Origin of the sequence: Halostella sp. PRR32 (assembly GCF_034808085.1) — an archaeon.
Taxonomy (GTDB): domain Archaea; phylum Halobacteriota; class Halobacteria; order Halobacteriales; family Natronoarchaeaceae; genus Halostella; species Halostella pelagica.
In genome coordinates, this window is record NZ_JAXHGL010000003.1 from 501,085 (window position 1) to 727,707 (window position 226,623).

Here is a 226,623-nt window from a genome sequence, read left to right on the forward strand (position 1 = left end):
GTGGTGGTTTCGGTGGTCGTCTGCGGCGTGGTCGTCGGCGTCGTGGTTTGCGGCGTGGTCGTCGTGTCCTGTTTCGTAGTAGTGTCGCGTTCAGTCGCGGTTTCCGTGGTCGTCTCTGTCGTCGTGTCAGCCGGTTCTTCCGTCGTCTTTTTCGGTTCCTCCCCGGCCGGACACTGACCGTTCACGATGTATGCGGCACCGCTGTTTTCGACGTCGCTGTCGTTGCGCGTCGCGCCGACTGCGATGTCCTCGTTGCCGTCGCCGCTGGTGTCGTTGACGTCCGAGACGGCGATGCCAGCGCGGTCGCCGGCACCTTCGCCGTGGAGCGTCGCCTCGGCGGTTTCGAGACTGCGGTTCTCCGCGAGGTTCTCGCCGCCGTAGACGAGGTAAGCGCTCCCGTGTTCGTTGCCGTTGGAGTCGCTGAACGGCGCGCCGACGAGCACGTCGTCGTACTCGTCGCAGGTCACGTCGCCGGACCCGGCCGAAGAGACCGACCATCCGGCGCGGTCGCCGTCGTCCTCGCCGGCGAGTCGCACGTCGGCGTCGCCGAGGTTCAGTTCGCTCGGCAGGTCGCCGCCGTGGACGACGTAGGCGGCACCGGCGGACGCGCCAGTGCTGTCGTTGAACGGCGCGCCGACGACCACGTCGCCGACTCCGTCGCCGTTCACGTCGCCGGCGTCGGAGAGCGACCATCCGGCCAGGTCGCCGGACGACTCGCCGCTCATCTTGACGGCTGCGTCCGCGAGCGAGGACTCGCCGTCGGCCTGGACCACGGCGTAGGCGGCACCGGCGTTGGAGGCGGTGCTGTTGTTGAACGGCGCGCCGACGAGGATGTCAGCGGCTCCGTCGCCGTTCACGTCGCCACCGTTCGCGACGGCCTGACCAGCGCGGTCGCCGGCCGACTCGCCGCGCATCGTCGCGTCGGCGTCAGTCGCCGAGAGCATCACGTCGCCGTCGATCTCGAAGGTGTATGCGGCACCGGCGTTCTGTCCGGCCCCGTCGTTACGCGGCGCGCCGACCGCGACGGCGTCAGTGCCGTCGTCGTTCGGGTCGACCGCGGCGACCGAGAGGCCGAACTGGTCGCCGGCCTCGGCACCGGTGAGTTTCACGTCGGCGTCGGAGAGGTTCATCGTCCCCGTCATGTCCGCCGCGCCGTAGACGACGTACACCGCTCCGGCGTCGTTGGCGGGGTCGTCGTGCAGCGGCGCGCCGACGATCAGGTCGCTATCGCCGTCGCCGTTGACGTCGCCCGACGCGACGCTGTATCCGGCCCAGTCACTGGCGCTCTCGCCCCGGAGCGTCAGGTCGGCGTCAGCGGCGTCGTACTCGCCGTCCTCGACGGGACCGGTGAAGAGGTACGCCGCCCCGCTTCTGGTGTCTGTGCTGTTGTTAAACGGCGCGCCGACGAGCACGTCGTCGTTACCGTCCCCATCTACGTCGCCGGCGGGAGCGATCGACGCTCCGAGTCTGTCGTCAGCGCCGTCGCCTCGTATCGTCACATCGGCATTAGAGAGGTTTGTTTCTCCGGAGAGTGTTCCACCCTCCTGTTGCTGTACGTTGTTCTGTCCGGAGACGCCGGCGTCCGCACTGTAGTCGCCGTCGCTGGCTACCGCGCCGATCGGACCGACTCCGATCGCGATCGCGCTCAGCGCGACCAGCGCTGCGAGAACGACTGCGCGTCTCCGTTCGTTTGCATCTGTCATTGGTACTCTTCCATCTCTTGGCGTCAATTCAGGGCCCCTTTGTTATGATCTGAGTCCCTTCGGTTCCGGTTAGATTATTTTCACGATCGGTCGGCGTCGATCTGAGTAACGGCGGGATATGGGATGAGGTAACACACATTGACTGACGGCCGTATCTGTACGCCTTCCTTTGGTAACGACGGATGTACATGACGACGTGACCTGAAACGGTGAGGAACAGTCGCAAAACTATTCATTACCTCGTCGGTGGGTGAAAGACCGCTACCGAATATCGCCGTCGGCGGTTAACGGTCGACCCGTCGTGACCCGAACTGCTTTCTTCCGGCCGAACGGAGTGTTCCCGTGAGCTACGACATCGAACGCTATCTCAACGTCAGGAAGGCGTACGGTGCTTCGTTCGACTCCGAGGGCGAGCGGCTCGCGTTCCTGCTCGATATCGTGAGAGTGCCGCAGGTTTGGACGCTCGACGAAGCGGGCGCGTGGCCGGAACAGCGCACGTTCTACGACGAGCGAGTCACCTTCGTCTCGTGGTCGCCGGAACGCGACGAACTCGTCTTCGGTATGGACGAGGGAGGCGACGAGCGCACGCAGTTTTTCCGCCTCGACGCCGCCGACGGAACGGTGTCGGCGCTGACCGAAACCCCCGAGTCGAAACACCGATGGGGCGGGTGGAGTCACGACGGCGAGCGGTTCGCGTTCGCCTCGAACCGACGGAACGAGGCCGTCTTCGACGTCTACGTGCAGGCGCGCGACGAAGCGGGAGACGACGCAACGCTCGTACACGAAGGCGACGGCTGGCTCTCGCTCGGCGGGTGGAGCCCGGACGACGACCGTCTGATCGTCTACGAGGCACACTCGAGTTTCGACCACGACCTCCACGTGCTCGACCTCGAATCCTGCGACTTGACGCATCTCACCCCGGAGACGGACGACGTTAGATACCGGAGTACAGAGTGGGCCCCCGACGGCGACGCGCTCTACCTCGTTACGGACGAGGGGAGCGACACGCTGTACCTCGCCCGTCTCGACCACGACACGCGCGAGATCGATGTCGTCGAAGACGGTGGGCAGTGGAACGTCGACGGCGTCGCGCTGGACGACGAGACCGGGCGACTCGCCTACTCGCGCAACGTCGATGGGTACACCGAACTCACCGTCGGCGAACTGGTGAACGAGACCGATATCGACGAGTTCCCCGACCCCGACCTGCCGGGCGGCGTCTGCGGCGGCGTCGACTTCGGTCCGGACGCCGAGCGCTTCGCGATCACCGCCAACGGCGACGCGACCAATCCGAACGTGTACGTCGTGGACGTAGAGACGGGCGAGGCCGAGCGCTGGACCGACGCGCCGACCGCCGGCATCCCCCGTGAGTCGTTCCGCGAGTCGGAGCTAGTTCGCGTGGAGAGTTCCGGTGTCGACGGGAGTCGACAGTCTGACCGCGGACCGGTGACTGATGAGACACTGGAGGTACCGGGCTTTTTCACCCTGCCCGAGGTCGCTGATGCGGGCGAGACTCCGGTCGTTGTCGACATTCACGGCGGCCCTGCGAGTCAGCGCCGGCCCTCCTTCAACGGCGTGAAGCAGTACTTCCTGAACCGCGGCTACGCCGTCTTCGAACCGAACGTCCGCGGCTCCTCGGGGTACGGTCGGGAGTACACTCACCTCGACGACGTACACAAACGCATGGACTCGGTCGCCGACGTGAAAGCGTGCGTCGAGTGGCTCTGCGACCACCCCGCGGTCGACCCTGACCGGATCGTCGCGAAGGGCGGCTCTTACGGGGGGTTCATGGTACTCGCCTGTCTCACGGAGTATCCCGACCTCTGGGCCGCCGGCGTCGATATCGTCGGGATCGCTAACTTCGTCACGTTCCTGGAAAACACCGGCGACTGGCGGCGAGAACTCCGAGAAGCGGAGTACGGCAGTCTCGACGATGACCGAGAGTTCCTGGCCGAGATCAGCCCTATCAACAACATCGAGAACATCGAGGCCCCGCTGTTCGTCCTCCACGGCGAGAACGACCCGCGCGTGCCCGTCGGCGAGGCCGAGCAGATCGCGGACCGGGCAGTCGATCAGGGTGTCCCGGTACGAACGCTGATCTTCGAGGACGAAGGCCACGGGTTCACGAAACTGGAAAACCGAATCGAGGCCTACTCCGCGATCGCCGACTTCCTCGACGAACACGTGTAGCGATGGAGTGGGACTCTATCACGACGGCCCACGACAGTGAAGCGTCTGGCTCGCGTCGGCTCACGCTCGTTTTGACGGTATAAATTAAGCTAAGTGGATTCCGTAAATACTATTGGTTGGACGAGTGACAGCCACCACAAGAGAACCCTGGCTCTCGGTTACCCGTACCAACTAAACTATGACTGCTATCGAAACCGACTCACTGACGAAGCGGTTCGGAGAGGACGTGTTAGCCGTCGATGACCTCACCCTAACGATCGAGGAGGGCGAGATATTCGGCTTCCTCGGCCCGAACGGTGCCGGGAAGTCGACGACGATCAATATGCTGCTCGATTTCATCCGGCCGACTGACGGCTCGGCGACGGTGCTCGGCCACGATGCTCAAAAGGAATCCGGTGCGATCCGGCGCAAAGTTGGCGTCCTCCCGGAAGGCGCGAACGTGTACGACAGACTGACCGGCCGCGAACACGTCGAGTGGGCGATCCGGACCAAAGGTGTCGACGACGACCCCGACGAGATCCTCGATAAGGTCGGTCTCGACCATGATGACGCAACCCGTCAAGCCGGCGGCTACTCGAAGGGGATGGCCCAGCGCCTCTCGTTCGGTATGGCGCTTGTCGGCGATCCCGAACTGCTGATCCTCGACGAGCCCTCCTCCGGGCTGGACCCGAACGGTATTCAGGAGATGCGCGACCTCATACGCGAGGAGGCCGCGAGCGGGACGACGGTGTTTTTCTCCAGTCACATCCTCCCCGAGGTCGAGGCGGTGTGTGACCGCGTCGGCATCATGAACGAGGGGCAACTGGCGACCGTCGACACCATCGAGAACCTGCGTGACAGTTCGGACGGCCAGGCAACCATCGACGTCGAACTCGGCGGGATTCCGGACCGGATCGACCTCTCCAGCGTTGACGGTGTCGTGCAGGCTGATGTCGATGACGGAACGGTGACTGTCGTCTGCGAGGACCCCTCCGTGAAAGTCGATGTCGTGACGACACTCGCCCAGCAGGCCGAAGTCGTCGACATCCTCTCCGAGGACACGTCGCTCGAAGAACTGTTCAACACGTACACGACTGGCGACGCCGGCAGTTCCGAAGAGCGCGTCTCCGATCCCGCCGAGGTGACAGCATGAGCATCGCGAACGTCGTCCGAAAGGACTTCAAAGACGTCCGGCGCGCGAAACTCGTCTGGGCACCCGCCGCGCTGTACACCATGTTCATGCTCCTGTTTTTCTGGGGGCAGAGCAACGGACCTGCCAACCCTAACTTCTACAGCCTGATCCAGGGGCTGGCCGGGATCGGCGGCGTCATGCTCATCCCGCTCATCGCACTGGTGGCGGCGTACCTTTCCATCGCCGGAGAGCGCGAGTCGGGGAGCATCAAGTTCCTGCTCGGACTCCCGAACTCCCGGTCCGACGTGGTTCTCGGTAAACTCCTCGCACGGTCTGCCGTGGTCGCGGCGGGGCTGTTGGTTTCGTTCGCCGTCGCCGTCCTCGCTGCGATGGTGTTCGTCCCGGACATGACGTTCGAATACGCCGACTACGCCGTGTTCGTCGCCCTGACGCTGCTGTACGCGTTGACGTACGTCGGAGTAGCAGTGAGTATCTCCGCCGTATCGTCGAGTCGCTCGCGTGCGATGGGCGGCGCTATCGGGTTCTTCTTCGTGTTCAACCTCGTCTGGAACTTCCTCCCGGTGAGCCCGAGAAACATGGTTCAGTTTCTGGCAGACAAACTCGGAACGGACGTGTCCCAGAACACGCTCGATCTAATCTGGGCGTCGAGTCCGACAGGCGCGTATTTCGGGTCGCTACAATTCCTCGACACGCCCCAGTTCGCCGGCGGGATGTCCGGCAGTTCGCCTTTCTACCTCGAAGCGTGGTTCATGGTCGTCATCCTCGTCGCGTGGCTGGTCGTCCCGCTCGCGCTGGGTATCTGGCGGTTCCAGCGCGCCGAACTCGGCTAACTCACCGCCTCCACATCCGTTTTACGAACCAATGACAGCAATCAAATCAGTTCCGGTGACGCACCGTCTCGACGAACACGCCGAACGCGAGCGTGACGCGATACCTGCCGAAACAACCTCCGGTACGGCGGTGGTCGCATGAGCATTGCGAACGTCGTCCGGAAGGACTTCAAGGACGTCCGGCGCGCGAAACTCGTCTGGGCTCCCGCCGCGCTGTACACGCTGTTCATGCTCCTGTTCTTCTGGGGACAGACCCAGGGTCCGGAGCCCGACTTCTATCAGGTGCTCTGGGGGCTCGTCGGCATCGGCGGAGCGCTGCTCGTCCCCCTCACCGCTCTGGTGGCGGCGTATCTCTCTATCGCCGGAGAGCGCGAGTCGGGGAGCATCAAGTGGCTGCTCGGACTGCCGAACTCGCGGACTGACGTCGTCCTCGGCAAACTCCTCTCCCGTTCGGCCGTCGTGGCCGCCGGTCTCCTGTTGTCGTTCGCCGTCGGCGTAGCCGCGGCAGCGGTACTCGTTCCCGACATGACGTTCGAGTACGACGAATACGCGCTGTTCGCCGCCGTGACGGTGCTTTACGCGCTGGCATACGTTTCGGTCGCCGTCGCCATCTCCGCCGCGTCGTCGAGTCGGTCCCGAGCGATGGGCAGCGCCATCGGCTTCTTCTTCGTGTTCAACCTCGTCTGGAACTTCCTCCCGGTCGGACCCGTTCAGATGATCGGGTTCCTGTCCGACGAGTTCGGCCTGGAGGTCTCGGACAGCGTCACCGAGTTGATCTTCAGTATCAGTCCGACGGGCGCGTACCTCAACGGCATCCTGAAACTGATCATGCCGGACCGGTTCAACGCTCAGGCCGGGGCCGTCGTCACGGACCCGCCGTTTTACATCGAGGGATGGTTCATGGTCATCATCCTCGCGGCGTGGGTCGTCGTTCCGCTTGCCCTCGGTGCCTGGCAGTTCAACCGTGCCGAACTGAGCTGAATCGGTTTAACACCCGACCCAGTACAGAAACTTCCACGCTATATGCAACAAATATTGTGAAGTGTATTTGAATACCAGCCCCGTCCGATCCCGTCTCAGATGACGCCCGTTTTCCTCGCCGCTTCGCGGGCGGCCCGCTCGTTCACGCCGTCGCCGAGGATCGTGTATCGGTCGCGTATCTCGTGGGCGGTTGTCAGCGCCTCTATCACCGTCGCGTCGTCGATGCCGAGTTCGCCGGCTGTCGTCGGGGCGTCGATGCTCGCCAGCGCGTCGCGGATGTCCCGCCAGATGCCGCGCTCACCCCCATGGAGATACGCGGTCACGATCGACCCGACGCCGACCTGATGCCCGTGTAGCGCCTCGTTGGGTGCGATGCGGTCTAACTGGTGCGAGAAGAGGTGTTCCGCGCCGCTGGCGGGCCGCGACGACCCGGCGATGGACATGGCGACGCCGCTGGAGACCAGCGCCTTCACGACGGCCCAGGCGGACTCCTCCAGACCGGGACGGACGGTGTCGGCGTTGTCGACCAGCATCTCGGCGGTCATCTCCGCCAGCGCGGCGGAGTACTCGGAGAACCGGACGTTTTTCAGGCGGTTGGCTAACCGCCAGTCCATCACTGCGGTGTAGTTGCTGATGATGTCGGCACAGCCAGCGGTGGTGAGTTCCCACGGTGCGTCGGCGAGTATCCCCGTGTCCGCGATGACCGCGAGCGGCGGTTCCGCGGCGACGCTGTGACGGGTGTCGCCTTCGGGGACGGAACCGCGGCCGCTCACGATGCCGTCGTGGCTCGCCGCGGTCGGGACGGAGACGAACCCGCGTCCGATATCTTCGCTCGCCATCTTCGCGATGTCGATCGGTTTGCCGCCGCCGACCCCGATGAGAAAGCCGGGATCGACATCGCGGGCCTTGTCGATGACTCTCTGTATCGCCTCGAAACTCGCCTCTTCGACGATCACCGTCTCGGGGTCGTTGCCCCGCGCCGCGAACGACTCGGCGATCTCCTCGCCGGCGATCGTCCAGGGAGTTGGGCTGCTGACGATGAGCGGCGTCCCCGTCAGGTGGAGCTCGTCGACCGCGTCGACCGTCTGGTCGAGAGCGCCGTGGCCCACAACGACGTTGCGGGGCAGGCGGATCCACGTCGACTTGTCGAACATACCTGTGTCCCTCTCGGCGGGGGATAAAGGGGTTTTCGTCGTCGCTACTCCGACGAACGACGCCTCATGGGGACTGTTGTAATTCAGTTCTGTATTTCGCCGACGCAGGGACGGCGAACACCGGGAAGCAGTTACAGAAACTCCCGGATTACAGCGTGTCCAGAACGCCGAGAATGCGCTCTTCGGCCTCGCGACTGGGGCCGTGTTCGCGCCCGTCGCGGTCGCTCTCCAGGTGGTCCTCGACGCTGCGGGCCATCGCCTCGTCGAGCGGCGTCGACTCCCACCCGAGGTCGGCCAGTTTGTTCGTATCGAGGATGTGCGGGTACTCCCGGTACAGGATGAAGTCGTCGAGCGCCAGATCCGCCGTCGCGAGTTCCCGCGCGCCGGCGTGGACAACTTCGACATCGGTCCCGAGGGCCGCGGCGATCAGGTCCACCATCTCCTCCAGCGTGACCATACGGCGGTCGCCGACGTTGTACGCCTCGCCCGCATCGCCCGACTCAGCGACGACGCGGATCGCGCTCGCCACGTCCTCGACGTAGGCGCGGTGCCAGACGTTCGTTCCGTCGCCCGGCACGACGACGCGGTCGTACTCGTTCGCGCGGTCTATCCAGTAGTCCAGGCGCTCGGTGTAGTCGTGCGGGCCGTAGACGATGCAGGGGCGGACGCTCATGGCGTTCACGCCGTTGTCGGCCGCCGCGAACACGGCCCGGTCCCCCTCGGCCTTCCGCGGGCCGTACGAGGAGTCCGAATCGTCTCTCGCCTGTTCGTCGGTGCATTCACAAAGCGGCGTTTCCCCCTCGCGCTTCGGCAGGTCCTCGCGACCGTAGGCGGACCCGCTGGAGACGAACACGTAGGCGTCGACGTCGTCGAATATCCGCGTCGCCGTCCGCACCTCTCTCGGCTTGTACGCGACGCAGTCGACGACGACATCCGGGTCGACTTCGCGGGCGGCCGCCGCCAGGTCGCCGTCGTCCGTCCGGTCGCCCTCGACATGAGACACGCCGTCCGAATCCGCAAACGGGTTCTCGTGGTTGCCCCGGTTGAAGACGGTGACCTCGTAGTCGTGTTCGCGGAACTCGTCGACGACGTGGCGGCCGATGAAACGCGTGCCGCCGATGACGAACAGGTGGTCCATACGTCCGGATGGGACGACGGCGGGCAAAACGGTGACGAATCGGTCGATTGATACTGTCGGCGGCCCCCAGCCTCGCCCGTGCCCGGAACGTACGTCCTCGTCGTGGCCCTCGACGAACCGGCGACCATCGAGGTCGGCGCGCTCGGCGACCGCGAGTTCGACGCTGGAACCTACGCCTACGTGGGGAGCACGTTCGGTCCCGGCGGCTTCTCGCGGGTCGACAGACACCGGGAGCTCGCGGCCGGCGAACGCGACGCCAGACACTGGCACATCGACTACCTGCTCGGTCACCCCGCAGCGTCGCTCGCTGAGGCAGTTACCTTTCCCGACGCCGACCTGGAGTGTCACCTCGCCGGCGCGCTCCCCGGCGAGCAGGTGTCTGGCGTGGGGGCCTCGGACTGCGACTGCGACGCGCACCTGCTCGCTGCGCCCGACCGCGGGGCGCTACTGTCGGCGGCGCGCGCGGAGCGTGACAGTCGGAACTGACCGGTGACGAATCGGCCCGTCGCCGACGACAAAAGACGACTGCGACCGCCTACTCTCAGTCGTCGGTCGACGCCGCGAAGCCGGACGACCCCGCCGTCGTACCGACCGTCGCGGGTTCGGGCGGTGACTCGCGGATGTCGTCTGCGCCCTCTTCAGTGATGACGCGGTGGTACGCGTCCGGCATCACCTTCACGAACCGGGAGAGCGACTCCTCCCAGTTCTGGAGCACCTCCTTGCCCTTCTCGCTGTCGGTGTAGGCGACGTGGTTCTCGACGAGGCGCTTCAGCATGCGCCGGTCCTTCTCCGAGAGCGAGTCGGCGAGGCTCACCATGCCGGTGTTGGCCTTCGACTCGAAGTCGCCGGACTCGTCCAGGACGTACGCGACGCCGCCGGACATGCCGGCCGCGAAGTTCTTTCCGGTGTCGCCTAACACGGCGACGGCACCGCCGGTCATGTACTCGCAGCCGTGGTCGCCGACGCCCTCGACGACGGCCGTGACGCCGGAGTTGCGGACGGCGAAGCGCTCGCCGGCGACGCCGTTGACGTATGCCTCGCCCTCCGTTGCACCGTAGAGCGCGACGTTGCCGATGCAGACGTTCTCGTCGGCCTCGTAGTTCGCGTTATCGGGCGTCGTCACCGAGAGCGTCCCGCCGGAGAGACCTTTGCCGACGTAATCGTTGGCCGCGCCGGTCAGGTGCATCGACACGCCGGACTGGAGGAACGCGCCGAAGCTCTGTCCGGCGGTCCCGCGGAGGTCGACGTCGACGGTGTCTTCCGGCAGACCGGCGACGCCGTACCGAGTCGATATCTCGTTCGAGAGCATCGCGCCGACCGCGCGGTCCGCGTTCGACACGTCGGTGACGATCTCGACCGGTTCCTGGTTCTCCAGTGCGGTCTCGGCCGCCTCGATCAGGTCGTGGTCGAGTTGCTCGTCTATCTCGTGGGTCTGTTCGCGGACCTTCCGGCGCTGGTCGCCGTCAGGCTCGGCGAGTACTCCGGAGAGGTCTACGTTGCGGGCCTTGGGGTGGTCGATGTCGTCGCGCTGGGAGAGGGCGTCGACGCGGCCGACCATCTCATCAACCGTCTCGAAGCCGAGTTCGGCCATGATCTCGCGGAGTTCCTGCGCGATGAACGTCATGTAGTTGATGACGTGTTCGGGCTCGCCCGGGAACCGCTCGCGGAGTTCCTCGCGCTGGGTGGCGACGCCGACCGGGCAGGTGTTCTTGTGACACTGTCGGGCCATCACGCAACCGCTGGTGACCAGTGACGCGGTGCCGAAGACGTACTCCTCGGCCCCGAGCAGCGCGCCGACCGCCACGTCGCGGCCAGTTTTCATCCCGCCGTCGACGGAGACGCGGATACGGTCGCGCAGGTCCGTCTCGACGAGCATCTGGTTCGCCTCCGCGAGGCCGAGTTCCCACGGCAGGCCGGCGTTCTTGATGGAGGTGCGCGGGCTCGCGCCCGTCCCGCCGGAGTGACCCGAGATGTGGACCACGTCGGCGTTTGCCTTTGCGACGCCGGCCGCGATGGTGCCGATGCCCGCCTCCGAGACGAGTTTGACGTTGATATCCGCCGCGGAGTTGGCGGCTTTCAGGTCGTGGATCAGCTGTTTCAGGTCCTCGATGGAGTAGATGTCGTGCAGCGGCGGCGGCGAGATGAGACCGACCCCCGGCGTCGCGTGCCGGACGTGGGCGATCATCTCGTTGACCTTCATCCCGGGCAGGTGGCCGCCTTCGCCGGGCTTTGACCCCTGCGCCATCTTGATCTGCAGTTCGTCGGCGTTCGTGAGGTACGACGACGTGACGCCGAAGCGGCCCGACGCCACCTGCTTGACGTTGCACTCCTTTTCGGTACCGAACCGCTCGGGGGGTTCGCCGCCCTCGCCGGTGTTCGACTTGCCGCCGAGGCGGTTCATCGCGATCGAGTTGTTCTCGTGAGCCTCCGGCGAGAGACTACCGAGACTCATCGCGGCGGTCGAGAAGCGCTCGACGATGTCGGCGACGGGTTCGACCGCCTCGATGGGGATCGGTTCGCGCCCGTCGGTGTCGAACTCCAGCAGTCCGCGCAGCGTCTGCAGGGTCTCGCCCTGGTCGTTGATCTGCTCGGCGAACTCCCGGTAGGTGTCGTAGTCGCCCTGTCGGACGGCCCGCTGTAACGTGCCGACGGTTTCGGGGTTCCACTGGTGGTGGATGCCGTCGGACCGGTGTTCGTACTCGCCGTAGCGGTCGATGTCCGCGCCGTCGAACGCTGATTCGTGGCGTGCTTCGAGGTCCTCCTCGATCTCCTCGATGCCGATGCCGCCGGTGCGGGACTCCGTGCCCGCGAAGTACTCGGCGACGAAGTCGTCGTCGAGGCCGACCGCCTCGAAGATCTGTGCGCCCTGGTAGCTCTCGACCGTGGAGATGCCCATCTTCGCCATCGTCTTCAGGAGGCCGTCCTCCAGCGCGCCGACGTACGCCCGGACGGCGTCCTCGACATCGGCCCCGTCCTCGCCTGCGACGAGGTCCGAAATGGTCTCGTACGCGAGGTACGGGTTGACGGCGTCAGCTCCGTAGCCGACGAGCGCCGCGAGGTGATGAACCGCACGCGGGTCGGCGGACTCGACGACGATCCCGGCGTGGTTGCGCAGGCCGTTCCGGACGAGGTGGTGGTGGACCGCGCCCATCGCCAGCAGGCTCGGGATCGGGACGCGGTCTGGCCCGGTCGCGCGGTCCGAGAGCACGACAACATCGTGGCCGTCTTCGATTGCCTTGCGGGCGTCGTCGCGCACGTCCTCGACGGCGGTTCGCAGGTCGGTGTCCGGGTCGTAGGTGATGTCGACAGTCGCCGAGGTGATCCCGTTCGCGGAGACGTTTCGGACGGCGGCCATCTCCGCGTCCGTGAGGACCGGCGAATCGGCGACCAGTTGCCGGGCGTGCTCCTGCGTCTCGTCGAGCAGATTGCGCTGGAAGCCCAGCCGCGACTCCATGCTCGTGACGAGTTCCTCCCGGATGTAGTCGAGCGGCGGGTTCGTCACCTGCGCGAACAGCTGTTTGAAGTAGGTGAACAGCGGGCGGTTGTAGTCCGACAGCACCGACAACGGCGTGTCGTCGCCCATCGACCCGACGGGGTCTTTCCCCTGTTTCATCATCGGCTCGATGAGGTTCTCCAGTTCGTCGTGGCTGTAGCCGTAGGTCGCCTGGTGAGCGCGGAGGTCCTCGGCGCTGGTCCGGGGCTCGTAGTCCTCGGTGTCGGCGACGGTGTCGAGTTGGACCTGCTCGGCATCGACCCACTCGCCGTACGTCTCGTCGGTGAGGTCGTCGAACACTTCCTCGTCGGGAACGACTCGGCCCTCCTCGGGGTCGGCCAGGAACAGTTGGCCGGGTTGGAGGCGGCCGCGCTCCGCTATCTCCGCGGGGTCGTGTTCGAGCGCGCCGGCCTCGCTGGCCATGACCAGCGTGTTGTCGGTCGTCACGTCGTACCGGCAGGGTCGCAGGCCGTTCCTGTCGAGCACCGCGCCGATGCGGTCGCCGTCGGTCGCCGCGACGAGAGCGGGGCCGTCCCACGGTTCGACGAGCGACGCGTGGTAGTCGTACCAGTCGCGGCGGCTCTCGTCCATGGCGTCGTCTCCCCGCCACGCCTCGGGGATGAGCATCCGCAGGGCGTGTGGGAGGTCGCGGCCGTCCTCCATCAGGAGTTCGAGCGCGTTGTCGACGGAGGCGGTGTCTGACTGCTCGGGGTCGTTGATGACGGGTTTGACCGTCTCTATCTCCTCGCCCAGCGTCTCGCTCGCGAGGTCCGTCTCGCGAGCGCGCATCCAGTTGATGTTGCCCTGAATGGTGTTGAACTCGCCGTTGTGGATGACGTTGCGGTACGGGTGTGCGAGATGCCACGCGCCGAGCGTGTTCGTCGAGAACCGGGCGTGGACCATCGCGAACGTCGACTTCACGCGCACGTCGGTGAGGTCGGGGTAGTAATCGGCGACCTGGTCGCCCTTCAGCAACCCCTTGTAGACGAGCGTCTTCCGGTCGAGCGAGCAGACGTAGAAGCGGTCGGATCCCGGTGGCCGCTCGTCCTCGATCCGGTTCTCAAGGGCGCGTCGCGCGACGTACAGCGCGCGGTCGAACTCGTCAGTCGTGAGAGTCGGCGCACGGACGAAACACTGGCGGACGTCCGGTTCGGAGTCGACTGCCGTCGCGCCGAGGCCGGCGTTGTTCGTCGGGACCTCCCGCCAGTCGAAGACGTCGAGTCCGTACGTCGCGAGCGTCTCCTCGACGACGCCGGTCAGCGCCGCCGCGTTCCCGTCCGCGGGAAAGAACATCGAACCGACGGCGTAGGTGTCCGGCACTGACCCGTCGAGAACGTCGTCGAAGAACTCGTGTGGGGTCTGTAAGAGGACGCCGGCACCGTCGCCTGTGCGTTCTTCCGCGCCGGTGGTGCCGCGGTGTTCGAGGTTTTCGAGTAGTTCGAGGCCGTCAGCGACGACGGCGTGACTGGTTCCGTCGTCCAGGTCCATGACGACGCCGACGCCGCAGTTGGACCGCTCGTCGGTCGGGTCGGCGAGTCCCTCGGGGCTGTCGGGGGATGGCTGTACACGTTGCTCGTTCATGGACAGTTCTGTGCTGTTCTCGAATAAGAGGCTACTCCTAAATGGCTAAGTGGAATATAATCCCACACTAGGTAATATATATCATACAAGTCCGGACACGGATATCAGGCGCGACGTACGTTCGCACGGGTACTGACGACGGCGTCGCGGACCGAACCCGGATCGAGCGGGCAGTTCCGAGTAAGAAGCCGTCAGAGGCCGCCCGTTCGTTTCTCGCGGACCGCCCGCTCGGCGCGACGCATCAGTTGCGCGTGACTGTCCCGAATCGGCTCCCCAGGGACGGACTCTCGGCGGACGTACGTGCCGTCCGACCGCATCTCCCAGGCGTTCCGGGTGTCCGACAGCGCCGTATCGAGGATGCGGTCGAGTTCCTCACGGAGCCGCGGGTCGTCGATCGGAACGACCGTCTCGACCCTGTTGTTTAGGTTACGGGTCATCCAGTCGGCCGAGCCGATGTAGTGTTCCGGCTCGCCGCCAGCATGGAACCGAAACACCCGGGAGTGTTCGAGGAACCGACCGACGATGCTGTACACGTCGATAGTCTCGCTGACTCCCGTCAGCCCGGGCCGGAGTCGGCAGATGTCCCGGACGACGAGGTCGATGTCGACGCCCGCCATCGAGGCTTCGTACAGTTCCCGGACGAGATCCGGGTCTTCGAGGCGGTTCATCTTGGCGGTGATGCTGGCGGGTTCGCCCGCTCTGGCGCGCTCGGCTTCGGCGCGGATCAGATCGACGAACCGCTCGCGCATGTTCCCCGGCGCGATCAGGAGCTTCCGGTACTCCTCGTGGAGCGAGTAGCCGGTGAAGTAGTTAAACAGTTTCACGAGGTCCTGTCCGACGCCGCGGTCGGCCGTAAGCAGTCCGAGGTCCTCGTACGTCTTGGCCGTCTCGGAGTGGTAGTTCCCCGTCCCGACGTGCGAGTACAACTGGACGCCGTCGCCCTCGTCCCGGACGACCAGTGACGTCTTCGTGTGAGTCTTGTAGCCGATAGTTCCGTAGGCGACGTGGATCCCCTCCTCCTCTAGACGCTTGGCCCACTCGAGGTTGTTCTCCTCGTCGAACCGGGCCTTCAGTTCGACCATTACCGCCACTTGCTTGCCGTTACGGGCGGCCTCGATGAGGCTTTCTATCACCTGCGAGTCGCTTGCAGTTCGGTAGATAGCCGCCTTGATGGCCAGCACGTCAGGGTCTCGGGCGGCCGTCTCCAGGAACCGCTGGACGGTCGCCTCGAAGGAGTGATAGGGGTGGTGGATCAGCACGTCGTCACGCCGGATTTCGGTGAAGATGTCGCTCCCTGCCGCGTCGCTGTCGGTCAACCGGGGGTGCGGCTGGGGCGTCCACTCGTCGAGTTTGAGATCCGGGCGGTCGAGTTCGGTCAGCGCCTCGAAGTCACGGAACTCCAGCGGCCCGCCCAGCCTGAACACCTCGCGGTCGTCGAGGTCGAGCTGTCGCTGCAGTATCGACAGCGCCGCCGCGGGCATGTCCGCTTCGACTTCGAGGCGAACGGCAGTCGCGAACCGCCGTTCGGCGATCACCTCCGCTATCATCTCGGTCAGGTCCTCGGCGACCTCCTCGTCCCGTCCGACCTCCGCGTTACGGGTCACTCGAAACATGCCGGTGTCGACGACCGTCACGTCCGGGAAGAGGAGGTTGAGGTTCGACCGTACGATCTGTTCCAGCGGGACGTACCGCTCGTCGCCGACCTCGACGAACCGGACGTGGTTTCGGGGGATCTTCACCCGGGAGAACGTAAGATCGTCTCCGGGCTCCTCGCGGGTGAGCACTGCGAGCGAGAGGCTCTGGTTCGAGATGAACGGGAACGGATGGGCCGGGTCGAACGTAAGCGGCGTCAGCGTCGGTAGCACGGAGTACTCGAAGTAGCTCCGGAGTTCCGACCGCTCCGTCGGCGACAGGTCGTCGTAGTCGGTGATGTGAATTCCGGCGTCGGCCAGGGCGGGCCGGATCGATTCCCGGTAACACTCCACCTGGCGTTCGAACATGGGTCTGGCCGTCTCTAGCACCTCGATCCACTGCTCCTCCGGTGTCCGCCCGTCGGGCGTGCGCTCCGTGATGCCGGCGGCCATCTGCTGTTTCAGGCCGCCGACGCGCTTTCGGAAGAACTCGTCCATGTTCCGCGTGAAGATGTCGAGGAACTTCACCCGCTCTAGCAGCGGGTTCTCCCGGTCGAGCGCCTCCGCCAGCACACGCCGCTGAAAGGCGAGTTCGCTCAGTTCCCGGTTGAGGTAGTACGCTGGGTCAGAGAGGTCGATCCCGGCCGGATCGGACGCGTCCGTTTCAGCGACGGGAACAGACTGCCCGCCGTCCGACGTGACTACGTCCGGAACGAGAGCCGTCGAATCGGTCGCCCGGTCCGCATCGGCCCCGGCGATATCCATCGACCGGCAGAGCGGACACTTCGAGTCGGCAGCGGGCACTTCCGTGCCACAGACAAGACACCGACGAATCTCCGGACACTGGCGGGTTTCCTGACACCGGCGAGTTTCCGGCTCTGTGTCGGCTGTGCCGGTCGTCTCCGACGACGCCGGTTCGTACTCCGTCAGGTCACCCCCCGATTCGACGGGATCCGCGTCGTCGTCCACCGCGTCTGGGGTACGTTCCTCGCTCATCGATGTTCGGCCTCGATGGAGGACGGCGAGAGTATCTTCTCGTCGCTCCGGGTTTCGTACGCTCGCTCGGCGGGAACGCTCACGAACTCGTCGGCGTAGTAGTCGTACGCCGTCAGGTCCCCCCCGTAGACACACCCCGTGTCGAGACCGAGTGCGGCCTCGCCGACGAACGGAGCGTCGAGGACGGTGTGGCCGAAGAACACGCGGGGCGATCCGGCGTACTGTTCGAACCAGAACGGGCCATCGTACCCCCGGCCCACCGGGATCGAACGCCGGGTCAGCAGGCCGTCCACGCTCTGGTCGACGAGCGGCCGCCGCGGGTCGACGCCGCCGTGGACCACTAGCGCATCGTCCCACGATATTGCGACGGGTAACGTCGAGAGGAAAGCGGCGTCGTCGTCGGTGAGTTCCGGAAGCCGCTTGTCACCGCGTAGCACCTTGTCCTCGTTGTTCCCGCGGACGCTGATCGCGTTGGGGGCGCTCCTGACGTGCCGGAGGACGCCCGGACTGTCCGGCCCTTTTCTGATCAGGTCGCCGACGAAGACGAGCAGGTCGTCGGTCGTCGGTTCGAGGGCGTCGAGTAGCGCCTCCAGTTCCCGCCGGCACCCGTGGACGTCGCCGACGACGTAGATGTCATCCCACCGGTCCGGATCGATGCGTCTGTGTCGAGTAGCGACTTCGCCGTCGAACTGGATTTCAGTCATTGCTTTTGTCATCACCGAGGCGAACTCCCGCGACCGCCGCCCCGACGGTGTCACTACTGTCCTCTCTCAGTAAATATTAGGAATTTTATATTATTGGTTTATATCGTACCGGACCGGTCCTTTCGTCTCAATACCGCTATTGAGTGGTACGTTCTGCACCGGGGACTGGTGGTCTAGCCGCTGGTCGACGTAGCGGTGGCCTCAACTATCGGACAGTAGCCTGTGCGAAGTCGATGGCGAACCCGGCCGCCTCCGGCGGCGACGGCCGCGTCCGAGCGATCGAGTATCACATAGTTCTGTCCGACAGTGTCGTCTCTCGTTTGAAATAGAGGGATGGAGAGACTCGGTCCTCGTACGGTACCGAACACACTGACAGCATTTACGTGACGAGCGGCCCGCACCTCACACGATGTCGTTCGCTTCGGTCCTCCGCGCCGCCTGGTACGTTCCGCTCACTCTCGTCCTCGCACCGGGCATCCTGACACACGAATACGCCCACGTGGCGGCCTGCCGCCTGACCGGCGTGAGAGTCCACTCGACGCCCTCGCTGAACCCCTTCGGAAAAGCGGCGTTCGTCGACCACGCGCCGACCGACCGGTTCGGAGCCGATTTCGCCATCGCCGTCGCGCCGTTCGTCGTCAACAGCGGCCTCGCCGTCGCCGCGTTCGGCGTCACACGGGCGCTCGGGTCGCCGCTGTCGCTCCCGTTTCTCTGGCTCGGCGGGTGTTTCGCGTGGACCGCGATACCGAGCCCATCCGACACCGACGGCCTGCTCGACGCGGCCGGCGGCCTCCCGCGACTGGCGCGGCCGGTCGGCTACCTGCTCGCAGCCCCGGTCCGCGTCGCGACGCTGCTCGCGGTCGAGGGGATCGGAAGCCTGGTCTGGACCGTCGCGCTGTACGTGGTTCTGGTGGGGTGAGCGTCAGTACGACTTCGCGAAGTAGGCCGTCTCCGTCGCCTCGTCGCCGCAGACGCCGCACTCGTCGCCGATCTGCTCTTCGCCGTCGTCGCCTTCAGCCGACTCCGCGGACGACGCGCCGTCCTCGTCGAGCGGAAGCATGACGATCTCGGCGGCGATCTCCTCTTTGATGGCCGTCTCGCACGCCTCGTCGCCGCACCACGGCGTCTTCACGTATCCGCCGTAGCGGCCGATCGTGCCCAGGATGTCCTCGGGGCTGTGGGCCTCGCGGACGTTCTCTTCTAGGTTCTCCTCGGCGGCGGCGTACAGCTTGTCGTACACGGTGTCGAAGTGTTCCTCGACCGTGTCCGCGATCCCCGAGCGGTCCTCCTCGACCGACTCGCCGTCGGGCCGGTGGACGACTGTCACGCGCTCGTCTTCGACCTCGTTGGGGCCGATCTCTAAGCGGACGGGAACGCCGTTCAACTCGTGTTCGTTGAACTTGAACCCGGGGTTGCGACCGTCGCGGTCGTCGAGTTCGACGCTGACGCCGGCGTCTTCGAGTTCGGCGGCGATCTCCGCGGAGTACTGGAGTACGTCGTCTTTGGTGTCTTCCTGCCAGATGGGGACGATGGCGACCTGGGTGGGCGCGACCGTCGGGGGCAAGACGAGCCCCTGGTCGTCGCTGTGCGTCATAATAAGCGCGCCGAGCGCGCGCCACGAGAGCCCCCACGAGGTGGTGTGGGCGACTCGCTCCTCCTCGTCCTCGTCGATGAAGGTGATGTCGAACGCCTCGGCGAAGGACTGGCCGAGGTAGTGGCTGGTTCCGCCCTGAACGGACTTGCCGTCCGGCATCAGCGCCTCGACGGTCGTCGTCGTGTCCGCGCCGGGGAACTTGTCGTGTTCCGGCTTGCGCCCGCGAAGGACCGGTATGGCCAGTTCGTCCTCGTAGATCCGCTCGTACTGGTCGAGACGCGTCATCGTCTCCGTCCAGGCCTCGTCCTCGGTCTCGTGGGCGGTGTGGCCCTCCTGCCAGAGGAACTCCTTCGTGCGGAAGAACGGCTTCGTCTCGGTTGCCTCCCACCGGACGACGCTGCACCACTGGTTCAGTCGCAGGGGCAGGTCGCGGTGGCTCCGCGTCCACTTGGCCATGAACGGCGCGATGATGCTCTCGCTCGTGGGACGGACGGCGAGGGGCTCTTCCAGTTCATCGTGTCCGCCCTTGGTGACCCACGCCACCTCGGGGTCGAACCCCTCGACGATGTCTTTCTCGCGTTCGAGGTAGCTCTCCGGGATGAACATCGGGAAGTAGGCGTTCGTTACGCCCGTCTCCTTGAACCAGCCGTCGAGACGGTCCTGTATCGCTTCCCAGAGGGCGTACCCGCGGGGGCGAGTAACGATGAATCCGCCCATCGGCGCGTAGTCGGCGAGGCCGGCCTTCTGGACGACCTCGGCGTACCAGTCGCCGGGGCTGTGCTCTTTGCTCTCGGTGATTCCGAGTTCCTGCTCGCCACTCATGGTTCTTCGTCGGGGGACCGGAGTAATAAACGCGCCGTGTTCGGGAGCGACTGAGAGGCGACCTCCGAACACGGTCCGGTCGGACTTCGGGGACAAAGAACTATAGTTTCTGGATGAAAACACCTGAAAGTATATGGCCCCTACCGATCGCACCCTCGACGCAGAGTCACAGAACGTCACGTCGACCTCCCTCGACGAGATATTCGGAACGCTTGCCAACGAAAAGCGTCGCTTTACTCTCTACTACCTCCGCGAACGTCCGACCACGACCGTCGACGAACTCGCGGACGTTCTTGCGACGAAGGCGCTGGTCGACACCCCGACGCTCTCGCTGTCCGGATACCGCGACGAGATGCTGATACGCCTCGACCACGTACACCTACAGAAACTCGAAGCTATGTCGCTCGTCACCTACGACCGCGAAACGGGGCGAGTCACGCTAGCAGCCCTCCCACCGGTCGTCGAATCGGTTCTGGATCACGCGATGCCGATGGAACGGGTCGACCTGGCCGACGCGTTCGATGTCGAAATCGGGTGAGGATCCGACCGCGGACGAGCAGTCAGAGCGACAGGACGTGGAGTCTCTGTCGGTGAGATATGCAAGCGTATTTCCCGCTAGGTGTGGTATGTTATAACCTTGCAATCCAACGGGGCGATACCTGCCCACTGAACGAGGATTCCCACTACGATGACCGTCACTGTCGGCGACCCGAACGACGTGTTCTGCGCGTTGAGCGATGCCCGTCGCCGTCACGTGCTGTATTACCTACTGGAACACGACGACGCATCGCTTGACGAGTTGGCCGATGTCATTTCGGGCTGGTTGACGGTAGGCCGCGGAATGACCACTACGCCGCACCGGCGAAACCGGATCCGTACCGACCTCCACCACGTTCACCTGCCGATGCTGGCCGACTTCGGGTTTCTGGAGTACGACTGGGAGTCTCACCATGTCGAACTCCGCGACCTCTCGGACGAGATCCATAAGTTGCTCGACGAGTCCCTTTCGGTCGAACGAGCACGAACGACCGAGACGCCGTCGCCACTCCGGTCACAGGGTGGATGAGTCGTGTTACTGCGGGACTTCGTCGACCGGATCGAACGACAGCGTCGCACGGTAGTCGAATACTCGCCGTCGGCCTCGTCCGACCTGGAGGCCCGACTCTCACTTCGAAACGTCGACGTGACTCACCGCCGTCTCCCCGATACCGGAACCGGAGGATTCGTCGTTGTCCGACGAGACGACGAGTTCCGGGGCACGGTGCCTCTCGAGACTATCGAACGCGCCCGTTCGCTGCCCGAGGGCCCGACTAACGCGGTCGACGACGCCGCCTTTCAGGAGTATCTCGACCTGTTCGACAAGACGGTGTTCGCGTCGTACGACCGCAGGCAGATGCTCGCCACCGCTCGCGAGATAGAGGACCGCGCCTGGCGCGTCGGTCGCGGAACGCTGTACGTCGGATTCCAGTCTCTCCCGGCCCTGAGAGACCAGGTATCGCTGTACGAATCGCTCGGCGAACGGGACGACCTCGCCGTCCGCGTTTACATTTCCGACGAGTGGGACGCGCCGGACATCGACGGTGTCACGGTCCAGACGGAATCAGCCGACGAGATCGGCGATTTCTGGTTTCTCGCCTTCGAGGGCGGCGGCGACGACGCGAACAAGTCCGCGCTGATCGCCGAGGAACGCACGCCCGACGAGTATTACGGCTTCTGGACGTACGACCCCGAACTGGTCGACGAGATAACGGCCTATCTCCGCGAGACGTACTAATCCACGCGGAACGGACTCGGCCCCTCGGTCCAGTTCCACCCCGGAAGCCGGGTCTGGAACCCCGCCGCGAGCGCGGCCTCCAGGTCGTCGCTCCCCGCCGTCGCGTCCTCGGGATGGTGGATGACGTCCGCGTAGTGGAAGGCGGCCTCACCGAGCAGTCCGAGCGGCTGGCCGCCGGCGATCATGCCTGCGAGCTGTCTGCCGAGCAGTTCGTCAGCGACGAACCCCGGGTAATCACCCTCGACGTCCAGTTCCCGGAGCGTGACGACGAACGCCGCAACGTTGACCGCGAGGTCGCCGTCAGCGAACACGGCGTCGACCTCCGTCCGGTACATCTCGGCGGTCACCGGATCGACGTCGGTGTCGAATATTTCGGTGAACTCCGCGCGGAGGTCGTTCAGTAACGGGACGACGACGTCCGCGCGCGAGCGCACCCAGTCGCGCTCGTCGGCGACAGTGTCGGGTGAGACGTGCATCGCCGCCCCGTACGGACGCGAGCGGCTTATACTGTCGGCCGACTTCGAAAACCGGAGATTCCAGCCGGCGGGGGACCGTCTCCGTCGACGCGCACCCGGTATTGCGAAGGCTTTTATAACAAGGAAGTAATATGCCCGAGTAAGCGGGTTCTCTCAGACCTTCCCGCAGCAAGTGGGACCCATCCCCGAGCGTATCGCAGAACGCGCCGCCCACAACATCACCGGGACGATATCCCTATGTATACAGTGTTACGACACAGTGGCGAACCGTCAAACAGCACGTCGACCAACGGCGTCGCTTCGACGGATCACCGTGCACTCGGTTCGGCGATGGCCCCGCGGACGAACGGGAGAACCTCGATAACGGATACGCTATCCAGCTCTCACTATGAGTTCAGTTGACCAACAACTCGACGATTTACGCACAGAGATAACGAGCGAACTGCCGAGCGACATCTCGGTGTCCGACGTGAAATACGAGGGCCCCGAACTCGTCGTCTACACCCGTGACCCGAAGAAGTTCGCGCAGAAAGGTGACCTTATCCGCCAACTCGCGAGTAAACTCCGTAAGCGGATCACCGTCCGGCCAGACCCCGACGTCCTCTCGAAGCCCCGCGACGCCCGCGAGGAGATCATGGCGGTCATCCCGGACGACGCCGGCGTCACGGATCTCGATTTCCACGCCGACACCGGCGAAGTCGTTATCGAGGCGGAAAAGCCCGGAATGGTGATCGGCCGTCACGGGAGCACGCTCCGAGATATCACCCAGAAGGTCGGCTGGACGCCCGAAGTCGTCCGAACGCCGCCCATCGAGTCCTCCACAGTGTCTAACGTCCGGAACTTCCTCAAGCAGGAACGCGACGAACGCCGCGACATCTTAGAGAAGGTCGGCCGCCAGATCCACAGAGAGGAGATGTCCGACGACGAGTACGTCCGCATCACCACGCTCGGCTGTTGCCGCGAGGTCGGCCGCGCCTCCTTCATCCTCTCGACGCCCGAAACGCGCATTCTCATCGACTGCGGCGACAAGCCTGGAGCAGAAGGCGAGGTCCCGTATCTGCAGGTGCCCGAAGCGCTCGGCGCGGGCGCACAGAACATCGACGCCGTCATCCTGACGCACGCCCACCTCGACCACTCGGCGCTCATCCCGCTTCTGTTCAAGTACGGCTACGACGGTCCCATCTACACGACCGAACCGACCCGCGACCTGATGGGCCTGCTCCAACTCGACTATCTGGACGTCGCCGCAAAGGAGGGCCGCGCGCCCCCGTACGACTCCGAGATGGTGCGCGAGGCGATCAAACACACCATCCCGCTCGAATACGGCGACGTCACCGACATCGCGCCGGACGTGAAGCTCACGCTGCACAACGCCGGCCACATTCTCGGCTCCGCAGTCACTCACTTCCACATCGGCGACGGCCTCTACAACGTCGCGTTCTCCGGCGACATCCACTACGACGACACGCGCCTGTTCAACGGCGCGGTCAACGACTTCCCGCGCGTCGAGACGCTCGTGCTGGAGTCGACCTACGGCGGCCGGAACGACTACCAGACCGACCAGGAGGACTCCGAGCGGAAACTGAAAGAGGTCATCAATCAGACGTACGACCGCGACGGGAAGATCCTCATCCCGGCGTTCGCGGTGGGACGTTCTCAGGAGATGATGCTCGTCCTCGAAGAGGCGATGCGGACCGGCGACATACCCGAGATGCCCGTCCATCTCGACGGGATGATCTGGGAGGCCACGGCTATCCACTCGACGTACCCCGAGTACCTCCGCGACGACCTCCGCGACCGCATCTTCCACGACGACGAGAACCCGTTCCTCGCCGAGCAGTTCAACCACATCGACGGCGGCGAGGAGGAACGCCGCGAGGTCGCCGACGGCGGCCCCTGCATCGTCCTCTCGACGTCGGGGATGGTCGAGGGCGGTCCGATCATGTCCTGGCTCCGCCACCTCGGCGGCGAGGCGGACAGCACGCTCACGTTCGTCGGCTACCAGGCACAGGGGACCCTCGGCCGACGCATCCAGAACGGCTGGGACGAGATCCCGGTCGACGACCGCGGCAACGGCCGCGGCAACACTCTCACGCTGGACATGGAGGTCGAGACCGTCGACGGCTTCTCCGGCCACGCCGACCGCCAGGGGCTGGAGAACTTCGTGAAGACGATGAATCCCCGCCCCGAGAAGGTGCTCTGCGTTCACGGCGACGAGTCCTCGACGCAGGACCTCTCGTCGGCGCTGTATCACGACTACAACATGCGGACGTTCGCGCCGAAGAACCTAGAGACCTTCCGCTTCGTCTGAAAGCCCTTGCGGCGGACTGGCGTCCGCCGCTGCGCCCTTTCAATGTCCACCGGGAGAGCGAAGCTCTCCCGAGCCTTCGCTCACTTCGTTCGCGAAGACGCCAACGAGCGCCGGAGGCGCTCGTTCCAGGCCCGCCAGTTTGCGCGAGCCTCCGCGGTCGCGGAGGCACGCTCCGGGTGCCTGCCCTCCCCCGTGCGCTCGGCATGAACGCCGAGCGCGGCCACCGCTCCGCGCCGCCCTTGACAGCTACCGCTCCGCGCCGCCTCCGTCCGCTCCGCATCGCTTCCGAAGTCGTTACTTCGCTGCCCCTCGTGCCCTCGCACATGACGAACGCGACGATACTGTTCGCACTGGCGGCGATGGTCTCGTGGGGCGTGTGGGCAGTGCTGGCGGACGTGGCGACGCGATACATCGACCCCGTCTCCGCGATGATCTTCTCCTACGCGACGAGCGTCGCCATCGCGCTGGCGTACGTCTTCGCGCGGGACCAGCCAGTAGCGACGGCGAAGACCGGCGTGGCGGTCGCCCTGGGTGCTGGCGTGTTCGCGGGCATCGCGGCCGTCGCCTTCTATGCGGGACTGGAGCGAGGGCAGACGAGCATAGTCACTACCGTCAGCGCGCTGTATTTCGTCGTCGCGGCAGTGCTGGGAATCGCCGTGCTGGGCGAATCCGTCGAGGCGACGGACGTCGCCGGCGTCGGGTTCGCCGTCCTCTCCGTCGTCCTGATAGCGCGTTAGTCCGCGTCGGTCCGCGCCTCCGCGGGGTCCTCTACCTCGCCCGTCGCCGGATAGACACCTGTCTGGTCACAGAGGTCCTCCATCGGACACGCCTCCGGCCCCTCCAGACAGGCCGGCTTGCGCGCCGTACAGTACTCGCGGCCGAACTGGATCATCGCCGTGTGACCGAAGCCGCACTTTTCGGCGGGTACGTCCCGCTCCAGTTCCGCGCGAACTCCTTCGTGGTCGGCGTCGGCCGGCGCGACGCCGAGTCGACGCGCGATGCGGTGGACGTGGGTGTCGACGGGGAACACGCCGCCGCGACCGCCCGAGAACAGCAGGACGCAGTCAGCCGTCTTCGGGCCGACGCCGGTGACCGAAAGGAGCGTGTCGCGGACCGCGGACGGGTCCCCCGACTGCACGAACTCGTCGAACGCAGTCTCGGAACCGTACTCTTCTAGGACCCACTCGGCGGTCTGAATGATGACCTCCGACTTCTGGTTGTACAGGCCCGCGCCGGAGATGGTTTCGGCGAGTTCGGACTGATCGGCGGCGGCGAGTCGCTCGGCGAGGTCGAGGTCTGCCCCGCCGTACCGTTCCATCAGCGCGTCGTGGGCCGGTTGGCTCGCCTTGTCGCTGGTGTTCTGGCTCAGGATAGTTCGGACTAAACACTCGAAGGCGTCGCGACCGCCGTACGCTTTCTGCCAGTACATCTCGCCGAGGCGGTCGACGACCGCCTCCGCGCGGGTACTCGCATCGCCGGCTGCCGTCTCGGCGAACTCGGTCCACCCCTCGTCGCCGCCGCTGATGTTCTCCGTCGGCTCAGCGTCCTCGGACATGCGTCGTAGTACGGGACCGAGCGCACAACTATCCACCGTGTTCAGTCACTCGCTCCGCGGTGAGGACGACGATGCCGCGGTCGGGTTCGTCGGGTGTTCGGTCGATAACTTCGTACCCCCGTTCCGCCAACGCCTCGCGAGTGTCTGACTCTGGCGTGCCGAAACAACCGTGGGTCTCGACGACGACGGACCGCGGGCGGGCGGTCATCGATTCGATGATCGCGGCTTCCGCGCCCTCACAGTCCAGTTCGAGGACATCACAGTCCGGGAGTGCCGACGGCGAGACTCGGTCTGTTCGGTCCCCTTCGCCGTCGATTTTCACGCCAGGTCCGACGAGTTTACGACGGACGGAGACTCTGTCTTCGACCTCGTTGAGCGACGCGGTGTGTCTGGCTATCTCGAACCGGTTGCGTGCCGGTTCGTACGTCGTGACGTGTCCGTCCGGCCCCGCGGCGCGAGCAGCGGCGACGCTCGTGACGCCGTAGCCGCCGCCGACCACGACGACCTCGTCGCCCGGTCCGACGCGCTCGCGCGTCGCGTCGACGACGGCCGCCTCGTAGTCGGGAAACGTGTCGGTCAAGTCGAGCAGACGGATGCGTCGCGACGCGACGCCGTTGAACACGCCGACTTTGTACGGCAGGTGCGGGCGGACGGCCCGGTTGTACGCGGTCTGGGCCTCTTCGCGGAGTTTCCCCGCCAGTGGCACGGTCATTCGGACGCTATTCGACGAGCGGCCACAAATAGGACGGGTACGGCCTTAAGTGGGAGATCGTGGTACGAGTGGGTATGTCTCTGGGGGACTGGTTGGGGGAAACGTACCGTCGGTTCGGAGCGGAGGACCCCGTCACTGCGCTTCGGGAGTCGACCGACGAACTGTACCGCGGCGGATTACGACGCCTCGACGCAGTCTGGCGGTTCGCGCCCACGGTTTACGACCGCGAGTGGGACCTCCTGGTCGTCCTCGACGGCTGTCGGGCCGACCTGATGGCTTCTGTGGCGTCCGACTACCGTTTTCTCGACCGACCGCGGCGAGTCGCCTCGCCGGCGAGCCACTCACACGATTGGCTGGAGCGGACGTTCGGCACGGCCGACGAGGCGGCGGTCGCGGAGACGGCGTACGTCACCGCGAACCCGTTCTCCGACGAACTGCTCGACCCGAACCGGTTCGCCGCACTGGACGAGGTGTGGCGGTACGCCTGGGACGCCGAGCGGGAGACCGTCCCTCCGAGACCCGTCACCGACCGCACGATCACGCTGATGCGCGATTGCGACCCGGAACGGGTCGTCGCCCACTACATGCAACCGCACTTTCCCTCCATCCCCGATCCGGGCGTCGGCGCTGGGTTCCAGCGCGAGGACGCGGGCTGGTTGCCCGGTAACGCGTGGGAGAAACTCCGAGATGGGGAGGTGTCGGAGGAACGGCTCTGGACCGCGTACCGGAACAACCTCGAACACGTCCTCGACGACGTCGCCGTTCTCCTGGAGAACGCCGACGCGGAGCGAGCAGTCGTCACCGCCGACCACGGCAACGCCCTCGGCGAGTGGGGCGTGTACGGTCACCCGCGACGGATGCCGCTCCCGTCGCTGCATCTGGTCCCGTGGTACGAGACGACGGCGACCGACGCGGGCGGTTACGACCCCGCGACCTACGACCAGTCGGCGGGGGAGTCAGTCGGCGAGAAGCTTCGGGACCTCGGTTATCTGGCGGACTGACGGCGTCACGCTACTTCGACGGTGACAGTCAGTTCCGCGCCGTCGGCCAGCGCGTCGACGAGGCCGCGGTCGAACCCGCTGGCGGCGAACCCCGCACCGAGCAGGAACGTCCGGTCGTCCACGTAGTTGCTCGTGCGGCCGACCATGCTCCGGTCGCTCGTCAGTTCGAGGTCGGGGTCGCCGCGGCCGCGGACCGTCTCCGAGTAGCCCGCCGCCTCGAAGGTAGCGGTGATCGTGGCCTCGGGGTCGCGGCACGCCTCGACGAACGCGGGATCGAAGTCGGCCGGGGAACGGTCGGCTTCGACGGCGAGGATACAGTCGCCGGCGGGGGTGAGATAGTCGTCCGTCGTCACCTCGAACGTGCTCGTATGCGCTGCGGTCACGTTCTCGTGACCGCGAGCGTGTACGGTTTCTTTCATGGACGGCGCTTGCCGACCGGCGCACTTATACTGTCTGCTGTAATCCGCGGAAGGATTTCGGCCAGATAAGATGTCCGAAGTTATAGCCGACGGTAGTGTCGCAGTCACTGAAACGATTCACACGCTGATCGCATCGCTGACGTACGAGCAGGTGTGCCTTGACTTTCATACGGACTGTTGTAAGTCATTTCCGGATAGCGCCGACACGGGGTCGGCGTATATCGGTAAACAGCTACAACAGTCCGTATCAGTTGCTACTGTAGCGGGAGCGTTTGACGACCGTCACCGTGACGGCCCCGCAGTCGCACTCGTAGGCGCGGCGAACGCCCCCGTCTCGCTCCATCTCCAGCATCAGAGCGTCGTCGCTGAGCGCGCGGTCGCATTCGCCGTCCTCGCACGTCGGGGAAAGCCGTTCCAGCATATCCGGACGTTCACCACCCCCGTACGTTAAAGCGACCCGTCCCCGGAGTGAAAGTGAAAGTGAAAGCGGAGACACGACGTAAAGACTATTTCACCCGGGTCCGGTGTCGTGGGTAGTGATGACGGGCGCGTGGACGGCAGCGGCGGTCGATCCGCACGACGACGGGGAGCCACCGGACGCTGACGAGTGGGTTGACGTGACCGTCCCGGGGAGACCGGAACGGTTCGCCGGCGAGGACGCGGTCGCCTACCGGCTCCGATTCGACGACCCCCGCGCGAGCGACACGCAGCGGACGCTACTCGAACTTCGAGGGCTGTTCGCTCGGGCGAGCATCTGGATGAACGGCGAGTTACTGGGCGAACACGACGCGTACTTCGTACCGGCTCGGTTCGAGTTCGACCCGGCTGAGCGAAACGAACTCGTCGTGGAGTGTCACGCCCCGCAAGACGCTTTCGGCGGCGTCCAGACGACCGACCTGCTTCCCGAAGACGCCGCAGTTCCGGGTATCTGGTGGGACGCACGCGTCCGCGTCCGCCCGGAGACGTTTCTCGACGGGATGACCGTCAGGCCGCGTATCGAGGACGACGGGGCTGTCATCGAAGCGGCGGTGACGGTCGATGCCGCCGCAAAACTCGACGACCGAGTCACCTTTTCGACGCGGCCGGAGGGGTTCCGCGGTGGGGGGACGATGGAGCAGGCGAGCGTCACCGCTGCGGCGGGCGAGCGGACGACGCTGACCCGGGAGATACGGGTGCGGGACCCGTCGCGGTGGTGGCCGCACGACTACGGCTCGCAACACCGCTACACCGTCCGCGCCAAACTCGGCGAGACGAGCGTCAGCGAAACGACCGGTCTCCGGACGGTCGAGTACGGCGACGACGGTCTGTTCGTGAACGGTCAGCGCGTGAGCGCACGCGGGGTTAACGTGTTACCGTCGGACGACCCCGCGACGGATGTCGAGCGCGCGGCCGCGGCGAACGCTAACCTCGTTCGAGCGCACGCACACGTGCCGCCGCACGACCTTCACGAGGCGTGTGACGACGCGGGAGTGCTCGTCTGGCAGGACCTCCCTCTCACGGGCGACCGCGAGTACGATGTCGACCGGGGTGAAGCTCTCGCGACGGCGCTGGCCGACGAGTACGGGCATCATCCGAGCGTCTCTCTCTACGGCGTCCACGATGACCCGCGGTCGCCGTTCGCGGCTCCCGTCAGCGGCGGACGAGTCGGCAGATACCGCTTCCGCTGGCGGGCCTGGCGGACGGACTACGACCACGGCTCCGACGAAGCGGTTGCGGACGCGTTTCCGGCGGACGCGCCGGTCATCCCCGTCGCCGGACCGCCGGGGACAGCGCCGGACGCCGCACACCTCTACCCGGGGTGGAAGTACGGCACGGCGACGGACGCCGAATGGCTTCTCGACCGATATCCGGATCTGGGCGACATCGTGGGCGAGTACGGTGCGGGGTCACTCGCGTTCGGCGGCGACGCTACGGGAGGAGACGACGTGCCGGGGTTCGACGCCGACGCTCACGAGATGAAGGTCGGCGACGACGACCCCGAAATGTCGCAGTCCTACCAGGCCGCGACGCTGAAGACGGTGACCGAGACGCTCCGCCGACGCGGCACGGACGTACTCGCGGCGTTCGCGCTCAGGGATACAGCTCCGGACGCGGGGATGGGTGTCCTCGCTCACGACGGCTCGGAGAAATCCGGGTACGAGGCACTCGCCCAGTCGTTCGAGCCTGTCCAGGCCGTTCTGGATTCGCCGCCGGAGGCCGGCTCTGTCGGGGTTACCGTCGTCAACGACGGGCCGGACGCGGTCGAACCGACGCTCGCCTGGACCGCAGGCAACGCCGAGGGAACCGAGGACGTGACCGTCGACGCTCACGATACGGTCGCCGCCGGGACGGCGGACGTACCGCGGGACGCGGAGGCGGTCGAACTGCTGTTGACCCTGTCCGATCGAACCGTGTTCAACGCCTACCGTTTATAACTCGCTCCCATCGTGTGACAACCGTTTACACGTCTCTCTGGCCGCGTGGCAACTGTTTTCAGGGGATAACCGACCGGTACTTTTATACCTATCACGGGACTATTAACGGTTACCAGAACGTCACCGGCGTTCCGGTAGAATCGCTCGCTCGACCAACATGACAGGGAATCCTTATCCACGGTCAGTTACACACGGTCAGCGACGACTATCTCCGCCGGTGCGGGTATGGCACAGAGGTTTGACTAACACATGGTAGACGAAACACAGAACGTAGAACTCACAGAGGACGATCTCGAAAACAAAGCCAAAGGGCAGCTCATCAAACTCGCCGGTCAGCTCCGAGACCGACGGAACGACCTGAACCAGATGGCCTCGGAACGAGCGTCCAACCGCGACGACCTCAACGCGAAAACTCGCGAGAAGGTCGACGAGGCGCAGGAACACCGCGAGAAACGCGACGAGCTCAACGAACTCGTTCAAGAGCACAAAGAGCAGCGCAACGAACTCAACGCGAAGGCGAACGAGCTCTTCGACAAGGTCGAGGAGATGAAATCCGACCTCGAACTCGACGAGGGCAAGGACCTCGAAGAACTCGAAAGCGAGATCGAGGACCTCGAATTCAAGCAACAGACCGAGGTGCTCTCGACGGAAGACGAGCGCGAACTCATCGAGAAGATCGAGGACAAGCGCGAGGAGTACCAGCAGCGCAAGGAAAAGCTCGACCAGAACGACGACCTCGAGGAGTACGTCGAGAAGGCGGAATCCGTCCGCTCGGAAGCCTCCAAACACCACCAGAAGGTCACTGAACTCGCGGACAAGGCCCAGGAACATCACAACGAGATGATCGAGGCCTACCGCGAAGCCGACGACATCCGTGACGAGGCCGACGAGATGCACGAGAAGTTCGTCCAGGCCCAGGAGGCCGCCGACCAGCACCACGAGGACTTCGTTCGCGTCCAGAAGCGACTGCGCGAACTCGACAAGCAGGAAGAGGAAGAGCGTCAGTCCGAGCGCGAGAAGAAAGAGCAGGAAGCCAAAGAGGAAGCCGAGGAGATCTACCAGAAGTTCAAGGACGGCGAGACCCTCGACACCGAGGACCTGATGAAGCTCCAGAAGACGGGGCTGCTGTAAACGGCTACGATTTTGCTGTTCTCTCTGCTGTGTACGGTTCGGTAGCGCCAGCGCCGGCGAAGTCTCAGGGGAGTTGTCGTAACTGCGTTACCGGTAGTTGCTGAGCCTACATCGGCGGACTCCCGAACTGAATGACAGCCATCCCTCTCAGTGAATTCACCGATCAAGCGGGGCGATACCGCGATCGGTTTTTCGTGAATGTGGTGAGACGGGAGACGGTCTGTATCGGGATTTCACGTGTTAGCCTCCGCCCCGAGTTAATATTTCATATAAAATCGTCGCTCGGACCTCGGAACTGTCTAGCATTTACAGGTTCTTCCCCGGATCTAATTACGGACAGGGTTATAGACACATGGTAACAATTAACATGATTCTGGCTGCGGATCACACTGGCCGAACTACACGAACCGACACATCAGTTGTGTATCCTTACCTCCTGTAGCTGTCCTTTCTCGCCTGGGTACGGCGCTTTTGTTAAGTGTTGAAACGGTTACGGCGGTTTATCTCCGGATGAGGTGTAGCGATCGTTGCGGCGCGCCAGCAACAGGTGAAACAATGACGGGATCTACGGAGGGGGAGACAGGGGAATCGTCAGACGAACTGTTCAGTGAATGGTCCGGCTTCGAGCGGCGGTCTCTCCTGAAAGCGCTCGGCGTGGGAGCGACGCTCTCGCTCGGCGGCGGAACGGCAGCGGCCACGGGTGTCGGGGTCACAGGCCGAGAGGACGGGGGAGCCGACTCGGACCAGATCGACCCGGTGTTCGGGTATTCGACGACGGATATCGAGGAAATTCCCGAGGGACTCGAACCGGACCACGAGGTCCAGCTACTCGTTGCTCCGCCGTCGGGGCCGACCAGCCCGCCGTTTCTCTACTTCGAGCCGACTGGGCTTCAGATCCAGTCCGGCGATATCGTCCAGTTCTCCGTGATGAGCCCCGACCACTCAGTCACGGCATTCCATCCCGATATCGGCCATAGTCGGCGGGTACCGGAGGGCTCCGAACCGTTTTCATCGCCGGTCCTCGGCCCCGGTTCGGCCTGGCTGTACCGGTTCGAGGAAGAGGGCGTGTACGATATGTACTGCGGCCCGCATTTCCTTCTCGGCATGGTGATGCGGCTCGTCGTCGGCGACCTCGCCGAGGAGGACATCCCGGAGTACGCGACGAGAGACGAGGGCGTCGCGGGAAGAGAGCAGTTCGAGGCTGGGCTCAATCGAGCGAGCGAGCAGAACGAGAACTGCGAGTGGCCGTTCGTTCTGCCGGCCGAAGTCCTCGGAGCGGACGCGCTGGACACGATGAACATTCAGGAGGCAGGCAAAGTGCAGTTCAGCACTATCGCCGAGGAACTCGGCTACGAGTTCGTGCCGCCGGAAGAACGGGAAGCGCCCGCCGACAACGAGACGGTAGAGGGCAACGCCACTGCTGATGGCAACGTGACCGGCGGTAACGCCTCGAACGGGACCGACGGAGGCTACGGCGGCTAATACTGCCGGACGGGACTTCGTGACGAGATTCGACACACCGGATATCGACAGTCTTCGTGGGTCCGTCCGACAGTGTAAGGGGTCGTGTCACGTCCTGTGTGTCGGGTCTCTCCGTTTTTTAGGTCCGCTGGTGACCGGCCAGTCCGCTGGGACCGCTCACAACGCGTACTCTCGGAGGGTCTACCCTTTTCCGTTGCCGCCCGCAACACGACGGCAGGTGATCCCATGGAAGGCACGCTACGGTCGCTCGCGCAGATCGGAATCGTCGTCGTCGGAGCACTCGTCGCCGCCGCGGTCGGCGTTGCACTGTTCGTCGTACTGCCGGACCGAGTGCCGTCGGTCGGTCTCGTCGCCGTCGTCCTCGTCATCGTGACGGCGCTCGTAGGCTTGCGGATAGCGAGTAGCCTCGCGGAGACGGTGTTTCCCTCGTACAACGTCGGCGAAGTCGAGGTAACGGGTCCGATCACCGCCGACGGCGGCGGGATGCCGCTACGGCCCGGCGGGGCGTCCGCGGACGACCTCGTCGAACAGATAGAGCGGGCGGACGCCGACGGCAACGCCGAGGCGCTCGTCGTGACGCTGAACACGCCGGGCGGCCAACCGGTCGCGAGCGACGATATCCGCCGCGCAGTCGCGGAGTTCGACGGTCCGACGGTCGCCCACGCCAAGGACATCTGCGCCAGCGGCGGCTACATGATCGCGTGCGGTAGCGACGAGTTCGTCTCCCACGAGGACAGCCTCGTCGGTAGCATCGGCGTCATCGCCAACCAGCGGAAGTTCGCCGACTTCGCCGACCGCTACGGCGTCGACTTAGAGCGGTTCGTCGGCGGAGAGTACAAAGACACCTTGGACCCGATGAAGCCACTCTCCGACGACGAGCGGGCGTACTTCCAAAACGTCATCGACAGCAGCTACGAGAGCTTCGTCGACCTCGTCGCGGAGAGCCGCGACGTGGACCGCGAGTTCGTCGCGGACACGGAGGCCCGGATCTACCACGGCCGCCAGGCCGAGGCGAACGGACTGGTCGACGCGCTCGGCGACCGCAACGCCGTCGAGGACCGCCTCGCCGAGCGCGCCGGCCTCGACGAAGTCTCGGTCAAACAGTTCGAACCCGAACGCGGGATCGGCGAGAAGCTCAGTATCGGCACACAGACAGTCGCCCGGGCGTTCGGCCGCGGCGTGGCAGGCGTTATCGCCGACCGCGACGGCTCAGCCGTGGAGTTTCGATTCAAGTAAGTCGGGGATTTTTATTCTACCGCTGCGTGGTCGGATACACCGTGACCACGCTCGTGGTGTGTGTCGACCGTACGGACGACATCGTCCGGAAGACGGGCCTGTCGACGCCCGTCTCCGGGTGGGAGGCGGTTCATTCGCTCGTCACCGACGTCGGTCTCGCTGACCCGGAAGATTCCAGCGTCAACTGTCTACTCGAATCGCTTCGCGTCGCCCGCGACCTCCGGGACGACGACGACGAGTCGGTCGTCGCCGTCGTCTCCGGCGGGAGTGACAACGTCGTCGGTGCGGACCGGTCGGTCGCGAGCCAACTCGACGAGTTGGTGGCGGAGTACGACCCGGATTCGGCCGTCGTGGTAATCGACAGCGCCGAGGACGAGCGACTGGTTCCTATCGTCGAAAGCCGCCTCCGTGTGGACTCCGTCGACCGCGTCGTCGTCCGACAGGCCCGCGACATCGAGTCGACGTACTACCTGCTCAAGCAGTTTCTCGCCGACGAAGAACTGCGTCAGACCGTCCTCGTCCCGATCGGTCTCGCCCTTCTGGTGGCTCCGATACTGTCGATGCTTGCGGGGCCGGCGATCGCCGTTTCTGCTATCACCGCCGTTATCGGCGTGTTTCTGCTGTACAAGGGCCTCGGCGTCGACGAGTACCTCACCGACCTCGCCGTCCGGGTTCAGGAGTCGCTTTACTCCGGGCGAGTCTCTATCGTCACGTACGTCGTCGCCGCGGGCCTCTCGCTGGTCGGCGTGTTCGTCGGCGCGCTCGGCGTGTCGAATCTCGCTATGGAGGGTGGCGTTCTCATCCCGGCGATGCAGTTCGCTCACGACAGCGTTCCGTGGCTGGCGATGGCCGCTCTCGCCGCAAGCACAGGCCGTCTGCTGGACGTCGCCATCCAGAAAGACAGCGTTCGGAGCTCCTACCTGAACATCCCGTTCGGCGTCGTCGCGGTCGGCCTCGTCGTCCGCGGGTTCTCGGCGTACTTCCTCGAACGCGCCGACATCCTCGACCCGTTTCAGGTCCCCGCGCTCCAGCTAGGCGTCGTCTCCGTCTCGTCGTTTTCCCTCTCGGCGGGCGAACATCTCGCGGTGTTCGTCGTCGTCGGCGTGCTCGTCAGTCTGGTCGGCGTCAGGGTCGCCTCGTATCTCGGCGGCACCAGCATCGACGAGGACGAGTTCTCGCGTAGCGACAGTTCGTAGCTGGTTTACCCGCCCCGCCGGTAGGTCGACTATGAGCGACGAGAACGCGGGCGCATGGATCAGCCTCTTCTCCGGCGGCAAGGACTCCTCGTGGGCGCTGTATCAGGCGTTGGAACGAGGCTACCCCGTCGGCCGCCTCGTCACGGTCCACCCCGACGACGATTCGTACATGTATCACGTGCCGGCGACGGACCTCGCGACGCTCGCGGCGGAGAGCGTCGGTATCCCGCTGGTCGACGTCCGTCCCGACGACCTCGGTGCGGCGACCGCGGACGATTCCGGGCCGCAGGGTGACGCCGAACTCGAACCGCTGGAGGCCGCGCTCGTCGAACTGGACGAGGAGCTAGACGGCGGTATCGCAGGCGTCACCGCGGGTGCTGTCGAGAGTGAGTACCAGACCAGCCGGATCGAGGCGATGTGCGACCGCCTCGACGTCGACCTGTTCGCCCCCCTCTGGCAGCGCGACCCCGAGACGCTCGCCGAGGAGATGTTAGACGCGGGGTTCGAGATCACGGTCGTTCAGGTCGCGGCGTACGGCCTCGACGAGTCGTGGCTCGGCCGGACGCTCGACCGCGAGGCGCTCGATGACCTCCGGGACCTCAACGAGGAGTACGGGGTCCACGTCCTCGGCGAGGGCGGCGAGTTCGAGACGCTGGTGACCGACGGCCCCCACATGGACCGTCCTATCGAACTGGAGTACGAGCGCGAGTGGGACGGGTCGCGAGGCACGCTGAAGATATCCGACGCGCGGTTAGGGTGAGATCAATCCCCGTTCCGGATCTCGGTGTGCGCGCCGATGAGCGCGCCGGCCAGATCGAGGTTGTGGAGGTCGGTTTCGCGGTCGATGATCGAATCCCGAATGTCCGCGCCGTGTAGCGACGCGTCCGGGAAGATGATCGAGGAGTCGACGTTCGAGTCGACGAGTTCCGCGCCGCTCATGACGTGGACGTTCTCGCCGACCGACGTGTTTTCGATGGTCGCGTCCTCGGCGATACGGTTGTCGCCGTTCAGGTGCCACGCCACCGCGTCGAGGTAGCTCTCCGGCGTGCCGATGTCGAACCACGCGTCGTCGAACGTGTAGGCGTACACCGGTTGGCGGTGCTGGAGCCACTGGACGAACCAGCCAGGTTCGTCCGGATTGTTGTCGTTGACGAGATACTCGTCCAGGGCGTCGAGCGTGTCGGCGGTGAACGCGTAACAGGCGATAGAGACGAGCGTGCTGTTGGGGTCGTCGGGTTTCTCCTGAAAGTCGACGATCTGATCGCCTTCGAGGTCGACCAGTCCGTACGACTTCGCGAGTTCTTTCGACCCCACATCGTAGGCGGCGAGCGTCGGTTCACCCTTCCGCGCGAAGAAATCGATGAAGTCCGAGATATCGAAACTGATCAGGTTATCGCCTGCGATGACGAGCAGGTCGTCGTCGACGCCCTCGCGGTCGACTAGCTGTGCGAGCGCGCCGACGACGCCGAACTTCTCGTCTTCCTCCGCGGTGTCTTCGATGGAGAGTACGGGTTTGTCGAACTCGCTCTCCGCGAGGTGGCGTTGAAAGTCCTCGGCGAAGCGTTCGTTCGTACTGACGTAGACGTCCTCGATACGGTCGTCGTCCTCTAACTCCTCGAAGATCTGGTCGATGACCGTCGAGTCGCCGATCGGCAGAAACATTTTCGGCCGATTCTTCGTGATCGGCCAGAGGCGAGTGGCATATCCCCCGGCAAGTACGACAGCATCCATACCTTGACCGTCAACGGCGCGTGGTAAGTCCTTTATCCTTCGTTATATACTGGCGGTTCCGACAACCGGCGGCCGTGCCGCCGATAGCACCACCTTCTATTACCCTCGGACCCGTTGCGGGAATCGATAAATGAAATCGGAAGACGAGATCCGGACGCGGATCGAGGCGCTGGAGGACAAGTACGACGCGAACGACCCGCCGACCACGCCCGTCGAGGACGAGATGGAAGTCGAACTCCTCCGCGCTATCGCGGAACTGGAGTGGGCGCTCGACGAACGCGACGAGCCGCCGTATTTCACGCGGTAGCCCACCACGTTTTTTCGACTCGCGTTCGTTCGCTACTCTCTCGAACCACTCGGCCAAAAAAGCTCCTTCGTCGCCTCGCATGCATCGCGCCGCGCTCTCGGCCTCGCCTCTCCGGGTCACTGTTTTATCCCCGGCGGTCCGAGTCAGCGATATGCGCGAGGCAGATGCTACGACGCGCGAGCGGATGGCCGACCGATTGCGCGACGAGACCCTGTCGCTCTCCGCGCTCGCGACGGAGTTCGACACTACCGCCGATGTCGCCCTGAACCACGTCCAACACGTCGCGCGCTCGCTCGACGGAACGGACGAACAACTGCTCGCCGCGCCGCCGGAGTGTCGGGACTGCGGCTTCACCGACTTCGACGACGTGGCTAACCGCCCGTCGCGCTGTCCCGAATGTAAGAGCGAGGCCGTAGAGGAGCCGTCGTTCAAGGTCGAGTGAGCCGGAACCGTCCGGACCGTTTCAACTGTAACTGAGTCCGGTACGCCCCTTCCTCAGCGAGCGTCGAAGACGCGAGCAGGGAGGATACACCGCCCGCCCGTCTTGTTTCAGTTCCCTGAGAAGTCGATCCGAGCGCCCGACGAGAGGTCAACGTCGTCCGACGGCCCGAGCGAGTCGAACTCGAAGCGGTCGTCGGTGAGGTAGACGCCGCCGTCGACGACGGTCACGTCGACCGAATCCAGCGTCGCGCCCTGGCAGGGGCCGTGCGTACACTCGCCGTCGGACGCGCGGAAGGTCGCGCCGTGTTTCTCGCAGAGTATCTCGCCGTCCCGCATCGTCGCGCCCGACCCCTTGTCGAGACGGACGTCGGTCCAGTGCTGGCAGTAGTTCCGCCAGGCCGCGACTGCGTCCTCGTCGGCGCCCTCGCGGCCGAGTCGCGTCAGTACGACCTCCGACTCGTCGAACCCTTCCCGGACGGTACAGAGGAGCGTTCCGTCGCCGGGCACGTCGTCTACGGCGGCGATCCGGTCGTCGTCGTTCATGTGTTCCAGTGAGCGGCCGCACCGTTTGAATCGTCCGAAACGGGACGCGTCGCTAGTAATGGCGGCGCTCGACGAGTTTGTCGAACAGCGTCGAGAGCAGTCGCGTGACGGGACCGCCGCCGACCTCGATGCCGTCGACGGTGGCGACGGGTCGGACCTCCCACGTCGTGTTGGTGAGAAACGCCTCCTCGGCACCGCGGACGTCCTCCGGACTGTACCGACCCGTCTGGAGGGGAACGTCGGTCTCGTCCTCGACGAGGTCCGCGACGACCGCCCGAGTGACTCCGGGCAGGAGCGGCAGGTCTTCGCTCGGCATGTGCAATCCCTCGTCGTCGACGAAGAAGAGGTTGCTCGTCGCTCCCTCCGCGACGTTGCCGTCGACGTCGCGCAGGAGCGCCTCGTCGGCTTCGACGAGTTCCTGCCGGGCGAGTATCCCGTTCAGGTAGTTGTGCGTCTTCGCGTCGGCGGGCATCGCGGACTCGGGCGGTTTCCGGGTCTTAACAGTCTGAACGTCGGCCGGGGCGTCCCACACTGCCGGCCCCTCGGTGCCGCCGCGCGGGAGTTCCTTTGTGATGATCACCACCGTCGGGTCCACGTCATCGCTCGGCGTCAGTTTCCCCGGTTGGACGCCGCGCGTGACGGAGAGGCGGACGTACGCGTCGGTCAGCCCGTTCGCGTCGAGCACCTCCTGCACGCGGACGCGGAGGTCGCCGTCCGAGAGGCCGTGGTCGATACCGAGCGTCTCGCAGGTCCGTTCCAGCCGGTCGACGTGGGCCCGCCACTCGAACACGTCGCCGCCGTAGGCCCGCAGCGTCTCGAATGCGGCGTCGCCGTACTGGAACCCGCGGTCGCGGACGCTCACCGTCGCTTCCCCTGCCGGAACGAGGTCGCCGTTCACGTGGTACTGCATACGAAGTTCCGTATCAACTGTTTGCCGACGCCGAGCGACCGCGCGGTCGCGCCGCCGTCGACGGGGTGGTTCTCGCTCGTTGCGGCGCTGTCGCCGGCCGACGCCGTCCGCCCGGCGGTACCGGTGAGGATGCTCTCGGGGTGGAACTGTACGCCGACCTGCGGTTTCGACTCGTGGCGGACGCCCATCAACACGCCTCGGTCGTCGTCGGTACGCGCCGTCTCGACGAGCGGGTCCGGCAGGTCGCCGCGCTCGACGGCGAGCGAGTGATACCGCCCGACATCGAAGGGGTCTGACAGCCCCTCGAAGATACCGTCGCCGTCGTGAGTGACCCGCGACGGTTTCCCGTGGACGACCTCCGGGGCGTGGCGGACCGGCGCGCCGTGGGCCGCACAGAGCGCCTGGTGGCCCAGGCAGACGCCGAGTGCCGGGTACTCCGTCTCGGCGAAGAGCGGCAGTGAAACGCCCGCTTCCGCCGGCGTGCCCGGCCCGGGCGAAACGACGACGCCGTCGGGGTCCAGTTCGCGGATCCCGTCGACATCTATCTCGTCGTTTCGCCGGACGACCACGCCGTCACCGTCGCCGCCGCGGTCTCTCACCGCTTCGCCGACGAACTGCACGAGATTGTAGGCGAAGGAGTCGTAGTTATCGACGACGAGGATCACGACTTATCGCCCTCCGTCTCGACGCCGCGTCGCTCGTCCGCGGGACCGTCCGCCGACTCGACACTCAGTTCCGCGCGCTCGCCGAGCGCCTCGTCGACTGCGGTGACCAGCGCGCGGGCCTTGTCCAGCGTCTCGTCGTATTCGCTGTGGGGGTCGGAGTCGTGGACGACGCCCGCGCCGACGCGGAGGTGGTACTCGTCGCCGCGGCGAACCAGCGTCCGGATAACGATGTTGAGCGTCGCGCGCCCGTCGAATCCGAAGATACCGATACTTCCGGTGTACGGGCCGCGTCGGGTCGTCTCAACCTCGTCGATGATCTCCATCGTCCGGGGTTTCGGCGCGCCGGTGATAGTTCCGCCGGGGAACGTCGCCGCGATAGCGTCTGCGAGCGTCGCGCCGTCGCGCAGCCGGCCCGTGACGAGCGAGACCAGATGCATCACCTCCGAGTACCGGTCGACGCGGCGGTACTCCTCGACCTCGACGGAGCCGTACTCGCTCACCTTGCCGAGGTCGTTCCGTTCGAGGTCGACGAGCATCGCGTGCTCCGCGCGTTCTTTCTCGTCCGACAGCAGGTCGGCCGCCAGCCGTTCGTCCGCCTCCGCAGTCTCGCCGCGGGGCCGCGTCCCTGCGATCGGTTCCGTTCGGATCTCGTCGCCGTTTCGCTCCAGCAGGAGTTCCGGGCTGGCGCTGATGAGGTCGGCACTCGGGAACTCCAGCAGGGCCGAGTACGGCGCGGGATTGACCGTCCGGAGCGCGTCGAACGCGGCGACCGGATGCACCGCAGCGGGTGCGGTCAGACGCTGGGAGACGTTCGCCTGGAACGTGTCGCCTTCGCGGACGTACTCCTTGACGGTCCGAACGCGGTCGGCGTACGCCTCGCGGCCGCAGTCGCTCTCGAACGTCGCCAGGTCGTCGGTCACTGACGGTCGGCCGACGGAGGGGTCGCCGTCGCGGACGGCCGTCGCGAGTTCGAGCGCGCGGTCCCGGCCGCGTTCGTACGCCGCGTCCGCGGCCGCATCGCCGACTCGCGGACAGGCGGTCACCCGAAGCGTCACCCGGTCGCCTTGCCGCGGCTCTTCCCACGCCGCGATCTGGTCGTACGCGGCGACCTGCAGGCGCGGAAGACCGCGGTCGTCAGCGGCGAGTCCCGGCAGGTCCTCCAGTTCCCTCGCGATGTCGTAGGAGAGCCATCCCACGACGCCGCAGGGGTACGGAACGTCGCAGTCGCCCCGGACGAGCGTTTCGCCGTCGAGGAGTCCGTCGAGCGCGTCGAGAGACGGCGACGCCGCGGCCGGTCCGTCGTCTCCCGACGCCGCCCGCGGTGGCGCTGGCGCGGTCTCCGCGTCGGGGGAGACGGTCAGGCGCTCTACCGGGTCGACCCCGAAATACCCCCATCCAGACTGCCCGCCGGTGGTCGCGAGATAGGCGTCGCCACCGTCGTCCTGTCGCGCGCGACGGTACGCTGTGAACGGGTCTTCGACGGCGACGCGGACCTCGACGGGAACGCGTGCCCCCGCCGGCGCGTCCGCCGCCGCCCGGCGGAACGCCCCGCGGTCGGTCGCCACGGTGGGGTCGGTCATAGCAGAGAAGAGATCGCCGGTCACGGATCGTCTCGCGGGTTACCGGACCTCGGCCCGCTGGACCCACTCGCTCAGACGCTTCTCGGAGAGATCGGTCTCCTCCGCGAGGGACTCCGCGTCGGCCTCAGCCAGTTGGTCCACGGTGTCGATACCGACGTTGGAGAGGCGTTCGGCGTACGCCGGGCCGATGCCCTTGATCACGTCCGTCGGTTCGCCGTCAGCCGATTCGTCGCCCGTCTCCGTTTCCGTCGCCGCTTCGTCGCCGGATTCGTCGACGGCGTCCTCACCGTCTTCGACGTCCGACTCCGATTCGGCTGTTGGTTCTGACGCCGCTTCGTCCGCTGTCGCGGGCCCGTCGTCCGCGTCCTCCTCGGCCTCTTCGATAGCGTCGGTCGGTTCAGTCGCCGGTTCGTCGTCAGTCGGTTCGGTGGGCGTCGCCGGTTCGCTCTCGGCGGACGCGCCGGCGGTTCCGGCCTCGTCGCCGGTCCCTTTCACCGCGTCCTCCGACTCGGTGTCCGGCGTCGCCGGTTCGCGCTCGACGGTCACGCCGATGTCGCGCTCTCGGTCGGCGTCGGACTCCGAATCGTCGAACCCGAGCAACGACTTCAGCTTTTTCAGCACCATTGGCTGACAATAGATTACCGCCCCACTTAAACTCGTCCGCCTCTGGCCGGAGAGCGCGGCGACCACTGATACAGAGTACGGCTACCCGTTCGTACTGAGTATGACCCGCCTATTCGGGCCGGGCGCGGTCGCCCGGCCGAGCGTCGGAGCGTCCATTCGGCCGACACGGGTCCTCTCGCTCAGAGTCGGGAGCGCAGCGCCGCGTTCATCGCGTCGACGGGTGCCTCGTGGCCGGTCCATCGCTCGAACGCCGCTGCACCCTGATACAGGAGCATCCACGCACCGTCGACAGTCGTCGCTCCGGCGTCTTCGGCGTCCCGAAGGAGGCGGGTTTCCAGCGGCGAGTACACTGCGTCTAACACGGTTAAGTCGCCGTGAATCGCGCTCGCCGCGACGGGCGAGGCGTCCTCCTCCATCCCAACGCTCGTCGCGTTGACGAGGACGTCCGCATCCGCGAGCAGGTCCGGGACGGCGTCGAGTTCGTGACCCGACGCGTTCGGCACCGACTCGGCCAGGTCGCGGGCCGACGATGCGGTGCGGTTGGCGATCCGCACCGACGACCCGGCGTCAGAGAGCGCGAACGCGGTGGCGCGCCCCGCGCCGCCGGCACCGACGACGACCGCCGTCGCGCCGTCGAGATCCGCACCGTGTTCGACGAGCGACCGGCGAACGCCCGCGGCGTCCGTGTTGTGTCCGGTCGGACGGTCGCCGGTGAAGTCTATCGTGTTGACCGCACCGATGCGCGCCGCGAGGTCGTCCGCGTCGACGACATCTACGACGTCCTGTTTGAACGGGATGGTGACGTTCAGTCCGGTCACGCCGAGTGCGTCCGCGCCGCGTACCGCGTCGGCGATACCGTCTTTCGCCGGTTCGAACGTAACGTACCGCGCGTCAATATCGAGCGCGTCGTAGGCCGCCTCGTGCATCGGCGGCGAGAGCGAGTGAGAAACGGGGTTTCCGACGAGTCCGAATACGTCCATACGCTCCGGAGTGGGTCTGTGCGCATAACTCATACGTTCTCCGGACAACGCAAGAACTACGGTTCCTCTGCATGACGACCGATCTGATGAACGATCGGTTACGACATCCGCTTGTCGCCGTAGTGGTCACAGTTATCGCGACGCTCCCCTGGGTTTTCGTCTACCTGATGAACAGTACGGAGGCCCTCGGTCACGTACAGACCGTCGCGATAAGCGGTCTCTCCGTTCTCGGCGCGTCGTTCCTCCTCGCGTGGGGAGCAGAGACCGCCGAAAAGGACGTGCCGCGCGCGTTCGCTATCGCCGTCCTCGCGATCCTCGCGGTCGCGCCGGAGTACGCGGTGGACGCGCTCTACGCGTGGAAGGCCGGACAGGGGCAGGTGGGTGCCGGCGACCTTGCCGTGGCGAACATGACCGGTGCGAATCGGATCCTCATCGGTCTGGGCTGGTCCGGTATCGCGCTGTTTTCCATCTATCGGGCGAAGGCGAGCGGCGACGTCGCCGTCGAGCACAACGACGGCTTTCTCACGGACACCGTCCTCCTCGACCGGAGCATCGCTACGGAGGTCTGTTTCCTCGCGCTGGCGACGGTATGGGCCTTCTTCGTCCCGCTCAACGGCGGGATCGACATCCTCGACATGCTGATCCTCGTCGGCATTTACGTCGCCTACATCGGGATCGTCATCCGCGGCGACCCCGAGGAGGAAGAGGTACACGTCGGCGTCCCGGCGTACCTCCAGAAAACGCCTGCATCGGTCCGGATACCGTCCGTACTCCTCCTCTTCGGCTACTCCGGCTTTCTCATCTTCACCGCCGTCGAACCGTTCGCGCACGGCCTCGAAGAGATCGGCGTACAGTACGGCATTCCCGAGTTCTTCATGATCCAGTGGATCGCGCCGCTTGCGAGCGAGAGCCCGGAACTCATCGTCACCGCGTATCTGGTGAACAAGGCGCGGACCACCGCGGCGTTCAACGCGCTCATCTCGTCGAAACTCAACCAGTGGACGCTGCTCATCGGGACGCTCGGCATCGTGTTCAGCATCTCGCAGGGCGCGTACGGCGTGCTAGAGTTCAACTCGAAGCAGGCCGCTGAGATATGGATCACCGCGGCTCAGAGCTTCTTCGCCCTCGCCGTGCTGATCAACTTCCGCATCTCGATGCGCGAGGCGGTCGCCCTCTTGGTCCTGTTCATCTCGCAGGTCGGCATCGAGTATCTGCATATCCGGGGGACCATAGAGTTCATCACCACCTACGACCTGCTCATCGTCTACACCGTCATCTACATGCTCATCGGCGGCGCGATGTTCGTCACCAGAATGGACGACGTTCGGACGGTCGGCAGACTGGCCCGGGCGAACGCCCTGAACGAGCAACCAGTCGCCGAGTCTGACTGACCGTACTATCAGCTAAACCGCACGTACAGACCGTTTCGACACGCTTTTTCCCCGGGCACGGGATACCTTCGGCAGTGATAGCGATCGTCGTTAGCCGCGCCGATGAAGCCTCCGAACACATCGGCGAACGCCTGCTGGAACTAGGTGAGTGGAAACGCCGCGTCGACGATAGCCGCCCGGACGCGGACGGCGGCGGCGCATGCTACCGGACCGACGGGTTCGAACTCCGGACGTTCGACGACCTCCACCTGAACGTCGAGGACGCCGCGGCGGCGTTCGACGACCCCGACGCACTCGTGTTCGCCTCCCGGCACTCAGGCGAGACCGGACCGCTCCTGACGGCACATTTCACCGGTAACTTCGGGCCGGCGGAGTTCGGCGGCGAGGCCGGTGCGCTCGCGGAAGCGTGTCCGAACGCCCACGCCCGGTGCGTCGAGTCGTTCGCCGAACACGCGCCCGAGGGGTACGGCGTCGGGATCGAGTGTACGCACCACGGCCCGAGTCGCGTCGGCGTCCCCTCGATGTTCGTCGAACTCGGCAGCGACGAGGCCGAGTGGCGCGACCCCGCGGGTGCCCGCGCCGTCGCTCGGGCCATCCTCGACCTGCGCGGGACGACCCCGCACCGCGACCGAACAGTCGTCGGGTTCGGCGGCGGTCACTACGCCCCGCGGTTCACCCGGATCGTCCGCGAGACGGACTGGGCGGTCGGTCACATCGCCGCGGACTGGTGCGTAGACGCGATGGGATCACCGGAAGCCAACCGCGACGTGGTTCGGCGGACGTTCGAACGGAGCGGCACAGAGTACGCGGTGGTCGACGGCGACTACCCGGAACTGGAGCGGACTATCGAGGATCTGGGCTACCGCGTCGTCAGCGAAACCTGGGTGCGAGAGGTCGACGACCGACCGCTCCCGCTCGTCGAACGGGTCGAGTCGGCCCTCGACAGCATCGACGACGGACTACGGTTCGGCGACCGCGACGAACCGGCCCCGGGCGAATTCGATGTCGTCTCGCTCCCCGATGAACTGCTCGCCGAGGCCCAGGCGATAGACCCCGACGCCACGCGCGCGGCCGTCGCGTCCGCTACGGTTGCGTTCGAGACGGTCGAGAACGGCACCAGGGCCCAGGGGCGCGCGGCCGTCCCTACCGGGACAGACACCGCTGATCTCGCGGACGCGCTGACGGCGATACTGTCCGAAAAGTACGACCGAGTCGCCCGAAACGGCGACGCTCTCGTGGCCACTGAGACGGTGTTCGACCCGGAACTTGCCGCGAAACTGGGCGTCCCCGAAGGGCCGGCGTTCGGTGCCCTGGCGGACGGCGAGTCCGTCACCGTCGACGGCGAACCGATCCCCCCCGAGGTCGTTCACACCGAACGGACGCACCGATTCGATCTTTAACCGAACCCTAACTTGTCAGACGCCTGTCCGACCCGCGGGGGGAAAGGTAATTAACCTGCATCAAATAGTGGGTCCCAAGAATGGACTCGATCGTAGACGAAGCAATCGACGAAGCCGAAGAAGACGGGGCCGGCCCACAGGAGGACCCGGGGGCTCGCAACGTGAACCCGTCGGGGAAGATGACCGACGACGAGCTAGAGGACGTTCTCCAGGAACTCCAGACGAACATCACCGTCGTCGGCTGCGGCGGTGCGGGCGGCAACACCGTCGACCGGATGGCCGAGGAAGGCATTCACGGCGCGAAACTCGTCGCCGCGAACACGGACGTTCAGCATCTCGTCGGCATCGAGGCGGACACGAAGATCCTGATGGGCGAACAGAAGACCGAGGGGCGCGGTGCCGGGTCGCTCCCGCAGGTCGGCGAGGAAGCCGCGATCGAATCGCAAGAGGAGATCATCGACTCCATCGACGGGTCCGACATGGTGTTCGTCACCGCCGGTCTCGGCGGCGGAACTGGAACCGGTAGCGCTCCCGTCGTGGCGAAGGCGGCCCGCGAGTCCGGCGCGCTGACTATCTCCATCGTGACGACGCCGTTTACCGCCGAAGGCGAGGTGCGCCGTACCAACGCCGAGGCGGGCCTCGAACGCCTTCGCGACGTGAGCGACACGGTCATCGTCGTGCCGAACGACCGACTGCTCGACTCCGTCGGCAAACTCCCCGTTCGGCAGGCGTTCAAAGTGGCCGACGAAGTGCTGATGCGCTCGGTGAAAGGGATCACCGAACTCATCACCAAGCCCGGGCTGGTCAACCTGGACTTCGCGGACGTCCGCACCGTGATGGAACGCGGCGGCGTCGCGATGATCGGCTTAGGCGAATCCGACTCCGACGCGAAAGCGCAGGACTCCGTCAAGACCGCGTTGCGGTCGCCGCTGCTCGACGTCGACATCTCCGGCGCGAACTCAGCGCTGGTCAACGTCACCGGCGGACAGGACATGTCCATCGAGGAGGCGGAAGGCGTCGTCGAGGAGATCTACGACCGTATCGACCCCGACGCTCGCATCATCTGGGGCACCTCCATCGACGAGACGCTGGAAGGCTCCATGCGGACCATGATCGTCGTCACCGGCGTCGAATCGCCCCAGATCTACGGCCGTAACGAGGCGGCCCAAGAAGAGGCCGCACAGCAGGCCGAAGATATCGACTACGTGGAATAACGTGACGATCACGGATCCGCTCCGCCCCGTAGCAATAGATAGAAAAAGGCGCGTCCGTAAGCTCTCTCCATGAAAGTACCATACGACATCACATCGTACGTGCGGGTGCTCAAGCTGGCGAGTACCCCCTCCTGGGACGAGTTCTCCCAGATCGCAAAGATCGCCGGTGCCGGCATCCTGCTCGTCGGCCTGCTCGGCTTCGTCATCTTCCTGCTGATGACGTTCGTCCAGGGGGTCTGACCATGCCGGTCTACGCCGTCAAGACCACCGCGAGCCAGGAACGAACCGTCGCGGACATGATCATGAACCGTGAGGAAAACGACATCCACGCGGCGCTCGCGCCCGACTCGCTGACGAGTTACGTGATGGTCGAGGCGGAGGACGACGCCATCATCTCCCGCGTTCTGGAAGAGATCCCTCACGCGCGAAGCATGGTCCCCGGCGAGAGCGACATCTCCGAGGTGGAGCATTTCCTCTCGCCCAAACCGGACGTGGAGGGGATCGCCGAAGGCGACATCGTCGAACTCATCGCCGGACCGTTCAAAGGCGAGAAGGCGCAGGTCCAGCGTATCGACGAGGGGAAAGACCAGGTCACCGTCGAGTTGTACGAGGCGACCGTCCCGATTCCGGTCACCGTCCGCGGCGACCAGATCCGCGTACTGGACTCCGAGGAACGCTAACGCGCTCCGCTGATCCCTGATTCGCTCCGCTCGTCAGGGCTCAGAAAGCGGTAGTCGACAGAACGCGGTCCCGGTTCGATTTTCAGTGAGCGATCGTTTTCTACAGTCCGTCCGAGTAGACAAACAGCCGATGTAGCCGTCACCCTACTCCTCGTTCAACTGGTCGACGACGCGCTGTAAGTCGGCCTCGTGTTCGATGGCTTCTTTCACCTGTTCGCGCTGGCGCACTTCTTCGGAGTCGGCACCGTAGGCGCGGACGTACTCGGCGCGGGTGTGTTCCTCGAAAGCGTGGCGAATAGCGAGATAGCCGTCGGGGACGACGACGCCGCAAACCTTACACTCGCGGCGCTCGTGCTCGTTCGTCTGGTGGACGATCGCGCTCTCGGCGTCGTCGAACACGTCTCCGCATCCGTCGATACCACATTCCCAGACCATTGCCCGAACGTCGGGTCCCTGCCGTAAAGGCTTTTCCGACTGACGAGGCGTCGAACCAGAACCCATAATGTGACCCCCCTAAAAGTGGTGTGCGTGACAGCGAGCGACGAGTGGCTGGTCGATATGCACGTGAAAGTGCTCGACGACGAGGTAGTTCGGCGCGCGAAAGCGAGCGGGTTAGACGCCCTGGTGTACGCGCCGCACTTCACGCGCCTCCCCGAAATCGAGGCGACGGCGTCGGCGTACTCCGACGACGAACTGCGCGTCTTCCCCGCACGCGAGGTGTTCACTGGCACGTGGCGGAACCGACAGCACGTCCTCGCACTGGGACTCTCCGACCCAGTCCCGGATTTCATCACGCTCGACGGGGCGATGACCGAGTTCGAGCGCCAGGACGCGACGGTGCTCGTCCCGCATCCGGAGTTTCTGAACGTCAGCCTCGACGAAGCGGCGATCCAGCGCTACCGGGACGAGATCGCCGCCATCGAGACGTACAACCCGAAGGTGACGGACCGGAGTAACCGCCGAAGTCGGACCATCGCCGCGCGGCAGGACCTGCCGCCGTTCGGATCGTCGTACGCTCACCTACCGGGAACCGTCGGAGCGGCCTGGACGGCGTTCGACGGCGAGGCTCTCGGCGACGAGGTGACGGAGTCGTCGCTGACAGCGGCGCTCGAAGCGGGCGATGTCAGCCGAACCGGACACCGAAACGGACTGTCGCACTACGGCCGACGTCTCGCCGAGCGGGCCCACCTGGGCTGGGAGAACACCTGGGCGAAGGTCGACCGACTGTTCCTCTCCGGCACCGAACCGACGCATCCCGACCACATCGCGTACGACGGGGCGTTCGACGACGTTGCGGTGTACTGACCGTCGGCGGCACTGTCGACCCCGAACAGTAGATTCTTTGACGACCGCGCCGTACGGGGATGCGTGCCGATCGACTGGCTCTGGTCGGTTCCCCGGTGGTTGCTGGTCGGCCTCGCGCTCGGCGCGGCGTTCAGTCTGGTCGTCGCCGGCGTGTTCGTCGCCGGGCGGCGACTGTTCCCCGAGTCGACGACAGGACCGACGGGACCGACGGACGGGTTCACCGGAGAGAGCAAGCGCCGGGCAGAGATACGCGACTACCTCCGCGAGATCGGCGAACCCTACGCGGAGGACCACGCCGTGCGGGGACAGCGTGTCGCCTTCTATCTCCCCCACCGCGACGTCGCGGTCACGTTCGACGCCCACGCGTACTTCAGGATCGACACCACGGACACCGACGCCGTCCTAATCGAACACGAACTGCCCGGTGCCCATCTCGGCGGTCGTCTCCCGTTCGACACGCCGGAGCGAAAGCGAGAACCGGACATTGCGGACGGGATCAGTGCCGCGTTCGAAGCGCTGGGGCTCCCTCCTGGTGCGAGTGCCGACGAGGTGAAGGCGGCCTATCGGGAGCAGGTCAAAGAGACGCATCCCGACCACGGCGGCGACGAGAAATCGTTCCGGCGGGTCAGAGAGGCGTACGCGAGAGCCAGAGAGCACTCGAAACGGACCTGATCACGTCGCGTCCGACACTTCGTACGCGACGTCGGCGTCTCGGAGGGCGTCGGTCACGCGCCCGACGTTGTCGGCGGTCGCCACGACGACCGCGTCCAGACCGCGACTCGCGGCGTCCGCCGCGACCTCGCCGGCCGCGAACGTGGTGTCCGGGCTGACATCCGCACGCCGGAGCGCGGCGACCGCTTCCACGCCGGCGGCGGCGACCGTGTCCGCGGCCGCACAGCCTTCGACAAGCGCCGTCCCGTCGACCGCGCGACTCCCGCCCGACCGAACCGGCGGCACCTGCAGGACGGTGACGGTACCGGGGTCGAGGTCGATTATCCCTTCGAACCCGGTGACGCCGACGTCCTCGTCTTCCGCGGCGCTCGTCGTCGCGATACCCGTCGCTGGTCCCTCTCCGCCGGGCGTCGCGTGAAAGAGGCCGTCGCGCATCGAGAGCGTGACCGTCTCGCCTTCATCGATGTCCGCGGTAGCGATAGCGGCGTCTTCCTGTACGCTTCCGAGAATGTCCTCGGTGACGTGTTCGGCGAACCGCTGGACGTCCGTCGCCGCCTGTAGTAACCAGTCCACGCCTTCTTTTGTCACGCGGTAGCGCGACCGGCCCTCCTTCTCGACCAGCGAGTCGTCGACGAGTTCGCGGATGTACTCGCTGACTGCCTGGCTGGTGACGCCGACCGACTCGGCGATCTCGCCCTGGCTTACGGCGGGTTGCCGGTCCGCGATCTCGACGAGGATACGAAACCGCGTCGCGGCCCGCTTGTTCTCTAGGACGTCGGCCATGTCCCCACAGTCGTCGCCCCCGGATAAAAACCCTGACGACCGACACGCCCGACATCGCCGGATCGGACCGGGGTGGGACGCGGTTGTGCGTCCGCGACGGGATGCCGTCAACATTTTATTTCGACGTTCCTATGGATACAGACGTGATCGCCCTCTCTATTCCCGGGGTATTTGCCCCCCTCGCGTCGGTCTCCGACGCGTTAGCCTGGACAGTGGTGGCCGCCTTCGTCGTCGCGTCTGCGCTCACTTGGGCCGGCCGCCGGACTGCGGCCCGCTCTCTCGCGAGCGCCACGTGGGTGTTGTTCGGCGTCTTCTGGCTGTCAGTGTTCCCGACGTTCTGGTTCGAGATGAAAAGCGCCATCGAGGGGTCGCTCTCCCTCGTCGCCGTCCCGGCCTGCGTGTACACGGGGTATCTGCTGTACGACGGCCGCGAATCGCTCCTGACGCTGTCGCACGCGGTCGGCGTGATGGGTCTCATCTACCTGCCCGCCGAAACGGTTCCGCTGTTCCGGCGGTTCCTCGTCGAGACGGTCGCGGCCCAGACGTACGCCGTCATCACGGCGCTTGGCTACTCGCCGGAGTTCATCCCCGTGGACAAGGACGTCGCCGTCCAGGGGTATCTGAGCATGTTCGTCTTCGAGGACGCGACGGGCCACACGTACACGACCCACATCGTCACCGCCTGTACGGGCATCGGGAGCATGTCTATCTTCGGCGGCCTCATCGCCGCGGTTCGAGCGCCGCTCCGCCGGAAGGCGAAGGCGCTCGGCATCGCGGTGGCGATAATCTGGGTGTTGAACATCGCCCGCAACGTGTTCATCGCCGTCGCCTTCGGCCGGCAGTGGTTCCAGCAGGAGATATTCATCACTATCGCGACCGAGTACGCGGGCTATCAGGACCCGAAACTGGCCTCGTACTTCATCGCCGACCGCGTCGTTAGCCAGAGCCTCTCGGTCGTCGCGCTCGTCGCCATCACCTGGCTGGTCGTCCGCGAACTGCCGGAACTGTTAGACGTTATCGAGGAGGCGCTGTTCGTGGTGACCGGGACGGAGTACGACCTCGCCGACGCCCTGGGTCAGCCAGTCCGCGCGGACGGCGGCCCGGACGAATGAAGTTCCGGGACCGAGCGTGTTACTTCCCGGGGGCTGACGCTCTCGTTCTCTCCGACGTTCACGTCGGCAAGGCCGCCGCCTCTAACGTCGAGTTCCCGCTGGGCGAGCGGTCGGCCCTCGCGGACCGCGTCGACGCCTTGCTCGACGAGTTCGCCCCCGACGAGGTGGTGATCGCCGGGGATCTGCTTCAGGCGTTCGACCGCGTTCCGCACGGGGTGACCGAAACCGTCGACCGGGTCCGCGCGACGGTTCGAGACCGGGGGGCCGACCTCGTCGTCACGCCCGGCAACCACGACAGGCAGATAGACGCGGTGTACGACGGACCCGCGCCCGACGAGTACCGACTCGCGGACGGCGAGACGGTCGTCTGTCACGGCCACGAGGAACCGTCCGCGGACGCACGGCGGTACGTCGTCGGCCACGACCATCCGGCGGTCGAGATAGAGGGCAAGAAACGCTACTGCTATCTCGTCGGCGAGCGCCTCTACCGCGACGCCGACGTCGTGATGCTCCCGGCGTTTACACGTCTCGCGGCGGGCGTGACGATCAACGGGATGGGGACGCGGGATTTCGCGTCGCCGCTCGTAACTGACGCCGACGCCGTCCGACCGGTGGTCCGGGACCCGGACACGGGGGAGACGCTGGAGTTCCCTCCGCTCGGCCAGTTACGGCCGCACCTGTAAGTCGTCTATCGCCGCTTCCGCCGCGCGACGGCCGCTCTCCATCGCCGCGTTGATCGACGACCACCCGGTGTAGTCTCCGGCCAGGTAAACCGGCCCCTCGGGCGTCCGGACGCCGGGGAGCGACTCGCGGAACCCCGGCGGCTGGCGGAACTGGGCGAACGGGACCCGCTCCGTCCGCACTAGCTCCAGGTCGGCGAAGCTGTGTTCGGGGTACCACGACGCCAGCGCCTCGTGAGTCAGGTCCGCGAGTTCGCCGTCGCTCTCGGCTCGCTCGCCGAGGAAGGTGACCGAAAGCAGCGTTGTATCGTCCGGCGAGTACTCGGGCGCGACGGCCGAGAGGTCGACGACGTGGTTCGGGTCCTCGCCGGCGGCGTTGAGGATCAGGCGCTTCCCGGCGTCGATCCGCTTTGCGGCGGGATAGGCGTAGTACTGAGTAACGCAGCCGCGGGCGTCGGTCGGAACGGACTCGATGCCGGTCAGATCGCGGGCAGACCTGGGGTCGGTCGCCACGACGACGGCGTCGGCGTCGACCGATTCCCCGTCGAGCGCCGCCGTCACGCCGTCGCCGGTCCGGTCGACGGACTCGACCTCGGAGTCGGTTTCGACCGTCGCGCCGGCCGCCTCAGCCCGGTCAGCGAGTTGGCGGGGGATCGCTCCCATCCCGGTAGCGGGGACGGCTATCGCCCCGTTCGAGAGCGCTCGAAAGGTGTACTCGAAGACGCGTTTCGAGGTCGAGAGCGAGCGGTCAAGCGTGATCCCGCCGTAGAACGGCGCGGCGAAGTGCTCGATGAACCCCTCGGAGAAGCCGTATTCGCGTAGATACCGGCCGATAGACGCGTCGGGGCCCGCGAATATCTCCTCGCGGGACCTCTTCGCCAGTTCCCGGCGGAGTTTCAGCGTCAGGAGCTTATCGCGGACGGTCACTTCGCGGTTGAACAGGGACTCCGTCAGCGCGCCGAAGTCGCGCAGCGGGTCCGAGAGAATAGAGCGTTCGCCGGGCCGGGCGATGCACGCGCCCGGTGTGAACCGGCGGAGGTCGAGCGTGCCGAAATCCAGTTCGCGCCGTGCGGCGGGGTAGGACGTAAACAGCACCTGAAACCCGCGGTCGAAGACGAACCCGCCCTCCCGATGGGTCCGGACCCGACCGCCGACGGTCCCCTCGCGCTCGTACAGTGTAACGTCGACCCCGGCCTCGGCGAGATGGCGCGAGGCGACCAACCCTGCGAGGCCGCCGCCGGCCACGACGACAGTCGCGTCTTCGGTCATGCCAGAGACGTAGGGCGGCCGCTACAAAACGGCTGTGAGACGTTCGTCCGTTCGGACTACGGGACGGATGCGCTGACAAACGAAGCGATGTCGCGGAGCAGTCGGCCACCTGTTCCCGGACATACGACGGAGAGATGTGCGGTGAATGTCACCTGCTATGCAATTGACGGAACTCATTTAACCAGCCACTTCCGCCTAGAGGGTGTGTCACCGCCAGAATCGCATGGCGATGTCCACGCCGAAACACTGGCGCTCTTCGACTCGCGTGACGACCCGTCCGAACCGCTCACGACTCGGGAAGTCGCCGACGCTCTCGACTGTGCGAGCGGGACTGCGACCGACCGTCTGGAGAAACTCGCCGTCAACGGCGACCTGAGGGCGAAACGGGTGGGCGATGGGGACGCCATCTGGTGGCGACCTCCGTGGGCTAGTCTCTTCCCTGAAATGCCCAGTCCGGACGAGAGCGGACTGCCGTCGTTAGTGAGTGACGCCTTGGACAGCGCTAGCATCGGCGTGTTCGTTCTCGACGCGGACTTCACGGTCGCGTGGGTAAACGAAGCGGCCAGCCGCTACTTCGGCATCGACCGATCCGACGCTATCGGGCGAGATAAGCGACAACTCATTCGTGAGTCGATCACTGACGCCGTCTCGAACACGGACGAGTTCATCGACACGGTCCTCGCTACCTACGACAACAACACGTACGACGAAACGTTCGAGTGCCGGATCACTCCCGGCGACGACGGCGAGAGCCACTGGCTCGAACATCACAGCAAGCCCATCGAATCGGGGCGGTACGCCGGCGGCCGCGTCGAGTTTTACTACGACATCACCGACCGGAAACTGGCAAACGATGAACAGCAACTCCAGTTGTCGGTGAGCCGCTCGATCGCGAACGCCGAGTCGCTTGAGGACGGCCTGCGAACGGCGCTCGAAGACGTCTGTGAGTGGACCGACTGGACGGGCGGGCAGGCGTGGGTCCCGAGCGGCGACGGGTCAGTCGAGCGATTGACCGACGCGTCCGTCGAGTCGTCGGCGTTTGCAGCCTTCGGCGAAGCGTCGACTGACTTCACGTTCGGTCCCGGCGAAGGGATACCGGGCCGGGTTCTGGAAACGTCGGAGCCGGTCTGGTTCCCGGACGTATCGGCAGTCCCGGAAACCGTCTATCCCCGTACCGATCTGGCGGACGAAGTCGGGATGAAAGCTGGTCTGGGCGTCCCCGTTATCGTCGACGGCGAGGTCGCGGTCGTCCTCGAATTCTACATGTTCGAACGCCGGACGGCCGACGAGCGCCAGGTCGACACCGTCAGTTCGGTCGCCGCGGAACTCGGCAGCTTCGTCGCCCAGAAACGGGCCGAGGACGCTCTCAACCGCGAGCGAGTCCTCCTCGAACAGATGATGGAGTCCGCACCGGTCGGTATCTCGGTACTCTCGTCAAACGGCGAGATCGATCGGGCTAATTCGCGTTCACTGGCCTTACGCGGCCTTTCTGACGAGGATATCGAGCGGTTCCACGTCGGCGACCAGACGTTTTACGACCAGGCCGGTGAGCCGATACCGTTCGAGGATCAACCGTTTGCGAAGGTGATCGAGACCGGCGAGCCAGTCTACGACTGGACGGCTCAGGTCGAACTTCCGGACCGTTTCAGTCGATCTATCTCGATCAACGCAGCGCCGATCCTGAACAGCGACGGGGACATCGAACAGGTAGTGACCGTCGAAGAGGACATAACGGAAATCCGGGAACAGTACCGGGCGATAACGGAGGCGGCGAGCGACGTAATCATCACCGTCGACGAGACCAGTACGGTCCGGTCGGTGAATCCGGCTGTCGCCGACGTGTTCGGATACAGTCAGGCGGAACTCACCGGTGAACCGCTGGCTAAACTCATGCCCGAGGACCTGACCGAACAACACGACGAAGCATTGCGGCGATATCTCGAAACGGGTGAGCGTACCATCGACTGGGACTACGTCGAACTTCCCGGAGTGCGCGCGGACGGAACGGACGTCCCGCTGGCGATTTCGTTCAGCGAGATCGAGCATGAGGGTGACACGCTTTTCACCGGCATCATCAGGGACATCACCGAGCGAAAGGAACGCGAATCGGAACTCGAACTGTTCCGGAATCTCATCGACCACTCCAACGACGGGGTGTTCGTCATCGACCCCGAAACGGCGCAGTTTCTGGACATCAACGATACGGCCTGCCATCGACTCGGCCGCGACCGGGCGGAACTGCTCGACATGACGGTACTGGACATCGAGACGAATCTCCCCGACTTCGATGCTTTCCGGGACCACGTCAAAGAACTCCGGGCGAAGGACTCACTGACGTTCGAGGGGGCTCACCGGCGGGCGGACGGAACAACCGTCCCCGTAGAGGTCAACGTCACTCACGTGGAACTCGACCAGGAGTACATGCTCGCCGTCGCCCGAGACATCACCGAGCGCATGAAGTACCAGCGAAAACTCGAGGAGTCCAACGAGCGCCTCGAACAGTTCGCGTACGCGGCTTCGCACGACCTCAAAGAACCGCTTCGGATGGTTTCGAGCTACCTCCAGTTGATCGAGAAACGGTACGCCGACGAACTCGACGAGGACGGACAGGAGTTTCTCGACTTTGCGGTCGACGGGGCCGACCGGATGGGCGAGATGATCGACGGATTACTTGAGTACTCCCGAGTCGACACGCAGGGCGAACCGCTCGAACCGGTCGAACTGGACGCGGTCGTAGAGGATGTCCTCGAAGACCTACAGTTCCGTATCGAGGAAAGCGACGCCGAGATAACGACGGAGTCACTGCCGCGCGTAGAGGGCGACGCCAGCCAACTGCGGCAGGTGTTCCAGAACCTCGTCAGTAACGCGATCGAATACAGCGACGACGGACCGCTGCGGATCCACATCTCCGGCGAAACCGAGGGGAACAAGCAAACGATCTCCGTCTCCGACAACGGGATCGGTATCGACCCCGACGACACCGAACGGATATTCCGGGTGTTCCAGCGACTACACAGTCCGGAGGAACACGCCGGAACCGGCATCGGTCTGGCGCTCTCTCGGCGTATCGTCGAACGCCACGGCGGCGACATTTGGGTCGACTCCGAACCCGGAGAGGGATCGACGTTCTCGTTCACGCTGCCGCCGGCTGAGGACTGATCCGCGCGCCTTGCCGTGCCGTTGAGGTGATCCTGACGAGACTGTTTTCAGACCCGACCGCACCGCCGACGAGGCCGACGCGACGGCGACGGAGAGACAGGACTTAGGTGCCGGCACGGCAACTCCCCGCTATGGACACGACGGAGGCGTTCGTCGGACTGGAGTGCCTGGACTGCGGCGAGACGTTCGACGCCGAGACGGCGACTCACCGCTGCCCCGACTGCGGCGGTATACTCGACCCGACCTACGACTACGACGCAGTCGAGTTAGACCGCGACACGCTCGCCGAGCGACCGTTCGAAACGATGTGGCGCTACGAGGAACTGCTCCCGTTCACGCGGGACGCTGCCGTGACGATGGACGAGGGGGCGACCCAACTCGTCGAGTGTCCCGACCTGGCCGACGAACTCGGCGTCGGGCGCGTCCTGCTCAAAGACGAGGGGCGTAATCCGACCGGGACGTTCAAGGACCGCGGGCAGACGGTCGCCGTCACCGCCGCCGCACAGCACGAGGCGGAGGACGTGGCGCTCGCCTCCGCGGGCAACGCCGGGCAGGCCGCGTCGGCGTACGCCGCCCGCGCTGGCCTCGACTCGCACGTCTTTCTCCCCTCGCGCGCCGGGTTCACGAACAAGGCGATGGTGAACGTCCACGGCGGCGACATGACCGTCGTTGGCGGTCGCATCGGCGACGCCGGCGCGGCCTACGATGACGCGATGGCCGACAACGACGACTGGTACTCGCTCCAGACGTTCCAGACGCCTTACCGCCACGAGGGGAAAAAGACGATGCTGTACGAGATAGTCGAACAGGAGGACTGGACGGTTCCGGACGCCGTTGTCTACCCGACCGGCGGCGGCGTTGGCCTCGTCGGCATGCACAAGGGCGCGAAGGAACTTCGTGATCTGGGGCTGACCGACGAACTGCCGGCGATGTACGCCGCGCAGTCGGCGGGGTGTGCGCCTATCGTCGACGCGTTCGAGCGCGGCCTCGACCGCCACGAACCGACGGAGACGCCCGACACCATCTGCGGCGGCATCGAGATCCCGGACCCGGGCGCGAGTCCGCTGATCCTCGATGCGCTCCGCGAGAGCGGCGGCGGTGCGGTCGCGACCGACGACTCCGAGATCCTTGAAAGCGCCATCGCCGTCGCCCAGAACGAAGGGCTGGAGATGGGAGCGACCTGCGCGGCGGCGGCAAGCGGCGCGTGGGAACTCTCGGAACGGGGCGAGTTCGACGAGGACGACACCGTTGTTCTGCTGAACACCGGCGCGGGCAACAAGGACGACGACATCCTGCGGAGCCACCTGATGGGACAGGGCGTATAACACGACGCTTTGCGCTGTCGTTCGGAAACCGCTCCGCTGTTCCAGCGACGACGAGACGGCTCGGCCGTCTCGAACCACCGCGTGCCGAGCGGTCCGCCGGCGGCGGGCCGCTCGCAGTCCTCGCAGAACGCTCGACCGAACTCACTCCTTTCGCTACGTTCGCGCCGTTCAGTGGTCGTACTCAAGAACCCGAGATCCGTGGCATCGCTGGGATCTGCGATTTCCGCTGAGACCGCTCCTGCGCTCGTTCGCGGGTACATCGCTTGCAGAAGCCCTGCCCTCCCCCGTCGACGCGCGCCTCGGCGGTCGGCGACGCGCGTCCGGCCGACCTCTCAGCGACACAATGTTTTGACTGCAAAACACTTATGTTTAGACGTGTCTAATCCTTGGTTGAGAATGTTGAGCGACGTGATGGAAGATTATCTGAAAGCGATCTACTATTTGGAGCGAGACGAGGGCGCGCCCATCGGAACGTCGCGGCTCGCGGAGTATCTGGACGTTACCGCGCCCACTGTCACCAGCATGGTCGACAGTCTGGAGGAGCGCGGACTGGTGGACCGCGAGAAGTACAAGGGCGTCGAACTGACGACGGACGGCGAGACTGTCGCGGTGGAGGTTGTTCGCCATCACCGACTACTGGAGGCGTATCTCACCGAACACCTCGACTACGACTGGACAGAGGTCCACGACGAGGCCGACGCGCTGGAACACCACATCAGCGAGGAGTTCGAGCGCCGGGTCGCGAACGCGCTCGGGGACCCGGAGGTCGACCCGCACGGCGATCCGATCCCGAGTCCGGATCTGACACCGCCCGACGAGGGAACCGGAACGCGCCTCGACGAACACGGCGAGAACGAACGGCTCAAAGTCGAACGCGTGAGCGACCGGGACGCCGACGAACTGGCCTACCTGCAGGACGCCGGCGTCGTCCCCGGAACGGTGCTCGAAATCACCGATGTCGCGCCGTTCGGGATGGTGACCGTCGATGTCGACGGGGACGAACAGAGCCTCCCGGAGTCCGTCGCCCGTTCGATCCGCGTGTCGGTTGCGACCGATAGCGACGAGTCGGTAGTCGAGGAAGCATGACAAGTTGGATCGACGTGCTCGTCATCGCGTTCACGGCCCAACTGCTCGCGCTTCCGGGCGAGAAGGGACAGTTCGTCATCGCCGGGCTTGCGACGAAGTACCGCCCCGTCATCGTCGTCGCGGGTGCCGCGTGTGCGTTTGCCGGATGGACCGTTCTTGAGATAGCCCTGGGCCGGGCGCTTCAGGGGGCCCTCCCCGAAACGTACCTCGACATCGCCACCGCCGTCCTGTTCGTCCTGTTCGCGGGGATGCTTCTCTACTCGATCCCCGAGACGGACGCTCCGATGATCACCGACGGCGGCCTGCTAACTGATATCGACGTCGCTGGCGACGGTCGGGCCGCCGGGTTCGTTCCGTCCTTTTCTGTGATGGCGCTCGGCGAGTTCGGCGACAAGACCCAACTGATAACTATCGGCCTCGCCGCGCAGTACGCCGCCGGGTCGGCTATCTGGGCGGGCGAAATGCTGGCTATCGTCCCCGTGAGCATGGTCAACGCCTACTGCTTCCACCGCTTCGCTCACGCGTTGGAGGAGTACAACGTCAAGCGGTATCTCTACCTGCTCTCCGCGGTCGTCTTCCTGGCTTTCGCCGCCGACATCACTGCCGACCTGACGTTCGGCGTCTCCGTGCTTCCGCTGTAGGCTCCCGTGCGGACGAAGCGGCGACTCCGACCGCTGTCGGACGGTTTTTCACGGCTCACCGGGGTATGTATGGGTATGTCGATGCTGACGTCCGCCGTCGCTGGAGTCGTCTTCGGAGTCGCCCTCGCCGCTCCGCCGGGCCCGATGAACGCGATTATCGCCGAAGAGAGCGTTCTGCGGGGATGGCGGTCGGGGTTCTGGGCCGGACTCGGCGCGATGACGGCGGACGCAGTCTTCTTCGTGCTGGCGCTGTTCGGGGTCGTCGCCGTCGTCGAGCGCCTTCCGACGCTACGAGCGGCGATGGTCGGCGTCGGCGGACTGTTGATGCTTTACTTCGCCTACGGCGCGTTCACGGATGCGTCGGGCGGGTTCACCGGCGATCCGGCAGAGACGGACAAGGGGTTCCGCAAGGCGTTCGTACTGGCGCTGACGAACCCGTACCAGATCGTCTTCTGGTTGACACTCGGCGTTGGCCTGTTAGAGCCCGGAACACTCGACGTGTTCGCTCCGGTGCCGTACGTCGGCGAGGCGCTCGCAGGGACGTTCGTCGTCGAAACGGGATCGCCGGCGCTTCTGGTCGGATTCTTCGGCGGGATCGTGCTCTGGATCGTGGGATTCCCTGCGGCGCTCGTGAGCGCCGGACGACGGACCGACGCGTTCGCGCCCGCCGTGGCGTACGTGAGCGCCGCCGTGCTGGCCGGGTTCGGTGTCGTCTTCCTGTCGGATGCCGCCGGAACGCTGCTTTAAAACGCCGGTTCGTCTATCGCGGACACTTCGTCCGAGAGCCACTCCCGGAACCATTTGACGCGCTTGAGTCGGCGGTAGGCGATGCTCTCGGCCGTGTCGGTCTGGACGCGGTCGGCGGCGTCCCGACCGCGTTCGAGGACGCGTTCGACCATCTCGGCGGCGTCCATGTGGGTCCGTGCCTCGTACCCCATCCGCAGCAACATCAGCGCGGTCCCGTTCGCGCCGACCTTGTCGAGCAGGTCGGCCTCGACGAGACACTGCGTCTCTAACGGCAGGTCCGAGAGGTCGCCCTGATAGGAGTGTTCGGCGACGGAGTTACACACGGCGTCGACGAACGACTGCGGGTAGTCTCCGCGGGACTGCAGATACTCGCGGGCGACGCGGGCACCTTCCTCGGCGTGGATGTCCTGTTCGGCGTCCAGTTTGGCGACGTCGTGAAACAGCGCGGCGACGCGAGTGACGTCGACGTCTGCCCCTTCGGCCCGTGCGATTTCCTCCGCGAGTTCGACGACGTTCAGGATGTGGTTGTGGCGGTAGTCTGCGGAGTGCCAGGGATACCATCGCATCCGTCCCCCCTCGTCCTCGTTTTCGACACTGGCCGAGAGATACTCGAAGACAAAGGCGGCCATCCGGTCGAGTTCCTCGTCGGTAACGCGGGACTCCTTTATCTCAACCCCCACGATACCACCCCCATAGCGTAGATCCGTTACTCATTGGTGTGTATACAAACGTTTGTTCGACTCTTTAGCGTTACGACACCTCGAATGATACTGTCTGCCGTCCCTGTTTCAACTAGGACGGCCCCGCAATTTTCGGGGCCGTCCCCACGAAACGCTTCGCTGACAACCGCACGTCAGTGTATAAGTACCGTCGAATCCTGACACCGGACGTGACCGAACCGCTCTATCTCGATCTATCGGAAAAGTGCGAGTTCGAGGCGACCGTCGAGCGCGTCGCCGACGACAGCATCGTCCTCGACAGGACGCTGTTCTATCCGGAAGGCGGCGGACAACCTCCTGACGAGGGGACGCTCTCCGCCGACGGCCGGACGTGGCGCGTGACGGATGTACAGAAGCGAGACACTATTTATCACGCCGTCGACGGGGAGCCGCCGGCGGCGGGGATGGCCGTCTCCGGCGAACTCGATTGGGACCGTCGCCGGGCGCACATGCGCTATCACACCGCCCAGCACCTCCTCTCGGCGCTGTTGCTGGCTGAGTACGACGCGGAGACGACAGGTAATCAGCTGTACGCCGACCGGGCCCGGATCGACTGCGCGTACGACCGCTTCACGGAGACGGATCTCGCGGACATCACGGCGCGGATGAACGAACTGATCGAGCGGTCCATTCCGGTCGAGTGGTACGAACTGGACAGGGATGTAGCAGAGGAACGCCTCGACCCTGACCGCACCCGGATCCACCTGCTGCCCGACAGCATCACCGAGGTCCGGATCGTGGAGATAGGGGAGTACGACCGCACCGCCTGCGCCGGCACTCACGTCTCGAACACCGCCGAGATCGGTCGGTTCGAGGCGACGGGTCGGGAGACGAAGGGACCAGAGGAGGAACGGCTCTCGTTTTCCCTGTCGTCGTAGTTCCTCCCGCCCGCCGACCGCGAACCGCCACAGCGTTTTCCCCGCGGCCGGCCGAACCGTCACGCATGAACGTGCGACAGGTCATCCCGCGCGACGCCATCCCGAGCGTGGACGACCCCGAGTTCGTCGACGAGTACGACGGTGACCCGGACGACCGGGTCGTCGCGCTTACGGACGCGACACCGCCGAAGGCCTATCCGGTACGGTACCTGCACTATCACGAGATAGTCAACGACGTGATCGCGACGCCCGAGGGCGACCGTCCCGTCGCCGTCACCTGGTGTCCGCTCTGCGGTAGCGCCGTCGTCTACGACCGCGAGGTCGGCAGGGGGACCTCTGTCGACTCCCCGATGGGATCGGACGGCGGATCGAAAGTCTCGACTTTCGGAGTCTCGGGAAAACTGGCCGACGACGACCTGGTGATGTACGACCGCGAAACCGAAAGCGAGTGGAAGCAATCGAGCGGCGAGGCCATCGCGGGCGTTCTGGCGGGGGAGAGCCTGCAGGTTCTCCCGGCCGCGATGACGACCTGGGAGCGGTTTCGCGATTCGAACCCGGACGGCGTCGTTCTGGCGCCCCCCGGCGGCGAGAGCGAGGCCAGCGGCGAGGGTTCCGACCCCGAACCGATCGAGTACGACCAGGCTCCGTACGAGTCGTACTTCGAGACTGAGGGGTTCGGTCTGGCGGCACACCGTGGCGGCGACGGAGAGCGTGAGTGGGATCATCCGAACCTCGACCCGAAGGACGTCGTCCTCGGAATCGAACGCGGCGGCGACGCCCTCGGCGTTCCCCGTCGCCGCATCGAGGAGGCCGGCGGCGTCGTCCACGTCGCGGTCGGTGGGGCGGAGATAGCGGTCTTCTCGACGGCCGATGGCATCCACGCGTTCGAGACGGGTCTGCAGTTCGACCCCGTCGACACCGACTCCGCGGACGGAGAACGGTTTTACGCGGACGGCACGCGCTGGTCCGGAGCGACCGGGGAGAGCCGGGACGGTCGGTCGCTGGACAGGGCCCCGACGCGCCGCCTGTTCGCGTTCGCATGGCGCGACGACCACGGGGACGCGTTTTTCGGGTCCGACGACCGCGACGCGGCGTAGGCGCTGGCTTCCGGTGCCGTACACGGTGCATTACTAATGCGATACCGCTTCTTGAACTGAGTGTGCCGTGGCTGGGTACGTGCGAGAGCCCACCGGCTTTGCCGGCCCCGGGAACGGGTTGTAGGTTCGACTCCTACCCGCGGCGTCGCTGTGACGGTCCGTTCGACTGAGCCGTAGCAGTCCTACCGGAACCGCTCACCGATCTCTGTTGTCACTCTAATCGCCACGACTGTTGTCACTCTAGTAACAACAGATCTGTTCGGATCGTGCGAATGACAATCAGCTTAAAAGAGGCCTGCCAGTACCCGATAGGTAGTGATGGACCGCTTGCAGCGATTTAGCGGGACTGGAACCGTCCGAACTGATGGGGGTGATCGTTCGGTCGACGAGTTGAGCGAGGCGCTCGCTGACCCACGACGACGGATCGTCGTTAGCGCGCTTCTCGACGCCGACAGTTCTGTCCCTGTCGCAGATATCGTCGACCGGATCGCCGACGAGAAACAGAGAGATGCTGACCGCGACGGTTCACCGCCGGACCGCCAGCGGATCCGGACCTCGCTCGTACAGGTCCACATCCCGAAGCTCTTCAGGGCGAACGTCGCGAGTCACGACGACGACGCCGGGACAGTCGTCCCGAAACCGGCGTTGGACGACACGCGGGCGTTGTTGAAACCAGCTGATAGCTCAGGCGGGTCGGTATAACTGATTGTATGAGGGACTACTAGTATGACATCCGACGATGACGCTGTCACGGCGCTCGAATCGGTTGGTTTGACCGAGTACGAGGCTCGCTGTTTCGTCGGGCTCTCTCGGATACGCAAAGGCACCGCCAAGGAGATAAGCCAACTCTCGGACGTGCCACGGTCGCGCGTGTACGACGCCCTCGAACGCCTGCACGAACGCGGCCTGGTCGACGTCCAACAGTCCGAACCGCGGGAGTACCAGGCGGTCGAAACTGAGACAGCCCTCTCCGTGTTCGACCGCGACTTTCGGACGACTCTGGACGAGGTCGACGAGGCGCTGGGCAACGTCGACACCGACCGTCGGCTGGAGAAACAGGGTGTCTGGGCAATCGCGAATCGGGACCACGTGATCGACCGCACCGAGACCCTCCTCGACGACGCCGAGACGGAAGTGTATCTCCTCGTCGGTCACGAGGCGGGCGTCGACGAGGAAGTGTTCGACAAGATCGACGAACTCGCACGGAACGACGTCGACGTCCTCGTCGAGGTCCCGTCCGAGTCGGCCAAAAAACAGGTTCTGGACGTGATCCCGGCCGCGACGGTGTCCGTGTACGAGTCGCTCGACGTGATGCCACCCGAACAGGGGCACAAACCGAGCCACATCGTCATGGTCGACCGCAACGCGATCCTTCTGAGCGCCGCACGGGAGGGCGACCTTCCCGGCGTCACCGAACAGACGGGCATCTGGTGTCGCGGCGTCGACCACGGGCTGCTGGTGTGGATCCGCGGTCTGTTGACCGCGAGGATCGACGACAGTGACGCGTTCGATTACCGCGGAGAGATCGGACTGACCTCCGACGAAGACGCGGCGAGAACCGAAGACGGATCCGACGGGGGCTGACCGGCGACGCGGGTCACCGTACCGACGTGTCGTCCCGCCCCAGAGACCTACAGCGAAACCGACGACAGGTCGGCGTCGACGTCGTCGACGTGTTCGTTGAACGCCTCGACGAACCCGACGACGCCGTCGAGGTTCGCCCGGAGGTCCGCTGGCGACGGCGGGCCGTACTGCGAGAGTATGTAGATGCCGCCGTCGCCGCCCACGCGGAGGTACGAGGTTTCGGACCCGTCTCGCTTCAGTTTCCAGCGTTTCCCGTCGACACGGGCGGTGAACTCGCCGTAGTCGCTCCCCTCGTACCGGTGGAGTTCGCCGGCCATCGCGTTCGCTACCTCGCGGACCTGTGCGACGATCCTGTCGCGCTCGGCGGCGACTTCCTGAGTTGATTCCACCGCCGGGAACGAGGCGGATACGTCGTCCAGAGTGCCCTCTAACGACCGTACGTACTCGTTCCACGCCGCGACGAACGCGTCGTAGTCCTCCATCGCCTCTGCGAGTTCGTCTGGATCCGGTGGCTGTTGTGTCGATACGACGTACGTCTCGCCGCCGGAACGGCCGGAAAACCGGAGGTACTGGAGGACGCCGGCCTCGTACTTGATCGCCCACTCCCCGGCGTCGGTACTGAACGTTTCCGTTCCGTAGTCGTCGCCCCGAAGCAGCGCAAGTTCGCGCGCTATCTGGCCCGCGTGGTCGGTTACACGCGCGACGACCTCGTCGCGTCGCTCTGCGGCCGTCTGGGCGTCAGCCACGTCCGCGTCGGTTCCCTCAGTCATCCGTTTCGAGGACGGGTGCTGCGGGGATAACTTCGTCGGACGGTTCGCTTTCGGGTCGTCGCGGGAACTCAGCAGTCGCTACCGACTTCCGTACGGAAGTCAGTCGGACGTCTGTCGCTTCTGCGACTGACTCCCGCTAGCGGTGTCGTACGGCACGTCCACGCAGACATCCCCCGCGCTGTCGACGGTGATACTGTACTGTTCGTACCTGAACTCGACGGTAGTCTCGTCCGGGTGAGAACTCCGGAGGAACGCGTCGAGCGCGTCGAGGTCGATGGCGTCGTAAAGCGGCGGTTCGAGATCTGTCGGGTCTACGTCTTCGATGCTTGCGATCCGTTTCGCGATTTCGACTCCGACTGGCCCCTCGCTGTGCATAACACCTCTTCTGCCCGCCGATACATAAATCATGTTGGCCGATTGATATTCACCACCACAGAAGGTGAAAACCTGCACGCAAGCGCCTAGTTGTCCCGGGGCAGACTAGACTTCCCGTCGGCACGAACCGGACGGCTAGAGCGGTGCCATCAGACCTGTTCTCTAGCGGTAGCAAGGACGGCCCGGACGGCCGCGGCGTCGTTTAGCTCACACCGCTTCTCGTCGTGGTCGTAGCTCACGACCCCCGCCTCAGCCAGTCGCGGCAGGTGATTATGGCAGAGCGCTATCCGGGCGCTGGACAGCGAAGCCGAGTCCCGACGCTCAGCGATCCGCTCCGCGAGTTCGCGGACGGTGACCGTCACGTCCGATTCGAGTTCGTCGATAACGGTCCGTCTGTGCGGATGTGCGAGCAGATCGAACACTTCGTCGAACTCTTCTATCGTCCGTTCGCGGGAGACCGCGGTGAGGTTTTCAGCGTTCATATATCTTCACCTTCCGGAGTGGTGAATTCCTATCTCATAGTTCACGGCACAACCTATAAAAACTTCACCCCAACTGTTTAGCGTTCCAGAGAGTGAACGCTGTCTCCGTCGCTATCGACCCGACGCGATGAGGCGCTCTCGGAGGCGGGGCAGCGACTACCGCTCCGAGAGACTGCACCGTCTGAGTTCGAACGCTCCGTCGGTCCGGGCCACTTCCGCGAACAGTTCGCGCTCGTCTCCGTCGTCCAGAATATCGACGTACCGGCACGTCCCGAAGCTGTCGAGCCCGGTTTCGCCGCCGCTGACGGGTGCAGAGAGTGCGGGTTCGTCGGGGGTGGTGTCGACCGGCCGCCGGAGGTCCCGGGCTATCGCGACGCCGGTCCGGAGGTTCCACGTCGCGCCGTAATCGCCGGTGGCGCTCCCGTCGTAGAAGACGAGCCACACGGGGGCGTCCGGCGCGGGGCAGACCGCAGTGACGCGGGTGTGGTGGTCGTGCCATCCACTCCGGCCGAGGACCGGGTTGGTCTCCGCGCGCGTCCAGGTTTCGCCGTCCGCGCTCGTCGCCAGGTGGGCCTGCTCGGAGACGCCGTCGTGGCCCGCGTAGAACATGTAGTAACGGCCGCCGAGCGTGACGATACAGGGGTCCTTGACGGTCTCCTCGTCGGTCGTTCCCGGTTCCGGGACGAGTACGTCCCGTGCGGTGCCCGGGTCGAATCCGGACGGATCCGCTGCGGCGTCGAGTTTCTGGACGGTCCAGTCGTTCTCGCCGTGTTCCACGGGAAGATAGCAGTGCAGGTCGTCGGTCCGCGGGTCAGTGACCAGCGCGGGGCGCTCGACGCTGACCGCGCCGAGGGCGTCCGCCGTGAGACGGACTCGCTCGTCGAACTCGTCCGGTGCAGTCCGCTCGTACACAGCAACAGCGTAGCCCCGCCTTTCGGGGTCGCGCCACCGGACGGCGAGATAGGTCGTTCCGTCGTGCCGGTGGACGCAGGGCGCTCCGACCCAGTGGCCCTCGCCCCCGTCCGACGGTTCGAACACCGTTTCCGCGCCGTCGAGGTCGACCGCCGGAAGGCGTGCGTACCCGGTCATCACCGGTCACCTTCGGGTGCGGCAGCCTCCGATTCGGCCTGCTCACCCGTCGCGATCCGCTGCCCCGTGTCGGCGTCGAAGGGGTGGAGTCGCTCGGGTGGGAACCGGACCGCCAGCGTTTCGCCGACGCTGACGGAACTGCGTCCGGGGACTCGGGCGGTGATTTCCGGACAGCCCGCCGCTTCGAGGTAGACGTACCTGTCCGCGCCGCGGAACTCGTCGAAGGCGACGGTCGCGTCGAACCAGCCGTCGTCCCGACGCCGCTCGGGTTCTACCTCGACGTGTTCGGGGCGGATACCGAGCACCACCGCGCTGTCGTCCTCGATGCCGCCGACACCGACGGGCACGGTCTGTGAGTCGTTGGTCTCCTCGCCTGCGGGTTCGACTCCCGCGGTCGCGGCCTGTGGGTCGGCAGCGTCTTCGTCACTCCCTATCTCCACTGTATCCACGTCGGAATCGTACCGTCCGCGGAGGAGGTTCATCGCGGGACTACCGACGAACCCCGCAACGAACACCGACGCGGGCGACCGGTAGACTTCCTCGGGAGTCCCGACCTGCGCTATCCGGCCGTCCCGTACGACGGCCACGCGGTCACCCATGGTCAGCGCCTCGGCTTGGTCGTGCGTGACGTGAACCGTCGTGACGCCGAGGTCGTCCTGTAGGCGGGCAATTTCCGTCCGCATCCGCTCGCGGAGGCTCGCGTCGAGGTTCGCTAGCGGTTCGTCGAGCAGGAACGCCGCGGGTTCGGTGACGATCGCGCGACCCAGCGCGACGCGCTGTTTCTGCCCGCCCGAGAGTTCGTCGATGGACCGGTCTACCAGCCCGCCGATCTCCAGTATCTCGGACACGTCCTGAACGCGGTCGTCGGCGTCGTCGTACCCCTGCATCCGGAGGTCGAACGAGAGGTTCTCGCGGACGGTCAGGTGCGGAAACAGCGCGAAGTCCTGAAAGACGAGGCTGACGTCGCGCTTGCGGGCGGGCAGGTCGGTCACGCGTCGTCCGTCGATCACTACCTCGCCAGCATCGGGGTGCTCCAGGCCGGCTATCGTCCGGAGCAACGTCGTCTTCCCGCATCCGGACGGGCCGACAAGGACGAGCAACTCCCCGTCGCGGACGCGGAGGTCGACGCCCGTCACCGCCGTCACTCCGTCGTACGATACGTCGATACCGTCGAGTTCGATGTCGGTCATGGTCGGTCACTCTCGGTGTCTGTCGCCGTCATCTCCGCCCTCCGCCGAACCGGCCCGAAAGCCCGGCGACGAACTGGCGCTGGAAGGCGGCGACCAACACCAGTACTGGGACCATTGCCCAGAGGCTCGCCGCGCCGAGAAGCGGCCAGTTCACGACCCCTCTGCGGGAGATGAACTCGTAGAGCCCCACCGGGAACGTCCACACCGCCTGGCTGGACGTGAACGTGAGCGGGATGACGAACTGGTTCCACGAGACTACGAACGCGAAGACGGCCGTCGCCCCGACGGCGGGACGCGCCAGCGGGAGGACAACGAGAAACGCCCGCAGTCGCGTCGCGCCGCCGACGCGGGCGGCTTCTTCGAGTCCCTCCGGGAGGGTGTCGAAGTACTCCTTGATCAGCCAGATACCGACGGGGACGACCATCACGGTGTCAGTGACTATCACAACGGCCAGCGTGTCGAGTAGCCCGGCGGCCGCAAACAGTTGATACAGCGGCGTGACGAGGGCGAGCAGGGGTATCATCTGGACGAGTAGTACCGCGAGCATGAACGCTCGCTCGTACCGCAGGTCGTATCGGGAGAGCGCGTACCCCGCCGGCGTCGCGATGACGACGGCCAGAACCACCGTCAGGGCGGAGACGACGACGCTGTTTACGAAGTACGTCGGGAACGCGGTTTCGGCGAGGACGGCAGTCAGGTTATCGAATGTCACCCGGCCGGGAAACAGCGGCGGCGGCACTTCGATCCCCTCCTGTGGACGGAACGCGGCCGAGAACAGCCAGTACAGCGGGAGCGCGATGAACGCCGCGCTCGTCGCGAGGGTGACCACCGTCGCGGCACGGGCGGCCGTCCGCTCCGGGTAACGACGGGCGGCACGCAGTCGGTCGCGAGCGTGATACCGCAACGCTATCAGACGAGACCTCATCGCGCACCCCCGTTTCCACGGTCGAACGCGACCAGATAGAGCGCGACGACGGCGACGTTGAGTCCGAACAGGATCACCGCAACAGCGTTGGCCCGCCCGAACGCCCCCACGTCGAACGCCGTCTCGTACATGTACAGCGACAGCACCTCGGTCGCGTGGAGCGGACCGCCGCCGGTCATGACGAAGACGATGTCGAAGACGTTCACGGTGAACAGTGTGACCAGCACGAGGTTCATAGCGACGAACGGCCACAGCAGCGGGACGGTAACGTGGCGGACGGTCTGGACCGGGGACGCGCCTCCGACGTCGGCGGCCTCGTACAGTCGCGACGGGATGCTCTGGAGGCCACTGGTCTGGAAGATGAGCGAGAACGGGACCCCGCGCCAGACGGTGGCGACGATGACGGCGGCCATCGCCCACCGGGTGCTGTTGAGCCAGGTCGGCGGGGTCGCGACGCCGAGCGCCCGCAACGTCTCGTTGACGATCCCCATCCGCGGGTGGAACATGAACTGCCACGAGAAAGCGACGATGACGCCCGTCGTCGCCCACGGGAGGACGAACGCCAACCGGAACAAGCGCGTCAATCGACCGCCGAGCCACCGCCGTTCGAGCAACAGCGCGAGCCCCAGGCCCACGGCGACCTGTCCCAGCACGCTCGCGCCGACGAACACGACGGTGTTTCGCATCACCGTCGCGAAAACGGGGTCCGAGACGACGGTGGCGTAGTTCGACACCCCGACGAACTGCTGGTCGGACAGGTTGATGAGTACCACCTCGTGGAGGCTGAGTTCGACTGCCCGGACGACCGGATACACGACGAGAGAAGCGACGAGAGCGAGCGCGGGGACGAGAAAGAGATACGGGAGACGACGGTCGACGGCCTCGAAGACGCGTTCCGTTAGAGTGAGGGCCGGTTCTCGGCGGTCGGCTATAGCGCCGTCCGGTTCTCGCCGAGCGACTGTAGCGCCGTCCGGTTCTCGGTGGTCGGGTCGCGTGGTCCCGGCGTCGTCAGTCATCCGAGTTTCGACCGTACCTCCTCTGCGGCCGCGTTCAGCGCCGTCTCGGGCGCTTGCTCGTCGAACGCTACCTGCTGGAGGGCGGGCCCGAGCGAGTCGGCGACGACCGGCCAGTTCCGGACGGGCCGTAGCCTCGTTTCGGACAGGATGTCGCGGACGGTATCGGCGTAGAGGATCTCGGCCCACACCTCGTCCTCGTCCTGAAGCGACTCTCTGGTTGGGATCTCTCCGGCCTCGGCGGCGAGGTGTTGCATGAACTCCCGCTCCGTCGCGATTCGGAGGAAGTCCCGCACGACGCCGGGATGGTCGGTGTCCTCGAACGCGGTCCACACGTGGCCGCCGCTCATCGTCGCCGTCTCTCCCCCCGCCGGCCGAGGTGTGGGCGCGAAGCCGAACCGCTCGACCATCTCGGAGTTTTCGTTGCCGAGGTTGCGCCAGAAGTAGTCCAGCCACGACCCCTCGACGACGGTGATGGCGTACTGCCCCTGAAGGAACTCGCGGGCGGTCTGTGCGCTGTTTCGGTACGCCGGGTCCGGCGGACCCACGCGCCGGCCGTTGTAGAGGTCGTCGAGGAACGCGGCGGCTGACGCGCCCGGCAATTCCTGAAAGCGGGGTTCGGTGCCGTCGTCGCTCATCACGCTCCCGCCCGCCGAGAAGAGGTTCACGGTCCAGCGGCCGCCGTTGACGAACTGGGTCGCGCCGTACCTGCCGGGCGGGTCGTGGAGGGTCTCGGCGGCGTCTAACAGTTCCGGCCACGTCTCCGGCGGCGATTCGGGGTCGAGACCCGCGTCCTCGAACGCCGCTTTGTTCCAGTACATCCCGCGAACGTCTGTCGTCGTCGGAAAGGCGTACTGATGCCCGTCGAATCGAGTGGTTTCGACGAACGGGTCGAGGAAGTCGTCGAGGTCGGTGTCGTCCGCCACCGCGTCCAGTTCGAGGAGAACGCCGGCGTCGACGAACGCGCCGAGCCATATCTGGTCGAGCGCCGCGATGTCGGGCGCGTTCCCGCCGCCGACGCGCCTCTGTAACTGGCTCCGCATGTTCTCGTAGGGGATCTGGGTGAACTGGAGGTCGACCTCGTCGTCGTACGCCGCGTTCAGTTCGTCGACGATAGGCTGGAACATCGCTTTCGTCCGTGCGCCGGCTACCTCGACGTATTCGAGCGTGATACCGGTACCACCGCTAGTCCCCAGAATCCGCGAACACCCCGAGATCCCCGCGAGGCCGCTACTCCCCACTGCAGCGAGTAGCGACCGCCTGCTTGCGGTCGGCCGCTCGGCGGAATGTCCAGCGGCAAACATCTTCGTCAACCACAGGAACTCCCTCCCGCATAAACGTAGGGAATCGGACGACAGTGCAGCTGTTGACCACCACGTGTAGTGGTGAATATAAAAACCCTTTTGGCGCTCCCCTCGGAGTCGGGACTGTGAACACTCTGGTGGACGGCGTGACGTACCTCGTCGCCGACGAGCGATCCGACGCGGGAGGGCTGTACCACGGCGATACGCGCTATCTCCTCCCGTTGGCCGCGGATGTTGCGGGGATCGATCTGACGCTGGTCAGCGACGACCGCCGCCCGCCGACGCGACGGACGAGACGGTACGCGAGCGTCGGAACGACGGTAAACGAGATCTCCGACACCGTCACGACCAAGCACGCGACCGTCGCCCTGACCCGCCGACAGACGGTCAGCGAAGGCGCGGTAGTCGAGCAGTTCGACCTGCACAACCACTTCCCGGAGGAGCGAACGTTCGAGGTCACGGTTCGCTTTGACGCCGATTTTACCGACATCTTCGAGGTCCGCGGGATCCACGAGGCGACCGACCGAGCGGTCAGTACGACCGTCGACGACCGCACCGTCACGTTCGCCTCCGACCAGGCGGACGGGAACGGGGGGACGACACTCTTGGAGACGACAGTTACGTTCGACGCCGAACCGACGCGTCTCGACCACTGCACGGCGACGTTTTCCCCGACGCTCTCGCCGCAGGAGCGCTGGCGTACCACCGTCGAGGTTGTCCCCCGCGGCGAGTCCACCGTTCGGGCGACGCCGTCACCTGCAGGCGACGGAGCGGCGGAAAGCGGTGAGGGGGCAGTCGGCGAGACGAGCAACGGCGACAGTGACGAACCACTCAGCGAGACGAGTAACGGCGACGCTCACCGCGAGCGCGTGGCGGGTGACGAGGGACGCCCGGAAACTCGCAGCGACGGCCCGTTCATCCTGGACGGGCCGATCCGTACCGGGAACGCGGAGTACGACCGGATCTTTCGACAGGCTCGCCGGGACGTATCGGCACTGACGACCGTCACCGATCAGGGGCCGGTGCCCCTCGCCGGCGCTCCCTGGTTCGTCACAGTGTTCGGCCGCGACTCCCTGCTTTCCTCGTACTCGCTGTTGCCGGTCGCGCCGGCGCTCGCCCGGGGAACGGTCCGGTATCTGGCGGCCCGACAGGGCACCTGTACCGACGAACGCCGCGATGAGTCACCGGGGAAGATCCTTCACGAGATCCGGCGTGGAGAACTCGCCCGGACTGGTGCTATCCCGCAGACTCCCTACTACGGCTCCGTCGACGCGACGCCGCTGTGGGCGGTACTGCTCCACGAAACGTGGCGATGGACCGGTGACGACGAACTCGTGACGGACCTGTGGGGCGCTCTCGACGCCGCTCTGGACTGGATCGAACGGCAGGTTGAGGCCGTCGGGGACAACCCGTTTCTCTACTACCGGGAACTCGGCCTCGGCGGCGTCGTCCACAAGGTGTGGCGCGACAGCGCGAACGGGGTCCAGCACACGGACGGCACGCAGGCGTCGCCGCCGCTCGCCAGCGCTGCGGTACAGGGGTACGTGTACGACGCGCTGACGAGAGCGGCGGAGTTGGCGTCCGCCGTTCGCGGTGACGACGAGCTAGCGAGCGATCTCACGGCCCGCGCGGCGGCGCTCGCGGCGCGGTTCGACGAGGCGTTCTGGATGCCCGACCGGGAGTTCTACGCCGCCGCGCTGACCGTCGACGGACGGCAGGTCGACACGGTCATCTCGACGGTCGGTCACTGTCTCTGGTCGGGCATCGTCCCGGACCGCCGGGGCGACGCCGTGGCGGACCGCCTGCTGGACCCTGCCCTGTTCTCGGGGTGGGGCCTCAGAACTCTGAGCGCGGACGACGACGGGTACAGCCCCGTCTCGTACCACGCCGGCGGGGTGTGGCCTCACGACAACGCGCTGGTCGCTCTCGGTCTGGCACGCTACGAGCGCCACGACGACGCCGAAACCGTCGCCGCGGCTCAACTCGACGCGCTGTCTCGGATCGACGGAGAGAGCGCGCCGGAACTGTTCTGCGGGTTCGACGGCGTCGTGGACCCCGTTCCGTACCCGTCCGCCTGCCGACCGCAGGCCTGGGCGGCGGCCGCACCGTTCGCCTTCCTTCGGGCCGTGTTCGACCTCGCCCCGGCACCGCTCGATCCCTGTTCCGTCCGGGAGTCGGACGCGTTCAGTTCGAACGCGGCCGTCCCAGTTGTCGATGCGTGGGAATGACCGATACTTGCGGCTGTACGTCCTTGTAGACGTTCGCCGTACCGATCCGGCGAAGCCCCACAATCGGTTACAGCCGACAGTACGTGATACCATTGACCACTGTCTTCGAAGGTTATTTGACCGAACCGGGTAGTGCACACAGCATGAACCGAGACCGACGGCAGAGTTGTCAGCGCGGGGGAGGGACCGGGGGAGCGTAGATGGACGACTCGATCGTCGACCTCCTGCAAGAGATCGGTCTGACTGAGTATCAGTCGCGCGCCTACGTCGCCGCAGTGAGTCTCGGCACCGCTCGCCTGTCGGCGTTGTCCGACGAATCGGACATCCCGCAACAGCGGATCTACGACGTGGTCGACGACCTCAAGAAACTCGGCCTTCTCGAAATCCACGAGGGGAGCGGTGGGAAAGAGGCCGTGGCCGTGCCGCCGGAAGTGGGGCTGACCGAACTGAAAGAGCAACGCTTGGACCGGTTCGAGTCAAACGTCGACACCGCGATAGCCGACCTCGGACAGCGGTTCGACGAGGTCGACACGTCGATGGGCTTTGTCACCGTCGTGAACCACGAATCGTCGACGCGTCGCCACATCCGTGATGCGGTAGAGAGCGCGGAGTGGTGGCTCTTTCTCTCGTTGCCGATGGACTGGTACGCCGACCTGCGCGGGGACATCCGCTCGGCGCTAGAGCGCGGCGTGACCGTCCGCTTGCTCGTCCAGGCGGACGATAGGGCAACGGTCGAGGACGCGGCGTTTCCCGACGGGTTGGTCGTCCGTCACCGACCGTCGGCTGACCTGGTCGTCGCCGCCGACCGGGAGTACGGCGTCTTCCGCGGCCTCGCGTCGCCTGCTGTGACCCGCCCGTCGCTGATCACGAGAGACGAGAGCATGGTCGAGATGTTCCAGCGGTACAGCGAGCAGTTCTGGATGGGGTCGAAACGGATTCAGACTGAGTTCTCTTATCCCCGGCGCTATCTCACACCCTGGCGAGCTATCATCGACCACATCGACCTTATGGGTAGTCAGCAGGGCGAACCGGAACAGTCGGACGGACAGGAACCGCAAGTCAGCGGTGACATCAGTGTGTACGTCGAGGGTCACAACACCGACACGGGTCGCAGCGGAACCTGGGAGGGTCAAGTAGTGGACTACGTGTTCGAAAGCTCGTTAGACGCCGAGGAGACGTTCGTCCTTCCCGAGGTGGCGCGTCTCGTCGTCGAGACGGACGACGGTCAGGTGACCGTTGGCGGGTGGGACGCGATTCTGGAAGACGTCGCCGCTCACGGGCTCGAAATTCGTCGCCCGTAACGCGAACGTTCGGCAGCGGTGCGGGTCGATGGGTTCGGGTCCCTGATCGGAACTTGCGTTCTCTCCGGAGGTCGACACCACAAGGAATTCGTAGCGGTGCTTCCCAGAGAGCGTATGGAATTGGACCGTGACGCACTCCCTCCGCGTCGTTGGCTCGTCCGGGGCGCCCTCGCAGTGTTCGTCTGCGTCCTCCTCGCACCGGGCGTGTACGCCGCGTTCAACCCGCAGTCGGTCGAACTCGGCCCCGGGACAGTCGAGCGAACGGCCGATAACGAGACGTACGTCAGCATTCAGGGGTTCCACTTCGACGGCACCGGTGACCCCAAAAAGCCCGCCCGTCTCGTCGCCGCCGACGAGAACGCCGAACTCCTCTGGAACTTCGACGGCGAGGAGGTCGGCGCGCGCTGGTTCTACGACGTTGACCCGATGGCGAACGGGAACCTCTTCGTTACTTCCACCAATCCCGGCGGAACCGTCGTCTTCGAGTTCGACCCGGAGACGAACGAACCGGTCTGGACCGAACAGTACGACCTAGAGGACACCCACAACGTGGATTACATCTCCGACGACCGATTGCTCGTCGCCAACATGCGCGAGTACGAGAACGGCGTCAGCAACGACCGCCTGTTCATCGCGGACAACGCGACCGGCGAGACTGAGTGGGAATGGCAGTTCCGCGACCACTACTCCGAGGACACGGACGGCGGGTTCGGCGAGGACTGGACCCACGTCAACGACGCTGAAGTGATCGGCGACGGCGACCGGTACGTCCTGGCGTCGCCGCGGAACTTCGACCAGTCGATAGTCATCGACCGCGAGACCGACGAGATCGTCATGCGACTCGGCGAGGACGACAACCACGATATCCTCTTCGAACAGCACAACCCGGACTACTTCGAACGGGCGGACGGGACGCCGGTCATGGTCGTCGCCGACAGCGAGAACGACCGCGTCGTCGAGTACGAACGGAACTGCGGCGACGCGGACCCCCGACTCGGAGCCGGGACGCCGCCGGATGAATGTTCGTGGGAACGAACCTGGTCGGTCGACGGGTTCAACTGGCCCCGCGACGCCGACCGCCTGGAGAACGGGAACACGCTCGTCACGGACACGCTGAACCACCGCGTCGTCGAAGTGACGCCCCAGGGTGAGGTCGTCTGGGAGTTCCACGCCGGGTGGGCCCCGTACGACGCCGAACGAGGGGAGAAAGGGTCGAACGGACCGGCAATAAGCGAACAGGGTGCGTCGGGGAGCTACACGGTACACGGCGGTGACGACGAGGGGCCGGCGGGCCGCTACACCGTCGCCGACGCGATCATCGACGTGGGCTCGGGAACGGTCATCGAGGACGAGACGAACGAACTGGCGACCCGCTGGGCGCATGTCGAACCGTGGGTCCGACCGGTGTGGATGGACTCGTGGACGGCGCTTTCAGTGGCTCTCGGTGGCGTCCTCGCCGTCTTCTGGGGGCTCAGCGAGGTAGTCTTCAACCGCCGTCGCCTGTTCGCTGCCGTCCGCAACCGCTTCGACCGCTTCAGCAGTCAGGTACGCGACTGAGAACCGGAGCAGTCCGCTTTTTCGCTTCACTCTCCGGTTCGCTCTCGGCTTCAGCACTGGCAACTCTCCGACACATCTCTCGCGTCCACTGGCGACTTCCCACACCCTCGGCTGACGGCTCCGTGTAAACGCTCGAAACGGCAGGTGTACTCCTCTTCTCAACTCCACTGGCGGTACGCCAGTGCCGCCAGTGCGACCACCACGACGCTCCCGGCTGCGAGGGGAACAACCGGAATTTCGGTTCCGTCACCCGTGACGATACTGCCGTTCGACATCGAAACGCCGCTCGTTTCCTCCTTCGAGTCGCCGTTCGTTTGACGGGCGAATTCGTACATCGACGCCGCGCACTTCTCGATGTCCTCGCCGGTGAAGTTAGCGCCCCCGCGGGCCTCGTAGCTCCCGTTTGCACCAAGTTCGCGCATCGTCGGCCCGTCGGACTCGTCGACGTTACCCCGCTCGGCGTCGTACGGTTCCCACGGCGTGTACACCTCCCAGACGACCTCGCCCTGGGGGTTCACCTCGACCAGTCGGTGGCCCATCCGGTCGGCGATGAGCGTGTTCCCGTTCTCCAGGCGGTCGGCGTCTCGCGGTTCGTCCATCCCTGTCACCGCCCAGACGCGGTCCCACGACTCCGTCTCGTCGTCGTACGCGTACTCGACGACGCGGTCGTTCTCGCTGTCGGCGACCAGCACGGTTCGCTCGCCGTCGGGGCCACGCAGGTGGTCCGGGTTGTGCTGTTCGTTCAGTATGTCGTAGTTGTCGTCCTCGCCGAGCATGAGGTCTACCTCGCCCGTCGTTCGGTTGACGAACGCGACCTGGTCGAAGTTCCGAACCGAGATCATGAACTGGTCGTCGCCGACGGCTTCGACGTCGTTGAGATGAGTCCAGTCCTCGGCGGGACCGCCGCCGCTCTCGGGGAACACCTCGGGGTGGTCCTCGAACCGCCACTCCCAGACGACCTCACCGCGGGTCCGGTTGTACACGAGGAGACGCTCGTGCCCCTCGCCCTTGTCCGCGATCACTATCTCGTGTTCGTTGAGTCGGTCGGCGTCGTGGGCGTCGATCACATGCGGGTTCTCGTCGCTTTCCGGTTCTTCGAACCGCTCCAGCCAGACGTACTCGTTCTCGTCCGGGTCCAGACGGCCGACCAGCGAGACGCCGTGTTCGGTCGTCGCGAACAGGAGGTCGCCGTTGTCCATCGGGTCGACGTCGTAGGCCCACGAACGGCCGTGAGCGGACGCGTTCCGCGCCCACTCGAACGAACCGTTCGGCGCGAACGAGACGAGCATGGCCGGTTTCTTCACGTATCCGTCGTCCGTCAGCCGGATCCCCTGGATGCTTATCAGGGTCTCCTCGTCGGGTTGCTCCGTCATCGTTCCCACGCAGGGGTTGGGTGGACCGTCAGGGCTCGATTCCTGTGTGGCGTCCGCCACGACGGTGGCGGGCATAGCCATCGCCGGGACCGACAGCACGACCACTATTCCGAGTAGGAGGGTACGCATATACGGTCAGTGAGAGGCATTCGTAATGAATCTTCTCTGACCGACCGCCGAAAACGACCCGCCCACCGCGAGACGAATCCAACGAGGATACCAGAAGGGATGGCGCGACGGATCGAAACTCCGATGCGAGGCATATCGACAGACAGCAACGCGACCGGATCGCGTCGAAAGGCAACACTGTGGTCGTTCCCGGAACGGACGACGAATCGGCCGCGTACTGGCTCGTCTCCGAAGACGGCGAGGAGTCCCCGGTCGGGAGTCATACGGACCGTAAACGGGAGCCCGAACCGCGGCCGCCGCGCCCGACTCTACTGCGATGTCGGACACGTTTGACCGGATCTCCACCGCCGGGCTGTCGCTCTGTTATTACGACAGCTTGATACGAGGGGCGGAGAAACCACGGTTCAGTGCCGAGTAGCGAGCGTCCACAGGAAACAGTCGAGACCGGCAGGACGACCGCCAGCGACCGATCAGGGACGGGTCTGATCGTGGGAGCGAGCCTCATGTCGATCGCCCTCGGTGCGTACGAACTCGTCCCGGCGAGCGTGACGCCGTTGATCCGGAAATCTCTCGGCGTCGGTCCGTCTTCCGCGGGACTCGTCGTCAGCGTCATGTTCGGAACTGCCGTCGTCGCGAGCGTCCCCGTCGGTATCGTCCTCGACCGAACCAACTCCCGCCGGGCGGTCGCGGTCGCCGTCGGCGTCCTCCTGATCGCCGGTATCTGGGGCTGGTTTGCCGCAACCGCTGGTTCGTTCCGGTCACTGCTCGCCTCGCGGGTGCTTGGCGGCATCGCCTACGTCGTCGTCTGGAACGCCGGCATCGACATCGTCGGCCGGGCGTTCGACGCCAGCCGCCAGGCGTCGGCCGTCGCGACGTTCACCGCCAGCGGGCCTATCGGCTTCGCCATCGGACAGGGAACGGGTCCGATCGTCGCCGCGACGTTCGGCTGGCCGGCGGTGTTTCCCGTATTTACCGGCCTCGCCGTCGTCGGACTGGCTGTGTTCTGGCCGACCAGCCGCGGGCTGGGACGAGCCACGGATACGCCGACGCCGACGCTGCAGGATCTCCGGTCCGTCGTCACGAACCGACAGGTCCTGCTCGTCTGCGGGCTCGGGTTTCTCGGCTACGCGCTCTATCTCTTCGTCAACAGCTGGGCACCGTCGTACTTCGCAGAGGAAGTCCACCTGTCGCTGGCGGTCAGCGGCGCGCTCACCGCGCTGTTTCCCGCAGTCGGCGCGCTCTCGCGAATGACCGGCGGCGTCCTGTCTGACCGTCTGTTCGGCGGTCGTCGCAGACCGGTCATCCTGCTTTCGTTCCTCGTCGCCGCGCCGGTCATCGCCGGGTTCACCGCCATCCGGACCGTCCCCGTGGTCGTCGCCGCGCTCCTCGTTGCGGGGTTCGCGATCCAGCTCTGTCTCGGTCTCGTGTTCGCCTACGTCCGCGAACTCGTCGCGCCGGAAGTGGCCGCCACGGCCGTCGCCCTCCTGACCAGCATCGGCCTCGCCGGCGCGTTCGTCGCTCCCATCGCCGCCGGCGCGCTGATCGGAGCGACGGGCTACGGGACGGCGTTCGTGGTGGCGGGAGCCGTGGGCGTCGTCGGTATAGCGCTCGCGTGGTTCGCACCGGAACCGTAGTTTCGACAGCGGAGCGTTCGGCTGTCTCCGAAGTGATCTAAGAACGGTGTTATTGTCCCGGGCGGGTCAAATCCTCTCGTCCTTTGGGTTTTTGGGTGCGGAATCCGCGAGGAGACTCGCCGCTAGCGTAGTTGCTCACGGCAGAAGTAGTCCCGGGCGGATTCGAACCGCCGTCGTGGGCTCCAAAGGCCCATATGATTGGCCACTACACCACGGGACTGCACTGTCTGCTTTCCGGTCCCGCAACGCTTCCGCGTTCGCGACTTCTAGGGGACTTCGGATAACAGTACTCGCCTGGTCCGTTTATGAGTTACCGTTTCGTCCGACGGAACCGCCGCTCAGTCAGCACTCTCGACGACCGGTTCGAGATACTCGCACTTGTCTTCCCCGGCATCGAAGCAGTCGGGACATTCCGCACGGCGGTCGATGATGGTGTCGAGTCGCTCCGCGACGGTGTCGTCGATGACGCTCTCCAGGGCGCGGGCCTCGCCGCGGAAGTCCTCGACTTCGAGGACGTTGGCGAGGAAGCGCTCGATGATGCAGTAGGTCTGGAGCGCGTCCTCGGCCTGTGCGATGCCCTCGTCGGTGAGCGTGACGCCCTTGTACTTCTCGTGGTCGGCCATGCCCCGCTCTTCGAGCTTTCCAATCATCTCGTTGACGCTGGCGGGGCTGACATCCAGCATGTCTGCGAGCGTTCCCGTCGCTGCCGGACCGTCCTCCAGTCGCTGTGCGAGGTAGATCGCCTTTAGATACTGGTCTCCCGTGTTCATGCGTTACCCCCTCGCCGCCGATGTGTGTCCCAGTTCATTCTCGCCGCTCCATGATCTCTGTGACTTCTTCGACGCCCTCTTCCTCCTCCGCTCGGATCGACTTCAGCGTGTCGAGGAGTCGGTCGCGGTCGACGGCGTAGTCGGCGTCGCTCGCCTCGACCGCCTCGATGAGGTCGTCGTAGAACTTGTAGGCCGTCTCTTCGTTACAGAGCGCATCGTACAGCACTCCGTCGAAATCGTCCGGACTCGTCTGGCCGTACTGGGCCTCGACCAGTCGTTCGATCTCCTCGTAAGCGACGGTGTCCGCGTCGAGTTCTTCGACCAATCCTTCCAGCCGTTCCCGGTGCTCCTCGGACTCCTCGGCGGCGTGTTCGAGCAAGTGGACTATCTCGTCGCCGAGTTCCTCCCGTTCGTCCGCAGCGAGGGATTCGAGGTGGCGATAGGCGCGCGCCTCGACCACTTCCTCCAGCACGACACCTATCTGGAGGAGTCGCGCGAGCTGGTGGTCAGTCGAGACACGTTGACCCAGACTCATATCTACCGTTCAGTGCGGGGGTCACTTAACCCTCCCTACTTTACCGAACTGCGAAACCGGGGAGAAAACAGGTCACGTCTCGGTACTCGCGGACTACGCCGGCCGTGTTCCCGCGGTCACGAAATGGCCGCTTTACTCGCGCAGCCTGGCCGCGACGAGATCCGTCAGATCGTCGCGGAGTTCGTCGACGGCGACCTCTTCGAGCACTGGCACGAAGAAGCCCTCGACGAGCATGTTCTCCGCGCTCTCGGGGTCCGTCCCGCGGGTTTCCATGTAGAACAGGTCTTCGTCGCTGACCTGCCCGACCGTGGCGCTGTGAGACGCCTCGGTGTCGTGGTTGTTGATGATCAGTTTCGGGGACGCGTCGGCCTCGCTCTCGTCCGAGAGCATCAGCGTGTTCTCGCGCTGGTAGGAGTTGGTGTCCCACGCGTCGCTGCCGACGTCCTGAACGCCCTCGTAGACGGAGCGCGCCTCGTCGTCGAGGGCACCGCGCGTCACGAGGTCGGCCGTCGTGTGCTCGGCCTCGTGCCAGACGCGGGCGTTCACGTCGAAGTGCTGGTCCCCGTGACCGAAGAACGCACCGACGATCTGGCTCTCCGAGGAGTCGCCTTTCAGGTACGTCTCGACGGAGCTTTTTGTCAGCCGGGAGCCGATGTTGCCCTCGATCCAGTCGATGGTGGCGTACGTGTCGGCGTGACCGCGCTTGAGCGTGTAGTTGTACGTCTCCTCGTCGACGTTCTGGAGGGAGCCGTACTGGACGTTGCTGTTCTCGCCGGCCGCGACCTCGACGATGCCGGAGTAGTAGCGTTCGCCGTCCACGTCCTCGCCGGTGGACTGCCGTTCGAGGATCGTGACCGAGGCGGACTTCTCGGTGATGACGAGCGTGTAGTTGAACAGTGACTGGCTGTTCATCTCGGTGCGGATCTTCACGTCCTCGGCGTCGACGCCTTCGGGGACGTAGACGACCGTCCCGGTGCTAAACAGCGCCGTCGACAGCGCCGTCAGGTAGTTGTCCTGCGGGTCGACGACGGAGCCGAAGTGCTCCTTGAGGAGCTCCTCGTGTTCGTCGACGGCCTCGGCAAACGGCAGAACCTCTGCCTCGTCCGGACCGACCTGGTCCTTGTTCTCGGCGGCGTTGAGCGGGTCGACGAACCCTTCGAAATCGAGGTCGTGGAGGTTCGTCCACTCGCGGCCGGGCGTCCGGATGACGCTCGGCATCGCCAGGTCGTCCAGCGCGTCGAGCGCCTCCAGCCGCGTTTCGAGGAGCCACTCCGGCTCCCCGAGCGATTCCGAGATCTCTCGTACCGTACCCTCGTCGAGGGCGGCGTGTACCTGCGTACTCATGTTATCCGAGGCTCCCTTCCATTTCGAGCTCGATGAGGCGGTTGAGCTCGACCGCGTACTCGATGGGCAGTTCTTCCGTGATGGGCTCGATGAACCCGGCGACGATCATCTGCTTGGCGTCGTCGTCGTCCAGTCCGCGGGACTGGAGGTAGAAGACGTCCTCGTCGCCGATCTTCCCGACGGTCGCCTCGTGGGCGACATCGACTTTCGACTCCTGGATCTCCATGTACGGCATGGTGTCCGACGTGGACTCGTTGTCGAACATCAGCGCGTCGCACTCGACGGACGTGGAGGAGCCCTCCGCGCCGTCGGCGATGTGGACGAGACCGCGGTAGTTCGTGCGGCCGCCGTCTTTCGCGATAGATTTGGACTCGATGGTGGACTTGGTGTTCGGCGCGTTGTGGTACACCTTCGCGCCGGTGTCGATGTCTTGGCCCTCGCCCGCGAAGGCGATGGTGATGTGATTGTCAGTCGCGCCGCGGCCCTTGAGGATGGTCGACGGGTACAGCATGGTCGCTTTCGAACCCATGCTACCGGAGACCCACTCCATCGTGCCGCCCTTCTCGCAGATGGCGCGCTTGGTGTTTAGGTTGTACGTGTTCTTCGACCAGTTCTGCACGGTCGAGTACTGAACGTGGGCGTCCTCGCCGACGAACACCTCGACGCCGCCGGAGTGGAGGTTGTGGCTGCCGTACTTCGGGGCGGAACAGCCCTCGATGTAGTGGACTTCGGAGCCTTCCTCGGCGATGATGAGTGTGTGTTCGAACTGGCCCATCCCCTCGCTGTTCATTCGGAAGTACGCCTGAACGGGCATCTCGACTGTGACGTCCTCGGGGACGTACACGAACGAGCCGCCGGACCAGACAGCGCCGTGCAGCGCGGCGAATTTGTTGTCGCTCGGGGGGACGCACTTCGTCATGAAGTACTCCTTGACGAGTTCGGGGTGCTCCCGAACGGCCTCGTCCATGTTACAGAAGACGACGCCTTTCTCCTCCCACTGCTCCTGCATGTTCTGGTAGACGACTTCGCTCTCGTACTGAGCGCCGACGCCCGAAAGCGCCTTGCGCTCCGCTTCGGGGATGCCGAGCTGTTCGAAGGTGTCCTGAATGTCTTCGGGGAGGTCGTCCCAGTCGTCAGCGCCGGAGCGCTTGTCGACGTCCGGTCGGATGTACGGTACGATCTCCTCGATATCCAGCTCCGTCAGGTCCGGCTGGCCGGGCCAGTCGGTCGGGAGCGGCATCTCGTGGTACTGCTTCAGCGAGCGGAGGCGGCGCTCCAGCATCCACTCGGGCTCGTCCTTGTCGTCGCTGATCATCCGGACGACTTCTTCGGTCAGTCCCTTGCCCGAGGTCACCGCCGCGCTTTCTTCTTTCTTGAATTCGAAGCGCTTCTCGGTGTCGGTCTCTTTTAGGTGGTCTTGTTCTGAGCTCATTGTTGATATTATCGTTTAAGGTTCTGGGCTTATAGCGTTGGTTCTAGTTGAATCCGGTTACGCCGTCTCGTAGAACTCTTCGCGCACCCAGTCGTACCCGTTGTCTTCGAGTTTCTCTGCGAGTTCCGCACCGCCGCTCTTGGCGACCTTCCCGTCCAGCATGACGTGGACGTGGTCGGGTTCGACGTAATCTAAGATCCGCTGGTAGTGAGTGATCTGGAGAATGCCGGTGCCCTGCTCGTCGCGGAGGGCGTTGATGCCCTTCGAGACGTCCTGCAGGCGGTCGATGTCGAGGCCCGAGTCGATCTCGTCGAGCACGGCGACCTCGGGTTCGAGGATAGCTGCCTGGAGGACCTCGTTTTGCTTCTTCTCACCGCCGGAGAAGCCGGCGTTGAGGTAGCGCTGGGCGAACTTCTCGTCCATGTCGAGCTGTTCCATCTTCTCGGAGAGGATCTGCTGGAACTCGGCGACGCCGACTTCGCCCTCGTCCGCGGGACCTTCCATCGGGGAGGTGTCGTAGCCCGCTTCCTCCTCTTCCTCTTCGTGTTCGTCCTCGTCTTCGAACAGCTCTTCCCGCTCTTCGAGTTTGGCGTTGAGAGCCGTGCGGAGGAAGTTCGTCATCGTGACGCCCTCGATCTCGGCGGGGTACTGGAAGCCGAGGAACACGCCGAGCGCGGCGCGCTCGTTCGGTTCCAGGTCGAGCAGATCCCAGGTACGCTTGTCCTCCGGGATCTCGAACGCCCCGCCGAAGTCGCCATCTTCGAGGTGAAGGAGCACTTCTCCCTCGGTGACTTCGTAGGCCGGGTGACCGGCGATAACCTTGGCCGTCGTCGACTTTCCGCTCCCGTTCGGTCCCATCAGGGCGTGGATCTCGCCCGACTTCACCTCGAGGTCGACCCCGTCGAGAATCTGCTCGTCTACGCCCTCTTCAGCGACTTCCGCGTGGAGATTGTTGAGTTCTAATGTTGCCATGCTGGATGTTCCTCTGGTGTCTGAACGAAGGTCAGTGCGCCCCATAATGCTTTCGCATTTCGCCGTATTCGATTTCGTTGTCGGGAAAATAGATTTTCTATTACGGAAACGATCACCGGCCGTTTGCCTGATCGATCCGGGTCCGTTCGGACACGCGAACGTGTCACATGAAACTGCTCAGCCCCGTCTGCTCCTGTCCTGACTTGACCTCGTCCCAGGAGATATCGAGAGCTTCGAGAATGCGTGCTATCGGTCCCTTGAGCGTCTTGTCGAGCATCTTGTCCCAGTCGATCTCGAACTCCTCGGGGATCTGGTCCGCGTACTCGAAGCAGATGACGTCCGGGTCGCTCTTGAACGCGCCGTACACCGGGTCGCGTTGCGGGTCGAACCCTTCCTCCGCTTCCAGACGGCGGAAGAAGTCGGGGTGTACTTTCTCCAGGTAGAGCCGTTTCGGTTTGCTCCCGCGGGCGAAGTTCGTTCCGAGCAGGGCGTTCGCGTACTTCGCTCCCCGGACCTGCGCGGTGTCCGTGTCGTAGTTGTTCAGACGCTTGCCGATGCCGCCGGGGATCCCCACGTCGTCCAGATTGACGTTGCCGCTCTGGTAATCCTCGATGACCTCGTGGACGTAGTCCTTGACGGCTTCCTTGTCCTTCCCGTGGACGATCATGTCGATAACCTGCTTCTGGACGCGTTTCGTGATCGGCGCGATGTCCGAGCGCTGGTACTCGAACCCCGTGATGTCGACGTCGTCGACTTCCTTGCCCTCCTTCCAGACGATGTGGCCCGCGTAGCGTTTCTTCTTGCCCGCCTGGAAGAAGCGCCGATAGAGTTTCTCGAACTCGATCTGGAAGCGGTGTTCCCGAGCGTTCAGTTCCTCGCTCGCGAACTCGTCGTACGACCCGTTGATGTGTTCCTCGATCTCGAATGACTGCTCGATGGCCTCGTCGACGGAGATGTCGCCGCCGAGTTCGAGCATGACGCTATCGGTGTCGCCGTACGCCACGTCGTAGCCGATCTCGTTGGCCGCTTCCTCGGTGAAGTTGATCACCTCGCGACCCGTCGCCGTCACCGCCGCGCCCATCTCCTTGTCGTAGAGGCGGAACCGGTCCCACCCGAGAACGCCGTACAACGAGTTCATTATCACCTTCACCGCGGCCTGCTGGCGGTCGAACAGGTCGTACCGCTCGCTGTCGGGGTCGTGTTCGCTTCGCATCGCCTTTTTCTGTTCGCGCTCCTCCAGCAACTCGTCGACCATCTCCCGGATGATGCCGTCCGGTTCCTTCCGGAAGTGGGTGCCGTTGGGAGCGACGAACGTGTCGCCGTCGTACGTCTGGGGGTCGACTTTCGTCTCCGGTGACGCGTTCGTCGTCACCATGCACATCGGGTACAGCGACTTCAGGTCGAGGACGGTGACGTTCTCGCGGACGCCCGTGATCGGTTCGAACACCGCGCCGCCCTCGTAATCCTCGCTTTCCTGTTGTCCCTTCGAGGGGAGGGCGAAGTTGCCGTGGACCTTGTGCAGAACGTACAGGTCCACCGCGTCGCCGGGCGTCGTCGCGTCCTCTAGCTTACACCCGACGAACGCGCGCACCTCGTCCCAGAACGCGATGATGTCTTGCTTCCGGTCGAGTTCGACGCACAGTTCCACGTCCTTGACGTTGTATTCGAGCAACTGCTTCGGGTCGTTCTCCCAGAGGTCGCCGATGTCGCCCGTGTACCGCTCCTTGCCGACGCCGAGTTCAGTCTCGCCGACGGCGTCCAGTCGGTACGACTCCAGTTCGGTGAACTGCGTCCGCTTGTAGGCGTACAGCAGGTCGAAAACGACCCGTCCCTTGATGTCCGGGCCACCCCAGTCGCTGCGCCACACCTCGTCGACGCGCGAGAGGCGGTCGATGGAGAGGTCGTACTCGTGGTCGTAGCTCTGGAGGACTTCCATGCGGTCGAGGAAGTACGGAGCGTCGAAGTCCTCGAAGTTCCATCCGGTCAACACGTCGGGGTCCGTCTCCTCGATATAGCTCACGAACGCGTCGAGCATCCCCTCCTCCTCGTCGAACGTCCGAACCTCGATGTCTGCGTCCTCGCGCATCGGGTCGTAGTCCGACAGTGACTCGGGCGCATCGACGCCGCCGACCGGCGCGTCGTACAGCCAGGCGACGTACTGCTCGTCGTACGTGTCGTAGCTGGTGAGACAGATGATCGGTTCCTCGCCGTCCTCCGGGAACCCCGAGCGGTCGTCGACCTCGATGTCGAAGACGTTCACTCGCGGGTCCGAATCGCCCTCGACGGGTTCGACCTCCTCGTGCGGGACACGTATCGTGTCGTCGTTCGCACGGCGCTCGGGGACGCGGATCCCGTTACCGATGTCCTTGTCGATGAGAAACCGGTTCGGGAAGAGGATGTCCGCCTCGTAATGCTCGAACCGGTCCCGGATGTTCCCGACGTCTCGGGGCGTCCGGCCGTAGATCTTCGTCAGTTTCTCGCCGCGGATGCTCTCGTGGCCCTCCTCCCAGCCGGTGATCCGACCGTCGTCGAGTTTCTCGTCGTCCAGCGTATCCGTCGGCGCGTAAAAATACGGCTGAAAGCCCAGAACCTCGACGTGTTCTATCCTCTCGTCCGCAGTACGGCCGAACACGTGGATGATCGGTCGCTCGTCTTCGCCGCTTCCGGCGATGGTGTAGTCCACCTGCATCACCGTGAGATCGACCGTCCCCCGGGCGTCCGGGACTGCCTCCTCCAGTGGATCGACGACCTCCGAGGTCGGCTGTCCGCCGTTGCCGGCGACGGCCTGCGCCTCCCCGGCGGGACGCTCGCCGCCTCCGTCCTCGAACTCGCCGAGCCCTGTCTGGCCCGAATCAGTCATGTACTGCGGGTTAGAACCCGCCGATAAAAACGTCTGGGTTACCGTCCTCGGCCGTCTTCCGACGGCCGGGTTTCATCTCCCTGCCGGAACGTGTAACACAGACGGCAACAAGACCTTTAATGTGGTAACACTTAACATAATCTGGAGGAGAAGATGTCTGACCACGCAAGCGCTCACGGCGAGCACAGTGCGGACCTGCCCGAACCGGACGGCGTTGACTCGGTCGAAGCGTACGAGACCGAGAACGGAGTCGTATTTTACGACGCCGAGAACCCGCTTGCGTGGCTCGAGACAGCCGAGACGGTCTCGCTTCGCGATCAAGCGTAGTTCGGTCCGGAACGCATAACCGGCCGACTGACCGATCTTCTTTCATGCGAACCGTACGCGACGAGTCGGGCGACCGATACCTGCTGTTGAAGCAGTCGGGCGAGAGCAGTCGCGTCCGTGACCCGGCGACCGGCGAGGAGCGCTACGTCGACAACGATGCTCTGAGCGTCGTCGAGGGCGAGTCGCCGCTCGCGACCTCGGCCCGCGGCGTTCCCGAAGACGTCCGTCGGGTCATCGCCGCCGTTCACGACGACCGCTCGCTGGGGCTGCTTGCCGAGATAGCCGACCGCGGCCCGGTCGGCATCCGCGAACTGCTCGACGCCTACGACCTCTGCGAGAGCGACCTCCACGGCCTGCTCGCGGAGTTTCGCGCCGCCGGCCTGGTCGAGGAAGCGCGCGTCGCCGGGGAACGGGGGTACGACGCGACGGAGACTGCGACGGCCGCCCTCGACGCTCTGCGGGACTGATACTGACGGAAAACCGTCAGCGTGCGAACCACTGGGAACGCGACGACAGATACTGAACTATTCGACGGCGGCTATCTCGGGGCGCTCTCTCGTCACCGTCGACCGGTTGCTCGTCGCGTCTTTCTCCACCCGAACGATGTCGTCTGCGGCTCCGACTAGCTCGTCGTCGTGGCTCACTACGACGATCTGTTCGACGCCTAACTGCCGCATCGAGTCGATGAGGTCGACCAGCCGCGACACGTGTCCGGAGTCGAGGAAGACGGTCGGCTCGTCGAGGATGAGCGGCGGCATCGGTGCCGCACCCTCGATGCCCTCAGACAGCAGGCGGTAGATGGCACAGCGCAGGCTCAGGTTGAACAGCGCGCGCTCGCCGCCGGACAGCTGTTCCGGGTCGAGCGTCTCGCCGTCTTTCTGGTAGACCGTGAGTTCGTACTCGCCGTCGAGTTCGATGTGCGCGTAGGAGTCGTTCTGGTAGACCAGTTCGAACGTCTCGTTGACCATCCGCTCTAACGTCTCGACGTTCCGCTGGCGGAGTTCCGCCCGAAGGTCGCCGTACATCGCCTGTAGACGCTCGGCCTCGTCGTACAGTCCCGCGAGCCGTTCGCGGCGCTGTTCCAGCGATTCCCGTTTCGCTCGCAGTTCGTCTAGCTCGTCGAGTTCGTTTTTGACGCCGCCGATATCGCTCCCGAGTTCGTCGCGTCTGTCGCGCAGTTCGCCGAGTTGCTCCGTCACGTCCTCGATGTAGCCGCTCGCCCGTTCTTTCTCCTCGCGAGCCTCCGCTACGCGGTCCTCGTCGACGGCGTCGTCGAGTTCCTGTTTGCGCTCACGCTTCTCCGAGAGGCGTTCGCGACGCTCGTCGTTGAGTTGGTCCTTGCTCTCGCGGCGTTCCCGGACCTCCTCGATGGCGTCACCCGCGTCCTCGATGGTTTCGACCACGGCCGAGAGCGACTCCAGACGCTCGCGTTGCTCCCGGATATCGCCGCGCTGTCGGTTGATCGCTGCGATCTGTTCGCGTTTCTCGTTCGCGGCTTCTTCCGTCTCCGCGGCCGTCTCGCGTTTCTCAGCCGCGTCCTCGTCGAGTTCGGCCGCTCGCTCCCGGAGTTCGTCGCGTCGGGTGCGTTTCCCGTCGACCGTCTCCTCTTTCTCAGAGAGCAACTGCGTCAGGTTCGAGCGGTTCTCTCGCATGCGCTCGACGGCGTCTTCGGCCTCGACGAGCGTCTCGGCAGTCTGGATGTCGTCGTCGAGCGCGTCGATCTGGTCCTCCAGGTCATCCCGTTCGGCCTCCAGGTCGTCTATCGTCTCGCGGAGGTCGTCTATCGATTCGACGTGGGGCGAGTCCTCGACAGGCTGACCGCACTCCGGGCATTTGCCCTCGGCGAGAAGCCTCTCGGCCTCGTCCAACTGTTCGCGTTTGGCGTCTAGCGTCGCCGCTATCTCCTGTTTGTCTGCCCGGAGGTCGTCGCGCTCGTCCTCCAGGTCTGCAAGGCGGTCCCCGGCCTCGCCGAAATCGACCGGCGCGTCGTCGAAGACGGCACGCTTCGCGTCGATGTCGTCGTCGAGTTCCTCGACCTTCTCGCGGCGTTCGGCGACTGTCGCTTCCGCCTCGTCTATCTCGTCGTTGAGTTCGGCCGCTCGCTCCCGTTTCTCCGTCGCCTCGGCTTCGAGTTCGGCGGCCCGTTCGCTGAGGCTTTCGGCTTCGCTCTCGCGGTCGTTGATCGCAACGCGGATCTCCTCTAAGTCGTCGCGAAGCGACTCGTCACGCTCGTCTAACTCGCCGAGGCGCTCCTCGATCCGTTCCGGGTCGGCCTCGTCGAGATCCGTTTCCGCGAGCAGTTCGTCGCGCTCCTCGCGGGCGGTTTCCCGGCGCTCGCGGTGCTCGACCAGTTGTTCCGTGAGCGCCTCTCGTTCCCGCTCGGTGTCGGCGATGGTCTCGCGAAGCTCCGCGATGTCGTCCTCGATGCGTTCGAGTTCCTCGCGTTTCTCTTCGTGTTCGGCGAGGATCTCCGCTGTCTCCTCTAATGACGCCTCGGCCTTCTCTTTCTGGTCCTCGAAGCGCTCTATCTCCGCCGTGACCTCCTTTCGCTCCGTTTCGAGTTCGTTCAGGCGCGCCGGGAGGTCTTTCCCCTCCTTTGTTTCGATGCGGTCTTCGAGACCGGAGAGCTCGCCGCGGAGTTCCGAGAGCACGTCGTCGATGCCGAGGCGGGCCTCGCTGGCGCGTTCGCGGTACTCCTCGAGTTTGCCGAGTTGGAGGAGGTCGTCGATCATGTCCTGACGGTCGCTCGGCGACGCGTGAATGAGTTTGTTGACCTCTCCCTGGCGGACGTACGCGCAGTTGACGAACGCCTCGGCGTCCATCCGCAGCAACGACGTTATCTCGGCTCGAACGGCCTGTGCGCCCTCTATCGTTTCGTCCGGGGTTTCCAACACGCACGTCGCGGTCTTTGCGCGTTCTCCCGAGAACCGAACGCGGCGCTCGATACCGTACGCGCCCCCGTCGTGGCTGAAGTCGAGTTCGACCTCGGCCTCCTCCTCGCCGTTGGTGATCACGTCTTCCAGGTTCCGGTCGTCGAGCGCCTTCGACCCGTACAGCGCGAAAAAGCACGCTTCGAGCAAGGAGGATTTCCCGCTCCCGTTGACGCCGTGGATGACACTGACGCCCCTGTCGAGGCGCAGTTCGGCGTCCGCGTAGCACTTGAAGTTCCGGAGACGCACGCGCTCGAACTTCACAGGTACTCCTCCATCGACGACTGACCGTCGCTGTCGGCGGACGCGGCTGCTTCTCCGTCGTGGGTCTCGTCGGTTTCACTGACCGACTTGCCATCGTCCGGCGCTACTTCCTCGATTTCTTCGGGGGCTTCCTCGTCGGGTCCTGAATCGAACGCCGCGGCGTCCTCGTCGAGCAGGCCGCGGACGCGCCGGGACACTTCGTCTCGGACGTTCGAGTCGGCGACCTTGCTCGCTCGCACGGTTTCGTCGACGTCGTGGGCCGCTTCGCTGAGTCCCATCTCCCGGACTCGCCTGCGGACGGCGTCATCGGGGTCGGCAAAGGACACTGACACCTCCCCGTCTTCGTCGTCCCGGTCCCGTCGGTCGTTGACCCGTGCAACGAGTGCGCCCGCTTCCGTGGCAAACTCCTCGATCACGGCGGGCGTTATCGGCTCTCCGTCGCCGTCGACGGTGACGAGGACGACGGCGTCTTCCAGTTCGTGCTGGCGTACCTGTTCTCGAACGCGCTCGACGCCCTCGTTCTCAGCGAGTTCGACATCGACGAAGGCGAAGTCCCGGGTCGCGTCGAGGCCGCGGCGGGTTATCGCTACGTCGTCTCCGGGTGAATCCATCCCCTCGTCGGCGGTGCCGAACCTGACGATGTTGTACCCCCTGTCCTCGCGTTCGTCCGCACTCGCCCGTTCCGTCGACCCGCAGTAGGTCACCCAGGCACCCTCGACCTTGGACTTGCCCGGCGTATGGTTGTCGCCGAGTAACATCGCGTCGAAATCGACGGTCGCCTCTGAAAGCACCGTCTCCGTGTCCCAGTCCGCGTACGCGAACGGTTCGAACAGGCCGTGGGCGACCAGCGCCGCGTGGTCGGCGTCGTGTGGTTCGAAGTCGTACGCCAGATCGTCGCGGCGCGACTCGGGCACGTAGTCGAGCCCGTAGAACGCGGTGTCGTCTATCACGAACGGTTCGTCGTCGAGCCGAGTAGCGAGCCCGAGGTCCTCGAACAGGTCGAGCCACTGGCCGTCTCGTTTCCCCTCGTGGTTTCCGACGACTGCGAGAAACGGGATGTCAGCGTCCCGAAGCGAGCGCAACGCTGCGACAGTCCCTTGCAGGTCCCGCAGGTCGGGACGGCGGTCGTGAAAGAGGTCGCCGGCGTGGACGACTGCTGCGATGTCGTCTTCGCGTGCGTCCTCGATAACTTGTTCGAATGCTCGTAGGAAGTCCCGCCGCCGCTCGGGCGAGTGGTACTGCTGGTACCCGATGTGGGTGTCGCCCGTGTGAATCACCCGTGTCATGTATCCCTCCTTTGGCGATCTCTTCTTAAATCGGTTCCGCGACCGCAGTGAAACTGATCGCCGTCCGCCGTGCGGTGACGTGCTTCCGCTGGTCCACGCTCGTCAGTTGCGACGCGGCGAAACCGCTGATACGTCGCAAGCGCCCGTTGGCCGCGACGTTTCGTCTCGCGGTCCGGCACACGTTCGACGGCCCGTCGCAACCGGGTGAGGCCGACCGTTTCGTCGAAGGCGGCCGCGCGGTCAATATCCTCGACTGCGGCGGCGGCGATGTCGATCACGTCTCGGTGGTCCGCCGTCTCGCTGTCTGGTTCGTTCGCCCCACTCGCGGTGCCGTCGGCAGTCCCGCGTTCGTCTTCCGGATCGGTACTCGCATCGCTCACACAGGCGTCGCGGGCTAACGCGGCGAGCGCTCGTTTCGCCGTCGGGACGTCGACCACGCCGGGTCTGGACCCGGCATGGTATATAAACTCTACGAGTGGCTCACACTGTCGACTGTAATCCCTCGAAGAATATCGGACCTCGTGGGTCAGATTAGCTTTCCGAAGCTACAGCCGACAGTCTCAGTCGAGGGCGTGTTCTCCCTCGGAACGGACAATCATTCCAGAGCGAGTGTGTACAGTCGCTTGCGCGCGTCGGAGAAGGAAAAACGCGAATCGACGACGTCTGCGTCTTCGAGGCGGTTCAGCGCGTACCGGACGGTACGGGGCGGGAGAAGGGTTTCTTCCGCGAGTTGACTCTGTGTGAGCGTGTCGTTGTACTCTAATACCTTCGCCACGAGTTTTGCGCTCGGCGGCAGGTCGCGAACGTCGTCCCAGGTACCTCCCGTTTCACTTTCTTCTGGCTGTGCTGACTCTGATGCTCCCATCGGTACCTGCACTGTTGTGAATACAGGCTAATAATATTTCTCCTTTCTATATATTACTGTTGGGTATTCATACACGAACGGGGTGGCGGTAGTTTTGTGATGTGTCACCGTTGTTCGTGGGTACTCACCCGCAGGCTTTTATGAGTCAACCCCTTATGCCGTGGTGATGACCGACACCGTGGAAGACGTCGATCTCCCGTACGACGAGGAGGAGGCGTCGCAACAGGAGAAAATAGAGGCGTTACGCGAACGCCTGGAAGTTCTGGAGTCTCAAAACGAGGAGATGCGGGACAAACTCCTCGACGCGAACGCCGAGAACAACAAGTATCAGCAGAAACTCGAACGACTCACCCACGAGAACAAGAAGCTCAAGCAGTCGCCGCTGTTCGTCGCCACCGTTCAGGAAGTCACGGACGAAGGCGTCATCATCAAACAGCACGGCAACAATCAGGAAGCGCTGACCGAGGTCACGGACGAGATGCGGGAGGACATCGAACCGGACAGCAGGGTCGCGGTCAACAACTCTCTCTCTATCGTGAAGGCCCTCGACAACGAGACGGACGTCCGCGCTCGCGTGATGGAGGTCAGCGAGAGCCCCGATGTCACCTACAGCGACATCGGCGGCCTCGAAGAGCAGATGCAGGAAGTCCGCGAAACCGTCGAGATGCCGCTCAACAAGCCCGGCGCGTTCGACAAGGTCGGGATCGAACCCCCGAGCGGCGTCCTCCTCTATGGCCCGCCGGGCACCGGTAAGACGATGCTGGCGAAAGCGGTCGCGAACGAGACGGACGCCACGTTCATCAAGATGGCCGGCTCCGAACTCGTCCACAAGTTCATCGGCGAGGGCGCGAAACTCGTCCGCGACCTCTTCGAGGTCGCTCGCGAGCACGAACCAGCCGTGATCTTCATCGACGAGATAGACGCGATCGCGGCAAAGCGGACGGAGTCGAAGACCTCCGGCGACGCCGAGGTCCAGCGGACGATGATGCAACTGCTCTCGGAGATGGACGGCTTCGAGGACCGCGGCGAGATCCGCATCATCGCGGCGACGAACCGCTTCGACATGCTCGACCGCGCCATCCTCCGGCCCGGTCGCTTCGACCGTCTCATCGAAGTGCCCAAGCCCGACAACGAGGGTCGTGAGATCATCTTCCAGATCCACACCCGCGACATGAACACCGCAGACGACGTCGACTTCACCGCGCTCGCCGAGATGGCACAGGAAGCGAGCGGGGCCGACATCAAGGCCATCTGTACCGAGGCCGGGATGTTCGCCATCCGCGACGACCGGACCGACATCCGCCAGTCCGACTTCGAGGAAGCCTACGAAAAGATCGAGTCGGAGTCCGAGGAAGAGACGGTGTCGAAGACGTTCGCCTGACGCGACCTTTTACGCTGTCGTTCGGAAAACCCGAATCGACTTCCGCGGTGACGAGACGGTGATCGTCTCGAACGACTTCGCGCCGAGTTCGCTCGACTCGGCAAAAGCTCGACTAAAACCACTCCTCTTCTGCTTCGGTCCGTTCAGTCATCGGACCGGTCGCAGATCTATTGCTTGATGGCTGCCAGCCCTTCCCCGTCATCGCGCGACGCTCGACGAACCGCCGAGCGCCGCGCTCCCGACCGTCGGTCGGGGTCGTCGAGACTGCTGTCACTGTGTGCCGGTGTCTGCCGTCCCGGTCGGCGAACTCCCGAACTGACGTACGTCTTATCAGGGCCTACAGCGAGACGAACAGCAGGTACGGCAGGCCGAACAGTATCGCCGTCATCGCCACGAGGATGATCGCGTAGCCGACTCCGGTACCGAGCGCAGTCATCCACGCCGGGTGGTTGAACTCGTCGAAGGCGTTTGGCATGCTCCGACTGTCGTCTGGCCGGCGCTTAATCTTACCGCTTCCCCGGAAGCGACTCCGGACCGCTTTTATCCGCTGACCGGGTATGAGTGCGTAATGACGAGGATCGTCGTGGTTGACAACCACGGACAGTTCACGCATCTCGAACAGCGCGCGCTCCGCGACATGGGAGTCGACACCGACCTCATCGACAACGACACGCCGCCGGAAGAGATAGACGCCGACGGCGTTGTCCTCTCCGGCGGCCCGGACATGGACGACATCGGTCGGAGCGCGGAGTACCTGGAGGCGGACGTACCGGTACTGGGGATCTGTCTCGGCATGCAGATCATGGCGGACGAACTCGGCGGGCGAGTCGGCGGCGGCGAGTACGGCGGGTACGCCGATGTCACCGTCGACATACTGAACGAGGACGACCCGTTGACCGGGTCGCTCGCGCCCGAGACGCGCGTGTGGGCGAGTCACGCGGACGAGGTCAAAGAGCTCCCCGACGGGTTCGAACTCACGGGACGAAGCGACGTCTGTGACGTGGAAGCGATGAGCGACGCGGACCGCGACCTCTACGGCGTCCAGTGGCATCCGGAGGTCGCACACACCGCCGAGGGCGAGGAACTGTTCGAGAACTTCCGGCAGATCTGTGAGAGCTACAGTACCGCTCGCAAGTCGTCTCACGCCTGATCGAACGCCGGTAACTGAACGCGAGGGCGGGTGCGATCGACACTACATCTTTACTATCTACGGGCGAGAACCCGAAACTAATGACAGCGACGCAAGGTGACCTTGCGAGTCTCTCCCGCTACGTCTTTCGCGCGCCGCGGTGGCATGCGAGTCTGGCGTTCGCGCTCGTCGTCGCCGCCGTCACGGGCGTCGGCGTCTTCGACAACACGTATCTGCTGGAGGACGTCTGGCAGGGGGTCTTCTTCGTCGGCGTGCCGACCGTCGCGGCGAGTTTCCTGACCAGCAGCGTCGACCGCTCGCTCGGCGGACAGCTAACGCCGAACCGGTCGTCGCTACTTGCGCTCATCTGTGAGGTGTTCGTCGTCGCCGTGCTGGTCGGTGCCGGCGTCGTCGCCGCGCTCTCCCCGTTCGGCCTGAATTTCGTCTTCGACGCTTTCCTGGCGGCGCTCGCCGGGATATTCGCCTTTCGCCTGCTCGTCGTGATGGCGGTGTCGAGTCACGGCGTACTGGTCGCTTCCATCCCGGCGAGCATCCAGACCGCCGCCGCGGCCGTCATGCTGTTCGTGTACAGCGGGACGATGCGGTATTTCGCGGTCGAGGGCCGTCTGGTCGAAGCGTTCCTCTCGCGACAGGGGCAGGCACCCCCCGAACTGAACGTCGTCGTCCCCAGCGACTTCGGGCTACTACTCGCCATCTGTGTCGTTTACGGCGCGGCGGTGTACGCGTTCGTCCGGACCATCGACCGGCCGTGGCAACGGAGCCTGGGCGTAAGCGTGCTCGACTTTCTCGGCGGGTTTATCGGCCACATCGCCGACGGGACCCGCGAACTCGAAGACTTCTTCGAGGAGATCGGCGAGGAGGCTGTCGTCCCGGTCACCGTCTGTTCGGTTCGCCGCCCCGGTGGCGACGAGAAAGCCCGGTTCGTCCTGCCGATGATCCACCCGGGTCCGATGGGCGAGATCGGCGGGGGTAACCTGCCCGTTCGAGTCGCCCAGCAGGCGGAGGGGCTCGGGTTCCCGCCGCACGCGACCGCCGGCCACGACTTCAACCTCGTCACCGAGCGGGAGGTCGACACCGTCGTCGACGCCGCCGACCGCGCGATGGCGGACATCGACTACACCGACCGCGCGACCCGGAGCGTCCGCGTGGACGAAGGCGACGCCTCGCTGTTGGCGCAGGCGGTCGGTGACGACCTCCTATCGACTATCACCTACTCGCCCTCCTTCGCCGACGACGTTTCCTACGCCGTCGGCCTCGCGGCGGCCGCGGAAGCCCGGTCCGGCGGGGTCGAGGACGTCCTCCTCGCTGACGCGCACAACTGCAACGACGGCCTGCAGGGCGACGACCTCGGTCACGTCACCCCGGGAAGCGAGCGAGCCTTCGAGACGCAGGAAGCCGCCGCGCGGGCCGGAGAGACGCTGGTCGACGCGCCGCGGGCACCGCTTCGTGTCGGCGTCGCCTGGGACGAGACGCCCTGGGAGCCCGACGACGGGATCGGTCCGCTCGGCGTCAGAGTGGCCGTGTTCGAAGTGGACGACCAGTTAACGGCGTACGTCCTGATCGACGGGAACAACATGGAACCGGGCCTCCGCGACCGCCTCGTTACGGGCATCACCGGGGCCGATCAGATCGAAGTGATGACGACCGACACGCACGTCGTCAACCAGGTCGAGGCGACGAACCAGGTGGGCGAAGCGATTCCCGACGGAAAACTGCTCGACCTGATCAGCCGACTCGTCGACGAGGCCGTCGACGACGTCGAACCGGTCGAGGCCGGGATAGCGAGCGAGCGCGCGGCCGTCACCGTGTTCGGTAACGACCGGACGGAGACGCTCGCCAGCACTGCCAACGCGATGGTGTCGATGGGTGGCGGTCTCGCGGCGGCGACGACACTGGTCGCGATGATCGTGAGCGTACTCATCTTCCTGATCGCGTAACACGACCGTTTTCGGCGTCTGGAACGCTCCGCGTGCCGCTCGTCCACGGATGAAACGGCGGTAGCTGTAGGATTGCGCTACGAACTACCGTTACGGCAGCGAAAACCCCCTCAGGCCGAATCGAAGAGATCGTCGACCGCGCCGCGCGCGGCGAGCGCGGCGTCGTCTGCGACGCGGTCCTCGTCGGCGTCTCCGTCAGGGGCGTGGACGTACACGTCGACTTCGAGGATCTCGTCCTCGAACGTCACCGTTACGTCCAGGTCGTCGATATCTGAGTTTTTGAACCGCGATAAAACGACGTTCTCGGCCGCCTCGGCGGCGGTCTGTACGACTTCGTCGTCAGTCGGCATTTATGCGCCGCCGGCGCCGCCGCCCATTCCGCCCATCGGGCCGCCGCCACCGCCGCCACCGAGCATCTGCTGGAGTTCCTGCTGCAGTTCCTCGAACTGCTCTTGCACGCGCTCCTCCTGCTTTTCGAGGGTCTCGACGCGGATCTCGAGGCTCTCGGTCTTCTCTTCGAGGTCGTCTTGCGCCTCGTCGTAATCGGTCGCGACGAGCAGTTCGCCGACCTCTCGGTACATCTGTGTGTCCTCGCTGATGTCGCCGAGTTCGTCGAGAGCGTTCTGTGCCTCGGTCAGTTGCGTCTCGGCCTCGTTTTTCTGGACGGCGACCTGCTGGGCCGTCTCCTGAAGGTCCTGCAGTTCTTCGAGTTTTTCCTGTGCTTCCGGCGGCAGATTACCCTGCATATTCTGAGGGTCGTTCCCCGCATTGAAAAACCCCCGCTTTATCACTTCGGCAGAAGAGGCGACGCCTGTCGTTACTGTTAAGGGCGTTATTTATGAATATAAATAGGCATGAGTAGCGACGACACGAGCCGGCAGGAGCCTCCCCGCCCGGCCCCGTTCGTTCGGGGCGACCAAGACGAAACGCGATCCGAGACGCTCTCAATGAGTGCAGTGTTCGAGTTGATGGCGGAACGTCGTCGCAGATACGCCCTCTACCACCTCGTCGACGCGGACAGTCCGGTCGATTTTGACGACCTCGTCGACGCCGTCGTCGACTGGGAGACGGGCGATCTCGACCCGCCGCGCGGCCACGAGAGTCGGGTGTTGTCGTCGCTACACCACTCACACCTGCAGCGTCTGGAGACGGAAGGCGTCGTGGCGTACGACGCTGACACCGGTCTCGTCTGGTATCTCGGATCTGAAAAACTCGAAGCCCAACTCTCGGAGAGCAGAGACGCGGAACTTCCGTAACCTTCCCTACGTCAGACGGTCTCCCGGAACCGCACGTTCGAGCGTTCGTTCCGCCGCGTCGACGAGCGAGAGCCACGTGTTCAGGCCCGCCCGGAGGGCAACGAGGTCCGACGCTTCGACAGTGACGGTCACCGTTGCAGCGGTCCGCGACACCGTCGTCGTCGAGCGATCGCCCGCTATCTCGCCGACTTCTTGGCAGACGCTCCGCTCGACGATTCGAGCGCGTTCGGGAGACGCGTAGTCGAACGCGAGCGTCGTCTCGTGAACGAACGACGCCACGTTACTCGACGTCGACTTCCTTGACGTCGCGACTCCGCTCTTTCAGCAGTACGCGGTGACCGCAGTAGGGACACCGAACTCCGCCGTACTCGTCGAGTTCGACGTCGCGCTTACAGCGAGAGCACTTGTAGCTCATTCTTCGTCAGCCAGTGCGGCGCGGATCGAACGGGTAACAGTTCGTCCGCCGGGGGTCTGGGGTCGGTACGTCCCGCCCGCGAACTTGTACCCGCACTTGCCGCACTGCCAGATGCCTGTTCCCTGTCGGTCGACGGCGTCGGTGCCGCAGTCCGGGCAGGTGTGGTCGTCGTTCATATCCGACTCTATCTCGGCGACTCGGCGTCGGGCGACGCGACCGTAGCGCGCACCGAAGCGCCCAGCACTACCGGTTCGTCGTTTTCCGTCTTCGGCCATAGTACCGTCACGTAACCGAAGCGCGCAAATAAAGGCTACGAGTTGGATTCCCCGTCCACCGGCAGCGTCAAGATCTCGTGGGTGATGAGACAGAGCGCGCCGACGAACCCGACGACCCAGAGAAACGATCCCCCTCCGCCCGTCCCGAACGCTCGTGCGCCCGCTTCGAGAACGATCCCGCTCGACGCGACGAGCGGGATCGCAACGAGCACCGCGTCGTACCGAGAGGCCATCGTCTAATTATATCTAATTACAGCTAAAAAGGCGTTGGGGGGCCGGTGAGAATTGGACCGACCCCGCTCGCCGACAGAGCCGCTGGGGTTACTGTAACTCCGCTTCGGCGAGTGCGTCGTTCAGGTCCTCTCGAACCCGCTCACCGGTGTCGCGGTCGCGGGCCGTCGTCACTACCCGGTTTTCCTGAACGCTCGACCCGTTGCGGATCAACAGGCGGACGTTACCGTTCCCGTCGGACCGGGTCGCTTTCGCGCGGAGACCGGACTGCGACCCCTTCCCGCCGGCGTCGATCGGACCGGGTACTATCTTCTTGACGTGCGGATGTCCCGCGACAGTCTGGACGGCGCGCCTGCCCGCCCGCCCGCCGATGAGCGTGGTGTGCGTGCCGCCGATCTTCTCTCTCGGTGCGGCGTCGACGACCTCCAGCGCGGCGGTTCCCTGCCTGTCGAGTACCGCCTGGACCGGGTCCTCCTCCTCGACGCGGTAGAACTCGTGGTGGAGTTGCTCCCGCGTCGATCGCAACACTTCGCGGTGACCGGCGGCGAACACCTCCTCCGGCCGCTTGCGCCGCACCTCGTCGGCGATGCGCCCGGCGAAGTTTCGGAGTTCGATCACGCCGGTCTCCTCGCCGTCCTCGGGGCTCGTAGTTATCGTCGTCGTCGCGACGACGGCGTCCTCGTCTAGCATCGTCACCGACGCTCGGTCCCGGTCGATGTCGAGAACGACCGCGTCGGCGTTCGGCGTCCGGCAGACCAGACAGTAGTCGCCCGGTCGCTCCAGCGGGGACGCGCACTGCCGACAGTCCATGACCGATGGTAACTGCGCGCCGGATAAAACACGCCCGCTTCTCGTATCTCCGGGGGAGTCGTTCACTCGAACCCGGATCGACTACCCGACGTCCTGGCCCGTCGCTGATCGTGTGCCGACCTCGCTCCCGCAGTTGCGGCAGTACCGAGCGCCGTCGGCCAGCACGACGCCGCACTCCGGGCAGGAGTGCGGCCCGTCCGAGTCGTGGGGAAGTTTCTCGCCGCACGTTCGGCAGAACTCGGCGTCTGCTGCGGCCGCTTCGCCGCAGTTCGGACACGCGCGGGCCGACTCCCACAGGACCCGCCGTTGCGAGTCGTTCAGATACTTGTAGGCCGCGTAAACCGCGTTGAGGACGCCGAACGACCACCAGGCGGTGAGAAGAGCGATGACGACGTGGACGCCCAGGTCGCCGTAGTTCCGGTTCACGAGGACGACGCGGTCGGGCGACTCGTCCTCGATAGCCCATCCTGCCTGCAGCGCCTGGTCTATCTCGCGCCGAAGCCGTTCACTTCGCATATGTGCCCTTCCACACGAACGAATAAATGGGTCGGCCAGGTTCAGTCTCGGCCCCGTCATGTCGCCGACCGTCCGCGCGGCGAAGCGACCACCGTTATGATGTTGCGAAAGTCCCGTTCGCCGTCACCCGAGATGTAGCGGATCGCCTTTCAGATACTCGCGCAGGACGACGGTCGCGTACGACCCTTTCGGCAGAGTGAACGAGAACCTGAGCGGGTCGCACTCCACGTCGAGATGGGTGTGGACCAGGACCGCCCGTCTGGTCCCGGTCGACTCGAACTCGCCCGGCAGATCGAAATCGGCCGGCGCGAGGTCGAGGTCGTCGAGAACGTCCCGTTCGATCTCGCCCGGTTCGCCGTCCCCGAGTTCCGTCTCCGTTCCGATCAGGGGTGCAGTGACGAACGCCCTGCGGCGTTCGCAGTGGCGGGCAACGGTGTCGACGCGACGCTCGGTGACGCGCTGGAGGCGGTCCGTGTCAGGCAGGGCGAGGCCGTCCGGCGCGTCGGTGTCCGCGAAGCAAGCGACGTCTCCCTCCACAGGGCGGTCGAACGGGAGACCGCGTTCCAGTCGCTCGCTCAGGATCCGGTTGAACGCGTACGACTGCGCGGCGTGGACGAACAGGCGCTGGAGGTTCGACGGGACCGTCTCCAGCGCCGCGCGGAAGTCCGCCGGGTCCTCGCCGCCGTTGTCCGCGAGTTCGTGCAGCATCGACCGCTCGTAGCCGAGGCGGCGCGGGAACTCCTCCAGCGCGGCCGTCCAGTCACGGTTCTCCTCGACGAAGCGGCGGGCGTCCTGCGTCCCTTCGGGTTCGCTCTCGCGGGGGTTGCCGAGGTAGGCCATCACGGCTTCCTCCCACTCCTCGCGGACGACGCACAGACCGACCTCGTGGGTGACCGGTCGCTTGCTTCCGAACCGCTGCTGGCCGAAGAAGTTGGGGACCGCGGCCGACCCGCCGCCGAACTCGCGGAGGGCCGCGGTGATCGCGTCCGCGTTTTCGGGCGCGTCCGGGTCGGAAACGACGATGTCGAACGCGTTGCCCGCCAGGTCGCCGAACTGGATGGCTCGCCCGGCGCGGCCAACGACGTCTATGGCAGCGTCGCGGATGTCGGGGAGGTCGGCCGGTTCGACTCCCTTCACGCTGAACAGTTGCGTCGTTACCGCGTACTTGTCCTTGGTTCCGGCCCAGGAGACCCGTTCGCGGCTGATCCCTATCGCGTCCGAGAGGCGCTTGGCGAAGTCGTTCGTATCCCAGCCAGAGAGAGTGACTCGGAGAACCAGATGGTTGTACGTCCCCGAGTCAGCGTCGACCGGTTCCGTGTCGAACCGTTCGAGTTCCTCGACGCGGAAGTCGGTTTCCTCGGCGCGGAGTCTTCCGCCGGTCCCGTCCGCGTCGCTGACGTAATACTCCATGCCGACTGCACGCTCGATATCGTGCGGCGACCGCATCAGCGACCACCTCCCGGCGAACGACGGATTGCGTCCATAGAGAGTGGTGTCGCCGCGGGGCATAAGGGCTGACCGGTCCGCGCTGGAACCGACGTGAAGTCCCGCGCACTGGGCCGGCGGTCGCAGTCAGAGTACACTGTCGGCTGTCCCTGCTCGTACAGGAGTCGCTGAGTCAGTGTACCGGATCCGGTTGCTGATGCTGGCAGATATCCGACAATAGCCGACAGCGTCTCTTACTCGTTCGATGTCGTCATCGCCTGCACAGTGACGGATCCGTTGGCCGCGACGGTGACGGCACAGCCGTTCGATTCGAAGGTGACGGATCCAGTGTTTCGGTTCGTCGACGACGTGTCGTCGAAGATCGTTTCGAGCGCGTCGGGGTCGACGGCGTCGTGAAGCGGTTCGAGATCGAGGAGATCCGCGTCGAGTTCGTCCGCGATAGCGTGGAGAACCGACTCGGTTACGCTCCGGGAGTCCTGTGGGGCCTGTTCCGTACCGAGTGTCGTACTCATCACTCCTTCCGAAGAGCGGCACGGGTATAGTGGTTCCATCTTGCTCAATAGCCTCGCTGGAATCGGATGGCTATGAGTATAGTATCCGGTGGGATCAGACTCTTCCGACGTGCCCGGAATGAAACAGCCAAGATGGAATTTAGGGAGGAGAAGCGCCCTCTCGACGCCGGTTTCGTCTCGGACGTGACTGAGGCGGACGGTGCTGACAGGTCCGCGCTCTAGAACAGCGAGAGGTCACCAGTTACTTTGTCGACGATGGCCTCGTCGCCGGGACCCACCGCCAGTGCTGTGACGGTACCAGGGTCCAACTGAGTGTGGCCGGCGTCGCGAACGATGGCGTGGGGCAGTCCCTCGCGCTCCGCGACGTCTGCGAGTTCGAACAGTTGCGACTCGCCGCTTCCCTTGAGGACGACCTTCTTCTGGCCGTCGCCTTTCCATCGCTTGCGGGTCCGCTTGTCCGCGTCCTGGTAGGCCGAAAGCGACGCATGTGCGACCTGTGCGGCGAGTTTTCCCTGTCCCATGCCGATGTCTGTGCGAGCGACGATCGCCTGTTTCATGCCCGGTACGATGGCGGGAACGCCTTTAGCCCTGACCATCGCTCTCGGGCACCGTCGAAGCCCGTCGGGAAAGCGGCACTCGGGGAGTCGATCACTCGGTCTCGTCGTACATATCTCCGACGTTTTCTTTCAGTTCGTAGGTCAACACCCGCTCGGTAAACGTCGCGAAGCCGTGGTCGATCCCGTCGCTCCACGCCGCGGTTTCGTTCGGCACACCCGGTAGCTGTTCGTCGTGCGTAGCGCTCACCAGCACCGGTCCCCGGTCCGCCATTAGCAGCCGCCCGATCTGCGGGCTCTCGCTCATCGAGGTGAACCACTCGATCAGTCCGGTGGTGAAGATGACGGCATCTATCTCGGCGTCGTTGATGCGCTCCCGAACCGATTCGACGACGGTACCGACGTGGAGGGTGACGCCGCGCTCGGTGGCATCGGCGAGCGCGGCGACGACGTCCTCGTCGAGTAACCCCTCGTCCAGCAGTATCAACACCAGTTCGTCGCTCGCGCCGTCGACGATATCGATCACCCGACCGGTCACCTGTTCGTGGTCGCTGATCGCCCACACCGCCTGTTGGGCTTCCTTGTACGCCGGCTCCAGCTGTCGGAGCGACCGTTCGACCGTCTCGAAATACGACTCGTACTCCTTCCGGAGTATCCTGATCGCGCTGTCGATCGAAACGCTCTGGTACGTCCGCGGTTCGCCCTCCTCCATCGCCACTAACCCTTTCTTCTGGAGCTTCTCCACCGTCTCGTACACCCGCGACCGCGGAATGTCGGCGACTTTCCCCACCTCTTTGGCCGTCCCGTGAGGGATCCGCGTGAGCGCGACGAAACACCGTGCTTCGTATGCGGTCAAACCGAGCTGCTCAAGTGCGCTTATCGCGGCCTGTGCCTCGTCCATATCGTCCGTACGGGACGTGTTCGGTAGTGCCTTCGGGTGGTGTTTCTCCCGGACGCCGTCCTCTCCGTCTTGCGCGACGACCGCCGCCGCTACGTCCCCGCGCCGACCCGGACGAACGACTGTTCGCCGACTGTCTCCCGCGAACTGCGACCGGCGAACGCCGGCGGATCGGTCCGCCGGTCGCCGGTCGTCGGTTGGCTCTGACGCGACGCCCGGACCGGGGAATTTAGGCCCCTCCGCTCGCTCCTTCACCGTATGATACTCTCGGACGCGGACATCCTCCGCCGGCTCGAAGCGGGAGACCTCGCCGTCGAGCCGCTGGAGGACCCCGACCTACAGATCCAGCCGGCGAGCATCGACCTCCGACTCGGCCGCGAGTTCCTGGAGTTCCAGCGAACGAACATTCCCTGTATCCACCCCGACGCGGAGTGGGAGGTAGACGAGTACGTCGACGAGACGGTCGTCGACGAGGGCGAGGAGTTCATCCTCCACCCCGGCGATTTCGTCCTCGGGACGACGAAAGAGCGCGTCGACATCCCGGCGGACCTCCTCGCGCACGTACAGGGCCGTTCTTCGCTCGGCCGCCTGGCGATCGTGGTACACGCGACGGCGGGCGTCGTCGACCCGGGGTACCGCGGCCAGATAACGCTCGAACTGTCGAATCTCGGCACCGCACCCGTGGCGCTGACGCCCGGCATGCGCATCTCACAGCTCATCTTCACTGAGATGAAATCCGCGGCGGAGCGCCCGTACGGCAGCGGCCGCGGGTCGAAATACCAGGACCAGGACGGGCCACAGGCGTCGCGCATCGGCGGCGACCGGGAGTTCGGCGGCGACCAATGAAGTTTATCGAGGAGATCGTCGTCGAGGAGTTCCTCCCGACGTTCCGGTCGATGCTCGCGGAGGACCTGCGCGATCGCGGGCTGACCCAGAGCGAGGTCGCCGAAGCGCTCGGGATCAGCCAGTCGGCCGTTTCGAAGTACGCCCACGGCGACGTGGCACGCCGCGAGGTGATCCTGGAGGACGAGCGCGTCCGCGAACTCGTCGAACGGATCGGCGAGGGGATGACCGACGGCGAGATGCGACCGGTGCAGGCACTCGTCGAGACGGAGGTGTTGATCCGGCGTCTGGAAAACGGCGACGTACTGGCGTCGCTGCACGAGGAGGCCGTCCCCGAACTCTCGGAGTACGGCGGCGGCTTCAACATTCACGACCCGGAAAGCGAACTCCGGACGACGGAGCGCGTGCTCGCATCGGTCCGGCGGGGGCTGCGCCGCCTGGAAAACACCAGCGGGTTCGCCACGCTCATTCCCGACGTGGGGTCGAACCTCGTCGCTTGTACGCCCGGCGCGACGGACGTCGACGACGTCGCGGGCGTCCCCGGTCGGATCTTCGACGTGAAGGGTCAGGCGACCGTGCCGGGCGACCCCGAGTTCGGCGTCAGTGAACACGTCGCCACCGTCCTCCTCGCGGCCCGCCGCGCGGGCAGCGACGCACGGGCGGCGCTGAACGTCCGGTACGACCCCGACATCGTCGAACGTCTGGTGAACGACGGCTACCAGACCGTCGAGTTCGATGGCGAAACGTCCACGGAAGAGGCGGTGAAAGCGGCGCTCTCGGACGCGGACGACGCCGACGCGCTCTACCAGAGCGGCGGGTACGGAATAGAGCCGATCGTCTACGTCTTGGGGCCGGACGCCGAGACGGTCGTCGAGCGCGTTCGAGGGCTGGTGTAATGTCGGGGGCGTCGTCCGCGCAGGCGTTTTACGGCCGCTGGGCGGCGCTGTACGACGCCGTCGCCAGACACACGCCCGGCGTTGCGCGTCTCCGCGAGCGGGCCGCGTCGGCGCTCCGGCTCTCCGCCGGCGACACCGTCGTCGAAATGGGCTGCGGGACCGGCGCAAACCTCCCGTACCTCCGCGAGCAGGTCGGTCCGGACGGGACCGTCGTCGGCGTCGATTTCACTGGCCCTATTCTCGACCGGGCGCGGGACCTCGTCGAACGGCGCGGGTGGGAGAACGTCCACGTCGTCCGCGGCGACGCGACGAGGCCGCCGATCACCGACAGCGTCGACGGGATCCTCTCGACGTTCGTTGTCGGGATGCTGGCGGAACCGGCCGGAACCGTCGACGACTGGTGTGACCTCCTGAACGCCGGCGGTCACCTGGTTCTGGTCGACGCCGCGGAGAGCGACCGGTGGTACGCCGCGCCGATAAACGCCGCGTTCCGCGCAGTCACCGTCCTCTCGACGCCGCCGACGCTCAGGGTTCGGTACGAGAACTCGCCGCACGAGTCGCTCGTGCGGCGGGTCACGGACGCCAGAGACGCGCTTCGGGCGCGCTCGGCCGCCGTCGCTCACGAAGACCACTGGGCCGGGATCGTTCGCCTGACCGGCGGCCGGATCGACTGATCCGGTCGCGTATCTGGCGGTGGTCGCGCGAACTATTCGGCGGATATGGCGGTGGTCACGCGAGTCGTCTGACGAACCCGGTGCGACCACCCGGCGGCGACCGCTCTCGATAGCTGGTCCCGGCCGGTCGAAAGGTCGTGCCCGGCGGTAGTATTTTGGTCGCTCTAGTCGATACTGACGTATGGCGACTCGTAGGCGTCTCGCCGCCCTGATACTCGTCCTCTCCGTGGTCCTCTCCGGATGCGCGGCAGATTCGGCCGCCTTCCAAACGACGGCCGACGAAAACGACACGAACACGACCACGGAGACGACGGTCGCCCCGACGACGACGGAAGTCAACGTCACGGAAAAGTACTCGGTCCCCGTCGAGGGTGACGACCTCCCGGTCGACGCCGACCGAACGTTCGCCCGCGTGCAGGCGCTCGTCGGGACGAACGTCGAACCGCAGTCAGTGACGGTCCGTGAGGGGACGGCACGGTCGAACACCGCCGACTACTACACGTCCCGGTCGTTCTTCCGGATCATGGGTCTCGACGAGACGAACTACTCGACGAAGGGGGCAAGCGGGGTAACGTACAGGGACGGAGAAGTGCGGCTCACGACCCGCGAGGCGTCCGATGCAGAGGTCGAACGCGTTCTCGCCCACGAGTTCATCCACACCGTTCAGATGCGGTCGGGGATGACAGAAAGTCTGAACAGGGAGTCTGCAGTGAGTCGGTCGACAGACGCCTCGCTGGTTCGCCAGGCGCTCGTCGAGGGAGGCGCAGTGTACGTCACCGACAGCTACTCCGAGCAGTTCCAGTCGCCGACGGTACATCAGTCGGACGTCGTCGCGGAGGAATACGAGAGCGGTCCCGCCGGCAACCGCTATCTCTGGGCACCCTATCACTTCGGCTACCGATACGTCGCCGCGACGGTCGACTCGCCGGACGAACTCGACACGGCGTACGAAAACCACCCCGAGACCACGGAGCAGTTGATCCACAACTACGGCCCGGCGGAGGAACCGGCCCTCGACCTCGAACTGTCGACCGACGATTCCGGAAGCTGGTTCCGAACCGACGCTGACACGAAAGGAGAACTCGTAACTCGCATCGTTCTCCGGAGCCAACTCTCCCGGGCGCGCGCTGCCGCGGCGGCGTCCGGGTGGGGGAACGACCGCCTGTACGTGTACGAACACAGTTCCGGCAGAACGACAGGGCTCGCCTGGGCGCTCCGCTGGGACGATGCCGACGAAGCCGACGAAGCGCAGGCGGCCTTCCGGTCGTACGCGGCGAAACACGGCGACGACTCCGAGGCGTCGGTACAGGTCGAACGCGTCACCCGTGAAACGCTGGTGGTGTTCGCCGGCGACGACGAGTTCGTCGACAACGCTTACGCCGCCGGCAGCGACGACGAGGTCGAGGTCGCCATCGACAACCGAACGACCGCCGGCGCGGACGTGGCGTTCCCGGCGGGACCCGCACCGAACGACGGTGGCGGGACCACGACGGGCGTCTACAGTAGTCCCTGAAACGATTCATACGCTGATCGCATCGCTGTCGTCCGATCCAGATCTGCATTGACTTTCAGTGGGTACTATAGGCCGCTTCGGCAATGCGACGCGTTACTCCGTGTGGTCCGGTCGCCGTCCAGCCCGGTCCGCGGACCGAGGGGCGAGACCACCACTGTTTTGTTCAAACGAGCCGTTTTGGCAACTAACATGCGTGTGAAGGCTCTCGTCGTCGTGTTGCTCCTCCTCGTCTCCGGATGTTCTGCTCCGTTCCTCGGTGACACCACCACCGACGCCGAGACGGAGGTCCTGAACGAGTCGACGGTCGACGCCACGACGACCGATGCTCCGATGACCGAAACCACGACTACGACTGACACTCTCGGTGGGGACGAATACGACGTGACGGTCCAGAACGGCACGCTCGGTGTCGACGAAGACAAAGCGTACGGACGCACTCAGTCGCTGCTCGGTACCGACATCGAACCGCGACCCGTCGAGGTACGCAACCTGACCGAGCGCCGAGGGTTCGCTCCCGGTGCAAACGACTTCTTCGCGACGATGGGCGTCGGGAACGCGTCGTTCGACGAGGACACGGCCGGCGGCCTCACGACGACGAGCGGTGCCGTCTACATCCACCCCGGGAACGGTTCGCCCGGAGAGGTCGAGCAGGTGCTCGTCCACGAGTACGTCCACGCGGCTCAGTTCAACGGGAACATGCTGCCGTGGATCGACGCCCTCGAACAGCCGCGATTGACCAACGACCTCGTCCAGACCCGCCTCTCGCTGGTCGAAGGCGGAGCGGTGTACGTCTCCGACGTGTACACCGACCAGCATCTCGATGTCGCCCCGAGTTCGACTCGGATCGCGGACGAGTACGACTCCGGGTCGACGGCGGAACGGCTGTTCCTGGCCCGGTACCACTTCGGCAATCAGTACGTCGCCAACGAGATCGACGACCCATCCGAACTCGAGACGGTGTACGAGGACTACCCGCGCACCACCGAGCAACTCCTTCATCCGGGCTCCGACGACGTGGAACGGAACCTGAACGTGGCTGTCGACGACGCCGGCGAGTGGCGCACTGCCGGTAACGACACGATAGGCGAACTCACCACGCGCGTCCTCCTCTCCGGCGAACTCGACGACGACACCGCGAGCCAGGCCGCGGCGGGGTGGGGGACCGACGACGTGGTGATACTCCGGAACGACGACCAGCGGGCGTACATCTGGGCCTTCCGCATGGACGACACGAGCGAGGCCGACGAACTGGCGGCCGCGATGGAGACGTTCGCGGATGCCCGCAACGCCGATAGCGACGCGATGTTCGCGGTCGATCGACCGACGGGCGAGACGGTCGTTCTGACCGCCGCGCCGGACTCGTTCGACGCCGCGGTCGAGGGCGAGAACGGCTCCGTGACGGTGACCGTCGAGTAGGAGAACCGCACTTGTGGCCGCTGGCCGTACGCTTTCGTCGCCGAGACCGGTCAGAACGGGCAACAGTCACGGGGAGTGAACCTCGCAGATCCGGACTGTGTCTCCGCACCGACCCGAACATTTACTTCGTCCGTGACAGTAATGCCGAACAGAGCTGACCGATGATCGTTTCTCTCTGCCCCTGAGTTGGCCGTCGTCTCGCTTCGTCCCCGAGGCGGACCAGCTCCGGCTTTCGTTGCATCAGTAGCCTACCGACTATCAGAGAGATATCATGCCAAGACCGACATTCATCGATTGCGACCGCCTCGACCTCAAGCCACCCGACGAGGAAGACATCGAATTCCTCCGAGAAGGAGTGAACCACCCGAAAGTCCGTCAGTACATCAGCGCGTTCAGGACGCCGTACACGGAGGACCGCTACCGGGACGAGCTGTGGCCGATAGATAGCGACGGGGACGGCGTCTCGCTACTCGCCGTTCCGAACGACGGCGAGTTCTCGGGGGACCCGGTGGGGTCGGTACAGTTGTATCCCCTCAACGACGCGGACGGCTACGCGAACTTCGGCGTCTGGTTCCATCCGACGGCGTGGGGAGAAGGATACGCGCTCGAAGCCGGCGCGCACCTCATCGAATACGGGTTTCGGGACCTTCGGTTGCACCGCGTCTCGGCGACCGCGATGGCCCGGAACGAAGCCTCCAGAACGCTCTGCGAGCGGCTCGGATTCGTCCACGAAGGTACCACCCGTGAGACGCAGTTCGCCGACGGCGAGTACGCGGACGTCGAGCGATACGGACTGCTGGTCGACGAGTGGGGCGGCCCCGAGGAGATACTCGACGGGTGACGGCGACGGTAGGTTACGCCTCGTACCGCTCGGCGTGCCTCGCGCAGAACTCGGGGTCGCGTAACTGCGCCTTCACGACGCCGTCCTGACGGTGGGGGTTCGAGAGGCGACAGCGCTCGTCGTCGCAAAAGCCCTCGCCGGTCGCCGCGAGATGGACCGCCTGCAGGACGTACCCTTTGAGTGCCTCGGTCGTCCGCGGGTCGCCGTCGACGAGGAACTCGCCGTCGACCTGGTTCTCCAGCACCTCGCGCGGCGGGGCATCGCCTGACAGCATCGCGTGCTTTTGCTTCTCGCGGTAGTACGACTCGGGCTTTGCGGGGGCCTCGTAGAGCCCCGGCACGGACACCAGCGAGGGCTGGCCGAGCACGTTCACGCGCTTGTGCCAGCGGCCGTCGTGGTCTCCCCAGGTGCCGACGACGCGGTCCAGCAGGGCGATGTGGAGGCTGTCGAGCGCGCGTTCCTCCCGCGGAAGCGCGGCGTTCAGCGCCCGCTGGACGGCGACGCCGTCGTAGAGTACGCCGCCCTCGCGCTCGGGGTGGTCCAATGCGCGCTCCTCGTATCGGACGATCCCCAACATTGTGTTCCCGGTTTCGCGCTCGTACGGGTCGAGAACGCGCGCCTCGGCAAACTGCTCGGCAAGGTCGCTGTCTGATCCCCCGCGGTGGACATCGAGAAACCGTTTCCGGACGCGCACGCCAGCGTCGACTCGCTCTCGAAGCCAGTCAGCGACGGCGTCGGTGTCGACCGGCGGCGCTCCGTCGTACGCCGGCGGCCGGTAGAGCGTGACCTCGTCGACCATATGCCTCGGTGGTACCACTGGATGAAACAAGTTGCGGTCCGGCCAAAGCGGATCGCGGTCCGGGTCTTTTTGCGTTCGACGACCGGAGTGTCGGTATGGTCGACGCTCGCGAGTACCACGAACGGACGAAACACAGTCCGCGGAGCGTTCGCGAGGACGACTTCGTGCTCGATCACGACAACCGCCCGCGGCCGTACAAGACGTACGAGGACCTGCCGAAGCGCTCGTTCCCGGCGATTCGGCCGGCGCAGGGAGCGACGCTTAGCGCGGTCGCCGAATCTACCGCGGACCCGCTTGCAGACGCCGAACAGGTCCCGCGGACGGACCTCGACCGCGAGACGCTGGCGACGATCTGCTACCATGCGAACGGCGTCGTGAAAACCATCGACCATCAGCGGCGGACGCTGCGCTTCCGGGCCGCCTCCTGTACGGGGAAACTGTACCACGTCGACCTCTATCTCGTCTGCGGCGACTGCGACGGACTGCCGGCGGGCGTTTACCACTTCGACCCCTCGACGTTCGCGTTGGATGTCGTTCGCGAGGGCGATTACCGCGGCGTCCTCGCCGAGGCGACCGGAGGACAGAATGGGGTCGCGAACGCTCCCGCCACCGTCGTCACCACGTCGACGTGGTGGCGCAACGCCTGGAAGTACCGCGACCGAACCTATCGCCACGCGTTCTGGGACTCCGGCACGGTCCTCGCGAACCTGCTGGGGGCGGCCCACGCGCTCGACTACCGGGCCGAGGTCGTCGCAGGATTCGCCGACGACCCGGTGGCGACGCTCCTCGGCGTCGACCCGACCGAGGAGGCACCGCTGGAACTCGTCCCGGTCGGCGGTGCAGGTAGCACGAAGGAGCCCCCCTCCGATGCTCCGGCGGTCGACCCCATCGCCCCCGAGACGGTACCGCTGTCGGCCGACCCCGTGGACTATCCGCTGATCCACGACGCCTGGGAACAGAGCGCGCTCCCCGACGGCGACGCCGCACGCGAGTGGCGGGAGCGCTGTCGCGAGGCGCGCGGTGCGAGCACTGTCGAAGCCGTGGACGACGGTGGCGGCGAGCGCGTCGCCCTCGACCCGGTCGACCACGAGACGGCGTCGGCCCGGCCGCTCCACGAGACGATACGACGCCGCGGGTCGTGTCGGGAGTTCGCCGACGAGGGACCGTCCCGGCGACAGGTCGGAACCGTCCTCGACCGCGCGACCCGCGGCGTTCCCGGCGACTGGAACGACGGACGCGCGTCGGGGCTCGCGTTCAACGACGCCTACGTCCTCTCGACGGGCGTCGAGGGCATCCCCGACGGGACCTACCAGTTCCGCGGCGACGAGTCGGCGCTGGAGCGTCTCGGCGACGCGGACCGGCGGACGAAACAGCATCTCGCTCTGGACCAGCGCTGGGCCGGCGACGCCCACGTGAACGTCTACCTCCTCGCGAACGCCGACGAACTGGTTGACCGACTGGGCAACCGCGGCTATCGCCTCGCCCAGTTAGAAGCCGGCATCGCACTCGGTCGACTGTATCTCGCGACCTACGCTCACCGCGATCTGGGCGGGACGGGTCTCACGTTCTACGACGACGGAGTGACGGAACATCTCTCTCCGCGTGCGACAAGAGAGACGCCGATGTGTCTGTTCGCGTTCGGCCGGCGGGACGACTGACCCCGGACCGTCGGCCGGCAGGCTACAGTCGCCGCTCCCGGCCCACCGTCTCCAGCGCCGTCTCGACGTCCACGTACCGCGTCTCGCCGTCGCGGGACTCCAGTTCGACCTCGCCGGTCTCCAGGAAGCGGTTCCCCAGCACGACCTTCGTGGGGATCCCGAGCAGGTCGCTCTCGGCGAAGCGCTCGCCGATGGTCCGGTCGCCGTCGTACAGGAGGACGTCGTCGCGGGCCTCGTGGATCCGGTCCGCGGCCGCCCGGACCTCGCCCTCGTAGCGGAGGGGGATCACCGACGCGGCGAAGGGGGCGACGCTCCCCTCGTCCGAGACGGGCCACCGACAGCCGTCCGCGTCGGCGTACTGTTCGATGAGCGTCTGGACGACCCTCGTGACCCCGATCCCGTAACTCCCCATCTCAACGTGGACCCGCGCCCCGTCGGCCAGATCGACCGTCAGGTCCATCGCCTCGGAGTACCGCGTCCCGAGCCGGAAGACGTGACCGACCTCGATGCCCTCGCTCGCGCCGAGCGCGCCGCCGCAGTCGGGGCAGTCGTCGCCCGCCGCGGCGTCGTCGAACGCGGGGTGCTCGTCGGTGAGACCGTACCGGCAGTCCGCCGACCCGCAGTACAGCAGGTCGCAGGTCCCCTCGTCGACGGGCGCGACGAACTCCTCGGACCCGGTCCCGCCCATGACGCCGTCGTCGGCCTCGCTCACGACGAACTCGACGCCGAGCGCCTCGAAGATCCGTCGGTAGGCGTCGCGGACGCGCTCGTACCACTCGGCCAGGGAGTCGCGGTCCGCGTGGAGGCTGTAGGCGTCCTTCATCGTGAACTCCTTCGTCCGGAGCAGGCCGTTTCTGGCGTGGTCGTCGCGGTGCTTCGCGCCCACCTGATAGAGCAGGATGGGGAGGTCGTCGTACGACCGCACGCGGCCGTCGACGAGGTCCACGACGCCCTCCTCGTGGGAGGGCGCGAGACACATGTCCGCCCCGTCGCGGTTCTCGAAGGTGAACATCTCGTCCTCGAAGTTCTCCCACCGGCCGCTTCGCTCCCAGGCGGACCGGTACTGCAACTGGGGCAGGCTGATCCGCTGGCCGCCGATGGCCTCCATCTCCCGCTCGACCGTCCGGATCACCTTTCGCCGGACGCGCTCGCCAGCGGGGGCAAACGCGTACACGCCGCTTCCCAGTCGCTCTACCAGGCCGGCGCGGTGCGCGAGCTCGACCGCCTCCCGGTCGTGGTCGCCGGCCTCGCGGCTGGTGGGGAGGTACGCCTCGCTACGCCGCACGGGACTCACCCCCGTTCGCGGCGGTCGTCGCGCTACGGCTACTCGTGACGATACGGCAGAACCAGTGTGCTCGCTCCTCGATACGGCTATCGCGGAACCCAGCCGCGGGCCACACCGGACCCGCGGTTGGAATCGCAAGCGTTCGCTGTTCGAAGCATCGAGCGTTCCTTTTCGGCGTCCCGACAAAGCGTTTTCGGGGGTTTGTGATGGAGACTCATGGGAAATGAGGCGGATGTCCGTGCGAATCCCTCTGAAAAGCCAAGCGACCTGATAAACGAGCGTACGGCGGCGAAGCCGTCTCATCATCTCGGAAGACTTCCGGTCTTCCGACGAGTCCGCAGGAGCAAAGCTCCTGCGAGATCACGAAAGAGCGCTTTGCGCTCTTTCGAACGCCGGAAAAAGGTCGTCGTTCCTAGTCGTCAGCAACCGCCCGACTCGTCACGTCGACGTCCTCGGCGTCGATGCCGAGTTCGTCGATAGCGGTCTGTGCGGCGCGCTTGCCGGAGATGAGCATCGCGCCGAACGTCGGGCCCATCCGCGGCAGGCCGTAGGTCGTCGCGGTCGCCATGCCGGTGACGACGAGGCCGTCGTGGGCGAGACCGGTGTGTTCGACGACGGCGTCCTCGGACTTGCCGACCCACATCGAGTCGTGGCCGGGCGAGTCGTGACCGGGCGCACCGTAGGTGTCGTCGCCGGTGCTGTCCATGCCGCTGGCTTCCTCTTCTAGGCCGGGGGCGTTCAGGACGCCGCGCTCGTCGAGTTTCTTGACGGCCATCGCTTCGTGACCAGTCGCGTCGATGACGAGGTCGGCCTCGACGGCGATGGGGTCGACGCAGGTGATCTCACGCGGGAGCGCGTGGACCGGCGTCCAGTTCATGACGATACCGCCGACGCGGTGGTCCTCGCGGATCACGATGTCGGTGAACTCCGTCATGTTCTGCATCTTCGCGCCGGCGTCGCAGGCGGCCTTGATGAGGCCGGAACAGGCCTCGGGTCCGTTCGCGACGTAGAGTCCGTCGGAGTCCTGGGACTGCTTGTAGTCTACTTCGAGTTCTTCGAGCACCTGCTGGGCCGGGTCCCGAACGGTGACCTTGTTCATCAGGAAGCCGCCCAGCCAGAAGCCGCCCCCGAGGTAGTTGTTCTTCTCGACGACCATCACCTGCACGCCGCGCTCGGCGAGTTCCTTGGCCGCCATCAGCCCCGACGGTCCGCCCCCGACGATGATAACGTCCGAATCCGAGAAGTCCATGAACTCCTCGGTCCACTCCTGTCCGATGGCGCGCGTGACCTCTGCCTCGCCCACGTCACTGAACTCGTCGAACTGATCTGATTCGCTCATACTACTTAGTAATACTACGGGGTGGTTAAAGGTGTTGCGTTGTGACGCGCTGCCGGCAGTGAGTCAGGTTCCGTCCCCGACATTCTATGGCTGTAGCGGGAGTACAACCAATTCGTATTCTAAACTTGTCAATAGTGTGTGCGTACCGATCTCATCATTGAGCCGCTGATCCGTCTATAATATCGATTACCTGTGGACATTCGTGATGTTTATATCATTTAGAAAACACTCTTCAGTGCGGGGGAAGTACGTCCGTGTATGTACTGGAAACACCCCCGAAACGAGAGCGATGCCGAGCACAAAAAGCGCGAGACGAAGTCCGGAACGGACTGGTCGTTCATCGCGGCGATGATGGGCGCCTCGTAATCTATCTCAGTTCTCCGCGCACCGTCGGTAGCGGCAGAATGACAGTGTCGGGTTTCTCACCTCCCATCGAGCGGTAGAATCCTCGCCGCTCGACCGCATTCAGGCGGGCATCTCCATGAGGTCGCGGTCCTGGTCCGACGGATACGTGTCGCGGCCGAGCGCCGCGTTCGCCGGACAGTACTGCGTCGTCGCCGTGTACAGTAACTCGCTCCCGCCGAGAAGCGTAAGGACCCGAGTCGCGCGGGAGCGGTTCGCGGTCAGCGCGAGTAAAACGAGCGCAGTTCCGGCGATGAGGCGCGCGATACGTTCGGTATCACCGACGTTTTTCGCCATGGTCGCGATTCCACACCGAGCGAGAAAACTGTTTGCCGGGAAAGATGGCAACTCTACCCGGCGGCGGACTGTCGTAGGTTTGCCGAACGAAGCCCGTATCCCGTAGTCGGGATCGTTTGCTGTCTTCCCTTCCTCCGAATGCTCTGCTATCCGAAATGCTTTACTTTCTTGTAGTGTCTGGTGGAAATATGGGCGACCGCTCGTGGCTCTCTGCAGTGACACTCGCATTGCTCCTCCTCGTCGCCGGGTGCGCCGCGCCGTACGCGTCCGATACGGCGACGGAATCTCCGGATACCGAGACGACTGATCCGTCACAGCGCACGTCAACCGAAACGGCGCGCGACGCGACATCGTCGGACACATCCGACGAGAAGGCCGGTTCCGAGCCGGGAATCGACTCGCCGAACGGAACGGGCACCGCGGTCGGACAGAGCGAGCGAGTAGTCGTCAAAAACGGGTCGTTGTCCGTCAACGCAACCGAAGTGTACCAGCGCGTCGAGCGCCTGATGGGCGTCGACGCCGACACCCCGACAGTGCAGATCAGACAGCTCGGCGCTGCTGACTTCTCAAGGGGACGAGTCTCTCCGCGGTACCGTGCGCTGGGTTATCAGTCGGACCCCGGAAACGGGTCACGGTGCGGGAGTTTCGCCCCGGCCTACGCGGCAAGCGACGAAGTTATCATCTCGCCAGGCAACCTCACCGAAACCGGCGCAGAACTCGTTCTCGCCCACGAGTACGTTCACATCATCCAGCGAAACGTCGAGGGGTACGACAACCTCAGTGCCGTCGGCAGCCACGGGTTGAGACGCGCCGTGACCGAGGGTACCGCAGTGTACGTCGCAGACGCCTACGCCCGGAAGTACGACAAGTCGTGGCACGACACGACGCCGCTCGGCATACGGGAGTGTCTCTACCGAAGCGTGGGCGACACCGGGCGGGAACTGTCCGGGCGCTACTACTTCGGCGGCCGCTACTTCGACCAGCGCCTGAACTCGTCGACGGATATCTCGTCCGTCTATCGCTCGCCGCCGAACACGACGGAACAGCTCGTGCACGGTCTGGCTCCGTCGGCCGAACCGCCGGTGGATCTGTCCGTGACGTTCGAAGGCACCGAGTCCTGGCAGGCGAACCGCCCGGAACGGATGGGTGAACTCGGCGTCAGAACCTGGTTGCACACGGAACTGCCGCAAGACCGCGTGGACGCCGCCGCGACCGGCTGGGGTAACGACACCCTCGCCTCGTTCGGTGAGGAAAATCGGACCGGCGTCACCTGGGTGACTCGGTGGGACACGTCGTCCGACGCCGACGAGTTCGCCGACGCGGTCGATGATATCGGCGGAGAGTTGGAGACTGCTGATGTCGCCACCCTACGGCACGTTCGCGTATCGGAACGAACCGTCGTCGTGTTCGCGGGCAACGAGTCGTTCGTCGACGGTGCCGAAGCGACCGGAAATGGCGGGAACGTGACCGTCACCGCGCCTCGCGGGCCGTCGGACGAGATCTCGTCCGCTCGCCGGGGGCCGCCGGTCGTCTCCTGAGGACGGGACAGCGACGGCGGATCTACGCGGTCGAAGCGAGAGAGCCATCCGTCAGGGCGACGAGTCGCCGCGGCGTATCCGCCGCTCGGCCGCGTCGAGCGCCTCGTCAGCGTCGAACTCGTCGACGATCCGGCGGAGTTCGGACTCGTCGGCGTCCGCGAGTTCCCTGGCGTGACGCGTCATGTTCGGCACCGCGCGGAGGACGTTGTCGACGACCGGAACGGCGGCGACCTGCGGCGAGCGCGACAACGGGTTCAGGTCGATCACTATCTCGGTCTTGCCCATCTCGCCCAGCGCCTCGGCGCGGTCGCCGTCCTCCAGAGGGACAAGAACAACGTCCGCGGCGTAGATGCCGTCCTCGTCTACTTTCGCGCGCTCGTGGTTCAGACCTGGAATGCGGGCGTCTGCCGTCAACCCCTTCACGTCCTCCGCACCGTGTTCGCGCAGGTGGTCCGCGATGGCCTGGATCCGTTCCTCCGTGCGGTTGAACAGGTTGACCTCCAGGTCGGCGTCGACGGCGTCGGCCAACTCGACTATCTCGCCCGGCACGAGCGCGGCCACGTTGCCGTTCACCGAGAGGACGGGACGGTCCGCGAGCAGGAGTTGCGCGGCCGCAGCGCGTTCCGCCTCGTCTGCGCTCGGGGTCGTCTCCTCGCCGAGCAGGTAGTCGAAAGCGCTCCCTCGACCCTCAGCGTGTACGCCCTGCAGGTGCGTGATCCCCTTTTCGACCCCGGACTCGATGCGGTGTCTGCTTACCAGATCCTCGTACCGCGGGTGGTCCTTCGGGATCTCATCCTCGTCGGTGACGTCCGCCGGAACCGTCTCGTCGTCGCTCACGGCCGAACGTGTGCGAGCGTTTCAAAAAAGTGCCGCGATCGAATCCGTCGCCGTCCGCGGTGGTTCACTGCGCGACCGTCTGGTGTCCGTCGGCGGCCCGTTCGCGGACCGTCTAGATACTTCCATTGCCTCCTCTATCCGAGCTAGCCGAGTAGCACCTTCAACGCGGTATCGCGCCCGCAGAGTGGGTGTGACAGACTTCCGGGTCGTACCCCGCGTCCGAGAGTCCGGTTCCGAGCGCGAACACAGTCTCCCCGAGCATCGCCATCGACGCCTCGCCGTCGACTTCGCCGACGTCGCGGATCGCATCGCGGACCGTCTCGGTCAGCAGTCCCGCCTCGCGGGCGAACCGGCGCGAGGCGTAGATGAAACTCGTCAGCGTCGGCTCTCCGACGACGAGAGAGAGCGCTTCCGTTCCCGCCTGCTCCAGTGCCTCGGTGTTGCCGCCGATCACCGTCTTCGTCGGGAGTTCGCCGAAAGTGACGTACTCTACCCTGGCGCGTCGCGGGATCCCGTCGAGCAAGTTGTCCTGCGGTCCGCCCGGTTCGAGACGGATCGGGATACCGCCGCGAGCCTGCGCGACGACGTCGCCCAGTCCCGTTCCGGACTGTACCTCTGCTCCGTGGGCGATGGTGATAAGCTCGTTCTCGGAGAGCTGTCGCGAGAAGCGGCGGTTGGCGGCGAGCGCCGTCCCGAGCGCCATCGCGCCGGAGACGCCGAACCCAGCGCCTATCGGTACCTCGGCCTCCGCAGAGACCCGCGCGGACACGTCGAGCGCGTCGAGGACGCGTTCGACGGGTTCCATCTCGATACTCGTGTCGTCCAGGTACACTTCCGTTCGGTCGGCGGGGCGGACCTTGACCGTCACGCCGTCCGAGAGCGTCAGCCCCGCGCCCTGCGAGCCGGCCTTCGTCGGGTCGTCGTGCTCTTGAGGCGTGAAAAAGCCCGTGATGTGTCCCGGAACGAAGGCGCTCGCCGCGTCGTCGCTCATTGCAACTACATCGGAGCGACCGTCGTTAACCGTTTTCCATCTGCTCCGCGGCGCATGCGTCCAGCAGTTCCACGACCGGTAAGACTCGAACGGATGAACGAGAAACACGATAGCTATCGCGACGGCGATAGCCTCCGCCATCAGCGGCGCGAGCAGTCCGGTGACGACCAGCGCCAGGTCGTAGAGATCCAGCGCTATCTGTAGCCACGTGCGACGAACTGCGAAAGACGCGTTGAGCGTGCTGAGACGGCTCCTATCAGGCAATCACGAACGACCTTTTTGCGATTCGTCGTGGTACCAACTGACTGTACGTTCGACAAGTGCCCGTCTCAGATACGTAATGCTCCGGCACATCTTCTGCAGACGAGCGGCCGTTGCGAGCGCTTTCGTCGCTGTGGATTGCGCGGAGCGCAACGACGCCCGCGAGCAGACGACAACCGCGGCGAGAGAGCCGCCGCCCGTAGCCGACAGTGTTCCGGACCTGCCGGTCGAGGAACGCGTGGCCGAGTTAGCGGCCGAGTATCCCGAACCGGTGAGCGACGCGCCGCCGGAACTGGCGGTAACGCTGCTCGACAGTACTAGCGGCCCGTTCGGGACGTACTACGATTTCGCGGACTGGGCGCGGGCGTACGCAGACGGCGAACTGTCCGCCGTCGAGTACGGCGAGATGGTCGCCGGCACCGTCGAGACGGAGGCGGCCATCGCTATCGCTCCGGCTCGGAGACCTCTCCGTTCGAACACATGAGTTCACCAGAAACCCACCAGACTCCGTACGAGGCCATCCTCGACCAGGAGATAGAGACGGGATTAGAAGAACTGAACCGATCGACGACCGGCATCTTCCTCTCGGCGCTGTCGGCCGGCCTCGACATCGGATTCGGCCCGCTGTTGATGGCGGTGATGGTGACGTTGGCCGGCGGCAGTTACAGCGTCGCGACGACGGAGATCCTCGTGGCCAATATGTACGCCGTCGGCTTCATCTTCGTCGTCCTCGGCCGCTCGGAGCTGTTTACCGAACACACGACGCTCGCGGTGCTTCCGGTGCTTGGCGGACAGGCGACGGTCAAACAACTCGGCCGCCTCTGGATGCTCGTCTACTCGGCGAACGTGGTCGGCGGTGCGGCCTTCGCCGTGCTGATGGTCACTATCATGCCGTCGGTCGGCACGATCGAGCCCCACGCGTTCGAGGAGATCGCGCTGACGTACACGACACAGGACATCGTGACGCTGGTCGCAGGCGGCGTCCTCGCCGGCTGGATGATGGGGCTGGTCTCGTGGCTGGTCAGCGCCGCCCAGGAGTCTATCAGCCGCACCTTCTTCGTCTGGCTCGTCACGACGGCTATCGGACTAGCGCACCTGCCTCACTGCATCGCCGGCAACGTCGAGATAGTCGCCGGCCTGATGGCGTCGTCCGAGGTCGTCTTCATGGACTACGCGGAGTTCCTGCTCGCCGCGACCGTCGGCAACGCTATCGGCGGTACCGTCTTCGTCGCGCTGCTGAAGTACGGCCACGTCGTCCGCGGTTCGCAGTAGAGCGGTCCGAAAATCCGTACCGTCCCGTTGACCCGGCGTCTTGCTCAGAGGCTCAGACGCTGACGGTCTCGCGGGAACGCCGTTGGACTTCGCTCCGCTCATCCAACGAGCACCCGCTCGACAGGCACGTTTTCCCCTACGGCGAGAGACGCTGACGGTCTCGCGGGAACGCCGTTGGACTTCGCTCCGCTCGTCCAACGAGCACCCGCTCGACAGCTACCGACCAGTCCTACGGACTGAGTCGCTGACGGTCTCGCGGGAACAGCACCGCTTCGCGGATGTTGTCGAGACCGAGCATCGTCATGACGAGGCGCTCGCCACCGAGACCCCATCCGGCGTGCGGCGGCATGCCGTACTTGAACATCTTGGTGTAGTACTCGAACGCGTCGGGGTCGAGTCCCTGCTGTTCGAACCCTGCGACCAGGTGGTCGTATCGGTGTTCGCGCTGACCGCCGGAGACGAGTTCCATCGACGGATGCATCAGGTCGAATCCGGTCGAGAGCGTTTCGTCGTCGTCGTGGTCCTTGATGTAGAACGGCTTGATCTCGCTGGGCCAGTCGGTGATGAAGTAGTGTTCACCGACTTCCTCGCCGAGAGCGTGCTCGCCCTCAGTGGGAAGGTCGTCGCCCCAGACGAGTTGCTCGTCGAGTTCGCCCGTCGCGTTGATGCGCTCGATGGCCTCCTCGTACGTGAGACGGGGGAAGTCGCCCGAAGGCGCTTCGAAGTCCTCGTAGCCGAGCGTCTCCAGTTGCTCCTGGCAGTTCTCGGCGACGCCCTCGTAGGCGGCTCTGACGACCGCTTCGCAGGCGTCCATCGCGTCCGAGTGGTCGTAGAAGGCGCTCTCGAAGTCGATCGAGGTCGCCTCGTTGAGGTGTCGCGGCGTGTTGTGTTCCTCGGCACGGAAGATCGGGCCGATCTCGAAGACGCGTTCGAGGCCGGAGCCGACCATCAACTGCTTGAACAGCTGCGGGCTCTGGTTCATGAACGCCTCCTGCCCGAAGTACGTGATTGGGAACAGCTCCGTCCCGCCCTCAGTACCGGTCGCGACGATCTTCGGCGTGTTGATCTCGGTACAGTTCAGGTCGCGGAACTGCTCGCGGACTGCGCGGAGGACCTCGGCGCGGATCTCGAAGATGGCTTTCGACTCCTCCATGCGCAGGTCGAGCGTCCGGTTATCCAGTCGCGTCGAGATGTCGGCGTCGACCTTGCCCGACGGGTCGAGCGGCAGTTCCGGGTCGGCCGGAGCGATGACTTCGACGTCCTCGGGAACTATCTCGACGCCCGTCGGGGCGCGCTCTTCCTCCTCGACGGCACCGGAGACCTGCACCACGCTCTCGCGGTTGACGTTGACGCCAGTCTCCACGAGGTCGTCGTCCATCTCGTCTTTCTCGAACTTGACCTGGATCTTGCCGGTCGTGTCCCGAACGATGAGGAATGCGATGCCGCCGAGGTCGCGGATCTCGTGTGCCCACCCGGCGACGGTGACAGTGTCGCCCGGTTCGGCGTCCGCGGTGTAAGTCCTGTTCTCCATACCATCCCGTTCTGCCGGCCCAGTCTTAAAAACCGTCTTTTCACTCGTCGCCTGTCAGCCCGCCACAGTGGAAAGAACTACTTTCCGGGGACTGATTACCCGGACGTATGAACGAGGACCCGCTCGACGACCTCGACAAGCGGATCATCCACACGCTTCAGAGGGACGCTCGCAAGACATCCGCGAGCACGATCGCCGAGGAAGCCGACGTTTCCGCAAGCACGGTCCGAAACCGCATCCGAAATCTGGAGGAGACCGGCATACTCACCGGGTACAATCCCGAGGTTAACTACGAGAAAGCGGGTTATCAGTTGCTGACGCTTATCATCTGTACCGCACCGATCCCGAAGCGCGAGGAACTCGCGCAGGAAGCCCTCGAAGTCCCCGGCGTCGTCGCCGTCAGGGAAGTCATGACCGGCACCGAAAACGTCCACGTCGAGGCGATCGGCACCGACGGCGACGACCTGAGCAGGATCGGTCAGGACCTGAACGCGATCGGCCTGGAAATCGTCGACGAGGACCTGATCCGCAACGAGTACGAGAACCCGTTCCACGGGTTCGAGGTCGACGGACTGTAACTGCTTTTTTGGTTCTCTCCGGCGTTCTGATCGCTTTGGCAGAACTCGTTCCCTCTGAGGGGTCCCGGCCACACGTACCGCTGAGCGCCGGCCCCCGAACGATCAGTCCTAGAGGACGATACAACAAAATAAGGTAATTATACTGCTGAATCCGCAATTCAACCGGACTGTTTATCGTGTCCCGGGAACTACAACCGGGTACGGAGACAGACAATGTCATCGACGCAGCCACGCCTCTACCGGTTCGTGACCGCACGGATGTCCGCTCACAGACCACACCGCGTTCCGGACCGGGGCCATGGCTAAGAACCAACAGCTACCCGCCGGCGAGAACGAGAGGTCCGCGGCCGACTCGGGAATCTACGTCGTCGGCGACGACAGTATCGCTATCGGTCTCGCCAGAAAACTGGCCGACCGCACACCGACTGTATTCGTCAGCGCGGACGATTCGTTCGCCGAAGCCGCCGAGCGCGCCGACCTCGACGCACGACGCGCGGACGTGACCGACCCGTGGTCGCTAGACACCGTCGGTATCCGGGGCGCTGACACCGTTGTAGCTGCCTCCCGGCGTGACGACCGGAACATTCTCACCGCACAGATCGTCCGAACGAGGTTCGACGTGGACGACGTCGTCGTCCGACTCGACGACCCGACCAACAGCGACGCGTTCGACGATATCGACGTCCGGACGGTCTGTCTGACCTCGGTTCTCGCGAACGAGATAGCCGACCAGTTGACGCAGTAAACCATGACGAAGGAACTAGAACGAGATCTCGGGTTGTTCGCAGTGATCGCTATCAGTATCGGCGCGATGGTGGGGAGCGGGATATTCATCCTCCCCGGCCTCGCACTCAAGACAGCAGGGCCGGCCGTCATACTCGCGTATCTGCTCGCCGGCGTCCTCGTCTTGCCCGCGGCGCTGAGCAAAGCGGAGATGGCGACCGCGATGCCGGAAGCCGGCGGGACGTACATCTACATCGAGCGCGGAATGGGGCCGCTGCTGGGCACGATCGCAGGCGTCGGTACCTGGTTTTCGCTATCGTTCAAAGGCGCGCTCGCGCTCGTCGGCGGCGTTCCGTACCTGCTCTACCTGTTCGACCTCCCGGTCAAACCGGTCGCGATCGGACTTGCGGCCGTCCTCATCGCGGTCAATCTCTTCGGCGCGAAACAGACCGGCCGCCTCCAGATCGGTATCGTCGTCGTGATGCTCGCGGCGATGGTGTGGTTCGTCGTCGGCGGGCTACCCTCCACGACAGCGTCGTACTACGGGGGGTTCTTCGACAAGGGGTCGAACGGCCTCCTCGCGGCGAGCGGTCTCGTCTTCGTCTCGTACGCGGGCGTGACCAAGATCGCGAGCGTCGCGGAGGAGGTCGAAGACCCCGACCGGAACATCCCGCTCGGGATCCTCATCTCGCTCGTCTTCACGACGCTCCTGTACGTACTTATCGTCGTCGTGATGGTCGGTGTGACCCCGCCCGACCTCCTCAGCGACTCCGGCGTCCCGATGATCCACGCGGCCGAGGCGACGCTCGCCTGGCCGGGCGTCGTCGCTATCATCGTCGCGGCGGTCCTGGCTCTCATCAGCACCGCAAACGCCGGTATCCTCTCATCGTCGCGATACCCCTTCGCGATGGCGCGGGACGACCTCGCGCCCGAATCGCTCACAGAGATCCACGAGAACTGGGGGACGCCGGTCCGGGCGATCACGCTCACCGGGGGCGTGATGCTCGTACTCATCGCGTTCGTCCCGATCCTCGAGATCGCAAAACTGGCGAGCGCCTTCCAGATCATCGTGTTCGCGCTGGTCAACGGCGCGGTCGTGGCGTTCCGCGAGGGGAACGTCGGCGAGTACGACCCCAGTTTCGAATCACCGCTGTACCCGTGGACACAGATCGTGGGTATCCTCGGCGGCCTCCTGCTCATCGGCTACATGGGAACTATGCCGCTGGTCGGTGCGGTCGTCATCACCGTCGGGTCCGGACTGTGGTACTTCTACTACGCCCGCGACAACGTCGACCGCGAGGGTGCCGCGACGGACGTCGTCCGGCGCTCCGTCGGCAAGCGGGCCGTCGAACGGACGAAGTCGACCTTCGAGGACGTCGACGGCTACGAAGTGCTGGTCGCCGTTACCGAGACGACGGACGAAGCGCGCGAACGCTCGCTCATCCGGATCGCCGCCGACATCGCCCGCGAGAACGACGGGAGCGTCACGATCGTGCGGTTCGACGAGGTTCCCGACCAGGCGCCGCTGCAACAGGCGTCGCAGACGCAGTCCCCGGCTGACGTCGAGTTCGAACGTCGTACGTCGGACCTCACCGCCGAGTTCGACGTTCCGGTACAGTACGGCGAGATCGTCAGCCACGACACCGAGCGAGCGATCGTCAACTTCGCGGAGCACGAGGAGGCCGACTTCCTCCTTCTCGAACGAGCGGACGACCCGCTATACGCCCCGCTTCTCGGTTCGAACATCGAGTGGGTCTCGCGCCACGCTCCGTGCGACGTGTTGCTGATCGAAGAGCGCGATCTGGCCGGGATCGACGCGATCACCGTCGTCACGGACCGCGGTCCGTTCGACCCGCAGAAGATCGCCATCGCTGACGCGCTGGCGAGCGAGGCCGGGGCACGCATCGACCTGCTCTATCCGGTAGAGCGCAACGCAACGACGGCGCAGCGAGAGACCGTCGAGGACTATCTCTCGGAGCTTGAATCGCTCTGCTCCGTGCCGGTGAAACGCTCGGTTGTCTCGACCGACGACCCCACGGAGGACTTCGTCGCTGTGACGGATCCCGCCGACGTGTTGATCATCGGAACGGACGGCGGCCGGATCCACGGGAACCTGTTCGGACGGCCGGCGGACTGGATCGTAGATAAAGTCGACTGCACGGCGATCCAGGTCCAGCCAAACGGCTCTCGGCCGGGGTTGTTCCGTCGCCTCTTCGAACGGGTCGTGTTCTGACGAGTCGGGCCGCCAGTATCAGTTCGCGTCTTTGGCGCCGTTTACCGTCGCCGCCACGGCGTCGACGCCGTCCGCGTGGACCAGGTCGCCGACGACCACCACGTCGGCGTGTTCGGCCATTCCGTTCGCGGAGTCGTAGTCGTGGATACCACCGCCGTAGAACAGCGTCGCCTCGTCCAGCGCGCCCGCCGCGGCGCGGACCGTCTCGGGGTCGCCAAGCGTGCCCGAGTACTCGACGTACACTATCTCCTGACCGAACATCTCCTCGGCCACCTCAGCGTAGGCGGCGACGTCGTCGGGACCGAGGTCACAGTCCGCCTCCGTGTACGTGGCGACGCTCGCCTCGGGATTCATCACGATGTACGCCTCCGTCGTGATGCGGTCCCACGGCAGGTTTTCCTCTAACCGTGCCCACTCCTTGTGCGCGCCGACGGTCCAGAACGGGTCGCCCGCGTTGAACACCGTCGGGATGAGATACCCGTCGAGGGCATCGTCGTTGACGGCCACTTCCGGCGCGCTCGGTTCGAGATACAGCGGCACGTCGTACGTCGCGCAGGCGTCTATCACGCGCTGCATCTTGTCGGTGGTCATGCCGGTCGTCCCACCGATCTCGATGGCGTCAGTCCCGGTCGCACAGACGTCCTCGTACGTTTCTCCCTCGACGAGGTCCTTGTCCGGATCTATCTTCACGATGTGGTCCCAGTCGGCCCACGGTGCGGTCATATCCGTTCAATCAGAAAGGTCGGCTAAAACCCCTTCGAAAGGTTCGGTTCGCGGGACGTGCGCGTCAATATTTTCTGCACGGGGGTCCGGGGTGAACGTATGGAACGCGAGACGATCCAGTCAGGAACGGAGTGGGAGTCGACCGTCGGCTATTCGCGCGCTGTCCGGGCAGGTGACGAGATCCACGTTTCTGGCACGACTGCGACGGACGACGACGGGGATCTCGTCGGCGTCGGCGACCCGTACGCCCAGGCCGAGCAAGCGCTCTCGAACGTCGACGGGCGCTGGAACGACTCGACGCGACCCGTGCGGACGTGGTCCGAACACGGCTGTTCGTCACAGACGTAGACCGGTGGGACGAGATCGGTCGCGCGCATCGGGAGTACTTCGACGACGTGCGCCCGGCGACCAGCATGGTGCAGGTCGAGCGATTGGTCGACCCGGAGATGGTCGTAGAAGTGGAGGCGGTGGCGAAAGTGAAGACGGAGTAGTCGGTGCGTCAGAGTCCCGAACCTCGGAGGTATCCGGAACCGTTGACCGCGTTCAGCCTTCGATGTCGTCTACACTCCGCCCGGTGAACGAGCGCGAACCGTACCGGACGATGACGTACCGAGCGTCGTCGGGTATGTCGACCGTGATCGAATCGCCCTCCTCGACGGTCGTTCCGGACTCGCCCCAGTCGACGGCGTTTTCGCCGGACCGAGTCGGGAACGCGACGGTTAGCTCACCCGCGTCGACGGGTTCGCCGCCGTCGTGCGTGACCTCGACCTGGTCTCCGTCAACCCGCTCGAATTTGACGGATACGTTCGGGAGAACCGTTTGTCGGGTCATTTCGATCGTCTCGTTACCTCCTGTCCACTTCACCGCCACCTCGGAACCGATATCGGCGTCGAGTTCGATGCGGTCGCCCTCGGACAGTTCGTCGTACGTTTCGCCGAACTGGGTCGACGCTCGTTCGTCGTCGACCAGCACTTGATACTTGTCGACATCGCTCTCTATGGCGGAGCGGCCGTGGTCACCGCCGTACACGAGGTACGTCGTCTGGTCCTCCCGGCGGACGTAGAAGTACCCCGGCGGGCGGACGTGGAACGAGAAGACGCTCGTCCCGTAGCTCGAATTGCCTTCCGTGACGGTCGCCATGACCGACACCCAGTCGCTGATAGTCACGTCCTCGACGACGATCTCGTCGCCCGTCGTCAGCGTCTCGTGGTACTCCGAGAGCGGCACCTCGTCGTTCTCGCTGCTCCGCCGATCGTCGCGCGAGCGGTGCTGAAGTTCGAGGCCTTCCGTATCGGCCTGCTGTTCGCCGGTGTACGTGATCGTCAGTTCCGACGTGTCCGGATCGTAGTCCGATTCGAACGCCGATCTGTCGTGAACGATCTCCCGGGCGAGGTAATCGAACGTCTCCTCGTCGTCCGGGTCCTCCCACCGGACGCGGACGTGCGAGAACGGGGCGGCGGTGATGGTTATCTCGTCGCCGTTTTCGACGGTATCGTACTCGTCTTCGAACTGTACGGGCGCTTCCTCGCCTTCGACCTCGATCGTCAGCGTCGACGCGTCGACGGCTTCGTCGCCCCGGTGGCGGAGCGTCGCTTCGCCAGTCTCGTCGTCGTATTCGACCCAGAGCCGCGCGTCCGGCGACGCCTCGTAATCCGGCCGGGGTGGCCGTTCGTACACGACGGTCACGACGCCGCGACGGCCGTCCTGCTCGATGCTTTGCTCTTTGACTCCGTCGCCCCAGTTGTCGTCGACCATGGACCGGAGCTTGCTCTCGTCGACCGAAGACTCGTCGTCGAACAGCACAACGGTCGTGATCCGTCGGGTCCGTTCCTCGATCTGCGTCGTTGCGTACGCGGTCGCGTCGACGCTGTCAGCGTCGAGCGAGTCGGCGAGGCTCGCCCGGTTCTCGTCATGGTCGCCTCTGAAGACCCGGACGTACTGTTCGTCGGTGAGAGGTTTCAGAACCGCAGTCACGGACTCGTCCTCGGAGAGGTTCTCGATCGAACCCTTAGCGGCGGCCCGTGCGGCGTCGAGACCGGCGTCCCACGCACCGCCGTCCGTCAGTCCGCGCGCGCTGATGTGCCGACCGTCCGTCGTCGTCGACGCCGTATTGTCCGGCGCGTCGATGTCGGAGCTGTTGAACGACCCAGCAAGACAGACGATCTGTCCGTCGCGGTCTCCGTACGTTGCGGCGACGGCCCTGTCGATATTCGACAGGCCGAGTCCGTACTGCTCGGAGAGGCCCGCGCCGTAGCGGCCCTCTTCCTCCGGCGAGAGCACGTATACGCGAGTCGCCTCGTTGCCCTCGATAGCCGAGGGAAGCGCGCCGAGCGCGGTGACGAGCCCGTCCGGGAGGGACTCGTTCTCACCGTCCTGGCCGTCGGTAGTCGTAGTCTCGTCCATCGATCGCGTGTCGTCTGCACGGGACAGACAGCCCGCTGCAAGCGTGAAGCCGCCCGCTACGAGCAGACTGCGTCGGTTGGTGGGGACCATCGGCTACGTCTTCTCTATCCACATAAATAAAACCAACTATGATATCGTCTGAGCAGAAGTTGGCATCGCCTACGCTTCCGCCTGCCAGTCTTCGATCCGGTCGGCGCTGACGCCCTCGACGTCCGCGGCGACCGCGTCGGGGTCGGCGTCGGTCAGGTCGTCCAGGCTCTCGATGCCGGCCTCGACGAGTTTCTCTGCGGTTTTCGCTCCGAGACCGTCGAGCGCTTCGAGGTCCGTGCCGGAGTCGCTCTCGCGGGCCTGATACTCGCGGTAGTTGCAGATAGGACAGCCGAGTTCCCAGGGCTCGTCGTCGCCGTTGTGGACGTGTAGTTCCGGCAGGTCGTGTTCGTCACAGCGGTCGTCGGTGACCTCGATCTCGCCGCGGCGCGGGAGCGGCAGCGAGTAGTCGCAGTCCGGGTAGCGGGTGCAGCCGACCAGCCGAGAGCCGTTTCGGAGCTGTTTGATGACGAGTTCGCCGTCGTGGTCATCGTGGCAGTTCGGACAGTCGCCGATAACCGGTCCTTCGCCGGCCTCGTCGGCCTTGCACTGCGGGCAGCCGTGGACGAACGTCTGCCGCCCAGCGAGCATCTTCACGTGCTGGAGTTCGTGCTCCTCGCACTGCTCGTCCAGGATGAGCGGCTTACCCGTGTTTGGCAGCGGGAGCGTGTACTCGCAGTCGGGATAGCCGTCGCAGCCGACGAACGCGGATCCGTGAGAGCTGCGGCGCACGAGCAGGTCGTGGTCGGACTCCGGACAGGGGCCGAGCGTCTTATCGGCTTTCAGTGACTTCCGGAGGTGATCCCCGATCTCCTCCCGGGAATCGATCAGCGACTCGAACACCGTCTCCAGCATCTCGCGAGACTCCTCCGTGACGTCGTCGAGCGTCGCCTTGCCCTCCGCGATCGCGGTCATGTCGGCCTCTAGCTGGCTGGTCATCTCCTCGCTCGTCACGCGGTCGGCGAACTCCTCGGCCGCTTCGACGACGGCCATCGCTAGCTGGGTGGGCCGCGGCGGGTCGTTCTCGACGTAGCCGCGGTCGTACAGCTTTTCGATGGTGTTGTGGCGGGTCGACTTCGTCCCGATCCCCATGTCCTCCATCGTCTCGATGAGCCGAGACTGGCCGTAGCGGCGGGGTGGCTGGGTCTGCTTTTCCTCCATACGGACGTCGGTAACCGACAGCTCTTCGCCCACGTCGACGTCGGGCACGTAGTTCTCGCTCGTGGAGAGGTACGGGTAGACGTCGTGGTAGCCCGGTTCGACCAGACGCTTGCCGTTGGCCTTCAGCGTGAGGCCGTCCGTGACCGCGACGACTTTGAGGTGTTCCCAGGTCGCGGCCTCGGCGACGGTTGCGAAAAACCGCCTGACGACGAGTTCGTAAACCTCCCACTCGTCGTCGCTCAGTTCGCCTGCGCCGGGATGTTCGCCGGTGGGGTGGATCGGCGGGTGGTCGGTCGTCTCCTCGTCGCCGCGGGTTGGGTCGATGCCGTCGAGTTCGAGCAGCGACTCGGCGTCGTCGCCGAAATCGCCGTGTCCGACGAACTCGTCGAGGAGCGCTTCCGGATCCAGGTCGTCGGGGTAGACCGTGTTGTCCGTCCGCGGGTAGGTGATGAACCCCTCGGTGTAGAGGTCCTCGGCGATACTCATCGCACGCTGTGCGGAGTAGCCGAGGCTGCCGGCCGCGCGGATGAACTGCGTGGTGTTGAACGGTGCCGGGGGCGCGTCCGTTCGCGTGCGGCGGTTGACGCTGTCGACGGTGACCGCGTCCGCTTCGGCCAGCGTCGCGTGCGCCGCGTCGGCGTTGTCCTCGTCCCAGACACGTTCGGCCTCGTTGCCGTCCTCGTCGCGGTAGAAGTACTGAGCCTCGAACGCGTCGTCTTGCTCGCCCGTCGCCTTCAGCAGGTCTGCGTACAGTTCCCAGTAGTCCTCGGGGTCGAACGCCTGGATCTCGCGCTCGCGGTCGACGATGAGTTTCAGCGTCGGCGACTGCACGCGGCCGACACTGATGAAGTCCTCGCCGAGTTGCCCCGCGGTGAGCGAGAGAAAACGCGTCAGCGCCGCACCCCAGATCAGGTCGATTATCTGGCGGGCCTCGCCCGCCGCCGCGAGGTCGAAGTCGAGGTCCTCGGGATTCGCGAACGCGTCAGTGACTTCGTTTTCCGTGATCGATGAGAAGCGGACCCGCTTGATCGGAACGTCCTCGTTCACGTCGCGGACGAGTTCGTACGCCTCCTTGCCGATGAGTTCGCCCTCGCGGTCGTAGTCCGTGGCGATGGTGACCGCGTCGGCCTCCCGGGCGAGTAGTCGGAGCGTCCGGACGATGTTCTCCTGAGTCGGCTTCTTCTCGATGCTCGCGTCGATCAGTTCGACCGGCTCAACGTCGCGCCAGTCGCTGTACTCGTCGGGGAAGTCGACGCCGACCACGTGGCCGGAGAGGCCGACGCAGCGCTTCCCGCCCCACTTGTAGACGTTGACGCCGTTGCGCCGTTCGGCGTCGGCGCTCTCGCCGCTCAGGATGTCCGCGATCCGTCGCGCGGCGTTGTCTTTCTCCGTTATTATCAACTCCACCGCGTACCACCCCGTCGTCGATCCTGTGTCGTCATTCGACACTGGTTAGGCCCACGCCGGCCCTAAACCTTTCGGGGTAAATCGCCGGAAAGCGCGGGTGTGCGGGCGTATGCGCTCGGATACGTGCGTCCGTGCGCGACGACTAACCGGTGGTCGGTGACGGTGATCATCGGATGTCGGTAGTGATGATCATCGTATGTCGCTGATGGTGATCATCGTATGTCGCTGATGGCGGCCACTGACCGACTGTATCGGTGATCGCTGACAGTCAGAGACCGCTGGCCGATAGCTGACGGCGGTCGGTCACGGCGTTCGACCGGCGGCGCGTCACGATCAGTCGTCCAGTTCGGCGCGCAGCAGTTCGTTGACGGTGCCGGGGTCGGCGCTCCCGCCCGTCTCCTGCATGACCTGGCCGACGAGGAAGTTGATCGCGCCGTCGTCGCCGTCGTAGTAGTCCTCGACTGCGTCGGGGTTGTCGGCGACCGCCGCCTCGACGGCCTGTTGGACTTCGCCTTCGCCCGTTTTGCCCAGCCCCTCCTCCTCGACGACCGAGTCGGGGTCGGTGCCGTCGTCTAGCATCCGACGGAGCACCGTCTCGCGGGCGTTCTTGGCGGTTATATCGTCCTCGGCGACGAGTTCGACCAACCGGTGGACCTCGTCGAGTCGGTTCTCGACGTCCGTTATCTCTATGTCGCGGTAGTTGAGTTCCCCGAGCAGGTTGTCGGCGACCCACGTCGCCGCGAGGTCCGGGTCGAACTCGCCCGCCAGGTCCTCGTAGAAGTCCGCCACCTGCTTCGTCGAGGTGAGTTTCGACGCGGCCTCCCCGCTCAGGTCGTACTCGTCGCGGAACCGCTCGCGGCGTGCGTCGGGGAGTTCCGGGATATCGATCTGCTCTTTCCAGTCGGCGACCTGTAGCGGCGGCAGGTCGGCCTCGCGGAAGTAGCGGTAATCCTTCTCCTCCTCCTTCGAGCGCATCGAGACGGTGATGCCGCGGGACTCGTCCCAGTGGCGCGTCTCCTGTTCGACTTCGCGGCCGCGCTGGACGGCGTTTTTCTGGCGTGTCTCCTCGTAGGCCAGCGCCTTCTCCGCGCCCTTGTGGCTGGTGATGTTTTTCACCTCGGTGCGGTTGGCCGCGTCGAGCGCCGACTCGTCGATGTCGCCGTCATCGCCGACCTCCTCGCCGGGGACCAGACTGAGGTTGGCGTCGACCCGGAGGCTGCCGTCGCGCGTGCTGTCGAACACGCCGAGATACTCCAGCACTTCTTCGAGTTTGGCGAGGAACGAGCGCACCTCGTCCGCCCCGCGGAAGTCGGGCCGCGTCACTATCTCCATCAGCGGCGTTCCAGCGCGGTTGTAGTTGATAAGCGTGTACTCCGCCGTGTCGATGCTCCCGCCCTGGTGCTGGAGGCTTCCGGGGTCTTCCTCCAGATGTGCCCGGCGAATGCCGACGGTCCGGCGCTCGCCGCTTTCCGAGAACGTCAGTTCGCCGTCCTGACAGATCGGGGCGTCGTACTGCGTGATCTGGAAGTTCCTCGGCAGGTCCGGGTAGTAGTAGTTCTTCCGGTGAAAGGCCGTCTCCTCCGGGATATCGGCGTCTATCGCCTTCCCGATTTTGACGGCGGCCTCGACTGCGCCCTCGTTGAGAACGGGGAGGGCACCCGGGAGGCCGAGACAGACGGGACAGGTGCGCGTGTTCGGTTCGGCGTCCGACGCGTCGGTCGAACAGCCACAGAAGATCTTCGTGTCCGTCTCCAGTTGGACGTGGACTTCCAACCCGATGACAGTCACGAGTTCCTCAGATCGGGCTGCCTGTGCGGTCATTACGCCTCGGTTCGGTGCGGGTCGGTTAAAGGCTAACGGGAACAGTCGCTCCGTCTCGCGCCTACTGCCGTCCCGGCCCGGCGGAATAATGTCACAATTCTTTTATATGTCTGACACACGTTTATGGATCCGGAACTGTCCTTTTACTCGTATGGCCGGTAACAGAGTCGAGGAACTGGAGGCGACCGTCGCGGAACTGGAGTCGACGGTCAAAGGACTGACCGAGGAACTGGTCGAAACGAAAGAGCGAATCCGAGTACTGGAGTCGGAACTCGACGCCGAAACGCCGTCGCGGTCCGCCGACGTACGGGCCGCACCGACCCAGGAAGCCGCTCCTGACGAGGTTCAGGAAGCGGCGTCCGAAGCGGCTAAGGAGGGTGAACCCCAGGGGGAAAACGAGGAGGAAGAAACGGACGACTCCGGACTGGGCGACGACATCATCGTGGCGTAGTCGGGGGTTCGTCCGCCCCACGAGCAACCCATGCACATCAAAGAGCTCGTCCTTGAAAACTTCAAAAGCTTCGGGCGGAAGACCCGGATCCCGTTTTACGAGGACTTCACGACCGTCAGCGGCCCGAACGGTTCGGGAAAGAGTAACATTATCGACGCGGTGCTTTTCGCGCTCGGCCTGGCCAGAGCGCGAGGTATCCGCGCGCAGAAACTCACCGACCTGATCTACAACCCCGGTCACGAGGACGGCGGGTCGGCCGGCGGCGGCGCTCGCGAGGCGAGCGTCACGGTCATCCTCGACAACGAGGACCGGACGGTCGAGCGCGCACAGGTCGTCAACGCCGCCGGCAGCGAGGACGTCGGCGACGTCGACGAGATAACGATCAAGCGACGCGTCAAGGAGACCGAGGACAACTACTACTCCTACTACTATCTGAACGGCCGCTCCGTCAACCTCTCCGACATCCAGAACCTGCTGGCGAGCGCCGGCGTCACGCCGGAGGGGTACAACGTCGTCATGCAGGGCGACGTGACCGGCATCATCAACATGACGCCGCACGAGCGCCGGGAGATAATCGACGAGATAGCCGGCGTCGCGGAGTTCGACGCGAAGAAAGAAGACGCCTTCGAGGAACTGGAAGTCGTCGAGGAACGCATCGACGAGGCGGAGCTACGCATCGAGGAGAAGGCCCAGCGCCTCGAACAGTTGAGCGACGAGCGAGAGGCGGCACTCGAATACCAGTCGCTTCGGGAGGACAAAGAGGAGTACGAGGGCTATCTCAAGGCCGCCGAACTGGAGGACAAGCGCGAGGGTCTGGTAGAGACGCGCGAGGACGTCGAGCGCAGAGACGCCGAACTCGACGAACTCCAGCGCGCTCTGGACGAAAAGCAGGGCAAAGTCGTCCGCCTGCAAGAGGACCTGGAGGATTTAAACGCCGAGATAGAGCGGAAAGGCGAGGACGAACAGCTCCGGATCAAAAGCGAGATAGAGGAGATCAAAGGCGAGATATCGCGGCTAGAGGACAAGATCGACGCGGCCGAGGAAGCCGTCGAGGACGCCGAACAGACCCGCCGCGAGGCGTTCGTCGAGGTCGACCGGAAACAGGAGGAGGTCGGCGAACTGGAGAGCGACATCCGCGAGACGAAGTTGGAGAAGTCGTCGGTCAAGGCCGACGTTCAGGAGCGGGAGTCGGAGATAGAGACGCTTCAGACCGAGATAGACGCCATCGACACCGAGTACGACGAGGTGAAAGCCGAACTCCAGGAGCGAAAGGAGGAACTGGAGGAGCGCAAGACGGAGAAAAACGACCTCCAACGCGAGCAGGACCGCCTGCTCGACGAGGCGCGACGCCGGTCGAACGCGATAAGCGAGACGGAAAACGAGATAGACGACGCCCGCGACGAGTTGCCGGAACTCCAGGCCGAACTGGAGGACCTGCGGGACGAACTCGCGAAGGCACGCAAGAACGAGGACAACATCGCAGGCGTCGTCGAGGACCTCAAACGCGAGAAGCGCGAGTTACAGGACGATATCGAGGACGTAGAGGACAGCCTCCAGGCCAAACAACAAGAGTACGCGGAACTCGAAGCGCGCGCCGACGAGAGCGGCGACTCCTCGTACGGCCGCGCGGTCTCGACAGTACTGAACGCCGGCAAGGGCGGCGTCCACGGCACCGTTGGCCAACTCGGGAGCGTGGACGAACGCTACGCGACGGCCTGCGAGACGGCGGCGGGCGGCCGCCTCGCGAACGTGGTCGTCGACGACGACGGCGTCGGCCAGGAGTGCATCGAGTATCTCAAATCGAAGAACGCGGGGCGGGCGACGTTCCTGCCGATCACCGAGATGCACAACCGTTCGCTTCCGTCCGCACCGAACGACCCGGGCGTAGTCGACTTCGCGTACAACCTCGTCGATTTCGCCGACGAACACGCGGGCGTGTTCTCGTACGTCCTCGGCGACACGCTGGTCGTCGAGAACATGGACACGGCCCGCGAGTACATGGGCGACTACCGCCTCGTGACGCTGTCCGGCGAACTCGTCGAGAAAAGCGGCGCGATGACCGGCGGGTCGAAAAGCGGCTCGCGCTACTCCTTCTCGAAGACCGGGAAGGGCCAGCTAGAGCGCGTCGCCGAGGAGATAACGGCCCTGCAGGACGAACGGGACTCGCTCCGCGAGGACCTCCGCGGCGTCGAGGAGCGACTCGACGACGCGCGCGACCGGCAGACGGAGGCCGCCGACCAGGTTCGGTCCATCGAGAGCGAGATCGAATCGACCGAGACGGAGTACGGGTCGGTCGAGGAACGGATCGCCGATATGGAGGACGAACTCGACGAACTCCGCGCGGAACGCGACGACGTCGACGACCGGATGCAGGAGATCGAAAACGAGATCGGAGAGAAAGACGAGGAGATCGCGGCCGTCGAGGGGGAGATCCACGAACTCGAAGACGAACTCGCGGACTCGCGGATCCCCGAACTCACCGCCGAGATCGAGGAACTTGAGAGCGAGATAGACGAGTTCGAGCAGCGGCTCTCGGACCTCGACGGCGACCTGAACGAGTACCAGCTAGAGAAACAGTACGCAGAGGAGTCTATCGAGGAACTCCACGAGACCATAGAGGAGGCCCAGAACCGCAAAGCCGAGAAGGAGGCCGCGATAGCGGAGTACGAGGCCGAGATCGACGACCACGAGGAGAAACTCGACGGGAAGCGCGAGGCCGTCGAGGAACTGGAAGCTGAACTCGCGGAGCTGAAAGGCGAACGCGAAGACCTCAAAGACGATCTGCGCGAGGCCAAGGCGGTCCGCGACGAACAGCGGGAGAAAGTCGACACCGTCGAAACCAAACTGAAGAGCCTCCGCGAGCGCGAAGAGCAACTGGAGTGGGAGATTGAGGAACTCGAATCCGAGGTCGGCGACTACGACCCGGAGGACGTTCCGGACCACGACGAGGTCGAGGCCAACATCGCGCGGCTCGAAACGGAGATGGAGTCGCTCGAACCGGTGAACATGCTCGCTATCGAGGAGTACGACGAGGTGCAGGAGGACCTCGACGAACTCGAAGCGGGCAAGGCGACGCTCGTCGAGGAGCGCGACGGCATCCGGGAGCGTATCGATTCCTACGAGGCCCAGAAGAGAGAGACGTTCATGGAGGCGTTCGAGGCGATCAACGAGCAGTTCGAGGATATCTTCGCCCGCCTCTCCTCCGGGTCGGGGACGCTCCACCTGGAGAACGAGGACGACCCGTTCGACGACGGCCTGACGATGAAGGCCCAGCCCGCGGACAAACCGATCCAGCGCCTGGACGCGATGTCCGGCGGCGAGAAGTCGCTGACGGCGCTTGCCTTTATCTTCGCGATCCAGCGGTACAACCCCGCGCCGTTCTACGCGCTGGACGAGGTCGACGCCTTTCTCGACGCGGCGAACGCCGAACGCGTCGGCGAGATGGTCGACGAACTCGCCGGCGAGGCGCAGTTCGTCGTCGTTTCGCACCGCTCGGCGATGCTCGACCGCTCGGAGCGCGCCATCGGCGTGACGATGCAGGACGACAACGTTAGCGCGGTGACCGGTATCGACCTGAGCGGGGACGGGGTGCCCGCGGATGACTAATCAGCGAGCGGACGACGCGGCCCGCGAGGAAGGCGACGAAGACATCCCGTTGAACATCGCGGGCCACGACGACCGCGACCCGCCGGGGACGGACGAGAGCGCGCTCCCCGGCGGCGAGAGCGAGGACGGCGACGGGGAAAGAACCGACAGCAACGGTGACGCTTCCGCAGGTGTCGACGAACTCGTGCCCGAGGAGGAAACCGACGAGGACGAGGTCGAACCCGTCGAGTTGCTCGTCCAGTTGGCGAAGGAAGACGAGATAGACCCGTGGGACATCGACATCGTCGCGGTGACCGACAAGTTCCTCGACCGACTGGACGAGGTCGACCTGCGAACGTCCGGTCGGGCGCTGTTCTACGCGAGCGTTCTCCTGCGGATGAAAGGCGACGGCCTGCTTTCGGAGGACGAACCGGAGGACGACGAGCCCGAACCGTGGGAAGCGCCGCTGGAGGGCGAGGGCGAGACACCCCCGCCGGATCATGACCCGGTCGAAGGGTTAGAGCGCGAGATGGAACGCCGACTGGACCGAAAGCGGGCCCGCGGGACGCCGGAGACGCTTGACGAACTCGTCCGGGAGCTACGGGAAGCCGAGCGCGACTCGCGATGGAAGGAGTCCCGCGAGTACGACACCAGCGACTCCGCGTCGGGGTTTCAGCGGGGCACGCAGACGCTCGACTATCGCAGCGGTGACGACATGCGCGTCGACGACGAACCGACGCAAGACGAGGTCACGAGCAACACGCACGAGGAGGACATCGAGACGGTGATCGACGACGTCCGGTCGACGCTGTCGGAGCAGTACGACGCCGGCCGAGACGAAGTGCTGTACGCGGAGATAGAGGATGCAGGCGGCACGCGCGTTCAGACGTTTCTCGCCCTGCTCTTTCTCTCGAACCGGGGGCAGGTTCGCCTCCAGCAGGACGAACTGTTCGGCGACCTCTGGGTGCAGGACCCGAACTCGGGGACCGCCTCCGACGGAGCGGTCGCGGACTGACCCCGCGGCTGTACCGTCGTGAGAAGAGTCGATATCTCGGCGGTGCAGCCGTTCTTCAGTGGCGCACAGGCGACAGTACGACCGAGCGCCCGACCAGCGGGCTGCGTTCGGGTCCGGATGCGAAAACCCATGTTAACATTCACCATAACACTGATAGCCTAGCGTCGCGTACGTCCGCGCATGACTCCAACGAAAATCCGTGAACGTCTCTCCGAAGTCGACGACAAAGTCGACCCGGAGGAGTACGTCGCCGCACTGCAGTACGTCCGGGGGCACCCGGAACGAACGGCCCGAGAGTAAGCAGGTGTTAGTCGGGGTTGTCGACGGGGAACTGCGTAAACGGTCGACTCTTTTTACTGGGTCAACGGCGACTGATCGAACGGGGGAAAGTATGGCAGATTCACCAGACAGAGATACGACGGCCGACACGACAACGACCGGTGACCAGCGAGCGACGGACGACCGTCGAACCGTCGACGACCGCACCGTCGACCTCCGCGGATCGAAACTACTTGCCGGTCTCGCGTCGCTGATCGGGGGCTGGATAGCCGTCTCACCCTTCGTGTACGGTGACCTCGGTGGGGCCACGCAGTTAGACGCCGCCGGGTGGAACAACATCATCATCGGCGCGGCGATATTCCTCGTCGCCGGATACAACTTCTACCGGATGTCGAAGGATATGAACGTGAGCGAGGCGGCCGCCGGACTGACTCTACTGCTCGGCCTCTGGATCGTCGTCTCGGCTATCGCCGTGTTCGACATGGGGACGACGGGACTGTTGTGGAGCACGGTCGTCAGCGGTCTGGTCGCCGCGGCTATCGGCGGGTACAACGCGTACAAAGGCCGGCAGGCCCGCGATACTCGGACGGCGGCCCGGACGACGTGATCAGTCCGCCGTCCGCTCCGTGGTCGACCAGGCCTGCGTGACGCGGTGGGATGCGATGTGGTACTGTGTAGCGAGAACTGCGAACGCGACGAGCGACAGCGCGAACAGCGCCGGGTAAACCAGAGAGACGTGGTGGTAGAAACCGTTGAGTAACTGTGCGACGGCGACGAGGACGGGAACCACCGAATAGGTGATCGTACGGCCCGGATCCGCCCGAGCCAGCGCGAAAAAGTCCGATTCCATCATGGTAAGCTTCTCTTTCCGAGGGAAGGTGACTACTGCCATGAGCCTTCTGGTCGGGTAATCGTCGCAAGGGTGAGATGTCCCCGTGCGGAACGCGTCGCGCGAAGCGAACGCATCGTCGCCTGCGACTCGCACTTGCGACTGGACGCCGCTGACGAACGCCGACACCTCGGGGTGTAGATTCTCTGTACGGGAGACAGCCGGCAGTATCAGCGATAGTCGTCGACGAGCAGGTCGACGCGCTCTCTGATCTCCTCGGGGACGGCCTCGGGGGGCGTGTTGATAGCGCCGTCGAGCGTCGACCCGCAGTCGCACGCTCGGTCGTCGGGCAGTTCTCGGACCGCCCGTTCGACGACCTCTTTGATAGCGCCCTCGTTCGCCGCGGCGTTTTCGAGCACCTCCTGCAGGCTCACTTCGCTGTCGGCCTTCCAGACGTCGTAATCCGTGACGCCGGTTACCGTCGCGTAACACAGTTCCGCCTCTCGCGCGAGTTTCGCCTCCGGGATGGCCGTCATCCCGACCACGTCCCAGTCCTGCGCGCGGTAAAACTCGCTCTCGGCGCGCGTCGAGTACTGCGGCCCCTCGATACAGACGTAGGTACCGCCGACTTCACAGTCCGCGTCGGTCGCACGGGTCGACTCGCCGAGATGGTCGACCATGTGGGGGCAGTACGGTTCCGCAAACGCCGCGTGGACGACTATCCCGTCGTCGAAAAACGTCGGGGTCCGGTGTTTCGTTCGGTCGAACGTCTGGTCCGGGACGACCAGGGTCCGCGGCGGGAGGTCCTCGCGGAGGCTCCCGACCGCATTGCTCGACAGCACGCGTTCGACGCCGAGTTGCTTCAGCGCGTGCACGTTGGCGCGGTAGGGAACCTCCGTCGGTGAGTACTGGTGGTCGCGGCCGTGTCGCGGCAGGAACGCCACCTCCCGTCCGGCGAGTTCCCCGACCGTGATGGGCGCGCTCGGGTCGCCGAAAGGCGTCGAGATGTCTTCCTCTCGGACGTTCTCCAGCGGGAGGGCCTCGTAGATGCCGCTGCCGCCGATAAAGCCTATCATGGTCGGGACTGCGTCCCGGGACTACAAAAATCGGTCCCTCGTCGCGGGGCGCCGGTACTCGGAGTTCCCGCTGGCCTCCGCAACGCGCGCCGGGCCGCCTCAGTGTGCGAGCGTCCAGGTCCCGTCCTCACCCTCGATTTCGCCGCGGCGCTCCATCTCGGAGAGCACCTCGTCAAGGCGGTCCGGTTGCGCTATCTCCATCTCGATCCGTTGGACGTCGTGGTACTCCGCGAGGTAGTGACGCACGTCCTCGCGGTCGAACGTCTCCTGGTCGGCCTTCTCCATGACGCCGGCTGTCAGTTCGATCATGTCCTCGATGAAGTTCCACGGATAGACCATCCACGTCCACTCCGTCAGCCGCTCGCCGACGTACTCCGGTTCGAACTCGCTGGTCTGGAGCAACTGGAGCGTCGCGGTCCGGACCTCGCCGGGGTTGCGCTCCCTGACGTACTCGTCCGCGCGCTTGATCGACCCGCCAGTGTCGGCGATGTCGTCGATGATGAGTACGTCCTTGCCTTCGACGCTCCCCTCCGGCATCGGATAGCGGACCTGCGGTTCGTCGGCCTTCTCGGCGGTGCCGACGTAATGTTCCATCTTCAGACTGGTGAGATCGTCGAGGCCGAGGAAGTCACAGATGCACCGCCCGGCGAACCACCCGCCGCGGGCTAACGCGACGATCACGTCGGGTTCGAACTCGTCGTCCCTGACCTCGGAACTCACGTCCCGGCAGAGCCCGTAAATGTACTCCCAGTTGGTGATCGTGCAGTCGAAGTCCTCCGGAAGGTCGCTCATGGACGGCAGTCGCGCGCCTCGACACTTAACCGTTTACAGGAAAGCGAGAGAAAGGTTTTATTCCGAGAAGTAAAGTCGGTTCAGATATGGTCGTCCGCCACAGTACGACTCGCCGTGCAGTCGTCGCCGCGGTCGCCGCCGCTCTCTCCGGGTGCGCGTCGTCCGACGAGTCCCCGTCGACGGAGACTACCGCGAACCGGTCATCTACACCGTCTACCACCGGTGAGAACACCACCACCGAACAGGAGTCGACCGACCCGCCTGAATCGCCTGACGAAGTCGCGAGAGCGTTCGTGACGCGGCTGAACGAAGGTGAGTTCCAGGGCGCGGCGGACCTGTTCGACGATGCCCTCTCCCGACAGGTGTCTGCCACGCAACTACAGGGTATCTGGTCGCGACTCCAGGCGTCGCTCGGGCCGTTCGAGGAGATATCGGCCGTCGAACGTCGGTCGGACCCGCCGCGCGCCGAGGTCATCGTCAGAGTCGCGTTCGAGAACGGTTCTCGGGCCGTTCGTCTCGTCGTCGACGACGAGAACGCTATCGCGGGACTGCTGTTTCTCGAACCGTACTCCCCGCCGACCTACGCCGACCAGTCGGCGTTCACGGAACGCGAACTCACCCTCGACGGGGACTGCGAACTCGGAGCCACGCTCTCGGTTCCCGACGGCGACGGCCCGTTCCCAGGTGTCGTGATCGTCCACGGGTCAGGCCCACAGGACCGCGACGGCACTATCGGCGTCAACAAGGTGTATCAGGACCTCGCGTGGGGACTCGCCTCGAACGGCGTCGCAGTCCTCCGGTACGACAAACGGACCTACGAGTGTTCAGTGTCGCCCGAGGAGGCGACGGTCGACCGTGTCGTCACGGACGACGCGCTCGCGGCGGTCGCGAAACTCCGCGACGCCGCCCCCGTCCGGCCGGACGGCGTCGCCGTCGTCGGCCACAGTTTCGGCGGCGCTGTCGCGCCCCGTATCGCCGAGCGGGACGGGAACCTGTCCGGGATCGCCATGCTCGCGGGGAACGCCAGACCGTTGTATCAGCTTCTGCCCGAACAGAACCGGTACATCGCGGAACTCGACGGAACCGTCACCGACGCCGAGCAAGAGCGGATCGAGCGGTTCGAGGAGGCTGTCCGCCGCCTCGACGAGGGCGAGGTCGACCCGGAAGAAACGATAGCGGGGCAACCGGCGCGGTTCTGGCTCAGTGTGAAAGAGTACGACCAGGTCGAGACTGCGGCGGGCCTCGACATCCCGCGGCTGGTCTGTCAGGGGAAGCGGGACTGGCAAGTCAGCCCCGACGCGGATTTCGAGCGGTGGCGGTCCGCGCTGGGCGACGAGGCGACGTACCGGCTGTACGACCGACTCAACCACCTGTTCATGCCGGGGGAGGGACAGTCGACGCCGGTGAAGCAGATACAGACGGGCAACGTCGCCGAGTCCGTCGTCGACGACGTTGCGGCGTGGCTACCTAGCGATACGTAGAGGGTATCGCACGTCGGTCGGCGTCCGTCGCGAATCCGCTATCGCACTTCGTTGCGACCCGGCTATCGCACTTCACGTTAGGTCCCTCGCACCAGATTCATGTCGGGGCCGGGAGACACCACGAGCATGGACAGCGTACGCGCCCTGCAGGTCGACGCCTTCACCGACGAACCGCTCTCGGGAAACGCCGCGGGGGTGGTTCCGGACGGCGACGGCCTCACGGAGGCACAGATGCAGGCTATCGCCCGCGAGTTCTCTCTCAGCGAGACGGCGTTTCTGCTCCCGAGCGGTCCCGCCGACCGAAAGGTGCGGTATTTCACGCCGTCTCAGGAGGTGGACCTGTGCGGTCACGCGACTATCGCCGCCCACGCGCATCTCCACGAGGACGGCGTGATCGAGGCGGGCACGCACACGCTTGAGACGAACGTGGGCGTCCTCGACATCGAGGTCGCCGAGGACGGAGCGGTGTGGATGACGCAGGACGACCCGACGGTCCGTCCGGTCGACGTCGACTACGAGCGACTCGCGACCGTTCTCGGCGTGCCGGTCGGATCCCTCCAGGACGTCGGCGCGGACATGCCGTCGGCAGTCGCGTCCACGGGACTTCCCTTCCTCGTCGTCCCCGTGAACTTTCTCGAACACGTCGGAAACGCTGACCCCGACATGGCGGCCGTCGAGGAACTCTGCGAGGAGTACGATGCGACTGGCCTCTACGCGTTCACCTTCGACACGCTGGAGGGGGATGCGACGTTGCACGCGCGGATGTTCGCACCGGGGGCAGGCGTGTCCGAGGACCCGGTCACTGGAACGGCGAGCGGAGCGGCGGGCGCGTACCTTCGTGAGGTCAGCGCCTTCGACGGCGAACTGCCCGACGAGATGGTGTTCGAACAGGGCCACTTCGTGGACCGCCCCGGCAGAGTCCGGGTCCGCGTCGGCGAAACGGTCCGCGTCGGCGGCGACGCCGCCACTGCGATAGACGGAACGCTGTCGGTGCCGGCCGCGGACGACGACGACATACTGGAGGCGTAGAAGACGTCGGACGGTTGCGCCGCGGTCGAGGAACGCGGCTATGCGTCGATGGGCGACGGAGCATCTGGCCTCCTCACTCTGATAGCCGCTGTCACTTTTGCTTGCACGGCGGTAATCGAACGACTGAGAGCCAGAACTGCTGGAGAGACTGGATCGCTTCGATGAACTCACTGGGGTCGACCGGTTTCGTCAGGAACGCGTTCGCCTGCAGTTCGTAGGATTTGACGATATCCTCCTGGGCTTCCGAGCTTGTAAGAACAATTACTGGAAGGCACTTCAGGTCGGGATCGTTGCGGATCTCCTTGAGCACCTCGTCGCCGTCCTTCCGCGGGAGATTGAGGTCGAGGAGGACCACATCCGGACACGGCGCGTCCTCGTAGTCCCCGCGTTGATGGAGGAAATCGAGCGCTTCGACCCCGTCGGTCGCGACGTGGAGTGTGTTGGCGATCTGACCCTCCTTGAATGCCTCTTCCGTTAGCCGGACATCTCCCGGATTGTCCTCGACGAGGAGTATCTCTGCTCGGTCAGCGGAAGAGTTCTGGTCACTCACTGTATGTGCTTTCGGCGGGCAGGGTGAATGAAAACGTCGATCCCTCCCCAACCGCTGAGTCGACCCATATCTCCCCGTCGTGGCGCTCGGCGATGCGCTCACAGAGCGCGAGCCCGATCCCCGTCCCCGAGTGGGTATCCGACGCGTGGAGGCTCTGGAACACATCGAATACCCTGTCCGCGTCGTCCGGGTCGATGCCGATCCCATCGTCGCTGACCGATATCACCCACTCAGAACCGTTCCGTTCGGCCGAGACGTCTATTCGAGGGCGCTCCTCGCCGCTGTACTCGATGGCGTTGGAGAGTAGGTTCTGAAACACCTGACGCAACTGCCCCTCGTCACCCTCGACGCATGGAAGTGGGTCTGCCGTGATCTCGGCGCCGCTTTCCTCGATCCGCACTTTGAGATCCGAGCGGACATCGGCGAAGATTTCCTCCAGTTCGACGGCCTCGAACTGGTTTCCTCGCATATCGACCCGAGAGTACTTGAGCAGTCCGTTGATCATGTCGCGCATTCGGTCGGCCCCGTCGACTGCGAAGTCGATGAACTCCTGACCGTCCTCGTCGAGTTCGTCGGCGTACCGTTTCTCGATCAACTGGAGGTAGCTCGACACCATTCGAAGAGGCTCCTGAAGGTCGTGGGAGGCCGCGTAGGCGAACTGTTCCAGGCGCTCGTTGGACGTTTCGAGTTCGTCGATCAGCTCTTCGAGTCGCTGCTCGCGCTCGACCTGTTCGGTAATGTCCTGTGCCGCCCCACGGAACGAAACGACGTCGCCGTCGACGGTCTCCGGTATCCCCTGAAGCCGAAGCCAACGCATCTCTCCACTGTCCGTACAGACTCGGACATCTGCGTCGAAGGGGTCGCCGGAGGCGAGCGCGTCCTCGACGGCATCCTCGACGATCGGCTGGTCGTCCTCGTGGTACATGTCGATGGCCTCGTTCAGCGGTGGTTCCCCGTCGTCGGGCAGATCCAGAACTTCGAAGATGTGGTCGGTCCAGAACACGTCCTGCGTCTGCGGGTCGATCTCCCAGCCGCCGACGTCCGCGATACGTTCAGTCTTCTCGAGCAGGTCGAGTGTCCGTTCGAGTTCGGCTTCGCGTTCGACCTGCTCCGTGATGTCCTGGGTGAAACTTAGCCCGGCGAATATCTCGTCGTCGGCGTCGCGTAGCGGTGTCACCCACACCTGCCAGTGTCGGCCCCCGAATTCGGTTCTCGCGCTATCGGTCGCGCCGTCCTCGACGGCGGCGCGGAACAGCGGTTCGAGATCCTCGACTGTGTCCGGCGGGAATATCTCCGTCATTCTTTCGCCTTCGAGTCGGTTCGAGCTTGGCAGAGTGTCACCGAGTACGGCCCCTGCAGTCAGCGTGTACCGGAGGTCAGGGTCGTACACCCCGACTGCACCGTTCGGGAAGTGCTCGGCGAGCGTCCGGTAGCGCCGCTCGCTTTCCTCTAACTGACGCTCGCGCTCCTTTCGCTCGGTGATGTCCTGACCAGTACCGACGATGCGGCTGATCTCGCTGTCCTCGTCGTACACTCTGGTCCCTTTGGCGTGGACCCATCGGATTTCGCCGTCGGGGCGGACGATCCGGAACTCCCCGTCGAAATCATTCTCCGGGAGCGCCGTGAACTCCTCCCGAACGCGCTCGTGATCGTCGGGATGGACCACATCGAGAAACGACAGCGGCTCGTCGTACAGGCACTTCCGATCGATCTCCCACACTCTCTCGAACGCGGGGTTGATGTAGATGAACTCCTCGGCGTCAGGCGTGGCCATCCAGACGACCTCCTCTAAGTTCTCCGCGAGTATCCGGAACTTCGCCTCGCTCTCGCGAAGTTCGTGTTCGGCCTCCCGTCGCTCGGTGATGTCCTGTACGACGAGCATTCCCGCGGAGACCTCGCCCTCGCTGTCCCTGACGGGGAGCGTGTTGGCGTGGAGATACCGGCCCCCGTATTCGACTTCGAAGGTGTTCGTTTCGCCCTCGAGGGCGGCCAGGTAATACGGCTCGATATCGTCGAGCAGGCTGTCCGGATGAATATCGTAGATGTGGCTTCCGACGCGGTTCTGCGGTGAGATGTCGAGCGCGTCTAGGAGTTGTCCACCGACAGCGGTGTAACGCAGGTCTCGGTCGAACAGTCCGACCGACCCGTTCGGGAAGTTCTCGACGAGCGTCCGGTACCGACGCTCTGACTCCTCTACCTTCCGTTGCTGTTCGATCCGTTCAGTGATGTCCCGGACGACGCCGACGTGTCTCTCCTCGCCGTCGCCAACCTGAAGCGTCGAGAAGGTTCTCTCTGTGGGGACGGAGGTACCGTCCGCCGTCTGGATAACCGCTTTCATCGTTCGGTCGGTCCCTTCTCCGTCCATCGTTGTCCGCCTCTCTCGGGACTGTTCGATCGCGTCCTCGTCGACGAGCGAGGCGTGTTCGCCGACCAGTGTCTCGTGGTCGTAGCCGGTTAGGTCCGCGTACGCGTCGTTAACCATCGTGAACCGTCCGTCATCGTCTGTCACGTAGATCCCGTGGTCGATCGTTTCGACGATCGTCTCGTATCTTGCCAGTTCGCGCTCGCGCTCCGTGCGCTCGGTGATGTCCTGAGACATCCCGAGTGCGGCGAGTATCTCGCCGTCGTCGTCCCGAACCGGGACGAACTGGAACTGGAAGACCCCGTCACCGAGTTCGGTCTCGAACGTATTCGACTCTCCCTCTAGCGCGGTCTCGTACCGCGGAGCGAGGTCGTCGGCCAACTCCTCCGGGAGCGCCTCGTGGACCGACTGCCCCTCTATCTCGTCGATGGGTACCCCGGCCACGTCCAGCGGACTCCCGCCGACCGTCCGATAGCGGAGGTCCTCGCCGACGAGGGAGACGGCCCCGTTCGGGAAGTGCTCGGCGAGCGTCCGGTACCGGCGCTCGGATTCCTCGAGTTCGCGCTCGTGCTGTCTGCGTTCTGTGATGTCGCGGTCCGAGACGATCAGCGACACGACCTCGCCCTCGTCGTTCGTGACGGGTCTGAAGACGCCGTTGAGGACGTACTCCGTGCCGTCCGGCCGTGTGAGTTCGGCCTCGAAATCGACGTACTCGCCGCCTGCGGCGCGCTCGACCCACTGCTCGACGTCCGACTGTACTCCGTCGTCTTCTTGCCACCACGGCGTCTCCCAGATCGCCTCGCCGGTGACGTCGTCGAGGTCGGCGTCGATGTACTCCATCGCCGTCTGGTTGATATCGAGCACCGTCCCGTCGGGTTCGAGCAAACCGGCGAGGATGTTCGGGTCCTCGAAGACGGCTTCGAACTGGCGCTCTTTCCGACGGAGTTCCCGCTGGTACTCCGTCTGTTCGGTGATGTTGCGAACGACGCAGACGTATCGCCCATCGTCAAGTTCCGTCAGGGATAGATCCTGCGGAAACGAACTGCCGTCCTTGCAGAGTGCGGTCGCCTCGCCCCGCCAGCTACCCTCCTCGAACAGCGCCGGCAGAACCTCTGATTCGAAACGTTCGATCTCGTCGTCGTCGTAGCACAGTCGCCAGGATTCGCCAAGGAACGTCTCGGGGTCGTCGTAGCCGTAAATATCGGCGTGGGCCTGGTTGGCGAACACGTACTCCTCGTTCTCGTCGAGGATCGCGACCCCGTCGACGGTGTTCTCTCTCGCCGCCGAGCGGGCCGCGAGTTCTCGCTCGCTCTCCGTCTCGCCCGTTCGGGACCGTTCGTCATGCTCGCGAACGGTCCCGACGACGCCCTGTACGGTGTCGTCCGCTTCGAGCGGGTTCACCCGTACCTCACAGGGAACCAGTTGTCCCCCGGCAGTTCGAACGTCAAGTTCGTAACGTTCACCTCGGTCGCCGGGATCGGTGCGGATCCGCTCTATCTCGCGTTCGAGGGCCGGACAGTTGTCGTGGAGTTCGGAGACGTGTTCGCCGAGGAGGTCCTCTCGCGCGTATCCGGTCATCTCGACCAGAACGTCGTTGACCGCGGCGAACTGACCGTCGGCATCGAGTTGATAGATCCCGTCGCCGATCGCGTTCACGAGCGTTTGATAGCGTTCGCGGGCCTCTGTGTCGTCTATGTCGCCCCAGAACGCCGCTCCAGAGGCCTCAGCCCGTTTGCTCATATGGACGGTAAAACACTTCGAGATGGATAAGACTCCTGTCCGGTAATCGTACCACCGAGAGGCGAATATTTCTCGACGGAACCCGCTCCGGGCTTCCGACACTACTCCTCGATCCGGCGGACGACGGCGATATCTGTGTACCCCGACCGGCCGCGGCCGACACGGAAAGCGTATTATGTTCCCGGGCGTCGCCGTGCGTATGCCTGGAGCACGCGTTACGAGCGGTGAGCGGGTCACGCTCCGGACGATCGAACGAGAGGACATCCCGTTCCACCAGCGGGCCTTCGCGAACCCCGAGATCCGGTATCCGACCGGCAACCCGGTCAGGAACCAAGAGCAGACCGAAGTATCGGACCAAGACGACGGTAGCGACAGCTTCCTCGTCTGTCTCGACGGGGACGATGCCGGCCCCGGACAGCCGGACGAGGACGACGTGCAACGGATCGGCGCAATGTACGTCGGAGACGTCGATTACCGGCGTCCGGAACTGGGCTACTGGCTCGCTCCGGAAGCCCACGGCGAGGGCTACGGCGCGGAGGCAGTCTCGCTCGCGATCGACTACGTCTTCCGGACGTACGACCACCCCGCCGTGGGTGCGGGGGCGTACGACTTCAACGACGCGTCCCGCGGTCTGCTGGAGTCACTCGGGTTCACTGAGGAAGGCTGCATCCGCAAGGACCGGTTCGTCGACGGGGAATACGTCGACCTGGTACAGTACGGGCTACTCCGTCAGGAGTGGCGTGAACGAAAATAACAGACTCGTATCGGCCGAGACTGCTACAGTTCGGCTCCGCAGTTCATACAGAACGACACCGACTCCTTGTTTCGGTGCCCGCAGTCGCCGCAGGCGACACCGTCCGCTGCCGCGTCGCCGGTGTCGCCGGCGCTGGTCGCGGTTTCGTCGTCGGCTGTCGCCGCGCCAGCATCGCCGGCAGCGCCGTTGTCCGCCGAACCGGCTTCGGCGTCCGCACCGGCATCTGCCGACGCCGTCCCGGTTCGAACTGTCTCGTCGTCTCCGTGGGCGGCCGGCGTCCCCGTTCGCGTTCCGGTGGTCGGCGACCCCCCGTCGGGTTCGTCGGCGACGTTCGACTCGTCCATCTCCTCGTTTACACCGGCGGATGGTCCGGTCGTTTCACCCACGGTAGCTCCCGGACCGGACGACCCGCTCACAGTAGCTCCCGTTCCGGTCGTCTCGCTCACAGTAACCCCCGGCCTGGACGACCCGCTCACACCGGCGTCCGGTCCGACCGGACCGGACGGATCGCGCCGGCCGTTCGGTTCCGCAGCGGCGGTGTCGCCGTGAACTCCGTCGTCGACGGCGGCCCGGATCTCCTCTCGGATCACCGTCTGGTCGACGACGCTCGTCTCCTCGTCGATGACGCTTGACATCGTCCAGTAGAACGCGGCGGACTTGCCGATCTGCCAGACGAGAACGCCGACGACCGCCGAGACGGCGGCGAGCGGTACGTTGGCCGCCGCCCGAGCCTCGTCGACCGCTCCCGTGTTCCCCAACTCGTTGAAGAGGATATCGAGGGACTCACCGAGGCCTGCCGATATCCCGGCGATGGCGATCGCCATACCGACGACGAACGACCCCGACGCGAGGAGGCGGTAGTACGCCGCCCATCTCACTGCCACTTTCGTATCCATATCACATATGACAGTACTCGTCCGTTAAAACGTCTTTGTCGGGATAGATACTGCCGGGAGACACGGTAGACCGGACGACAACGCGGATCCGCGGTGCGGAAGACGTACTCGATACTGAGTAGGAACTCTGACATCGAAGAACGTACTCGCTTTCGAGTTGGAACTATTCCCCACCGTTCGCAAAGTACTTTACTGGCGTCGTGGTGTTTTCGGACACAGTATGCCAGTATTGTCACTGGAGGAGACCGGGGCCGAAGACATCGACGCCGTTGGCGGGAAGGGAGCCTCACTCGGCGAACTTACGGGTGCCGGGCTGCCGGTGCCGCCCGGATTCGTCGTCACTGCTGGAACTTACAGGACGTTCATCGAGGAGGCAGGTATCGACGAAGAACTGTTCGAGGTGGTCGACGTCGACGTGGAGGATTCCGCCGCACTGTCCGAGGCCGCGGACCGCGCACAGGAACTGATCCTTGGCGCGGAGTTCCCCGAGTTCCTCCGGGAGGAGGTACTCGGCGCGTACGCGGATCTGGGTGACGGGAACGCGTTCGTCGCGGTGCGCTCCTCGGCCACCGCGGAGGACCTTCCGGACGCGAGTTTCGCGGGCCAACAGGAGACGTACCTCAACATCACCGCGGAGGACCTGCTCGACCGCGTGCGCGAGTGCTGGGCGTCGCTTTTTACCCAGCGTGCGATCTACTATCGGCAGAACCAAGGGTTCGACCACAGCGCCGTCAACATCGCCGTGGTCATCCAGCAGATGGTCGACGCCGAGAAAAGCGGGGTCATGTTCACCAGCCACCCGTCGACGGGCGACCCTCGAATGATCATCGAGTCCGCGTGGGGTCTGGGTGAGGCGGTCGTCTCCGGGTCGGTGTCGCCGGATAACTACGTCATCGACCGCGAGAGCGGGAGCACCGAGGAGATCACCGTCGCGGAGAAGAAAGTGATGCACGTCCGGGACGAGGAGACCGGCGAAACGGTCGAGCGGCCCGTCCCCGACGAGAAACGCGAACAGCGCGTCCTCTCGGACGAGGAACTCGACAGCCTCCGGCAGATGGGCGAACGGGTCGAGGACCACTACGGCACGCCGCAGGACGTCGAGTGGGCCATTTACGAGGGTGACGTGTACATGCTCCAGTCGCGGCCGATAACGACTATCGACGACGGCGACATCGGCGAGGCCGAGGAGTCCCGTATCGACGGCGACATCGGGACCGACGCCAAGGCCGAGGCGTCCACGGACGGGAGCGGGGCCGTCAAAAGCGCGAGTAACGGGTCCGACGCTCGCGACGACGTACTCGTCAGCGGTCTCGGGTCCAGTCCCGGCGCGGCGAGCGGTGCGGTGCGTATCGTCGGTAAACTGGACGAACTCGACAAGGTGGGCGACGGCGACATCATCGTCACCGAGATGACGACGCCCGACATGGTGCCGGCGATGAAGCGGGCGTCCGGCATCGTCACGGACGAGGGCGGGATGACCAGCCACGCCGCCATCGTTTCACGGGAACTCGGCGTCCCCGCCGTCGTGGGAGCCAGCAACGCCACGACGGTGCTTTCCGACGGCCAGTTCGTCACGCTGGACGGCGACAAAGGGGCCGTCAGGGAGGGCCACGAGCAGCAGGAAAAACAGCGGGAACCGATCGAGGACGCACGCCCGGAGACGCCGGTGAAGCCCATGACCGCGACGGAGGTCAAGGTAAACGTCTCCATCCCCGAGGCGGCCGAACGCGCGGCGGCCACCGGCGCGGACGGCGTCGGCCTGCTTCGGATCGAGCACATGATCCTCTCGCTCGGACAGACGCCCACCAAATACATCGAGGAAAACAGCGAGCGCGCCTACGTCGACGAGATAGTCGACGGCGTCCAGCGCGTAGCCGAGGAGTTCTACCCGCGCCCGGTCCGGACCCGGTCGCTCGACGCGCCGACCGACGAGTTCCGCGAACTCGAAGGCGGCGAGGACGAACCAGAGGAACACAACCCGATGCTCGGCTACCGCGGTATCCGCCGCAGCCTCGATACGCCGGAACTGTTCAAACTCGAACTCGAAGCGTTCCGGCGACTGTACGAGATGGGGTACGACAACGTCGAGATGATGTTCCCGCTGGTCAACGACGCCGAGGACGTGCTTCGGACGAAGAAGCTCATGGAAGACGTCGGGATCGACCCCGAGAAACGAACGTGGGGCGTGATGATCGAGACGCCCGCGTCGGCGCTCGGCGTCGAGAAGATGGCCGAAGCGGGCATCGACTTCGCTAGCTTCGGCACGAACGACCTCACGCAGTACACCCTCGCGGTCGACCGTAACAACGGGAACGTCGCGGACCGCTTCGACGAACTTCACCCCGCCGTTCTCGACCTCATCGGAACGACTATCGAGACCTGCAGGGAGTACGACGTCGATACGAGCATCTGCGGACAGGCCGGATCCAAGCCGAAGATGGTGCAGTTCCTCGTCAACGAGGGCGTCAGTTCCATCTCGGCGAACATCGACGCGGTTCGCGACGTGCAACACGAGGTCAAACGCGTCGAGCAGAAACTGATGCTGGAATCGGTCAGATAGCGCCGGACGGAGAGCCGTCCCGTTCGGAGCCAGTTCTTTTTGTCTCTCGGCGCGCGAGAAACGTGTAATGGAGAGATCGTGGGCTATCGTTTTCGTGGTCGCGCTGGTCGCTCTCGCGGGATGCGGCGGTATCTTCGGCGACGGACCATGGCCCGACGATGCGTCGGCGCACCCGCCGGGCGTGTCGCCGTCTGGTCTCGAAGACGCGAGTTCGCTGTCGTCGGCGCACAACGAAAGCCTGGTCGACGAGTCGTACGAACTCACCGTGAACCAGGAGGTGACGTTCATCCGGGACAACCGGAACGTTACGACCGGCTCCGAACGCGTTGTCACGATGGCCGACGACGGCGAGTTTCTCGTCGAAGCGAGAACGCACGGTTCCGAGACGGTGAACGAGACGATCTGGGCGAACGGGTCGACGGCGTACGTCCGTACCGAACAGGACGACGAGGTCCAGTACGACCGCCGGGACGCGTCGCGGTTCCGGTCACAGCTCTCCGGGTACAGCCTGCTCTACGAATACCTCGCCGCGGGCGAGTTCGATGTCACGTCCGTCGACCGACGCGACGGCCGGACGTTCGTTACACTGCAGGCAAACGAGTTCTCGGGGGGAGGGATCGGCACTAACTTCCAGACCGTCCAGACCTACGAGGCGAGGGCGGTCGTCGACGAGAGGGGGCAGATCCACGAACTGACAGTCCACATCGAGGGGTCCCAGAGCGGGACGCCCGTGGTGCTTGACATCACGCTCCAACTCGACACCGACGGCTCAGCCGACGTATCGCGACCGGACTGGGTCGACGAGGCGCGAGAACGCAATCACTAAACGGCCGTCGCGGGTATCGGTACCCATGCGAGCCGAGCCGCAGGACTTCGGCCGGGTTCTCTCTTCGATGTGTACGGAACCGCATCCGGCCGCCCGCGAGGCAGCCGAGCGCTTCCTCGCGACGAACCCCGGCGACCCCGGAACGTACGAGACGGTTTCCGAACTGGAACAGCAAGTAGTCGACGCGCTCGGGACGATAACCGGTGTTGACGACCCCGCTGGCTACGTCGCAAGCGGCGGCACCGAGGCCAACATTCAGGCGCTCAGGGTTGCACGTAACGTCGCCGGCGGCGCGCCGAACGTCGTCGCCCCCGAGAGCGTTCACTTCAGCTTTCAGAAAGCTGCTGGCCTCCTCGACGTGGACCTGCGGCTGGCACCGCTCGACGACGACTACCGCGCCGACGTAGCCGCCGTCCGTGACCTGGTCGATGACGAGACGGCGCTCGTCGTCGGGGTCGCCGGCACGACGGAGTACGGCCGAGTCGACCCGATTCCGGCGCTGGGCCGGGTCGCCGGCGAGGTCGACGCCCTGTTACACGTCGACGCCGCGTGGGGCGGGTTCGCGCTTCCGTTTACCGACCGCGAGTGGAACTTCTCGCACGCCCCGGTCGACACGATGACTATCGATCCGCATAAACTCGGCCAGGCGGCGATCCCGGCCGGCGGATTCCTCGCCCGCGATGATGCGTTACTCGACGCGCTCGCCGTCGATACACCGTATCTGGAGTCGACCAAACAGGCGACGCTGACGGGGACGCGCAGCGGCGCGGGCGTCGCCAGCGCGGCGGCGGCTATCGAGGAACTGTGGCCGGACGGTTACCGCGAGCAGTACGAACGCTCCCTGGCGAACGCGGAGTGGTTAGCCGACGCACTCGAAGACTGCGGCTACGACGTCGTCGACCCGGAACTACCGCTGGTGTCGGCCGACGTGCCGACGCCGGAGTTCGAGGCGCTGCGGGACGCCGGATGGAAGCTATCGCGGACCGGCGACGACGAACTCCGCGTGGTCTGCATGCCACACGTCACTCGGGAGATGCTCGAGGCGTTCGTCGACGACGTGAACGCGGTTCGTCAGCAACGAAACGTCAATACTTAGGGGGTCCCCTTCACATCTCACGTACGTGACGTTCCCCGCCGGCCCTGCGGTCGACGCCCTCCTCACGTCAGCCCTCGAACCCGTCAGAGTTCAACTGATCGGTCCCGATTTCAGCGCCGTCGAAACAGCTGTCAGGACAGCGACCGGAGTGAGCGGTCTATTGTTGATCCTGCTCTACTCGTTTCTCATCGCGTTCGTCCTCCCGCTCCCGAGTGAGGTCGTTCTCATCCCCGGCTACGCCGGGATGGGGTTCGCGCTCCCGTCCTCCGTCCAGTTCTCGCTCGTCATCCTCGTCAGCGCCATCGGCAAAGCGGCCGGAAGCGTCCTCGCGTTCCATCTTGGCCAGGAAGCGAAGCAGGCCGGCCCGGTCGTCAGATACCTCCGCCAGTCCCGATTCGAGATAGTCGAGTACTCGGAGAAACGGGCCGTCGAACTGGCGCGAGAGTACGGGTACGCGGGGCTGGCGCTCGCGCTCTGTGTCCCGGGGTTTCCGGACACTATCTCTATCTACGCGTTCGCGGTGCTAGAGCGCGACTACTACCGGTTCGCGGTAGCGACGTTCGCCGGGAGCGTCGGTCGCCTGCTCGTCACGATGGGGGTAGCCGGTAGCGCGGTCTCCATTTTCGGTCTGTGACCGTCCGCCAACGATGTGGCGTCTTCCGGTTCCGACTACAGGCGGGTGCTCGTTCTATACACACGTCGTGCCGGGCCCCGTCGGGTGGCGTGTCGCGACCGGACCGGTCAGACACTGTCGGCCGCGCGTCGTTGAACGGGTACGCTGGCCGGCCCACCGGCTACACACAGACAGTGATAGACGGCAGTAAACGGTCGCTCCGCGGCGCAAGCGCCTGTTCGTCCAGCCGGTGCCGATAGCAAAGTGACGCGTTCACTGGGGTCAGGCGGACGACCGAAATCGGCGGGTTTTACACCCGCAACGCAGAGAGAGCATAGTATGAGCCACGATGAGTTCCCTACTGACGACCCTGCAGTGGTGACGTGCGGGCTGCCGTACGCGAACGGCGACCTGCACATCGGACACCTGCGGACGTACGTCGGCGGCGACGTGTTCTCGCGCGCGCTGGAGACGATCGGTCAGGAGACGGCGTTCGTCTCCGGCTCCGACATGCACGGCACTCCCATCGTCGTCCAGGCCGAACAGGAGGGCGTCGACCCCGAGGAGTTCGCCCTCGACTGGCACGAACAGTACCGCGAGACGTTCCCGAAGTTCGCCGTCGACTTCGACAACTACGGTCACACCCACGACGAGACGAACACGGAACTCACACTCGAAATCGTCGAGAAGTTGGAGGAGGAAGGGTACGTGTACGAGAAGGAGATCAAAGTGGCATGGGACCCCGAGAACGACCAGCCGCTTCCCGACCGCTACGTCGAAGGGACCTGTCCCTACTGCGGCGAGCAGGCCCGCGGCGACGAGTGCGACGAGGGGTGCGGTCGCCATCTCGAACCCGGCGAGATCGAGGATCCGGTCAGCACTATCACCGGCAATCCCGCGGAGTACCGCGACCGGACGCACAAGTTCTTCCGCGTCTCGGAGCTCTCGGACTACCTGACCGAGTTCCTCGACCGCCTCGGAGGGACCTCGAACGCCCAGAACCAGCCCCGCGAGTGGATCGAGTCCGGCCTGCAGGACTGGTGTATCTCCCGCGACCTCGACTGGGGGATCGACTATCCGGGCGAGGAGGACCTCGTGCTGTACGTCTGGGTCGACGCGCCAATCGAGTACGTCGCCTCCACGAAGCAGTACACCGAGCGCGTCGGGAAAGAGGAGTACGACTGGGAGGAACCGTGGAAAGGCGACGGAGAGATCGTCCACATCATCGGCCGGGACATCATCCAGCACCACACCATCTTCTGGCCGGCGATGCTCCGCGTCGCCGACTACAACGAGCCCCGCGCCGTCATGGCGAGCGGGTTCATGACGCTCAACGGTCAGGGCTTTTCCACCTCGCGCAACCGCGCGGTGTGGGCCCGCGAATACCTGGACGAGGGGTTCCACGAGGACCTCCTGCGGTACTATCTCGCCACGAACGGCGGGTTCCAGCAGGACGTCGACTTCTCCTGGGAGAAGTTCCAGGAGCGCGTAAACGGCGAACTCGTCGGCACCGTCGGCAACTTCCTCTACCGGAGCATGCTGTTTGCGTACCGGAACTACGAGGGGACGCCGGACGCCGACGTGTCGGACGAGGTGCGCGAGCGTATCGAGGACGCCGTCGACGAGTTCCGCGGGGCGCTCAACGACTACTCGCCGCGGAAGGCGAGCGAGGCGGCCATCGACCTCTCGCGGTTCGGAAACGAGTACATCCAGCGAAACGAACCCTGGAAGCTCGTCGACGAATCGCCGGACGAGGCCGAGCAGGTCATCCGCGACTGCGTCCAGATCGCCAAGGCCGTCGCGGTCCTGATGGAACCGTTCACGCCGGGCAAGGCCCAGCGCCTCTGGGAGCAACTCGGCGAGAGCGGCAGCGTCGGCGACGCCACGGTCGAGGCGACGCTCGAAGCGCCTCCCGAAACGTTCGACGAACCCGACGAACTGTTCGACCAGATCGAAGACGACCGCGTCGAGGACCTCAACGAGAAACTCGAATCGCGCGTCGAGGAGGCGACCGAAAGCGACGAAAGGGTTGACGAGGAAAGCGAAAACGAGATGTCAGACGAGGACAGCGCGGACGCCGACTTCGAACCGCTCGCCGATGACCGCATCAGCTTCGACGAGTTCAAATCGGTCGACATGCGCGTCGGCCACATCGAAGACGCCGAGGGGATCGAGGGCGCGGACGACCTCGTCCGCCTCGAAGTCGACGTCGGCCCCGAGACCCGCCAGATCGTCGCCGGGCTCAAGCAACTACACGACGTCGACGACCTGCCCGGGACCGACGTGGTCGTCCTCGTCAATCTGGAAGCGGCGGAACTGTTCGGCGTCGAGAGCAACGGCATGGTGCTCGCGGCGGGCGAGCAGGCCGACCTGCTCACCACCCACGAGGACGCCGAGCCGGGGACGAAGATCCGGTAGAGCATCCGGCAGTACGCCGGCTGAAATCCCTTTTCTAACGCGTTACAGTCTGTACGAATCGATCCGCCGCGCCGCGACGAGGTACGCGACGGGGACCGCCGCGAGGACGAGGACGACGAGGAACCAGCCGACCGATTCGAGCGTCGACGCGGACGGTGTGAGACCGAACGGCAACCGCTCGGACAGGAGGACGCTCCCGATTCGACGGGCCGTCAGCGAGGCGGTGAACACGGCACCGACCTGACCGACGGTCAGCAGCAACGAGAACAGGCCGAACGCGGCCTTGCTCGGAAGGACCGCCGACCGTGAAGCCGTCACATCGATCGATTCGAACCGGGGAAACAGCGCCCCGAACCCCGCGGCCAGGACGGAGCCAGCGACGACGCCGACGGGAGCGGCGACAGTGACGGCTACCGCCTCCGCGCGGGGAACCCCCGCGGTGGTCGCGGTCCAGGCGGCCCCGAGCGTCGTCAGCGGTGCGACGAGCAGTACTGCGGCGAGGACCGTCCCGCGGACCGCGGTCCGGCCGTCCGACCGTGCGGTCAGTAGCGTCGGTAGCGTCGCGCCCTGATTGCCGAGCACGTTGAGCGGCGACGCGGCACCCGCCGCCCACGCGCCGTAGAAAACCACCAGCCAGGGCGCGTACCAGGGGAGCGACCCGCTTGTGAGCAACTGCTCGAACAGGGGAAACGCGAACAGCAGGGGCACCGCGACGAACAGCGACTGCATCGGCGCGCGGTAGGCTCGCACCAGCGTCACGGCGGCGACCCCGGCGGTGCCCTGCCGCCGACAGACGGTCGATAGCAGCCGTCCGAGGCGTCCTGCCGGAGCGGTCCCCGCATCTTCGGGTTCTGTCGCCTGCGCGCCGTTGTCTTCCGCGCGGTCGACGTACCACGCGTACCGCGCGGCCCTCACGGTGGCGAGGACGCCCACGGGGAACAGGACGGCGGCCAGCGACACTGCGCCGACGGCCGCAAGCGACGACGCCGACGCTCCCGGCGTGGTGAGCAGTGCGAGGTCGTCGAGCCATCCCAGCGGCGAGGCGAGGACAGCCGGTTCGATGGTTTGGGCGACGGTGACGAACTCGCCGCTGAACATGAGCCAGAAGTAGATCGCGCCCGCGGCGACGCCCAGGACGGGCTTGAGCCGGGAGAGCGTCTCGGACCGCCGGAAGACGCCTTTGAGGAACAGCCCGACCGGATACCCCACTGCGCACGACGAGAACAGGACGACGGCACCGGCCGCGACGCCGCCGGCGAACGGGAGCGGCGTCCCCGCGCCGACAGACAGCCCGGCGTACACGACGGCGACCGGGTAGGCGATCCAGGGGATATACTGGGCCAGACTCGACAGGAAGAGACCGCCCGCGACGTCTTTGGGCGGCCGGATCGTCAACATTCCGTCGGCGTTGTCTACCTCGCCGTAGGAGCCGACGCCGCTGACGACCATGAACGCCGCCAGGAACACCCAGGTAGCGGCCGCGGCGAGGGGTGCGTGGCTCAGAGCGGCGTCGTCGCCCGCCGCGAGCGACGCGCCAACGTCCCGAGCCGCGTCGAACGCGAGCGGAGACACGACGACGAACCCCAGGACGCCGACCGCGAGGAGCGCGAGCCAGACGTCCTGGTCGCGTATCTTGCGGGCCGCCCGACGGAGTTCGGTCTTGGCGATAACGGCGCTGATGGCAAGTGCCGGAAGCGCCCCGTCTCGGGACGACTTGGTTTCGCCCGCGGAACTCATCGTTTAACCGTTCTTTCGCCGTCGTCCGCGGCGACGTCCTCGCGAATGAGGTCGAGAAACGCCGTTTCGAGGTCCACTTCGTTGGTGGACTCCGCGCGCTGTTTCAGCGCCGAGGGCGACCCTTCGGCGACGAGTTCGCCGTCGTCGATGACTCCGACTTCGTCGGCGAGTTCGTCCACCACGGGGAGGATATGCGTCGAGAGGAACACCGTCATGTCCCTCTCGGCGAGTTCGGCGAGGGTGTCCCGCATCGTCCGAGCGGCGCGCGGATCGAGGCCGCTCGTCGGTTCGTCGAGGAGGACCACATCCGGGTCGTGCAGTATCGTCCCGATGACGCCGACTTTCTTTCGCATCCCCGTCGAGTACGATGACACTCGACGGTCGGCGTCGGCCGCGAGGTCGAACCGGTCGAGCAACCGCTCGATGCGGTCGGTCGCCTCGGCCTCGGGGAGTTCGTGCAGGCGGGCGACGTACCGGAGGTGTTCCCGCCCCGTGAGTTCGTCGAACACCGGCGGATCCGCGGGCAAAAAGCCGATCCGCTCAGTGATTCCCGCGCGGTCAGTGAGTGACGCGCCGCTCACCGTCGCGGTGCCCGCCGTCGGCTTCGCCAGCGTTGTTAGCATTCGCATCGTCGTGGTCTTGCCCGCACCGTTCGGGCCGAGGAAGCCGTACACCGTCCCGGACGGGATCGACAGCGACAAGTCGGAGACCGCCACTTCCTCGCCGTACCGTTTCGTGAGTCCGTCGGCGACGATGGCCGCGTTGGTCATCGGTTATCACCCGACTGGAGACGCTGTGGACCGCACGACGCACCGAAGTGCGTCGGTAAACGGTCATCTCTGGAGGTCCGTTCCATGGTCGAATTAAATTCAACGGGGCAACAAATGCATTCCGTACCGGCCCGGAGAAAACGCTCTTCGATACTGCCTTCGGGGGTTGCGGGAGGCCGCGGCGTCAGATATCGTCGACGAGTTCGGCGAAGTTATCGGTATCCTCTATCGCCATCGTCTGGGTGTCGAGGCCGTGGCGTTCGATGGACAGCGCGACCTGGAAGGCGTCGTCCTGGTCCTCTACATCGTATATGACGATGAAATCGTACTCGCCGAGCGTCGCGTAGGACTCTTTGAGTTCGGCGTCGTGGTTGGTCTCTATCTCTGCAGCGATCTCCCCCCACAGCGTCGCGAGTTCCTGTACGTTCTGGAAATCGCGGTCGGTGACCGTCGTCATCGCTGCGTATTTTGGCATGAGCGGGACTGCAACGGCAACGCGGAAAACCGTTCTCCCGACGGCACGCGGAACGCCGTCCTTTTTGACGCAGACGGCGTAGCCGGAACGCATGAGAAACGCGAAGATCGTTTGCACCCTCGGGCCGGCGTCGGACTCGCGGGAGACGATCCGGAATCTGGCGGACGCCGGTATGACGGTGGCCCGCCTCAACGCGAGCCACGGCTCGCACGAGGACCGCGCGGCCCTCGTCGACCGAGTCCGGTCAGTCGACGACGAGACGGAGAACCCGCTCGCAGTGATGGTCGACCTCCAGGGGCCTGAGATACGGACCGCGCCCATCGACGACACCGTTCACCTCGACTCGGGAAGCGAGATCCGGTTCGTTCAGGGCGAAACCGCGACGCCCGAGGAGGTCGGCCTCTCGCTGCCCATCGAGGGCGTCGAACCCGGCGACAGCATCCTGCTCGACGACGGCCGCATCCAGACGACTGTCCAGCGTGTGGAGGGCGACGCGGTCGTGGCCCGCGTCGACGACGGCGGCGACCTCGCCGGTCGGAAGGGCGTCAACATCCCCGGCGTCGACCTCGACCTCGACGTCGTGACGGAGAAAGACCGCAGGGACCTCGAACTCGCCGCGGAGCGTGACGCCGACTTCGTCGCGGCCTCATTCGTCCGCGACGCGGACGACGTGTACGAGGTCGGCGGCGTTCTGGAGGAGCTAAACGCCGACATCCCGATCATCGCCAAGATAGAGCGGGCGGGTGCAGTCGAGAACCTCGACGGGATAATCGACGCCGCGTACGGCGTAATGGTCGCCCGCGGCGACCTCGGCGTTGAGTGCCCGATGGAGGACGTGCCGATGATCCAAAAGCGCATCATCCGGAACTGTCGCGACGCGGGCGTGCCGGTCATCACCGCGACGGAGATGCTCGACTCGATGGTCCACGCCCGTCGGCCGACCCGCGCGGAGGCGTCCGACGTGGCAAACGCCGTCATCGACGGGACCGACGGCGTGATGCTGTCGGGAGAGACCGCCATCGGTGACCACCCCGTTCGCGTCGTCGAGGCGATGGACCGCATCGTTCGGCAGGTCGAACGCAGCGCGGAGTACGAGGAACTGCGCGAGCAGCGCGTCCCGGCCGCCGCGGACGCCCGCACCGACGCGCTCGCGCGGTCGGCCCGCTACCTCGCGCGAGACATCGGCGCGAGCGCTATCGTGGCGGCCAGCGAGTCCGGATACACCGCGCTGAAAACCGCGAAGTTCCGCCCGGGCGTCCCCGTCGTCGCGTCGACGCCGAACGACCGGGTCCGACGGCAACTCGCGCTGTCGTGGGGCGTCAACGCCCAGTACGCGCCCCTCTCCGACGAGGGGGCGGACGCGGTCATCGAGAACGCGGTGCAGGCGGCGCTGAACGCCGGCGTCGCCGAGAGCGGCGATACGGTCGTCGTGCTCTCGGGCATGATGACTGAACTCGAAGGCGCGAGCACGACGAACATGCTCAAGGTCCACGTCGCCGCCGAGACGCTCGCGACGGGCCGGAGCGTGGTCGGCGACCGCGTTATCGGCCCGGTCGCACGCACCGCGGACGGGGACCTGTCGTCGGTGCCGGAGGGAGCGATCCTGACGCTCGACGAGACGTTCGACGGCGAGTTCGCCGGAGACACCGCGAAGTTGGGCGGCGTGGTGGATGCCTCGCCCGGCGTGACCGGCTACCCGGCAATGGTCGCGCGGGAACTCGGGATCCCGATGATAAGCGACGCGACGCTCGAGGTCCCCGACGGAACTGTCGTCACGCTCGACGCCGAGCGCGGCGTCGTCTACGAGGGTGACGTCGCGTCGGCAGAGGCGGACCGAATCCGCTGACCGCGGTGTCGACCCGCGGACTTTTCACTCCGGCGGGGGAACGACCAGCTATGACCGCAGGTCCGGGAGCCGACGGCGGTGACGACGCCGCACTCGACGACAGAAGCCCCGCGTCCGACGGCGAGAACGGAGCGGGAGACAGCGAACCCACCACGCCCGACGAGCGGAGCGACGCGACCGACGATGAACGAACTGACCGCGACGGGGAGTCCGACGGATGGAAGTTCGGACTCGACGAGGTCGACGAGGACGGCGTCGTCGACGACCGGGAGTCGATAGAACCGGGGTCGCCGACGCTCGAGAACTCCCTTTTCGTCCTCCTCGGCGCTCTCGTTACGATCGGGATCATCGTCCGCGTAGCGATGGTTTTCGCCGTCTGACCCGATCGGAGCGCTCGGCGCTTCGATCCTGGGATGTCCTGCAAAACTGTTAATCAACAGGGGTTCTAACAGTCTGACATGGCCCCGACTCTACTGCAGGTCCTGGGCGGTGAGGGCAGTCTCCCCCTCCTGTTGACCGTCGCAGGATTTATACTCGTCATCATGGAGGCGTTCGCTCCGGGCGCGCATTTCATCGTTCTCGGTGTCGCCCTGCTCCTGGCTGGACTCCTCGGTCTCGCGCTCGGCAGTCTGGCGTCGCCGCTCGTTCTCGCCGGTCTCGTGTTCGCTATCGGGGCGGTCTCGCTGTTCGTCTACCGCGAGTTCGACTTCTACGGCGGCAAAGGGGCCGGCCAGACCAGCGACTCTGACGACCTCGCCGGCAAGACCGGCCGTGTCACCGAGCGAGTGACCGAAACGGGTGGCGAGGTAAAACTCAAAAACGCCGGGTTCAACCCCTACTACCGGGCTCGAAGCCTGGACGGCGACATCGACGAGGGCGAGGAGGTCATCGTCGTCGACCCCGGTGGCGGGAACGTCGTCACCGTCCAGTCGGTCGAAACTGACCAACGGGACAACATAGACCGTGAACTCGCCCGCGAACGCGCCGGCGAGAGCGACTCGCCCGACGACGCGTCGACGAGCGGTGACGCCGGTGACGGGGCGATCGGCGACGACGCACCTGCGGACGACGATACCGATCTTGACGGCTCAGACACGGACTCCATCGAAACGGACGCCGAGCGAGAGAGTACGGGCTAACGTCAGCGGTCAACGCCTTTCAACACGGGAACGCTTTTTACGTCCCTGTCCTAAGGTAACAATATGTCGTCACTGACAGTCCTGCAATCGGGGCTCGCGCCCAGTCTGACGCTCGTCGCCCTGCTGTTTCTGGTGCTAGCGATCGTCACCGTATACAGCATGGTCGAGATCGTCGACGCGACCGAGAAGCGAGCGTTGACGGTGTTCGGCGAGTACCGGAAGCTGCTCGAACCCGGTATCAACATCGTTCCGCCGTTCGTCAGCAACACGCACCGCTTCGACATGCGGACACAGACACTCGACGTCCCTCGACAGGAAGCGATCACGCGTGACAACTCCCCCGTCACGGCCGACGCCGTCGTGTACATCAAGGTGATGGACGCGAAGAAAGCCTTTCTCGAAGTCGAAGATTACAAGCGCGCCGTCTCCAACCTCGCCCAGACGACGCTTCGTGCCGTCCTGGGCGACATGGAACTCGACGACACGCTGAACAAGCGCCAGCAGATCAACTCGAAGATCCGCACGGAACTCGACGAGCCCACGGACGAGTGGGGGATCCGCGTCGAGAGTGTGGAGGTCCGCGAGGTCAACCCCTCGAAAGACGTTCAGCAGGCGATGGAGCAACAGACGTCCGCGGAGCGCCGCCGCCGCGCCATGATCCTCGAAGCGCAGGGTGAACGACGGAGCGCCGTCGAAGAGGCGGAAGGCGAGAAGCAGTCCAACATCATCCGCGCGCAGGGTGAAAAGCAGAGCCAGATCCTCGAAGCGCAGGGTGATGCTGTGTCGACCGTCCTTCGCGCCAAGTCGGCGGAGTCGATGGGCGAACGCGCCGTCATCGACAAAGGAATGGAGACGCTCGAATCCATCGGACACGGCGAGTCCACCACGTTCGTCATGCCGCAGGAACTCACCTCGTTGGTCGGTCGGTACGGCAAGCACCTAACCGGCAGCGACGTGAAGGGGAACGGCGACGTTCTCAACAGCCTCGACTTCGACGAGGAAACCCGGCAGATGCTCGGTCTGGACGATATCGACAAGATCCTCGGCCAGATCGACGAGGAGGCAGAGATGGACGTCGAAGCGATGGAACAGGAGGCCCAGGCCATCAAGGAGGGTCAGGACCCGGCCGATATCCGCGACCCCAACAAGGTCATAGAGGAGATGGACAAGGACTTCGAGGGCGAGGAACGAACCGAGGGCGAGTCGACTGACGACTAGCGAAGACATTATACGCCCCACGGTGCAAGAGCGAGTGAATGCCCGGTTCCCGCGACGTCGACGAGAGCAAGCGTGCCACGCTTCGGCGGTTCGCCGCGTTCGGAGCGGCGAGTCCGCTGACGCGGTTCCGAGACGACGCTGACGACGGGGACCGGAACGACGCCCGCGACGCTATCGCCGGCTATCTCACGACGACGCCGGGCGCACACTTCTCCAAGGTCCGTGACGACCTCCAGCTAGGCACAGGCGAAACCCAGCACCACCTCCGGGAACTGGAATCGAACGGAGCCGTCGAGAGCCGGAAAGACGGCGACTATCGGCGGTTTTTCCCCGCCGGCCGGTTTTCGGAGTTCGAACAGGTGGCGCTGGGCTACCTCCGACGGGATACGGCCCGCGGAATGTTGCTCGAACTCCTCCGAACTCCTGATGCCACCGGGTCCGATCTGGCGAACGCACTGGACGTTTCACGTCCGACAGTCAGCAAGTACGCGGGCGAACTGGAGACTGCGGGACTGCTATCACGCGAGGACGGGTACGCCGTCGAGGAGCCCGAGACGGTGCTGACGCTTCTCGTCCGGTACGCCGACTCGTTCGACGCGGACGCGGTTGCCTTCGCGGCGACGGCGGACGACCTGATCCGGTTCGACCCCTGAAATTTTCCCGCTCGACGGCACACCGTTGGCGAAGGACACCGTTGCCGTACCGGCGGAAACTGGGAACTCGGGCCGGCCGTCCTCGCACATCTCTCCGACAGCTACCGGACAGTCAACCTGAACCGGGGGAACGCGGCGAGGAGACCGCCGGCGTGTATCCCCGCTGAACGACGCCGTCCGGATCGTTCGGTGCGCCGTCGAACTCGGCTTCGACAGCAACGAGCGATTCTGGGCGATCACCGGCGACACGACGGCCACGCTACCGAGTGCGGACATCGCCGAACGACTGTACTCAGATGGAACGACGAGCGTCGCTGTCAGGACACGAGAGCCTGATCAGCGCGGAAAAAGCGGAGACCGTTCTGGGGTGGACCGCCGAGCGGTCGTGGCGGGACCTGCGGTGACCGACCGTTAGTTCGGAGGGTTTGTCGTAACTGTGTATCGGTATTCGCCGACCCCCGTCGAAGAGACCGAACTGAATCACGACAGTTCCTATTAGACGCTGACTTTCCAGGTCGTACTGGAGGAGTATCCCCACTTCTCGACGTCCACGTCGCACGTTCCGTTCTGGATGGCGGTCATGTTGGTGCCGACTTCCTTCGCGGTCATGTCGAGTTCGTCGCCGATGAGTCGCGATTTGAAGTAGGTCTTCGTCTCGGCTTTCTCGCGGAGATACTGGAGGATGCGCGACTGCTTGTCGTTCAGGTCGGCGGTCGTGGAGGCGGTTGTGCTCATACTTACTCCGATGGTAGTTGCACCCTTAGTGGGTTTGGTACACGAGGTTAATCCGCCGCAGTCTTGCGATTATCAACATCCGTAATCGGCGTCCGAACCGAGAACGACGACCGGTTGGTACGGGAAGGAAACCGGGGCTTACCGGCGCAGTCGAACCGAAAGCAGAGGAGGAGTTCCCGAAACAGCGGCGACACGATCCGGATTCGAACCGGGTGCAGAGAGTGCGATCACGGCCCCGTTGCGTCTCCGAATCCAGAAAGTTCTTGGTCGCACGCCCGCGACTGGCGACAATGAATCGACGGGCGGTCGAAGTCAGCGTCGTCCTCCCCGCGTACAACGAGGAGGCGACGATCCGTTCCACGGTCGAGACGACCGTGGCCGCGCTCGCCGGCTTTCTCCCGCGGGACGGGTTCGAGGTGATCGTCGCGGAGGACGGCTGTGACGACCGCACCCCCGAGATCGCGGACGAACTCGCGGCCGACGACGAGCGCGTTCGGCATTTCCACAGCGACGAGCGACTCGGACGCGGCGGTGCGCTCGAACGCGCGTTCGAGGCCGCCGAGGGGGAGACGCTGGTCTATTTCGACACAGACCTGGCGACGGACATGCGCCACCTCGAAGAACTCGTCGAGAGCGTCCGATCGGGCGAGTACGACGTGGCGACGGGGTCGCGGTGGATCGACGGTCGGGAGGCCGACCGTCCGGCGAAACGGGGCGTACCGAGCAAGGGGTTCAACTTCCTCGTTCGCCGCTTTCTGTCGTCGTCGCTGCGGGACCATCAGTGCGGGTTCAAGGCGTTCGACCGGGACGCGCTGTTTGCGCTTCTCGACGACGTGGAGGACGACCACTGGTTCTGGGACACCGAGGTACTCGTCCGCGCCCAGCGGGCGGGCTACCGCATCAAGGAGTTCCCCGTCGAGTGGACGCCGAAAGGCGACACGAAAGTCGACCTCGTCCGGGACGTGTTCGGGATGGGGAGCCAGATCCTTCGAACCTGGTGGCAAGTCGCCGTCAGCCCCCGGATCGACCGCCGCGTAACCGTCGTCACTGGGACGCTGCTGACGGTCGTGGCGATAGCCCTGATGACCCAGTATCTCGACCCGTCGACGGTGCTTTCTCACGTGGCTGCCGCCGACCGCGGGCTGGTCGCTCTGTCCGCGGTGATCTACCTGCTCTCGTGGCCGCTCCGCGGGGCGCGCTACCGCGATATCCTTACGGAACTGGGGTATACGGAACGGATAGGCTTCCTGACGGGGGCCATATTCATCAGTCAGACCGGGAACCTCGTGTTCCCCGCCCGAGCGGGCGACGCTGTCCGGGCGTACGTCGTGAAGGCCCGGCGGTCGATCCCGTACCCGACAGGGTTCGCGTCGTTGGCCGTCGAGCGCGTGTTCGACCTCCTCACCATCACGGCGCTCGCGGGCAGCGTTCTGATCGGTCTCGTCGTGACCGGTGAGGCGGGCACACTCCAGTCGGCCGTCCTCGGCACCGACAGCGAAAGCGGGCGGCTCGCAGTCGCCGTGGCGGCCGGGGTCGGCGGAGCCGCAATCGCCGCCGTTGCGCTCATCGTCGCCACCGCGCGCTCGGACCGGAACCTCGTCCGCGAAGGCGTCTCTCGCCTCAGTTCGGACAGCTATGCGCGGTACGTATCGGGCGTGATAGAGCAGTTCGCCGGCGACGTTCAGACGGTCGCGAGCGACAGTCGCTCCTTCGCTCGGGTAGGCATAACCAGCCTCCTCATCTGGGGGCTTGACGTAGTGACGGCTATTGTCGTGCTGGCGGCGTTCGACGGCGTCTCGCTCGCGCTTCCGACGCTCGTCGCCGTCGGATTCTTCGCCGTCAGCGTGGGCAACCTCGCCAAGGTGTTGCCGCTCTCGCCGGGAGGCGTCGGGCTGTACGAAGGGGCGTTCACCGTGCTGGTCGTCGGTCTGACGCCGATAGGCTGGTCCGTCGCCGTCGGCGCGGCCATCGTCGACCACGCGGTGAAAAACGCCGTCACCGTGGTCGGCGGCCTCGCGTCGATGATCGCGCTCAACGTGTCGCTGACGACGGCCGTCGAAGAGAGCGCCGAGGCCCGCGAGAGCCCCACAGCCGACACCGAATGACGATAGCAATCACTGAAAGTCAATGTACACCAGATCACACGACTGCGATGCGATCTGCGTGTAAACCGTTTCAGTAATCACTATCGTACTTGTCCGTGACGAACGGCCCCAGCGCCCCGGCGACGGCGTGGGTCAGCGCTGACTCCCTGTCGATAATACCGTTCGTCAGCGCACCCGCTGCGCCCTGGCGCTCCGCGACGTTCTCGGCGTCGAGCAGGTCGTCCATCACGGGCCCGAGTTCCTCGCCGGCGCGCACGCGCTCTGCCACGTCGTCGGGTAGACGGAGGCTCGGCCCCCCGCCGCGGCCCGTCCGGACGCCGTCGGTGACGGCCGCCCACATGACGAGAAAGAGGTCGTTACCGCCATCGATAGTCGCGACGCCGCCTTCAATGCCGACGCCGAGGTCGTACTCACCGGAACGGAGCGCTCGTCGGGCGCGGTTTTTCGCACCGTCGACTGTCTCACCGTGTCCGCGCGGTTGTTCGCTCACACCCGATTCGACTGGGACCGGAACGATATCGACGTTGCCGAGGCCTGCAAACGCCGCTTCGGTCGCTTTGACTTTCACCGGGTTCTCGCTTCCCAGGCTGACGCGCATACTGTACTGACGGGATCTCGTCGGTGAAGAATGTCGTGGGGTTGTCCCCGAAACGGCGGAAACAGGGCCGTCCGACAGCGACACTCGACTAACGCCGAGTACCGCTCCGTTTGTGGGGTCGATCATCCTGTTTGAATCTTTCCTTTATTACCGCTCAAACCGCTACGGATAGCCGTTTCACCGGTAACTTCTTCGAAATACCGAAACGTTTATATGAGGTCGTTCCAAAGTCCGTACAAGGAACCATCTCCGGGATTTTTCCATCGAATCCTGCCCGGACAGCTTCCGCCCTCTCGTACAAATGACCGAGAACACCCGAACACGCGCACGCAACCAAGCGGACGAAAGCGAGACCGAAACACAGGACGAGACGCTGTCGTGTCCCGAATGCGGGGGGCAGCTCGTCAACGACGAAGAACACGGCGAGACGGTCTGTAACGACTGCGGTCTCGTCGTCGAGGAAGATTCGGTCGACCGCGGTCCGGAATGGCGTGCGTTCGACGCACAGGAGAAAAACCAGAAGAGTCGGGTCGGCGCGCCCACGACGAACACGATGCACGACAAGGGCCTGTCGACCAACATCGACTGGCGCAACAAGGACGCATACGGCAACTCCCTCGGCTCGCGCCAGCGCGAGAAGATGCAGCGTCTTCGCAAGTGGAACGAGCGCTTCCGGACCCGGGACAGCAAGGAGCGCAACCTGAAGCAGGCGCTCGGCGAGATCGACCGGATGGCGTCGGCGCTTGGCCTCCCGGAGAACGTCCGTGAGACCGCGTCCGTCATCTACCGCCGCGCACTCGAAGAGGACCTGCTGCCGGGCCGCTCTATCGAGGGCGTCTCAACCGCTTGCGTTTACGCCGCCGCGCGCCAGGCTGGCGTGCCGCGCAGTCTCGACGAAATCGCCGAAGTGAGCCGCGTCGAGAAAAACGAGGTCGCCCGCACGTACCGCTACGTCGTCCGGGAACTGGGCCTGCAGGTCCAGCCGGCCGACCCCGAGAGCTACGTCCCGCGGTTCGCGTCGGGGCTCGACCTCTCGGACGAGGCCGAACACCGCGCCCGAAAGCTGCTCCAGAACGCCAAGGAGAAGGGCGTCCACAGCGGCAAGTCGCCGGTCGGCCTCGCGGCCGCCGCCGTCTACGCCGCAGCCCTGCTGACCAACGAGAAGACCACGCAGGCCGCCGTCAGCGAGGTCGCGGACATCTCCGAGGTCACCATCCGCAACCGCTACCACGAGTTGCTCGAAGCCGAAGAGAGTCTGGGTCTGGCATAGCGGCCGTTTGCGCTGCGGTCGCGCGTCTTCGGCGCTCCCGCGACAAAAACTCGACCGAACCTACTCCCGTTTCACTTCGCTCGCTATGCTCGCGCCGTTCACTCGTCGTGCTCAAAACCCGCGTATTTTTGCCATCGCGGAAATCGAAGGTTTCCACTGAGACCGATCGCGGGAATCACGCTCGTCCGCTGGCCTGCCCTTCCCCGTACACGGACACGCTCCGCCCTGCAGAGCGGTCCGTCTCGGCCGGCATAGTCCGCCAAGCGCATCACTGGCAGCTCTCTCCTAGTCCGTCGAATCGAACATATGGTTCCTGACAGTGAGACAGCGTCTCGCGGGCACTTGACTCACGAAACGTATATCCGTCATCGCAACTGGTGTTCTGGTAATGACTGACCTCCAGTACAAGTGTACGAACTGCAGTCGCGAACTGAGCTACCAGACCACCAAACACAACGGCTGTCCGGACTGCGGGTTCGTACCGCTCCACAGCGCGGACTGATCCGAGTCCAGCGACGACGGACAGTCGTTCGGAAGACGATCACAGCGGGCCGTACGCACACCCTGCAGCGAAACATCCCCTTTTTGCCGCACGCGCTCCAGATCTAACCATGAACTTCGACTCCTTCGTCCTCGCGGCGGCGACCGCCGACCTCGACGACGAGGCAGCCGCTCGCGAACACGCAGACGCCGTCGAGTTCCGGATGGACCTCGCGGACGACCCGCTGGACCAACTCGACGCGTACGACGGCGTCCTCCCGATCATCGCTACCAACCGCGCCGAGTGGGAGGGCGGTGAAGCCGACGACGCCGGCCGCCTCGATGACCTCGCGACGGCATCGGAGTACGACATCGTCGAGGCCGTCGACGTGGAACTGAACGCCGTGCGACACGGCGGCGGCAGCGGCGTGGTCGAACACGCCAGGGACCACGACGCCACCGCCATCGCGTCGCTACACGATTTCGACGGGACGCCCACGGCAGACGAGATGCGGGAGATGCTCGCCGACGCCGTGGCCAACGCCGACGTTGGCAAGCTAGCCGTCACGGCGACCGACCCCGCCGACGTGCTGACGGTGCTGATGCTCACCCGGGAGTTCACCGCGCAGGGCGAGACGGTTGCGACGATGGCGATGGGTGAGCCCGGCCGTCACTCACGGGCCGTCGCACCGGTGTACGGGTCCAGTATTGGCTATGCGCCGGTCCACTCCGACGAGGCGACCGCGCCCGGCCAGTACGACCTGGCGACGCTTCGTGACCTGGTCGAGCAGTTGCGCTCGAAACCCGAAGCTTAACCATCGGCCGGTTGGTATGAGCGGGCAACATGGGTCGTTTACGGTCAGCGGTCGCAGTCGGCCTCGCGCTTCTGTTTCCCGGTCTGGGACACCTGTACCTGCGTCAGTGGGTGCGGGCGATACTCTGGTCGGCGCTCTGGATCCTGGCGGCGCTGCTTTTGCTCCCCGACCCGGCGACGGGCGGAACGTCGGCGGAACGGATGCTGTCGACCGTCGAGAGCATGTCGCTTCAGGCGCAGTTCGTCCTGCTGTCGCTGATACTGTTCAACGTGATCGACGCCTTCGTCATCTCGGTCCAGCAGGCGCGGTACGACCCGGACGCGGTCCACTGTCCGCAGTGCGGCGGGGAAATCGACGAGGACATCGACTTCTGTCACTGGTGTACAACGCGTCTCGGCAACCCGAGCGAGGAGGAGTCGACTACTTTTCGATGATGCTCTCCTCGACTGCCTCGCCGAAGTGACGGGCAGTGTCCTCGTAGTAGACTTTGAGTCGGTCGTCCGTTTCGAGGTCGGTGACGGCCTTGCGACCGTCCTCGGCGGCGACTTTGACGGTCTCCGCGTTCTGTATGAGCGTCTCGAAGCGGTCGCCGTTATCGGCTTCTAGTTCGACCCGGAACATCGGGCGCTGTTCGATCTTCGCCCGACCGACGATGGCCTCTCTAGTGTTTCCGTCAGTGTCGACTATCTGGACTTCGTCGCCGCTGCGGATCTCCGAGAGGTATTTCGTGCCGCCGTCGGGCGTGCGGACGTACGCGTGAACCGCGCCGGCGTTGACGCGGAACGGGCGCGAGGCAACGTACGGCGACTCGGCGGTCTCGGCGTGGACGAACACGAGGCCGCGGGACATCGACCCGACGAGCATTCCCTCGTCGTGGTCCATCAGCGACCCCGTGTCGACGCAGACGCGGTCGGCGCTCCCGGCGCGTTCGACCTCGCGCACGGTCGCCCACTCCAGGTCGAGCGTCTCGCGTTCGGCCTCGTCGCGCACGGCGACGGTCTCTCGTATCTGGTCTGGGTCGTCGGTGTCAAGCAACACGGCGTCCGCGCCGATCTCCAGCGTTTCGAAGGCGGTCTTCGCCTCCTCCGCCGTCGTGACGCCGGCGATCAGTTCCGTCTCGTCGCCGATGCGGGCGATGAGGTTCTCCAGCGGAATGATCGTCCAGTCCTCGCCGACGACGATAGTGTAGTCTGCCTCGTCCGCGGCGGCCTCGGCGAACGCCTCGTACTCCTCGTCGAAGATGCGGACGTACGCGCCGTTCGCCCGTTCGTCATCGCGGCGCAGCGTCGACAGGTCGGCCGACCCGGAGTAGTCGGCAGGTAGGTCGACCGTCCCGTCGCCCTCGCCGTCCTTGCCGACGACGTAGGCGTCGGCCTCCGCCGCGTCCTCGGACTCGGGGTCGTCGATCACGTCCACGTCCCCACCGGTACGGAACGCGGCCACGTTGACATCGCCGAGTTCGCGCACTCGCCCGACGTCGCCTTCGTCGACGAGTACCCAGTCCACGCCGGACTCCAGACCGGCGGTGATCCGCCTGCGTCGCGCATCCCAGTCGCCGACGCTCTCGTCGGCTTTGAGCCACACTGATCGTGTCATATTGCACCACTCGAATGGGGCGGGCATGAACGTGGCGGAATCGGCATTAACCGGTGACCCACAGGTCGGCGACCGTCCCGCCGTCTCAGCAGATCTGCCAGCCGCCGTCGACGTGGACCAGTTCGCCGGTCACGTAACCGGCCTGCTCGCTGGCGAGAAAGAGCGCGGCTCCGGCGAGGTCCTCCGGCCTTCCCGCACGGCCCTGCGGAACCGGCTTGAGAAAGTCGCCTCCCTCCGCTTCCTCGGTCCACCCCTCGTCGATCTCGGTCGCGATCTGGCCGGGCGCGATGCCGTTTACTCGGATCCCGTCCTCGGCCAGTTCGAGTGCCGCGCCGCGGGTGATCATCCGTACCGCGCCCTTAGAGGTGTCGTAGGCGACCTGGCCGTGCTGTGCGAGGTTCGAACTGATCGACGCCGTGTTGACGATCGCGCCGGGGTCGTCGCGCTCTATCATGTCGTTGGCGGCGACCTGACAGCCGACGAACACGCCGCGGACGTTCACGCCGAGCAGTCGGTCGAGTTCGGTCGGGTCGGTTTCGCGGATCGACCCTCCGCCGAAGACGCCGGCGTTGTTGACCATCACGTCGACGCCGCCGAACTCGCGGGCAGCCTCGACGAGCGAGCGCACCTCGTCCGGCGCGGACACGTCCGTCCGAACGAACTCCGCGTGCCCGCCGGCGTCCTCGATCGCTTCGTGCGTCGGCAGGTCAGCATCGACGTCTTTGGGTTCTTCGCGCAGGTCAGCGACGATGACTGTCGCTCCCGCGTCGCCGAACGCCGTCGCGATGGCTCGGCCGATACCCGAACTGCCGCCGGTTACTATCACTGTTTCGTCCGTGAAGTCGAAGGTCGTCTGGCCCATGGCGACGCGTACGAGCGTGAGCGAGAAAAACGGTAGGGAAACTTACGCTTCGACGGCCAGACCGGAGTCACGAAGCGCCTCGTCGGCGCTGGCGTCGTCGTGGACGACGTCGGCGATGGCCCGCGCGATGCCCTCCGGGTCGTCGTGCTGGAAGACGGAGCGACCCATCGAGACCCCGGATCCGCCGGCGTCCATCACGCCGCGGACCATCTCCAGCGTCTCGCGGTCGGTGCCTTTGCTCCCGCCCGCGATGACGACCGGAAGGCGGGTCGCCTCGACGACGCGTTCGAAACTCTCCGCGTCGCCGCTGTAGCCGGTTTTGACGATGTCGGCACCGACCTCTTCGGCGAGGCGGACGGCGTGGCCAAGCGCTTCGGGGTCTTTCGAGTCCACGCCGGGGCCGCGGGCGTACGCCATCGCGAACACGGGCATTCCGAGTCGGTCGGCCTCTGCGGTGAGTTCGCCGAGATCCGCTATCTGGTCCGGTTCGTGGTCGCTCCCGACGTTGATGTGGAAGGAGACGGCGTCCGCGCCGGCCCGGACCGCTTCCTCGACGGTTCCGGTTACGCGCTTGTCAGCCTGGTCCGGTCCGATCGTCGTAGAGCCGTTCAGGTGGACGATGTACCCCCGTCCGTTCTTGTTATCGTGGACGCGTGGTGCGATACCTTTCTGGGTGAGCACCGCGTCCGCGCCGCCACGAGTCACCGCGTCGATGGTCGACTCGATGCGTTTCAGGCCCGTTACCGGGCCGAGCGTGATGCCGTGGTCCATCGGGACGATGACGTAGTTCCCGTCTGTCCCGATGCGGTCGAGACGCGCGTCGATGCCGGAACTCATGGTGTGTGAATGACTATCATGCCTGCGTTATGTGTGTTCGGGTTCTGGCACGCGTTGCGCGTAGCCGGACTCCGCGCCCTCCGTGAGTTCGCGGGCCTTCGCTTCGAGGTCCACCGCCACGTCCTCGGCGGGGCGGCCCTCCCTGTGGCCCTCGGCGACGATGTCGACGAGCGCGGACCCGACGATGATTCCGTCGGCACCGCCCGCGACGATTCGCTCGGCGTGTTCGCCGGTCTTGATGCCGAAGCCGACCGCTTTGGGAACGTCCCACTCTGTCAGCCTGGCGAGCGCGTCGCCGGTCTTGTCGCTTACGTCGTCGCGCGCGCCGGTAACACCCAGACGCGCCTGGACGTACACGTAGCCCGACACCTGCTCCATGATGCGTTCGAGTCGTTCGCCCTCAGTCGTCGGCGCGACGATGAACACGAGGTCGAGGCCGAGGTCGTCGCAGGCGTCGCGGAGCGGACCGGCCTCCTCCGCGGGCAGGTCCGGAACGACGATACCCTCGATGCCGACCTCTGCGGCGCGCTCGACGAACGGGCGCGGGCCCGCGTCCGAACCGAACTGGTAGATGAGGTTGTAGTACGTCATGCAGACCAGCGGCACGTCCACGTCTAACTCCTCGACGAACTCGAAGTACGTCTCGGGGGTCATCCCCGCCTCCAGCGCGCGGGTCACCGCACCCTGGATGGTCGGCCCTTCAGCGACGGGTTCGGAGAACGGCAGGCCGAGTTCGATCACGTCCGCGCCGCCGCGGGCCAGCGCCTCGACGTACGCCTTCGAGGACTCGTAGTCCGGGTCCCCGACCGCAAGATACGGGACGAACGCGGGGCCGTCCGCGAACGCCTCGTCGATGCGGCTCACAGTCCACCTCCGGTGAACACGTCCATGTCCGGCGCGGCGGCGATGTCTCGTTTCCCGGTTTCCTCGATCACCGATTCGAGGTCCTTGTCCCCGCGCCCCGAGACGTTGATGATCGTCACGTCGCCGAGTTTCTCCGGGTTCTCGTGGGCGAACCCGAACGCGTGGGCGGTCTCCAGCGCCGGGATGATCCCCTCGTCCTGCGAGAGGCGGTGGAACGCTTCCAGCGCCGCGTCGTCGTCGACGGTGACGGGCGTGACGCGGTTTTCGTCGACGAGGTGGGCCAGTTCCGGGCCGACGCCGGCGTAGTCGAGCCCCGAGGAGACGCTGTGAGATTCCATGATCTGGCCGTCGGTGTCTTGCAGGAGCTTGGTGCGCGCGCCGTGGAGAACGCCCTCGTCGCCTGTCGACAGCGACGCAGAGTTAGGCGCGACGCCCTCCTCCTCGTTCACTTCCAGCGAACTCCCACCGGCCTCGACGGCGTAGAGGTCGACCTCCGCGTCTTGGGTGAACTCGTGGAACGCCCCCATCGTGTTCGACCCGCCGCCGGCGCAAGCGAGGACGCTATCGGGGAGTTGTCCGGCCTGCTCACGGATCTGCCCGCGGGCCTCCTCGCTGATCACCGACTGGAAGTCCCGGACCATCCGCGGGAACGGGTGCGGGCCGACGACGCTCCCGATGACGTAGTGAGTGTCCTCGACGTTCGTCGCCCAGTCGCGCATCGTCTCGTTTATCGCCTCCTTCAGCGTCCCGCGGCCGATCGTGACGGGGTTTACCTCGGTCCCGTTGAGCCGCATCCGGAACACGTTGGGTCGCTGGCGGTTGATGTCGCGCTCGCCCATGTACACCTCGCAGGGCATTCCGAGGTGGGCAGCGGCCATCGCCGTCGCGGTGCCGTGTTGTCCTGCGCCGGTCTCGGCGACGATCCGCTCCTTGCCCATGTACTTCGCGAGCAACACCTGCCCCAGCGCGTTGTTCAGCTTGTGCGCGCCGCCGTGGACGAGGTCCTCGCGCTTGAGATACACCTCGCTGTCGTAGCGCTCCGACAGCTGTTCGGCGTGCTGGAGCGGCGTCGGCCGTCCGCCGAAGTCCCGGAGCCGACGCCGGAACTCGTCCATGAAGCCGTCCTCGTTGTCGAGGACGTAGCGCTCGTAGGCGTCCTCCAGTTCCTCTATCGCCGGCATCAGCGCCTCCGGCACGTACTGTCCCCCGTACTCTCCGAACTTGCTCGTACTCATCGTGTTAGTCTCTCCGTGTTCGCCCGCGGGTCGCCGTCCATGATCGCGGAGCCGACGAGCAGTCCGTCGGCCCCGGCGTCTCGCATCCGCGTCACGTCGTCTCGCGTCGCTATACCGCTCTCGGCAATGAGTGTCACGTCTCGCGGTGCCGCGGGCGCGACCCGCTCGAACGTCCCCAGGTCGACCTCTAGCTTCGCCAGGTCGCGGTTGTTCACGCCGACGATATCGGCGTCCGCCGCGACTGCCCGCTCGAGTTCCTCTCGCGTGTGGACCTCCACGAGAACTTCGAATCCGCGGTCGCGCGCGGCGGCGATCAGGTCCGCCAGGTCGTCGCCGACGAACCGCGCGATGAGGAGGACGACGTCCGCCTCGACCGTGTCTAACTGCGCTTCGCGCAGGACGAAATCCTTCCGCAACACGGGCACGTCCACCGCTGCCCGGACCCGCCGCAGGTTCTCTGGCGACCCGTCGAAATGCTCTGGTTCGGTCAGTACGGACAGCGCCGCCGCGCCGCCCTCGACCATCGCGGTCGCCAACTCGACCGGGTCCGCCTCCGTCTTCCCCTCGGTCGTCGGACTCGTGGGCTTTACCTCCGCTATCACCGGCGCGCGGTCGTCGGCTTCGGCGGCCGCCAGCGCGTCCGGCAGCGACCGGGCGTCGACCGAGAGCCGCTCTCGGCTCTCGTCTCCGCGCTCTCTGGCGGTGTCCAGAATGGAGCGAACCGCCGGTGCGACCTCGTCAGCGTTCATCATCGTACATTAACGGACGGATTTGTACATAAGACTTGCGGGAACAGCGCGGCAGTAAATTAATAATTGGATAGTATAGCGCATAGTACGAGTGGAAAGTAACTATATATGGACAGACGAACACTCCTCAAATCCGGGGCCGGGATCGCAGGCGCGGCCAGTCTCTCCGGGATCTGGTGGGGCACGCGGGACGATCTATCGGTACGCGTGACGAACACCGCCCGAGAACTCGAGGACGTGACACTCACGGTCCGGACGCCCGACGGCGAGCGCGTGTACCGAGACGCGTTCGAGGTTCCCGAAGATCAAACCGTCGAACGGCACGATATCGTGAGTCCCGGCGAGTACGAAGTTGCTATCTCTGCCGGCGGACACGCGTTCGAGCGCACCTATGACCTGCAGTTCTGTCACGACCCGCTGGTCTACGTCGACGTCGGTCCCGGCTCCCTCATTGGCATGGGTTCACACTGTCGCAGACTGTGGTGAGTCGTAACGACAGTCACCGACACGGGGTCGGCGAACACCGGTACACAGTTACAACAGACCCTATCAGACCATATCTCCTTTCCCGCGGCCTGACGGGTTCTGTTCGAGCGTCGGGATCTCGCCCGTCTCGGCGAGGCTCTGGAAGCGGTCGAGCGACTTCTCGGCGATAGTCCCGGGCACGATGTCGAAAGCGTCCATCACGGCGTTGCTCACCGAACCGCCCGGCGGGTCGAAACGGAAGCGGACCGTCACCTCCGTCCCCCGGTCGTCCGGTGCCGGGCCGAAGCGCACCGAACCCTCGTTGGGTAGCGTCGCGCCCTCCAGCGACTCCCACTCTACGAGTTCGCCGGGCCGGTCCGTCACGACTCGTGCGTCCCACGCAAGCACCCGGCCGAGCGGCCCACGAACTTCCCAGTGCTGGCGGTTTTCGCCCGTCGGCGTCACGTCCGCGAAGTGCGCCATGATCCGCGGCAGTTGCTCCGGGTCGCGCCACATCTCGTAGAGTTCCTCCGCCGGCCGTCCGATGGTGACGGAGCGTTCGACTTCCGTCGCCTCGGGGGGCGCGCCGGTCTCGTCGCGTCCGAGAACCGCGCCGCTCGCATCCGCGCCCCGCGCGGTCGAACGTTTCCCCCTGACCCCGCGGTACGCGAGCCAGCCGCCGACGGCCGCAAGCACCGCGCCGCCGAGCGACCGCCGTTTGATGCCGGCCGCGACGAGCGCTCCGCCGACCGCCGCCGCGCCGACTCGTTCGGCGGTGTGAACGTCCACGCCAGTCGGCTGGTCGGCCCGCACGTCCGCCACGTCCCGCGACTCGTCGCCGGACTCTGGTGGCCGCGCGGTCATCGTGATGCCCCCGCGTCGCTCAGATAGTTTCGTCCCGATTCGTCGGCCCTCTCGACTACCGCATCGAGTGATACTGACGGACGGAAGCCAGTGGCGAATTTCGCGGAGACGTTCCCGCGGAATATCTGAAACAGTTCCGTCCGACAGTATGACCCTTTGATGATGGCGCTCAGTAGCATACGGTATCTCCCCCACCGTACTACTCCACAGGACCGGCATTGTATGTTGGCCCGGGGGAACAACGCCACGGCTCGAACCGGGCGAATGTTCAAGGCCTCGACGGTCCTCCACCGGTACATGGAAGACGCCGGCATCTATGCGCGGGAATCGCCGTATCTAGAGCGATTCGTACAGATAGGTATCGCCAGCGGACGGGTTATGAGCGTCTCGTTCCCTTCGGCTCCCGAGGACAACGCGGACGGTGAACACGAACTGCTCGACCGTGTCTTCGCGTACCTCCAGGGCGAAACGGACGATTTCGCGGACGTTCAGGTCGCGCTCACGGTCCCGACCGACCAGCGGGCGGTACTGGAGACGGTCCGGGACGTGCCGTACGGGGAGCAACTGACGGTCGAAGCGCTCGCCCGGATGACACCGGGGCTCAGCGGCGACGAGGAGGACGACCAGCGGACGGTTCGAACGGCGCTTTCGGAGAACCCCGCGCCGCTCCTGATTCCGGACCACCGCGTGCGCGACGGGCCGAGCGCCGCCCCGCCGCCGGTCGAGCAGCGACTGCGGTCGCTAGAGGGACTCTAGGCGCGGCCGCACGAACATCTCGAAGAGATACAGCGAGAGCGCGGCGAGAGCGAGCAGCGTCACCCCGCCGTCGCCGATGGCGGCGTCCTCGACGATGAGGACGTACCCCTGTACGAGACCGGTGAGGACGAACAGTCCACCGGCGACCCGCAGCCCCATTTCGTCGGGGTTGCGGACGCGCAGCAGTACGCCGAACGCGACCATCACCAGCGAGAAGGCCAGGTCAGTGAGTACGCCCGCCGTCGCGTTGCCCGTTGCGACTGCGACCGCGGCGATGACCAGATAGACCAGGCCGACCGCAAGCGTCAGCGTGCGGACGTTCAGATATCCTGTCGGACGTAACTGTTTCATGTATCTCGCGGGGATGGCCCCGCGACAGTCTTCACTGACGAGATCTCGTCAGCGTATTCGTCCAGCGGAGTCACGTTCGGACCGACTCAGAGCGGCCGGAAGTGCCTTTCGACGAATCCGGGCTACGTCCAGTCGACGCCGACCCCTTCGTGGACGACGAACTCCAGTGCGTTCACCAGGTAGTGTGCGACGACGACGGTGAACAGGCTTCCGGTGACGATGAACGCCGCCGCGAGCACGAACCCGAGCGTTCCCGTGACGGCGATACCGCCGGGGCCCTGCATACCGTGACCGATAGCGAACGCGACCGTCGAGAAGACGGCCATCGTCCACGGCGAAACGGCGAAGCCCGTCGAGATAACGCCGATGAGCGCCGCCCGGAACAGCAGTTCCTCGAAGACGGCGATCACGGGTAGGACGGTCCCGAGCAGGACCACCCACCCCGTCAGCGAGTCCGGAGCGAGCAGTTCCCGGAGTCCGTCGTCCGTGTCGAAACCCAGTCGCTGGAACAGCATCGCGGTCCCCTCGTTCGCGGCGTAGAGCGTCAGACCGAGGCCAACTCCGATCAACAGCGCGGGCCATCCCGTATTCCCCGGTGCCGTCGTGACGCCTAGCGCCGACATCGGTATCTGCGTGTACCAGGCCGCCCCTACGAGCAACGCCCCCAGTAACCCCTGCGAGAACGCGACGTTGACCAGCAACGCCCCGGTGGAGAATTCGATATCGTCCTCGTCAGTCCGGGCCGTCTCGTGGGACGGCGTGCCGGGCGGAAACGGGTTCCGGCTCTCGCCGTCGGACTGACGGGCCCGCGGCTCGGTCGGTGCGTCCCCACCGAGCCCCGGATCCGTTCCCTGTCCGTCACCGTCTACGCTCGGTCTCGGAACGCGTTGGTCGTCCGAGGATTCGACGGGTGCGGGTCCGGGAGACGGTTCGGACGGTGACTCTGAGGGGGATTCCCGGGTGACAAACTCCGTCTCGTCGGTGGGGAGACCGGCCGCACCGCTGTCGTCGGTCATCGCTGACTGCGTCGCTCGGGAGAGTAACAGCAAAAGCGAAAGAACGACGAGCGAAAAACCCGCGAACGCCGTCGCATCGAACTGCGACGAGGTCGTGCTCGCTTCGCTCGCCAAGACCGCCCAGTCAGGCACGGTCGGGCCTACTGCGGACTGGGGCTACCGCGGCCGACCTGCCGTTCGAGGGCCGAACCGGTGATGCTCTTGATACGCTCGACGAGACCGTCGTTTTCGGTTTCGCCGGCGAGTGCGACCTCCAGCACTTCGCTGAGGTGCGAGACCGGGATGATCTCGATCTGCTCCTCGTACTCGTCTTCGATCATCACGTCCTGCTCGTTCGCGGCCGGGATGATAACCGTATCGAGGCCGGACTTGGCGGCCGCCTCGATCTTGTGCGTGACGCCGCCGACCGGGAGCACGTCGCCCCGGACCGACAGCGACCCGGTCATCGCCAGGTCCTGTCTGACCGGCGCGTTCTCAAGCGCGGAGATGACGGCCGTCGCCACCGTGATAGAGGCGGAGTCGCCGTCGACGCCCTGCTGGCCCGCCTGAACGAACTGGATGTGAACGTCCTTCTCCGAGATGTCCTCGTCGGAGAACTTCTTGATGATGGCGGAGACGTTCTGGACGGCCTCCTCGGCCATCTCCTGCAGTTTCCCGGTGGCGATCACCTGTCCGGGGCCCTGGCTGGGTGTGACCTCGGCCATCACGGGGAGGACAATACCGCTGTCCTCGCCCATGACCGCGAGGCCGTTGACGCGGCCAACCACGTCGCCCTCGGAGACGGTGAGTTCGTAGTCCTTGCGCCGCTCGATGTAGTCGTCGGCGAGTTGCTGTTCGATGGAGCGACTGCGGCGCTTCGCCTGAAGCACGTGGTCGCGGGTGGTGAACTCGGCGTCCTCGGCGCGGGCGATGTCGCCCGCGACCCGCACCAGGCCGCCGAGGTCGCGCAGTTTCAGCGTCAGGTGACCCTTGCGTCCCGCGCGGCGCTTGGCTTCGAGGATGACCTCCTCGATCGCTTCCTGCGTGTAATGCGGCAGGCGGCCGTCCTTCTTGACCTCCTGTGCGATGAAGCGCGCGTACTTGCGCCGCATCTCGGGGGTCTCCTCGATGGTGTCGTCCATGTACACCTCGTACCCGTACCCCTTGATGCGGGAGCGGAGCGCGGGGTGCATGTTCTCCATCGCGTCGAGGTTCCCCGCCGCGATCATGATGAAGTCACAGGGGACTGGCTCGGTCTGGACCATCGCACCCGAGGAGCGCTCGGACTGGCCGGTGATGCCGAACTCGCCCTCCTGGATCGCGGTCATCAGCTTCTGCTGGCTCCGGATATCCAGCGTGTTCATCTCGTCGATGTACAGCACGCCCTTGTTCGCCTTGTGGATCGCGCCGGGTTCGACGCGGTCGTGGCTGGGCGTCTCCATGCCGCCGGACTGGAACGGGTCGTGGCGGACGTCGCCCAGCAGTGCGCCGGCGTGAGCGCCGGTCGCGTCCTCGAACGGCGCGGTCTGCTCGTCGGCGGCGTTGACGATGAGGTTCGGGATCATCGCGTCGCTTCCGCGGTTGGAGTAGCGGAAGGCGAGGTAGACGACACCCGCTGCGAGGATGCCGAGCAGGATGCTAGCGGGGGAAAGGAGCGTGTAGCCGAGCACGATCGCGATGATGATCCACATCAGGAACGACCGCATCCGGTTTTTCTTCCGGGCTTCGTCCTTGTGGGCCTCGACGATCTGCTCGCCTTTCCCGGCGGGAACGGTTCGGACCTTCGGCTCGTTACCGTCGTCCGGGTTGTGGTAGACGAGAACGTCCTGCAGGTCCTCCTTCGGAAGGAGTTCGCTCATCGCCTTCGCGAGCATCGACTTCCCCGTTCCGGGGGAGCCGATCATCATCACGTGGCGCCGCTGCTTGGCGGCTTTCTTGACGATGTCGCGGGCGTTATCCTGACCGATCACCTGGTCGACGAGTTGGTCCGGCACGTCGATGTCTTCGGTCGACTCTATCTGGAGGCCGCCGAGGAGGTCGTCCTCGTCGACGTCGTCAGCTATCTCCGCGTCGACCTCACTACCGAGCTCTGTCTGTGACTCCTCGTCACCCGTACCGATATCAGACACTTGCGAGTCTGTCTCGTCTCCGGGCGCCGAAGATTCGTCCGGGCTTGGATCGACGCCGCTTCCCTCGTTCCGGTGGTCCTCGTCCCCATCGCGGGGATCGCGGTTCACCGGTTCGGGAGAAACGTCGTCTGGGTCCGTGTCGTTACTCATAGAATGTCGTTACTGGCTAAATCGAAGGGAGGAGAACTGATATACTTTCCCCCCTCTATCAATCGTTCATCGAATGGCGAAAACGGTACACAGAGGCCTACAAGCGACAGTATAGCACAAAAACCCGAACTCGCCACCCTTATAAACCGACAGGTCGCACCTACTGAGTATGATACGGGGGTTCTACATCGGCCGATTCCAACCCTTCCACAACGGCCACTTCAACATGGTGCAGGAGATAGCCGAGGACGTAGACGAGTTAGTCCTCGGAATCGGGAGCGCCGGCGACTCCCACAGCAAACACGACCCGTTCACCGCCGGCGAGCGGGTCATGATGGTGACGAAGTCGCTCGTCGACATCGACCTCGTGACCTACGCCGTCCCCATCGAGGATCTGGAACGCAACTCGGTGTGGGTCAGCCACGTCCAGAGCATGAGTCCGGAGTTCGACGTCGCGTACTCGAACAACCCGCTGGTGATCCAACTGTTCGAAGAGGCGGGCGTCGAAGTGCGTCAGTCACCCATGTTCAACCGGGAGGTGCTGGAAGGTCAGGAAGTCCGCGAGCGGATGATCAAGGGGAAAAACTGGAAATCGCTACTTCCCGATCCCGTCGTCGAAGTCGTCGAGGAGACGAACGGCATCGAGCGCTTACAGCGCGTGAGTGAAACGGACAGCAACGGGAACTGAGCATCCGAACCGACACAGCATGATTACGCTCGCCTCCGACTTCGGGTCGCCGTATCCCGCCGCGATGAAAGGCGTGATACTCCGGCGGACGGAGGCCCGACTCGTCGACGTCGCCCACGACCTACCGCGTCAGGACGTTCGCGCGGCGGCGTTCTGGTTACGTGAGGTACTCCCGTGGTTCCCGCCGGCAGTCCACCTCGCCGTTATCGACCCCGGCGTCGGTACGGAGCGCACAGCCATGGTCGCACGAGCGGGCGGTCACGCGCTGGTCGGACCTGACAACGGCGTTCTGGTCCCGGCAGCGCGGGAACTACTCGGCGAGGATAGCCGGGTAGAGTACTTCGCGATCGACGACGAGGGCGCCGCCAGTAGCACGTTCCACGGCCGCGACGTGTTCGCGCCGGCCGCGGCAGAGGTCCACGAAGTCGGTGTCGACGACCTCGACTCTCTCGGCCGACTGACCCCCGTCGACGAGTACGAGGACCTCTCTTTTCCCAAGCCGACCGTCGCGGACGACGCGGTCGTCGGCGAGGTGCTCGTCGTGGACGACTTCGGCAATGCGATCACCAACGTTCCGGGCGACGTGATCGAAGGCGTCGAACAGGTGCGCGTAAACGGCCAGTCGGTGCCCGTCGGCGAGACGTTCGCCGCCGTGCCGCCGGGCCAGTGGCTGGTCACGGTCGGCAGTCACGGTAACGTCGAGTTAGACGTGAATCGGGGCCGCGGCGACGAGGCGTTCGGTGTCGCCGCGGGCGACGAGGTGCGCCTGACGTTCGACTGATGCCCCGGTGATCCAGTACCGGTGCGGCCAGGGCGGTTCGGGGGTCCGCTCTCGGACGGGGAGCGGTCACTCCGCCGAGATGACGTCGTCGATGCGAGCGATCATCGTCGCCGCCTCCACAGCAGACTCGACCGCCTCTCTCTTGACCGCGGCGGGGTCGACGACGCCCGCCTCGACGGGGTCGCCGATCTCGCCGGTTCGCTCCGTCGCGATGATGCCCGCTCGTCCGTGAGCGTCGTACGTCGCCCGCAGGTCGACGAGCGCGTCGATCGGGTCCATTCCGGTGTTTTCGGCGAGAGTTCGGGGGAGCACGTCGACCGCGTCGGCGAACGCTTCGATGGCGAGTTGCCTCCGGCCCTCGGTCCCCGTCGCAGCGTCGCGGACGGCGTCCGCGATAGCGATCTCCGTTGCGCCGGCTCCGGGGACGACCCCGCCGGTCTCGATCGCGGCCGCGACGACGTCGACCGCGTCCGTGATCGCGCGCTCCAGTTCGTCGGCGACGTGTTCGGTGCCGCCGCGCACGAAGAGGCTGACGGCCTCGGCCGCCGAACCGCCCTCGATGAACGCCAGTTCGTCCTCGCCGAACGTCTCCGTTCGGACGCGGTCAGCCGTACCGAAGTCCTCCTCACTGAGGTCGTCGAGCGCTCCGATCCGGCTCGCACCGGTTGCGCGGGCGATCCCCTGCGCGTCGCCGTCAGAGAGGCTCTCGAACGCGAGAATGCCGCGTTTGCCGAGATAGCCTGCGACGCGGTCGTCGATATCGCCGGTCGAGAAGACCACGTCCACCCCGGCGTCGTCGAGCGTCTCCGCGTACTCGCGTAGTTCGCGCTCCCCGGACTCTCGGGCGGCGGTCAACTGGTCGACTGAATCCACCGAGAACTCCGCGCCGACGTTACCGGTTCGGACTTCGAGGTCGACGTCGAGGACGGCGATAGTAGCGTTCTCGACTTCCGACGGCATCGCGTCGGTCGCCGGATCCTCTTCGAGAACGATCCCCTCGACGAGTTCGGTCGCCGTCGAACTCGCGCCGACGCGAGCGTAGACCGTGACGGCGTCCCGGTCGACGACGCCGTTTCGCTCCGCGTGACGGACCGCGTCGACGACGGACTCCGCGAGGCTGCTCGCGGCGACGCCGCCCGTTCCTTTGCCGGTCATGCTGCTCTGGGCGACCTGCGCCAGCAGGTCGTCGTCGACCTCGACGTCGAGCGCCGTCTCCTCGACGGTTTCGACCGCGATCTCGGCGGCCTCGTGGTACCCCTCGACTATCGTCGTCGGATGGATGTCGTCTTCGAGAAGGGTCTCGGCCTTCGCGAGCAACTGGCCGGCGAGGACGGCGGCGGTCGTCGTGCCGTCTCCGACTTCGTCCTCCTGACTCTCGGCGACTTCGACTATCATCTCGGCGGCGGGATGCTCGATATCCATCTCCTGAAGGATGGTCGCGCCGTCGTTCGTGATGACGACATCGCCGTCGCTGACGAGCATCTTGTCCATCCCTCGGGGGCCGAGCGTAGTGCGGACCGACTCGTTGACCGCTTTCCCGGCCGAAATGTTCGACTGCTGCGCGTCTTCACCGTGTGTTCGTTGGCTGTCCTCCGACAGCACGAACATGGGCCGTCCACCCATGCGCTGCTGGGGGTTCGAATCTGCCATGGTGAATCCTCGGAGAGGAATCGTTTGCGGTTCTATATAAAATTTCTGTTAGCGGATCTGATGGGAACGGGACACTGAAGGGGGCTTTCCGCCGCTCTGGTCCGTCTGCGGTGGAGAGTGTCCCCGCGGCCGCGTCAGAAACCAACCGGTATTCAAAAATACCGTGAAACGGAAATGAAGAACAGATGTTAGAGTTGGAACACCGGTTCCGCGTGGTCGACAGTCACGCGCGCCTGAACACGGACGACGAGTCGGCGGTTCGCGGCCGGGCGATCACGCCGGACAACCTGGAGCGGGAGATGCATCAGGCCGGCGTCGTCCGCTCGGTGGTGTTCCCGGACGTTCCGGACGACCAGCGATATCTGCAGGCAAACAACGCCGTCGCGAGGCTCTCAGTCGAACGGCCGTTCGTCGCGTTCGCACGCATTAACGGGCCGCGCAGCCCCGGCGATTCGACCGGAGCGCGTCTCCGTAATCTCGCGGCCTCACGCGAGGAGTGGCATATCTCCCCCGACGACGTCGAACAGTACGCCTACGACGACCGCTTCCACGGGTTCAAACTCGACCCCGCGACGGACGGCCTCCCCGACGACGACGTGTTAGACGTACTGGAGTCCGTCGACCTCCCCGTCCTCGTCCACGGCGGCGAGTCCTGTCCGCCAGACGTGATCGAGGACGCTCTGCTGGATCGCTCGTTTCCCGTCATCGTCTCGCACTTCGGCGGGCATCCGCTGAACCGCGACCTGATGGGCGAGGCCATCGACCTGCTGAACCGCTACGACGACTACTACCTCGACACGAGTTTCGTTCGCTATCGCGAGCAACTGGAGCGCGCCCTCCTCGAACATCCCGACCGCGTCCTGTTCGGCAGCGGCGCGCCATCCACTCACCCCAACGTCGGCGTCATGGAGATACTGACGCTCGACGTTTCCGAGGACAAGATGCGCCGAGCGTTCTCGAAAAACGCGGCGCGAGTAATCGACGCGCTCGGTGCCGAGAGCGAGCAGTAACGCCCCCACAGCGGCCGTCCGTCTCTCACGCGATCTCCGTCCGATACACGTTCGCCGTCCAGGTCGTCCCGCCGATTTCGATCTCCTCTCGGCCGACACGGTCGAAATGCTTCTCGTAGAACGCGTTTCCGACCTCGTTCTCGTCGAGGACCTTCTCCTCGATGCACTCGACGTCTTGCTCCGCCAGGCTCTCGGCCACGCAGTCGAGGAGTCGCTTTCCGAGCCCCTGTCCCCACCAGTCCGGGTCGAGATAGATGCTGAGTTCTCCCTCCACGTCGATATCCGAGGGGCCGCCGGAGGCGTAGCCGACGATAGTTCCGTCGTCCTCGGCGACGAAGAGGCTCCGCTTCGAGGACGCTATCGTCCGGCCGAGAACCTCGTCTGAGTAGTGGACAGCTAACATCTCGTCCAGCGCGTCCTCCGGAAGCACTCCTCCGTACGCACCGCCCCATGCGCGTCGTGCGACCCGCTGGATACCGTCGATATCTCCGCGTTCAGCCGGTCGAATAGTGGCTTCGTCTGCCATGATCCTCTGTGGCACGTACTGGGCAAAAAATCGCGGGGCGAGTTCTCCGAGATGATCGGTTCCGTCAGTGCAAAACACCGCGGGGTTCGAGACAGTGCAGTTGGAGACACCGCGGTTCGGACTCCGCGACGTAGAGTCGACCGACAACTCGCCGGAGTTCGGCGGGGTGTGCGTTCCAGGGGTCCTGGCCGGCCACGATTTGCCGGAAGACCCGTTTTTCTCGTCTTCCGAACCCTCGCTTGTGAGGGCAGAGAGCAGGCCGTCAGGCAGTTACGCACGCAGAGCCACCGTGAGCGAACGAGAGAAACGAGTGAGCGAGCGGGATTTTTTGGCCGAGCTTTTTGCCGGGAGAGGTCGCACTTTGTGCGACCCGACCGGGAAAAGGGTCGCTTCAGAAGGTTTCTTCGATGATCTCGCCAACCGCGAAGTTGGATTTGACCTCCGTGATTTCGACCTTCACGCGCTCGCCGACGTCGGCACCGGGGACGATGATGACGTACCCCCGCTCGACGCGGGCGATGCCGTCGCCCTGCTTGCCGATGTCTTCGATCTCGACGTAGCGCGTCTCGTTGATCTCGACGGGCGGTTGCGGTTCCGGCGGCGCACCGGTCGATGCGTCATCGGAATCGTCCGCTTCCTCGCTAGAGATGAGTGCGACGCGATAAGTTTCGCCAGGTTTCACGGAACCGGTTTCGATTTCGCGACGCGGGACCTCCACGACGTAGCTGTCGTCTTGGACGGTCACGTCGGCGCTGAACAGACACAGGAGTTCATCAGAGATTTCCAAGGTTAGACCTCCACGATAAATCTTGGAGCCATACATTAAAGAAGTATCGCCGGTCAGCGGGGTTTTTACCGCTTTCGCAGGGTTCCGTCGGGGGATTTCGCCCCTTCGGAGTCGTGTACTACTACCTCGCCCGGAGCTGAGTCCGCCGGTTCGTACTCGTCGCGGACGTCGATCGCCTCGTCCAGTTCGCGGACGGCCCGTTCTTTCAGCGCCGCGGCCAGGTCCTCGGCGTCCTCCCGCGAAATGTCCCGGCCGAGACCCTCGCACTCGTGAGCGCGGACGAGGCCGGACTCGTCGACGGCCTCGCCCATCGGCTGGCTCGTTCCGGCGAGTGCGACGCTGAACGGGTACGTTCGACAGATAAGCGGCCGGTCCTCGTGGACTGTACACCCGCCGACGCCGTCCGCGTCTTCGGTGTAAAAGGTGCAGTCGCCGCAGCCGTCGGTTTGGAGCGCCCACTCGAACGTCTCGCCTTCGGTCCCGTCCGCCGTCTCCGTCAGGCCGTACGGCATCGGTCGAGCGACGTCGCGCCAGTCCCGTTCGGTCGAGTCGCCCGGGGACTCGGCGTCCTGCAGTTCGCGTACCTCGTCCGGAAACACCGTCGCGGTGTGCGGGTCGGCCTCGTCGGCCTTGCAGCACGCCCCACAGCGGGTGCACTCGAAGCCGATCGACTCGATGGCGTCGGCGAGGTCGTCGACATCGAGGTCGCGGGCGCGGTCGAGTTCGGCTTCGAGGCTCTCCATGCTCGTCCGTACTCGCGGGTACTCAAAAGGAGTGCGGTCAGCGAACGGGTCCCGTCACGCCGTGCGGTACCGTTCGCCCTCGCGCCGGACCAATCCCTTCTCGTCTAACGTGTCGAGTACGTCGTACAGGGTCATCCGCTTCATGTCGAGTTCCGCGGAGAGGTCGCCGACCGTCTCGCAGTCCGTGACTCGAAGGTAGTAGTAGACGAGTTTCGTCTGCGACGACTGGAGGTCGCCCGGCATCCGTCGCTGGGCGACGGCCTCGGGATCGGTTGGGTACGACGTGAAGTCCATACCGTTTTGACTGACGCGTCCTCCCGCCAAGAACCTATTCGATTGTTTATTATAAATTCCGCTCTGGAGGCTTACACCTCGGGGACGCCAGTTCCCCGTCCCACTCGACGCGACCCTCGACGGCCAGTTTCTCCAGGTGAGCCTCGACGGTCCGGACCGCCATTTCGCGGACGCCGGTGAGGTCCTTTTCGTACGCTGCGTCGACGATGTCGACCAGCGTTCGCGCGCCGCCGCGAACCGCCGTTTCGATGCGGCGCTCGCGGTCGCGGCGGTGTGAAACGAGACGAGCTAACGTCTCACGAGGTGCCTTGATCGCCGGGCCGTGACCGGGAAGCAGTCGCTCGGGGTCCTGTGCGTGCAACCGCCGAAGGGCGATGAGATAGGCGCGCATGTCCCCGTCGGGCGCGGTGACGGCGACGCTCCCCTCGGCCACGGCGAGGTCGCCGACGAGCACCGTGTCGTCGATGCGAAACGCGACGTGGTCGGACGCGTGCCCGGGGGTGTCGAGAGCGATCGCGCCGTCCGTTCCGGGGAGATCGCTCCCTGGACGAAACGTCTTATCGGGGGCGACACCCGCCGTCCGCTCGAACCGGTCCTCGCGGCCGGCGCGACACCAGACAGTGGCGTCGAGCGCGTCGGCGTAGTGCGCAACGCCGCCGACGTGGTCCGGGTGTGCGTGCGTGACGGCGACGTGAGCCACGGACCGCTCGTCGACAGCTGCGTCTAACTCGTCGGTCCTGCCGGCCGGGTCAACGAGCAGCGCATCCTCGGACCCAACCACGTACGCGTTCGTGGCACCGCCGGGTGCGCGGTCGTACGGGACAGCCGTCCGCTCTATTCCAGTCATGCTCCGGCGTTCGGTGGCGAAGACAAAAGGCTGGCCGGTCGATGGGTGAGAGAGTCAGTTGTTCAGGAAGTAGACCTGCTTTCGCGCGTCCTGAAACGAGTACCGTGAGTTGACGAGTTCGTCGTCTTCGAGGCGGTTCAACGCGTACCGAACGGTACGGTCGGGCAGTAACGATTCCTCGGCGAGTTGTCCCTGGGACAGGGGTGCGTCGGATTCGAGGACCTTCGCGACGAGTTTCGCACTCGGCGGGAGTTCGTAGAGACGGTCGCGGAATTCTGAATCTGATAAGGCTTCGTCATCAGTTTCTTTCGAGCGCTCCTCCTGCGTACTGGTGCTCATGGACTCTATTCGACAAAGGTGGTAAGTAAAGCTTGGCTATATGGGGGTCCTAACAATGCACAGAATATTAGGTGTATTATTATCGTAATAGGTGGGTTGTAGAAGACTTTTGTTTCGCCTGTCGAGAGACGATATGTATGAGTGAGATTCCGGAGACACACCGCGACCTGTTCGAGAAGAAGACGTTCGGGCATTTCGTGACGGACGACCCCGACGGGAGGCCGCAGGTTTCGCCAGTGTGGGTCGACTACGACGAAGAAGCGGGGTCGATGCTCGTCAATACGGCGCGAGGGCGACGAAAGGAACGGAACGTCGAGGAAGGGACGACAGTGGCGCTGTCGATGCTCGACCCCGACGACCCGTATCGCTATCTCTCTGTTACCGGAACAGTCGATGCCGTCACTACTGAGGGTGCGGTCGACCATATCGACGAACTCGCACGTCGGTACATGGGTGTCGACGAATATCCGAACCACGGCGAGGAGTCGGGTGAACGAGTCCTCATACGGATACGACCCGAGACGGTCCGTTCCGGCGGGGATTAACGGCCGCTCGGGTTTCGGTACTGGCCCATCGGCGATTCGCAATCGGGACAGTGGACGCGAAGCAGGTTCCCTCGCTCGTGCCTGACGAGACTGTCTACGTCGTGGGTCGTACCGCACTTGGTGCATTTCGGCATACGCCGATCTACGGTACCGAATAACAAGGAATTTCGGTCAGTAAGTCGGAACGACTCCAGTACCGTTTTATCCTATGGAACGAGAACTCACTACAGCGTGAAGGGACAGGAGTGGTACCAGGAGTCCGATGTCGCCGAGGAGTACGAAGAAAAGCGTTTCTCGCGCGGGGGAAGACTCATCGACCGTCGCGAGAAGGAAGCTGTTCTCGACGCTATCGGACCTGTCGAGGGCAAGCGCGTTCTCGAAATCGCCTGTGGAACGGGCCGGTTCACCGTGATGCTCGCGGAGCGCGGTGCGGACGTAGTCGGACTCGATATCTCGGGGCCGATGCTCCAGCAGGGCCGGGAGAAAGCCAAGTCGGCAGGCGTCGAGGAGTCGCTGGAATTCATGCGGGGCGACGCCGGGCGCCTTCCGTTCCCGGACGACCACTTCGACACGGTGTTCGCGATGCGGTTTTTCCACCTCGCGGACACCCCTGCGGCGTTTCTCAGCGAGATGCGTCGCGTCTCGAAGGAGCAGGTGTTTTTCGACACGTTCAACCGATTTAGCAGCCGCAGCGTCTACAACTGGCTGTTGCCGATGGGGTCGCGGCTCTACTCGCAAACGGAGGTGCTCTCGTTGCTCGACCGGGCCGGTCTGTCGCTCGTTGGCGACGAACACGATTTCGTTCTCCCCTACGGCTTTTACAGGAAGATACCGAACAGCATGGCCAGCGCGTTTCGGTCGCTGGACACCGCAGTCCATCGATCGCCAGTCGGCGACAGCCTCGCTTCCGTTTCCTACTGGAACGCGTCGGTCGTGTGAACGCCTTGGCTGGTATCCAGTGATCTTTTAATCATTCACTCTCCTACAGGGTGGTATGGAGCTCTCGGTAGTCGTCCCGACACTGAACGGCCGAGAGCAACTGAAACGGAGCCTGGACGCGATAAACGACCACGTTCCGGCCGCGGAGACTATCGTTGTCAACGGCCCGTCCTCGGACGGGACGACCGGTATGATCCGCGAACGCGAAGACGTAGACGTCCTCCTCGAACTCTCGGACCGGAACGTCAACGTCGCCCGGAACGCCGGTATCGGCGTCGCGACGGGTGACGCTGTCGGCCTGATAAGCTACCGGCTGGCGGTCGAACCGTCCTGGTACGAGGCTGCCGCCGACGCGCTCGTTGACGGCGCTGACGCCGTTACCGGACCGACACACCGCACGCTGCGCGCCGGGATGACGACCGAGTCCGAGGAGACCCGCACGTACGCCGGTCGTTCGGTCTCTTTCTGTAACGGGGACAACGTCGTGTTCGACCGGGACGCTATCGAGGCTATCGACGGGTTCGACGAGTACCTCGAAACCGGCGGGGCCCGCGACGTATCCCATCGACTCGCGGCGGTCGACCGGTCAGTCACCTGGGCTCCCGAGATGAGCGTCCGCGGCGAGTACGGGGCTGACGGCGGCCGAACGCAGTACGACTGGGGGTGGCGCCACCAGTCGGTGGCCTATCAGCTCTGCAAGAACTACGGCGTCCACCACAGCACGATCCGCCGAATGACCGGACTCGCGCTGAGAGACGCCGCGGGCGTCGCGAAGGACGTGTTCCGCGGCGATGTCGAACTGAGCGCCTGGCTCGGCAACGGTCGAACGGTGATGGGTGGTGTCCTCCGCGGCTGTAAGGACGGGTTCGCGGCCCGTTCGCGCGACGGCACCGCGGCGAAGAATCCAAACGGTCTCGCCGACCGCCATGACCGGGTCGTGGAACTGTACGACTGGCGTTAGGCCCCCACGCTGCTTGCGGTAGTTCGGCTCAGTCACACTGTCCCCGTAGCTCTTCTGCCGTTCGCGCTATCTCTACGACTGGGACTCGACTTCGAGCGCGCGCTGTTGGAGGTGGTCGACGACGGCAGGGTCGACCGTCCAGAGCCCGTAGTACGTGTTCGACCCGCGTTCCGTCGCGACGAGTGCGCCTTTCGCCGCATCGTTGCCAGCGCCGTCGAAGATGACGAGCCAGGTGCCCGTCAGGGCGTGGCTTCCCTCGGGGCGGACAGTGAGGGCCTCTCGGCTTCCGGGCGTCCACTCCGGTTGGTCGAACACCGTCACGTCCACTCCGGCGTCGGCGATACTCTCGTACAGGTTCCACTGGTCGTCCATCATCGAGAGGCGCTGGTGGCCCGTCGCGTACAGTTTGCCGTCGCCGGCCCACCACGCCTTCTTCTCGATGCGCTGGGAGAGCGTTCGCATCCCCTCCCGGTCGTCGTAGTCCGCGATGAAGACGGTGTCCGCCGGTTGTGCACCCATCACCGTCCCGTCTATGTCCGCGACCGACCGGTCGCCGTGGAGGATCGGCCCGTCGATCAACACGTCGTCGTGCATGACGGCGAACTCCGTTCCGGTGTCCCTGAGCGTCTCGCCCTGGGTCACCGATTCGACGTCGAAAAAGGCGGAGAGCTCTTCGCCCAGTGCCGCTACCACGTCGTCCGGACAGTCGGAGTTGAAGACGGCGAGCGTCAGCCTCTCGGGGACGGTGTCGCTGTCTAGCCGTCGCTGTCTGAAGATATCTCCGTCAGTCATTCCCTTGGCGGAAACACCACAGCGACTCCAATAAGTTTCGTTGCGAGCGATCCCACCTGTCGAGACGGTGTTAGTCCGCGCCTTCCGGCGACCGCACCGTCGCGAACTTGCCCAGGTCGGCGTCTACCCCGACCTCGGCCGTCGACTCGTACGGACGGTTAACGACGATGTCGCCCGCGCTGCTCCTGCCGACGCCCGGTATCGCCCTGAGTTCGTCCATCGACGCGCTGTTGACATCGAGGGGGTAGGGGACGCCGGTGACGGAACGGTAGCCGTGGCCGACGATGGAAACGTCGATGGTCCGGCCGAGTTCTCGCTTGCCGGGGATACCGACGAGCAGCGGGTAGGTGCCGAGTTGCCGGCCGAACGTCTTGCCGTCCTGATGGTACTCCAGCGTAACGTCCGGCAGGACGGTTCCCGGCGGGGCGACGCGCTGGAGCATCGGATTGTCTATCTCCTCACGGACCTCCTGTTTGTACTGCTTGAACTGCTGCTTGTGGTCCTGTGCGAGTTCCGCGCCCGTCTCGGCCATATCGGTGCCCTCGAACGCCATCACCTGACGGATGTTCACGCGGCGGAGCATCAGCCCCTCGTCGTAGACGCGCTGGAGGAACTGCCTGTTGTGCTCGAACGTCTCCTTCCGTTCGCCTTTCAGTCCGTGGACGAGGTTGATACCGGGCAGGAGTTTCGGAAGGCGGTTCGGAGCGTCGTCGCCGGTCGAGGGGCCCGTCGCGTCGCTCCCCTCTCCCGGCCGCCATCCGGCCTCTTCGTTGACGATCTTGACCGCTTCGAAGCACTCCTCGGCGGAGACGTTGAGGTTGTTCTCCTCCTGTACGAGCGGGTCCGCGGATTCGAGACCGAACGCCGCCGTGTCCCCGGGCGTGTTGTGCTCCGCGATGACCCGGATACCCTCGCGAGCCTTCTCGGGCCACTTCACGACCGTGATGGGGTTCATATTGTCGAGGTGAAGCGTTTCGAGGTCGGGTGCCACCTCGCGGATGCCGCCGTAGAGGTCGCGGAGCGCGTCCGGGTTCGGCGCTTCGCCGTCGCCGCCGTAGGCGAGGATGTCGGCCTGGCGACCGAGGCGGAAATGCTGGACGCCGCGGTCGGAGAGCGCGTCCACCTCGTCGACTACGCTCTCGGGCGGACGGAAATCGGGGTCGCCGTACATCGGTTCCGTACAGAACGAACAGCGGTACGGACAGCCGCGAGACGTTTCTAGTTCCGCGATGAGGTAGTCGGGGTGGTTCGGATGCTGTTCCACGATAAACGCCCCCTTGCGCGCCCAGCGCGTCTCCTCGGGGACGCCGCGGTAGCGGTCCTCGAACCCTTCGAGCCCGTTCGAGACGATGTCGTACGCCGCGGCCTCCACGTCGGCCATGGCGAGGAAGTCGAAATCCAGGTCGTCGCGTTCGGTTTCGCTTGCGCCCTCGTTCGCGTCGCCGACGCCGAAGCGGACCGGACCGCCCATCAGCGAGGTGCCGTCGGCGGTCCACGCGAGTTCGCGCACCTCGTCGGGTTCGGCCGGTGTGCCGCCGACGTACTTCCCGGGGACGGTCATCCCCCCGGTGTAGCAGAGCAGGTCCGCTTCTTCGACGTCGCGCCACTTGTGGCGGTCGTCGCGGAGTTCGTCGATGGTGTGGTACGTGATGTTCTCCGACGGGACGCCCGCGTCGACGAGCGCGCCGGCTGTGTACCGGGGGTACGTCGAGACGTACGGCGGGACCCCGAAATGCGCTGGCTCGTCGACGTAACCGTCGACGATGGTCACGGAGAGGTCGGCGGGGTCTGTCATACGTCTCCGTTGACGCTCGACGGGTAAAACGGTGCGGAAACGGACGGTGTGGAATCCGGCAGAGCCCGAGACTCTCAGTCCGGGCGTCGGCAACGCCATACCCTGCCGCAAACGGTTTCCCCGTACCGAGATAACTCTGATCTATGCCAAAGACCGAGGAGATCAAGTGCACGAACGAGAACTGCGAACTCGACATGTTCGAGAACCACTACACCTACGACGTGCCCGACGACCTGAGCGTCGACGACCTCGTCTGTCCGTACTGCGCCGAGACGGAGAGCCTGCAGCTGATCGAACTGTGAGCGGGGCGGCGACGGCCGCTCGCGTTCGGAGAACGCGTCAGACTTAGGCGTCTGCGGCCCGTCATTCGGAACAAGATGACACTGCGTGAGATCGGCAAGTCGGTCAGCGACTCGGTCGTCAAGCGAGTCGGCCGGGCGGCCAGTCGCATTCAGGAGTCGCGGTCGCTCACGGCGGACGTACTTGAGAGCGACGAGGCGTTTCTGGTCGTGTTCGACGCACCGGGTACCACGAGCAGCGACGTTCAGGTGCGGTTCGTCGACGACGCCGTGATGGTCCGTATCGACCGGTTCCGGGAGTACCGCGAGGGGTACGAGATGCGGTTCCCCGGCCGCGGCCTCTCGCTGGACGGCCGCGCGGAACTGCCCGACGGAGCCGATGTCGTCCCCGGCGAGTCGACGGCGACGCTCACCGGTTCGGGAGAACTCCGCGTTCGCCTGCCGAAATCCGACCCCGTCGGCGGAGACGGCACCACTGGTTCCGAAACCGCCGACGCCCCGACGGACGCGTAACTACTGCCGCGACTGACGCGTAACTACTCGGAGACGGTCATTCCTTCGACGATGTCGAACTCCTCGTCGCCAGTAAAGCGAGTCGGATCGTAGTCGGGGATGCCTTCCTCGCCGAGTATCGTTTCGGCGGCGACCTCGCCGAGCGCCGACGAGCGCATGAAGCCGTGGCCCTGGAACCCGGTGGCGACGTAGATCCCGTCGCGGAGTTCGCCGAGCAACGGGTTGCGGTCCGGCGTCGCGGTACAGAGGCCGGCCCAGGCGTCCGTCACGTCGGCGTCGACGCCGACGCGATGTGCGAGGCCGTCCCGCATCGACGACACGAACGCGTCGTCGCCGTCCCGTTTCCAGTCGTCGGGGTCGCTTTCGACCTCCTCGGTCCCGTCGCCCGCGAGCAGACCGTCGCCGTACGGCCGAAGGTAGAACCCGCCCGTCGCGTCGTAGGTCATCGGCACCGCCGGACCGTCCTCGTTCGAGCGACCGCTCGGCCCGCCAGCCGTCGTTAGCGCCTGTACGCGGTACGGTTTCAGCGCGATCGGGATCCCCGCTTCGGACAGGATCCGTTTCGTCTGTGCCCCGGCGGCGACGAGGACGGCGTCGAACCCGCGATGCTCACCGTCGCCTTCGGCGGAACCGCCGCCGCCCTGGGCTGTCTTCGACGACCTGGTAGTGACACCCGGCGGGTCGGCCGTGAGTGACACTTCGACGCCGGTTTCGATCCGCGCGCCGGCCTGGCGCGCTTTCTCGGCGAGCAGTGGCGGGTACGTCTCCGGGCGTACCCGCCCGGCGTTTCGCGCGACGGCGGCGACGGCGATGTCGTCAGTCCGCAGCGCCGGCCACTCCGCAGACAGCTCCTCCGGGTCGACCAGCGCCGCGTCCCGCCCGTGGGATCGCATTCTGGGGACCTGCTCACGGATAGCGTCCGCGCGGCGTTCGTCGCCCTCGCGCGCCAGCCAGACGTACGGCGTCACCTCGAACGAGAAGTCGCCCTCCCCCGAGAATTCGCGGAAGCGCTCGACGGCGCGGTCGGCGACGCGAGCGTCGACGCTGTCGGCGAACGCGTCGTAAACGATCCCCGCCGCGCGACCCGTGCTGCCGGCGGCTATCTCCCCGCGTTCGAACAGCGTGACGTCCGTTCCGCGCTCTGCGAGGTCGTAGGCGGCTGTCGTGCCGACGGCACCGCCGCCGACCACAGCAACGTGCTTGGCCATACGTAGCGGTCGGACGGGGTCCACTTACGCGTACCGCCGGAGAGCGACACTGCGGGCATTACGATGGATGTTGGTGCTTGATACGCTCGGCGACCGTCCCCGGGACCGGCGTCCCGCAGTCCTTGCATTTCCAGGTCGGGTAGACGCCGCCTTGCTCCTTCCGCATGTCCTGTCTGTACTGGAGGGTTGCACCGCAGGTACACCGGTGAGTGGCGGTGGACATAGTCGACGGGAGTTCACGGAGGAAAATAAGTGTCGCGCCGCTCCCGACAACGGCAGGAAATCGAGCGGCGAACGCGTCTCCACAGCGGAAAGGAACGCTCGGTTGGGGACCGACCTGTTAACCGGAAGAGCGTAATTGCCGTCCCACCTAAAGCTGTCACTAGACGGGTCGACGGACCCCGTGGGAATTGGTCGCTTTCGCCGCGCATTCCGGAGATTTGCGCCGCGCGCCCAAGCCTTATTATTGTCTAGTCCAATCATCTTTCGAGAGAAGTAATTAATGTTAGACAATACCCCAAAGCACGGCATGGGCGACCCGAACTTCGACGCCGTACGAGACGCGTTGACGACGAACTCCGGCGAGCCAGTGCTGGACGACCAGAACTCCCGCACTGCCAGCCCCGAGGGGTCGATGCGTATGGACGACTACCTGGAGAAGACGGCCCAGGTTAACCGGGTACGTACCACGGAGGTAGCCGGATAATGAGAGGGCGTAATCACGACTGGTGGCCGAACCAGTTGAACTTGGAGGTTCTCGACCAGAACTCCCATGAAGTCGGTCCGATGGACGAGGACTTCGATTACGCCGAGGAGTTCCAGAAACTCGACCTCGAAGCGGTGAAGTCGGACCTCGAAGAACTGATGACGACTCCGCAGGACTGGTGGCCGGCCGACTACGGCCACTACGGGCCGCTGTTCATTCGAATGGCCTGGCACAGCGCCGGCACGTACCGCACCAGCGACGGCCGCGGCGGCGCGTCCGGCGGTACGCAGCGCTTTGCGCCCCTCAACAGTTGGCCCGACAACGCGAACCTCGACAAGGCGCGCCGGCTGCTCTTGCCGATCAAGCAGAAGTACGGTCGAAAACTCTCGTGGGCCGACCTGATAGTCCTGGCCGGGAACGTCGCCATCGAGTCGATGGGCTTCGAGACGTTCGGCTTCGCCGGCGGGCGCGAGGACGCCTTCGAGCCCGACGACTCCGTCTACTGGGGCCCCGAGGAGGAGTGGGAAGCGAACGAGCGCTTCGACGAACCCGGAGAACTCGATACGGGGCTCGGCGCGTCCGTGATGGGGCTCATCTACGTGAATCCGGAGGGCCCTGACGGCCAGCCGGACCCGAAGGCCTCGGCGAAGAACATCCGTCAGACGTTCTCCCGGATGGCGATGAACGACAAACAGACGGCCGCGCTCATCGCCGGCGGACACACGTTCGGGAAAGTCCACGGCGCAGACAACCCCGACGATGTACTCGGCCCCGAACCGGAGGCGGCCCCCATCGAGAACCAGGGACTCGGCTGGCAGAACGATGCCACCGAAGACGGCGAGGTCACCACCAGCGGTATCGAGGGGCCCTGGACGCAGTCCCCGACTTGGTGGGACATGGGGTACATCAACAACCTGCTCGACTACGAGTGGGAGCCCGAGAAGGGGCCCGGCGGTGCCTGGCAGTGGACCCCCAAGAGCGAAGAGCTAGCGGACTCCGCACCGGACGCACAGGACCCGGACGAAGGGGTCACGCCGATGATGCTCACGACCGACATCGCCCTCAAGCGGGACCCCGACTACCGGGAGATAATGGAGACGTTCCAGGAGAGCCCGATGGAGTTCGGAAAGGCGTTCCAGAAAGCCTGGTACAAGCTGATTCACCGCGACATGGGGCCGCCGACGCGGTTCCTCGGCCCGGAAGTTCCGGACGAGGAGATGCTGTGGCAAGACCCTATCCCCGAAGCCGACTACGACCGTATCGGGGACGAGGAGGTCGCCGAACTCAAGGAGGAGATCCTCGGGTCGGACCTGTCGGTCCCCCAACTGGTCAAGACCGCCTGGGCGTCGGCGTCGACGTACCGCGACAGCGACAAGCGCGGCGGAGCGAACGGCGCGCGCATCCGCCTCGAACCCCAGCGGAACTGGGAGGTGAACGAACCGGAGGAGCTGTCGACCGTACTGGAGACCCTCGAAGGGATTCAGGAGGACTTCAACGGCTCGCAGTCCGACGGGACGCGTGTCTCGCTCGCCGACCTCATCGTTCTGGGCGGCAACGCAGCCGTCGAGAAGGCGGCGGCAGACGCCGGGTACGACGTGGAAGTCCCGTTCGAGCCGGGACGAACCGACGCTTCCCAGGAACAGACCGACGTCGAATCGTTCGACGCGCTCAAACCGAAGGTAGACGGGTTCCGTAACTACTTCGGACACGAGTACGACCATCCGGCGGAGGAGTTGCTGGTGGACAAGTCGCAGCTACTGAACCTGACTGCGTCCGAGATGACGGTTCTGGTCGGCGGCATGCGCGCGCTTGACGCGAACTACCAGCAGTCCGACCTCGGCGTCTTCACAGACCGGCCGGGGACGCTGACCAACGACTTCTTCGTGAACCTGCTCGACATGGGCACGGAGTGGGAGCCTGCCTCGGAAGCCGAAAACGTGTACGAGGGGCGCGACCGTGCCACGGGCGAACTCAAGTGGAAGGGCACCCGCGTGGACCTCATCTTCGGTTCGAACTCCCGGCTTCGCGCCATTTCGGAGGTTTACGGAAGCGACGACGCGGAGGAGAAGTTCGTGCGCGACTTCGTGGAGACGTGGGAGAAAGTGATGAAACTCGACCGCTTCGACCTCGAGTAAACGCGCGGTCTTTCGCCGCGCTATCGCTGTAACGAGCCGACTGCGTCGCCGTTCTTTCCTCGGCCTGTGACTCTCGACCGGAGTCGCTACGCCCGTCTCTCGAACGCGTCGACCCCGCGGGCGGGATAGCCCACGACGGTCGTCGCACCGGCGTCTTTCAACTCGGCGACGCGCTCACGAACCGTCTCGGGCGTCCCGACGAGCGCGTAATCGCGAGTCGCCCGCAGCAACACGTCCCGAGCGCGGCCCGTCGCCTCGCTGTCGGTAGCCGCGCCGTCGGGAAGCGCGCGAGCGACGGGTTTGCGTCGCGCCGAGTAGTCGCCGACAGCGTCGAGGACGGCGTCTTCGTCGTCGGTCAGTACGGTCGGCGCGTAGATGACGACGTCCGCGTCGAGTCCCGCCGCGCGGAGCGCCCTGAGGTCGCGGGTAGTCGACCGCGAGAGGAGTTCGTACTGGGGGCCGCCTGCCGCCAGTGCGATGCGTTCGACGCTCTCCGTCCCGACCCAGGCGTCGGTCGCGCGCTCTTTCGCCGTTCCGAGGCGAGGAGCGACGGCCCGACTCCGCTCCGCTTCCGAAAGGTAGGCCGGGTGGCCCGCGACGAGGACGCGACGAACGCCCTCGGGTATCCAGTCGGTCAGCGAGTCGTCGCCGAGCGGGTCGAAACCGTCCGCTCGTACCGGCGTCGTCAGAAACACCTCGTGGCCCTCGGCGAGCGACGCAAGGGTTTCGGCGTCCGGGAGGTGTTCGCGGCCCTCGTAGTCGACCGCGACTGTTTCGAACGGGAGATCGCTCGCTCGCTCGACGGCGCACTCAGTCGGCTTGAGCGCAATGGCGTCGAGTCCCGTCGCGGTGGCTGACTCGGACCCAGTCAGCATCGTCGATCACCCGTAGAACGCCGGTTAGAAATACTATCGCCCGTGCGGAACGCGACCCATCGTCTGTGAGACCATGTAGCCACTTCTGAGAGGGACCCGCAAAAGGGTATCGTTCCGTACGAAGATTAGCCGGCGACGGGAGCCGACAGGTGTCAGCCAACGCGCCCGCGTTGTTGCACATCCTCTTTTGTCGGAACTCGGATCGGATTGACCACGAGTCGGATCGGACACGAGATCAGACCCGCGAACTCGGGTCGATCCGTTCCGGCGCACGCCAGTCGGTGGTCAGTTCGAAAAAGTCGACGACGATGCGGCCGGTCGCACCCCAGACGGTGTAGCCGTCGACGCGAAAGTAGTGGATGACGACCTCGCCGTAGTGGGGGTGTTCCCGGCGTTCGTAGTCGTAGTTGGCGTCGTCGAGCATGTCGGCGACGCTGAGGACCGCGATCTCCGCCACTTCGCCGTCGTCGGGTTCGTACTCGCGGTCCGGGACCCGGGAGACGAACGGTGTCACTGAGTATTCGGTGACAGTCCGGATGTCGTCGATCCTGCCGAGCACTTCGGTCTCCTCGGGGTCCAGTCCGATCTCCTCTCGGGCCTCCCGGAGCGCGGTCGCCTGCAGGTCCTCGTCCTCGGGTTCGCGGCCGCCGCCGGGGAAACTCATCTGGCCGGGATGCTCACCGAGGTGTTCGGCCCGCTTCGTGAACAGGAGGTGTGCCTCGTCGTCGCGTTCGACGACGGGAATGAGGACCGCGGCGTCGTACTTCTCGCCGGTCACCGCCCGCGGCGTGTACTCTGCGACACGGTCCAGGTCCAGTTGCATAGCCGTTCGTCCGAAGTACGTGGCCGGTCCCTCTTATCCTCGCCGGTCGAGGTCCGCTCGCATCTCGTCGAGCGACACCGGCGACCACGCCTCGACGTCGTAACTGACATCGATCAGCGTCTCCAGTCGGTCCCCGTCGCCGTCCTCGAGCGCGGCGTCCGCGTCCGCGCGGAGTCGCTCTCGCGTTCGTTCGCCCAGCGCCTCGCGGTCGACCGTCCGCTCCTCGACGTCCATGATGTGCGGCAGGTCTTCGGCGTTCGCGGGAAGCGTCGGAAACGCAGTCGGTCCGGCGACCAGTAGGTCGTCGTACTCGACGAGATGATAGCCGTCGACGGCCTCGTCGACCGCCGCCGCGCTCTCTGCCTCCTCGAACTCCCTGCCCTCGCGGTAGGCGAGTTCCGAGAGCGCGTTCAGGAGTTCGTCCCGAGACAGCGCGCCGAAAAGATCGACGATACCGGCGAGTTCGTCGTGCGTCAGGTCCATACGCTGGGTATGCGGCTACCCCGGGATGAGCGTTCGGGCTTTACGTCGCGGTGAGTACGGACAGCACCACACGTTGTCGAAGGTCCCTATCAGCGGGTCTCAGATCTAACTCGGTCTATCGCCTCAGCGGACGCGTTCGCCACTGTTTCGGGCTCTATCGCCGTTTCCGACCACGCCGGCAGGCGGTCGTCCAGGCTGGGTTCCCGGACGGCGTCGGCGTAGTCGGCGACCTGCTCGCGTTCGGCGGTTGGGTCGTACGAGAGGCCGTTGAACGAGGCGTCCGCGGCGTACTGCCGGACGAACTCCGCCGCGACGTCGCGGTAGCGGTCGGCCAGCGTGTCGTAGTCGGGCGTTACGCCGTGGTCCTCGACGACGCGGAACAGCGCGTCCCCCACCTGTCGGGACATCTCGGCGAGGCCGGTCGGGCCCGAGACGGCCCGGTGGTCGTGTTCGTGGCGGCCCAGGTCGACCTGCGCGGTGCCCTCGAAGCCGGCGGCGTCGAACGCGTCGCCGAGCGTCCCGACCTCCAGCCCCCAGGCGCGCGGTGGGCGCAGGGACCGGGCGAGGTCGGCAGTCAGCGCGAACTCGCCGGCCAGCGCGTACCGGAACGCGCCGAGATAGTCGAGGACGGGGGCGTCGTGCGCGTCGGCGAGTGTCCGAACCAGCGGCGCGTAGAACAGGCGGAACAGCCGCCCGTAGAGTCGGTCGTTCTCCACCCGGGCGTAGTACCCCTTCGAGAACGCGTACCCGTCTGAGAGCGGCGCGAGCAGGCGCGGCACGTGCGACGCCGAGTAACTCTTCGCGTCGGCGTCGTGGACGGTGACGTACTCCGCGGACCGTGCCGCGACGCCGAGTGCCAGCCACACGTCTCGGCCTTTCCCGAACCCGTCGTTTAGCCCGGCGTCGTCTAGCACCGCCTCGACGGCGGGGGCGTTACACCACAGCAGGTCGACCGGCGCGTCGAACGACGACAGCCACGCGGCGAACTCCGGGACGCGTTCCGCGGGCGCTCGTAGCGCGACGACGATACGCTTGGGGTCGACCGTCGAGAGCGTCGACAGCACGCGCTCGGCGGCGAGGCCCGCGTACTCCCGGTCGGTCATCGGTACGACGACCGCGGCCCTGTCGGTCGGTGCCGCCGGCGACGGGTCGTCGAACGCGTGCAGCGTCGTGACCCGCTCCTGAACGTACTCCATCACACGTGCCTTGGACTACGGAATGAAAACGCCGACGACTCACACCGGCGACGCACCGCGGGGCAACCGTTCGGTCACGTACAGACCGAACAGGACGACGAGAATGGCCAACAGGCCGACGGAAAACAGGCGAAACAGCGCGTCGAAGGCGAATCCGGCGTCGGTCAGCGCGCCGAGGACGGCGCTCCCGGTCGCCTGTACGAGCATCATCGTCCCGCTGTACAGCGCGTAGGCGCTCGCCCTGTTCTCGTCCGGCAGTGAGTCGAGCAGGTAGATGTCGAGCGCGGGAAAGAGGCTGTGGACGACGTAGCCGAGAATCACGCTGACAGCGACGACCGTCCACAGCGACCCGACCGCTGTCAGCGCCAACAGACTGGCGATGAACCCCCCGAGGATCGTCAGCATCAGCGGCACGTACGGGACCCGCTCGGCGACGCGACCCGTGAGGACGAACGCCGGCACCCCGGCGGCGAACACGCCGGTCAGGACGTTCCGCGCCACCGCTTCGGACAGCCCTTTCACCTCGACGAGGTACGTCACGTAGAAATTGAACACGCCGTTCCAGACGAACCCCGTCGCGCCGATTATCGCGACGCCGGTGAGGATTATCGGCCACTGCTGGGTGAGCGCGCCGACGAAGTCCTTGTCGTCGCGGCCGGCCTCGGGCATCTCCGCACGGCGAGCGATCAGGAAGAAGACGACGGTCGTCGCCGCGGCGACGCCGCCGATGAGCCAGAACACGGCGCGCCAGTCGGTCACAAGGAGGACGCCGCCGACCACCAGCGGCGCGCTGACGGCGGCGAGTTGGCTCGACATCCCGTGAATACCGATGGCGCGGCCGACCCGGTCGGGGAACAGTTCGCTCACGAGCGGATTGGCGGCGATGAAGTACGCGCCGCTCGTCAACCCCATTAGCAACGCGCCCGCGGCCAGCGTCGCGAACGAATCCGCGACGGCGGTCACTGCGGCGGCGACGGTGAGTAACGCGCCGGACCCGAGGACGACCGTGTGGCGCGGCACCTTCGTGAGCAGGTATCCGGTGGGCATCCGCGGGACGGCGCTTCCCACCCAGGCCATCGTCACGACGAGGCCGATAGTTCCGCCGGAAAACCCGAACGCCGCTCGCAGCGGTTCGACGAGGGGTGCGAACACCACGCGGGCGATGTTGACGAGAAACACCATGGTACACAGCGACCCGAACAGCCGTCCGCGCCCCGAAAACGACCGGGCTTTCCCTTGGCTCGATAGCACGAGTGAGAGTACATCAGATGCCGCTTCAAGGCTTTCGAAACGAATGGTTCAGGGGTGGTTTTTTGACAGGGTGTCACATACGTTCCGAATATGAAATCCGTTCGGAAGGCGCTTCGCGACGGTGACCTGGTCAAAGACACGTACGGACGGTTGAAGTGCCAGGCGTGTGAGCAGGACCTCACGACGAAAAACGACCCTTCCGAGATAGGGACCGTGCGGTCCTGTCCCGAGTGTGACGGGGAGTGGAAAGAACTGTAGCGTCTTGATTCACCGTCGACGGACGGGACGTCCCGGTCCGACGAAACTCCGACCGTTTCTATCTAACTCTCACTGACGGACCTCCGGTCACCGCGACGGTCACTCGAAGACCGCGTCGAACGCGTCAGCACCGAGCGGGTCGAACGTACCGGCGTCGACGTTTTCCTCGACGTGTTCGGGCGAACTCGCCCCGACGAGCGAACAGGTGACGCCCGGCGCGCTCCGCGCGAAGTTGATCGCGCGCTGGGCCGTCGTGTCTCCGGACAGTTGAGCGGCTACCTCCTCAGGGATATCGCCAGCCAGTTGCCCCTGAGCGAGGCTCGCGCTCGTAAAGACGTTCAGGCCCGCTTCCCGGGCGAACTGGAGCGCGCTCTGCCGACCTTCTGGCGAATCGTGACTCTCGACGGTGAACGCATCGGCCATCACGACGTTGAACGGTAACTGGATCGCGCGCAGCCCCGTCGAGGCGTTGTCCGCGTCGTCCGCGGCGGCGCGCGCCCGGGACACTACTTCCGGCAGCGAGAGGTACTTCTCGTGGTCCGGCGGAACGCGAAAGGCGTCCCACGTCGCGACGCCGTACGCGTCGATATCCCCCTCGTCGACCCGGTGTTCGAGGCGACGGAAGGCCGACTCCAACTGGTCGTACACTTCCTCCCTGGACCGCGTCCGCAGTTGCGTCTCGGGGTTGTGGACGTAGTACAGGTCGATCGTGTCCACGTCGAGATTCGCCAGCGAGCGGTCCACCTGGTCGTCGAGGTACATCGGTGCGATGCAGTGACTCCCCCGAACGAGTTCATCCGGTTCGATCAGTCCGGTGTCGACGTACTCCTCCCGGACGTACGCACCCGGGTCCGCCGGTTTCTCGCCGTCGAACGGGACGAACCCGCCCTTGGTGGCGACGAGCACGGCGTCGCGGTCGACGTCCGCGTCGTCGAGCGCTCGGCCGACGACGCGTTCGCTCCGCTGACAGCGGTAGTTGATCGCGGTGTCGACGACGTTGCTACCGCGCTCCAGTGCAGTGACGATCGATTCCCGGTAGCCGGCGTCGACGTCGTCGGTCGGGTCGCCGAGATACGTCCCCACGCCGATGCTAGAGACGACGCCGTCACCGTACCGCCGGAAGTACGTCCGCCCGAACGAATCGCCGAACCTGTCCCGGTACTCCCAGGTCCCGTTTCCCGTGGCCATGTCACCTGGTACGGTCGGGCGAGGAAAAGGGTCACTGGTTTCGAAGGCTGAACGCCTACACTTCGCCGTCGAGGGCACCGAACAGACGGTCGACGAACTCGTCTCGCGAGATGCCCTCCGACGGACCGATCCCCGCCATGTGTTCGATCGACACCTGTCCGCCACCCATTCTGGCGTGCCCGCCCGCGTCTGCCATCGGGATGTCATCGACGACCGCTCGAAGCGCCTCGCCCATGTGGACGCGGTCGTCCCGCGACCGGCCCGAGAGGTGGAGGGTCCCTTCGTGGTCGCCGAAGACGACGACAGCGGTCACCCCTTCTAGACTGGTTAGTTCGTCCGCCGCCTGCGGAATAGCGTCGACGACCGGGACCTCGCCCACGTCACAGACGGCGAACGACCGGCGGACCTCGCGGTCGTAGATGGCGCGGGCTTTCGTCTCCAGCACGTCGGCACTGACCTGCGGGTTCGCGATACGGTCCAGAACCCCCTGGTCGACGCCCGGGTAGAGGTACGCGCAGGCGTCGAATTCGGCCGCGGAACATCCCTTCGTCAGATGGTTCGTGTCGGACTGGATCCCGTAGAGAAGTCCAGTCGCTAACTGCTCGGAGACCTCTATGTCCGCGTCGCTCTCGCCGTTGTCGGGGTTCGTCTCCGCTTCGAGCGTCTCGAAGTACTCGGCCAGTATCGTGGCACAGGCCCCGTAGTCGGTTCGGACGTCGGTGAACTCGTCCCCGGTGCCGTTCCCCGGGTGGTGGTCGATGACGGCGAACGGTTCGATCGCCGACGACCCGTCGAACCCGCGCGGGGCGTTGTGGTCGACCAGAACGACGTCGTCGCTGGCGATGTCGCCGGCGCGTTCGACGCGTTCGAAGTCGAGTTCCAGAACGGTCTGGAACGCGCGGTTCTCCTGATGGCGGATCTCGCCGGGATACTGCAGCGTCGCTTCGGTATCGACTACGTCCGCGAGATCTGCCACTGCCATCGCGGACGACATCGCGTCCGGGTCCGGGTTCGGATGCATCAGCACCGACACGTGGTCGCGGTCCGCCAGCGCGCGCTTGAACCGTTCCCCGGGCGTCCGTCGAAGCCACGAGATAGCGAACCCGAAAACGATCAGTGCAACGAGGACGCCCACCGCGATCAGGGCGAGTTCGACCGTGCTCAGCGAATCCACCCACCCCTGAACGGCTTCGACCTGCAGAGCGGACGGCCTTCCTCTCAGCGACCTCATATCTTCTGGCTCTTTATGAATGACCAAGAACTTTCCCCTACAGTTGCTCCTTCCGGTAAGTTTCGACCGCGTCCTGGTACCCCTCCTTGAAGGTCGGATACGCGAACGTGTACCCGAGACCATGGAGCCTGTCGTTCGAACACCGTTTGCTCGTTTGCAGTCGCCGTCGAACGGTTTCGGAGAGGTCGTTCTCGGCCAATCGCTCCGCTTTGGTTCGCTTCGCCGGGCGGTCGACACCGCATTCCGTCGCGAGCCAGTCCGCGAACTCCCATTTCGAGACCGGTTCGTCGTCGACGACGACGACGGCATCGCCCCGCGCCAGGTCTTCCGTCAGGAGATGTCGAACCGCGCCCGCGGCGTCGTCGCGGTGGACCATGTTCAGAAACCCCTCCGTCACCGGCCCCTCGACGTAGCGGCGGAGTCGATACCGGTTCGGGCCGTACAGACCCGCGAACCGAGCGACAGTTCCGTCGATCCCGTACTCGTCGGCGAACTCGCGGGCGATCCGCTCGGCCTCGACCAGCACTCTCGTCTTCTCCGTCGTCGGGTCGAGCGGCGTCGTTTCGTCGACCCAGTCGCCGCCGTGGTCGCCGTACACGCCGGTGGAGGAGGTGTACACTAGCCTTTCGGGCGACTGTCGTCGCTCGCCGAACGTCTTAATCGCCGTTCGGAGCCCGTCGACGTACACCCGGCGCGCCGCGTCCGCGCCGCGACCGCCGGAACTCGCCGCGAAGACGAGCGCGTCCACGTCGGGGACGCGTTCGAGCGATCCGGCGTCGGTGACGTCCGCCTGAACGGCGTCCAATTCCGCCGCGCGGACCGCGTCGATGCCGTCGTCCGACCGTCTGACGCCGAGGACGTCGTGGCCCGAGTCGCGCAACTGTCTACCGAGTTCGAGGCCGACGTATCCGCATCCGAGGATCGCGACCTTCATGGGTGACAGTTCGCGCCCCGATACGTAGAAGCTACGACTGCTCGACCGCGGCGAACGGTCGAACTTGCAGAGCCGGTTCACGACAGCCTCATCGCTTTGCTGTGTGGATGGTTCGGCCGAACTGACGCTATCGCTGGTTGCTCGCGATGACGTGCTGGATGTGGACGAACTCCTCGAAGCTCATCGGCGCTCTTCGCTCTATTTTCTGCTGGATCTCTTTCGGATCGAGCTCTAACGTCAGTCCCCGGGAGACAGCATCAACGTCCATCACGCCCGTCGTCATCCCCAGCAGGAGATGCTCGCAGGCTATTTCGCGGACGGTCTCGGCGTCAGGCGCGTCGTCCGCGAACGCCAGTATCGCTGACGCTTCCTCCAGCGACAGTGACGGTGACTCGCCGTCTGCGAGCGCCTGCAGGGTCGCGCGCTCGACTGCGGTCTCCGCTTCGATGCTGTCGACGCCGGCCGTCTCGATGACGCCGGCGAGGTCAGACTCGTACTCCGCCCGGAGGTCCGCAGGCGTCAGTCCGTCGACGTCCATCCGTTGCTCGTAGAACATGCCCGATGATAGGCGATCACCGTACAAGTGGTTATCACATCGCGGTGGCGTTGTGTCCGGCGTTCGGCCATCCCGGAGATTCTTCGACGCGCCCGCCGTCCACGTCGCCGACCCCGCTCCCGCCTGGAGGAACGACGACGAGAACAGTCGTCGCCGCGCTGAAACTCACTCTCGTCGACTGCCCGAGACGCTCGCGCCGCCCGTCGTTGTCGACATCGACTGAAACTTTCGACCCGTCTCGCGAGTACGCGACGGTGCCGCCGGGCGCAGTCGGTGCGTCGCGACCGGTCCGGACGGTAAAGCGAGCGTACCGTCCGGAGATGTCGACCTGCCAGGCGTTCGCTGTCGCGTACCAGAATCCCGGGATCGGCGTGACCGGGACGCCCGACGGGACCGCTCCGCGTGCCCGCGAGAGACGGTCCGCGACGCGGTCGGATGCCGATTCGAGGCCGCGACTCGCGGCGTCGCTGATCCGGGTTCGGACCGTCTCACGGAGCGCATCGGCGGTGTCCCGAACCGGGCCTTCCGGTGGCCTTACGGCTGTTTCCGCTGTCGCGTCCGTCATCGTCACGTCGAGGCGCGTACGGATCCGGTCCGCCCAGGCGGCGCTGTCAGGCGTCGCAGTCCGGTCAGCGGCGGCGTCGGCCGCCGGTCTCGCGGCCGACCCGTTCGTCACCGCCAGCGCGAGCGTCGCCGTCGAATTCCACTCGTCGTAGCCGTCCGTGACGACCTCACGACTCGTTTCCTCGTCCAGCGAGGTCGCCGCCGCCAGTTCCATCACCGTTTCGTCCGTGGCGTTCCCCAGTGCGGTTTCGACGGCGTCTCTGAGGTCGTCACGCTGGGCCCTCAGTTCCTCGTCGTCGACGGCGGCGAGGGCACGGTTCGTCTCGTGGAGCGTCCGTGCGGCGGTCCGAAGGCTGACGCGCGTCGTATCGTCGACGAACTGCTCGGCGATCCGGTCACCGATCTCGTCGTACGGGAGCGTCACCGCGTTCTTGTTCCGGACGGCCAATGCGTGGTAGGGCCCGTCCTGTCGGATCGCCGGTATGCGTTCGTCGTCGATAGATTCGACCGTGAGATACGACGGCGCGCCGTCGACGCGCACCGTCATCGCCCCGCCGTCCGACGAAACGAGATGCCGACCGGGGCGTGTGACCGATTCTCGGGCAGCGATCAGGTCGTCGAGGCGGTCGCCAGTCACGGAACCCAGTTTGTCCAGCACGTCGTTGAACTCGCCTTGCGTCTCGTCGATGGCGTCCGCCTGTCGGTCGAGCAGTTCTATTGTACGGTCGACGTACGCGGCGCGTGCCGCCACCCGCGCCCTGTCGGCGACCCCGTCGTACCGGTTCGGCGCGTCGACGAGGTCGGAACGCCGCGATCGGAGTTCCGCGGCGAGATCCCCGGAGGGGTTCGCTCGCGTGCCGAGCGCCCCTCGTTCGACAGTGACGGTGACGTTGCTGATCCGGTCGCGAAGGCTCCGCAGGTCGTCGTACACCCAGTCGCCCAGACCAGGCGGTTTATCGCCGACGACAGCGGTGCCCGTTTCGACGCCTTCGTTCTCGACAGCCGCTATCGCCAGGTCGTTCGCACCGCCGCTATCAGTTACGAGCCGCTCCACTCCCTGTCTCGCAACGGATCCCAGGTTGGGGCCGTTCAGTGCGCCGCCGCGTTCGTGGACGGCAGCGATCGGGCGGTCCGGCACCCGACCACCGGCAGCGTGTGTTCCGACGACCCGAAGACCGACGCGATGACGCGTCGTCCACCGGTCGACGGTCGTTCTCGTCTCGTTGTCGCGCGTCCACTCGCGGTGAGCGACGTGGCGCTCGGCCACTACCCTCCGGTACGTCATTAGTTCGTGCCAACCGTCCGCCACGTTCGGCGCGTCGGCACGGCCGGTTTCGACGTCGTACGTCGTTTCGGTCGACGTACCGTTGAGCTGCCACCCCTCCCCGCGGGGCTCCGTCCGCGGCCGAACATCCGCGTACGTGGTGTCGACCGTCGTCGTGAGGCGTGTCTCTGCCGTGTAACTCTCATCGAGTACAGTCCCGATATCCGGGCCGCTGGTGCCTGTTAGCAGGTCGTACATCGCTACGTCGGCCGTCCGGTTCACGCCGACGGTCATCGCCGTAGACGGGGACAGTCGATTCGACGCGTTGTCGACCTGGGCGGCGATGGAACTGTTCGGCGGGTCCCCCTCTCCGAGAACGTAGTTCACCCACTCTTTGCCCTCCGTGTCGGTTCCAACCAGAGCGTCGGTGATTCCGACCCGCGCCGTACCGCGTGCGAGACCGACCCGCCCCATCGGATCCGTGCGTCCGAATACGTCCCGCTGGGTCTGCAGCGCCGCGCCGTTCGCCGCGAGTTCGACGTGTCGGTTTGCGAGGACGTTACCGATCGGACCGCCGCCGTACTGGGCGTACCCGCGGGCCCAAGTCATGGCGTAGAGCCTCGCGGTGACGCGCCGTCCGAACCCAGTTCCGTCGAGCGCCCCTCGATTCAGTTGGGTCTGATACCGCTCGACTCTGTCGTGAAGCAACAGCGCAGGCGTCGGCACCGTCACTCGGATCGAACGTTCCCTGCTCGATATCTCTTGGCCGTCGCGCTCGGCGACGAGCGTGACACCATCGATGACGACGTCGAGTCGCCCTTCCCCGTCGCGCTCGACTGAGACGCGCCGCTTGGCTTCCCTGAGCGTGCTTGCATCGGTCACTGGCGGGAGCGACGCCCGGACATCGACGCTTCGAACGCGTTCGTCGACGGTGTCGAGACGGGAGTTCACCGTCCGATAGATCCGTATTCTGAGGTAGTCGCGAAACGGCGTGGAGTCGTTCAGAACGCGGCCGTACGTCGTGTTGGCTGGCGTTACGACGGGGTTAGCTGCCGCGCGTCTGCTCGCATCGGCAACTGAATCCCTGATAACGGTCTGGGTGGCAGCGTCTCCGCGGTCGAGTGCTGCGGCGGCGTCGATATCGGCGTGTCCCCGGTCCCGGTTCGTCATCGTTACGGCGAGTGTCGCACTGCTGACCAGCAACAGAACGCCGATCAGCGCGAACGGAACGCGGCCACGTCGGTCTTCGGCCAGTCTCATCGCTCCCACGTCCTGACGACGATTCGTACTTCACCCACCGAAACGGCCTCCGCGGCCGACTGCGGCGTGTCGAACTGATCGGTGAAATCACCGACCGTCCGGTCGACCAGCGCAGCGGTGAGGCGCTCGTTCGTGCGCCGGACCCGTTCCGGGTCGTCATTGTCTACTCGTGAGTCGAACAATGTCGCTGCGCGGCGGTACCGTTCCGCTGTCGCTCGCTTCGTCTGGGGGTCCTGTAACGACACCGACGCTTCCTCCGGCGGGAACAGCGCACCGACGACGCCGCGTGCCGTCACGCGAGCAACTCCTCGGAACCCGTCGCTCGCCGCTCTGACGGCATCGTTCCGGTTAGTAGATGAATCGGACGGAACCGTGAGCGTCGCGACGTGGACGTCCGCGTTCGGCGGTGGCACGTCGCCGGCAGTCACCGTTCCCTTTACCGGCGAATTCGGGTACGGTTCCCACGTCGCCCGGACCGTGACTGAGACGTTCGGGCGGGCGACTGCGCTTTCGACGACGGCGGTCACCTCTCGCTCGAACGCGTCGCTATCGTCCGAAAGTTGGTGACCATAGACGGTCATGTTCGCCACCGCCGCATCGGCGAGGAGTTCGGCGAGTGTTCCCTGTGTGGACCGTTCTACGTCTCCGTTCGGGGTCGCGAGCGTGTAGTCTACTCGCGCTGTGCTCGATCCGACAACGTCGGCCGTCTCGTCGGCGGTGTCCGGACGCGACGGGTCGGTGTCCGCCGGCACGTAGGCGAGCGTCGCGACAGCACTGCTGACGAGCAACAGGCAAAGCACCGCGTCGACGACCGTACTGACGCCGCGGTCGGTCACGACCACACCTCCACGCGGAGGCGACCAGCCCGGATCCGACCCGGCCCGACGCGAACGCTCGCGCTCCGCGACGCCGACACCGCGTCCGGCGGGGCTTCGGGGCCAGCAGTCCAGATCTCGCCTTCGTCTTCGCCGGCCGAGTCAGTTCTGTTCTGCGTCGACACTGATGCCCCGCCCGTCACGGTGATCCGGATCTCCCGACCGTCTGGGGCGGCGTCGAGGCCGTCCGAGAGGTTCGCCGGTGCAAGTACGCCAGCCTCCGAGACGGCGTTCCACACTCGACGCAGCGTCGGATCGGCGCCACGGTCCTCTTCGACGCCCAACGTCGTGTCGACTGCACCGGCGTACAAAGCGAGACCGGTGCCGACGACGAACAACGCAGCGAGGACGGCAAGCGGTTCCGTCTGCGCCCTACGCGCCGACCAGTGTGACATGGAGACCCCTCCAGGTGACGTTTCTGACGATGATTCGGTCGTCGGCGCTCTCCCACGTCGCCTCCCGACTCCTGCTCTCGGCGACCTCCCCTCTGAAGGCGGCCTGTGTGACGAACACCTTCGACGGGTCGGCCCCACGTAACACCTCCTGTAGCTTCGACCCGTCGGACACTGGAGCCACGGGCCCGTGCGTGAACGTCGCACGGGTGGTGCCACCGTCTCCGCGTAAAGCGATCCTGAACGGCCCGAGGAGAACACGGTCGGCAGATATCGGGTGTTCGGCCGTTCCCGACGTGTCCGACGCGGCGAGGGCGTCGACAGTGTCGGCCGCTCCGGACGCGTCGGGCGGGGCGTGTGACGGGAGTTCAGTGGCGACGCCGAAAAACGCCAGACTTGCCAGCGCGACGCCGATAGTTAGGTACCACGTGTCGACAGGAGTGTCGAACATGGCCCGCCTTCGCCGCCCTATCCCTCTTAAACCCTCAGACCAGTAGCCCCCCGACAGCGAACGCGGCGAGATAGACGAGCGTAGCAGCACACAGCGATTTCCCCACGCGGTACCCGACAAGCGGTCGGTCTAACCCGCGTTCGAGACCTGTTCCGACTGCGGCGAGAACGACAGCGAGGAAGAGAACGTAGACGCCGACAGCGAGGCCGAGGCCCGTCGGCGGAAGCGCCGTCCCTCCGAGGTCACTCCCGCCGATCCCGCCGGCCAGTGAGACGGTGACGCCCGCCACGAGCGGCCCGAAGACGCTCGCCGTCGTCTGGAGCGTACCGGTCACTCGGGCGAGTTCGTGTCGGGCCTCGCGTTCGACCGACTGGAGTTCCTCGACGTGGTCCGCCATCGCGACGACGGCCTGACCGGCCGGCCGCCCCTCGCTTGCCGCGAGCGACAGGAGCGCGGCGGTGCTTCGAGTCCGCGGGCTCGGCACGTCAGCGAGCGCTCCGTACTCACCGAGAAACGATTCGCGGACGCCCACGCCGACCTGTCGTTGCCTTCGAACGGCGGCGGTCAGCACCTCGCCCGTTTCGTCCGACAGTTCGTCGCCAGCCTGCTCGATGGCCGTCTCGACCGCAGCGCCCTCACCGACGCGCCGCCCGATCAGGTACAGCGCATCGACGAGTCCTGATTCCACTGCCCGGACGTGCGCTCGAACCGAGGTGATCGGCCGGTACCAGGCGACGAGCGTCGCGCCGACGCCCACGCCGACGAGTGCTATCGGGGCGGTCCAGACCGAGAGAAACGCCGCGGCAGCGACCGCTGCGGCGACCCCTGTGAGTGTCCCGAACGCGAGTGGAGGCCACCGCCGGTCCGGCACGTCCGGGTGTGACCGCGTCACCGCCGGCGGCGGGAACGCGACGGGACGACGGAGGAGCAACCAACCGCTCGCGCCGACGAGTACCAGCGGAAGCGCAACGTCGTACACGACCACGAACAACGGGAGAGAGACGGGCGCGCCGGCGACGCTCGCTGCGGGCACGACGGCGACGAGAGCGAGCGGTAACAGGACGCCGAACGCGTACAGTCCGGTCGCCGGCGCGTGGATGTCGCTTGCGAACGCCGCCATCCGGTCTCTGGTCCCGTCAAGTACCGCAGTCAGGGCGCGATTCAGCGTCCGCGACCGCTCCCCCGGCGGGGCGTTCGCCGCCGCCGTGAGCAGGTGCGTCGAGCGAACCAGTGCCGGGAACCACTCTTCCCACTCGTCGGCGAACCCGGCGAGGCCCGCTCGCGGCGTCCCCGCCGCACTCCGGACGTGCGCTCGGAGGCTCGTCGCGAGGGGGCCACGTCCGGTCCGCGCGGCGAACGCCGTCGCCGTCTCCGGGGCGGGCGTGATCCGCATCCGCAACACCGCTCGCCCGACGATCCCCGGCGCGTCTCCTAACGCGGCCGTTCGACGGGCGGCCGCGAGAACGACCGGGCCGCGGTGGACCGCGTGGGCCACGCCCAACGCGACCGCCAGTCCGAACACGACCGTTGCCGGCCGAACGGAGGGTGGAACCAGAAGAACTACTGGCGCTGCGAGGACCGCAACGACGAGCGCCGCGCCGTATCCGGCGCTGACCACAGTGTCCGCGTCGACAGTCGCATCGAGGAACCCGAGCGACCGGCGCAGGTCGTCGCTCGCGGTCCCGCCGTACGGCGACCACCGAGCGAGCGTTCGTAGTAGCTCGCTCAGCATGGTCCAGACGACCGATGACGGGCGTAGGCTCGGGTGACGTCCGCCGGCCGGGTTCGCTCTTCTGCTGCGAGTCGAGCGAGGAGGTCCTCGCGGGTCGCGATCTGCTCCCGAACATCCGCGTACGTCTCGTCCGGTCGGGCGAGCGCAGAGACGAGATGGCTCTCTCCCCTGTCGATCCGCCCAGTCGCGGCAAGTTCATCGCCGTCGACGGCGTACAGCGGGGCGAACCGGACACCGTCGTCGCGGTTGATCACTTCTTCTATCGCTCGCACTCGCCTGGCGCGTCCGTCGCCCTCCCGGTACGCTTCGACCGTGACGACGAGGTCCGTCGTGGCGAACGACGAGGAAGGAACGCCGAGATCGGAGACGACGCGTTCTCTGACGCTCTCTCCGCCGTTTCCGTGGATGGTGCCGAGCACGGCGCTTTCGTTCGCGCCGACGCGCATCGCTTCGTAGAGCACCTGTGCTTCCTCGCCGCGTACCTCGCCGAGGACCAGCGCGCCTTCCCCCAGACGAAGGGCGGTTCGGAGCGCTGCGGTCGGCGTGATCCCCGGACCGTCGTCGACCGTGGTTCGAATCGCCTGCACGTCACGCCCGGCACGCCGGAGGGCGCGTGCTGGTAACTCCGGCGTGTCCTCGATGGCGACGACGCGCGTCTCTGCCGCTATCTCCCAGAGGAGCGCTCCGAGCGTTGTCGTCTTTCCCGCGCCTCTCGCGCCGGCGACTAGACCGGCCCCGCCACGCGCGACGGCGAGCGAGAGCAACCCGGCGGCTCCGGCCGTGAACGTTCCGTTCGCGACGAGCCCCGGGAGCGTCCAGATGTCCTCGCCGTGGTCGCGGAACGCGAACGCGACGCCGTCGCTGACCGGGTCGGTGACGCCGGCGACCCGTATCTGCTCCCCGTCTGTCGTCTCCGCCGCTGCGTCGAGGGTCGGAGCGGCTCGCGAGAACGCTCTGCCGCTGGTTCGACGGAACCGCGAGGCTAACGCGGCCGCACCGTCCGCTGTGAGGCGGACGTTCGACCGCATCGTTTCACCGTCGACGACGACGCGGAGCGCGTTCTCGGTCACCGGCGCGGTCGCGTACACGTCCGAGAGGGCGGGGTCGGCGAACAGGTCTTCGAGGACGCCGAATCCGCGGGAGTGCTTCCGGAGGATCGCGGTCAGCGTCGCCGTCGGAGCGTCTTCCTCGGCGACGCGTCTGACGGCCCGACCCGGTGCGCGGTCGCCGCCGCGAACGGTTCCAGTCGCCAGCGCCTCGTACGCGTCAGCGAGCGTCGCCGTCGCATCGGAAGACAGATCGGCCTCGACCGGCGTCAGATGGTACGCTCGGAGGGCATCGTCCTCCCGAGCGTACACCCTGACTCTCCCCTCGGTGTCTATCCCGTACCCATCGTCGAGCCGAGCGCCTCCCGGCGGTCGCGACCGGACCCGCGACCCGGATACGACGACGCCCACGGACGGGCGAAGAGCGGCCTGGTAGCTCTCGACTCCGGTCGCCAGTTCGAGCAGACCGGTTTCGGCGGCGGCGTCGCTGATCGGGTCCGTCCGCGCCTCGGCGTCTCGCGCCGCTCGCAACGGATCGGCCGTTGTACGGTCGGCAAGCGCGTCGTCTCGGAACGCGATCGTCTCCGCGAAGCGACCGGCTGCGACCAACAGGGCCGCGCTCTCGTCCTCGTAGGCCCGTTCGACGCCGTCGGATCTGGTCACGACCGTTTCCGCGTCCCGGTCCGTCAGCGCGGTCACCGCCGTCTCGCGACAGTCCGTCTCGTCGGCGAGACGTCCGTCGCCGTCGCATTCGTCCGAATCGATGATCAGACGGTCGCCCTCGAACGACGGTCGACACCCGCAGGGGCGTTCGTCGTCCGAGCGAAACCGGTCGAAGATCGCTTCCATGCGACACCGTCCCCGCGGTCTGGTATCTAAACCCTCGGACGGTCGACGACCACGGTCCGGTTCCCGTCGTCCCGAACGAGGCGAAGGCGTAGGTCGTGTTCGCCCGCCCGTCGGATGTCTATCGGACCGTTGCGGGGACGCATCGCGAGGTCTAGCGTGCAGACACGTTCCCGCCGGCCGTCGACCTTGTACGTGACTCTCCCGCGCGCCGAGCCGTCGGGCGGAGCGCGGATCGCGAGGAAGTCGACGCCCGCACGCCACCAGCCTCGTTCGGGGATCCGCACCGTGACGGTCCGTTGCGGCGCGTTCGACTCGGTCCAGGCCGTTTCCTCCCTTTCGAGCAACGCCGCGGCGCTCCGTTCGAGTTCGTCGACCTCGCCCCGGAGATGCGTGTCGCTTGCTCGCTCGCGACCGGCGTCAACCGCCGGCAGCGCCGCCGCGACGAGCGCGGTAGCGAGGACGGCCGCGATAACGACTCGAACCGTCACAGTGCGTCTCGCAGGCGGGCAACGATGCCGCTGTCGCGTCCACGACGCTCGCTGTTTCTGGCGACGCCGTCTTCGGCGGAACCCGCGGGAGTCGTGCCCGCCGGTTCCGACGATCGACTCCCGCCCTCACGCTCGTGGCGAGGCGGCGCTCTGTCGCCGCCAGCCGGCGAACTGTCACCGTCGATCAGTGGTCCGTCGCTGCGTGTTCGCCGTCGGTTCTCGCCGCCCGGCTGATCGTTTTGGGTCGCCTCGATGTCGTCGAGGCGGGCTTCCAGCGCGTCGACGCCGGCGACCGCGGCGTTCGCACGCTGTTCGACATCTTCGTTCACCGACCGGACGTTTCCGACGTAGCCGCGGACCGCCTGCACTGCGGCGTCTAGCTCCTCGATCCGGTCCTCGGCGGCGTCTAACCGCTCCGCGAGGTTGTCGACCTGTTCGACGACCTCGCCGTCGGCCGCGAGCGAGGTGAGGTCTGCATCTGTCTCCGTGAGCGCGCGTTCGACCGCATCCAGCCGTTCTTCCACGTCGTCGGGCATGGATACGGGTGGTCTCCCCTTCCCGGATAAACCTGTAGCGGGACGCCGCCGAAGGGGGAACGTTCAACTATTGACCCTGCAAAAGGAAACCGTATGAAAGTCGTCCTGATTGGCGTCGGCCAGGCCGGGGGAAAGCTCACCCAGGCACTGGTCGAGTTTGACCAACGGATGGGATTCGATGCGGTTCGCGGAGCGCTCGCAGTCAACTCCGCAAAGACGGACCTCCAGTCTCTCGACCTCGACACCGTTCTCATCGGCCAGGACCGCGTGAAAGGCCACGGCGTCGGCGGAGACAACGAACTCGGCGCGGAGATCATGCAGACCGACGTGACCGAAGTGATGGACAACATCGACGGCCGCATCACCGCGGAGGCCGATGCCGTCGTCATCGTCGCGGGCCTCGGCGGCGGCACCGGAAGCGGCGGTGCGCCGGTTCTCGCGAAAGAACTCAACCGCGTGTACAGTATGCCTATCTACGCGCTCGGCGTCCTCCCCGGGCGCGGTGAAGGCGCGATGTACCAGGCTAACGCTGGCCGGTCGCTCAAGACGCTAGTCCGCGAAGCCGACGCGACGGTGCTCGTCGACAACGACGCCTGGCACGGCGCGGGCGAGAGCGTCGAGGAGGCGTTCGACGCCATCAACGAAGCGATCGCACAGCGCGTCGGCCTCCTGTTCGCTTCCGGCGAAGCCGTCGACGGCGTCGCGGAGAGCGTCGTCGACTCCAGCGAGGTGATAAACACGCTCCGCGAGGGCGGTATCGCCGCCCTCGGCTACGCGAGCGCCGAGGCCAGCGAGGACAGCGGCGAGAACGTAAACACCGTCACGAGCGTCACTCGCAAGGCGCTGTTGACGGGGACCAGTCTTCCCCAGGCGGTGACGGCGGACTCCGCACTGCTCGTGGTCGCCGGAAAGTCCGAACGGATCCCCCGGAAAGGTGTCGAACGGGCGCGAAGCTGGGTCGAGGAGGAGACCGGAAGCATGCAGGTCCGCGGCGGCGACTTCCCCCTCGACAGCGACCATCTCGCGTCGCTCGTCCTGCTTGGCGGCGTCGAGCGCGGTCAGCGCATCGAGGAGTTCATGGAACGGGCCCGCGAGGCCCAGGAGCGACAGCTACAGGAGACGGCCGACCACGCGGAGGCCTTCCAGAGCGACGAACTTGACGACCTGTTCTGAACGCACAAGATTCAAGCGGCGGGGGCTGTTGAGACACAGGAAATACACGGTCGAACGGAGAGGTGAGCGCTTCACTCTCCGCCGAGAGCGACCGAATGGACCGCCACATGTCGAGCAAACAGTTCAAGGACCCGGTACACGGGTACGTCGAGGTTGCCGAACCGATAGTGAAGCGTCTCATTGACACACCCGCGTTCCAGCGGCAGCGACACGTCCGACAGCTGTCGGCGACGTATCTGGTGTACCCCTCCGCGAATCACACTCGGTTCGAACACGCGCTTGGCGTGTTCCACCTCGCCAAGCAGGTGTTCCAGAGCCTCCGTTCCCAGCGCCGGTTCGCGGCGGGAGCCTCCGAGGCTCACCTCGACACAGTCGAGGATACGCTCAAGTGCGCGGCCCTTCTTCACGACGTAGGGCATCCACCGCTGTCGCATCTGGGCGAACACCATCTGGACGCTGCCGACCTCCGGTGCCGTCTCGACGATGCCGGACTCGTCGGCGCGTTCGAGGCTGCCGGCATCGACGTGGGCAGGGCGGACGGGCCGTTTCGCCGCGCCAGCCCCCACGAACTGCTCGGGTGTCTCGTGATCCTGACGACGTATTCGGCGGACCTCCGGGAACTCGGTGTCGACCCGTTCGAAGTGTGTGCGTACATTCTCGGATACAGCCTCACTTACGAGCGGGAGGGCGACCGTCACTTCGGGGTCGCGGCGGAAGTGTTGCACTCGCCTATCGACGTCGACAGGTTAGATTACATCATTCGCGACAGTCGGATGACCGGCGCGGAGGTGTTGAGCGTCGACACGGCGCGGATGATCGACGCCTACACGGCCGTTCCGGACGCCGGACTCGCGCTTCGGGACAAGGCGCTGTCGACAGTCGGCAACTATCTCGAAGGGCGGGTGGCGCTGTACATGTGGGTGACCCAGCACCACAAGTCCGTGTACGCTAACGTCTTGCTTCGGGCGATGCTCGACGAGTTCGCCACGCTGGTCGACGAGCGACCTATCACCGCGGACAAGATACTCGACGACTACGTCGACGACTACTATGCGATGGAGCGGATACGTGCGACGGCCCGCAAGCATCCGGACTCGGTGCTTTCCGCTCTCCACGAGCGGTTTCGCGCCAGGCGTTTCCCGGAGTCGTGCTGGAAACACGGCGTCGGATACGACGAATCAGTCGAGGTCACCGACGACATGGAGGCGTTCTCCGAGTGGTTGCTCCGCAACGCCGACGCGCTCGAAACCGACCTCGCGGCGGTGCTCGACCTGCCGGTTCACGAGGTGTGGATAGAGAAATCCTACGTGCCGGAGTACGAACCGGGGGCGCTGATGGACATCCCGATCGCACATCGAGAGTCGACTCGTTCGGTCGCCGAAACCGGACTGTACGGGAACCGGGAGTTCGAGGGAACGATCCCGTTCGTGTTCGTCCCGGAGGGACACAAGTGGGCGGCGATCGACCACTTGAACGCCGAATTCGCCCGATCACGCGCGGCCGAACCCAGCTAAACCAGGCTCGCGCCGTCGAACTCGCTGCGCTCGTAGTCGACGTCCATCAGGTCGAGGATAGTCGGCGTGATGTCGAAGAGGTCGACCTCGCTAATGGTGGCTTCGGGGTCGTCGACGAACAGCGTCGCGTTGTCGAAGCTGTGCATCCCGTTGCGCGGACCCGTGTCGAATATCTCGTCGTGGCCTTTGAACCCGGCCTTCAGGTCGAAGCCGTAATTGGGGATCACGGTCAGGTCCGGGGCGATGTCGTCGTGGTCGCCGCGGAACGCGTGTTCCTTCTCGACGACGCGGTCACAGACGGGGTTCCCGTTCGGCCCTTCGAGCGATTCCAGTTTCTCCTTGAGTTCCTGGCGGACGTCCTCGTACTCCTCCTCGGGGACGCTTCCGCGCGGTTCGCGTCCTTCGAGATTGATGTAGAAGCGACCGGGGATGAGCGAGTACGCCTTCGTCCCGTCGGCGATGTCGTCGAGTTCCTCGTGGTCGGTCTCAGCATACTCCAGCCAGCCTTCCTGTTCGAGCCACTCGTTGAAGTGGACCTCGTAGTCGAGGCTGGTGAACCCGTGGTCGCTGGCGACCATCATCGTCACGTCGTCGTCGAGCATCTCTCGGAGTCGGCCGAGATACTCGTCGAGTTTGCGGTAGAAGTCGAGGAACTCCTCTTTGTACTCGCCGTCTCGTTCGTAATGCTTGTAGAGGAAGTGGTTGACGCGGTCGGTCGTCATGAAGACGCCGAAAAACAGGTCCCAGTCGTCCTGTTCGATGTAGTTCTTGAACGCCTCGAAGCGCGCATCGAGCGTCGCGTGTGCGTTTTCGATGAAGTCCGATTTGTCGTCTTTGTGGCCGAGTTTCGCGTTCGTGTCGATCTTGTAATCGATGCGCTGGAGGAACTCGGCCAGATCGTCGGGGTACGCCGCCTTGTCGATGCCGGGGGAGAGAAAGCCCGAAACCATGCGCTGGACGTTTCGCTGGGGCGGGAACGTGACGGGGACGTTCATCACTGTCGCGTCGCGGCCAGCCTCCTGAATTCGGTCCCAGACCCGGTCGGCCTGCACGTCGCGACCCATCGGGACGTAGGTGTCGTATGATCCGATCTCGCGGTCCTGGAAGCCGTATACCCCGGTTTCGCCGGGGTTCTTCCCGGTAGTCAGGCTCGGCCAACAGGCGCTAGACTCGGGAGGGACGATACTATCGATGGGGCCGGCGCTCCCCTTGTCCGCTATCGCGGCCAGGTTCTCGAACTCGTCGAAATGGTCCGAAAGCATGCTGTACGGCACACCGTCGATGCCGAAGAAGGCGACGCGCGGGTCGTCGTCACCGCGGATTCTATCGAAGAGGCCCATATCTCTTCTACCAATGCACGGCCATAAGAACCTTCTTTTCAAGGGCGAATTCCGCCGTCGGTCGGCGGTACCGTCCAAATTTGCTGGCGCTACACGCCGTTCCGACGGTCGTCGACCGGAGAGTCGGCGTACAGCGTGGCCGTTGCCGGCCATGAATTTTATCAGAACGGGTATGTATACCTGATTATGGTACCGGACGCGGCGTACGTGAAGGTGCTCTACGCCGTTTCGACGTCGTTAACCGTGGTTTTGGGATGGGTCGTCTGGAAGCACCGCGAGAAGTCGGGGGCGGTCCCGCTGTTCGGCAGTATTGCCGGCGCGGCGTGGTGGTCCGCGGGGCTCTTCCTCTCGTCCGTGGTTTCGGACCCCGACCTCTCGATCCTGTTGGGTCGGTTCTATTTCGTCGGGGTCGTTACCATGGTCGCCTCTATCGCCCTGTTCGCGCTGGAGTACACGGGACGCGAGCATCTCGTCACGCGCCGAACCGTCGCCCTGCTCTCGATCCATCCGGTCGCCGTGGTGTTCCTCGCGTTCGTAAACCCCGGAAACGTGTTCTACGCGTCGATAGTCGCCGACCCGTCCGCGGTGACTGGCTTCTCGGTAGAGCGGGCGATCGGCTTCTGGATCCACGTCGCGTACTCCTACGGGGTCACGCTGTTCGTGGCCGTCCTCGTGTTCGAAATGCTCTACCGGTCCCGCGCGCTTTACCGGGGACAGATCGTGGTGCTTGCCGCCGCGGTTCTCTCGCCCGCCGCAGCCAACCTCCCCACACTGCTTAACGTCGTCTCGTTCGATACCACGCCGATCGGATTCGTCGCGTCGAACGCGCTGTTCACGCTGGCGATAACGCGCTACCGACTGATCGACCTCGCGCCGATCGCGCGGGACCGCGTCCTCGACACCGTCGAAGACGCGGTGTACGTCGTCGACCGCGACCACCGCATCGTCGACGTGAATCCGTCCGCGAGGGAACTCGCCGAGCGGACGTCTGGCGCGGACGAACTCGTCGGACGTGACATCAGCGATCTCCTTAGCCCGTTACCCGAAGCGTACGAACTGTACCGCGACATCGTCGAGACCGGCGAGGAACAGACCACCGAGTTCCCGTTGGACGGCCGCCACTACGACATCGAGGCGACGACGATAGACGACAGCCGAGGTAGCCACGTCGGCTGGCTGTTTCTCGTCCGTGATATCACGGTCCGCAAGCGACGCGAGCAGGAACTGAAGCGGCGCAACGAGCAGCTAAACGAGTTCGCGAGCGTCGTCTCTCACGACCTTCGCAACCCGTTGAACGTCGCCGACGGCTACGTCGACCTCGCCCGAACAACGGGGGACGTTTCCCATTTAGAAGAGGTCGACGCCACGCTCGACCGGATGGAGGCGATCATCGACGACGTGCTCGCCCTCGCTCGGGAAGGAGAGGGCGTTACAGACCCGACCCCAGTCGGCCTGCAGTCCGTTGCAGAGGCGGCATGGGGGAACGTCGATACGGCGGACGGAACGCTTCGCATCGTCGACGACGTGACGATCAGCGCGGACCGAGACCGCCTCGCCCGCCTTCTGGAGAACCTCTTTCGCAATTCCATCGAACACGGACTCTCGGACCTCAGTGACGAGAAACAGTTCGTCGGAATCGAGGTCGGAACACTGGGTGAGAGTAGCAGAACGACCGGATTCTACGTCGCCGATGACG

Annotated in this window: 215 protein-coding genes, 1 tRNA gene and 2 pseudogenes (1 of these 218 only partly in view); 99 read left to right on the forward strand and 119 right to left on the reverse strand. The window is 65.3% G+C overall.

Annotated elements, in window-relative coordinates; all coding sequences use genetic code 11:
• Positions 1 to 1,703, reverse strand: a pseudogene (locus SM753_RS12455) (hypothetical protein); the annotation flags it as partial.
• A gap of 342 nt (positions 1,704 to 2,045) precedes the next feature.
• Here SM753_RS12455 and SM753_RS12460 point away from each other — a divergent pair.
• The 4 genes from SM753_RS12460 to SM753_RS12475 all read left to right on the forward strand — a co-directional run bounded on the left by SM753_RS12460 (position 2,046) and on the right by SM753_RS12475 (position 6,836).
• Entirely contained in the window at positions 2,046 to 3,893 is a 1,848-nt protein-coding gene (locus SM753_RS12460) for a S9 family peptidase (protein WP_323191841.1), read from the forward strand.
• Positions 3,894 to 4,071: 178 nt separating this feature from the next.
• On the forward strand, positions 4,072 to 5,025 hold the full coding sequence (locus tag SM753_RS12465) for an ABC transporter ATP-binding protein (protein WP_138796882.1): 954 nt from the start codon (positions 4,072 to 4,074) through the stop codon (positions 5,023 to 5,025).
• Entirely contained in the window at positions 5,022 to 5,855 is an 834-nt protein-coding gene (locus SM753_RS12470; protein WP_323191842.1) for an ABC transporter permease subunit, read from the forward strand. The genes SM753_RS12465 and SM753_RS12470 overlap by 4 nt, the downstream gene beginning before the upstream one ends.
• 138 nt (positions 5,856 to 5,993) lie before the next feature.
• Positions 5,994 to 6,836: an ABC transporter permease subunit gene (locus tag SM753_RS12475; RefSeq protein ID WP_323191843.1), complete on the forward strand. Its 843-nt coding sequence runs from the start codon at positions 5,994 to 5,996 to the stop codon at positions 6,834 to 6,836.
• Positions 6,837 to 6,931: 95 nt separating this feature from the next.
• Here the strand turns inward: SM753_RS12475 and SM753_RS12480 are convergent, their stop codons facing one another.
• Positions 6,932 to 7,990, reverse strand: a complete 1,059-nt coding sequence (locus SM753_RS12480) for an NAD(P)-dependent glycerol-1-phosphate dehydrogenase (RefSeq protein WP_135533546.1) — start codon at positions 7,988 to 7,990, stop codon at positions 6,932 to 6,934.
• Positions 7,991 to 8,138: 148 nt separating this feature from the next.
• The gene (locus SM753_RS12485) at positions 8,139 to 9,128 is read right to left on the reverse strand and encodes an NAD-dependent epimerase/dehydratase family protein (protein ID WP_323191844.1); all 990 of its coding nucleotides are present in this window, start codon (positions 9,126 to 9,128) and stop codon (positions 8,139 to 8,141) included.
• Between the two features lie 78 nt (positions 9,129 to 9,206).
• Here SM753_RS12485 and SM753_RS12490 point away from each other — a divergent pair, with 78 nt between their 5' ends.
• Positions 9,207 to 9,614 carry a GIY-YIG nuclease family protein gene (locus SM753_RS12490; RefSeq protein ID WP_323191845.1) on the forward strand — a complete coding sequence of 136 codons (408 nt, stop codon included), beginning with the start codon at positions 9,207 to 9,209 and terminating at the stop codon, positions 9,612 to 9,614.
• 55 nt (positions 9,615 to 9,669) lie between these two features.
• On the opposite strand, the gene gltB is transcribed toward SM753_RS12490, so the two are convergent.
• From gltB to SM753_RS12505, 3 genes are all read right to left on the reverse strand, one after another.
• Entirely contained in the window at positions 9,670 to 14,202 is a 4,533-nt protein-coding gene (gene gltB / locus SM753_RS12495; protein ID WP_323191846.1) for a glutamate synthase large subunit, read from the reverse strand.
• Positions 14,203 to 14,393: 191 nt separating this feature from the next.
• Positions 14,394 to 16,829: a polyphosphate kinase 1 gene (gene ppk1 / locus SM753_RS12500; RefSeq protein ID WP_323191847.1), complete on the reverse strand. Its 2,436-nt coding sequence runs from the start codon at positions 16,827 to 16,829 to the stop codon at positions 14,394 to 14,396.
• Positions 16,826 to 17,533, reverse strand: a complete 708-nt coding sequence (locus SM753_RS12505; protein ID WP_138796888.1) for a metallophosphoesterase — start codon at positions 17,531 to 17,533, stop codon at positions 16,826 to 16,828. Before SM753_RS12505 ends, ppk1 begins: the two co-directional genes overlap by 4 nt.
• A 409-nt stretch (positions 17,534 to 17,942) precedes the next feature.
• On the opposite strand from SM753_RS12505, the gene SM753_RS12510 reads away from it, so the two are divergent.
• Positions 17,943 to 18,452 carry a hypothetical protein gene (locus SM753_RS12510; protein ID WP_323191848.1) on the forward strand — a complete coding sequence of 170 codons (510 nt, stop codon included), beginning with the start codon at positions 17,943 to 17,945 and terminating at the stop codon, positions 18,450 to 18,452.
• Positions 18,453 to 18,455: 3 nt separating this feature from the next.
• Here SM753_RS12510 and proS read toward each other — a convergent pair whose 3' ends face one another.
• Positions 18,456 to 19,949, reverse strand: a complete 1,494-nt coding sequence (gene proS, locus SM753_RS12515; protein ID WP_323191849.1) for a proline--tRNA ligase — start codon at positions 19,947 to 19,949, stop codon at positions 18,456 to 18,458.
• Positions 19,950 to 20,082: 133 nt separating this feature from the next.
• Between proS and SM753_RS12520 the strand changes: the two genes are divergently transcribed.
• The 3 genes from SM753_RS12520 (at position 20,083) to SM753_RS12530 (ending at position 21,723) form a co-directional block, all read left to right on the forward strand.
• Positions 20,083 to 20,487 carry a hypothetical protein gene (locus SM753_RS12520; RefSeq protein WP_323191850.1) on the forward strand — a complete coding sequence of 135 codons (405 nt, stop codon included), beginning with the start codon at positions 20,083 to 20,085 and terminating at the stop codon, positions 20,485 to 20,487.
• A gap of 150 nt (positions 20,488 to 20,637) precedes the next feature.
• Positions 20,638 to 21,015: a hypothetical protein gene (locus tag SM753_RS12525; RefSeq protein WP_323191851.1), complete on the forward strand. Its 378-nt coding sequence runs from the start codon at positions 20,638 to 20,640 to the stop codon at positions 21,013 to 21,015.
• A 3-nt stretch (positions 21,016 to 21,018) separates the two neighbouring features.
• Positions 21,019 to 21,723, forward strand: a complete 705-nt coding sequence (locus tag SM753_RS12530; protein ID WP_135533536.1) for a DICT sensory domain-containing protein — start codon at positions 21,019 to 21,021, stop codon at positions 21,721 to 21,723.
• Here SM753_RS12530 and SM753_RS12535 read toward each other — a convergent pair.
• The gene (locus SM753_RS12535) at positions 21,720 to 22,199 is read right to left on the reverse strand and encodes a hypothetical protein (RefSeq protein ID WP_138796894.1); all 480 of its coding nucleotides are present in this window, start codon (positions 22,197 to 22,199) and stop codon (positions 21,720 to 21,722) included. The two genes, SM753_RS12530 and SM753_RS12535, sit on opposite strands and share 4 nt — an antisense overlap.
• Before the next feature lie 388 nt (positions 22,200 to 22,587).
• Between SM753_RS12535 and SM753_RS12540 the strand changes: the two genes are divergently transcribed.
• Positions 22,588 to 24,510: a beta-CASP ribonuclease aCPSF1 gene (locus tag SM753_RS12540; RefSeq protein WP_323191852.1), complete on the forward strand. Its 1,923-nt coding sequence runs from the start codon at positions 22,588 to 22,590 to the stop codon at positions 24,508 to 24,510.
• 80 nt (positions 24,511 to 24,590) lie between these two features.
• Here SM753_RS12540 and SM753_RS12545 read toward each other — a convergent pair whose 3' ends face one another.
• Positions 24,591 to 24,833 (reverse strand): hypothetical protein, encoded by a 243-nt coding sequence (locus tag SM753_RS12545; RefSeq protein ID WP_323191853.1) that lies wholly within the window; start codon positions 24,831 to 24,833, stop codon positions 24,591 to 24,593.
• Between SM753_RS12545 and SM753_RS12550 the strand changes: the two genes are divergently transcribed.
• Complete coding sequence (locus tag SM753_RS12550; RefSeq protein WP_323191854.1) at positions 24,834 to 25,247, forward strand: DMT family transporter; 414 nt, start codon at positions 24,834 to 24,836, stop codon at positions 25,245 to 25,247. It abuts the gene before it with no gap.
• Here the strand turns inward: SM753_RS12550 and nth are convergent.
• Together nth and SM753_RS12560 are read right to left on the reverse strand one after the other, a co-directional pair.
• Entirely contained in the window at positions 25,244 to 26,065 is an 822-nt protein-coding gene (gene nth, locus SM753_RS12555; RefSeq protein WP_323191855.1) for an endonuclease III, read from the reverse strand. The two genes, SM753_RS12550 and nth, sit on opposite strands and share 4 nt — an antisense overlap.
• A gap of 28 nt (positions 26,066 to 26,093) precedes the next feature.
• Positions 26,094 to 26,777, reverse strand: a complete 684-nt coding sequence (locus SM753_RS12560) for a hypothetical protein (RefSeq protein WP_323191856.1) — start codon at positions 26,775 to 26,777, stop codon at positions 26,094 to 26,096.
• 74 nt (positions 26,778 to 26,851) lie between these two features.
• Here SM753_RS12560 and SM753_RS12565 point away from each other — a divergent pair, with 74 nt between their 5' ends.
• Positions 26,852 to 27,778, forward strand: coding sequence for a hypothetical protein (locus SM753_RS12565; protein ID WP_323191857.1), 927 nt, complete (start codon positions 26,852 to 26,854; stop codon positions 27,776 to 27,778).
• Positions 27,779 to 27,783: 5 nt separating this feature from the next.
• Here the strand turns inward: SM753_RS12565 and SM753_RS12570 are convergent, their stop codons facing one another.
• Both SM753_RS12570 and SM753_RS12575 read right to left on the reverse strand, forming a co-directional pair.
• Positions 27,784 to 28,197: a DUF371 domain-containing protein gene (locus SM753_RS12570; protein WP_323191858.1), complete on the reverse strand. Its 414-nt coding sequence runs from the start codon at positions 28,195 to 28,197 to the stop codon at positions 27,784 to 27,786.
• A 247-nt stretch (positions 28,198 to 28,444) separates the two neighbouring features.
• The gene (locus SM753_RS12575) at positions 28,445 to 28,618 is read right to left on the reverse strand and encodes a hypothetical protein (protein ID WP_168192928.1); all 174 of its coding nucleotides are present in this window, start codon (positions 28,616 to 28,618) and stop codon (positions 28,445 to 28,447) included.
• Between the two features lie 118 nt (positions 28,619 to 28,736).
• Between SM753_RS12575 and SM753_RS12580 the strand changes: the two genes are divergently transcribed.
• From SM753_RS12580 to SM753_RS12605, 6 genes are all read left to right on the forward strand, one after another.
• Positions 28,737 to 30,611, forward strand: coding sequence for a hydrolase (locus tag SM753_RS12580; protein WP_323191859.1), 1,875 nt, complete (start codon positions 28,737 to 28,739; stop codon positions 30,609 to 30,611).
• Between the two features lie 249 nt (positions 30,612 to 30,860).
• The gene (locus SM753_RS12585; protein ID WP_135533527.1) at positions 30,861 to 31,742 is read left to right on the forward strand and encodes a coiled-coil protein; all 882 of its coding nucleotides are present in this window, start codon (positions 30,861 to 30,863) and stop codon (positions 31,740 to 31,742) included.
• A 555-nt stretch (positions 31,743 to 32,297) separates the two neighbouring features.
• Positions 32,298 to 33,224 (forward strand): plastocyanin/azurin family copper-binding protein, encoded by a 927-nt coding sequence (locus SM753_RS12590; protein WP_323191860.1) that lies wholly within the window; start codon positions 32,298 to 32,300, stop codon positions 33,222 to 33,224.
• 225 nt (positions 33,225 to 33,449) lie between these two features.
• Positions 33,450 to 34,460 (forward strand): signal peptide peptidase SppA, encoded by a 1,011-nt coding sequence (gene sppA / locus SM753_RS12595; RefSeq protein WP_323191861.1) that lies wholly within the window; start codon positions 33,450 to 33,452, stop codon positions 34,458 to 34,460.
• 41 nt (positions 34,461 to 34,501) lie between these two features.
• On the forward strand, positions 34,502 to 35,656 hold the full coding sequence (locus SM753_RS12600; RefSeq protein WP_135533524.1) for a DUF373 family protein: 1,155 nt from the start codon (positions 34,502 to 34,504) through the stop codon (positions 35,654 to 35,656).
• A gap of 31 nt (positions 35,657 to 35,687) precedes the next feature.
• Positions 35,688 to 36,416 (forward strand): diphthine--ammonia ligase, encoded by a 729-nt coding sequence (locus tag SM753_RS12605; RefSeq protein WP_323191862.1) that lies wholly within the window; start codon positions 35,688 to 35,690, stop codon positions 36,414 to 36,416.
• Between the two features lie 2 nt (positions 36,417 to 36,418).
• Here the strand turns inward: SM753_RS12605 and SM753_RS12610 are convergent, their stop codons facing one another.
• On the reverse strand, positions 36,419 to 37,387 hold the full coding sequence (locus SM753_RS12610; protein WP_323191863.1) for an NDP-sugar synthase: 969 nt from the start codon (positions 37,385 to 37,387) through the stop codon (positions 36,419 to 36,421).
• Positions 37,388 to 37,517: 130 nt separating this feature from the next.
• On the opposite strand from SM753_RS12610, the gene SM753_RS12615 reads away from it, so the two are divergent.
• The gene (locus SM753_RS12615; protein ID WP_323191864.1) at positions 37,518 to 37,694 is read left to right on the forward strand and encodes a hypothetical protein; all 177 of its coding nucleotides are present in this window, start codon (positions 37,518 to 37,520) and stop codon (positions 37,692 to 37,694) included.
• 151 nt (positions 37,695 to 37,845) lie between these two features.
• Entirely contained in the window at positions 37,846 to 38,136 is a 291-nt protein-coding gene (locus SM753_RS12620) for a transcriptional regulator (RefSeq protein ID WP_135533521.1), read from the forward strand.
• A 107-nt stretch (positions 38,137 to 38,243) separates the two neighbouring features.
• Here the strand turns inward: SM753_RS12620 and SM753_RS12625 are convergent, their stop codons facing one another.
• From SM753_RS12625 to SM753_RS12650, 6 genes are all read right to left on the reverse strand, one after another.
• The gene (locus SM753_RS12625; protein WP_323191865.1) at positions 38,244 to 38,678 is read right to left on the reverse strand and encodes a Rieske 2Fe-2S domain-containing protein; all 435 of its coding nucleotides are present in this window, start codon (positions 38,676 to 38,678) and stop codon (positions 38,244 to 38,246) included.
• Between the two features lie 52 nt (positions 38,679 to 38,730).
• On the reverse strand, positions 38,731 to 39,588 hold the full coding sequence (locus SM753_RS12630) for an aminotransferase class IV (protein ID WP_323191866.1): 858 nt from the start codon (positions 39,586 to 39,588) through the stop codon (positions 38,731 to 38,733).
• Complete coding sequence (locus SM753_RS12635) at positions 39,573 to 40,253, reverse strand: aminodeoxychorismate/anthranilate synthase component II (protein WP_369335352.1); 681 nt, start codon at positions 40,251 to 40,253, stop codon at positions 39,573 to 39,575. The genes SM753_RS12630 and SM753_RS12635 overlap by 16 nt, the downstream gene beginning before the upstream one ends.
• Positions 40,250 to 41,833, reverse strand: a complete 1,584-nt coding sequence (gene pabB, locus SM753_RS12640) for an aminodeoxychorismate synthase, component I (protein ID WP_323191867.1) — start codon at positions 41,831 to 41,833, stop codon at positions 40,250 to 40,252. Before pabB ends, SM753_RS12635 begins: the two co-directional genes overlap by 4 nt.
• 39 nt (positions 41,834 to 41,872) lie before the next feature.
• On the reverse strand, positions 41,873 to 42,457 hold the full coding sequence (locus SM753_RS12645) for a DUF4332 domain-containing protein (RefSeq protein ID WP_323191868.1): 585 nt from the start codon (positions 42,455 to 42,457) through the stop codon (positions 41,873 to 41,875).
• 179 nt (positions 42,458 to 42,636) lie between these two features.
• Positions 42,637 to 43,437 (reverse strand): shikimate dehydrogenase, encoded by an 801-nt coding sequence (locus tag SM753_RS12650; protein ID WP_323191869.1) that lies wholly within the window; start codon positions 43,435 to 43,437, stop codon positions 42,637 to 42,639.
• 86 nt (positions 43,438 to 43,523) lie between these two features.
• Here SM753_RS12650 and SM753_RS12655 point away from each other — a divergent pair, with 86 nt between their 5' ends.
• From SM753_RS12655 to SM753_RS12675, 5 genes are all read left to right on the forward strand, one after another.
• Complete coding sequence (locus SM753_RS12655) at positions 43,524 to 44,828, forward strand: sodium:calcium antiporter (protein ID WP_323191870.1); 1,305 nt, start codon at positions 43,524 to 43,526, stop codon at positions 44,826 to 44,828.
• Positions 44,829 to 44,902: 74 nt separating this feature from the next.
• The gene (locus tag SM753_RS12660; protein WP_323191871.1) at positions 44,903 to 46,228 is read left to right on the forward strand and encodes a D-aminoacyl-tRNA deacylase; all 1,326 of its coding nucleotides are present in this window, start codon (positions 44,903 to 44,905) and stop codon (positions 46,226 to 46,228) included.
• Between the two features lie 80 nt (positions 46,229 to 46,308).
• The gene (ftsZ, locus tag SM753_RS12665; protein WP_135533512.1) at positions 46,309 to 47,442 is read left to right on the forward strand and encodes a cell division protein FtsZ; all 1,134 of its coding nucleotides are present in this window, start codon (positions 46,309 to 46,311) and stop codon (positions 47,440 to 47,442) included.
• Between the two features lie 69 nt (positions 47,443 to 47,511).
• A complete protein-coding gene (locus SM753_RS12670; RefSeq protein ID WP_135533511.1) occupies positions 47,512 to 47,682 on the forward strand; it encodes a protein translocase SEC61 complex subunit gamma in 171 nt (56 codons plus the stop codon).
• Positions 47,683 to 47,684: 2 nt separating this feature from the next.
• Entirely contained in the window at positions 47,685 to 48,122 is a 438-nt protein-coding gene (locus SM753_RS12675; RefSeq protein ID WP_135533510.1) for a transcription elongation factor Spt5, read from the forward strand.
• A 144-nt stretch (positions 48,123 to 48,266) separates the two neighbouring features.
• On the opposite strand, the gene SM753_RS12680 is transcribed toward SM753_RS12675, so the two are convergent.
• Positions 48,267 to 48,557: a hypothetical protein gene (locus SM753_RS12680; RefSeq protein WP_135533509.1), complete on the reverse strand. Its 291-nt coding sequence runs from the start codon at positions 48,555 to 48,557 to the stop codon at positions 48,267 to 48,269.
• Between the two features lie 93 nt (positions 48,558 to 48,650).
• Between SM753_RS12680 and SM753_RS12685 the strand changes: the two genes are divergently transcribed.
• Both SM753_RS12685 and SM753_RS12690 read left to right on the forward strand, forming a co-directional pair.
• Complete coding sequence (locus SM753_RS12685; RefSeq protein ID WP_369335353.1) at positions 48,651 to 49,427, forward strand: PHP-associated domain-containing protein; 777 nt, start codon at positions 48,651 to 48,653, stop codon at positions 49,425 to 49,427.
• A gap of 63 nt (positions 49,428 to 49,490) precedes the next feature.
• A complete protein-coding gene (locus SM753_RS12690) occupies positions 49,491 to 50,099 on the forward strand; it encodes a J domain-containing protein (protein WP_323191872.1) in 609 nt (202 codons plus the stop codon).
• On the opposite strand, the gene SM753_RS12695 is transcribed toward SM753_RS12690, so the two are convergent.
• The gene (locus SM753_RS12695; RefSeq protein ID WP_135533508.1) at positions 50,100 to 50,882 is read right to left on the reverse strand and encodes a MarR family transcriptional regulator; all 783 of its coding nucleotides are present in this window, start codon (positions 50,880 to 50,882) and stop codon (positions 50,100 to 50,102) included.
• A gap of 131 nt (positions 50,883 to 51,013) precedes the next feature.
• Here SM753_RS12695 and artA point away from each other — a divergent pair, with 131 nt between their 5' ends.
• Positions 51,014 to 51,994, forward strand: coding sequence for an archaeosortase A (artA, locus tag SM753_RS12700; RefSeq protein WP_323191873.1), 981 nt, complete (start codon positions 51,014 to 51,016; stop codon positions 51,992 to 51,994).
• A complete protein-coding gene (locus tag SM753_RS12705) occupies positions 51,991 to 52,677 on the forward strand; it encodes a metallophosphoesterase (RefSeq protein ID WP_323191874.1) in 687 nt (228 codons plus the stop codon). The genes artA and SM753_RS12705 overlap by 4 nt, the downstream gene beginning before the upstream one ends.
• Here SM753_RS12705 and SM753_RS12710 read toward each other — a convergent pair.
• Positions 52,660 to 53,943 (reverse strand): NAD(P)/FAD-dependent oxidoreductase, encoded by a 1,284-nt coding sequence (locus SM753_RS12710; RefSeq protein WP_323191875.1) that lies wholly within the window; start codon positions 53,941 to 53,943, stop codon positions 52,660 to 52,662. The genes SM753_RS12705 and SM753_RS12710 overlap by 18 nt on opposite strands.
• 204 nt (positions 53,944 to 54,147) lie before the next feature.
• Here SM753_RS12710 and SM753_RS12715 point away from each other — a divergent pair, with 204 nt between their 5' ends.
• From SM753_RS12715 to SM753_RS12735, 5 genes are all read left to right on the forward strand, one after another.
• The gene (locus tag SM753_RS12715; RefSeq protein WP_323191876.1) at positions 54,148 to 57,102 is read left to right on the forward strand and encodes a PAS domain S-box protein; all 2,955 of its coding nucleotides are present in this window, start codon (positions 54,148 to 54,150) and stop codon (positions 57,100 to 57,102) included.
• 131 nt (positions 57,103 to 57,233) lie between these two features.
• The gene (locus tag SM753_RS12720; protein ID WP_323191877.1) at positions 57,234 to 58,427 is read left to right on the forward strand and encodes a threonine synthase; all 1,194 of its coding nucleotides are present in this window, start codon (positions 57,234 to 57,236) and stop codon (positions 58,425 to 58,427) included.
• Between the two features lie 396 nt (positions 58,428 to 58,823).
• Complete coding sequence (locus SM753_RS12725; RefSeq protein ID WP_323191878.1) at positions 58,824 to 59,513, forward strand: metal-dependent transcriptional regulator; 690 nt, start codon at positions 58,824 to 58,826, stop codon at positions 59,511 to 59,513.
• Positions 59,510 to 60,154 (forward strand): TMEM165/GDT1 family protein, encoded by a 645-nt coding sequence (locus tag SM753_RS12730; protein ID WP_323191879.1) that lies wholly within the window; start codon positions 59,510 to 59,512, stop codon positions 60,152 to 60,154. Before SM753_RS12725 ends, SM753_RS12730 begins: the two co-directional genes overlap by 4 nt.
• 75 nt (positions 60,155 to 60,229) lie before the next feature.
• On the forward strand, positions 60,230 to 60,901 hold the full coding sequence (locus tag SM753_RS12735; protein ID WP_323191880.1) for a LysE family translocator: 672 nt from the start codon (positions 60,230 to 60,232) through the stop codon (positions 60,899 to 60,901).
• Here SM753_RS12735 and SM753_RS12740 read toward each other — a convergent pair.
• On the reverse strand, positions 60,898 to 61,581 hold the full coding sequence (locus SM753_RS12740; protein WP_138796917.1) for an HD domain-containing protein: 684 nt from the start codon (positions 61,579 to 61,581) through the stop codon (positions 60,898 to 60,900). The genes SM753_RS12735 and SM753_RS12740 overlap by 4 nt on opposite strands.
• A 209-nt stretch (positions 61,582 to 61,790) precedes the next feature.
• Between SM753_RS12740 and SM753_RS12745 the strand changes: the two genes are divergently transcribed.
• From SM753_RS12745 to SM753_RS12760, 4 genes are all read left to right on the forward strand, one after another.
• Positions 61,791 to 62,498, forward strand: coding sequence for an alanyl-tRNA editing protein (locus SM753_RS12745; protein WP_323191881.1), 708 nt, complete (start codon positions 61,791 to 61,793; stop codon positions 62,496 to 62,498).
• 65 nt (positions 62,499 to 62,563) lie between these two features.
• Positions 62,564 to 63,595 (forward strand): DUF3179 domain-containing protein, encoded by a 1,032-nt coding sequence (locus SM753_RS12750; protein WP_323191882.1) that lies wholly within the window; start codon positions 62,564 to 62,566, stop codon positions 63,593 to 63,595.
• A 318-nt stretch (positions 63,596 to 63,913) separates the two neighbouring features.
• On the forward strand, positions 63,914 to 64,297 hold the full coding sequence (locus SM753_RS12755) for a hypothetical protein (protein WP_323191883.1): 384 nt from the start codon (positions 63,914 to 63,916) through the stop codon (positions 64,295 to 64,297).
• A gap of 24 nt (positions 64,298 to 64,321) precedes the next feature.
• Positions 64,322 to 65,179, forward strand: coding sequence for a helix-turn-helix domain-containing protein (locus tag SM753_RS12760; RefSeq protein ID WP_323191884.1), 858 nt, complete (start codon positions 64,322 to 64,324; stop codon positions 65,177 to 65,179).
• 47 nt (positions 65,180 to 65,226) lie between these two features.
• Here the strand turns inward: SM753_RS12760 and SM753_RS12765 are convergent, their stop codons facing one another.
• The 8 genes from SM753_RS12765 to SM753_RS12800 form a co-directional block, all read right to left on the reverse strand.
• Positions 65,227 to 65,949 (reverse strand): hypothetical protein, encoded by a 723-nt coding sequence (locus SM753_RS12765; protein WP_135533494.1) that lies wholly within the window; start codon positions 65,947 to 65,949, stop codon positions 65,227 to 65,229.
• Between the two features lie 99 nt (positions 65,950 to 66,048).
• Positions 66,049 to 66,324: a HalOD1 output domain-containing protein gene (locus SM753_RS12770; RefSeq protein ID WP_323191885.1), complete on the reverse strand. Its 276-nt coding sequence runs from the start codon at positions 66,322 to 66,324 to the stop codon at positions 66,049 to 66,051.
• Between the two features lie 149 nt (positions 66,325 to 66,473).
• The gene (locus SM753_RS12775; RefSeq protein ID WP_323191886.1) at positions 66,474 to 66,806 is read right to left on the reverse strand and encodes a hypothetical protein; all 333 of its coding nucleotides are present in this window, start codon (positions 66,804 to 66,806) and stop codon (positions 66,474 to 66,476) included.
• 156 nt (positions 66,807 to 66,962) lie between these two features.
• Positions 66,963 to 67,895 (reverse strand): hypothetical protein, encoded by a 933-nt coding sequence (locus tag SM753_RS12780; RefSeq protein WP_323191887.1) that lies wholly within the window; start codon positions 67,893 to 67,895, stop codon positions 66,963 to 66,965.
• Positions 67,895 to 69,085 (reverse strand): ABC transporter ATP-binding protein, encoded by a 1,191-nt coding sequence (locus tag SM753_RS12785; protein WP_323191888.1) that lies wholly within the window; start codon positions 69,083 to 69,085, stop codon positions 67,895 to 67,897. The genes SM753_RS12780 and SM753_RS12785 overlap by 1 nt, the downstream gene beginning before the upstream one ends.
• A gap of 28 nt (positions 69,086 to 69,113) precedes the next feature.
• Positions 69,114 to 70,010, reverse strand: a complete 897-nt coding sequence (locus SM753_RS12790; protein ID WP_323191889.1) for a carbohydrate ABC transporter permease — start codon at positions 70,008 to 70,010, stop codon at positions 69,114 to 69,116.
• Complete coding sequence (locus SM753_RS12795; RefSeq protein ID WP_323191890.1) at positions 70,007 to 71,026, reverse strand: sugar ABC transporter permease; 1,020 nt, start codon at positions 71,024 to 71,026, stop codon at positions 70,007 to 70,009. The genes SM753_RS12790 and SM753_RS12795 overlap by 4 nt, the downstream gene beginning before the upstream one ends.
• Positions 71,023 to 72,327, reverse strand: a complete 1,305-nt coding sequence (locus SM753_RS12800; protein WP_323191891.1) for an extracellular solute-binding protein — start codon at positions 72,325 to 72,327, stop codon at positions 71,023 to 71,025. Before SM753_RS12800 ends, SM753_RS12795 begins: the two co-directional genes overlap by 4 nt.
• A 125-nt stretch (positions 72,328 to 72,452) precedes the next feature.
• Here SM753_RS12800 and SM753_RS12805 point away from each other — a divergent pair, with 125 nt between their 5' ends.
• The 3 genes from SM753_RS12805 (at position 72,453) to SM753_RS12815 (ending at position 77,413) form a co-directional block, all read left to right on the forward strand.
• Entirely contained in the window at positions 72,453 to 74,555 is a 2,103-nt protein-coding gene (locus SM753_RS12805) for a glycogen debranching N-terminal domain-containing protein (protein WP_323191892.1), read from the forward strand.
• Positions 74,556 to 74,755: 200 nt separating this feature from the next.
• On the forward strand, positions 74,756 to 75,856 hold the full coding sequence (locus tag SM753_RS12810) for a TrmB family transcriptional regulator (RefSeq protein ID WP_323191893.1): 1,101 nt from the start codon (positions 74,756 to 74,758) through the stop codon (positions 75,854 to 75,856).
• A gap of 114 nt (positions 75,857 to 75,970) precedes the next feature.
• Positions 75,971 to 77,413, forward strand: a complete 1,443-nt coding sequence (locus SM753_RS12815) for an aryl-sulfate sulfotransferase (protein WP_323191894.1) — start codon at positions 75,971 to 75,973, stop codon at positions 77,411 to 77,413.
• 158 nt (positions 77,414 to 77,571) lie between these two features.
• On the opposite strand, the gene SM753_RS12820 is transcribed toward SM753_RS12815, so the two are convergent.
• On the reverse strand, positions 77,572 to 78,915 hold the full coding sequence (locus SM753_RS12820; RefSeq protein WP_323191895.1) for an aryl-sulfate sulfotransferase: 1,344 nt from the start codon (positions 78,913 to 78,915) through the stop codon (positions 77,572 to 77,574).
• 482 nt (positions 78,916 to 79,397) lie between these two features.
• Here SM753_RS12820 and SM753_RS12825 point away from each other — a divergent pair, with 482 nt between their 5' ends.
• On the forward strand, positions 79,398 to 80,549 hold the full coding sequence (locus tag SM753_RS12825; RefSeq protein ID WP_369335360.1) for a nitrate/nitrite transporter: 1,152 nt from the start codon (positions 79,398 to 79,400) through the stop codon (positions 80,547 to 80,549).
• 147 nt (positions 80,550 to 80,696) lie between these two features.
• Here the strand turns inward: SM753_RS12825 and SM753_RS12830 are convergent.
• From SM753_RS12830 to SM753_RS12860, 7 genes are all read right to left on the reverse strand, one after another.
• Positions 80,697 to 80,769: transfer RNA gene (locus SM753_RS12830), tRNA-Gln, on the reverse strand.
• A gap of 118 nt (positions 80,770 to 80,887) precedes the next feature.
• Positions 80,888 to 81,319, reverse strand: a complete 432-nt coding sequence (locus SM753_RS12835; protein ID WP_323191897.1) for a metal-dependent transcriptional regulator — start codon at positions 81,317 to 81,319, stop codon at positions 80,888 to 80,890.
• A 34-nt stretch (positions 81,320 to 81,353) separates the two neighbouring features.
• Positions 81,354 to 81,854, reverse strand: coding sequence for a ferritin-like domain-containing protein (locus tag SM753_RS12840; RefSeq protein ID WP_135533481.1), 501 nt, complete (start codon positions 81,852 to 81,854; stop codon positions 81,354 to 81,356).
• Between the two features lie 132 nt (positions 81,855 to 81,986).
• Positions 81,987 to 83,198, reverse strand: a complete 1,212-nt coding sequence (sufD, locus tag SM753_RS12845; protein WP_323191898.1) for a Fe-S cluster assembly protein SufD — start codon at positions 83,196 to 83,198, stop codon at positions 81,987 to 81,989.
• 1 nt (position 83,199) lies between these two features.
• Positions 83,200 to 84,630: a Fe-S cluster assembly protein SufB gene (sufB, locus tag SM753_RS12850; protein WP_135533479.1), complete on the reverse strand. Its 1,431-nt coding sequence runs from the start codon at positions 84,628 to 84,630 to the stop codon at positions 83,200 to 83,202.
• A 57-nt stretch (positions 84,631 to 84,687) separates the two neighbouring features.
• Positions 84,688 to 85,602 (reverse strand): ABC transporter ATP-binding protein, encoded by a 915-nt coding sequence (locus SM753_RS12855; RefSeq protein ID WP_135533478.1) that lies wholly within the window; start codon positions 85,600 to 85,602, stop codon positions 84,688 to 84,690.
• Positions 85,603 to 85,765: 163 nt separating this feature from the next.
• Positions 85,766 to 88,462, reverse strand: coding sequence for a DNA-directed DNA polymerase (locus tag SM753_RS12860; protein WP_323191899.1), 2,697 nt, complete (start codon positions 88,460 to 88,462; stop codon positions 85,766 to 85,768).
• A gap of 153 nt (positions 88,463 to 88,615) precedes the next feature.
• On the opposite strand from SM753_RS12860, the gene SM753_RS12865 reads away from it, so the two are divergent.
• Positions 88,616 to 88,789 carry a hypothetical protein gene (locus tag SM753_RS12865; RefSeq protein ID WP_168192932.1) on the forward strand — a complete coding sequence of 58 codons (174 nt, stop codon included), beginning with the start codon at positions 88,616 to 88,618 and terminating at the stop codon, positions 88,787 to 88,789.
• A 44-nt stretch (positions 88,790 to 88,833) separates the two neighbouring features.
• A complete protein-coding gene (locus SM753_RS12870; RefSeq protein WP_138796936.1) occupies positions 88,834 to 89,256 on the forward strand; it encodes a hypothetical protein in 423 nt (140 codons plus the stop codon).
• Positions 89,257 to 89,313: 57 nt separating this feature from the next.
• Here SM753_RS12870 and rad50 read toward each other — a convergent pair whose 3' ends face one another.
• The 4 genes from rad50 to SM753_RS12890 form a co-directional block, all read right to left on the reverse strand.
• A complete protein-coding gene (gene rad50, locus SM753_RS12875) occupies positions 89,314 to 91,983 on the reverse strand; it encodes a DNA double-strand break repair ATPase Rad50 (protein ID WP_323191900.1) in 2,670 nt (889 codons plus the stop codon).
• The gene (mre11, locus tag SM753_RS12880) at positions 91,980 to 93,269 is read right to left on the reverse strand and encodes a DNA double-strand break repair protein Mre11 (RefSeq protein WP_323191901.1); all 1,290 of its coding nucleotides are present in this window, start codon (positions 93,267 to 93,269) and stop codon (positions 91,980 to 91,982) included. The genes rad50 and mre11 overlap by 4 nt, the downstream gene beginning before the upstream one ends.
• Complete coding sequence (locus SM753_RS12885) at positions 93,266 to 93,706, reverse strand: hypothetical protein (protein ID WP_323191902.1); 441 nt, start codon at positions 93,704 to 93,706, stop codon at positions 93,266 to 93,268. Before SM753_RS12885 ends, mre11 begins: the two co-directional genes overlap by 4 nt.
• A 158-nt stretch (positions 93,707 to 93,864) precedes the next feature.
• A complete protein-coding gene (locus SM753_RS12890; RefSeq protein WP_135533472.1) occupies positions 93,865 to 94,134 on the reverse strand; it encodes a helix-turn-helix domain-containing protein in 270 nt (89 codons plus the stop codon).
• Between the two features lie 166 nt (positions 94,135 to 94,300).
• Between SM753_RS12890 and SM753_RS12895 the strand changes: the two genes are divergently transcribed.
• The gene (locus tag SM753_RS12895; RefSeq protein WP_323191903.1) at positions 94,301 to 95,515 is read left to right on the forward strand and encodes a proteasome-activating nucleotidase; all 1,215 of its coding nucleotides are present in this window, start codon (positions 94,301 to 94,303) and stop codon (positions 95,513 to 95,515) included.
• 337 nt (positions 95,516 to 95,852) lie between these two features.
• Here the strand turns inward: SM753_RS12895 and SM753_RS12900 are convergent, their stop codons facing one another.
• Positions 95,853 to 95,990 (reverse strand): hypothetical protein, encoded by a 138-nt coding sequence (locus SM753_RS12900; protein WP_168192933.1) that lies wholly within the window; start codon positions 95,988 to 95,990, stop codon positions 95,853 to 95,855.
• Between the two features lie 93 nt (positions 95,991 to 96,083).
• Here SM753_RS12900 and SM753_RS12905 point away from each other — a divergent pair, with 93 nt between their 5' ends.
• Positions 96,084 to 96,665, forward strand: a complete 582-nt coding sequence (locus SM753_RS12905) for a GMP synthase subunit A (protein ID WP_323191904.1) — start codon at positions 96,084 to 96,086, stop codon at positions 96,663 to 96,665.
• Between the two features lie 80 nt (positions 96,666 to 96,745).
• Positions 96,746 to 98,602 carry a DUF2070 family protein gene (locus SM753_RS12910; protein ID WP_323191905.1) on the forward strand — a complete coding sequence of 619 codons (1,857 nt, stop codon included), beginning with the start codon at positions 96,746 to 96,748 and terminating at the stop codon, positions 98,600 to 98,602.
• 110 nt (positions 98,603 to 98,712) lie between these two features.
• On the opposite strand, the gene SM753_RS12915 is transcribed toward SM753_RS12910, so the two are convergent.
• Together SM753_RS12915 and SM753_RS12920 are read right to left on the reverse strand one after the other, a co-directional pair.
• Positions 98,713 to 98,952, reverse strand: coding sequence for a DUF3194 domain-containing protein (locus tag SM753_RS12915; RefSeq protein WP_135533468.1), 240 nt, complete (start codon positions 98,950 to 98,952; stop codon positions 98,713 to 98,715).
• Entirely contained in the window at positions 98,953 to 99,348 is a 396-nt protein-coding gene (locus SM753_RS12920) for a prefoldin subunit beta (RefSeq protein WP_135533467.1), read from the reverse strand.
• Positions 99,349 to 99,456: 108 nt separating this feature from the next.
• On the opposite strand from SM753_RS12920, the gene SM753_RS12925 reads away from it, so the two are divergent.
• Entirely contained in the window at positions 99,457 to 99,858 is a 402-nt protein-coding gene (locus SM753_RS12925) for a hypothetical protein (protein WP_138796944.1), read from the forward strand.
• A gap of 6 nt (positions 99,859 to 99,864) precedes the next feature.
• Here the strand turns inward: SM753_RS12925 and SM753_RS12930 are convergent, their stop codons facing one another.
• The 10 genes from SM753_RS12930 to SM753_RS12975 all read right to left on the reverse strand — a co-directional run bounded on the left by SM753_RS12930 (position 99,865) and on the right by SM753_RS12975 (position 105,770).
• The gene (locus SM753_RS12930) at positions 99,865 to 100,137 is read right to left on the reverse strand and encodes a KEOPS complex subunit Pcc1 (RefSeq protein ID WP_138796945.1); all 273 of its coding nucleotides are present in this window, start codon (positions 100,135 to 100,137) and stop codon (positions 99,865 to 99,867) included.
• A 1-nt stretch (position 100,138) separates the two neighbouring features.
• A complete protein-coding gene (locus tag SM753_RS12935; protein ID WP_066378269.1) occupies positions 100,139 to 100,273 on the reverse strand; it encodes a DNA-directed RNA polymerase subunit P in 135 nt (44 codons plus the stop codon).
• Positions 100,270 to 100,548 (reverse strand): 50S ribosomal protein L37ae, encoded by a 279-nt coding sequence (locus SM753_RS12940; RefSeq protein ID WP_135533464.1) that lies wholly within the window; start codon positions 100,546 to 100,548, stop codon positions 100,270 to 100,272. The genes SM753_RS12935 and SM753_RS12940 overlap by 4 nt, the downstream gene beginning before the upstream one ends.
• 35 nt (positions 100,549 to 100,583) lie before the next feature.
• On the reverse strand, positions 100,584 to 100,781 hold the full coding sequence (locus SM753_RS12945) for a hypothetical protein (RefSeq protein WP_323191906.1): 198 nt from the start codon (positions 100,779 to 100,781) through the stop codon (positions 100,584 to 100,586).
• Between the two features lie 88 nt (positions 100,782 to 100,869).
• The gene (locus SM753_RS12950; protein ID WP_135533462.1) at positions 100,870 to 101,589 is read right to left on the reverse strand and encodes a DUF2103 domain-containing protein; all 720 of its coding nucleotides are present in this window, start codon (positions 101,587 to 101,589) and stop codon (positions 100,870 to 100,872) included.
• Positions 101,590 to 101,670: 81 nt separating this feature from the next.
• Entirely contained in the window at positions 101,671 to 102,105 is a 435-nt protein-coding gene (locus SM753_RS12955) for a zinc ribbon domain-containing protein (protein WP_138796947.1), read from the reverse strand.
• 123 nt (positions 102,106 to 102,228) lie between these two features.
• Positions 102,229 to 103,551 (reverse strand): tRNA pseudouridine(13) synthase TruD, encoded by a 1,323-nt coding sequence (truD, locus tag SM753_RS12960; RefSeq protein ID WP_323191907.1) that lies wholly within the window; start codon positions 103,549 to 103,551, stop codon positions 102,229 to 102,231.
• A gap of 233 nt (positions 103,552 to 103,784) precedes the next feature.
• On the reverse strand, positions 103,785 to 104,063 hold the full coding sequence (locus SM753_RS12965; protein WP_323191908.1) for a HalOD1 output domain-containing protein: 279 nt from the start codon (positions 104,061 to 104,063) through the stop codon (positions 103,785 to 103,787).
• Positions 104,064 to 104,281: 218 nt separating this feature from the next.
• On the reverse strand, positions 104,282 to 104,620 hold the full coding sequence (gene pth2 / locus SM753_RS12970) for a peptidyl-tRNA hydrolase Pth2 (RefSeq protein WP_135533458.1): 339 nt from the start codon (positions 104,618 to 104,620) through the stop codon (positions 104,282 to 104,284).
• 91 nt (positions 104,621 to 104,711) lie between these two features.
• Positions 104,712 to 105,770, reverse strand: a complete 1,059-nt coding sequence (locus tag SM753_RS12975; RefSeq protein ID WP_323191909.1) for a helix-turn-helix domain-containing protein — start codon at positions 105,768 to 105,770, stop codon at positions 104,712 to 104,714.
• 3 nt (positions 105,771 to 105,773) lie between these two features.
• On the opposite strand from SM753_RS12975, the gene dcd reads away from it, so the two are divergent.
• From dcd to SM753_RS13005, 6 genes are all read left to right on the forward strand, one after another.
• Positions 105,774 to 106,361, forward strand: coding sequence for a dCTP deaminase (dcd, locus tag SM753_RS12980; protein WP_135533456.1), 588 nt, complete (start codon positions 105,774 to 105,776; stop codon positions 106,359 to 106,361).
• Entirely contained in the window at positions 106,358 to 107,254 is an 897-nt protein-coding gene (locus SM753_RS12985) for a thiamine-phosphate synthase family protein (RefSeq protein ID WP_323191910.1), read from the forward strand. Before dcd ends, SM753_RS12985 begins: the two co-directional genes overlap by 4 nt.
• Positions 107,254 to 107,928, forward strand: coding sequence for a methyltransferase domain-containing protein (locus tag SM753_RS12990; RefSeq protein ID WP_323191911.1), 675 nt, complete (start codon positions 107,254 to 107,256; stop codon positions 107,926 to 107,928). Before SM753_RS12985 ends, SM753_RS12990 begins: the two co-directional genes overlap by 1 nt.
• 181 nt (positions 107,929 to 108,109) lie before the next feature.
• Complete coding sequence (locus SM753_RS12995; RefSeq protein WP_323191912.1) at positions 108,110 to 109,441, forward strand: hypothetical protein; 1,332 nt, start codon at positions 108,110 to 108,112, stop codon at positions 109,439 to 109,441.
• Positions 109,442 to 109,630: 189 nt separating this feature from the next.
• Entirely contained in the window at positions 109,631 to 110,857 is a 1,227-nt protein-coding gene (locus SM753_RS13000; protein ID WP_323191913.1) for a hypothetical protein, read from the forward strand.
• A gap of 271 nt (positions 110,858 to 111,128) precedes the next feature.
• Positions 111,129 to 111,698, forward strand: coding sequence for a GNAT family protein (locus tag SM753_RS13005; RefSeq protein ID WP_323191914.1), 570 nt, complete (start codon positions 111,129 to 111,131; stop codon positions 111,696 to 111,698).
• Between the two features lie 13 nt (positions 111,699 to 111,711).
• On the opposite strand, the gene SM753_RS13010 is transcribed toward SM753_RS13005, so the two are convergent.
• Positions 111,712 to 112,497, reverse strand: coding sequence for a DUF6775 family putative metallopeptidase (locus SM753_RS13010; RefSeq protein WP_323191915.1), 786 nt, complete (start codon positions 112,495 to 112,497; stop codon positions 111,712 to 111,714).
• 95 nt (positions 112,498 to 112,592) lie between these two features.
• Here SM753_RS13010 and SM753_RS13015 point away from each other — a divergent pair, with 95 nt between their 5' ends.
• Entirely contained in the window at positions 112,593 to 114,155 is a 1,563-nt protein-coding gene (locus tag SM753_RS13015) for a SagB/ThcOx family dehydrogenase (RefSeq protein ID WP_323191916.1), read from the forward strand.
• A gap of 22 nt (positions 114,156 to 114,177) precedes the next feature.
• Here the strand turns inward: SM753_RS13015 and SM753_RS13020 are convergent, their stop codons facing one another.
• The 3 genes from SM753_RS13020 to SM753_RS13030 form a co-directional block, all read right to left on the reverse strand.
• Entirely contained in the window at positions 114,178 to 115,440 is a 1,263-nt protein-coding gene (locus tag SM753_RS13020; protein WP_323191917.1) for an aminoacyl--tRNA ligase-related protein, read from the reverse strand.
• A gap of 412 nt (positions 115,441 to 115,852) precedes the next feature.
• The gene (locus SM753_RS13025; RefSeq protein WP_323191918.1) at positions 115,853 to 116,779 is read right to left on the reverse strand and encodes a sulfide-dependent adenosine diphosphate thiazole synthase; all 927 of its coding nucleotides are present in this window, start codon (positions 116,777 to 116,779) and stop codon (positions 115,853 to 115,855) included.
• Positions 116,780 to 117,244: 465 nt separating this feature from the next.
• Positions 117,245 to 117,478 carry a DUF2892 domain-containing protein gene (locus SM753_RS13030; protein ID WP_323191919.1) on the reverse strand — a complete coding sequence of 78 codons (234 nt, stop codon included), beginning with the start codon at positions 117,476 to 117,478 and terminating at the stop codon, positions 117,245 to 117,247.
• 188 nt (positions 117,479 to 117,666) lie between these two features.
• Here SM753_RS13030 and SM753_RS13035 point away from each other — a divergent pair, with 188 nt between their 5' ends.
• Positions 117,667 to 119,016, forward strand: a complete 1,350-nt coding sequence (locus SM753_RS13035) for a hypothetical protein (protein ID WP_323191920.1) — start codon at positions 117,667 to 117,669, stop codon at positions 119,014 to 119,016.
• A gap of 51 nt (positions 119,017 to 119,067) precedes the next feature.
• Here the strand turns inward: SM753_RS13035 and SM753_RS13040 are convergent, their stop codons facing one another.
• Together SM753_RS13040 and SM753_RS13045 are read right to left on the reverse strand one after the other, a co-directional pair.
• On the reverse strand, positions 119,068 to 119,853 hold the full coding sequence (locus SM753_RS13040) for a 4-phosphopantoate--beta-alanine ligase (RefSeq protein ID WP_323191921.1): 786 nt from the start codon (positions 119,851 to 119,853) through the stop codon (positions 119,068 to 119,070).
• A 160-nt stretch (positions 119,854 to 120,013) separates the two neighbouring features.
• The gene (locus tag SM753_RS13045) at positions 120,014 to 120,844 is read right to left on the reverse strand and encodes a pantoate kinase (RefSeq protein ID WP_323192082.1); all 831 of its coding nucleotides are present in this window, start codon (positions 120,842 to 120,844) and stop codon (positions 120,014 to 120,016) included.
• 340 nt (positions 120,845 to 121,184) lie between these two features.
• On the opposite strand from SM753_RS13045, the gene SM753_RS13050 reads away from it, so the two are divergent.
• Both SM753_RS13050 and SM753_RS13055 read left to right on the forward strand, forming a co-directional pair.
• Positions 121,185 to 121,589, forward strand: coding sequence for a hypothetical protein (locus SM753_RS13050; protein ID WP_323191922.1), 405 nt, complete (start codon positions 121,185 to 121,187; stop codon positions 121,587 to 121,589).
• Positions 121,586 to 122,377 (forward strand): formate/nitrite transporter family protein, encoded by a 792-nt coding sequence (locus SM753_RS13055; protein WP_323191923.1) that lies wholly within the window; start codon positions 121,586 to 121,588, stop codon positions 122,375 to 122,377. Before SM753_RS13050 ends, SM753_RS13055 begins: the two co-directional genes overlap by 4 nt.
• 229 nt (positions 122,378 to 122,606) lie before the next feature.
• Here SM753_RS13055 and aspS read toward each other — a convergent pair whose 3' ends face one another.
• Complete coding sequence (aspS, locus tag SM753_RS13060) at positions 122,607 to 123,908, reverse strand: aspartate--tRNA(Asn) ligase (protein WP_323191924.1); 1,302 nt, start codon at positions 123,906 to 123,908, stop codon at positions 122,607 to 122,609.
• Between the two features lie 107 nt (positions 123,909 to 124,015).
• On the opposite strand from aspS, the gene SM753_RS13065 reads away from it, so the two are divergent.
• From SM753_RS13065 to SM753_RS13075, 3 genes are all read left to right on the forward strand, one after another.
• Positions 124,016 to 124,486: an Lrp/AsnC family transcriptional regulator gene (locus tag SM753_RS13065; protein ID WP_135533439.1), complete on the forward strand. Its 471-nt coding sequence runs from the start codon at positions 124,016 to 124,018 to the stop codon at positions 124,484 to 124,486.
• 298 nt (positions 124,487 to 124,784) lie between these two features.
• Positions 124,785 to 125,231 carry an NAD-binding protein gene (locus SM753_RS13070; protein WP_323191925.1) on the forward strand — a complete coding sequence of 149 codons (447 nt, stop codon included), beginning with the start codon at positions 124,785 to 124,787 and terminating at the stop codon, positions 125,229 to 125,231.
• Positions 125,232 to 125,234: 3 nt separating this feature from the next.
• A complete protein-coding gene (locus tag SM753_RS13075) occupies positions 125,235 to 127,442 on the forward strand; it encodes an amino acid permease (RefSeq protein WP_323191926.1) in 2,208 nt (735 codons plus the stop codon).
• Between the two features lie 18 nt (positions 127,443 to 127,460).
• On the opposite strand, the gene SM753_RS13080 is transcribed toward SM753_RS13075, so the two are convergent.
• Positions 127,461 to 128,165 (reverse strand): phosphoglycerol geranylgeranyltransferase, encoded by a 705-nt coding sequence (locus SM753_RS13080; RefSeq protein WP_135533436.1) that lies wholly within the window; start codon positions 128,163 to 128,165, stop codon positions 127,461 to 127,463.
• Between the two features lie 99 nt (positions 128,166 to 128,264).
• On the opposite strand from SM753_RS13080, the pseudogene SM753_RS13085 reads away from it, so the two are divergent.
• Positions 128,265 to 128,656, forward strand: a pseudogene (locus tag SM753_RS13085) (RidA family protein).
• A 52-nt stretch (positions 128,657 to 128,708) separates the two neighbouring features.
• Here SM753_RS13085 and SM753_RS13090 read toward each other — a convergent pair.
• The 3 genes from SM753_RS13090 to gatB all read right to left on the reverse strand — a co-directional run bounded on the left by SM753_RS13090 (position 128,709) and on the right by gatB (position 135,044).
• A complete protein-coding gene (locus SM753_RS13090; RefSeq protein ID WP_323191927.1) occupies positions 128,709 to 130,658 on the reverse strand; it encodes a hypothetical protein in 1,950 nt (649 codons plus the stop codon).
• 69 nt (positions 130,659 to 130,727) lie between these two features.
• On the reverse strand, positions 130,728 to 133,223 hold the full coding sequence (locus tag SM753_RS13095) for a DNA topoisomerase I (protein ID WP_323192083.1): 2,496 nt from the start codon (positions 133,221 to 133,223) through the stop codon (positions 130,728 to 130,730).
• Positions 133,224 to 133,556: 333 nt separating this feature from the next.
• Positions 133,557 to 135,044: an Asp-tRNA(Asn)/Glu-tRNA(Gln) amidotransferase subunit GatB gene (gene gatB / locus SM753_RS13100; protein WP_323191928.1), complete on the reverse strand. Its 1,488-nt coding sequence runs from the start codon at positions 135,042 to 135,044 to the stop codon at positions 133,557 to 133,559.
• A gap of 151 nt (positions 135,045 to 135,195) precedes the next feature.
• Between gatB and SM753_RS13105 the strand changes: the two genes are divergently transcribed.
• The 4 genes from SM753_RS13105 (at position 135,196) to SM753_RS13120 (ending at position 140,981) form a co-directional block, all read left to right on the forward strand.
• Positions 135,196 to 135,495 (forward strand): hypothetical protein, encoded by a 300-nt coding sequence (locus SM753_RS13105; RefSeq protein WP_138796968.1) that lies wholly within the window; start codon positions 135,196 to 135,198, stop codon positions 135,493 to 135,495.
• Positions 135,496 to 135,525: 30 nt separating this feature from the next.
• On the forward strand, positions 135,526 to 139,101 hold the full coding sequence (smc, locus tag SM753_RS13110; RefSeq protein ID WP_323191929.1) for a chromosome segregation protein SMC: 3,576 nt from the start codon (positions 135,526 to 135,528) through the stop codon (positions 139,099 to 139,101).
• Positions 139,094 to 140,095 (forward strand): ScpA family protein, encoded by a 1,002-nt coding sequence (locus SM753_RS13115; protein ID WP_323191930.1) that lies wholly within the window; start codon positions 139,094 to 139,096, stop codon positions 140,093 to 140,095. The genes smc and SM753_RS13115 overlap by 8 nt, the downstream gene beginning before the upstream one ends.
• Before the next feature lie 391 nt (positions 140,096 to 140,486).
• On the forward strand, positions 140,487 to 140,981 hold the full coding sequence (locus SM753_RS13120) for an SPW repeat protein (RefSeq protein ID WP_323191931.1): 495 nt from the start codon (positions 140,487 to 140,489) through the stop codon (positions 140,979 to 140,981).
• Here SM753_RS13120 and SM753_RS13125 read toward each other — a convergent pair whose 3' ends face one another.
• From SM753_RS13125 to SM753_RS13135, 3 genes are all read right to left on the reverse strand, one after another.
• A complete protein-coding gene (locus tag SM753_RS13125; RefSeq protein ID WP_138796972.1) occupies positions 140,982 to 141,266 on the reverse strand; it encodes a hypothetical protein in 285 nt (94 codons plus the stop codon).
• Between the two features lie 167 nt (positions 141,267 to 141,433).
• Positions 141,434 to 142,279, reverse strand: a complete 846-nt coding sequence (gene mtnP, locus SM753_RS13130) for an S-methyl-5'-thioadenosine phosphorylase (RefSeq protein ID WP_323191932.1) — start codon at positions 142,277 to 142,279, stop codon at positions 141,434 to 141,436.
• 99 nt (positions 142,280 to 142,378) lie between these two features.
• Entirely contained in the window at positions 142,379 to 143,071 is a 693-nt protein-coding gene (locus tag SM753_RS13135; protein ID WP_323191933.1) for a phosphoribosyltransferase, read from the reverse strand.
• Between the two features lie 86 nt (positions 143,072 to 143,157).
• On the opposite strand from SM753_RS13135, the gene SM753_RS13140 reads away from it, so the two are divergent.
• Both SM753_RS13140 and SM753_RS13145 read left to right on the forward strand, forming a co-directional pair.
• Positions 143,158 to 144,552: an alpha/beta fold hydrolase gene (locus SM753_RS13140; RefSeq protein ID WP_323191934.1), complete on the forward strand. Its 1,395-nt coding sequence runs from the start codon at positions 143,158 to 143,160 to the stop codon at positions 144,550 to 144,552.
• Between the two features lie 126 nt (positions 144,553 to 144,678).
• Complete coding sequence (locus SM753_RS13145) at positions 144,679 to 145,581, forward strand: PhzF family phenazine biosynthesis protein (RefSeq protein WP_323191935.1); 903 nt, start codon at positions 144,679 to 144,681, stop codon at positions 145,579 to 145,581.
• Positions 145,582 to 145,672: 91 nt separating this feature from the next.
• Here SM753_RS13145 and SM753_RS13150 read toward each other — a convergent pair whose 3' ends face one another.
• Together SM753_RS13150 and SM753_RS13155 are read right to left on the reverse strand one after the other, a co-directional pair.
• A complete protein-coding gene (locus SM753_RS13150) occupies positions 145,673 to 146,131 on the reverse strand; it encodes a response regulator (protein WP_323191936.1) in 459 nt (152 codons plus the stop codon).
• Positions 146,124 to 150,233 (reverse strand): PAS domain S-box protein, encoded by a 4,110-nt coding sequence (locus SM753_RS13155; RefSeq protein WP_323191937.1) that lies wholly within the window; start codon positions 150,231 to 150,233, stop codon positions 146,124 to 146,126. The genes SM753_RS13150 and SM753_RS13155 overlap by 8 nt, the downstream gene beginning before the upstream one ends.
• A 199-nt stretch (positions 150,234 to 150,432) precedes the next feature.
• On the opposite strand from SM753_RS13155, the gene SM753_RS13160 reads away from it, so the two are divergent.
• Positions 150,433 to 150,987 (forward strand): GNAT family protein, encoded by a 555-nt coding sequence (locus SM753_RS13160; RefSeq protein WP_323191938.1) that lies wholly within the window; start codon positions 150,433 to 150,435, stop codon positions 150,985 to 150,987.
• A gap of 23 nt (positions 150,988 to 151,010) precedes the next feature.
• Here SM753_RS13160 and SM753_RS13165 read toward each other — a convergent pair whose 3' ends face one another.
• The gene (locus SM753_RS13165) at positions 151,011 to 151,883 is read right to left on the reverse strand and encodes a zinc ribbon domain-containing protein (protein WP_323191939.1); all 873 of its coding nucleotides are present in this window, start codon (positions 151,881 to 151,883) and stop codon (positions 151,011 to 151,013) included.
• Between the two features lie 220 nt (positions 151,884 to 152,103).
• On the opposite strand from SM753_RS13165, the gene ppsA reads away from it, so the two are divergent.
• The 5 genes from ppsA (at position 152,104) to metG (ending at position 159,396) form a co-directional block, all read left to right on the forward strand.
• A complete protein-coding gene (gene ppsA / locus SM753_RS13170) occupies positions 152,104 to 154,443 on the forward strand; it encodes a phosphoenolpyruvate synthase (protein ID WP_323191940.1) in 2,340 nt (779 codons plus the stop codon).
• A gap of 67 nt (positions 154,444 to 154,510) precedes the next feature.
• A complete protein-coding gene (locus SM753_RS13175) occupies positions 154,511 to 155,269 on the forward strand; it encodes a hypothetical protein (protein ID WP_323191941.1) in 759 nt (252 codons plus the stop codon).
• A gap of 25 nt (positions 155,270 to 155,294) precedes the next feature.
• Positions 155,295 to 156,365: a tyrosine decarboxylase MfnA gene (gene mfnA / locus SM753_RS13180; protein WP_323191942.1), complete on the forward strand. Its 1,071-nt coding sequence runs from the start codon at positions 155,295 to 155,297 to the stop codon at positions 156,363 to 156,365.
• A gap of 94 nt (positions 156,366 to 156,459) precedes the next feature.
• Positions 156,460 to 156,999: a VTT domain-containing protein gene (locus SM753_RS13185; RefSeq protein WP_323192084.1), complete on the forward strand. Its 540-nt coding sequence runs from the start codon at positions 156,460 to 156,462 to the stop codon at positions 156,997 to 156,999.
• Positions 157,000 to 157,317: 318 nt separating this feature from the next.
• Positions 157,318 to 159,396, forward strand: coding sequence for a methionine--tRNA ligase (metG, locus tag SM753_RS13190; protein WP_323191943.1), 2,079 nt, complete (start codon positions 157,318 to 157,320; stop codon positions 159,394 to 159,396).
• A gap of 42 nt (positions 159,397 to 159,438) precedes the next feature.
• On the opposite strand, the gene SM753_RS13195 is transcribed toward metG, so the two are convergent.
• The 3 genes from SM753_RS13195 to SM753_RS13205 form a co-directional block, all read right to left on the reverse strand.
• On the reverse strand, positions 159,439 to 161,133 hold the full coding sequence (locus SM753_RS13195; RefSeq protein ID WP_323191944.1) for a hypothetical protein: 1,695 nt from the start codon (positions 161,131 to 161,133) through the stop codon (positions 159,439 to 159,441).
• The gene (locus SM753_RS13200) at positions 161,130 to 161,903 is read right to left on the reverse strand and encodes an ABC transporter ATP-binding protein (protein WP_323191945.1); all 774 of its coding nucleotides are present in this window, start codon (positions 161,901 to 161,903) and stop codon (positions 161,130 to 161,132) included. The genes SM753_RS13195 and SM753_RS13200 overlap by 4 nt, the downstream gene beginning before the upstream one ends.
• 184 nt (positions 161,904 to 162,087) lie before the next feature.
• On the reverse strand, positions 162,088 to 162,378 hold the full coding sequence (locus SM753_RS13205) for a GYD domain-containing protein (protein ID WP_323191946.1): 291 nt from the start codon (positions 162,376 to 162,378) through the stop codon (positions 162,088 to 162,090).
• Between the two features lie 91 nt (positions 162,379 to 162,469).
• Here SM753_RS13205 and pyk point away from each other — a divergent pair, with 91 nt between their 5' ends.
• From pyk to SM753_RS13230, 5 genes are all read left to right on the forward strand, one after another.
• Positions 162,470 to 164,224 (forward strand): pyruvate kinase, encoded by a 1,755-nt coding sequence (gene pyk, locus SM753_RS13210; RefSeq protein ID WP_323191947.1) that lies wholly within the window; start codon positions 162,470 to 162,472, stop codon positions 164,222 to 164,224.
• A 50-nt stretch (positions 164,225 to 164,274) separates the two neighbouring features.
• Positions 164,275 to 164,604 (forward strand): hypothetical protein, encoded by a 330-nt coding sequence (locus tag SM753_RS13215; RefSeq protein ID WP_323191948.1) that lies wholly within the window; start codon positions 164,275 to 164,277, stop codon positions 164,602 to 164,604.
• A 78-nt stretch (positions 164,605 to 164,682) separates the two neighbouring features.
• Positions 164,683 to 165,363 (forward strand): NfeD family protein, encoded by a 681-nt coding sequence (locus tag SM753_RS13220; protein ID WP_323191949.1) that lies wholly within the window; start codon positions 164,683 to 164,685, stop codon positions 165,361 to 165,363.
• A gap of 63 nt (positions 165,364 to 165,426) precedes the next feature.
• The gene (locus tag SM753_RS13225) at positions 165,427 to 166,581 is read left to right on the forward strand and encodes an SPFH domain-containing protein (RefSeq protein WP_323191950.1); all 1,155 of its coding nucleotides are present in this window, start codon (positions 165,427 to 165,429) and stop codon (positions 166,579 to 166,581) included.
• 38 nt (positions 166,582 to 166,619) lie between these two features.
• Entirely contained in the window at positions 166,620 to 167,234 is a 615-nt protein-coding gene (locus SM753_RS13230) for a MarR family transcriptional regulator (protein ID WP_323191951.1), read from the forward strand.
• 495 nt (positions 167,235 to 167,729) lie between these two features.
• Here SM753_RS13230 and SM753_RS13235 read toward each other — a convergent pair whose 3' ends face one another.
• Positions 167,730 to 167,969, reverse strand: coding sequence for a hypothetical protein (locus SM753_RS13235; RefSeq protein WP_135533408.1), 240 nt, complete (start codon positions 167,967 to 167,969; stop codon positions 167,730 to 167,732).
• Between the two features lie 290 nt (positions 167,970 to 168,259).
• Here SM753_RS13235 and SM753_RS13240 point away from each other — a divergent pair, with 290 nt between their 5' ends.
• Positions 168,260 to 170,074, forward strand: coding sequence for a flippase-like domain-containing protein (locus SM753_RS13240; RefSeq protein ID WP_323191952.1), 1,815 nt, complete (start codon positions 168,260 to 168,262; stop codon positions 170,072 to 170,074).
• A 70-nt stretch (positions 170,075 to 170,144) separates the two neighbouring features.
• On the opposite strand, the gene yjjX is transcribed toward SM753_RS13240, so the two are convergent.
• Positions 170,145 to 170,672 carry an inosine/xanthosine triphosphatase gene (gene yjjX, locus SM753_RS13245; RefSeq protein WP_323191953.1) on the reverse strand — a complete coding sequence of 176 codons (528 nt, stop codon included), beginning with the start codon at positions 170,670 to 170,672 and terminating at the stop codon, positions 170,145 to 170,147.
• Between the two features lie 301 nt (positions 170,673 to 170,973).
• Between yjjX and SM753_RS13250 the strand changes: the two genes are divergently transcribed.
• From SM753_RS13250 to SM753_RS13260, 3 genes are all read left to right on the forward strand, one after another.
• A complete protein-coding gene (locus SM753_RS13250; RefSeq protein WP_135533405.1) occupies positions 170,974 to 171,942 on the forward strand; it encodes a transcription initiation factor IIB family protein in 969 nt (322 codons plus the stop codon).
• Positions 171,943 to 172,553: 611 nt separating this feature from the next.
• A complete protein-coding gene (locus SM753_RS13255; protein WP_138796990.1) occupies positions 172,554 to 173,237 on the forward strand; it encodes a type I 3-dehydroquinate dehydratase in 684 nt (227 codons plus the stop codon).
• A 29-nt stretch (positions 173,238 to 173,266) separates the two neighbouring features.
• Positions 173,267 to 173,671: a zinc ribbon domain-containing protein gene (locus SM753_RS13260; protein WP_323191954.1), complete on the forward strand. Its 405-nt coding sequence runs from the start codon at positions 173,267 to 173,269 to the stop codon at positions 173,669 to 173,671.
• On the opposite strand, the gene SM753_RS13265 is transcribed toward SM753_RS13260, so the two are convergent.
• From SM753_RS13265 to trpC, 6 genes are all read right to left on the reverse strand, one after another.
• Entirely contained in the window at positions 173,658 to 174,833 is a 1,176-nt protein-coding gene (locus tag SM753_RS13265; RefSeq protein ID WP_323191955.1) for a 3-dehydroquinate synthase II, read from the reverse strand. The two genes, SM753_RS13260 and SM753_RS13265, sit on opposite strands and share 14 nt — an antisense overlap.
• Before the next feature lie 85 nt (positions 174,834 to 174,918).
• On the reverse strand, positions 174,919 to 175,695 hold the full coding sequence (locus SM753_RS13270) for an SDR family NAD(P)-dependent oxidoreductase (protein ID WP_323191956.1): 777 nt from the start codon (positions 175,693 to 175,695) through the stop codon (positions 174,919 to 174,921).
• A 42-nt stretch (positions 175,696 to 175,737) separates the two neighbouring features.
• Positions 175,738 to 176,532 (reverse strand): 2-amino-3,7-dideoxy-D-threo-hept-6-ulosonate synthase, encoded by a 795-nt coding sequence (locus SM753_RS13275; RefSeq protein WP_323191957.1) that lies wholly within the window; start codon positions 176,530 to 176,532, stop codon positions 175,738 to 175,740.
• A 27-nt stretch (positions 176,533 to 176,559) separates the two neighbouring features.
• Positions 176,560 to 177,396, reverse strand: a complete 837-nt coding sequence (trpA, locus tag SM753_RS13280; protein WP_323191958.1) for a tryptophan synthase subunit alpha — start codon at positions 177,394 to 177,396, stop codon at positions 176,560 to 176,562.
• The gene (trpB, locus tag SM753_RS13285; RefSeq protein ID WP_323191959.1) at positions 177,393 to 178,631 is read right to left on the reverse strand and encodes a tryptophan synthase subunit beta; all 1,239 of its coding nucleotides are present in this window, start codon (positions 178,629 to 178,631) and stop codon (positions 177,393 to 177,395) included. Before trpB ends, trpA begins: the two co-directional genes overlap by 4 nt.
• Positions 178,628 to 179,380, reverse strand: a complete 753-nt coding sequence (trpC, locus tag SM753_RS13290) for an indole-3-glycerol phosphate synthase (protein ID WP_323192085.1) — start codon at positions 179,378 to 179,380, stop codon at positions 178,628 to 178,630. Before trpC ends, trpB begins: the two co-directional genes overlap by 4 nt.
• Before the next feature lie 108 nt (positions 179,381 to 179,488).
• Between trpC and SM753_RS13295 the strand changes: the two genes are divergently transcribed.
• A complete protein-coding gene (locus tag SM753_RS13295) occupies positions 179,489 to 179,866 on the forward strand; it encodes a hypothetical protein (protein WP_323191960.1) in 378 nt (125 codons plus the stop codon).
• 63 nt (positions 179,867 to 179,929) lie between these two features.
• Here the strand turns inward: SM753_RS13295 and SM753_RS13300 are convergent, their stop codons facing one another.
• The gene (locus SM753_RS13300; RefSeq protein ID WP_323191961.1) at positions 179,930 to 180,709 is read right to left on the reverse strand and encodes an SRPBCC family protein; all 780 of its coding nucleotides are present in this window, start codon (positions 180,707 to 180,709) and stop codon (positions 179,930 to 179,932) included.
• Positions 180,710 to 181,006: 297 nt separating this feature from the next.
• On the opposite strand from SM753_RS13300, the gene SM753_RS13305 reads away from it, so the two are divergent.
• Complete coding sequence (locus SM753_RS13305; RefSeq protein WP_138796998.1) at positions 181,007 to 181,465, forward strand: MGMT family protein; 459 nt, start codon at positions 181,007 to 181,009, stop codon at positions 181,463 to 181,465.
• Here SM753_RS13305 and SM753_RS13310 read toward each other — a convergent pair.
• The 3 genes from SM753_RS13310 to lonB form a co-directional block, all read right to left on the reverse strand.
• Positions 181,451 to 181,816, reverse strand: coding sequence for a hypothetical protein (locus tag SM753_RS13310; RefSeq protein WP_135533393.1), 366 nt, complete (start codon positions 181,814 to 181,816; stop codon positions 181,451 to 181,453). The two genes, SM753_RS13305 and SM753_RS13310, sit on opposite strands and share 15 nt — an antisense overlap.
• A 122-nt stretch (positions 181,817 to 181,938) precedes the next feature.
• Entirely contained in the window at positions 181,939 to 182,964 is a 1,026-nt protein-coding gene (locus SM753_RS13315) for a CPBP family intramembrane glutamic endopeptidase (RefSeq protein WP_323191962.1), read from the reverse strand.
• 8 nt (positions 182,965 to 182,972) lie between these two features.
• Positions 182,973 to 185,090, reverse strand: coding sequence for an ATP-dependent protease LonB (lonB, locus tag SM753_RS13320; RefSeq protein WP_138797000.1), 2,118 nt, complete (start codon positions 185,088 to 185,090; stop codon positions 182,973 to 182,975).
• A 169-nt stretch (positions 185,091 to 185,259) separates the two neighbouring features.
• Here lonB and SM753_RS13325 point away from each other — a divergent pair, with 169 nt between their 5' ends.
• Both SM753_RS13325 and SM753_RS13330 read left to right on the forward strand, forming a co-directional pair.
• A complete protein-coding gene (locus tag SM753_RS13325; RefSeq protein WP_323191963.1) occupies positions 185,260 to 185,778 on the forward strand; it encodes a nicotinamide-nucleotide adenylyltransferase in 519 nt (172 codons plus the stop codon).
• Between the two features lie 19 nt (positions 185,779 to 185,797).
• Positions 185,798 to 186,559, forward strand: coding sequence for an SAM-dependent chlorinase/fluorinase (locus SM753_RS13330; protein ID WP_323191964.1), 762 nt, complete (start codon positions 185,798 to 185,800; stop codon positions 186,557 to 186,559).
• Between the two features lie 66 nt (positions 186,560 to 186,625).
• Here SM753_RS13330 and thsA read toward each other — a convergent pair whose 3' ends face one another.
• Entirely contained in the window at positions 186,626 to 188,167 is a 1,542-nt protein-coding gene (gene thsA, locus SM753_RS13335) for a thermosome subunit alpha (RefSeq protein ID WP_369335361.1), read from the reverse strand.
• A 227-nt stretch (positions 188,168 to 188,394) separates the two neighbouring features.
• Between thsA and SM753_RS13340 the strand changes: the two genes are divergently transcribed.
• The gene (locus tag SM753_RS13340) at positions 188,395 to 189,219 is read left to right on the forward strand and encodes an amidohydrolase family protein (RefSeq protein WP_135533388.1); all 825 of its coding nucleotides are present in this window, start codon (positions 188,395 to 188,397) and stop codon (positions 189,217 to 189,219) included.
• Positions 189,220 to 189,244: 25 nt separating this feature from the next.
• On the opposite strand, the gene SM753_RS13345 is transcribed toward SM753_RS13340, so the two are convergent.
• The 6 genes from SM753_RS13345 to SM753_RS13370 form a co-directional block, all read right to left on the reverse strand.
• Positions 189,245 to 189,745, reverse strand: a complete 501-nt coding sequence (locus SM753_RS13345) for a GNAT family N-acetyltransferase (RefSeq protein ID WP_323191965.1) — start codon at positions 189,743 to 189,745, stop codon at positions 189,245 to 189,247.
• Positions 189,746 to 190,136: 391 nt separating this feature from the next.
• Positions 190,137 to 190,532, reverse strand: a complete 396-nt coding sequence (locus tag SM753_RS13350; RefSeq protein WP_135533386.1) for a TRAM domain-containing protein — start codon at positions 190,530 to 190,532, stop codon at positions 190,137 to 190,139.
• A gap of 65 nt (positions 190,533 to 190,597) precedes the next feature.
• Positions 190,598 to 191,275 (reverse strand): YkgJ family cysteine cluster protein, encoded by a 678-nt coding sequence (locus SM753_RS13355; RefSeq protein WP_323191966.1) that lies wholly within the window; start codon positions 191,273 to 191,275, stop codon positions 190,598 to 190,600.
• 54 nt (positions 191,276 to 191,329) lie between these two features.
• Positions 191,330 to 191,569 (reverse strand): helix-turn-helix domain-containing protein, encoded by a 240-nt coding sequence (locus SM753_RS13360; RefSeq protein WP_323191967.1) that lies wholly within the window; start codon positions 191,567 to 191,569, stop codon positions 191,330 to 191,332.
• Between the two features lie 49 nt (positions 191,570 to 191,618).
• The gene (locus SM753_RS13365; RefSeq protein WP_323191968.1) at positions 191,619 to 192,416 is read right to left on the reverse strand and encodes an MBL fold metallo-hydrolase; all 798 of its coding nucleotides are present in this window, start codon (positions 192,414 to 192,416) and stop codon (positions 191,619 to 191,621) included.
• 54 nt (positions 192,417 to 192,470) lie between these two features.
• Positions 192,471 to 192,755, reverse strand: a complete 285-nt coding sequence (locus SM753_RS13370) for a winged helix-turn-helix domain-containing protein (protein ID WP_135533382.1) — start codon at positions 192,753 to 192,755, stop codon at positions 192,471 to 192,473.
• 137 nt (positions 192,756 to 192,892) lie between these two features.
• Between SM753_RS13370 and SM753_RS13375 the strand changes: the two genes are divergently transcribed.
• Positions 192,893 to 193,300, forward strand: a complete 408-nt coding sequence (locus SM753_RS13375; protein ID WP_135533381.1) for a pyridoxamine 5'-phosphate oxidase family protein — start codon at positions 192,893 to 192,895, stop codon at positions 193,298 to 193,300.
• Here SM753_RS13375 and SM753_RS13380 read toward each other — a convergent pair.
• Positions 193,297 to 193,434: a hypothetical protein gene (locus SM753_RS13380; protein WP_323191969.1), complete on the reverse strand. Its 138-nt coding sequence runs from the start codon at positions 193,432 to 193,434 to the stop codon at positions 193,297 to 193,299. The two genes, SM753_RS13375 and SM753_RS13380, sit on opposite strands and share 4 nt — an antisense overlap.
• Positions 193,435 to 193,531: 97 nt before the next feature.
• On the opposite strand from SM753_RS13380, the gene SM753_RS13385 reads away from it, so the two are divergent.
• Positions 193,532 to 194,239, forward strand: a complete 708-nt coding sequence (locus tag SM753_RS13385; protein WP_323191970.1) for a class I SAM-dependent methyltransferase — start codon at positions 193,532 to 193,534, stop codon at positions 194,237 to 194,239.
• A gap of 55 nt (positions 194,240 to 194,294) precedes the next feature.
• Complete coding sequence (locus tag SM753_RS13390; protein WP_135533379.1) at positions 194,295 to 195,200, forward strand: glycosyltransferase family 2 protein; 906 nt, start codon at positions 194,295 to 194,297, stop codon at positions 195,198 to 195,200.
• Positions 195,201 to 195,272: 72 nt separating this feature from the next.
• On the opposite strand, the gene SM753_RS13395 is transcribed toward SM753_RS13390, so the two are convergent.
• Both SM753_RS13395 and SM753_RS13400 read right to left on the reverse strand, forming a co-directional pair.
• Positions 195,273 to 195,992: a hypothetical protein gene (locus SM753_RS13395; protein WP_323191971.1), complete on the reverse strand. Its 720-nt coding sequence runs from the start codon at positions 195,990 to 195,992 to the stop codon at positions 195,273 to 195,275.
• A gap of 70 nt (positions 195,993 to 196,062) precedes the next feature.
• A complete protein-coding gene (locus SM753_RS13400; RefSeq protein WP_323191972.1) occupies positions 196,063 to 197,787 on the reverse strand; it encodes a radical SAM protein in 1,725 nt (574 codons plus the stop codon).
• 143 nt (positions 197,788 to 197,930) lie between these two features.
• Between SM753_RS13400 and SM753_RS13405 the strand changes: the two genes are divergently transcribed.
• Together SM753_RS13405 and SM753_RS13410 are read left to right on the forward strand one after the other, a co-directional pair.
• Positions 197,931 to 198,089 (forward strand): hypothetical protein, encoded by a 159-nt coding sequence (locus SM753_RS13405; protein WP_168192935.1) that lies wholly within the window; start codon positions 197,931 to 197,933, stop codon positions 198,087 to 198,089.
• Between the two features lie 75 nt (positions 198,090 to 198,164).
• Entirely contained in the window at positions 198,165 to 198,599 is a 435-nt protein-coding gene (locus SM753_RS13410; protein WP_323191973.1) for an Hsp20/alpha crystallin family protein, read from the forward strand.
• A gap of 23 nt (positions 198,600 to 198,622) precedes the next feature.
• Here SM753_RS13410 and SM753_RS13415 read toward each other — a convergent pair whose 3' ends face one another.
• Together SM753_RS13415 and SM753_RS13420 are read right to left on the reverse strand one after the other, a co-directional pair.
• Positions 198,623 to 199,807, reverse strand: coding sequence for an FAD-dependent oxidoreductase (locus SM753_RS13415; RefSeq protein WP_323191974.1), 1,185 nt, complete (start codon positions 199,805 to 199,807; stop codon positions 198,623 to 198,625).
• A gap of 58 nt (positions 199,808 to 199,865) precedes the next feature.
• Positions 199,866 to 200,030 (reverse strand): hypothetical protein, encoded by a 165-nt coding sequence (locus SM753_RS13420; protein WP_168192936.1) that lies wholly within the window; start codon positions 200,028 to 200,030, stop codon positions 199,866 to 199,868.
• Positions 200,031 to 200,309: 279 nt separating this feature from the next.
• On the opposite strand from SM753_RS13420, the gene SM753_RS13425 reads away from it, so the two are divergent.
• Both SM753_RS13425 and katG read left to right on the forward strand, forming a co-directional pair.
• Positions 200,310 to 200,513 (forward strand): hypothetical protein, encoded by a 204-nt coding sequence (locus tag SM753_RS13425; protein WP_323191975.1) that lies wholly within the window; start codon positions 200,310 to 200,312, stop codon positions 200,511 to 200,513.
• Complete coding sequence (gene katG, locus SM753_RS13430; protein WP_323191976.1) at positions 200,513 to 202,648, forward strand: catalase/peroxidase HPI; 2,136 nt, start codon at positions 200,513 to 200,515, stop codon at positions 202,646 to 202,648. The genes SM753_RS13425 and katG overlap by 1 nt, the downstream gene beginning before the upstream one ends.
• 86 nt (positions 202,649 to 202,734) lie before the next feature.
• Here katG and SM753_RS13435 read toward each other — a convergent pair whose 3' ends face one another.
• The 5 genes from SM753_RS13435 to SM753_RS13455 all read right to left on the reverse strand — a co-directional run bounded on the left by SM753_RS13435 (position 202,735) and on the right by SM753_RS13455 (position 207,207).
• Entirely contained in the window at positions 202,735 to 203,523 is a 789-nt protein-coding gene (locus SM753_RS13435; protein WP_138797014.1) for an LLM class flavin-dependent oxidoreductase, read from the reverse strand.
• A gap of 235 nt (positions 203,524 to 203,758) precedes the next feature.
• Positions 203,759 to 204,346, reverse strand: coding sequence for a CoA pyrophosphatase (locus SM753_RS13440; RefSeq protein ID WP_369335357.1), 588 nt, complete (start codon positions 204,344 to 204,346; stop codon positions 203,759 to 203,761).
• 33 nt (positions 204,347 to 204,379) lie between these two features.
• Positions 204,380 to 204,829: a hypothetical protein gene (locus tag SM753_RS13445; protein ID WP_323191977.1), complete on the reverse strand. Its 450-nt coding sequence runs from the start codon at positions 204,827 to 204,829 to the stop codon at positions 204,380 to 204,382.
• An 89-nt stretch (positions 204,830 to 204,918) separates the two neighbouring features.
• Complete coding sequence (locus SM753_RS13450; RefSeq protein WP_323191978.1) at positions 204,919 to 206,025, reverse strand: glycosyl transferase family 2; 1,107 nt, start codon at positions 206,023 to 206,025, stop codon at positions 204,919 to 204,921.
• 39 nt (positions 206,026 to 206,064) lie between these two features.
• Entirely contained in the window at positions 206,065 to 207,207 is a 1,143-nt protein-coding gene (locus SM753_RS13455; protein WP_323192088.1) for an MFS transporter, read from the reverse strand.
• Positions 207,208 to 207,366: 159 nt separating this feature from the next.
• Between SM753_RS13455 and SM753_RS13460 the strand changes: the two genes are divergently transcribed.
• Entirely contained in the window at positions 207,367 to 207,534 is a 168-nt protein-coding gene (locus SM753_RS13460; RefSeq protein WP_168192937.1) for an HVO_0758 family zinc finger protein, read from the forward strand.
• A 99-nt stretch (positions 207,535 to 207,633) separates the two neighbouring features.
• Here SM753_RS13460 and SM753_RS13465 read toward each other — a convergent pair whose 3' ends face one another.
• From SM753_RS13465 to SM753_RS13520, 12 genes are all read right to left on the reverse strand, one after another.
• Positions 207,634 to 208,722, reverse strand: a complete 1,089-nt coding sequence (locus SM753_RS13465; protein WP_323191979.1) for an aldo/keto reductase — start codon at positions 208,720 to 208,722, stop codon at positions 207,634 to 207,636.
• A 55-nt stretch (positions 208,723 to 208,777) separates the two neighbouring features.
• A complete protein-coding gene (locus SM753_RS13470) occupies positions 208,778 to 209,953 on the reverse strand; it encodes a DHH family phosphoesterase (RefSeq protein ID WP_323191980.1) in 1,176 nt (391 codons plus the stop codon).
• A 37-nt stretch (positions 209,954 to 209,990) separates the two neighbouring features.
• The gene (locus SM753_RS13475) at positions 209,991 to 210,887 is read right to left on the reverse strand and encodes an SDR family oxidoreductase (RefSeq protein WP_323191981.1); all 897 of its coding nucleotides are present in this window, start codon (positions 210,885 to 210,887) and stop codon (positions 209,991 to 209,993) included.
• A gap of 127 nt (positions 210,888 to 211,014) precedes the next feature.
• Entirely contained in the window at positions 211,015 to 211,443 is a 429-nt protein-coding gene (locus SM753_RS13480) for a DUF5791 family protein (RefSeq protein WP_138797019.1), read from the reverse strand.
• Positions 211,444 to 211,477: 34 nt separating this feature from the next.
• Entirely contained in the window at positions 211,478 to 214,531 is a 3,054-nt protein-coding gene (locus tag SM753_RS13485; RefSeq protein WP_323191982.1) for a hypothetical protein, read from the reverse strand.
• Positions 214,528 to 215,367, reverse strand: a complete 840-nt coding sequence (locus tag SM753_RS13490; protein ID WP_323191983.1) for a hypothetical protein — start codon at positions 215,365 to 215,367, stop codon at positions 214,528 to 214,530. The genes SM753_RS13485 and SM753_RS13490 overlap by 4 nt, the downstream gene beginning before the upstream one ends.
• On the reverse strand, positions 215,364 to 215,801 hold the full coding sequence (locus SM753_RS13495; RefSeq protein WP_135533362.1) for a hypothetical protein: 438 nt from the start codon (positions 215,799 to 215,801) through the stop codon (positions 215,364 to 215,366). Before SM753_RS13495 ends, SM753_RS13490 begins: the two co-directional genes overlap by 4 nt.
• Complete coding sequence (locus tag SM753_RS13500; protein WP_135533361.1) at positions 215,779 to 216,249, reverse strand: hypothetical protein; 471 nt, start codon at positions 216,247 to 216,249, stop codon at positions 215,779 to 215,781. The genes SM753_RS13495 and SM753_RS13500 overlap by 23 nt, the downstream gene beginning before the upstream one ends.
• A gap of 34 nt (positions 216,250 to 216,283) precedes the next feature.
• Positions 216,284 to 217,981 carry a type II secretion system protein gene (locus SM753_RS13505; protein ID WP_323191984.1) on the reverse strand — a complete coding sequence of 566 codons (1,698 nt, stop codon included), beginning with the start codon at positions 217,979 to 217,981 and terminating at the stop codon, positions 216,284 to 216,286.
• The gene (locus SM753_RS13510) at positions 217,975 to 219,876 is read right to left on the reverse strand and encodes an ATPase, T2SS/T4P/T4SS family (RefSeq protein ID WP_323191985.1); all 1,902 of its coding nucleotides are present in this window, start codon (positions 219,874 to 219,876) and stop codon (positions 217,975 to 217,977) included. The genes SM753_RS13505 and SM753_RS13510 overlap by 7 nt, the downstream gene beginning before the upstream one ends.
• A 26-nt stretch (positions 219,877 to 219,902) precedes the next feature.
• A complete protein-coding gene (locus SM753_RS13515) occupies positions 219,903 to 220,364 on the reverse strand; it encodes a hypothetical protein (RefSeq protein ID WP_323191986.1) in 462 nt (153 codons plus the stop codon).
• Positions 220,361 to 220,900: a hypothetical protein gene (locus SM753_RS13520; RefSeq protein ID WP_323191987.1), complete on the reverse strand. Its 540-nt coding sequence runs from the start codon at positions 220,898 to 220,900 to the stop codon at positions 220,361 to 220,363. The genes SM753_RS13515 and SM753_RS13520 overlap by 4 nt, the downstream gene beginning before the upstream one ends.
• Positions 220,901 to 220,993: 93 nt before the next feature.
• On the opposite strand from SM753_RS13520, the gene SM753_RS13525 reads away from it, so the two are divergent.
• Together SM753_RS13525 and SM753_RS13530 are read left to right on the forward strand one after the other, a co-directional pair.
• Entirely contained in the window at positions 220,994 to 222,073 is a 1,080-nt protein-coding gene (locus SM753_RS13525; protein WP_323191988.1) for a tubulin/FtsZ family protein, read from the forward strand.
• Between the two features lie 107 nt (positions 222,074 to 222,180).
• On the forward strand, positions 222,181 to 223,587 hold the full coding sequence (locus SM753_RS13530) for an HD domain-containing protein (protein WP_369335362.1): 1,407 nt from the start codon (positions 222,181 to 222,183) through the stop codon (positions 223,585 to 223,587).
• Here SM753_RS13530 and SM753_RS13535 read toward each other — a convergent pair.
• A complete protein-coding gene (locus tag SM753_RS13535) occupies positions 223,584 to 224,927 on the reverse strand; it encodes an alkaline phosphatase family protein (protein WP_323191990.1) in 1,344 nt (447 codons plus the stop codon). The genes SM753_RS13530 and SM753_RS13535 overlap by 4 nt on opposite strands.
• Positions 224,928 to 225,113: 186 nt before the next feature.
• Here SM753_RS13535 and SM753_RS13540 point away from each other — a divergent pair, with 186 nt between their 5' ends.
• Positions 225,114 to 226,623 carry the 5' portion of a histidine kinase N-terminal 7TM domain-containing protein gene (locus tag SM753_RS13540; RefSeq protein WP_323191991.1) on the forward strand. 203 nt of this gene lie beyond the right edge of the window, so the window shows 1,510 of its 1,713 coding nt (coding positions 1-1,510); the start codon lies at positions 225,114 to 225,116; its stop codon lies off the right edge, out of view.

Excerpts from the sequence above, each read along its gene's own strand:
- SM753_RS12465 (WP_138796882.1), top strand. The coding sequence starts at position 4,072 with ATGACTGCTATCGAAACCGACTCACTGACGAAGCGGTTCGGAGAGGAC.
- SM753_RS12470 (WP_323191842.1), top strand. The coding sequence starts at position 5,022 with ATGAGCATCGCGAACGTCGTCCGAAAGGACTTCAAAGACGTCCGGCGC.
- SM753_RS12475 (WP_323191843.1), top strand. The coding sequence starts at position 5,994 with ATGAGCATTGCGAACGTCGTCCGGAAGGACTTCAAGGACGTCCGGCGC.
- SM753_RS12480 (WP_135533546.1), bottom strand. The coding sequence starts at position 7,990 with ATGTTCGACAAGTCGACGTGGATCCGCCTGCCCCGCAACGTCGTTGTG.
- SM753_RS12485 (WP_323191844.1), bottom strand. The coding sequence starts at position 9,128 with ATGGACCACCTGTTCGTCATCGGCGGCACGCGTTTCATCGGCCGCCAC.
- gltB (WP_323191846.1), bottom strand. The coding sequence starts at position 14,202 with ATGAACGAGCAACGTGTACAGCCATCCCCCGACAGCCCCGAGGGACTC.
- ppk1 (WP_323191847.1), bottom strand. The coding sequence starts at position 16,829 with ATGAGCGAGGAACGTACCCCAGACGCGGTGGACGACGACGCGGATCCC.
- SM753_RS12505 (WP_138796888.1), bottom strand. The coding sequence starts at position 17,533 with ATGACTGAAATCCAGTTCGACGGCGAAGTCGCTACTCGACACAGACGC.
- SM753_RS12510 (WP_323191848.1), top strand. The coding sequence starts at position 17,943 with ATGTCGTTCGCTTCGGTCCTCCGCGCCGCCTGGTACGTTCCGCTCACT.
- proS (WP_323191849.1), bottom strand. The coding sequence starts at position 19,949 with ATGAGTGGCGAGCAGGAACTCGGAATCACCGAGAGCAAAGAGCACAGC.
- SM753_RS12520 (WP_323191850.1), top strand. The coding sequence starts at position 20,083 with ATGGCCCCTACCGATCGCACCCTCGACGCAGAGTCACAGAACGTCACG.
- SM753_RS12525 (WP_323191851.1), top strand. The coding sequence starts at position 20,638 with ATGACCGTCACTGTCGGCGACCCGAACGACGTGTTCTGCGCGTTGAGC.
- SM753_RS12535 (WP_138796894.1), bottom strand. The coding sequence starts at position 22,199 with ATGCACGTCTCACCCGACACTGTCGCCGACGAGCGCGACTGGGTGCGC.
- SM753_RS12540 (WP_323191852.1), top strand. The coding sequence starts at position 22,588 with ATGAGTTCAGTTGACCAACAACTCGACGATTTACGCACAGAGATAACG.
- SM753_RS12550 (WP_323191854.1), top strand. The coding sequence starts at position 24,834 with ATGACGAACGCGACGATACTGTTCGCACTGGCGGCGATGGTCTCGTGG.
- nth (WP_323191855.1), bottom strand. The coding sequence starts at position 26,065 with ATGTCCGAGGACGCTGAGCCGACGGAGAACATCAGCGGCGGCGACGAG.
- SM753_RS12560 (WP_323191856.1), bottom strand. The coding sequence starts at position 26,777 with ATGACCGTGCCACTGGCGGGGAAACTCCGCGAAGAGGCCCAGACCGCG.
- SM753_RS12565 (WP_323191857.1), top strand. The coding sequence starts at position 26,852 with ATGTCTCTGGGGGACTGGTTGGGGGAAACGTACCGTCGGTTCGGAGCG.
- SM753_RS12570 (WP_323191858.1), bottom strand. The coding sequence starts at position 28,197 with ATGAAAGAAACCGTACACGCTCGCGGTCACGAGAACGTGACCGCAGCG.
- SM753_RS12575 (WP_168192928.1), bottom strand. The coding sequence starts at position 28,618 with ATGCTGGAACGGCTTTCCCCGACGTGCGAGGACGGCGAATGCGACCGC.
- SM753_RS12580 (WP_323191859.1), top strand. The coding sequence starts at position 28,737 with ATGACGGGCGCGTGGACGGCAGCGGCGGTCGATCCGCACGACGACGGG.
- SM753_RS12585 (WP_135533527.1), top strand. The coding sequence starts at position 30,861 with ATGGTAGACGAAACACAGAACGTAGAACTCACAGAGGACGATCTCGAA.
- SM753_RS12590 (WP_323191860.1), top strand. The coding sequence starts at position 32,298 with ATGACGGGATCTACGGAGGGGGAGACAGGGGAATCGTCAGACGAACTG.
- sppA (WP_323191861.1), top strand. The coding sequence starts at position 33,450 with ATGGAAGGCACGCTACGGTCGCTCGCGCAGATCGGAATCGTCGTCGTC.
- SM753_RS12605 (WP_323191862.1), top strand. The coding sequence starts at position 35,688 with ATGAGCGACGAGAACGCGGGCGCATGGATCAGCCTCTTCTCCGGCGGC.
- SM753_RS12610 (WP_323191863.1), bottom strand. The coding sequence starts at position 37,387 with ATGGATGCTGTCGTACTTGCCGGGGGATATGCCACTCGCCTCTGGCCG.
- SM753_RS12615 (WP_323191864.1), top strand. The coding sequence starts at position 37,518 with ATGAAATCGGAAGACGAGATCCGGACGCGGATCGAGGCGCTGGAGGAC.
- SM753_RS12620 (WP_135533521.1), top strand. The coding sequence starts at position 37,846 with ATGCGCGAGGCAGATGCTACGACGCGCGAGCGGATGGCCGACCGATTG.
- SM753_RS12625 (WP_323191865.1), bottom strand. The coding sequence starts at position 38,678 with ATGAACGACGACGACCGGATCGCCGCCGTAGACGACGTGCCCGGCGAC.
- SM753_RS12630 (WP_323191866.1), bottom strand. The coding sequence starts at position 39,588 with ATGCAGTACCACGTGAACGGCGACCTCGTTCCGGCAGGGGAAGCGACG.
- pabB (WP_323191867.1), bottom strand. The coding sequence starts at position 41,833 with ATGACCGACCCCACCGTGGCGACCGACCGCGGGGCGTTCCGCCGGGCG.
- SM753_RS12645 (WP_323191868.1), bottom strand. The coding sequence starts at position 42,457 with ATGGTGCTGAAAAAGCTGAAGTCGTTGCTCGGGTTCGACGATTCGGAG.
- SM753_RS12650 (WP_323191869.1), bottom strand. The coding sequence starts at position 43,437 with ATGGACGTATTCGGACTCGTCGGAAACCCCGTTTCTCACTCGCTCTCG.
- SM753_RS12655 (WP_323191870.1), top strand. The coding sequence starts at position 43,524 with ATGAACGATCGGTTACGACATCCGCTTGTCGCCGTAGTGGTCACAGTT.
- ftsZ (WP_135533512.1), top strand. The coding sequence starts at position 46,309 with ATGGACTCGATCGTAGACGAAGCAATCGACGAAGCCGAAGAAGACGGG.
- SM753_RS12670 (WP_135533511.1), top strand. The coding sequence starts at position 47,512 with ATGAAAGTACCATACGACATCACATCGTACGTGCGGGTGCTCAAGCTG.
- SM753_RS12675 (WP_135533510.1), top strand. The coding sequence starts at position 47,685 with ATGCCGGTCTACGCCGTCAAGACCACCGCGAGCCAGGAACGAACCGTC.
- SM753_RS12680 (WP_135533509.1), bottom strand. The coding sequence starts at position 48,557 with ATGGTCTGGGAATGTGGTATCGACGGATGCGGAGACGTGTTCGACGAC.
- SM753_RS12695 (WP_135533508.1), bottom strand. The coding sequence starts at position 50,882 with ATGGCCGACGTCCTAGAGAACAAGCGGGCCGCGACGCGGTTTCGTATC.
- artA (WP_323191873.1), top strand. The coding sequence starts at position 51,014 with ATGGATACAGACGTGATCGCCCTCTCTATTCCCGGGGTATTTGCCCCC.
- SM753_RS12705 (WP_323191874.1), top strand. The coding sequence starts at position 51,991 with ATGAAGTTCCGGGACCGAGCGTGTTACTTCCCGGGGGCTGACGCTCTC.
- SM753_RS12710 (WP_323191875.1), bottom strand. The coding sequence starts at position 53,943 with ATGACCGAAGACGCGACTGTCGTCGTGGCCGGCGGCGGCCTCGCAGGG.
- SM753_RS12720 (WP_323191877.1), top strand. The coding sequence starts at position 57,234 with ATGGACACGACGGAGGCGTTCGTCGGACTGGAGTGCCTGGACTGCGGC.
- SM753_RS12725 (WP_323191878.1), top strand. The coding sequence starts at position 58,824 with ATGTTGAGCGACGTGATGGAAGATTATCTGAAAGCGATCTACTATTTG.
- SM753_RS12730 (WP_323191879.1), top strand. The coding sequence starts at position 59,510 with ATGACAAGTTGGATCGACGTGCTCGTCATCGCGTTCACGGCCCAACTG.
- SM753_RS12735 (WP_323191880.1), top strand. The coding sequence starts at position 60,230 with ATGTCGATGCTGACGTCCGCCGTCGCTGGAGTCGTCTTCGGAGTCGCC.
- SM753_RS12750 (WP_323191882.1), top strand. The coding sequence starts at position 62,564 with ATGAACGTGCGACAGGTCATCCCGCGCGACGCCATCCCGAGCGTGGAC.
- SM753_RS12755 (WP_323191883.1), top strand. The coding sequence starts at position 63,914 with ATGGACCGCTTGCAGCGATTTAGCGGGACTGGAACCGTCCGAACTGAT.
- SM753_RS12760 (WP_323191884.1), top strand. The coding sequence starts at position 64,322 with ATGACATCCGACGATGACGCTGTCACGGCGCTCGAATCGGTTGGTTTG.
- SM753_RS12765 (WP_135533494.1), bottom strand. The coding sequence starts at position 65,949 with ATGACTGAGGGAACCGACGCGGACGTGGCTGACGCCCAGACGGCCGCA.
- SM753_RS12770 (WP_323191885.1), bottom strand. The coding sequence starts at position 66,324 with ATGCACAGCGAGGGGCCAGTCGGAGTCGAAATCGCGAAACGGATCGCA.
- SM753_RS12775 (WP_323191886.1), bottom strand. The coding sequence starts at position 66,806 with ATGAACGCTGAAAACCTCACCGCGGTCTCCCGCGAACGGACGATAGAA.
- SM753_RS12780 (WP_323191887.1), bottom strand. The coding sequence starts at position 67,895 with ATGACCGGGTACGCACGCCTTCCGGCGGTCGACCTCGACGGCGCGGAA.
- SM753_RS12785 (WP_323191888.1), bottom strand. The coding sequence starts at position 69,085 with ATGACCGACATCGAACTCGACGGTATCGACGTATCGTACGACGGAGTG.
- SM753_RS12790 (WP_323191889.1), bottom strand. The coding sequence starts at position 70,010 with ATGAGGTCTCGTCTGATAGCGTTGCGGTATCACGCTCGCGACCGACTG.
- SM753_RS12795 (WP_323191890.1), bottom strand. The coding sequence starts at position 71,026 with ATGACTGACGACGCCGGGACCACGCGACCCGACCACCGAGAACCGGAC.
- SM753_RS12800 (WP_323191891.1), bottom strand. The coding sequence starts at position 72,327 with ATGTTTGCCGCTGGACATTCCGCCGAGCGGCCGACCGCAAGCAGGCGG.
- SM753_RS12810 (WP_323191893.1), top strand. The coding sequence starts at position 74,756 with ATGGACGACTCGATCGTCGACCTCCTGCAAGAGATCGGTCTGACTGAG.
- SM753_RS12815 (WP_323191894.1), top strand. The coding sequence starts at position 75,971 with ATGGAATTGGACCGTGACGCACTCCCTCCGCGTCGTTGGCTCGTCCGG.
- SM753_RS12820 (WP_323191895.1), bottom strand. The coding sequence starts at position 78,915 with ATGCGTACCCTCCTACTCGGAATAGTGGTCGTGCTGTCGGTCCCGGCG.
- SM753_RS12835 (WP_323191897.1), bottom strand. The coding sequence starts at position 81,319 with ATGAACACGGGAGACCAGTATCTAAAGGCGATCTACCTCGCACAGCGA.
- SM753_RS12840 (WP_135533481.1), bottom strand. The coding sequence starts at position 81,854 with ATGAGTCTGGGTCAACGTGTCTCGACTGACCACCAGCTCGCGCGACTC.
- sufD (WP_323191898.1), bottom strand. The coding sequence starts at position 83,198 with ATGAGTACGCAGGTACACGCCGCCCTCGACGAGGGTACGGTACGAGAG.
- sufB (WP_135533479.1), bottom strand. The coding sequence starts at position 84,630 with ATGAGCTCAGAACAAGACCACCTAAAAGAGACCGACACCGAGAAGCGC.
- SM753_RS12855 (WP_135533478.1), bottom strand. The coding sequence starts at position 85,602 with ATGGCAACATTAGAACTCAACAATCTCCACGCGGAAGTCGCTGAAGAG.
- SM753_RS12860 (WP_323191899.1), bottom strand. The coding sequence starts at position 88,462 with ATGACTGATTCGGGCCAGACAGGGCTCGGCGAGTTCGAGGACGGAGGC.
- SM753_RS12865 (WP_168192932.1), top strand. The coding sequence starts at position 88,616 with ATGTCTGACCACGCAAGCGCTCACGGCGAGCACAGTGCGGACCTGCCC.
- SM753_RS12870 (WP_138796936.1), top strand. The coding sequence starts at position 88,834 with ATGCGAACCGTACGCGACGAGTCGGGCGACCGATACCTGCTGTTGAAG.
- mre11 (WP_323191901.1), bottom strand. The coding sequence starts at position 93,269 with ATGACACGGGTGATTCACACGGGCGACACCCACATCGGGTACCAGCAG.
- SM753_RS12890 (WP_135533472.1), bottom strand. The coding sequence starts at position 94,134 with ATGGGAGCATCAGAGTCAGCACAGCCAGAAGAAAGTGAAACGGGAGGT.
- SM753_RS12895 (WP_323191903.1), top strand. The coding sequence starts at position 94,301 with ATGACCGACACCGTGGAAGACGTCGATCTCCCGTACGACGAGGAGGAG.
- SM753_RS12900 (WP_168192933.1), bottom strand. The coding sequence starts at position 95,990 with ATGCCAAACGCCTTCGACGAGTTCAACCACCCGGCGTGGATGACTGCG.
- SM753_RS12905 (WP_323191904.1), top strand. The coding sequence starts at position 96,084 with ATGACGAGGATCGTCGTGGTTGACAACCACGGACAGTTCACGCATCTC.
- SM753_RS12910 (WP_323191905.1), top strand. The coding sequence starts at position 96,746 with ATGACAGCGACGCAAGGTGACCTTGCGAGTCTCTCCCGCTACGTCTTT.
- SM753_RS12915 (WP_135533468.1), bottom strand. The coding sequence starts at position 98,952 with ATGCCGACTGACGACGAAGTCGTACAGACCGCCGCCGAGGCGGCCGAG.
- SM753_RS12920 (WP_135533467.1), bottom strand. The coding sequence starts at position 99,348 with ATGCAGGGTAATCTGCCGCCGGAAGCACAGGAAAAACTCGAAGAACTG.
- SM753_RS12925 (WP_138796944.1), top strand. The coding sequence starts at position 99,457 with ATGAGTAGCGACGACACGAGCCGGCAGGAGCCTCCCCGCCCGGCCCCG.
- SM753_RS12935 (WP_066378269.1), bottom strand. The coding sequence starts at position 100,273 with ATGAGCTACAAGTGCTCTCGCTGTAAGCGCGACGTCGAACTCGACGAG.
- SM753_RS12940 (WP_135533464.1), bottom strand. The coding sequence starts at position 100,548 with ATGGCCGAAGACGGAAAACGACGAACCGGTAGTGCTGGGCGCTTCGGT.
- SM753_RS12945 (WP_323191906.1), bottom strand. The coding sequence starts at position 100,781 with ATGGCCTCTCGGTACGACGCGGTGCTCGTTGCGATCCCGCTCGTCGCG.
- SM753_RS12950 (WP_135533462.1), bottom strand. The coding sequence starts at position 101,589 with ATGGACTGTCGGCAGTGCGCGTCCCCGCTGGAGCGACCGGGCGACTAC.
- SM753_RS12955 (WP_138796947.1), bottom strand. The coding sequence starts at position 102,105 with ATGCGAAGTGAACGGCTTCGGCGCGAGATAGACCAGGCGCTGCAGGCA.
- truD (WP_323191907.1), bottom strand. The coding sequence starts at position 103,551 with ATGCGGTCGCCGCACGATATCGAGCGTGCAGTCGGCATGGAGTATTAC.
- SM753_RS12965 (WP_323191908.1), bottom strand. The coding sequence starts at position 104,063 with ATGAGTACGACACTCGGTACGGAACAGGCCCCACAGGACTCCCGGAGC.
- pth2 (WP_135533458.1), bottom strand. The coding sequence starts at position 104,620 with ATGAAACAGGCGATCGTCGCTCGCACAGACATCGGCATGGGACAGGGA.
- dcd (WP_135533456.1), top strand. The coding sequence starts at position 105,774 with ATGATACTCTCGGACGCGGACATCCTCCGCCGGCTCGAAGCGGGAGAC.
- SM753_RS12985 (WP_323191910.1), top strand. The coding sequence starts at position 106,358 with ATGAAGTTTATCGAGGAGATCGTCGTCGAGGAGTTCCTCCCGACGTTC.
- SM753_RS12990 (WP_323191911.1), top strand. The coding sequence starts at position 107,254 with ATGTCGGGGGCGTCGTCCGCGCAGGCGTTTTACGGCCGCTGGGCGGCG.
- SM753_RS12995 (WP_323191912.1), top strand. The coding sequence starts at position 108,110 with ATGGCGACTCGTAGGCGTCTCGCCGCCCTGATACTCGTCCTCTCCGTG.
- SM753_RS13000 (WP_323191913.1), top strand. The coding sequence starts at position 109,631 with ATGCGTGTGAAGGCTCTCGTCGTCGTGTTGCTCCTCCTCGTCTCCGGA.
- SM753_RS13005 (WP_323191914.1), top strand. The coding sequence starts at position 111,129 with ATGCCAAGACCGACATTCATCGATTGCGACCGCCTCGACCTCAAGCCA.
- SM753_RS13010 (WP_323191915.1), bottom strand. The coding sequence starts at position 112,497 with ATGGTCGACGAGGTCACGCTCTACCGGCCGCCGGCGTACGACGGAGCG.
- SM753_RS13015 (WP_323191916.1), top strand. The coding sequence starts at position 112,593 with ATGGTCGACGCTCGCGAGTACCACGAACGGACGAAACACAGTCCGCGG.
- SM753_RS13025 (WP_323191918.1), bottom strand. The coding sequence starts at position 116,779 with ATGAGCGAATCAGATCAGTTCGACGAGTTCAGTGACGTGGGCGAGGCA.
- SM753_RS13030 (WP_323191919.1), bottom strand. The coding sequence starts at position 117,478 with ATGGCGAAAAACGTCGGTGATACCGAACGTATCGCGCGCCTCATCGCC.
- SM753_RS13035 (WP_323191920.1), top strand. The coding sequence starts at position 117,667 with ATGGGCGACCGCTCGTGGCTCTCTGCAGTGACACTCGCATTGCTCCTC.
- SM753_RS13045 (WP_323192082.1), bottom strand. The coding sequence starts at position 120,844 with ATGAGCGACGACGCGGCGAGCGCCTTCGTTCCGGGACACATCACGGGC.
- SM753_RS13050 (WP_323191922.1), top strand. The coding sequence starts at position 121,185 with ATGCTCCGGCACATCTTCTGCAGACGAGCGGCCGTTGCGAGCGCTTTC.
- SM753_RS13055 (WP_323191923.1), top strand. The coding sequence starts at position 121,586 with ATGAGTTCACCAGAAACCCACCAGACTCCGTACGAGGCCATCCTCGAC.
- aspS (WP_323191924.1), bottom strand. The coding sequence starts at position 123,908 with ATGGAGAACAGGACTTACACCGCGGACGCCGAACCGGGCGACACTGTC.
- SM753_RS13065 (WP_135533439.1), top strand. The coding sequence starts at position 124,016 with ATGAACGAGGACCCGCTCGACGACCTCGACAAGCGGATCATCCACACG.
- SM753_RS13070 (WP_323191925.1), top strand. The coding sequence starts at position 124,785 with ATGGCTAAGAACCAACAGCTACCCGCCGGCGAGAACGAGAGGTCCGCG.
- SM753_RS13075 (WP_323191926.1), top strand. The coding sequence starts at position 125,235 with ATGACGAAGGAACTAGAACGAGATCTCGGGTTGTTCGCAGTGATCGCT.
- SM753_RS13080 (WP_135533436.1), bottom strand. The coding sequence starts at position 128,165 with ATGACCGCACCGTGGGCCGACTGGGACCACATCGTGAAGATAGATCCG.
- SM753_RS13090 (WP_323191927.1), bottom strand. The coding sequence starts at position 130,658 with ATGGTCCCCACCAACCGACGCAGTCTGCTCGTAGCGGGCGGCTTCACG.
- gatB (WP_323191928.1), bottom strand. The coding sequence starts at position 135,044 with ATGACCGCACAGGCAGCCCGATCTGAGGAACTCGTGACTGTCATCGGG.
- SM753_RS13105 (WP_138796968.1), top strand. The coding sequence starts at position 135,196 with ATGGCCGGTAACAGAGTCGAGGAACTGGAGGCGACCGTCGCGGAACTG.
- smc (WP_323191929.1), top strand. The coding sequence starts at position 135,526 with ATGCACATCAAAGAGCTCGTCCTTGAAAACTTCAAAAGCTTCGGGCGG.
- SM753_RS13115 (WP_323191930.1), top strand. The coding sequence starts at position 139,094 with ATGACTAATCAGCGAGCGGACGACGCGGCCCGCGAGGAAGGCGACGAA.
- SM753_RS13120 (WP_323191931.1), top strand. The coding sequence starts at position 140,487 with ATGGCAGATTCACCAGACAGAGATACGACGGCCGACACGACAACGACC.
- SM753_RS13125 (WP_138796972.1), bottom strand. The coding sequence starts at position 141,266 with ATGGCAGTAGTCACCTTCCCTCGGAAAGAGAAGCTTACCATGATGGAA.
- mtnP (WP_323191932.1), bottom strand. The coding sequence starts at position 142,279 with ATGATAGGCTTTATCGGCGGCAGCGGCATCTACGAGGCCCTCCCGCTG.
- SM753_RS13135 (WP_323191933.1), bottom strand. The coding sequence starts at position 143,071 with ATGAGCGACCTTCCGGAGGACTTCGACTGCACGATCACCAACTGGGAG.
- SM753_RS13140 (WP_323191934.1), top strand. The coding sequence starts at position 143,158 with ATGGTCGTCCGCCACAGTACGACTCGCCGTGCAGTCGTCGCCGCGGTC.
- SM753_RS13145 (WP_323191935.1), top strand. The coding sequence starts at position 144,679 with ATGGACAGCGTACGCGCCCTGCAGGTCGACGCCTTCACCGACGAACCG.
- SM753_RS13155 (WP_323191937.1), bottom strand. The coding sequence starts at position 150,233 with ATGAGCAAACGGGCTGAGGCCTCTGGAGCGGCGTTCTGGGGCGACATA.
- SM753_RS13160 (WP_323191938.1), top strand. The coding sequence starts at position 150,433 with ATGCCTGGAGCACGCGTTACGAGCGGTGAGCGGGTCACGCTCCGGACG.
- SM753_RS13165 (WP_323191939.1), bottom strand. The coding sequence starts at position 151,883 with ATGGATACGAAAGTGGCAGTGAGATGGGCGGCGTACTACCGCCTCCTC.
- ppsA (WP_323191940.1), top strand. The coding sequence starts at position 152,104 with ATGCCAGTATTGTCACTGGAGGAGACCGGGGCCGAAGACATCGACGCC.
- SM753_RS13175 (WP_323191941.1), top strand. The coding sequence starts at position 154,511 with ATGGAGAGATCGTGGGCTATCGTTTTCGTGGTCGCGCTGGTCGCTCTC.
- mfnA (WP_323191942.1), top strand. The coding sequence starts at position 155,295 with ATGCGAGCCGAGCCGCAGGACTTCGGCCGGGTTCTCTCTTCGATGTGT.
- metG (WP_323191943.1), top strand. The coding sequence starts at position 157,318 with ATGAGCCACGATGAGTTCCCTACTGACGACCCTGCAGTGGTGACGTGC.
- SM753_RS13195 (WP_323191944.1), bottom strand. The coding sequence starts at position 161,133 with ATGAGTTCCGCGGGCGAAACCAAGTCGTCCCGAGACGGGGCGCTTCCG.
- SM753_RS13200 (WP_323191945.1), bottom strand. The coding sequence starts at position 161,903 with ATGACCAACGCGGCCATCGTCGCCGACGGACTCACGAAACGGTACGGC.
- SM753_RS13205 (WP_323191946.1), bottom strand. The coding sequence starts at position 162,378 with ATGCCAAAATACGCAGCGATGACGACGGTCACCGACCGCGATTTCCAG.
- pyk (WP_323191947.1), top strand. The coding sequence starts at position 162,470 with ATGAGAAACGCGAAGATCGTTTGCACCCTCGGGCCGGCGTCGGACTCG.
- SM753_RS13215 (WP_323191948.1), top strand. The coding sequence starts at position 164,275 with ATGACCGCAGGTCCGGGAGCCGACGGCGGTGACGACGCCGCACTCGAC.
- SM753_RS13220 (WP_323191949.1), top strand. The coding sequence starts at position 164,683 with ATGGCCCCGACTCTACTGCAGGTCCTGGGCGGTGAGGGCAGTCTCCCC.
- SM753_RS13225 (WP_323191950.1), top strand. The coding sequence starts at position 165,427 with ATGTCGTCACTGACAGTCCTGCAATCGGGGCTCGCGCCCAGTCTGACG.
- SM753_RS13230 (WP_323191951.1), top strand. The coding sequence starts at position 166,620 with ATGCCCGGTTCCCGCGACGTCGACGAGAGCAAGCGTGCCACGCTTCGG.
- SM753_RS13235 (WP_135533408.1), bottom strand. The coding sequence starts at position 167,969 with ATGAGCACAACCGCCTCCACGACCGCCGACCTGAACGACAAGCAGTCG.
- SM753_RS13240 (WP_323191952.1), top strand. The coding sequence starts at position 168,260 with ATGAATCGACGGGCGGTCGAAGTCAGCGTCGTCCTCCCCGCGTACAAC.
- yjjX (WP_323191953.1), bottom strand. The coding sequence starts at position 170,672 with ATGCGCGTCAGCCTGGGAAGCGAGAACCCGGTGAAAGTCAAAGCGACC.
- SM753_RS13250 (WP_135533405.1), top strand. The coding sequence starts at position 170,974 with ATGACCGAGAACACCCGAACACGCGCACGCAACCAAGCGGACGAAAGC.
- SM753_RS13255 (WP_138796990.1), top strand. The coding sequence starts at position 172,554 with ATGAACTTCGACTCCTTCGTCCTCGCGGCGGCGACCGCCGACCTCGAC.
- SM753_RS13260 (WP_323191954.1), top strand. The coding sequence starts at position 173,267 with ATGGGTCGTTTACGGTCAGCGGTCGCAGTCGGCCTCGCGCTTCTGTTT.
- SM753_RS13265 (WP_323191955.1), bottom strand. The coding sequence starts at position 174,833 with ATGACACGATCAGTGTGGCTCAAAGCCGACGAGAGCGTCGGCGACTGG.
- SM753_RS13270 (WP_323191956.1), bottom strand. The coding sequence starts at position 175,695 with ATGGGCCAGACGACCTTCGACTTCACGGACGAAACAGTGATAGTAACC.
- SM753_RS13275 (WP_323191957.1), bottom strand. The coding sequence starts at position 176,532 with ATGAGTTCCGGCATCGACGCGCGTCTCGACCGCATCGGGACAGACGGG.
- trpB (WP_323191959.1), bottom strand. The coding sequence starts at position 178,631 with ATGAGTACGAGCAAGTTCGGAGAGTACGGGGGACAGTACGTGCCGGAG.
- trpC (WP_323192085.1), bottom strand. The coding sequence starts at position 179,380 with ATGAACGCTGACGAGGTCGCACCGGCGGTTCGCTCCATTCTGGACACC.
- SM753_RS13295 (WP_323191960.1), top strand. The coding sequence starts at position 179,489 with ATGGACAGACGAACACTCCTCAAATCCGGGGCCGGGATCGCAGGCGCG.
- SM753_RS13300 (WP_323191961.1), bottom strand. The coding sequence starts at position 180,709 with ATGACCGCGCGGCCACCAGAGTCCGGCGACGAGTCGCGGGACGTGGCG.
- SM753_RS13305 (WP_138796998.1), top strand. The coding sequence starts at position 181,007 with ATGGAAGACGCCGGCATCTATGCGCGGGAATCGCCGTATCTAGAGCGA.
- SM753_RS13310 (WP_135533393.1), bottom strand. The coding sequence starts at position 181,816 with ATGAAACAGTTACGTCCGACAGGATATCTGAACGTCCGCACGCTGACG.
- lonB (WP_138797000.1), bottom strand. The coding sequence starts at position 185,090 with ATGAGTAACGACACGGACCCAGACGACGTTTCTCCCGAACCGGTGAAC.
- SM753_RS13325 (WP_323191963.1), top strand. The coding sequence starts at position 185,260 with ATGATACGGGGGTTCTACATCGGCCGATTCCAACCCTTCCACAACGGC.
- SM753_RS13330 (WP_323191964.1), top strand. The coding sequence starts at position 185,798 with ATGATTACGCTCGCCTCCGACTTCGGGTCGCCGTATCCCGCCGCGATG.
- thsA (WP_369335361.1), bottom strand. The coding sequence starts at position 188,167 with ATGTTCGTGCTGTCGGAGGACAGCCAACGAACACACGGTGAAGACGCG.
- SM753_RS13340 (WP_135533388.1), top strand. The coding sequence starts at position 188,395 with ATGTTAGAGTTGGAACACCGGTTCCGCGTGGTCGACAGTCACGCGCGC.
- SM753_RS13345 (WP_323191965.1), bottom strand. The coding sequence starts at position 189,745 with ATGGCAGACGAAGCCACTATTCGACCGGCTGAACGCGGAGATATCGAC.
- SM753_RS13355 (WP_323191966.1), bottom strand. The coding sequence starts at position 191,275 with ATGGAGAGCCTCGAAGCCGAACTCGACCGCGCCCGCGACCTCGATGTC.
- SM753_RS13360 (WP_323191967.1), bottom strand. The coding sequence starts at position 191,569 with ATGGACTTCACGTCGTACCCAACCGATCCCGAGGCCGTCGCCCAGCGA.
- SM753_RS13365 (WP_323191968.1), bottom strand. The coding sequence starts at position 192,416 with ATGACTGGAATAGAGCGGACGGCTGTCCCGTACGACCGCGCACCCGGC.
- SM753_RS13370 (WP_135533382.1), bottom strand. The coding sequence starts at position 192,755 with ATGAGCACCAGTACGCAGGAGGAGCGCTCGAAAGAAACTGATGACGAA.
- SM753_RS13375 (WP_135533381.1), top strand. The coding sequence starts at position 192,893 with ATGAGTGAGATTCCGGAGACACACCGCGACCTGTTCGAGAAGAAGACG.
- SM753_RS13380 (WP_323191969.1), bottom strand. The coding sequence starts at position 193,434 with ATGCCGAAATGCACCAAGTGCGGTACGACCCACGACGTAGACAGTCTC.
- SM753_RS13390 (WP_135533379.1), top strand. The coding sequence starts at position 194,295 with ATGGAGCTCTCGGTAGTCGTCCCGACACTGAACGGCCGAGAGCAACTG.
- SM753_RS13395 (WP_323191971.1), bottom strand. The coding sequence starts at position 195,992 with ATGACTGACGGAGATATCTTCAGACAGCGACGGCTAGACAGCGACACC.
- SM753_RS13400 (WP_323191972.1), bottom strand. The coding sequence starts at position 197,787 with ATGACAGACCCCGCCGACCTCTCCGTGACCATCGTCGACGGTTACGTC.
- SM753_RS13405 (WP_168192935.1), top strand. The coding sequence starts at position 197,931 with ATGCCAAAGACCGAGGAGATCAAGTGCACGAACGAGAACTGCGAACTC.
- SM753_RS13410 (WP_323191973.1), top strand. The coding sequence starts at position 198,165 with ATGACACTGCGTGAGATCGGCAAGTCGGTCAGCGACTCGGTCGTCAAG.
- SM753_RS13415 (WP_323191974.1), bottom strand. The coding sequence starts at position 199,807 with ATGGCCAAGCACGTTGCTGTGGTCGGCGGCGGTGCCGTCGGCACGACA.
- SM753_RS13420 (WP_168192936.1), bottom strand. The coding sequence starts at position 200,030 with ATGTCCACCGCCACTCACCGGTGTACCTGCGGTGCAACCCTCCAGTAC.
- SM753_RS13425 (WP_323191975.1), top strand. The coding sequence starts at position 200,310 with ATGTTAGACAATACCCCAAAGCACGGCATGGGCGACCCGAACTTCGAC.
- katG (WP_323191976.1), top strand. The coding sequence starts at position 200,513 with ATGAGAGGGCGTAATCACGACTGGTGGCCGAACCAGTTGAACTTGGAG.
- SM753_RS13435 (WP_138797014.1), bottom strand. The coding sequence starts at position 203,523 with ATGCTGACTGGGTCCGAGTCAGCCACCGCGACGGGACTCGACGCCATT.
- SM753_RS13440 (WP_369335357.1), bottom strand. The coding sequence starts at position 204,346 with ATGCAACTGGACCTGGACCGTGTCGCAGAGTACACGCCGCGGGCGGTG.
- SM753_RS13445 (WP_323191977.1), bottom strand. The coding sequence starts at position 204,829 with ATGGACCTGACGCACGACGAACTCGCCGGTATCGTCGATCTTTTCGGC.
- SM753_RS13450 (WP_323191978.1), bottom strand. The coding sequence starts at position 206,025 with ATGGAGTACGTTCAGGAGCGGGTCACGACGCTGCACGCGTTCGACGAC.
- SM753_RS13455 (WP_323192088.1), bottom strand. The coding sequence starts at position 207,207 with ATGGTGTTTCTCGTCAACATCGCCCGCGTGGTGTTCGCACCCCTCGTC.
- SM753_RS13460 (WP_168192937.1), top strand. The coding sequence starts at position 207,367 with ATGAAATCCGTTCGGAAGGCGCTTCGCGACGGTGACCTGGTCAAAGAC.
- SM753_RS13465 (WP_323191979.1), bottom strand. The coding sequence starts at position 208,722 with ATGGCCACGGGAAACGGGACCTGGGAGTACCGGGACAGGTTCGGCGAT.
- SM753_RS13470 (WP_323191980.1), bottom strand. The coding sequence starts at position 209,953 with ATGAGGTCGCTGAGAGGAAGGCCGTCCGCTCTGCAGGTCGAAGCCGTT.
- SM753_RS13475 (WP_323191981.1), bottom strand. The coding sequence starts at position 210,887 with ATGAAGGTCGCGATCCTCGGATGCGGATACGTCGGCCTCGAACTCGGT.
- SM753_RS13480 (WP_138797019.1), bottom strand. The coding sequence starts at position 211,443 with ATGTTCTACGAGCAACGGATGGACGTCGACGGACTGACGCCTGCGGAC.
- SM753_RS13485 (WP_323191982.1), bottom strand. The coding sequence starts at position 214,531 with ATGAGACTGGCCGAAGACCGACGTGGCCGCGTTCCGTTCGCGCTGATC.
- SM753_RS13495 (WP_135533362.1), bottom strand. The coding sequence starts at position 215,801 with ATGTCACACTGGTCGGCGCGTAGGGCGCAGACGGAACCGCTTGCCGTC.
- SM753_RS13500 (WP_135533361.1), bottom strand. The coding sequence starts at position 216,249 with ATGTTCGACACTCCTGTCGACACGTGGTACCTAACTATCGGCGTCGCG.
- SM753_RS13505 (WP_323191984.1), bottom strand. The coding sequence starts at position 217,981 with ATGCTGAGCGAGCTACTACGAACGCTCGCTCGGTGGTCGCCGTACGGC.
- SM753_RS13510 (WP_323191985.1), bottom strand. The coding sequence starts at position 219,876 with ATGGAAGCGATCTTCGACCGGTTTCGCTCGGACGACGAACGCCCCTGC.
- SM753_RS13520 (WP_323191987.1), bottom strand. The coding sequence starts at position 220,900 with ATGCCCGACGACGTGGAAGAACGGCTGGATGCGGTCGAACGCGCGCTC.
- SM753_RS13525 (WP_323191988.1), top strand. The coding sequence starts at position 220,994 with ATGAAAGTCGTCCTGATTGGCGTCGGCCAGGCCGGGGGAAAGCTCACC.
- SM753_RS13530 (WP_369335362.1), top strand. The coding sequence starts at position 222,181 with ATGTCGAGCAAACAGTTCAAGGACCCGGTACACGGGTACGTCGAGGTT.
- SM753_RS13535 (WP_323191990.1), bottom strand. The coding sequence starts at position 224,927 with ATGGGCCTCTTCGATAGAATCCGCGGTGACGACGACCCGCGCGTCGCC.